General features: G+C 54.0%; 233 protein-coding genes, 3 tRNA genes, 1 pseudogene and 1 riboswitch (2 of these 238 running past the window's edge). Of the genes and pseudogenes, 99 read left to right on the top strand and 138 right to left on the bottom strand.

Annotated features, from left to right (window positions below; all coding sequences use genetic code 11):
* Positions 1-1754: the 3' portion of an FdhF/YdeP family oxidoreductase gene (locus KW829_RS02300; protein ID WP_218307511.1), read on the top strand. 535 nt of this gene lie to the left of the window's left edge; 1754 of the gene's 2289 nt are visible here — the last part of the coding sequence; its start codon lies off the left edge, out of view; the stop codon is at positions 1752-1754.
* Between the two features lie 22 nt (positions 1755-1776).
* Positions 1777-2673: a LysR family transcriptional regulator gene (locus KW829_RS02305; RefSeq protein WP_218307512.1), complete on the top strand. Its 897-nt coding sequence runs from the start codon at positions 1777-1779 to the stop codon at positions 2671-2673.
* On the opposite strand, the gene KW829_RS02310 is transcribed toward KW829_RS02305, so the two are convergent.
* Both KW829_RS02310 and KW829_RS02315 read right to left on the bottom strand, forming a co-directional pair.
* Positions 2652-3410, bottom strand: a complete 759-nt coding sequence (locus tag KW829_RS02310; RefSeq protein WP_218307513.1) for a phosphate/phosphite/phosphonate ABC transporter substrate-binding protein — start codon at positions 3408-3410, stop codon at positions 2652-2654. The two genes, KW829_RS02305 and KW829_RS02310, sit on opposite strands and share 22 nt — an antisense overlap.
* A complete protein-coding gene (locus tag KW829_RS02315; protein ID WP_218307514.1) occupies positions 3403-4359 on the bottom strand; it encodes a fatty acid desaturase in 957 nt (318 codons plus the stop codon). Before KW829_RS02315 ends, KW829_RS02310 begins: the two co-directional genes overlap by 8 nt.
* Before the next feature lie 156 nt (positions 4360-4515).
* On the opposite strand from KW829_RS02315, the gene KW829_RS02320 reads away from it, so the two are divergent.
* The 5 genes from KW829_RS02320 to KW829_RS02340 all read left to right on the top strand — a co-directional run bounded on the left by KW829_RS02320 (position 4516) and on the right by KW829_RS02340 (position 8271).
* Complete coding sequence (locus KW829_RS02320) at positions 4516-5496, top strand: GlxA family transcriptional regulator (RefSeq protein WP_218307515.1); 981 nt, start codon at positions 4516-4518, stop codon at positions 5494-5496.
* Positions 5497-5574: 78 nt separating this feature from the next.
* Entirely contained in the window at positions 5575-6585 is a 1011-nt protein-coding gene (gene gap, locus KW829_RS02325) for a type I glyceraldehyde-3-phosphate dehydrogenase (protein WP_218307516.1), read from the top strand.
* A gap of 279 nt (positions 6586-6864) precedes the next feature.
* On the top strand, positions 6865-7569 hold the full coding sequence (locus tag KW829_RS02330; protein WP_218307517.1) for a hypothetical protein: 705 nt from the start codon (positions 6865-6867) through the stop codon (positions 7567-7569).
* Positions 7569-7787 (top strand): hypothetical protein, encoded by a 219-nt coding sequence (locus KW829_RS02335; protein ID WP_218307518.1) that lies wholly within the window; start codon positions 7569-7571, stop codon positions 7785-7787. Before KW829_RS02330 ends, KW829_RS02335 begins: the two co-directional genes overlap by 1 nt.
* A 4-nt stretch (positions 7788-7791) precedes the next feature.
* On the top strand, positions 7792-8271 hold the full coding sequence (locus tag KW829_RS02340) for a type VI secretion system tube protein TssD (RefSeq protein WP_218307519.1): 480 nt from the start codon (positions 7792-7794) through the stop codon (positions 8269-8271).
* Between the two features lie 48 nt (positions 8272-8319).
* On the opposite strand, the gene KW829_RS02345 is transcribed toward KW829_RS02340, so the two are convergent.
* Positions 8320-9507, bottom strand: a complete 1188-nt coding sequence (locus tag KW829_RS02345; RefSeq protein ID WP_218307520.1) for an MFS transporter — start codon at positions 9505-9507, stop codon at positions 8320-8322.
* A gap of 115 nt (positions 9508-9622) precedes the next feature.
* Between KW829_RS02345 and KW829_RS02350 the strand changes: the two genes are divergently transcribed.
* On the top strand, positions 9623-10579 hold the full coding sequence (locus tag KW829_RS02350) for an AraC family transcriptional regulator (RefSeq protein ID WP_218307521.1): 957 nt from the start codon (positions 9623-9625) through the stop codon (positions 10577-10579).
* A 13-nt stretch (positions 10580-10592) separates the two neighbouring features.
* Here the strand turns inward: KW829_RS02350 and KW829_RS02355 are convergent, their stop codons facing one another.
* On the bottom strand, positions 10593-11972 hold the full coding sequence (locus KW829_RS02355) for a carbohydrate porin (protein WP_218307522.1): 1380 nt from the start codon (positions 11970-11972) through the stop codon (positions 10593-10595).
* 94 nt (positions 11973-12066) lie between these two features.
* Complete coding sequence (locus KW829_RS02360) at positions 12067-13425, bottom strand: glycoside-pentoside-hexuronide (GPH):cation symporter (protein WP_218307523.1); 1359 nt, start codon at positions 13423-13425, stop codon at positions 12067-12069.
* A 366-nt stretch (positions 13426-13791) separates the two neighbouring features.
* On the opposite strand from KW829_RS02360, the gene KW829_RS02365 reads away from it, so the two are divergent.
* Positions 13792-15477 carry an alpha,alpha-trehalase gene (locus KW829_RS02365; protein ID WP_218307524.1) on the top strand — a complete coding sequence of 562 codons (1686 nt, stop codon included), beginning with the start codon at positions 13792-13794 and terminating at the stop codon, positions 15475-15477.
* A 136-nt stretch (positions 15478-15613) separates the two neighbouring features.
* Here the strand turns inward: KW829_RS02365 and KW829_RS02370 are convergent, their stop codons facing one another.
* Both KW829_RS02370 and KW829_RS02375 read right to left on the bottom strand, forming a co-directional pair.
* Positions 15614-17716, bottom strand: coding sequence for a TonB-dependent siderophore receptor (locus KW829_RS02370; protein WP_218307525.1), 2103 nt, complete (start codon positions 17714-17716; stop codon positions 15614-15616).
* A gap of 115 nt (positions 17717-17831) precedes the next feature.
* Positions 17832-18086 (bottom strand): GlsB/YeaQ/YmgE family stress response membrane protein, encoded by a 255-nt coding sequence (locus KW829_RS02375; protein ID WP_010432765.1) that lies wholly within the window; start codon positions 18084-18086, stop codon positions 17832-17834.
* 206 nt (positions 18087-18292) lie between these two features.
* Here KW829_RS02375 and KW829_RS02380 point away from each other — a divergent pair, with 206 nt between their 5' ends.
* Complete coding sequence (locus KW829_RS02380) at positions 18293-19024, top strand: flagellar brake protein (protein WP_089601469.1); 732 nt, start codon at positions 18293-18295, stop codon at positions 19022-19024.
* Between the two features lie 35 nt (positions 19025-19059).
* Here the strand turns inward: KW829_RS02380 and emtA are convergent, their stop codons facing one another.
* Complete coding sequence (gene emtA, locus KW829_RS02385) at positions 19060-19671, bottom strand: membrane-bound lytic murein transglycosylase EmtA (RefSeq protein WP_010432759.1); 612 nt, start codon at positions 19669-19671, stop codon at positions 19060-19062.
* A gap of 107 nt (positions 19672-19778) precedes the next feature.
* Between emtA and ldcA the strand changes: the two genes are divergently transcribed.
* Positions 19779-20693: a muramoyltetrapeptide carboxypeptidase gene (gene ldcA / locus KW829_RS02390; protein WP_218307526.1), complete on the top strand. Its 915-nt coding sequence runs from the start codon at positions 19779-19781 to the stop codon at positions 20691-20693.
* A gap of 97 nt (positions 20694-20790) precedes the next feature.
* A complete protein-coding gene (locus KW829_RS02395; RefSeq protein ID WP_010432754.1) occupies positions 20791-22524 on the top strand; it encodes a potassium/proton antiporter in 1734 nt (577 codons plus the stop codon).
* 96 nt (positions 22525-22620) lie between these two features.
* Here the strand turns inward: KW829_RS02395 and dadX are convergent, their stop codons facing one another.
* Together dadX and KW829_RS02405 are read right to left on the bottom strand one after the other, a co-directional pair.
* Positions 22621-23691 (bottom strand): catabolic alanine racemase DadX, encoded by a 1071-nt coding sequence (gene dadX / locus KW829_RS02400; protein ID WP_010432750.1) that lies wholly within the window; start codon positions 23689-23691, stop codon positions 22621-22623.
* 9 nt (positions 23692-23700) lie between these two features.
* Positions 23701-24999: a D-amino acid dehydrogenase gene (locus KW829_RS02405; RefSeq protein WP_100166050.1), complete on the bottom strand. Its 1299-nt coding sequence runs from the start codon at positions 24997-24999 to the stop codon at positions 23701-23703.
* Between the two features lie 322 nt (positions 25000-25321).
* Between KW829_RS02405 and KW829_RS02410 the strand changes: the two genes are divergently transcribed.
* Positions 25322-26854 (top strand): SpoVR family protein, encoded by a 1533-nt coding sequence (locus tag KW829_RS02410; RefSeq protein ID WP_089601462.1) that lies wholly within the window; start codon positions 25322-25324, stop codon positions 26852-26854.
* Positions 26855-26960: 106 nt separating this feature from the next.
* On the opposite strand, the gene fadR is transcribed toward KW829_RS02410, so the two are convergent.
* A complete protein-coding gene (fadR, locus tag KW829_RS02415; RefSeq protein WP_010432738.1) occupies positions 26961-27680 on the bottom strand; it encodes a fatty acid metabolism transcriptional regulator FadR in 720 nt (239 codons plus the stop codon).
* A 201-nt stretch (positions 27681-27881) separates the two neighbouring features.
* On the opposite strand from fadR, the gene nhaB reads away from it, so the two are divergent.
* Both nhaB and dsbB read left to right on the top strand, forming a co-directional pair.
* Positions 27882-29420 (top strand): Na(+)/H(+) antiporter NhaB, encoded by a 1539-nt coding sequence (gene nhaB, locus KW829_RS02420; RefSeq protein ID WP_218307527.1) that lies wholly within the window; start codon positions 27882-27884, stop codon positions 29418-29420.
* Between the two features lie 143 nt (positions 29421-29563).
* Positions 29564-30094: a disulfide bond formation protein DsbB gene (dsbB, locus tag KW829_RS02425; RefSeq protein ID WP_089598221.1), complete on the top strand. Its 531-nt coding sequence runs from the start codon at positions 29564-29566 to the stop codon at positions 30092-30094.
* Positions 30095-30219: 125 nt separating this feature from the next.
* On the opposite strand, the gene KW829_RS02430 is transcribed toward dsbB, so the two are convergent.
* The 3 genes from KW829_RS02430 to KW829_RS02440 form a co-directional block, all read right to left on the bottom strand.
* On the bottom strand, positions 30220-30660 hold the full coding sequence (locus tag KW829_RS02430; RefSeq protein ID WP_089598220.1) for a YcgN family cysteine cluster protein: 441 nt from the start codon (positions 30658-30660) through the stop codon (positions 30220-30222).
* 93 nt (positions 30661-30753) lie between these two features.
* Positions 30754-31413 carry a fumarylacetoacetate hydrolase family protein gene (locus KW829_RS02435; RefSeq protein ID WP_218307528.1) on the bottom strand — a complete coding sequence of 220 codons (660 nt, stop codon included), beginning with the start codon at positions 31411-31413 and terminating at the stop codon, positions 30754-30756.
* 47 nt (positions 31414-31460) lie between these two features.
* Positions 31461-31736 (bottom strand): YcgL domain-containing protein, encoded by a 276-nt coding sequence (locus KW829_RS02440; RefSeq protein ID WP_089598219.1) that lies wholly within the window; start codon positions 31734-31736, stop codon positions 31461-31463.
* Between the two features lie 123 nt (positions 31737-31859).
* Here KW829_RS02440 and minC point away from each other — a divergent pair, with 123 nt between their 5' ends.
* The 3 genes from minC to minE are packed head-to-tail and all read left to right on the top strand — an operon-like array spanning position 31860 to position 33676.
* Positions 31860-32567 (top strand): septum site-determining protein MinC, encoded by a 708-nt coding sequence (minC, locus tag KW829_RS02445; protein WP_010432720.1) that lies wholly within the window; start codon positions 31860-31862, stop codon positions 32565-32567.
* Between the two features lie 23 nt (positions 32568-32590).
* Positions 32591-33403 carry a septum site-determining protein MinD gene (gene minD / locus KW829_RS02450; RefSeq protein WP_089598218.1) on the top strand — a complete coding sequence of 271 codons (813 nt, stop codon included), beginning with the start codon at positions 32591-32593 and terminating at the stop codon, positions 33401-33403.
* A gap of 3 nt (positions 33404-33406) precedes the next feature.
* Positions 33407-33676: a cell division topological specificity factor MinE gene (minE, locus tag KW829_RS02455; RefSeq protein ID WP_010432714.1), complete on the top strand. Its 270-nt coding sequence runs from the start codon at positions 33407-33409 to the stop codon at positions 33674-33676.
* A 73-nt stretch (positions 33677-33749) separates the two neighbouring features.
* On the opposite strand, the gene rnd is transcribed toward minE, so the two are convergent.
* The 5 genes from rnd to KW829_RS02480 form a co-directional block, all read right to left on the bottom strand.
* Entirely contained in the window at positions 33750-34865 is a 1116-nt protein-coding gene (rnd, locus tag KW829_RS02460) for a ribonuclease D (protein ID WP_218307800.1), read from the bottom strand.
* A gap of 83 nt (positions 34866-34948) precedes the next feature.
* A complete protein-coding gene (gene fadD, locus KW829_RS02465; protein WP_126816329.1) occupies positions 34949-36634 on the bottom strand; it encodes a long-chain-fatty-acid--CoA ligase FadD in 1686 nt (561 codons plus the stop codon).
* Between the two features lie 203 nt (positions 36635-36837).
* Positions 36838-37419, bottom strand: a complete 582-nt coding sequence (locus tag KW829_RS02470) for a Slp family lipoprotein (protein WP_010432706.1) — start codon at positions 37417-37419, stop codon at positions 36838-36840.
* Positions 37420-37456: 37 nt separating this feature from the next.
* The gene (gene tsaB, locus KW829_RS02475; RefSeq protein ID WP_218307529.1) at positions 37457-38152 is read right to left on the bottom strand and encodes a tRNA (adenosine(37)-N6)-threonylcarbamoyltransferase complex dimerization subunit type 1 TsaB; all 696 of its coding nucleotides are present in this window, start codon (positions 38150-38152) and stop codon (positions 37457-37459) included.
* 66 nt (positions 38153-38218) lie between these two features.
* On the bottom strand, positions 38219-40129 hold the full coding sequence (locus KW829_RS02480; RefSeq protein ID WP_010432700.1) for an ATP-dependent DNA helicase: 1911 nt from the start codon (positions 40127-40129) through the stop codon (positions 38219-38221).
* Positions 40130-40262: 133 nt separating this feature from the next.
* Here KW829_RS02480 and KW829_RS02485 point away from each other — a divergent pair, with 133 nt between their 5' ends.
* Positions 40263-40607, top strand: coding sequence for a RidA family protein (locus KW829_RS02485; RefSeq protein ID WP_008500498.1), 345 nt, complete (start codon positions 40263-40265; stop codon positions 40605-40607).
* Positions 40608-40613: 6 nt separating this feature from the next.
* Here the strand turns inward: KW829_RS02485 and KW829_RS02490 are convergent, their stop codons facing one another.
* Positions 40614-40805 carry a YoaH family protein gene (locus KW829_RS02490; protein ID WP_108417606.1) on the bottom strand — a complete coding sequence of 64 codons (192 nt, stop codon included), beginning with the start codon at positions 40803-40805 and terminating at the stop codon, positions 40614-40616.
* Positions 40806-40866: 61 nt separating this feature from the next.
* Here KW829_RS02490 and pabB point away from each other — a divergent pair, with 61 nt between their 5' ends.
* The 4 genes from pabB to KW829_RS02510 all read left to right on the top strand — a co-directional run bounded on the left by pabB (position 40867) and on the right by KW829_RS02510 (position 46055).
* Positions 40867-42195 carry an aminodeoxychorismate synthase component 1 gene (pabB, locus tag KW829_RS02495; RefSeq protein WP_218307801.1) on the top strand — a complete coding sequence of 443 codons (1329 nt, stop codon included), beginning with the start codon at positions 40867-40869 and terminating at the stop codon, positions 42193-42195.
* A 3-nt stretch (positions 42196-42198) separates the two neighbouring features.
* Positions 42199-42777 carry a CoA pyrophosphatase gene (locus KW829_RS02500; protein WP_218307530.1) on the top strand — a complete coding sequence of 193 codons (579 nt, stop codon included), beginning with the start codon at positions 42199-42201 and terminating at the stop codon, positions 42775-42777.
* Positions 42778-42961: 184 nt separating this feature from the next.
* Positions 42962-44326: an L-serine ammonia-lyase gene (sdaA, locus tag KW829_RS02505; RefSeq protein WP_010432687.1), complete on the top strand. Its 1365-nt coding sequence runs from the start codon at positions 42962-42964 to the stop codon at positions 44324-44326.
* Between the two features lie 130 nt (positions 44327-44456).
* Positions 44457-46055: an EAL domain-containing protein gene (locus KW829_RS02510; protein WP_218307531.1), complete on the top strand. Its 1599-nt coding sequence runs from the start codon at positions 44457-44459 to the stop codon at positions 46053-46055.
* A 6-nt stretch (positions 46056-46061) separates the two neighbouring features.
* On the opposite strand, the gene yoaE is transcribed toward KW829_RS02510, so the two are convergent.
* Positions 46062-47621 (bottom strand): CNNM family cation transport protein YoaE, encoded by a 1560-nt coding sequence (gene yoaE / locus KW829_RS02515; protein WP_010432680.1) that lies wholly within the window; start codon positions 47619-47621, stop codon positions 46062-46064.
* Positions 47609-47818: a hypothetical protein gene (locus KW829_RS22995; RefSeq protein WP_371317566.1), complete on the bottom strand. Its 210-nt coding sequence runs from the start codon at positions 47816-47818 to the stop codon at positions 47609-47611. The genes yoaE and KW829_RS22995 overlap by 13 nt, the downstream gene beginning before the upstream one ends.
* Positions 47819-48082: 264 nt before the next feature.
* Between KW829_RS22995 and manX the strand changes: the two genes are divergently transcribed.
* From manX to mntP, 5 genes are all read left to right on the top strand, one after another.
* Positions 48083-49045 (top strand): PTS mannose transporter subunit IIAB, encoded by a 963-nt coding sequence (gene manX / locus KW829_RS02520; protein ID WP_218307532.1) that lies wholly within the window; start codon positions 48083-48085, stop codon positions 49043-49045.
* A gap of 47 nt (positions 49046-49092) precedes the next feature.
* Entirely contained in the window at positions 49093-49893 is an 801-nt protein-coding gene (gene manY / locus KW829_RS02525) for a PTS mannose transporter subunit IIC (protein ID WP_008500490.1), read from the top strand.
* Between the two features lie 12 nt (positions 49894-49905).
* Positions 49906-50757 carry a PTS mannose transporter subunit IID gene (locus KW829_RS02530; RefSeq protein ID WP_006810994.1) on the top strand — a complete coding sequence of 284 codons (852 nt, stop codon included), beginning with the start codon at positions 49906-49908 and terminating at the stop codon, positions 50755-50757.
* 54 nt (positions 50758-50811) lie between these two features.
* Positions 50812-51270, top strand: a complete 459-nt coding sequence (locus tag KW829_RS02535; RefSeq protein WP_089598210.1) for a DUF986 family protein — start codon at positions 50812-50814, stop codon at positions 51268-51270.
* 197 nt (positions 51271-51467) lie between these two features.
* A riboswitch (yybP-ykoY riboswitch) is annotated at positions 51468-51657 on the top strand.
* Positions 51658-51667: 10 nt separating this feature from the next.
* Positions 51668-52234: a manganese efflux pump MntP gene (mntP, locus tag KW829_RS02540; protein ID WP_010432671.1), complete on the top strand. Its 567-nt coding sequence runs from the start codon at positions 51668-51670 to the stop codon at positions 52232-52234.
* On the opposite strand, the gene rlmA is transcribed toward mntP, so the two are convergent.
* The 7 genes from rlmA to mgrB all read right to left on the bottom strand — a co-directional run bounded on the left by rlmA (position 52231) and on the right by mgrB (position 57465).
* Positions 52231-53046: a 23S rRNA (guanine(745)-N(1))-methyltransferase gene (gene rlmA / locus KW829_RS02545; RefSeq protein WP_089598208.1), complete on the bottom strand. Its 816-nt coding sequence runs from the start codon at positions 53044-53046 to the stop codon at positions 52231-52233. The genes mntP and rlmA overlap by 4 nt on opposite strands.
* Before the next feature lie 68 nt (positions 53047-53114).
* Positions 53115-54815, bottom strand: a complete 1701-nt coding sequence (gene ftsI, locus KW829_RS02550) for a peptidoglycan glycosyltransferase FtsI (protein WP_256350421.1) — start codon at positions 54813-54815, stop codon at positions 53115-53117.
* A gap of 236 nt (positions 54816-55051) precedes the next feature.
* Positions 55052-55261: a transcription antiterminator/RNA stability regulator CspE gene (gene cspE / locus KW829_RS02555; RefSeq protein WP_001062678.1), complete on the bottom strand. Its 210-nt coding sequence runs from the start codon at positions 55259-55261 to the stop codon at positions 55052-55054.
* Between the two features lie 12 nt (positions 55262-55273).
* Positions 55274-55417 (bottom strand): DUF2627 domain-containing protein, encoded by a 144-nt coding sequence (locus KW829_RS02560; RefSeq protein ID WP_052302290.1) that lies wholly within the window; start codon positions 55415-55417, stop codon positions 55274-55276.
* A 526-nt stretch (positions 55418-55943) separates the two neighbouring features.
* Positions 55944-56933: an MBL fold metallo-hydrolase gene (locus KW829_RS02565; RefSeq protein WP_218307534.1), complete on the bottom strand. Its 990-nt coding sequence runs from the start codon at positions 56931-56933 to the stop codon at positions 55944-55946.
* 23 nt (positions 56934-56956) lie between these two features.
* Positions 56957-57247 carry a YebO family protein gene (locus KW829_RS02570; protein WP_218307535.1) on the bottom strand — a complete coding sequence of 97 codons (291 nt, stop codon included), beginning with the start codon at positions 57245-57247 and terminating at the stop codon, positions 56957-56959.
* A gap of 74 nt (positions 57248-57321) precedes the next feature.
* Positions 57322-57465 carry a PhoP/PhoQ regulator MgrB gene (gene mgrB, locus KW829_RS02575; protein ID WP_089598207.1) on the bottom strand — a complete coding sequence of 48 codons (144 nt, stop codon included), beginning with the start codon at positions 57463-57465 and terminating at the stop codon, positions 57322-57324.
* A 159-nt stretch (positions 57466-57624) separates the two neighbouring features.
* Between mgrB and KW829_RS02580 the strand changes: the two genes are divergently transcribed.
* Positions 57625-57864 (top strand): YobH family protein, encoded by a 240-nt coding sequence (locus KW829_RS02580; protein ID WP_029485125.1) that lies wholly within the window; start codon positions 57625-57627, stop codon positions 57862-57864.
* Positions 57865-57929: 65 nt separating this feature from the next.
* On the opposite strand, the gene kdgR is transcribed toward KW829_RS02580, so the two are convergent.
* Positions 57930-58721 (bottom strand): DNA-binding transcriptional regulator KdgR, encoded by a 792-nt coding sequence (gene kdgR / locus KW829_RS02585; RefSeq protein WP_010432655.1) that lies wholly within the window; start codon positions 58719-58721, stop codon positions 57930-57932.
* Positions 58722-58899: 178 nt separating this feature from the next.
* Between kdgR and KW829_RS02590 the strand changes: the two genes are divergently transcribed.
* A complete protein-coding gene (locus tag KW829_RS02590) occupies positions 58900-60273 on the top strand; it encodes an MFS transporter (protein ID WP_218307536.1) in 1374 nt (457 codons plus the stop codon).
* Between the two features lie 51 nt (positions 60274-60324).
* Here the strand turns inward: KW829_RS02590 and htpX are convergent, their stop codons facing one another.
* The 4 genes from htpX to KW829_RS02610 all read right to left on the bottom strand — a co-directional run bounded on the left by htpX (position 60325) and on the right by KW829_RS02610 (position 64748).
* Complete coding sequence (gene htpX / locus KW829_RS02595) at positions 60325-61206, bottom strand: protease HtpX (RefSeq protein WP_010432647.1); 882 nt, start codon at positions 61204-61206, stop codon at positions 60325-60327.
* Positions 61207-61399: 193 nt separating this feature from the next.
* Positions 61400-63448 carry a carboxy terminal-processing peptidase gene (gene prc / locus KW829_RS02600; protein WP_126816323.1) on the bottom strand — a complete coding sequence of 683 codons (2049 nt, stop codon included), beginning with the start codon at positions 63446-63448 and terminating at the stop codon, positions 61400-61402.
* A 19-nt stretch (positions 63449-63467) separates the two neighbouring features.
* Positions 63468-64154 (bottom strand): RNA chaperone ProQ, encoded by a 687-nt coding sequence (gene proQ, locus KW829_RS02605; protein ID WP_010432641.1) that lies wholly within the window; start codon positions 64152-64154, stop codon positions 63468-63470.
* Between the two features lie 96 nt (positions 64155-64250).
* Positions 64251-64748 (bottom strand): GAF domain-containing protein, encoded by a 498-nt coding sequence (locus KW829_RS02610; protein WP_010432639.1) that lies wholly within the window; start codon positions 64746-64748, stop codon positions 64251-64253.
* Between the two features lie 132 nt (positions 64749-64880).
* Here KW829_RS02610 and yebS point away from each other — a divergent pair, with 132 nt between their 5' ends.
* From yebS to KW829_RS02630, 4 genes are all read left to right on the top strand, one after another.
* Positions 64881-66164 carry a membrane integrity lipid transport subunit YebS gene (yebS, locus tag KW829_RS02615; protein WP_108417594.1) on the top strand — a complete coding sequence of 428 codons (1284 nt, stop codon included), beginning with the start codon at positions 64881-64883 and terminating at the stop codon, positions 66162-66164.
* A complete protein-coding gene (locus tag KW829_RS02620) occupies positions 66133-68766 on the top strand; it encodes a PqiB family protein (protein WP_159077893.1) in 2634 nt (877 codons plus the stop codon). The genes yebS and KW829_RS02620 overlap by 32 nt, the downstream gene beginning before the upstream one ends.
* A 56-nt stretch (positions 68767-68822) precedes the next feature.
* Positions 68823-70286, top strand: a complete 1464-nt coding sequence (gene rsmF / locus KW829_RS02625; RefSeq protein ID WP_256350423.1) for a 16S rRNA (cytosine(1407)-C(5))-methyltransferase RsmF — start codon at positions 68823-68825, stop codon at positions 70284-70286.
* A gap of 104 nt (positions 70287-70390) precedes the next feature.
* Positions 70391-70630 carry a YebV family protein gene (locus KW829_RS02630; protein ID WP_010432627.1) on the top strand — a complete coding sequence of 80 codons (240 nt, stop codon included), beginning with the start codon at positions 70391-70393 and terminating at the stop codon, positions 70628-70630.
* 34 nt (positions 70631-70664) lie between these two features.
* On the opposite strand, the gene pphA is transcribed toward KW829_RS02630, so the two are convergent.
* Positions 70665-71309, bottom strand: coding sequence for a protein-serine/threonine phosphatase (pphA, locus tag KW829_RS02635; protein WP_218307538.1), 645 nt, complete (start codon positions 71307-71309; stop codon positions 70665-70667).
* A gap of 166 nt (positions 71310-71475) precedes the next feature.
* Between pphA and KW829_RS02640 the strand changes: the two genes are divergently transcribed.
* Positions 71476-72408: a VirK/YbjX family protein gene (locus KW829_RS02640; protein ID WP_218307539.1), complete on the top strand. Its 933-nt coding sequence runs from the start codon at positions 71476-71478 to the stop codon at positions 72406-72408.
* A gap of 726 nt (positions 72409-73134) precedes the next feature.
* Positions 73135-74250: an acyltransferase gene (locus KW829_RS02645; RefSeq protein WP_218307540.1), complete on the top strand. Its 1116-nt coding sequence runs from the start codon at positions 73135-73137 to the stop codon at positions 74248-74250.
* A 756-nt stretch (positions 74251-75006) separates the two neighbouring features.
* On the opposite strand, the gene KW829_RS02650 is transcribed toward KW829_RS02645, so the two are convergent.
* From KW829_RS02650 to yobA, 3 genes are read right to left on the bottom strand one after another with little or no spacing between them, the layout of a single operon-like run.
* Positions 75007-75345: a YebY family protein gene (locus KW829_RS02650; RefSeq protein ID WP_089598199.1), complete on the bottom strand. Its 339-nt coding sequence runs from the start codon at positions 75343-75345 to the stop codon at positions 75007-75009.
* 16 nt (positions 75346-75361) lie between these two features.
* Positions 75362-76231 (bottom strand): copper homeostasis membrane protein CopD, encoded by an 870-nt coding sequence (copD, locus tag KW829_RS02655; RefSeq protein WP_218307541.1) that lies wholly within the window; start codon positions 76229-76231, stop codon positions 75362-75364.
* Between the two features lies 1 nt (position 76232).
* Positions 76233-76604 (bottom strand): CopC domain-containing protein YobA, encoded by a 372-nt coding sequence (yobA, locus tag KW829_RS02660; protein ID WP_010432619.1) that lies wholly within the window; start codon positions 76602-76604, stop codon positions 76233-76235.
* Between the two features lie 137 nt (positions 76605-76741).
* Between yobA and KW829_RS02665 the strand changes: the two genes are divergently transcribed.
* The 3 genes from KW829_RS02665 (at position 76742) to exoX (ending at position 78420) form a co-directional block, all read left to right on the top strand.
* Positions 76742-76972 (top strand): DNA polymerase III subunit theta, encoded by a 231-nt coding sequence (locus tag KW829_RS02665; protein ID WP_010432616.1) that lies wholly within the window; start codon positions 76742-76744, stop codon positions 76970-76972.
* A 110-nt stretch (positions 76973-77082) separates the two neighbouring features.
* A complete protein-coding gene (locus tag KW829_RS02670; RefSeq protein ID WP_010432614.1) occupies positions 77083-77733 on the top strand; it encodes a carbon-nitrogen hydrolase family protein in 651 nt (216 codons plus the stop codon).
* A 24-nt stretch (positions 77734-77757) separates the two neighbouring features.
* On the top strand, positions 77758-78420 hold the full coding sequence (gene exoX, locus KW829_RS02675; protein WP_010432611.1) for an exodeoxyribonuclease X: 663 nt from the start codon (positions 77758-77760) through the stop codon (positions 78418-78420).
* Here exoX and ptrB read toward each other — a convergent pair.
* Positions 78417-80477 carry an oligopeptidase B gene (gene ptrB / locus KW829_RS02680; protein WP_100166028.1) on the bottom strand — a complete coding sequence of 687 codons (2061 nt, stop codon included), beginning with the start codon at positions 80475-80477 and terminating at the stop codon, positions 78417-78419. The genes exoX and ptrB overlap by 4 nt on opposite strands.
* Positions 80478-80560: 83 nt before the next feature.
* Positions 80561-81214, bottom strand: a complete 654-nt coding sequence (locus tag KW829_RS02685; protein WP_218307542.1) for a tellurite resistance TerB family protein — start codon at positions 81212-81214, stop codon at positions 80561-80563.
* A 171-nt stretch (positions 81215-81385) separates the two neighbouring features.
* On the opposite strand from KW829_RS02685, the gene purT reads away from it, so the two are divergent.
* On the top strand, positions 81386-82564 hold the full coding sequence (gene purT, locus KW829_RS02690) for a formate-dependent phosphoribosylglycinamide formyltransferase (RefSeq protein ID WP_218307543.1): 1179 nt from the start codon (positions 81386-81388) through the stop codon (positions 82562-82564).
* Positions 82565-82605: 41 nt separating this feature from the next.
* Here purT and kdgA read toward each other — a convergent pair whose 3' ends face one another.
* From kdgA to zwf, 3 genes are all read right to left on the bottom strand, one after another.
* On the bottom strand, positions 82606-83247 hold the full coding sequence (gene kdgA, locus KW829_RS02695) for a bifunctional 4-hydroxy-2-oxoglutarate aldolase/2-dehydro-3-deoxy-phosphogluconate aldolase (protein WP_218307544.1): 642 nt from the start codon (positions 83245-83247) through the stop codon (positions 82606-82608).
* 39 nt (positions 83248-83286) lie between these two features.
* Positions 83287-85098, bottom strand: a complete 1812-nt coding sequence (gene edd / locus KW829_RS02700; protein WP_089598194.1) for a phosphogluconate dehydratase — start codon at positions 85096-85098, stop codon at positions 83287-83289.
* Between the two features lie 234 nt (positions 85099-85332).
* Positions 85333-86808 carry a glucose-6-phosphate dehydrogenase gene (zwf, locus tag KW829_RS02705; RefSeq protein WP_089598193.1) on the bottom strand — a complete coding sequence of 492 codons (1476 nt, stop codon included), beginning with the start codon at positions 86806-86808 and terminating at the stop codon, positions 85333-85335.
* Between the two features lie 357 nt (positions 86809-87165).
* Here zwf and KW829_RS02710 point away from each other — a divergent pair, with 357 nt between their 5' ends.
* Together KW829_RS02710 and pyk are read left to right on the top strand one after the other, a co-directional pair.
* A complete protein-coding gene (locus KW829_RS02710) occupies positions 87166-88035 on the top strand; it encodes a MurR/RpiR family transcriptional regulator (RefSeq protein WP_010432597.1) in 870 nt (289 codons plus the stop codon).
* A gap of 114 nt (positions 88036-88149) precedes the next feature.
* Positions 88150-89592, top strand: a complete 1443-nt coding sequence (gene pyk, locus KW829_RS02715) for a pyruvate kinase (protein WP_010432595.1) — start codon at positions 88150-88152, stop codon at positions 89590-89592.
* A gap of 54 nt (positions 89593-89646) precedes the next feature.
* Here the strand turns inward: pyk and lpxM are convergent, their stop codons facing one another.
* The 3 genes from lpxM to znuA all read right to left on the bottom strand — a co-directional run bounded on the left by lpxM (position 89647) and on the right by znuA (position 93017).
* On the bottom strand, positions 89647-90618 hold the full coding sequence (lpxM, locus tag KW829_RS02720; RefSeq protein ID WP_089598192.1) for a lauroyl-Kdo(2)-lipid IV(A) myristoyltransferase: 972 nt from the start codon (positions 90616-90618) through the stop codon (positions 89647-89649).
* Between the two features lie 119 nt (positions 90619-90737).
* A complete protein-coding gene (mepM, locus tag KW829_RS02725) occupies positions 90738-92057 on the bottom strand; it encodes a murein DD-endopeptidase MepM (RefSeq protein ID WP_010432589.1) in 1320 nt (439 codons plus the stop codon).
* Between the two features lie 15 nt (positions 92058-92072).
* Positions 92073-93017, bottom strand: coding sequence for a zinc ABC transporter substrate-binding protein ZnuA (gene znuA / locus KW829_RS02730; protein WP_218307545.1), 945 nt, complete (start codon positions 93015-93017; stop codon positions 92073-92075).
* Positions 93018-93094: 77 nt separating this feature from the next.
* On the opposite strand from znuA, the gene znuC reads away from it, so the two are divergent.
* On the top strand, positions 93095-93850 hold the full coding sequence (gene znuC / locus KW829_RS02735; RefSeq protein ID WP_089598190.1) for a zinc ABC transporter ATP-binding protein ZnuC: 756 nt from the start codon (positions 93095-93097) through the stop codon (positions 93848-93850).
* The gene (znuB, locus tag KW829_RS02740; RefSeq protein ID WP_010432581.1) at positions 93847-94632 is read left to right on the top strand and encodes a zinc ABC transporter permease subunit ZnuB; all 786 of its coding nucleotides are present in this window, start codon (positions 93847-93849) and stop codon (positions 94630-94632) included. Before znuC ends, znuB begins: the two co-directional genes overlap by 4 nt.
* 59 nt (positions 94633-94691) lie before the next feature.
* On the opposite strand, the gene ruvB is transcribed toward znuB, so the two are convergent.
* The 6 genes from ruvB to aspS form a co-directional block, all read right to left on the bottom strand.
* On the bottom strand, positions 94692-95702 hold the full coding sequence (ruvB, locus tag KW829_RS02745; protein WP_010432579.1) for a Holliday junction branch migration DNA helicase RuvB: 1011 nt from the start codon (positions 95700-95702) through the stop codon (positions 94692-94694).
* Between the two features lie 8 nt (positions 95703-95710).
* Positions 95711-96325: a Holliday junction branch migration protein RuvA gene (gene ruvA, locus KW829_RS02750; protein ID WP_010432577.1), complete on the bottom strand. Its 615-nt coding sequence runs from the start codon at positions 96323-96325 to the stop codon at positions 95711-95713.
* An 81-nt stretch (positions 96326-96406) separates the two neighbouring features.
* Entirely contained in the window at positions 96407-96928 is a 522-nt protein-coding gene (gene ruvC, locus KW829_RS02755) for a crossover junction endodeoxyribonuclease RuvC (protein ID WP_003859749.1), read from the bottom strand.
* A gap of 34 nt (positions 96929-96962) precedes the next feature.
* On the bottom strand, positions 96963-97703 hold the full coding sequence (locus KW829_RS02760; protein WP_010432574.1) for a YebC/PmpR family DNA-binding transcriptional regulator: 741 nt from the start codon (positions 97701-97703) through the stop codon (positions 96963-96965).
* 27 nt (positions 97704-97730) lie between these two features.
* The gene (nudB, locus tag KW829_RS02765; protein WP_010432572.1) at positions 97731-98174 is read right to left on the bottom strand and encodes a dihydroneopterin triphosphate diphosphatase; all 444 of its coding nucleotides are present in this window, start codon (positions 98172-98174) and stop codon (positions 97731-97733) included.
* 1 nt (position 98175) lies between these two features.
* A complete protein-coding gene (aspS, locus tag KW829_RS02770; RefSeq protein ID WP_010432570.1) occupies positions 98176-99948 on the bottom strand; it encodes an aspartate--tRNA ligase in 1773 nt (590 codons plus the stop codon).
* 264 nt (positions 99949-100212) lie between these two features.
* Here aspS and KW829_RS02775 point away from each other — a divergent pair, with 264 nt between their 5' ends.
* From KW829_RS02775 to cmoB, 5 genes are read left to right on the top strand one after another with little or no spacing between them, the layout of a single operon-like run.
* Positions 100213-100779 carry a hydrolase gene (locus KW829_RS02775; RefSeq protein ID WP_100166021.1) on the top strand — a complete coding sequence of 189 codons (567 nt, stop codon included), beginning with the start codon at positions 100213-100215 and terminating at the stop codon, positions 100777-100779.
* Positions 100776-101594, top strand: coding sequence for a DUF72 domain-containing protein (locus tag KW829_RS02780; protein WP_218307546.1), 819 nt, complete (start codon positions 100776-100778; stop codon positions 101592-101594). The genes KW829_RS02775 and KW829_RS02780 overlap by 4 nt, the downstream gene beginning before the upstream one ends.
* A gap of 52 nt (positions 101595-101646) precedes the next feature.
* On the top strand, positions 101647-102042 hold the full coding sequence (locus tag KW829_RS02785; RefSeq protein ID WP_010432562.1) for an MAPEG family protein: 396 nt from the start codon (positions 101647-101649) through the stop codon (positions 102040-102042).
* A 40-nt stretch (positions 102043-102082) separates the two neighbouring features.
* On the top strand, positions 102083-102826 hold the full coding sequence (gene cmoA, locus KW829_RS02790; RefSeq protein ID WP_010432559.1) for a carboxy-S-adenosyl-L-methionine synthase CmoA: 744 nt from the start codon (positions 102083-102085) through the stop codon (positions 102824-102826).
* Complete coding sequence (gene cmoB, locus KW829_RS02795) at positions 102823-103794, top strand: tRNA 5-methoxyuridine(34)/uridine 5-oxyacetic acid(34) synthase CmoB (RefSeq protein ID WP_218307547.1); 972 nt, start codon at positions 102823-102825, stop codon at positions 103792-103794. Before cmoA ends, cmoB begins: the two co-directional genes overlap by 4 nt.
* Positions 103795-104056: 262 nt before the next feature.
* Here cmoB and cutC read toward each other — a convergent pair whose 3' ends face one another.
* Entirely contained in the window at positions 104057-104800 is a 744-nt protein-coding gene (gene cutC / locus KW829_RS02800; RefSeq protein WP_218307548.1) for a copper homeostasis protein CutC, read from the bottom strand.
* Between the two features lie 78 nt (positions 104801-104878).
* The gene (locus KW829_RS02805) at positions 104879-105439 is read right to left on the bottom strand and encodes a VOC family protein (protein ID WP_218307549.1); all 561 of its coding nucleotides are present in this window, start codon (positions 105437-105439) and stop codon (positions 104879-104881) included.
* 239 nt (positions 105440-105678) lie between these two features.
* Between KW829_RS02805 and argS the strand changes: the two genes are divergently transcribed.
* Positions 105679-107412 carry an arginine--tRNA ligase gene (argS, locus tag KW829_RS02810; RefSeq protein WP_010432547.1) on the top strand — a complete coding sequence of 578 codons (1734 nt, stop codon included), beginning with the start codon at positions 105679-105681 and terminating at the stop codon, positions 107410-107412.
* Between the two features lie 75 nt (positions 107413-107487).
* On the opposite strand, the gene KW829_RS02815 is transcribed toward argS, so the two are convergent.
* From KW829_RS02815 to KW829_RS02890, 16 genes are all read right to left on the bottom strand, one after another.
* The gene (locus tag KW829_RS02815) at positions 107488-108627 is read right to left on the bottom strand and encodes a glycoside hydrolase family 105 protein (RefSeq protein ID WP_120158050.1); all 1140 of its coding nucleotides are present in this window, start codon (positions 108625-108627) and stop codon (positions 107488-107490) included.
* Between the two features lie 4 nt (positions 108628-108631).
* Positions 108632-110215 carry an MFS transporter gene (locus KW829_RS02820; protein WP_089598184.1) on the bottom strand — a complete coding sequence of 528 codons (1584 nt, stop codon included), beginning with the start codon at positions 110213-110215 and terminating at the stop codon, positions 108632-108634.
* A gap of 261 nt (positions 110216-110476) precedes the next feature.
* Entirely contained in the window at positions 110477-110872 is a 396-nt protein-coding gene (locus tag KW829_RS02825) for a flagellar protein FlhE (protein WP_218307802.1), read from the bottom strand.
* The gene (flhA, locus tag KW829_RS02830) at positions 110869-112947 is read right to left on the bottom strand and encodes a flagellar biosynthesis protein FlhA (protein WP_089598182.1); all 2079 of its coding nucleotides are present in this window, start codon (positions 112945-112947) and stop codon (positions 110869-110871) included. Before flhA ends, KW829_RS02825 begins: the two co-directional genes overlap by 4 nt.
* Positions 112940-114088, bottom strand: a complete 1149-nt coding sequence (gene flhB / locus KW829_RS02835; protein WP_010432535.1) for a flagellar biosynthesis protein FlhB — start codon at positions 114086-114088, stop codon at positions 112940-112942. Before flhB ends, flhA begins: the two co-directional genes overlap by 8 nt.
* Positions 114089-114236: 148 nt before the next feature.
* Positions 114237-114881 carry a protein phosphatase CheZ gene (gene cheZ, locus KW829_RS02840; protein WP_029485121.1) on the bottom strand — a complete coding sequence of 215 codons (645 nt, stop codon included), beginning with the start codon at positions 114879-114881 and terminating at the stop codon, positions 114237-114239.
* Between the two features lie 10 nt (positions 114882-114891).
* Positions 114892-115281 (bottom strand): chemotaxis response regulator CheY, encoded by a 390-nt coding sequence (cheY, locus tag KW829_RS02845; protein WP_010432528.1) that lies wholly within the window; start codon positions 115279-115281, stop codon positions 114892-114894.
* 16 nt (positions 115282-115297) lie between these two features.
* Positions 115298-116347, bottom strand: a complete 1050-nt coding sequence (locus KW829_RS02850) for a chemotaxis response regulator protein-glutamate methylesterase (RefSeq protein WP_218307550.1) — start codon at positions 116345-116347, stop codon at positions 115298-115300.
* On the bottom strand, positions 116344-117210 hold the full coding sequence (cheR, locus tag KW829_RS02855; protein WP_100166014.1) for a protein-glutamate O-methyltransferase CheR: 867 nt from the start codon (positions 117208-117210) through the stop codon (positions 116344-116346). Before cheR ends, KW829_RS02850 begins: the two co-directional genes overlap by 4 nt.
* A 19-nt stretch (positions 117211-117229) precedes the next feature.
* On the bottom strand, positions 117230-118831 hold the full coding sequence (tap, locus tag KW829_RS02860; protein ID WP_010432521.1) for a methyl-accepting chemotaxis protein IV: 1602 nt from the start codon (positions 118829-118831) through the stop codon (positions 117230-117232).
* A gap of 44 nt (positions 118832-118875) precedes the next feature.
* Positions 118876-120543 carry a methyl-accepting chemotaxis protein II gene (gene tar, locus KW829_RS02865; RefSeq protein ID WP_218307551.1) on the bottom strand — a complete coding sequence of 556 codons (1668 nt, stop codon included), beginning with the start codon at positions 120541-120543 and terminating at the stop codon, positions 118876-118878.
* A gap of 84 nt (positions 120544-120627) precedes the next feature.
* Entirely contained in the window at positions 120628-121590 is a 963-nt protein-coding gene (locus KW829_RS02870) for a spore coat U domain-containing protein (protein ID WP_042716077.1), read from the bottom strand.
* A complete protein-coding gene (locus tag KW829_RS02875; protein WP_218307552.1) occupies positions 121587-123971 on the bottom strand; it encodes a fimbria/pilus outer membrane usher protein in 2385 nt (794 codons plus the stop codon). The genes KW829_RS02870 and KW829_RS02875 overlap by 4 nt, the downstream gene beginning before the upstream one ends.
* Positions 123947-124705 carry a molecular chaperone gene (locus tag KW829_RS02880; RefSeq protein ID WP_218307553.1) on the bottom strand — a complete coding sequence of 253 codons (759 nt, stop codon included), beginning with the start codon at positions 124703-124705 and terminating at the stop codon, positions 123947-123949. Before KW829_RS02880 ends, KW829_RS02875 begins: the two co-directional genes overlap by 25 nt.
* A gap of 16 nt (positions 124706-124721) precedes the next feature.
* Complete coding sequence (locus KW829_RS02885) at positions 124722-125270, bottom strand: spore coat U domain-containing protein (RefSeq protein ID WP_029485120.1); 549 nt, start codon at positions 125268-125270, stop codon at positions 124722-124724.
* Positions 125271-125282: 12 nt separating this feature from the next.
* On the bottom strand, positions 125283-125855 hold the full coding sequence (locus KW829_RS02890; protein ID WP_010432504.1) for a spore coat protein U domain-containing protein: 573 nt from the start codon (positions 125853-125855) through the stop codon (positions 125283-125285).
* 430 nt (positions 125856-126285) lie between these two features.
* Between KW829_RS02890 and KW829_RS02895 the strand changes: the two genes are divergently transcribed.
* On the top strand, positions 126286-127545 hold the full coding sequence (locus KW829_RS02895) for a dicarboxylate/amino acid:cation symporter (protein WP_089601040.1): 1260 nt from the start codon (positions 126286-126288) through the stop codon (positions 127543-127545).
* Between the two features lie 92 nt (positions 127546-127637).
* Here KW829_RS02895 and cheW read toward each other — a convergent pair whose 3' ends face one another.
* From cheW to flhD, 6 genes are all read right to left on the bottom strand, one after another.
* Positions 127638-128141 (bottom strand): chemotaxis protein CheW, encoded by a 504-nt coding sequence (gene cheW / locus KW829_RS02900; protein ID WP_010432502.1) that lies wholly within the window; start codon positions 128139-128141, stop codon positions 127638-127640.
* A 19-nt stretch (positions 128142-128160) separates the two neighbouring features.
* Positions 128161-130185 carry a chemotaxis protein CheA gene (gene cheA, locus KW829_RS02905; protein ID WP_218307554.1) on the bottom strand — a complete coding sequence of 675 codons (2025 nt, stop codon included), beginning with the start codon at positions 130183-130185 and terminating at the stop codon, positions 128161-128163.
* Positions 130186-130189: 4 nt separating this feature from the next.
* The gene (gene motB / locus KW829_RS02910) at positions 130190-131119 is read right to left on the bottom strand and encodes a flagellar motor protein MotB (RefSeq protein WP_010432487.1); all 930 of its coding nucleotides are present in this window, start codon (positions 131117-131119) and stop codon (positions 130190-130192) included.
* Positions 131116-132003: a flagellar motor stator protein MotA gene (gene motA / locus KW829_RS02915; protein WP_008500417.1), complete on the bottom strand. Its 888-nt coding sequence runs from the start codon at positions 132001-132003 to the stop codon at positions 131116-131118. Before motA ends, motB begins: the two co-directional genes overlap by 4 nt.
* 123 nt (positions 132004-132126) lie before the next feature.
* Entirely contained in the window at positions 132127-132711 is a 585-nt protein-coding gene (gene flhC, locus KW829_RS02920; RefSeq protein WP_172411157.1) for a flagellar transcriptional regulator FlhC, read from the bottom strand.
* Positions 132708-133058 carry a flagellar transcriptional regulator FlhD gene (gene flhD, locus KW829_RS02925; protein ID WP_010432485.1) on the bottom strand — a complete coding sequence of 117 codons (351 nt, stop codon included), beginning with the start codon at positions 133056-133058 and terminating at the stop codon, positions 132708-132710. The genes flhC and flhD overlap by 4 nt, the downstream gene beginning before the upstream one ends.
* 794 nt (positions 133059-133852) lie before the next feature.
* On the opposite strand from flhD, the gene uspC reads away from it, so the two are divergent.
* A complete protein-coding gene (gene uspC, locus KW829_RS02930) occupies positions 133853-134281 on the top strand; it encodes a universal stress protein UspC (RefSeq protein WP_010432484.1) in 429 nt (142 codons plus the stop codon).
* 17 nt (positions 134282-134298) lie between these two features.
* On the opposite strand, the gene otsA is transcribed toward uspC, so the two are convergent.
* From otsA to KW829_RS02960, 6 genes are all read right to left on the bottom strand, one after another.
* Entirely contained in the window at positions 134299-135723 is a 1425-nt protein-coding gene (gene otsA / locus KW829_RS02935) for an alpha,alpha-trehalose-phosphate synthase (protein ID WP_214605566.1), read from the bottom strand.
* Complete coding sequence (otsB, locus tag KW829_RS02940) at positions 135698-136501, bottom strand: trehalose-phosphatase (RefSeq protein ID WP_089601068.1); 804 nt, start codon at positions 136499-136501, stop codon at positions 135698-135700. The genes otsA and otsB overlap by 26 nt, the downstream gene beginning before the upstream one ends.
* 152 nt (positions 136502-136653) lie before the next feature.
* On the bottom strand, positions 136654-137634 hold the full coding sequence (gene araH / locus KW829_RS02945; protein ID WP_010432481.1) for an arabinose ABC transporter permease AraH: 981 nt from the start codon (positions 137632-137634) through the stop codon (positions 136654-136656).
* Positions 137635-137648: 14 nt separating this feature from the next.
* The gene (gene araG / locus KW829_RS02950) at positions 137649-139163 is read right to left on the bottom strand and encodes an L-arabinose ABC transporter ATP-binding protein AraG (RefSeq protein ID WP_010432479.1); all 1515 of its coding nucleotides are present in this window, start codon (positions 139161-139163) and stop codon (positions 137649-137651) included.
* 70 nt (positions 139164-139233) lie between these two features.
* Entirely contained in the window at positions 139234-140223 is a 990-nt protein-coding gene (gene araF, locus KW829_RS02955; RefSeq protein ID WP_049006600.1) for an arabinose ABC transporter substrate-binding protein AraF, read from the bottom strand.
* A 316-nt stretch (positions 140224-140539) separates the two neighbouring features.
* On the bottom strand, positions 140540-141097 hold the full coding sequence (locus KW829_RS02960) for a DJ-1 family glyoxalase III (protein ID WP_218307555.1): 558 nt from the start codon (positions 141095-141097) through the stop codon (positions 140540-140542).
* Positions 141098-141603: 506 nt separating this feature from the next.
* Here KW829_RS02960 and KW829_RS02965 point away from each other — a divergent pair.
* Complete coding sequence (locus tag KW829_RS02965; protein ID WP_010432470.1) at positions 141604-142107, top strand: non-heme ferritin-like protein; 504 nt, start codon at positions 141604-141606, stop codon at positions 142105-142107.
* A 149-nt stretch (positions 142108-142256) separates the two neighbouring features.
* The gene (locus tag KW829_RS02970) at positions 142257-143600 is read left to right on the top strand and encodes an anaerobic C4-dicarboxylate transporter (protein ID WP_010432467.1); all 1344 of its coding nucleotides are present in this window, start codon (positions 142257-142259) and stop codon (positions 143598-143600) included.
* A gap of 40 nt (positions 143601-143640) precedes the next feature.
* Here the strand turns inward: KW829_RS02970 and KW829_RS02975 are convergent, their stop codons facing one another.
* The 3 genes from KW829_RS02975 to KW829_RS02985 all read right to left on the bottom strand — a co-directional run bounded on the left by KW829_RS02975 (position 143641) and on the right by KW829_RS02985 (position 144956).
* Positions 143641-143892 (bottom strand): DUF2766 family protein, encoded by a 252-nt coding sequence (locus KW829_RS02975; protein ID WP_006176098.1) that lies wholly within the window; start codon positions 143890-143892, stop codon positions 143641-143643.
* Positions 143893-143999: 107 nt separating this feature from the next.
* The gene (azuC, locus tag KW829_RS02980) at positions 144000-144083 is read right to left on the bottom strand and encodes a stress response protein AzuC (protein WP_003859682.1); all 84 of its coding nucleotides are present in this window, start codon (positions 144081-144083) and stop codon (positions 144000-144002) included.
* Between the two features lie 234 nt (positions 144084-144317).
* Positions 144318-144956, bottom strand: coding sequence for an RpiB/LacA/LacB family sugar-phosphate isomerase (locus KW829_RS02985; protein WP_010432458.1), 639 nt, complete (start codon positions 144954-144956; stop codon positions 144318-144320).
* A gap of 247 nt (positions 144957-145203) precedes the next feature.
* On the opposite strand from KW829_RS02985, the gene yecR reads away from it, so the two are divergent.
* The 3 genes from yecR to tyrP all read left to right on the top strand — a co-directional run bounded on the left by yecR (position 145204) and on the right by tyrP (position 147666).
* Positions 145204-145542 (top strand): YecR family lipoprotein, encoded by a 339-nt coding sequence (gene yecR / locus KW829_RS02990; RefSeq protein WP_010432455.1) that lies wholly within the window; start codon positions 145204-145206, stop codon positions 145540-145542.
* A gap of 202 nt (positions 145543-145744) precedes the next feature.
* A complete protein-coding gene (gene ftnA, locus KW829_RS02995) occupies positions 145745-146242 on the top strand; it encodes a non-heme ferritin (protein WP_010432452.1) in 498 nt (165 codons plus the stop codon).
* 212 nt (positions 146243-146454) lie between these two features.
* Positions 146455-147666 (top strand): tyrosine transporter TyrP, encoded by a 1212-nt coding sequence (gene tyrP, locus KW829_RS03000; protein WP_089598426.1) that lies wholly within the window; start codon positions 146455-146457, stop codon positions 147664-147666.
* 33 nt (positions 147667-147699) lie between these two features.
* Here the strand turns inward: tyrP and KW829_RS03005 are convergent, their stop codons facing one another.
* Positions 147700-148368, bottom strand: a complete 669-nt coding sequence (locus tag KW829_RS03005; protein ID WP_010432448.1) for a YecA family protein — start codon at positions 148366-148368, stop codon at positions 147700-147702.
* Between the two features lie 427 nt (positions 148369-148795).
* On the opposite strand from KW829_RS03005, the gene KW829_RS03010 reads away from it, so the two are divergent.
* The 8 genes from KW829_RS03010 (at position 148796) to KW829_RS03045 (ending at position 156708) form a co-directional block, all read left to right on the top strand.
* Entirely contained in the window at positions 148796-149917 is a 1122-nt protein-coding gene (locus KW829_RS03010; protein WP_218307556.1) for a branched-chain amino acid ABC transporter substrate-binding protein, read from the top strand.
* A 99-nt stretch (positions 149918-150016) separates the two neighbouring features.
* The gene (locus KW829_RS03015; protein ID WP_089598431.1) at positions 150017-150931 is read left to right on the top strand and encodes a branched-chain amino acid ABC transporter permease LivH; all 915 of its coding nucleotides are present in this window, start codon (positions 150017-150019) and stop codon (positions 150929-150931) included.
* An 11-nt stretch (positions 150932-150942) separates the two neighbouring features.
* Complete coding sequence (gene livM, locus KW829_RS03020; RefSeq protein WP_218307803.1) at positions 150943-152217, top strand: high-affinity branched-chain amino acid ABC transporter permease LivM; 1275 nt, start codon at positions 150943-150945, stop codon at positions 152215-152217.
* Positions 152214-153089 carry an ATP-binding cassette domain-containing protein gene (locus KW829_RS03025; protein ID WP_108417557.1) on the top strand — a complete coding sequence of 292 codons (876 nt, stop codon included), beginning with the start codon at positions 152214-152216 and terminating at the stop codon, positions 153087-153089. The genes livM and KW829_RS03025 overlap by 4 nt, the downstream gene beginning before the upstream one ends.
* A gap of 8 nt (positions 153090-153097) precedes the next feature.
* Positions 153098-153802, top strand: coding sequence for an ABC transporter ATP-binding protein (locus KW829_RS03030; RefSeq protein WP_256350473.1), 705 nt, complete (start codon positions 153098-153100; stop codon positions 153800-153802).
* 153 nt (positions 153803-153955) lie between these two features.
* Positions 153956-154438, top strand: a complete 483-nt coding sequence (locus KW829_RS03035; RefSeq protein ID WP_218307558.1) for an Hcp family type VI secretion system effector — start codon at positions 153956-153958, stop codon at positions 154436-154438.
* A complete protein-coding gene (locus KW829_RS03040) occupies positions 154435-154914 on the top strand; it encodes a DUF2778 domain-containing protein (protein ID WP_218307559.1) in 480 nt (159 codons plus the stop codon). The genes KW829_RS03035 and KW829_RS03040 overlap by 4 nt, the downstream gene beginning before the upstream one ends.
* A gap of 864 nt (positions 154915-155778) precedes the next feature.
* A complete protein-coding gene (locus tag KW829_RS03045) occupies positions 155779-156708 on the top strand; it encodes a DUF2971 domain-containing protein (RefSeq protein WP_218307560.1) in 930 nt (309 codons plus the stop codon).
* Positions 156709-156773: 65 nt separating this feature from the next.
* On the opposite strand, the gene KW829_RS03050 is transcribed toward KW829_RS03045, so the two are convergent.
* Positions 156774-157022, bottom strand: coding sequence for an ogr/Delta-like zinc finger family protein (locus KW829_RS03050; protein WP_064767481.1), 249 nt, complete (start codon positions 157020-157022; stop codon positions 156774-156776).
* A gap of 39 nt (positions 157023-157061) precedes the next feature.
* Complete coding sequence (locus KW829_RS03055) at positions 157062-158198, bottom strand: phage late control D family protein (protein ID WP_218307561.1); 1137 nt, start codon at positions 158196-158198, stop codon at positions 157062-157064.
* Positions 158199-158351: 153 nt separating this feature from the next.
* Between KW829_RS03055 and KW829_RS03060 the strand changes: the two genes are divergently transcribed.
* The 6 genes from KW829_RS03060 to KW829_RS03085 are packed head-to-tail and all read left to right on the top strand — an operon-like array spanning position 158352 to position 164053.
* The gene (locus tag KW829_RS03060) at positions 158352-159533 is read left to right on the top strand and encodes a phage tail sheath family protein (protein ID WP_059356559.1); all 1182 of its coding nucleotides are present in this window, start codon (positions 158352-158354) and stop codon (positions 159531-159533) included.
* Positions 159534-160049 (top strand): phage major tail tube protein, encoded by a 516-nt coding sequence (locus tag KW829_RS03065; protein ID WP_059356496.1) that lies wholly within the window; start codon positions 159534-159536, stop codon positions 160047-160049. It begins immediately after the preceding gene.
* A gap of 48 nt (positions 160050-160097) precedes the next feature.
* The gene (locus tag KW829_RS03070; RefSeq protein ID WP_059290464.1) at positions 160098-160415 is read left to right on the top strand and encodes a phage tail assembly protein; all 318 of its coding nucleotides are present in this window, start codon (positions 160098-160100) and stop codon (positions 160413-160415) included.
* Positions 160416-160420: 5 nt separating this feature from the next.
* On the top strand, positions 160421-160576 hold the full coding sequence (locus tag KW829_RS03075; protein ID WP_032424037.1) for a GpE family phage tail protein: 156 nt from the start codon (positions 160421-160423) through the stop codon (positions 160574-160576).
* Positions 160563-163550 (top strand): phage tail tape measure protein, encoded by a 2988-nt coding sequence (locus KW829_RS03080; protein WP_218307562.1) that lies wholly within the window; start codon positions 160563-160565, stop codon positions 163548-163550. The genes KW829_RS03075 and KW829_RS03080 overlap by 14 nt, the downstream gene beginning before the upstream one ends.
* A 14-nt stretch (positions 163551-163564) precedes the next feature.
* Complete coding sequence (locus KW829_RS03085; RefSeq protein WP_218307563.1) at positions 163565-164053, top strand: phage tail protein; 489 nt, start codon at positions 163565-163567, stop codon at positions 164051-164053.
* Between the two features lie 154 nt (positions 164054-164207).
* Here KW829_RS03085 and KW829_RS03090 read toward each other — a convergent pair whose 3' ends face one another.
* The 16 genes from KW829_RS03090 to KW829_RS03165 form a co-directional block, all read right to left on the bottom strand.
* On the bottom strand, positions 164208-164627 hold the full coding sequence (locus tag KW829_RS03090) for a tail fiber assembly protein (protein ID WP_218307564.1): 420 nt from the start codon (positions 164625-164627) through the stop codon (positions 164208-164210).
* A gap of 9 nt (positions 164628-164636) precedes the next feature.
* Positions 164637-166889, bottom strand: a complete 2253-nt coding sequence (locus KW829_RS03095) for a phage tail protein (RefSeq protein ID WP_218307565.1) — start codon at positions 166887-166889, stop codon at positions 164637-164639.
* A gap of 11 nt (positions 166890-166900) precedes the next feature.
* The gene (locus KW829_RS03100; protein ID WP_218307566.1) at positions 166901-167428 is read right to left on the bottom strand and encodes a phage tail protein I; all 528 of its coding nucleotides are present in this window, start codon (positions 167426-167428) and stop codon (positions 166901-166903) included.
* A complete protein-coding gene (locus KW829_RS03105) occupies positions 167421-168317 on the bottom strand; it encodes a baseplate J/gp47 family protein (protein ID WP_218307567.1) in 897 nt (298 codons plus the stop codon). The genes KW829_RS03100 and KW829_RS03105 overlap by 8 nt, the downstream gene beginning before the upstream one ends.
* Positions 168304-168672: a GPW/gp25 family protein gene (locus KW829_RS03110; RefSeq protein ID WP_218307568.1), complete on the bottom strand. Its 369-nt coding sequence runs from the start codon at positions 168670-168672 to the stop codon at positions 168304-168306. The genes KW829_RS03105 and KW829_RS03110 overlap by 14 nt, the downstream gene beginning before the upstream one ends.
* Positions 168669-169250, bottom strand: a complete 582-nt coding sequence (locus tag KW829_RS03115; RefSeq protein ID WP_218307569.1) for a phage baseplate assembly protein V — start codon at positions 169248-169250, stop codon at positions 168669-168671. Before KW829_RS03115 ends, KW829_RS03110 begins: the two co-directional genes overlap by 4 nt.
* Positions 169247-169885, bottom strand: coding sequence for a phage virion morphogenesis protein (locus KW829_RS03120; protein ID WP_218307570.1), 639 nt, complete (start codon positions 169883-169885; stop codon positions 169247-169249). Before KW829_RS03120 ends, KW829_RS03115 begins: the two co-directional genes overlap by 4 nt.
* Positions 169878-170348 carry a phage tail protein gene (locus KW829_RS03125; protein ID WP_218307571.1) on the bottom strand — a complete coding sequence of 157 codons (471 nt, stop codon included), beginning with the start codon at positions 170346-170348 and terminating at the stop codon, positions 169878-169880. Before KW829_RS03125 ends, KW829_RS03120 begins: the two co-directional genes overlap by 8 nt.
* A gap of 210 nt (positions 170349-170558) precedes the next feature.
* Positions 170559-170996, bottom strand: coding sequence for a DUF2570 domain-containing protein (locus tag KW829_RS03130; RefSeq protein ID WP_218307572.1), 438 nt, complete (start codon positions 170994-170996; stop codon positions 170559-170561).
* Positions 170993-171538 (bottom strand): lysozyme, encoded by a 546-nt coding sequence (locus KW829_RS03135; protein ID WP_218307573.1) that lies wholly within the window; start codon positions 171536-171538, stop codon positions 170993-170995. Before KW829_RS03135 ends, KW829_RS03130 begins: the two co-directional genes overlap by 4 nt.
* On the bottom strand, positions 171522-171824 hold the full coding sequence (locus tag KW829_RS03140) for a hypothetical protein (protein ID WP_045292875.1): 303 nt from the start codon (positions 171822-171824) through the stop codon (positions 171522-171524). Before KW829_RS03140 ends, KW829_RS03135 begins: the two co-directional genes overlap by 17 nt.
* Complete coding sequence (locus KW829_RS03145) at positions 171815-172015, bottom strand: tail protein X (RefSeq protein ID WP_045292873.1); 201 nt, start codon at positions 172013-172015, stop codon at positions 171815-171817. The genes KW829_RS03140 and KW829_RS03145 overlap by 10 nt, the downstream gene beginning before the upstream one ends.
* On the bottom strand, positions 172015-172539 hold the full coding sequence (locus KW829_RS03150; protein ID WP_094948283.1) for a head completion/stabilization protein: 525 nt from the start codon (positions 172537-172539) through the stop codon (positions 172015-172017). Before KW829_RS03150 ends, KW829_RS03145 begins: the two co-directional genes overlap by 1 nt.
* 98 nt (positions 172540-172637) lie before the next feature.
* Positions 172638-173495 (bottom strand): phage terminase small subunit, encoded by an 858-nt coding sequence (gpM, locus tag KW829_RS03155; RefSeq protein ID WP_218307574.1) that lies wholly within the window; start codon positions 173493-173495, stop codon positions 172638-172640.
* A gap of 45 nt (positions 173496-173540) precedes the next feature.
* The gene (locus KW829_RS03160) at positions 173541-174590 is read right to left on the bottom strand and encodes a phage major capsid protein, P2 family (protein WP_058651655.1); all 1050 of its coding nucleotides are present in this window, start codon (positions 174588-174590) and stop codon (positions 173541-173543) included.
* 23 nt (positions 174591-174613) lie between these two features.
* Positions 174614-175450: a GPO family capsid scaffolding protein gene (locus KW829_RS03165; RefSeq protein WP_175086644.1), complete on the bottom strand. Its 837-nt coding sequence runs from the start codon at positions 175448-175450 to the stop codon at positions 174614-174616.
* Between the two features lie 159 nt (positions 175451-175609).
* Between KW829_RS03165 and KW829_RS03170 the strand changes: the two genes are divergently transcribed.
* Both KW829_RS03170 and KW829_RS03175 read left to right on the top strand, forming a co-directional pair.
* A complete protein-coding gene (locus KW829_RS03170; RefSeq protein ID WP_218307575.1) occupies positions 175610-177340 on the top strand; it encodes a terminase large subunit domain-containing protein in 1731 nt (576 codons plus the stop codon).
* On the top strand, positions 177340-178398 hold the full coding sequence (locus tag KW829_RS03175) for a phage portal protein (protein WP_218307576.1): 1059 nt from the start codon (positions 177340-177342) through the stop codon (positions 178396-178398). Before KW829_RS03170 ends, KW829_RS03175 begins: the two co-directional genes overlap by 1 nt.
* Positions 178399-178903: 505 nt before the next feature.
* Here the strand turns inward: KW829_RS03175 and KW829_RS03180 are convergent.
* The 12 genes from KW829_RS03180 to KW829_RS22905 form a co-directional block, all read right to left on the bottom strand.
* The gene (locus tag KW829_RS03180; protein WP_218307577.1) at positions 178904-181702 is read right to left on the bottom strand and encodes a hypothetical protein; all 2799 of its coding nucleotides are present in this window, start codon (positions 181700-181702) and stop codon (positions 178904-178906) included.
* A gap of 57 nt (positions 181703-181759) precedes the next feature.
* Entirely contained in the window at positions 181760-184096 is a 2337-nt protein-coding gene (locus KW829_RS03185; RefSeq protein ID WP_218307578.1) for a replication endonuclease, read from the bottom strand.
* A gap of 7 nt (positions 184097-184103) precedes the next feature.
* Positions 184104-184277 (bottom strand): hypothetical protein, encoded by a 174-nt coding sequence (locus KW829_RS03190; protein WP_218307579.1) that lies wholly within the window; start codon positions 184275-184277, stop codon positions 184104-184106.
* Entirely contained in the window at positions 184274-184480 is a 207-nt protein-coding gene (locus KW829_RS03195; RefSeq protein WP_000152897.1) for a hypothetical protein, read from the bottom strand. The genes KW829_RS03190 and KW829_RS03195 overlap by 4 nt, the downstream gene beginning before the upstream one ends.
* Positions 184480-185445: a Dam family site-specific DNA-(adenine-N6)-methyltransferase gene (locus tag KW829_RS03200; protein ID WP_218307580.1), complete on the bottom strand. Its 966-nt coding sequence runs from the start codon at positions 185443-185445 to the stop codon at positions 184480-184482. The genes KW829_RS03195 and KW829_RS03200 overlap by 1 nt, the downstream gene beginning before the upstream one ends.
* Positions 185442-185669 (bottom strand): hypothetical protein, encoded by a 228-nt coding sequence (locus KW829_RS03205; protein WP_218307581.1) that lies wholly within the window; start codon positions 185667-185669, stop codon positions 185442-185444. The genes KW829_RS03200 and KW829_RS03205 overlap by 4 nt, the downstream gene beginning before the upstream one ends.
* Before the next feature lie 8 nt (positions 185670-185677).
* On the bottom strand, positions 185678-186226 hold the full coding sequence (locus tag KW829_RS03210; RefSeq protein WP_218307582.1) for a 3'-5' exonuclease: 549 nt from the start codon (positions 186224-186226) through the stop codon (positions 185678-185680).
* Entirely contained in the window at positions 186223-186447 is a 225-nt protein-coding gene (locus KW829_RS03215) for a hypothetical protein (RefSeq protein WP_148731443.1), read from the bottom strand. Before KW829_RS03215 ends, KW829_RS03210 begins: the two co-directional genes overlap by 4 nt.
* A gap of 67 nt (positions 186448-186514) precedes the next feature.
* Complete coding sequence (locus KW829_RS03220) at positions 186515-186787, bottom strand: hypothetical protein (RefSeq protein ID WP_023305085.1); 273 nt, start codon at positions 186785-186787, stop codon at positions 186515-186517.
* Positions 186788-186804: 17 nt separating this feature from the next.
* Positions 186805-187032 carry a phage filamentation protein Fil family protein gene (locus KW829_RS03225; RefSeq protein WP_218307583.1) on the bottom strand — a complete coding sequence of 76 codons (228 nt, stop codon included), beginning with the start codon at positions 187030-187032 and terminating at the stop codon, positions 186805-186807.
* A gap of 175 nt (positions 187033-187207) precedes the next feature.
* Entirely contained in the window at positions 187208-187438 is a 231-nt protein-coding gene (locus tag KW829_RS23000) for a DUF4761 family protein (protein ID WP_311764695.1), read from the bottom strand.
* Positions 187419-187622 carry a hypothetical protein gene (locus KW829_RS22905; RefSeq protein ID WP_008500353.1) on the bottom strand — a complete coding sequence of 68 codons (204 nt, stop codon included), beginning with the start codon at positions 187620-187622 and terminating at the stop codon, positions 187419-187421. The genes KW829_RS23000 and KW829_RS22905 overlap by 20 nt, the downstream gene beginning before the upstream one ends.
* A 310-nt stretch (positions 187623-187932) precedes the next feature.
* Between KW829_RS22905 and KW829_RS03235 the strand changes: the two genes are divergently transcribed.
* Genes KW829_RS03235 through KW829_RS03250 form a run of 4 tightly spaced genes read left to right on the top strand, consistent with a single transcriptional unit; the run spans position 187933 to position 190866 of the window.
* Positions 187933-188316 (top strand): helix-turn-helix domain-containing protein, encoded by a 384-nt coding sequence (locus tag KW829_RS03235; RefSeq protein ID WP_032646298.1) that lies wholly within the window; start codon positions 187933-187935, stop codon positions 188314-188316.
* A 9-nt stretch (positions 188317-188325) separates the two neighbouring features.
* Entirely contained in the window at positions 188326-188955 is a 630-nt protein-coding gene (locus tag KW829_RS03240) for a hypothetical protein (RefSeq protein WP_218307584.1), read from the top strand.
* Positions 188956-188983: 28 nt separating this feature from the next.
* Positions 188984-189862, top strand: coding sequence for a BRCT domain-containing protein (locus KW829_RS03245; RefSeq protein ID WP_032646300.1), 879 nt, complete (start codon positions 188984-188986; stop codon positions 189860-189862).
* Entirely contained in the window at positions 189859-190866 is a 1008-nt protein-coding gene (locus KW829_RS03250) for a tyrosine-type recombinase/integrase (protein WP_218307585.1), read from the top strand. The genes KW829_RS03245 and KW829_RS03250 overlap by 4 nt, the downstream gene beginning before the upstream one ends.
* 109 nt (positions 190867-190975) lie before the next feature.
* Here KW829_RS03250 and KW829_RS03255 read toward each other — a convergent pair.
* From KW829_RS03255 to uvrY, 6 genes are all read right to left on the bottom strand, one after another.
* Positions 190976-191062 (bottom strand) — tRNA-Leu (locus tag KW829_RS03255).
* Between the two features lie 11 nt (positions 191063-191073).
* Positions 191074-191147: transfer RNA gene (locus KW829_RS03260), tRNA-Cys, on the bottom strand.
* A 46-nt stretch (positions 191148-191193) separates the two neighbouring features.
* Positions 191194-191269: transfer RNA gene (locus KW829_RS03265), tRNA-Gly, on the bottom strand.
* Between the two features lie 151 nt (positions 191270-191420).
* Positions 191421-191969 (bottom strand): CDP-diacylglycerol--glycerol-3-phosphate 3-phosphatidyltransferase, encoded by a 549-nt coding sequence (pgsA, locus tag KW829_RS03270; RefSeq protein WP_006176115.1) that lies wholly within the window; start codon positions 191967-191969, stop codon positions 191421-191423.
* Positions 191970-192025: 56 nt separating this feature from the next.
* Positions 192026-193858, bottom strand: coding sequence for an excinuclease ABC subunit UvrC (gene uvrC / locus KW829_RS03275; protein ID WP_218307586.1), 1833 nt, complete (start codon positions 193856-193858; stop codon positions 192026-192028).
* Entirely contained in the window at positions 193855-194511 is a 657-nt protein-coding gene (uvrY, locus tag KW829_RS03280; RefSeq protein WP_089599504.1) for a UvrY/SirA/GacA family response regulator transcription factor, read from the bottom strand. Before uvrY ends, uvrC begins: the two co-directional genes overlap by 4 nt.
* Before the next feature lie 467 nt (positions 194512-194978).
* Between uvrY and KW829_RS03285 the strand changes: the two genes are divergently transcribed.
* Positions 194979-195203 (top strand): DUF2594 family protein, encoded by a 225-nt coding sequence (locus tag KW829_RS03285; RefSeq protein WP_010432421.1) that lies wholly within the window; start codon positions 194979-194981, stop codon positions 195201-195203.
* Between the two features lie 65 nt (positions 195204-195268).
* Here the strand turns inward: KW829_RS03285 and sdiA are convergent, their stop codons facing one another.
* The 8 genes from sdiA to KW829_RS03325 form a co-directional block, all read right to left on the bottom strand.
* Positions 195269-195991, bottom strand: a complete 723-nt coding sequence (gene sdiA, locus KW829_RS03290) for a transcriptional regulator SdiA (protein WP_218307804.1) — start codon at positions 195989-195991, stop codon at positions 195269-195271.
* Positions 195992-196214: 223 nt separating this feature from the next.
* Complete coding sequence (tcyN, locus tag KW829_RS03295; RefSeq protein ID WP_010432417.1) at positions 196215-196967, bottom strand: L-cystine ABC transporter ATP-binding protein TcyN; 753 nt, start codon at positions 196965-196967, stop codon at positions 196215-196217.
* Positions 196964-197632, bottom strand: coding sequence for a cystine ABC transporter permease (tcyL, locus tag KW829_RS03300; RefSeq protein ID WP_218307587.1), 669 nt, complete (start codon positions 197630-197632; stop codon positions 196964-196966). Before tcyL ends, tcyN begins: the two co-directional genes overlap by 4 nt.
* 21 nt (positions 197633-197653) lie before the next feature.
* Positions 197654-198640 carry a D-cysteine desulfhydrase gene (gene dcyD / locus KW829_RS03305; RefSeq protein ID WP_010432411.1) on the bottom strand — a complete coding sequence of 329 codons (987 nt, stop codon included), beginning with the start codon at positions 198638-198640 and terminating at the stop codon, positions 197654-197656.
* Between the two features lie 107 nt (positions 198641-198747).
* A complete protein-coding gene (gene tcyJ, locus KW829_RS03310) occupies positions 198748-199548 on the bottom strand; it encodes a cystine ABC transporter substrate-binding protein (RefSeq protein ID WP_010432408.1) in 801 nt (266 codons plus the stop codon).
* An 86-nt stretch (positions 199549-199634) separates the two neighbouring features.
* Entirely contained in the window at positions 199635-200186 is a 552-nt protein-coding gene (gene fliZ, locus KW829_RS03315) for a flagella biosynthesis regulatory protein FliZ (protein ID WP_010432406.1), read from the bottom strand.
* 54 nt (positions 200187-200240) lie between these two features.
* On the bottom strand, positions 200241-200960 hold the full coding sequence (locus KW829_RS03320; protein WP_042714098.1) for an RNA polymerase sigma factor FliA: 720 nt from the start codon (positions 200958-200960) through the stop codon (positions 200241-200243).
* Positions 200961-201122: 162 nt separating this feature from the next.
* Positions 201123-202412, bottom strand: a complete 1290-nt coding sequence (locus tag KW829_RS03325) for a FliC/FljB family flagellin (RefSeq protein WP_218307588.1) — start codon at positions 202410-202412, stop codon at positions 201123-201125.
* A gap of 269 nt (positions 202413-202681) precedes the next feature.
* Here KW829_RS03325 and fliD point away from each other — a divergent pair, with 269 nt between their 5' ends.
* The 4 genes from fliD (at position 202682) to amyA (ending at position 206492) form a co-directional block, all read left to right on the top strand.
* The gene (gene fliD, locus KW829_RS03330) at positions 202682-204094 is read left to right on the top strand and encodes a flagellar filament capping protein FliD (RefSeq protein ID WP_218307589.1); all 1413 of its coding nucleotides are present in this window, start codon (positions 202682-202684) and stop codon (positions 204092-204094) included.
* Positions 204095-204124: 30 nt separating this feature from the next.
* Positions 204125-204535, top strand: a complete 411-nt coding sequence (fliS, locus tag KW829_RS03335) for a flagellar export chaperone FliS (RefSeq protein ID WP_010432394.1) — start codon at positions 204125-204127, stop codon at positions 204533-204535.
* Positions 204535-204906: a flagella biosynthesis regulatory protein FliT gene (gene fliT, locus KW829_RS03340; protein ID WP_010432391.1), complete on the top strand. Its 372-nt coding sequence runs from the start codon at positions 204535-204537 to the stop codon at positions 204904-204906. The genes fliS and fliT overlap by 1 nt, the downstream gene beginning before the upstream one ends.
* Before the next feature lie 98 nt (positions 204907-205004).
* Positions 205005-206492 (top strand): alpha-amylase, encoded by a 1488-nt coding sequence (gene amyA, locus KW829_RS03345; RefSeq protein ID WP_218307590.1) that lies wholly within the window; start codon positions 205005-205007, stop codon positions 206490-206492.
* Between the two features lie 103 nt (positions 206493-206595).
* On the opposite strand, the gene yedD is transcribed toward amyA, so the two are convergent.
* Together yedD and fliE are read right to left on the bottom strand one after the other, a co-directional pair.
* Positions 206596-207009, bottom strand: a complete 414-nt coding sequence (yedD, locus tag KW829_RS03350) for a lipoprotein YedD (RefSeq protein WP_010432387.1) — start codon at positions 207007-207009, stop codon at positions 206596-206598.
* Between the two features lie 75 nt (positions 207010-207084).
* Entirely contained in the window at positions 207085-207399 is a 315-nt protein-coding gene (fliE, locus tag KW829_RS03355; protein ID WP_010432385.1) for a flagellar hook-basal body complex protein FliE, read from the bottom strand.
* A gap of 228 nt (positions 207400-207627) precedes the next feature.
* Here fliE and fliF point away from each other — a divergent pair, with 228 nt between their 5' ends.
* From fliF to rcsA, 14 genes and pseudogenes are all read left to right on the top strand, one after another.
* The gene (gene fliF / locus KW829_RS03360) at positions 207628-209295 is read left to right on the top strand and encodes a flagellar basal-body MS-ring/collar protein FliF (RefSeq protein WP_174339759.1); all 1668 of its coding nucleotides are present in this window, start codon (positions 207628-207630) and stop codon (positions 209293-209295) included.
* Positions 209288-210286: a flagellar motor switch protein FliG gene (gene fliG, locus KW829_RS03365; RefSeq protein WP_089599455.1), complete on the top strand. Its 999-nt coding sequence runs from the start codon at positions 209288-209290 to the stop codon at positions 210284-210286. The genes fliF and fliG overlap by 8 nt, the downstream gene beginning before the upstream one ends.
* Positions 210279-210986: a flagellar assembly protein FliH gene (gene fliH, locus KW829_RS03370; RefSeq protein WP_218307591.1), complete on the top strand. Its 708-nt coding sequence runs from the start codon at positions 210279-210281 to the stop codon at positions 210984-210986. The genes fliG and fliH overlap by 8 nt, the downstream gene beginning before the upstream one ends.
* Positions 210986-212356, top strand: a complete 1371-nt coding sequence (gene fliI, locus KW829_RS03375) for a flagellar protein export ATPase FliI (protein ID WP_010432376.1) — start codon at positions 210986-210988, stop codon at positions 212354-212356. Before fliH ends, fliI begins: the two co-directional genes overlap by 1 nt.
* A 21-nt stretch (positions 212357-212377) precedes the next feature.
* Positions 212378-212821 (top strand): flagellar export protein FliJ, encoded by a 444-nt coding sequence (gene fliJ, locus KW829_RS03380; protein ID WP_010432373.1) that lies wholly within the window; start codon positions 212378-212380, stop codon positions 212819-212821.
* The gene (gene fliK / locus KW829_RS03385; RefSeq protein ID WP_218307592.1) at positions 212818-214041 is read left to right on the top strand and encodes a flagellar hook length control protein FliK; all 1224 of its coding nucleotides are present in this window, start codon (positions 212818-212820) and stop codon (positions 214039-214041) included. The genes fliJ and fliK overlap by 4 nt, the downstream gene beginning before the upstream one ends.
* 106 nt (positions 214042-214147) lie before the next feature.
* The gene (fliL, locus tag KW829_RS03390) at positions 214148-214618 is read left to right on the top strand and encodes a flagellar basal body-associated protein FliL (RefSeq protein WP_010432366.1); all 471 of its coding nucleotides are present in this window, start codon (positions 214148-214150) and stop codon (positions 214616-214618) included.
* A 4-nt stretch (positions 214619-214622) separates the two neighbouring features.
* Positions 214623-215627 (top strand): flagellar motor switch protein FliM, encoded by a 1005-nt coding sequence (fliM, locus tag KW829_RS03395; RefSeq protein WP_010432363.1) that lies wholly within the window; start codon positions 214623-214625, stop codon positions 215625-215627.
* Positions 215624-216037 (top strand): flagellar motor switch protein FliN, encoded by a 414-nt coding sequence (fliN, locus tag KW829_RS03400; protein ID WP_003859592.1) that lies wholly within the window; start codon positions 215624-215626, stop codon positions 216035-216037. The genes fliM and fliN overlap by 4 nt, the downstream gene beginning before the upstream one ends.
* A 2-nt stretch (positions 216038-216039) precedes the next feature.
* Positions 216040-216414 carry a flagellar biosynthetic protein FliO gene (fliO, locus tag KW829_RS03405; RefSeq protein WP_218307593.1) on the top strand — a complete coding sequence of 125 codons (375 nt, stop codon included), beginning with the start codon at positions 216040-216042 and terminating at the stop codon, positions 216412-216414.
* Positions 216414-217151: a flagellar type III secretion system pore protein FliP gene (fliP, locus tag KW829_RS03410; protein WP_042716760.1), complete on the top strand. Its 738-nt coding sequence runs from the start codon at positions 216414-216416 to the stop codon at positions 217149-217151. The genes fliO and fliP overlap by 1 nt, the downstream gene beginning before the upstream one ends.
* 10 nt (positions 217152-217161) lie before the next feature.
* Positions 217162-217431 (top strand): flagellar biosynthesis protein FliQ, encoded by a 270-nt coding sequence (gene fliQ, locus KW829_RS03415; protein ID WP_003859587.1) that lies wholly within the window; start codon positions 217162-217164, stop codon positions 217429-217431.
* A gap of 7 nt (positions 217432-217438) precedes the next feature.
* A pseudogene (gene fliR / locus KW829_RS03420) lies at positions 217439-218231 on the top strand (flagellar biosynthetic protein FliR); the annotation flags it as partial.
* Between the two features lie 290 nt (positions 218232-218521).
* Positions 218522-219145, top strand: a complete 624-nt coding sequence (gene rcsA / locus KW829_RS03425; protein ID WP_010432341.1) for a transcriptional regulator RcsA — start codon at positions 218522-218524, stop codon at positions 219143-219145.
* Between the two features lie 105 nt (positions 219146-219250).
* Here rcsA and dsrB read toward each other — a convergent pair whose 3' ends face one another.
* Entirely contained in the window at positions 219251-219439 is a 189-nt protein-coding gene (gene dsrB, locus KW829_RS03430) for a protein DsrB (RefSeq protein ID WP_010432339.1), read from the bottom strand.
* Between the two features lie 128 nt (positions 219440-219567).
* Here dsrB and yodD point away from each other — a divergent pair, with 128 nt between their 5' ends.
* Together yodD and KW829_RS03440 are read left to right on the top strand one after the other, a co-directional pair.
* Positions 219568-219795, top strand: a complete 228-nt coding sequence (gene yodD, locus KW829_RS03435; RefSeq protein WP_042716762.1) for a YodD family peroxide/acid resistance protein — start codon at positions 219568-219570, stop codon at positions 219793-219795.
* Between the two features lie 300 nt (positions 219796-220095).
* A complete protein-coding gene (locus KW829_RS03440; protein ID WP_218307594.1) occupies positions 220096-220896 on the top strand; it encodes a mannosyl-3-phosphoglycerate phosphatase-related protein in 801 nt (266 codons plus the stop codon).
* On the opposite strand, the gene dgcQ is transcribed toward KW829_RS03440, so the two are convergent.
* The 3 genes from dgcQ to KW829_RS03455 form a co-directional block, all read right to left on the bottom strand.
* A complete protein-coding gene (gene dgcQ / locus KW829_RS03445; RefSeq protein WP_218307595.1) occupies positions 220881-222581 on the bottom strand; it encodes a cellulose biosynthesis regulator diguanylate cyclase DgcQ in 1701 nt (566 codons plus the stop codon). The two genes, KW829_RS03440 and dgcQ, sit on opposite strands and share 16 nt — an antisense overlap.
* A 54-nt stretch (positions 222582-222635) precedes the next feature.
* The gene (locus KW829_RS03450; protein WP_010432330.1) at positions 222636-222818 is read right to left on the bottom strand and encodes a YodC family protein; all 183 of its coding nucleotides are present in this window, start codon (positions 222816-222818) and stop codon (positions 222636-222638) included.
* Between the two features lie 78 nt (positions 222819-222896).
* Positions 222897-223808, bottom strand: a complete 912-nt coding sequence (locus KW829_RS03455) for a DUF808 domain-containing protein (RefSeq protein ID WP_010432327.1) — start codon at positions 223806-223808, stop codon at positions 222897-222899.
* Between the two features lie 178 nt (positions 223809-223986).
* On the opposite strand from KW829_RS03455, the gene yedA reads away from it, so the two are divergent.
* Positions 223987-224901 carry a drug/metabolite exporter YedA gene (gene yedA, locus KW829_RS03460; protein ID WP_108417542.1) on the top strand — a complete coding sequence of 305 codons (915 nt, stop codon included), beginning with the start codon at positions 223987-223989 and terminating at the stop codon, positions 224899-224901.
* Here the strand turns inward: yedA and KW829_RS03465 are convergent.
* Both KW829_RS03465 and KW829_RS03470 read right to left on the bottom strand, forming a co-directional pair.
* On the bottom strand, positions 224873-225355 hold the full coding sequence (locus KW829_RS03465) for a very short patch repair endonuclease (protein ID WP_182945643.1): 483 nt from the start codon (positions 225353-225355) through the stop codon (positions 224873-224875). The two genes, yedA and KW829_RS03465, sit on opposite strands and share 29 nt — an antisense overlap.
* Positions 225336-225844 carry the 3' end of a DNA cytosine methyltransferase gene (locus tag KW829_RS03470; protein ID WP_371317567.1) on the bottom strand. 907 nt of this gene lie beyond the right edge of the window, so only the last 509 of its 1416 coding nucleotides appear in the window; its start codon lies off the right edge, out of view — the gene reads right to left on this strand; it ends in the stop codon at positions 225336-225338. Before KW829_RS03470 ends, KW829_RS03465 begins: the two co-directional genes overlap by 20 nt.

Consider the following 225844-nt stretch of genomic DNA (forward strand, 5'->3'; position numbering starts at 1 on the left):
ACTTTCCTGACTGCTCGAATATGTGCCACGAGGCCACCAGCGTCGGCTTGCCGCGATCTATCGGGATCGGGAAAGGCACCGTCTCACTGGACGACTTCGATAAGACCGAACTGGTGATCTCCATTGGCCATAACCCTGGCACCAACCATCCGCGAATGATGGGCACCCTTCATGAGCTGGCACGTCGCAACGTGCCGATTATCGTCTTTAACCCGCTGCGCGAACGCGCCCTCGAACGTTTTGCGGACCCGCAGAGCGTGATTGAAATGGCGACCTACAGCTCCACGGATATCGCCTCGACCTATTTCCAGGTGAAAGCCGGGGGCGATGCCGCCGCGCTGAAAGGGATTGCTAAACACCTTCTGGAGATGGAGGCCGAACGCGGTGACGTGCTGGATCACGCCTTTATTGCCGAACACACTCAGGGCATTGAGGACTTCAGCGCCGATATCGCGCACACCCGCTGGGACGACATTGAGCGCGAGTCAGGCCTGAGCCATGCGGCGCTTAAGAAGGTGGCAGAGGCCTATGCGAAATCAAATGCCACCATCATTACCTACGGGATGGGAATTACCCAGCACAATAAAGGCACGGCGAACGTCCGCCTGATCGCTGACGTGCTCCTGCTGCGCGGGAACATCGGTAAGCCCGGCGCGGGTATCTGCCCTCTGCGCGGCCACTCAAACGTGCAGGGAAACCGGACCGTCGGGATTAGCGAGAAACCCACACCGGCCTTCCTGAACCGTCTGAAGGACGTATTCGGCTTTGAGCCGCCGTCTCACCACGGACACGATGCGGTGCAGGCCACGCAGGCGATGATTGACGGCCGTGCGAAGGCACTTATCTGCCTCGGCGGCAATTTTGCGGTTGCGATGCCCGATCACGAACGGGGCTTTCCGGCGATGGGTAACCTGGATTTGAGCGTGCACGTTGGCACCAAGCTGAACCGTACCCATCTGCTGGTGGGCAAAGAGACCTTTATTTTCCCGTGTCTCGGCCGCACCGAGCTGGATATTCAGGCCACCGGCCGTCAGTCCATTACCGTTGAAGATTCCATGTCGATGGTGCACGCCTCGTCCGGCAAGCTGAAACCCGCCTCGCCGTTGCTGCGTTCGGAACCCGCCATCGTGGCGGGCCTGGCGAAAGCCACACTGCCGGAAACCCGCGTGGACTGGCTGACGCTGGTTGAGGATTATGACCGTATCCGCGATCTGATTGAGCAGACCATTCCTGGGTTTGAGGACTATAACGCGCGGATCCGCGTTCCCGGGGGCTTCCGCATGCCGCTGCCGCCAACGCAGCGTATCTGGCCAACCGCGACGGGCAAAGCAATGTTCTCGGTGTTCGAGGGGGTTCATGAGAACGCCAGCGGTGAAGGCGAGCATGTGCTGCGTCTGATTACGCTGCGCAGCCACGATCAGTACAACACGACCATTTATGCCCTGGACGACCGCTACCGTGGGGTCTTTGGCCGCCGCGACGTGCTGTTTATGAACGAAGACGATATGGCACAGTCAGGGCTGGAACATGGCGACCGCGTGGATATCGAAACCGCCCTGCCCGGCAGCGTTCAGCGCCTGGAGGACATTACCGTGGTGGCGTATAGCATCGCCCCGGGATCCGTCGGGGCCTATTACCCGGAGGCCAACGTGCTGGTGCCACTCGATTATCTCGACAAGGACAGCGGGACGCCGTCTTATAAATCCGTTCCGGTTCGCATCACCCTGCGCTCAAAAGAGATCCGCATGCTGTAAGGCCGTTCGCGCAGAGAAAACGATGGATATTAAACAGTTAAAATACTTAATCGCACTCGACGAGACCCGGCACTTTGGTAAAGCGGCCTCGCAGTGCAACGTTACCCAGCCGACCCTCTCCATGCGCATCCGCAGCCTGGAAGAGGGGCTGGGGCTGGTGCTGATTGTACGCGGGCAGCGCTTTGAAGGGTTTACGCCGGAGGGTGAACGCATCCTCGCGTGGGCCCGCGCGCTGCTGGCCGCGCACGACGGGCTGCAGGCGGAAGCCGCGCTGTGCAAAGGCCAGGTGGTGGGTGAATTACGGCTTGGGATGGTACCGCTGGCGAGCGTGGATCCGATGATCTTTATTCGCCTGCTGACGCAAAAATATCCGGAACTGACCTACAGCCTCTATTCCATGTCCTCTGCGCAGATTGCCGACGGGGTCAGCCGCAATCAGCTTGAGCTGGGAATTTGCTATCTCAACAGCATCGACACCAACCTGTTTGACATTATCCAACTGCCAAAAACGAAGATGGGCCTGCTGCACGACATTCGCCATTTCCAGCCCGGCCAGGCAACGCTGACCTGGCACGACCTGACGGAATTTCCGCTGGGGTTCCTGACCAAAGGGATGCACTACCGGGCGCATATGGAGGCCAGCTTTAACGCTGCAGGCCTGGATCCGACGGCCGTTTTCGAGAGTGACTCGACGTTCCAGATCATTCAGGCGGTTCAGAGCGGCGTGTGCTGTGCCGTGATGCCGCTGAACAACGGGCTGGAGGCACTGAACAACAATTTCAGGATTGTCCCCATCGCCGAAGCGAATATTGAGGCGCCTGTCGGCCTGATTATGCGCCGACAGAAACCCGTCTCCTCGCTGGCGCTACGCTGTTTTACCGATGCACGGGAAATTTATCACGCAGTCAATGAAGCGTAGGCCTGGCGCGTCACCACGCTAAAACCGCCGATGAGCACCGCATCGCAAACACCCCGGTATTCCGGCGCATTTACCAGCTCGCACAGCGCATCACGAATGGCGTTAAGGGTTTCAGGCGAGGTGTTTTGCGAGGTGATCAGCGGCAGTCCTGGCGTGAGAGGGGTACGCTCAATGACCGCCAGCCCCGCAAGCCGTTCCGGCTCATGGCGCTGCAGCAGAGCCCAGGTTACGCAGTCGATGGCCGCAATATCCCCCACCCCGCCTTTTACATCAATCAGCGACTGGCGATGGCTGCCGCTGAAAATCACCCGTGAAAAATAGTCATTGACCGTATCAGGTGCCACTCGTCTTCGCAGCGTGTTGTAGCCGGACTGGGAATCCGGCGCATTACACACCACCCGCCGCCCACGGAAATCGTCAACGCGCAGGTGTTTATCTTCTTCCCGCACCACCAGCAGGCTGCGGTAAGCGATCCCTTCGCAGCCCGGCGCCGCATAATGAAAACAGCCGACGACCTGCACGTCCGGCAACTGTGCGACCAGCGGATAACCGCAGGTCTGGCTCAGGATGAGTCCAGGCTGCTGCCAGTGCGTCAGTAAGTTCTCTTCCGGGATGCCCGGCACAAGATCGCCCACCGGCACACCGCGTGCCAGCAGCAAAGCGTGCACAGCTCGCCACAGCGCGTCGGTATCAGCCCGATTGACGGCATACATCGGAAACGCCAGCAGGTTACTCATGCTCTTCTCGCTTTATCCCCGGATGAACCGTGACATCCACGGCCTTATCCCAAAACTGTCGCAGCCACTGGCCGTATCCCTTGACCACAAAACCGTGATTCCGCTGCTGATACACCGCCCGGTTTTGCTGGTAGAGCGCCTTCAAACCATACCAGGGCACGCCTGGCAGATCGTGATGCACTGAATGGTAGTTGAGATTCAGGAACAACACCTGCCAGAAGATCCCGGCTTCGTTGATTACCGATCGCGCAAGAGGATCGTCTGCAGCGCGGTGCTCGAGGAAAGAGCGCACTTTGGTGAGCGCCAGCGCGGGATAGCTCACCGCCAGCACAAACCAGACCGGTGAAAAATCAATATGGCGCATCCAGACAAACAACCCCGCCAATAGCACGCCATGCATCAGCCACATCAACATCGCCCGCAGGTGCAGCTGGCGAAACGCCGCCACGGCACTTCCCAGCGTCTGAACGATATCCAACAGCGGAGCCAGTAACAGCCGCCCCAGAAAAGTATTACGCACATGAATAATGCGCTTCTGCCAGGGCGTAAAACGCGCCCAGGTCTGTTCGGTAAAATAGTAGGATTCCGGATCGTCCACCGGTACCGTGAGATGATCGTTGCGGTGATGGGCCAGATGCGAGTCGCGGTACAGGCCATAGGGATACCAGACCGCCAGCGGCAGCGTACCGAAAAGCTGATTTAACCGGGGAAAACGTGTCGGATGGCCGTGGATCAGCTCATGCTGAAGCGACATATACCACGCGGTAAACCAGATCAGCAGCACCGTGGCAGGCAGTAAACCGAGCGTCTGCCAGTACGTCAGGGTGGTAAACCAGCCGGTATAGATAGCGATAATTAACAGCCAGGTGGGAAGCTCGCTTCGCCACAGAAACCGCGTGGCAAGCCAGTGAATATGTTCTCGCTGTTGCAGGTGTAAATAGTGACTCATTCCTTCCGATGCCGTTCCGCCTGTCATTCTGTGTCCTGACGATCCGTGAAAACGGCTGAAATAACAAAGAACTTAAATCGCTTTGCTTTGCCAGAAATGGCGTTTATGCGCTCTCTACCTGTTGACTTATTTTGTAATAAAGCTACTTTTCAGGACATGAAAAAGATCCTGATTATTGTTCCCGACGGCGGCATGCTGTTTGAAGCCGCCGGTATCGCCGACATTCTGATGCAGGCCAACCGACTGCACCCGGAAGGTCTGTCTCACCCGTGTTACAGAATCATCATCGCCACCACGCAGCCCCATCAGGTGATCCACGGTCAATCCGGATTAAACCTGCTGGCAGATTATCGTCTGCCTGAACTGGACCCGCGTGAACCACTCGATACCATCATCATTACCGGGCGCGGCATGAATGAACTGGAGAGCACCGCCGTGGTGGACTGGCTTCATCTCGCTGCGCCCCATGCGCGTCGTATTGCCTCCATCTGCGGCGGCGCGATGCTGCTTGCGCAGAGCGGTTTGCTTGACGGACGGCGGGCAACCACACACTGGCGTCTGCTGGAGACGATGCAGGCCGCTTATCCGGCCATCAGGGTGGAAGGCGGCCCGATCTACATTCAGGATGGGCCCATCTGGACCTCCGGCGGGGTCAGTTCCGGCTTCGACCTGACGCTGGCGCTGGTTGAAGACGATTACGGTTTCTCTCTCGCCCGCGACGTAGCGCAGGATATGGTGATGTACCTACGCCGTCCGGGCGGGCAGCTGCAGTTTAGCCGTTATAATTTGCAGCAGTCCGGTACCCAGGGGCCGATTAGCGAACTGCAAAGCTGGATCCTGCAAAACCTGACCGCCGATCTCTGCATTGAGCGCCTGGCGGAAAGAGCGGCGATGAGTCCCCGTAATTTCACCCGCGTATTCACTCGGGATGCAGGGGTCTCTCCGGCCCGCTACGTGACGGAAGCGCGTCTTGCCGCCGCTCGGCAGCTGCTTGAGCAAACCAGCGATCCGCTGGAGCTGATTGCTGAGCAAAGCGGGTTTGGCACCAGCATCAATCTGCGTCGTGTTTTCGAGAAACAGCTTCATCTCACCCCAACGGAATATCGCCAGCGCTTCCACTGCCGCAAGATGGCGTAATGTGATCCTTTTTTGTCATTTACGCCATTCAGCCTGACGCCTACAGTGACTCCAGACAACAGAGATAAGGAGTGCATCATGGTTAAGGTCGGTATTAACGGTTTCGGCCGTATCGGACGTAATTTCCTGCGCGCGGCGCTGGGTAACCCGGATCTTCAGATTGTGGCCATTAACGATCTGACGGACAGCCAGACCCTCGCCCATCTTCTCAAATATGATTCCCTTCTCGGCACGCTGCAGGCACCCGTTGAGGCGGCTGACGGCGGGTTACAGGTGGATGGACAGCGGATCGCCGTCTTCAGCGAACGCGATCCGGCAAACATCCCGTGGCGCGAGGTCGGGGTGGACGTGGTGATTGAAGCCACTGGTTTCTTTACCGAACGGGAAAAAGCGGCAGTACATATCACCCACGGTGGCGCTAAGCGCGTCATCATTTCCGCTCCAGGGAAGAACGACGACCTGACGATTGTGATGGGTGTAAACCACGAGCTGTACGATCCTACACTGCACGCTGTCGTGAGTAACGGGAGCTGTACCACTAACGGACTGGCTCCGGCAGCGCAGGTGCTGCATCAGCAGTTTGGTATTGAGCACGGCCTGATGAACACCACGCATGCTTATACCAACAGCCAGGCGCTGCACGACCAGCCGGAGAAAGATCTGCGCGGTGCACGTGCGGCGGCTCTGTCGATTGTGCCTTACTCCAGCGGCGCGGCGAAGGCGTTGGGAAAAGTGATCCCTTCTCTGGACGGTAAGCTGACCGGGTATTCTTTACGCGTCCCGGTTCCGGTGGTGTCAATTGTGGATTTGACGGTAACGCTGAGCCGTAACGTGACCGCCGACGAGGTGAATGACGCGTTCCGTCAGGCCGCGGCTAGCGGACCACTGAAAGGGATCCTGGGCTACAGCGATGAACCGCTGGTGTCCAGCGATTACCAGGGTGATCCGCGATCCTCGATTATCGACGGGCTGTCGACGCTGGTGATTGGCGGCAACATGGTCAAAATTCTGGCGTGGTATGACAACGAGTGGGGATTCTCAAACCGCCTGGTGGATCTGGCGGTGCTGATGGATAAGAAAGGGCTGTAAGCCTTAGCTTGATGCCGGGTGGCGCTTGCGCTTACCCGGCCTACACATTATGTAATTATTCAATATATCTCTTCACGCCTCTCAGAATTGCTAAATTAAGATAATCCTAAGTCTATTCAACGCTGCTAATTCATCACATCAATTATAAAAAAGCACCCATTAACTTAGAAAATAGGTTAGTGGATATTCTTTATTTTACTTTTAAAAATGAGAGTGTGATCGCTGTCCCCAGGCGACAACATAGCCCATGATAAACTCTGTACACAACAGGGACAGGCTATGTATTACAGTAAATCGATTATCGAAAAAATAGGGTCCGATAAAGAACTTGCATTAAGGCTTGATCGCGCCGTAGCTGGGGTGAGGGACGGTGCTATTGAATATTTAAATAATCTTGGCGATGCTACAACACGATTGCTCTATTATACTTCTTGCTTTACGGATAATTACCAGGATGTATGTAAACGATTAGGTAATGAAGATTTAAGGTTCTTAGCAGGAGTAGCACAGCTCGTTAAGCACAGAGATGTAATTTTTAGAATGGTTAGGATTTATATTGAAACGATGCTTCAGAACAAATCCAATAGCCAAAGAAAAAGCATTCTTGAAAGACTAATCCCATTTACAACAAACTACTCAGTAAAGCAGGTATCTAAGAATGGCTTGATTTATGCCGTCACGTCATACATCTGTTATGGTAATAACATGAACACGGCCGTAAAAAGTGCATTTGTGAAAAAGATTGGTTGGAGCACAGGAGGTGTAATTAGCATATTAAACCTTTACGCTATAGTCCAGCATGCGGCAGACAGTGCAAATACACTTAAAAAATTCCAACCGTTGTTTTACCATGCGCTGTATGTTGAAAAGCTGGAAATGATGTATTTCCTTATTGAACCCGTGATAATGAAGACCGGATATCTCAACTTAAACACTGCATCCGATGGTGAAATTGCTGATGCGCTAAATAAAATGATGCGATAATGTGGGAATCTATAAAAGAATTTTTGATGCAATTTTTAAAAAGTTTCTTAAAAGATATTATGGATGATTTTTTTTGGTATGGCACTGGAATATTCGCTGTCATTCTAGGTGCTATTGCAGTGAGTTTTATAAAAGATGACGAAATTGCACTACGGATTATTGGGATTATTGTATTAGTTGTTTACTTCATTGCATTTCGCTACAAAAACAAAGGGTAAATAAATGTCTACACCAGCACATATATGGCTTACAGATGAAAATAACGCCCCGATTACAGGGGAGTGTTTAATGCCTACAAGATTGGGCTCTACCGAACTAAAATCGTTTAACCACTCTGTGTGGATCCCCACCGATTCCAACACGGGAAAACTGACAGGGACACGACTTCATGTCCCCATTACCTTTGAAAAAGAAATAGATCGCATCACCCCCTATCTGTTTCGTGCAATCTGTACAGGAAAAACATTCAAAACGGCATTAATCAAAATGTATAAAATTAATGACGCCGGGATCGAGCGTGAATACTTCAACATCATTCTGGAAAACGTCAAGATAACAAGGATCTCACCTTTATTGCACCCGCTAGGTATCGCGAGTGCTCATATGGAAGAAGTCGAACTCCGCTATGAATCGATTGAGTGGAAATATTGCGACGGGAACATCATGTTTAAAGACACCTGGAATGAAAGAGCGGTAGCGTAGAACAATAGACACCCGTTAGGTCCCTCTCCCGCAGGAGAGGGAAAGCACTTAATCCGCTTTTACCTTCACACCCATAAACACAATCACCATTGCCGTCACCAGCAGGAAACCGCTGCCCGCAAACACACCGCTGGCACCGTTGAGGTCGAATACCGCCCCGCCCCCCGCCGCGCCTGCGCTTATCGCCAGCTGAATAGAGGCCACCAGCAAACCGCCTGCACTTTCGGCTTCATCAGGGACGGTGGTTGCCAGCCAGGTTGACCAGCCCACCGGTACCAGGCCAAAAGCAAAGCCCCAAAGCGCAACCAGTAAACCGTCCAGCATCGCCAGATGACCAAACGCGACCATCATCAGCGCCAGTACGCCCATGGCGAACGGCACCAGCGCCAGCGTCAGGCGCAGATTTCGTGCCAGCAGATGTCCGGCAATGGAGGTGCCGACAAAGTTGGCGATACCAAAGCCAAGCAGGATCAGCGAAATCGTCTCTACGCTTGCCTGACCGACGGTCTCCAGGAACGGGCGCAGATAGGTAAAGAAAGCGAAATGGCCGCTGAAAATCAGAATGGTTGCCAGCATCCCGCCGATCATCCCCGGACGACGCAGCACCCGGAACAGGGTTCCCAGGCTGCCGCTGCTCTCCGGCTTCATCGACGGCAGGACCCAGACCTGCCACAGCAGAGCCGCCACGCTCGGCACTATGCAGAGAACAAAGACGTTACGCCAGCCAATCAGGCTGCCCAGATAACTTCCCAGCGGCGCCGCGACAACCGTTGCAATGGACACGCTGGAGAAAATCACCGCCAGCGCTTTCGGCACCTTATCGGCAGGTACCAGCCGCATCGCCGTCGCGGTCGACATCGCCCAGAATCCCCCGATAGCAACACCCAGCAGCAAGCGCCCCATCAGCAAAACGTGCAGGGTTGGCGCAAAGGCCACCAGCAGACTGGAGATGATTTGCAGCACCGAAAAGAACATCAACACCCAGCGGCGGTCGATACTTTTGGTGGCTGGCGTAATCAGCAAACCGGTGACCAGCGCCACCAGCGCCGTTGCCGTGACGGCCTGCCCGGCCATCCCCTCTGTTACGCCGAGACTGGCAGCCATTGGCGTGAGCAAACTGGCGGGCAGAAACTCCGCCGTGATCAAACCAAATACGCCCAGCCCCAGTGAATAGACCGCTCGCCAGGCGGGTTTTGCAGGCGCTACCGCCTCGCTCGCCGCGACATATGAACTCATCTGTTGATCTCCCGTTATCAAAATGTGACTAATATCGCAAAAGCATAGAGTGTTCCCCATGGACGATCTATGACATATAATCTCCACTTATTGATTATTCGTCCGGAGTTGTGCGATGACCGTTCAGTCACCCGATTTGATCAGCGAGCTTTTACGCGGCATGCGCCTTTCGGGGGTGAAATACCGGCGAATTGAAGCCAGCACACCATTTGGTGTGGCGTTCCATCAGGCGCCCGGTAAGGCGCAGTTTCATTTTGTCAGCCACGGCAGCGCGCTGCTGCGTATGGAGAGTGGCGCAACGTTCGAGCTGAGCGGTGGCGACGCGCTCTTCATCCCAAACGGCAATTCCCATGCCCTGCTCTCTGACGCGCAGGCTCCCCTTACCCCGGTGAATGCTTTCCCAAGCGAGCCTATCTGCAGCTCGGTCTGCGCGATTGCCTGTGAGCCCTGCCCGGACGGCGAGAACACGATTATCTTTAGCGGCTGCATGGATTTTGAACTGGGCGGGATGCAGCCGCTGATCAAGGCCATGCCGGAAGTGATGATGGTGAGCAGGCTGATGTCCACCTGGCCCGAGATCCACCCGTTGCTGGCGGCCATGGAGCGAGAATCCATGACCCGTCAGGTGGGCTTTGCGGGGATCCTGGCGCGTCTGGCAGACGTTGTCGCGGCCTTAATCGTGCGGGGCTGGGTCGAAGCCGGATGCGGCAAAGCCACGGGCTGGGTGCAGGTGCTGCGCGATCCCCGCCTCAGCAGAGCGATATACGCCATGCACCAGCAGCCCGGCCTGAACTGGAGCGTGGCGGATCTGGCCAAAGAAGCGGGCACCTCCCGCTCCGTGTTTGCCGAACGCTTTCTTTCCGCGACCGGCACGACCCCAGCCAAATATCTCAGCGAACTGCGAATGCGGCTCGCTATTCAGTATATTCGTCATGAAAATCAGCCCATCGAAACGGTCGCCCTGCGTCTGGGGTATGGGTCGCTGGCGGCGTTTAGCCGTGCCTTTAAGCGCATTATCGGCCAGGCGCCGGGAACGCTGCGGGAAGCCAGCCAGACCCTTGACGAGGTCTGACCGGCGTCTGGCATCAGAAGTAATATTTGAAGCGCACGCGTCCGCCGTAACGATCGTCATTTCGGTCGTCGCCGTCATTCGGATGCGCTTCCACCCATGAGGCATACGCGCCCAGGTAAATATTGAAATTCTTCATCTTCATCACGTTTGGGAACAGGTATGAAGCATGAATGGTGTGAATATCATAGTCACCGGGATCGGTCACCCAGCAGTCGCCGTCGCAGTCAGCGTCGAAGTTTGCAGTGTTGAAATTGTCGATCTGGTTATGTGCATAGATATAGCCCAGTTCAATATTACGCCATAAGGCATTCACCCCCGCGGTGAAGTCTTTCTCATCGGTGGCATCCATGTAGGCGGTGTTCAGGTTCGCCACAATGCCGTCGTCCGGATCCGTTTTTTGCCCGTTCCAGGTCATGGTGAAGCCATAGCCCGTTCGGTCAGACTGGTCTACCCATTGTCCTGATGCGTCGCGGTAGCCATAGGCGTTGTTGACGAGGTTGCTCTCCATCGCGATGGCCGTCGAGAAGTTGCCATCCTGCCAGGCAATGACCGGACGGACGTAAGCAACGTTTTTATCGTTATCCAGATCGACGCCGTGATACTGCTGGTCAACAAACAGCGAGCTGCCATCTTCCAGCAGGGTGTTAACCTCAACATACCAGTTACCCAGGGTTTTACTCATGAGGAAGTTACCGCCGCTGTCGCTACGACCGCGCCCCTCTTTCATCATGTAGATGTAGCCGTAGCCATCGCTATACAGATCGTTGGCCGTGTTGCCGGAATATTCGACGAAGGTGTCCTGATTCAGCGGGAACATGTCATAAGCTTCAAAGCGACCGACTTTCACCTTCCAGTCGTTTTCCGTACCGAAGAAGAACACCGCATCATCCAGGTTCATTTTACCCGTCAGGTCAGCCAGCGGCTGCACCGAAAAGCCGGCGAAATTGCCGTTCTCCATCTGCTTATATCCATCGAATCCCAGCAGCAGGCGACCGTTAATATCCCAGCGTTCATGGCTGCCGGGCGCCCAGTCTTTATTGGCTGACGTTTTCATGGAGGTTAAACTGCCGCTCTTGCTGGCCGCGTCCATATTAAATTCAACGTCGCCGTAGAACTTAATATCCCCGTAGCCGGATAACGTCAGTTTGGGTGCCGTTTGCGCTGTGGAAGGCTCCGTGGATTCAACCACAACCGGATTCGCGGCCGCCACGGTTTGCTGCTGTTGCTTCAGATCCTGAATTTGCGCTTCCGCCTTTGCCGCCCGCGTTTCCGCCTTTTCGAGGCGCGCCTCCAGTTGCGCCAGTTTATCTTCCAGACGTTGGGTATCTTTTGCTGCCATTGCTCCGGTAGTACAAAACGCACTGACAATGAGTGCAAGGGTTTTTACTTTCATCGACTCCATCCTCGTGAGTTAATCATTATTTCCTGACGGACACAAAGAACCTCGCCGATAATTCATATGAATTATCGGCTTACTACATCAACCATTAAGAATTAGCGAATTCGCCTTTATTTAAATCATTCACTACGCCATTCATGACGTTTTCGTTTAATTTATAAAACTTAATCGAGAACGCGGTGAGTAAATAAAACAGTGACGGGATCAGCGTGAACAGAAGAATGACGCCCTGAACGGCGGATGCCGATTGTACGGTACTGTTTGACGCGTAATTAAACCCGGCGAGAACCCAACCCAGAATGGCACCGCCGACCGCAACACCTAATTTAATCACAAATATATTGGCCGCAACATTCATACCTGTAATACGGCGCTGGGTTTTCCATTCACCATAATTATTTGCGTCGGTAATCATGGACCACTGCAGCGCGCCATTGCCGCCCTGGACAATCTGAATCAGGACATGGGCAATCAACGGAATGACCCAGAACTCCAGCGGCAGCCAGAAGCAGGCTACGCCTAACGCCGCATTCAGAATATTGATCCAGAATGAGAGTTTGACCTTGCAAAAACGGGTACCGAACGGCTGAGCCAGTACGGAGCCAAACATAGAGGCCAGCATCCCGCCCAGCATAAAGTACGAGATAACGTCAGCCCCTTTATTGAGCACGGTATTCACGTAATAGACCACTGCGCCGCCGCGGATCACCACCGCCACCAGCATCATGAAGTTATAGATAGAGAGAATGCGCCACTGATCGTTACGGAAGAGAATTTTAACGTCACGGGCGATGTTAAGATTCTCCTCTTTGATGGGCTGCACGCGCTCTTTTGTGGTGGCAAAACAGACGATGAACATCAGGCAGCCGATCGCGCCAAAGAGCGCCATCGCCACCTGTATGCCGGTCGCCCTGTCGCCCGGGAAGAGGTAGTCCGCCAGGGGTAAAATAAGGGCCGTTCCGAGCGCCCCGCCAATCGGCGTGATGGCAAAGCGCCAGGACTGCAAGGAGAGATTTTCACGCGGATCGGACGTTAGCGCAGCGCCCAGAGAGCAATATGGAATATTTATGGCGGTATACATCAGGGTCATAAATATATATGCCCCGACGGCATAATAAATTTTTCCGGTTTCGGTAAAATTCGGAATGGAATAGACCAGGACGCAGCTGACCGCAAAGGGAACGCATATCGCCAGCAGCCAGGGACGGAAGCGACCCCAGCGCGTCGACGTTGCATCGGCTATCGCCCCCATCACCGGGTCGGTAATCGCATCTAATAAACGCACCAGAAGAAACATGGTGCCCATTATGGCCGGCGGTAAGCCATAAATATCGGTATAGTAATACGCCAGAATGGCAACCGATGAGTCAAATACAATATGACTTGCTGCATCTCCCAGGCTATAGCCTATTTTCTCTTTGGCCGGTATTTTTTCCGCGACTGACATTGATTCACTCCTTATTGATGAAACCGGTTTCTGCTGTAGCGATAATGTCGCCTGAGAGCATCAATGCTATCTATTATGTTTTTTCACCAGGAGCTTATGTTTTTTGCTTTATGTGATCGTGGTAATTAAAACAGAAAATTCGCCGCGCAAATTCTGCGTCACGGGCCGCAATTAATTTCCCAGCACCGTTGAATATTCACAATATCAATATTTCACCACACCAGCAGGGCATTAAACACAACGGTAAATCGTCTTGATTTGTACAAAATGCGACGTTCGACACGCGAAGCGCGGAATATTCGTCTACTGTTTTCTGAAGATTGATGACAGCGTGACCGCTGCTCAGCGAAATAAGGAGAAGACCCTATGATAACACCTCAAAAGTTGCGCCCTCGCCTCTTACCTCTTGTTCTGGGCGGTGCGTTGCTCTCGCTTACCGCCGCGGCCAGCGCTGAAGAGATGGCATCTGGCCAAACGAACCCGCCCGATATTTTGCTCGGCCCCCTCTTCAGCGATGTGCAGAGTGCCAAACTGTTTCCCGATCAAAAAACCTTTGCCGATGCGGTCCCCAAAAGCGATCCGCTGACCATCCTCGCCGACTATCGCATGCAGCGTAAGCAGTCGGGCTTTGATTTACGCCATTTCGTTGACGTGAATTTCACGCTTCCGGGTGAAGGCGAAAAATACGTTCCCCCCGCCGGACAAAGCCTTCGCGAGCACATTGATGGGCTGTGGCCCGTGTTGACCCGCACAACGGACAAAGCCAGCAGTAAATGGGATTCACTCCTGCCCTTGCCGAAATCCTACGTCGTGCCCGGGGGACGTTTCCGCGAGGTGTATTACTGGGATAGCTATTTCACCATGCTGGGCCTGGCCGAAAGCGGCCACTGGGATAAAATCAGCGATATGGTGGACAACTTCGCCTATGAAATTGACACCTTCGGCCACATCCCTAACGGCAACCGCAGCTATTACCTGAGCCGTTCGCAGCCACCGTTCTTCTCCCTGATGGTCGAACTGCTGGCGACGCATGATAAAGATGCGTTGAAAAAATATCGTCCGCAGATGGAAAAAGAGTATGCCTACTGGATGGAGGGCGTCGATGGCCTGCAGCCGGGCCAGGCCAACAAACGCGTGGTGAAACTGGATGACGGGACAATCCTTAACCGCTACTGGGATGACCGCGATACCCCGCGTCCTGAATCCTGGCTCGATGATGTAAATACCGCTAAAAACAACCCTAACCGCCCGGCGACGGAAATTTACCGCGATCTGCGCTCGGCAGCCGCGTCAGGCTGGGACTTTAGCTCCCGTTGGATGGACGATCCGCAAAAGCTTGGCACCATCCGCACCACCAGCATTGTGCCAGTGGACCTGAACGCCCTGATGTTCAAGATGGAGACGCTGCTGGCACGGGCAAGCCAGGAGGATGGTGATACCGCTGGTGCGAGCAAATATGAAGCACTGGCCGCCTCGCGGCAAAAAGCTATTGAGAGCCATCTGTGGAATGAAAAAGAGGGCTGGTACGCGGATTATGATCTCAAGAGTAAAAAGGTGCGTAATCAGCTTACCGCCGCCGCCCTGTTCCCGCTTTACGTGAAGGCTGCGGCACAGGACCGCGCGGATAAAGTGGCTGCAGCTACCTCTTCACGCCTGCTGAAGCCGGGCGGCATTACGACCACCACTATCAACAGCGGCCAGCAGTGGGATGCGCCAAACGGCTGGGCACCGCTGCAGTGGGTCGCAGCGGAAGGATTGCAGAACTATGGCCAGGAAAAAGTGGCGATGGACGTGACCTGGCGCTTCCTGAAAAACGTTCAACACACCTACGACCGCGAGAAGAAGCTGGTGGAGAAGTATGATGTCTCGTCTACCGGAACAGGCGGGGGCGGCGGTGAATATCCGTTGCAGGATGGATTTGGCTGGAGCAACGGCGTGACGCTCAAGATGCTGGACCTGGTTTGTCCGAAAGAGAAACCCTGCGACAGCGTACCGGAGAATCAGCCTGCGGCGAATGATGACGCCGCACCAGCGAAAAGCGCGGCGCAGTAAGGGTATTGCCGGGTGGCGGCTACGCCTTACCCGGCCCCCCCTCACCCCAGCCCTCTCCCTCAAGGGAGAGGGAGTCATCCATGCAGCCATTATTTTGTGGGGAATCCTCAGCCCACCGGGAGAGGGGTAAAGCTCATCAGAAGCTGTAACTCGCCCCTAACTGGAACGTCCGGTCACGCCCAATCCAGCAGTTGGTTGTGTCGTAACAGGTCAGCGTCTCTTTATTGGTGATGTTCTGCGCGCTGGCTTTAACCGTCAGCCCTTCCAGCGACGGCAGGACTTCGCCCATGCGGTAAGAGGCCGCCAGATCGTACTGCGTGGTGCCCCCAAGTTTGCCCGCATCGTTATTCGGTGAAATTTCCATCGGCCCGGTATAGCGCGCGCCAGCCCCCAGCATCAACCCTTTCAGCGGCGTACTGTCGAAGGTGTAGTCGCCCCACAGGTTAAAGGCATTCTCCGGCACCTGTGTTGGACGCTTGCCTTGGTATTTATCATCTTCCGTATTGATCGCGTGGGTGTAAGCGTAGTTCGCAATCAGCGTCAGGTTATCCGTCGGACGGCTGACCGCCGACAGCTCAGCCCCTTTGGATTCCACTTCCCCGGTCTGACGGTAGTTGAGGAAGCCGGGATCGGAGGTGACGACATTTTTCTGGCGAATGTTAAACACCGATGCGGTAAAGGTGGTGGCGTAGTCCGCCAGCAGGTATTTCACCCCGCCCTCAACCTGCTTGCTGGTGGTTGGCTTGACGTCTTTTGCCGTGAGCGTCCCCTGCGGCGAAACCGGTGCAAAACCTTCCGAGTAGCTGATGAAAGGCGAAATCCCGTTGTCGAAGGCGTAAAGCGCCCCCAGACGTTTGGTGACCCGATCCTGAGAAACATACGCTTTGTCGCCGTTTTGCAGGTAATTCGTGGTCACGGAGCGGTAATCGTCATAGCGCAGGCTGCCCAGCAGATTTAATCCGCCGAACTCCACCTGATCCTGCAGGTAATAGCCGTTCTGCTGATAGCTCAGACGGTTTTTCTGGGCGGTATACAGCCCCAGCGCGCCTTCATCGATCTGCGCGTGGTCAGGATTACGCATATCAATACCCGGTGTTGAGGAGGCATATCGGTAGTGGAAGTGCGAGTTCAGCTTCTGATAGTCAAACCCGGCCAGCAGATGATGTTTCCATTCCCCCAGCGCAACCGTTTTGGTGACCTGGTTGTCGATGTTGAAGCTCTGAAGGTCTTCATCCGTGGTGTAAGCAAAGCGATTGAGTTGATAGACCTCTCTCCCTGGCCCGGTTGAATAGACGCTGCGCTGATGGGTATCTACGTCGAAGTAGCGCGCTTTCTGATTAAAGCCCCAGCCGCTATCAAACTCATGTTCAAAGCTGTAGCCCAGCATCCACTGGCGCTGTTTGAATCCGCTCCACTCGTCCCCGGCATAGTCCCGGCGATCGGCGTAGCTCGAGCGCAGATAGGCGAGCGGCAGCGGGTCGGACGGCGACAGGCTCGGCGTATTTTGCGCCAGCGCATCAATGGTGAGACGCGTTTTGCTGTCCGGCTGCCAGGTCACTGACGGTGCCACGAGGTAGTTTTCGTAGCGCGTGGTGTGCGGCTGGTCGTCATTTTCCGTCGCTTTCCCCAGCAGACGGTAGTTCCAGTCGCTGTCAGCGATTTGCCCGGTTGAATCGAGGTAGCCCTCTTTCAGGTTACGGGTGCCGGTGTTAAAACCCACCTCGGTACGGGAGGCTTTTTGCGGCTTCTTACTTTGAATATTCACCAGCCCCCCCGGCGAGCCGCCACCGTACAGCACTGAAGAGGGACCTTTCAGAATATCAACGCTCTCAATCAGCAGCGGATCGATGCGCGCTTTGGTGTTACCGGTGACGTTATACGGCAGCTGCAGACCGTTATAGAATTCCTGGTCAACGGTAAACCCGCGGATTTTGTATTCGCTCATGTACGAGGTACTGCCCCTCACCTCGGTCGAGACGCCCGGGGCATAGCGCAGGATTTCATTCACGGAGTTCGCATGACGCTTTTCTATCTCCTGCTCAGAAAGGGTATTGATCACCTGCGGCGTTTTACTTTCTGCCACCGCCGATTTGGTCGCACTGTTCGTCCATGAAGGAAGCGCGCTGCCCTGCTCTGCGCCCGTAACTACGATAGTCGATTCTTCGGCGAAAGCCTGTGCCTGCAATGCCAGCGCCACGGCTCCTGCCAACGCACATAACGCAAAACGTGAGGTATTCATAATTGTCGTCTTTGTTATAGATAATACTGGGAACGACAATTATTATCATTTCGATTAGCAAATCAATACACGAATAAAAAAAACGGCCCTCAGGTGAGAGCCGCTTGTGAAGATGTTATGCCCGTCGGAGTAACCGGAATATGCCGAGTACAACGATCGCGCCGACCACCGCGACCAGGAAACTGTGGAGATCGAAACCGCTGATGCTGCCGCCAAAGCCAAACATCGTTGCCAGCCAGCCGCCGACAACCGCCCCGACCACACCGAGTACACAGGTCAGAATAAAGCCGCCACCATCATTTCCCGGCATGATCAATTTGGCGATAGCGCCGGCAATAAGACCAAAGATAATCCAGGCGATGATACCCATAGCGATGCCCTCTTGCAGGTTTAACGCATGCACGGAAAACCTTCCGCGCTGGTGACTTAAGTATAGGTCATCGCCCGAAAATCATTTTCATCTCACCGACTTAAATTACGGTGGCCAGTAAAAAAAATCACCGGTTTGTATTAAGTTTCATTTCAGATTGCCGATAACGCAGAGACAGTCTGTCAAATATCAAGGAGCAATCTGGCGTGAGTAATTACAGTGAGCAGTTCCTGAAACAAAATCCGCTGGCTGTATTAGGGGTATTACGCGACCTGCAAAAAGGTGAAGTGCCGCTACGCATGCGTTGGTCAAATAATCAGTTTATCAGCAAGATCCTGGACGTGTCGTCCGACCGTCTGATCGTCGACCTGGGCAGCCAGGAGCATGAGAACCGCGCCGCACAGCGGGCGGAAAAAATCGCGGTGATGGCTGAAACCCACGGCGCAAAGGTGGAATTTATTCTGCCGCGACTGGAGCTGAGCGAATATCTGGGGCTGCCTGCTTTTACCTCGCCGCTGCCTGATAACCTCTGGTTTGTCCAGCGTCGGGAATATTTCCGCATCAGCGCCCCACTCCATCCCGCTTATTTTTGTCGGGCAAAAATGCCGGATAAAAAAGAGATCCGCTTCCGCCTTTTTGACCTGTCGTTGGGCGGCATGGGCGCGCTGATGGACACTCCAAAACCTGACGGGCTGGTTGAAGGCATGCGATTCACGCAGATTGAACTGGATATGGGCGGCTGGGGACGGTTTTATTTCGATGCGCAACTGATTGCCATCAGCGAGCGTAAAGTGGTGGACAGCAAGAACGAGACCATTTCCACGCCCCGTCTGAGCTTTCGCTTTCTCAACGTGGGGCCGGGTGCAGAGCGCGAGCTTCAGCGCATCATCTTCTCTCTGGAGCGAGAGGCACGGGAACGGGCGAATAAAGTCTTGTGAGGGGCGTCGGGCAGCGAGGCCGCCCGACAACGGCGTTACATGGCGTCCATCGCTTTCTGTACTTTCCAGATATACCGAGGTGCCTGCGGTGACGGGTGGTTCTTCACTACATGTTCAAAGAACTCGTCTTTGTCCATGTCGTTTATCTCTTCAATCGCCTCTTTACGGTCGGACGAGAAGGTTCTGAGCAGCGCACCGGCACCGTTCACGTAAGAGACCACCAGCGCGTACTGCATCACTTCAGGATCTTCAATACCCTTCAGCACGCCGTGTTCCAGAATGCTCAGGTAAGCTGTTCCCATCGAGATGTTGCGTTCCGGGTTTTTCAGCTCGCTGGTCGACGGCTGACCGCGCCAGCCCATATAGCGGTAGACCTCTTTGCCTGCCGTTGATGCTTTAAGCTGCATCAGCCCCACCGCGTTGGATTTGCTGACGAGCGTTGGGTTGCCGCCCGATTCCACGGCAATGATCGCCGTAACCAGTCGCGGGCTCACGCCCCAGGCCTTCCCGGCTTGTTCGCTGATCGGCATCCACTGCATGGCCCTTTTCACCGGCACTTCAGGGTTCCAGGGCGGATTTTGATAATCATGTTTTGAACTACAGCCAGCAAGCAACACAATCAAAAAAGCAAACCATCTCAATTTCACGTCATCTATCCTTATAGCCGGTCGTCGCAGTGCGCCGCCTCTTGAAGCAGGCGGCGTATAAGCGGCATGATATAGACAATTAGTTTCTCATTCAGCAAGGAATTGCCATGTCTCAGTTTCATCTCATCGCGCCGTCGGGTTACTGCATCAACCAGGACGCGGCACAGCGGGGCGTTCAGCGCTTAATGGAATCCGGCCATCGGGTAGAAAATCAGACTATTATCCCCCGCCGCCTGCAGCGTTTTGCCGGAACAGAGGCGCAGAGACTGAATGATATCAACAACCTGGTGAACCTGAAGGGCGCTAACCAGATTGTGCTTGCGGTGCGCGGCGGGTATGGCGCGAGCCGATTGCTGGAGAGTATCGACTGGCAAGGCCTGGCAAAACGCCAGCAGCAGGATCCTCTGCTGATTTGTGGACACAGCGATTTCACGGCGATCCAGCTCGGCCTGCTGGCACTGCACAACGTCATTACCTTCAGCGGCCCGATGCTGGCCGGTAACTTCGGCGCGCCGGAGCTGGATGCGTTCACCCAGGAACATTTCTGGCGCGCGCTGCAAAATTCGACCTACAGCGTTGAGTGGCAGGGAAATGGGCCGCACTGGGAATGTGAAGGCCAGCTCTGGGGTGGAAACCTGGCGATGCTGGTGTCGCTGATTGGCACGCCGTGGCTGCCCCAGATTGAGGATGGCATCCTGGTGCTGGAAGATATCAACGAGCATCCGTTCCGCGTCGAGCGCATGCTGCTTCAGCTTTACCATGCGGGCATTCTCGGGCGACAGTCCGCCATCGTGCTCGGCAGCTTTAGCGGATCGGCACCGAATGACTATGATGCAGGCTACTCCCTTGAGACGATGGTTGATTTCATCCGTTCGCGGCTGGACATTCCGGTGATTACGGGGCTTGATTTTGGCCATGAGCAGCAGACCGTTACCCTGCCGCTGGGCGCTCAGGCGACGCTGACGCATAATAATTCAGGCAGTCGGCTCACTCTCAGCGGCCATCCGGTCTTAAAGGCATAAAAAAGCGCTTAAACCGCCTCAATAAAACGCTGTTCCTGTCGTTAATATGTTAGGGTTTTAATAACAGCGTTAACATTGAGGTGGGAGTACGACAACATTGGATGCCGCAGCAATAATCAGCCTTTTCATTCTGGGTTCTGTGCTTGTAACCAGCAGTATTTTATTGAGTTCATTTTCATCACGTCTCGGCATACCTATTCTTGTTATTTTCCTTGCCATCGGCATGTTGGCTGGCATTGATGGCATCGGCGGTATCCCATTCGATAATTACCCTTTCGCTTACATGGTGAGTAACCTCGCGCTGGCGGTGATCCTGCTGGACGGCGGGATGCGCACCCAGGCGAGTTCTTTCCGCGTCGCCTTAGGGCCTGCGCTGTCGCTCGCGACGGTCGGCGTGTTGATTACCTCCGGCCTCACCGGGATGATGGCCGCGTGGCTTTTCCATCTCAACCTCATGGAAGGGTTGCTGATCGGCGCGATTGTCGGTTCAACCGACGCCGCAGCGGTATTTTCCCTGCTTGGCGGTAAAGGGCTAAACGAGCGCGTCGGCTCAACGCTTGAGATTGAGTCCGGCAGTAACGATCCGATGGCGGTGTTTCTCACCATCACGCTGATTGAGATGATTCAGCAGCACGAAACCGGATTAAGCTGGATGTTCGCCTGGCATATCCTGCAGCAGTTTGGGCTGGGGATTGTTATCGGCCTGGCGGGGGGATACCTGTTACAGCAGATGATCAACCGCATCTCGCTGCCCGCGGGGCTTTACCCCCTGCTGGCGCTGAGCGGCGGTATTCTGATTTTTGCCGTCACCACCGCGCTTGACGGCAGCGGCATTCTCGCCGTCTACCTCTGCGGTTTCCTGATGGGCAACCGGCCAATCCGTAACCGCCATGCCATTTTGCAGAACTTCGACGGCCTGGCGTGGCTGGCGCAGATCGGCATGTTTCTGGTGCTGGGCCTTCTGGTCACGCCATCCGACCTGCTGCCGATCGCCGTTCCGGCGCTGCTGCTTTCTGCGTGGATGATCTTCTTCGCCCGTCCGCTCTCGGTGTTCGCGGGTCTGCTGCCGTTTCGCGGCTTCAACCTGCGCGAACGGGTGTTCATCAGCTGGGTGGGCCTGCGCGGCGCGGTGCCGATTATCCTTGCAGTGTTCCCGATGATGGCCGGTCTGGACAACGCGCGGCTGTTCTTTAACGTGGCGTTCTTCGTGGTGCTGATCTCGCTGCTGTTCCAGGGGACGTCGCTCGGGTGGGCGGCGAAAAAGGCCAAAGTGGTGGTGCCGCCCGTTGGCTGGCCGGTCTCCCGTGTGGGGCTGGATATTCACCCGGAAAATCCGTGGGAGCAGTTTGTTTACCAGCTCAGCGCCGACAAATGGTGCGTGGGGGCCTCACTGCGCGATCTGCATATGCCCGCCGAAACGCGCATTGCCGCCTTGTTCCGTGATAATGCCCTTCTGCACCCTACCGGCAGCACCCGCCTGCGCGAAGGCGATATTCTGTGCGTCATTGGCCGCGAACGCGACCTGCCCGCGCTGGGCAAACTGTTCAGCCAGTCGCCTCCTGTCGCGCTGGACCAGCGGTTCTTCGGCGATTTTATTCTCGAAGCCAGCGCTAAGTTTGCGGATGTGGCGCTGATTTACGGGCTGGATGAGGGGCTTGAGTACCGCGACAAGCAGCAAACGCTGGGCGATATCATTCAGCAACTGCTGGGCGCCGCGCCCGTCGTGGGTGACCAGGTGGAATTTGCCGGGATGATCTGGACGGTCGCCGAGAAAGAGGATAACGCGGTGCGCAAAGTCGGCGTGAGACCGAGGGAAGAGGACGTGGAGTAGTGTTTTTTTGCCGGGTGGCGCTTACGCTTACCCGGCCTACGTTCGAGGGTTTTGTAGGTCGGGTAAGGCGAAGCCGCCACCCGACACAAACATTCGTTACACCGTCACAACCGGCACTCTCGGTGCGAGCGCGCACATCAATTCATAGCCGACCGTGCCCGCAGCGGAAGCCACATCGTCGATTTTAACCTCATTACCCCACAGCTCGACCGGCGATCCGATGCCCGCCTGCGGACAGGGGGTTAAATCTATCGCCATCATATCCATTGAGATGGTGCCTACCGTGCCCGTGCGAACACCATCGACCCACACGGGCGTGCCGGTTGGCGCCAGACGCGGATAGCCGTCCGCATAGCCCCCCGCGACAATCCCGATGCGCTGCTCGCCCGCCGCACGGTAGCGGCTGCCATAGCCTACCGTGTCACCCGTCTTCAGCGTCTGCACGCCAATGATTTCACTGCGCAGGGTCATGACCGGCTTCAGGCCGCTGTTGGCGACGTCCTGCCACTGACCTGAGGGAGATGCGCCGTACAGTACGATACCCGGACGCACCCAGTTATAGTGGGCTTCAGGGTGCCAAAGCGTCGCCGCCGAGTTCGACAGCGAACGTGGGCAATCCAGCCCTTCTGCCGCCTGCTCAATGCGGACCATGGCATCGGCGATACCGTCCGGCTTTTCAGCATCCGCAAAATGCGCCATCAACGTCATTTCACCGACATTTTTCAGGGCACGCAGCTGCTGCCAGACCGTATGGACCCGCTCAGGCTGGAAGCCCAGGCGGTTCATGCCGCTGTTCACCTTGAGATAGATATCCAGCGGCGCGTGGAGCTTCGCATCCTGAATCGCCTTAATCTGCCAGTTGCTGTGAACGCTGGTGGTCAGACGGTATTTGTCCAGCAGCGGCAGATCGTCGGCGTGGAAAAAGCCTTCCAGCAGCAAGATTGGCCCTTTCCAGCCGCGCTCTCGCAGCAGAATCGCCTCTTCCAGATTGAGTAACGCAAAACCGTCGGTTGCGCTAAGGGCGCTCCAGATGCGGTCAATGCCGTGGCCGTAGGCATTTGCCTTGACTACCGACCAGACGCGTGTACCCGGCGCAGCACGGCGAACAATTTGCAGGTTATCCTTCAGGGCCTGCAAATCCAGCTGAGCCAGAATGGGACGGGACATGACGACTCCTTAGTTATGTGCGCCGTGCAGGTGCTGCGGACGCGATGGGGTAAACCCTGATTGATAACGTGCGGCACTTAAATCGTCAAACGGAATTGCTGGCGTGCGGCCAGATATCAGGTCGCTCAGCAGCTGACCCGAGCCGCAGGCCATCGTCCAGCCGAGCGTGCCGTGCCCGGTATTGGTCCACAGGTTTTTATACGGCGTGCGGCCGACAATCGGCGTGCCGTCCGGCGTCATGGGGCGCAGACCGGTCCAGAAGGTCGCCTGTTCGACAAAGCCTCCGCGCGGGAAGAGATCGCCCACCACCATTTCCAGGGTTTCACGACGCGGCTGCAGCAGTTCGGTATTGAAGCCCACGATCTCCGCCATGCCGCCTACGCGAATGCGGTTGTCGAAGCGGGTGATGGCGATTTTGTAGGTTTCGTCCAGAATGGTCGACACGGGCGCGCCGCTCTCTTCTTTCACCGGAATGGTCAGCGAGTAGCCTTTCAGCGGATAGACCGGAATATCGAGGATGCCTTTCAGCATGGCGGTGGAGTACGAACCAAACGCCATCACGTAGGCATCGGCTTTGATCACCTCTTCTCCACACTTCACGCCGTAAATTTTTTCCCCTTCCGACAGCAGCTTGTCGACAGAGGTGTTAAAGCGGAATTTCACCCCTGCCTGCTCGCACATGTGCGCCAGACGTTGCGTAAAGAGCTGGCAGTCGCCGGTTTCGTCATTCGGCAGGCGCAGGCCGCCCGTCAGTTTATGCGCCACTTCCGCCAGCGCAGGCTCCACCTGCCCCAGCTGGCTGGCTTCCAGCAGCTGATAGGGTACGCCCGCATCTTCCAGCACGGCGATATCGCGGGTGGCGTTTTCATACTGTTGCTCGGTGCGGAACAGCTGCAGTGTACCGCCCTGACGGCCTTCGTACTCAATGCCCGTCGAGGCGCGTAAGGCTTTCAGGCAATCACGACTGTACTCCGCCAGACGCACCATGCGTCCTTTATTTTCCATGTAGTGGCGGGTGTCACAGTTGCGCAGCATCTGCCACATCCACTTCAGCTGGAACTGCGTGCCGTCGAGACTGATCGCCAGCGGCGCGTGACGCTGGAACATCCACTTAATCGCCTTTAACGGCACGCCGGGGGCTGCCCACGGCGCCGCATAACCCGGAGAGATTTGTCCGGCGTTCGCCGCACTGGTTTCAAGCGCCGGGCCAGATTCACGATCGATAACGGTAACCTCATGCCCCGCCTGACTTAAATACCAGGCGCTGGTTACGCCAACGACACCACTTCCCAGTATGACAACACGCATAGCCACTCCATTATGTGCAAAAGAACAATCTTCTAATTACAGATTGATAACCTAGTTGAAAATATTATTCAACATACGACTTTTTTATGGTGACTTACCTCACACATCCCCCTGTATCAGGGGATAGTGCTAATTTGGGATCTCCTGCTGCGCGTTATTTTTAGCCAGCATAAAACTCTGCGAGACCCGCTTTTTTTGCCGTATCAAAAACGCGAAATCGCAAAGAAAAAATTTCTGCTTCAGCACGCTTTTTAACGCGTTGATCTATGCTTGAAAGGAGGCTCTCCAGACAGAGAGAGCTCCCAACAACGAGGGCGCGCTAATGGCTACTATTGATTCCATATCCAAGGACAACACACGTCTGAGCGATGGACCCGACTGGACCTTCGAGCTGCTTGATGTCTATCTGGCCGAGATTGACCGGGTAGCAAAACTGTATCGCCTGGATACCTATCCCCATCAAATTGAAGTCATTACGTCCGAACAGATGATGGATGCCTACTCCAGCGTCGGGATGCCGATCAACTATCCGCACTGGTCGTTTGGTAAGAAATTTATTGAAACGGAGCGGCTGTATAAACACGGTCAACAGGGGCTGGCGTATGAGATCGTCATTAACTCCAATCCGTGTATTGCCTATCTGATGGAAGAGAACACCATTACCATGCAGGCGCTGGTGATGGCGCACGCCTGCTACGGGCACAACTCTTTCTTCAAGAACAACTATCTTTTCCGCAGCTGGACGGATGCCAGCTCGATTGTCGATTACCTGATTTTCGCCCGTAAATACATTACCGAATGCGAAGAGCGCTACGGCGTGGATGAAGTGGAAAAACTGCTCGATTCCTGCCACGCGCTGATGAACTACGGCGTTGACCGCTACAAGCGTCCGCAAAAAATCTCCTTACAGGAGGAGAAGGCTCGGCAGAAAAGCCGCGAGGAGTATCTGCAAAGCCAGGTGAATATGCTGTGGCGTACCCTGCCGAAGCGTGAGGAGGAGAAAACGGTCGCCGAAGCGCGTCGTTATCCGTCTGAGCCGCAGGAAAACCTGCTCTACTTTATGGAGAAGAACGCCCCGCTGCTGGAGCCGTGGCAGCGCGAGATCCTGCGCATTGTGCGTAAGGTGAGCCAGTATTTCTACCCGCAGAAACAGACGCAGGTGATGAACGAAGGCTGGGCGACCTTCTGGCACTACACCATCCTTAACCACCTGTATGACGAAGGGAAAGTCTCCGAACGCTTTATGATGGAGTTTCTGCACAGCCACACCAACGTGGTGTTCCAGCCTGCTTATAACAGCCCGTGGTACAGCGGCATTAACCCGTATGCCCTTGGCTTTGCGATGTTCCAGGACATCAAGCGCATCTGCCAGTCGCCGACGGAGGAAGACAAATACTGGTTCCCGGACATCGCCGGTTCTGACTGGCTGGAAACGCTGCATTTCGCGATGCGTGACTTTAAGGATGAGAGCTTTATCAGCCAGTTTATGTCGCCGAAGATCATGCGAGATTTCCGTTTCTTCACCGTGCTGGATGATGACCGTAACAACTATCTGGAAATTTCGGCGATCCATAACGAAGAGGGATACCGCGAGATCCGCTCTCGCCTCTCTTCCCAGTACAACCTAAGCAACCTTGAGCCGAACATCCAGGTATGGAATGTGGATTTACGCGGTGACCGCTCCCTGACGCTGCGCTATATCCCGCACAACCGCGCGCCGCTGGATAAAGGGCGTAAAGAGGTGCTGAAGCACGTGCATCGGCTGTGGGGCTTTGACGTGTTGCTTGAACAGCAGAATGAAGACGGCAGCGTGGAGCTGCTGGAGCGGTGCCCGGCGCGGTTAAATACGCTGTAGTTTGCCGGGTGGCGGCTACGCCTTACCCGGCCTACGGGTTTTGTAGGCCCGGTAAGCGAAGCGCCACCGGGCGAAAAAAAACCTCTCGTACGAGAGGTTTTTTCTTTTAGCGGGTCTGAATCGCTAAATCGCCCGGGAGCGTTTTCTGCATGCGGTGCCAGATTTCACCGGAATCATGCCCATAGCGACGCACCGTCTCATAAACCTGATCGTGCAGCCCTTCGGTACAGAGCTTGCTCAGCTTATGGTAGAAACCCAGCGCCAGGCTGCGGGCTTCAGGGTTAGCAAAGTAGTGGCGACCGATACGGGTATAGAGCCCTTTCATCCCGTTCAGGATCAGGCCGTAAATCGGGTTACCGGAGGCAAAGGCCAGTCCGCGGAAGACGTTATAGTCAAGCGTGGCGAAAGCGTCAGCGTGGTCTTCGACCTCGTTCGCGCTGGCCAGCACCGCAAGCGCATCTTCAGGATGCTGACGGAACGCGGTACGGATAAAGATAGTCGCGATGTTGGTACGCACGGAGAGCAGATTGTCGATCAACTGCGGCACACTTTCGTGGTCGAGACGCGCCAGCGTTTCAAGAATGTTCAGCCCGGACGTTTCCCAGAAGTTGTTTACTTTCGTTGGCTTGCCGTGCTGAATCGTCAACCAGCCATCACGTGCCAGACGCTGCAGAACTTCACGCAGCGTAGTACGGGTGACGCCAATCAGTTCAGAGAGTTCGCGTTCAGCAGGTAGAATTGATCCCGCAGGGAAACGATTATTCCAGATGCTTTCAATGATGTACTCTTCCGCGAAACCCGCCGGGCTCTGCGCCTTAATGACCATAGTGAGATTTCCATTACACAGCTTTAGCAAATTGGACTCATCATACCAGAGGCTCGCAGAGGCAGATAGCGCAGCAAAGAGAGAAAAGAGGGATCGCCGTTTCATTTTTGTGAAATTTACAATTTGACCTAATGCCCCTCTACGCCCCCATTTTTGCGTATACTGATGTTTTGCCTTATTTGACGGGGAAGGACGTCTGTCGTGGAAATTTCATTTGGCCGCGCGCTGTGGCGCAACTTTTTAGGCCAGTCACCTGACTGGTACAAACTCATACTTCTGGTATTCCTGGTCGTTAACCCCATCCTGTTTTATGTCAATCCGTTTGTTGCCGGATGGCTGCTGGTGGCGGAATTTATCTTCACCCTGGCGATGGCGCTGAAATGCTATCCACTCCTTCCCGGCGGCCTGCTGGCATTTGAAGCGGTGGTGATTGGCATGACCAGCGCGGAGCATGTTAAACAGGAACTGGCATCCAATCTTGAGGTGCTTCTGCTGCTGATGTTTATGGTGGCTGGCATCTACTTTATGAAGCAGCTACTGCTGTTTATCTTTACCCGGCTGCTGCTGAGCATTCCCTCAAAAACGATCCTGTCGGTGGCATTTTGTCTCGCGGCAGCGTTTCTGTCGGCCTTCCTTGATGCCCTGACGGTGGTGGCCGTCGTGATTAGCGTGGCCGTCGGCTTTTACGGCATTTATCATCGCGTCGCGTCTTCTCGACCCGGTGAGGATCTGCAGGATGATAGCCATGTCGAAGCGCATAACCGTGAGGTGCTGGAGCAGTTCCGCGCGTTCCTGCGTAGCCTGATGATGCATGCGGGTGTGGGTACAGCGCTGGGCGGCGTGATGACGATGGTGGGGGAACCGCAAAACCTGATCATCGCCAAAGCGGCGGGCTGGCATTTCGGGGAATTCTTCCTGCGCATGGCGCCAGTGAGCGTTCCGGTGCTGATCTGCGGCGTCGTCACTTGTATTCTTGTCGAGAAATTCAGCGTCTTTGGCTACGGCGCGAAGCTGCCTGAAACGGTGCGACAGGAGCTGCATATATTTGACGTGCAAAGTCGCCGTCAGCGCACACGCCAGGATACGCTACGCCTGATCGCACAAGGCATCATTGGCGTCTGGCTTATTGCTGCGCTGGCTTTCCATCTTGCTGAGGTGGGGTTAATTGGCCTGTCGGTTATTATTCTCGCCACCACCTTTAGCGGCGTGACCGACGAGCACGCTATCGGCAAAGCCTTTACTGAAGCCCTGCCGTTTACCGCGCTGCTGGCGGTATTCTTTGCGGTAGTGGCGGTGATTATCGATCAGCACCTGTTTGCGCCGATTATTGCCTTTGTATTACAGGCCGCGCCCGACGCCCAGCTTTCGCTGTTTTACCTGTTTAACGGTTTGCTCTCCTCCATTTCCGATAACGTTTTTGTCGGCACGGTGTATATCAACGAAGCGAAAGCAGCCATGGAGCAAGGCGTTATCAGCGCTCAGCAGTTTGAACTGCTGGCGGTGGCGATCAATACCGGCACCAACCTGCCTTCCGTAGCGACACCTAACGGCCAGGCCGCATTCCTGTTCCTGCTGACCTCAGCGCTTGCGCCACTCATACGACTTTCTTATGGAAGAATGGTCTGGATGGCCCTGCCCTATACGCTGGTACTGACGATTGTGGGTTTGCTTTGCGTCAAAATTACCCTCATTCCTTATACGCACTGGCTGATACAAGCGGGTATACTTGCCGCGCATTAAGATGTGTAAATCGGGCAGTTCGCTGCCCGTTTGCCTTTTCGCATGATAAACATCCAATTACGTTTTATTTCGTCAGGTACAGGTGGCGCGGAAAACGAATTCGTTTACACTGCGCTTTCTAAGCATGCTCCAGGGAAATGATTATGTTGAGATTTTTAAACCAGTGCTCTCGCGGTCGCGGAGCGTGGTTGTTAATGGCCCTGACCGCCTTTGCGCTGGAAATGGTCGCGTTGTGGTTCCAGCATGTGATGGGGTTGAAGCCCTGCGTGCTGTGTATCTACGAACGTTGCGCATTGTTCGGCATTATGGGCGCGGGTCTGGTGGGCGCGATTGCCCCGAAATCACCGTTACGCTATGCCGGTATCGCTATCTGGCTGTACAGTGCCTGGAAGGGAATTGAACTCTCCTGGGAACACACCATGATGCAGCTGCATCCGTCACCGTTTATGACCTGTGATTTTGCCGCCCGTTTCCCGAGCTGGCTGCCGCTGGATAAGTGGCTGCCGCAGGTGTTTGTGGCGTCCGGCGACTGTTCTGTACGTCAGTGGGAATTCCTGACGCTGGAGATGCCGCAGTGGCTGGTGGGTATTTTTGTGGCCTACTTCGTTGTGGCCCTGCTGGTGCTGATTGCCCAGCCGTTTAAACCAAAGAAACGCGATCTATTTGGAAGGTAAAAGCAAAACGGCAACTTCGGTTGCCGTTTTTAATGTTTGCGCCCTCTCCCGTGGGAGAGGGTTGGGGTGAGGGCATCAGGCCGCACAACCATAATAAAAAACCCGCCTCGGCGGGTTTTTTATTATCACCGATTAGGGTGATTCATGATGTGGTCTTCCCAGTCCCGCACTTCAGACTCTTTCACCGCAATATGACGCACGGAAATGCGTTCGCCGTGCATAGCCGCTTTAGAGCCGGTCAGCAGCGGATGCCATTTCGGCAGATCTTTTCCTTCCGCCAGCAGGCGATACGCACAGGTGTGCGGTAACCACTCAAAGGTCGGCAAATTTTCACGGGTTAATTTGATGCAGTCCGGCTCGTACTCGAAGCGGCGTTCGTAGTTGCGGCACTGGCAGGTTTTGATGTTCAGCTGCTTGCAGGCGACGTTGGTGAAATAGATCTCGTCGGAGTCCTCATCCATCAGCTTGTGCAGGCAGCACTGTCCGCAGCCGTCGCACAACGACTCCCACTCCGCGTCGGTCATTTCGTCGAGCGTTTTACTTTGCCAGAAAGGGATGTCGTTCATCAGGATGTCCACACGTCAAAAGAAAGCGCACCTTATAACGAGTCTGGCACGTTGATGCAAGTTTTGCCGCCCATTTCGGGCGGCAAGGTGTTTTTACAGCACGCGTGTTTTCAGCGACAGGCCGTTGAAACTGACCTCAAGCTCATCGCCACCGTTGAGCGGGCCGACGCCCTCTGGCGTACCGGTCAGGATCACATCACCCGGTTTCAGGGTGAAGAAGCGGCTCATGTAGGCAATCAGCGGGACGATCTTGTGGATCATGTCGGCCGTAGTGCCCTGCTGACGAACCTCGCCGTTCACCTTCAGACTGAGCGGGGTGTCCTGCGGGTCATCAGTAAACTCGCTCACCGGAACAAAACCCGAAATGGGGCAGGAATTATCAAAGCCTTTGGCTTTTTCCCACGGTTGCCCCGCTTTCTTCATCTTGCCCTGCACATCACGCAGGGTGAGATCCAGGGCGACACCGTAACCGGCAATCGCTTTCTGCACATGCTCTTCAGAAGCCTGGCGCAGCGTGGCGCCAATCAGCACTGCCAGCTCCACTTCGTGGTGGACAGAACCCAACCCTTGCGGTAACACCAGCGGCTGGCGAATATCGCAGAGTGCGGTTTCGGGCTTAATAAACAGTACCGGCTCTTCTGGCGTCGCGCTGCCCATTTCCTGAATGTGTTTTGCGTAGTTGCTGCCCACGCAGACGACTTTGCTGACGGGATAATCCAGTAATGCACCTTGCCAGTTATGATGTTGATACATGGTCGACCCCTAAACGGTTGATGTGTTGTTCCCGGAAGCGTCCGGGTTTATTTCTTTCCGTTCACCTCAAGATGCTGTTTTAATAAATTCTCGGGTGGTGGCGGAAGCTGTAAATAATAGCCTTGCTCGGTTAATGCCAATTTCACTTTTTCCAGATCGGCATTCACCAGCGTCTTACGCCCGTCAAGCGGCAGCAGCATCGCCAGCTGAGGGCGGCCAAAGTTTTTCATTAATTCTTCAGGCACGCGCGAAAAATCGTCTTTCTTTTCGACATAAAGATAGGTCTGGTCACGGCTTGTACTTCTATAGATCACACAAAACATGTTTTTACTCTGAATTAATGGGTGGTTGCTTGCCTCAATATACTCCTGACTATAACATGCCTGATACTCTTCGGAATATCGCAGCGAGTTGTTGCGGTTAATAGCAAATTGAGTAAGGCCAGGATGTCAAACACGCCCATCGAGCTTAAAGGCAGTAGCTTCACCTTATCAGTGGTTCATTTGCATGATGCAAAACCCGAGGTTATTCGTCAGGCGTTAGAAGATAAAATCGCGCAGGCACCCGCCTTTCTGAAACATGCCCCCGTTGTCGTCAATGTGAGCGGTCTGGATGCCCCGGTTAACTGGAAACTTCTCCAGCAGGCGGTTTCATCCACCGGGCTGCGTATTGTCGGCATTAGCGGCTGTAAAGATGCTGAACTGAAAGCCGAGATTGACCGGGCTGGGCTACCGCTTTTGACCGAAGGCAAAGAAAAAGCCCCTCGTTCGGCCCCAGCGGCAGTGCAGACGCCCCCTCCTCCGGTTCAAAACGTTACACCTGTCACAAAAACGCGATTGATTGATGTGCCGGTTCGTTCCGGTCAGCGAATTTATGCGCCAAACTGTGATCTAATTGTTACAAGCCACGTCAGTGCTGGCGCTGAACTGATTGCGGATGGCAATATTCACGTCTACGGTATGATGCGTGGGCGTGCGCTCGCGGGCGCAAGTGGCGATCGGGAAGCACAAATATTTTGTAGTCACCTGACGGCGGAACTGGTGTCCATCGCAGGTGAATATTGGCTGAGCGACAAGATCCCAGCCGAATTTTATGGCAAAGCGGCTCGTCTGCTGCTGGCAGACGACGCGTTGACCGTTCAACCGTTGAATTGATCCCTTTTTAACAAGGAATTTCTATGGCACGCATTATTGTTGTTACTTCGGGTAAAGGAGGCGTTGGCAAGACCACCTCCAGCGCGGCCATCGCTACTGGTTTGGCCCAGAAGGGAAAGAAAACCGTCGTTATCGATTTCGATATCGGCCTGCGTAACCTGGACCTGATCATGGGTTGTGAGCGTCGCGTCGTGTATGACTTCGTAAACGTCATCCAGGGCGATGCCACGCTTAACCAGGCGCTGATTAAAGACAAGCGCACCGAAAACCTCTACATTCTTCCGGCGTCTCAGACCCGTGACAAAGACGCGCTGACCCGCGAAGGCGTGGAGAAGGTGCTCGACGATCTGAAAAAGATGGAGTTCGACTTCGTCGTCTGTGACTCCCCTGCCGGTATCGAAACCGGTGCGCTGATGGCGCTCTATTTCGCGGATGAAGCCATTATCACCACGAACCCTGAAGTCTCGTCCGTGCGTGACTCAGACCGAATTCTCGGTATCCTCGCCTCTAAATCCCGCCGTGCGGAAAATGGTCAGGAACCGATCAAAGAGCACCTGCTGCTGACCCGTTACAACCCGGGCCGCGTGAACAAAGGTGACATGCTGAGCATGGAAGACGTGCTGGAGATCCTGCGCATCAAACTAGTTGGCGTTATCCCGGAAGATCAGTCCGTGTTACGCGCCTCTAACCAGGGTGAGCCAGTGATTCTGGATACGATGGCAGATGCAGGTAAAGCTTACGCCGATACCGTTGACCGTCTGCTGGGAGAAGAACGTCCTTTCCGCTTCATTGAAGAAGAGAAGAAAGGTTTCCTCAAACGCCTGTTCGGAGGATAAGTTATGGCATTACTGGACTTTTTTCTCTCGCGGAAAAAAAGCACCGCCAACATCGCAAAAGAACGTCTGCAAATTATCGTTGCGGAGCGTCGTCGTAGCGACGCCGAGCCTCACTACCTGCCGCAGCTGCGCAAGGACATCCTGGAAGTGATCTGTAAGTACGTGCAGATTGACCCGGAGATGGTCACCGTACAGCTGGAGCAAAAAGACGGGGATATTTCGATTCTGGAGCTGAACGTTACGCTCCCGGAAGCGGAAGAGTCGCGTCCGTAGGTTTGTGATTTCGTAGCCCCGGTAAGCGCAGCGCCACCGGGGGAATATGCCGGGTGTATCGCCCGGCATATTTTTATCGCGGGTAACCTTCCAGCAGCGTATTCAGGCGATCGGCCATCAATTCCCCGCGCCAGCCCGCCATCAGCTCCGGCAGCCCATTCTGCGGCTTCAGCTTCCAGTGCCAGTTCAGCAACTGATTAATCTGACGGCGTGACGCCAGCAGTTCCGCACTCAGTTTGCTTTCCGTTGCGACGTCCTGCACCAGCGCTTTGATATCCTTAAACGCCTTGCGATAGCCCGGCATATCCATCAGATTCAGCAGCGGTTCCGGCAGGTCTTCATCCGCAGTTTGCTGTGCCTGCGCCACCAGCGCGAGCAGGGTTTTGCCGTGGAAACGAATCTCGCTACCCGAAAGCCCAATGCTGTCCAGTTCACCCATGCTGCCAGGCATGTAGCGCGCGACCGCCCACAGATGCTCTTCACGCACCACAAAGTTCACGGCCAGATCGCGCTCGCGCGCTTTGCGCAAACGCCAGTCCGCTAACAGCTGCAGGCACGCCAGCTGACGCGTGCGAAGCTGCCAGGCGTTTGTGATATCGCGCCAGGCCTCTTTCGGGTCAACCACTTCCTGACGACGCTGCTGGGTCATTCGGCACTCATCCAGCGCAGCAGACAGCCAGCCGGAGGCTTCTGCCTCCTTCATCAGCTGTCCGGCAATCGGCAGCAGGTAGAAGACGTCTGCCGCCGCATATTCCAGCTGACGCTCGGTCAGCGGGCGCGCCAGCCAGTCGGTACGGGATTCGCTTTTGTCCAGCGTCAGGCCGGTGTATTCCTCAACCATGGCAGCAAAGCCCCATGAGAGCGGACGCCCGCTGAACGCCGCGAGGATCTGCGTATCAATGAGCGGCTGCGGCATGATGCCAAAGGTATTCATAAACACTTCCAGATCTTCACTGCCCGCATGCAGGAATTTGGTCACGGCCGTATCCAGCAGCAGCTCGCGCATTGGTGCCCAGTCGGTAATACCGAGCGGGTCAATCAGCGAGACATGTTTGCCGTCGTACATCTGAATCAGGCCCAGCTGCGGATAATAGGTTCTCGTACGGACAAACTCGGTATCCAGGGCGATGGCGGGATAGTCGCGCGTCACTTCGCACAGCGAAGCCAGCTCGTCGTTGGTCGTGATCATCTGGTAATTCAAATCATTTTCTCTTTTGTTTGCGCCCATAAAAAACGCCGGCTTAACCGGCGTCTGGGCGATTAACGTGAAGCTCAGGCCTTATTGTCTACTTTGGCACGGGCTTCGTCACGCAATTCTCGTCGTAATATCTTCCCGACGTTGGATTTTGGCAGTTCATCGCGGAATTCCACCAGCTTCGGTACCTTGTAGCCCGTCAACTGACGACGGCAGAAGGTTATCAGCTCTTCCTCATTCAGCGAAGGATCTTTCTTGACCACAAATATCTTCACCGCTTCACCGCTGCTGCCGGAAGGGACGCCCACAGCCGCCACTTCGAGCACGCCGCTGTGCTGCATGACCACATCTTCGATTTCGTTCGGATAGACGTTAAAGCCGGAGACCAGGATCATGTCTTTCTTACGATCGACAATGCGCAGGAAACCTTCGTCGTCCATCACGGCAATATCGCCGGTATGCAGCCAGCCGTCTTTGATGATCTCGTCCGTAGCATCCGGACGTTGCCAGTAGCCCAGCATCACCTGCGGCCCTCTTACGCACAGCTCGCCTGGCTCACCATGAGGCACTTCGTTATCCTCATCATCCACCAGCTTTGCTTCGGTCGATGGAACAGGCAGGCCAATGCTGCCGCTGTGGTAGTCAATGTCGTGCGGGTTAACGCTCACCAGCGGCGCGCACTCCGTCAGACCATAGCCTTCCAGCAGATACTGACCGGTCAGCTTCACCCAGCGCTCAGCGACCGCCTGCTGAACGGGCATCCCGCCGCCTGCGGAGAGGTGCAGCGTGGAGAAATCCAGCTGCTGGAACTCTTTATTATTGAGCAGCGCATTAAACAGAGTATTCACCCCCGTCATGGCGGTGAACGGATATTTCGCCAGCTCTTTCACCAGGCCCGGGATATCGCGCGGGTTGGTGATGAGGATGTTCTGACCACCCAGCTCAATAAACAGCAGGCAGTTCATGGTCAGCGCAAAGATGTGATACAGCGGAAGCGCGGTGATCACCACCTCTTTGCCCGGATGCAGCAGAGGCCCGTAAGTGGCGTTCACCTGTTCAAGGTTCGCCAGCATGTTCCGGTGCGTCAACATCGCGCCCTTCGCCACGCCGGTGGTGCCACCGGTGTACTGCAGGAAGGCGAGATCTTCTGATACCACTTCTGGCTTGACGTATTGCATACGGTAGCCCGCGTGCAGCGCACGGCGGAAGGAAATGGCGTCCGGCAGGTGATATTTTGGTACCAGCCGCTTCACGTATTTAACGACAAAGTTAACCAGCGTACCTTTGGCCGTGGAAAGCTGATCGCCCATGCGCGTCAGAATGACGTGTTTTACCTGGGTTCTGTCGACCACTTTTTCCAGCGTGTGGGCAAAGTTCGAGACAATGACAATGGCGACCGCGCCGCTGTCGTTCAACTGATGCTCAAGTTCACGCGGGGTATATAGCGGGTTCACGTTGACGACAATCATCCCGGCTCGCAGGATGCCGAACAGCGCTACCGGGTATTGCAGCAGGTTTGGCATCATCAGCGCGACGCGGTCCCCTTTTTGCAGTCCCAGCCCTTCCTGTAAATAGGCCGCAAACGCCCGGCTACGCTCTTCCAGCTTACGGAAGGTCATCACTTCGCCCATGTTCACAAACGCAGGCTGGTCAGCGTAACGCCGCACCGAGTGTTCAAATAATTCAACCAGGGATTGATAACGGTCAGGATTGATCTCCGCAGGCACATCTGCGGGATACCGGTTAAGCCAAACCTTTTTCAATGCATCACCTCTGAAATGAGTATTCGTCGTCATCACAGCCCCGATAATAAACAGTTTGTTAACATTATATTAACTCAGCGTACCAGTTTATTAATTGTTCAGATTGCAGGTTGCGAAGCGCGTCACTCTTTTTTTTCATTTTATCCGTAAAAAAACAGAGACAGCGGCTGAACCGCTGTCTCTTTCCTAATAATAACAGTTAGTTACTCAGTTACGATCGTTTGAACCTGCGCCGGGCCCGGGTTATACCAGCCCCAGCCGGGGTAACCATAACGGTAAGGATGAGGACCCCACATCCACGGATCGATCGGCTGTGGCGGCATGACGACCTGCTGGGCAATACGCCAGCGTTTGTAGCCCGTCACCTGCATAGTCATAAATTTATACGGCGTGCTGCCGATTTTGCCCTGCACCGAACCGGTAATAGGCCCAACAACGGTCACCAGTTGCCCACGGAAATCGACCGGGTCAAGGAAACCGCTGACGTCTGCATAAATGCGCCCGCGCGAGGCCTCCCCTAGTACGGGGCGAGCACCGCTGTCCAGCGGTACCGTCGCAATTTCCAGACGGGTTTTACCCTGCTGGTTAAAGACCTCGATCACCTTGCCGCCGAAGCGCGATTCCTGGCCAACATACAGCTCAGGTGCATTCATAACGCGCACCAGATCCTGCTGTGGCGTTGGGCTACTGCCCTTAATCGCATCAGGAACGGTTACGCAACCGCTCAGTGCTGTGGCAACAACGCCTGCCATTAAAAGGCGAACAACTTTAGTTTGAACCGCCATGATGCGACTCCTTTTTCTCAGTTCCTGTTACTGAGATTCACTCGCGGCCTGGAAGTTTCTTCCACGCAACGGTGTTTCGTAAATAAACCGGCTCAGCCTGTTCAACGGCAACGGTTTTTCCTTTCGCGAACAGCTGACAGGCAAGGGGAAGCATATCTTCGGCGGCAGGCAGAAGCATATTGCCGTCAACCAGCGTTACGCCGGTGTCGTTCCCCATTTCCGGCCATGCCGGCCAGCCCGTCCCTACCGTCGCCCACTCGCCTGAGAGCTGTTTCAGGCGTTCAGTGACGGCTTCAGGCGTCAGCACGGCTTCCGTCTCTTCACCGTGCCAGACGCCGTTTTCATCACGGGTATATTCAGCCCAGTAAACTTCGCCCATGCGGGCATCAATGGCCGCCAGCACGCGGGTTGCGCCAGTCATACGCCAGGCACCCTGCGCCATGGTGGCGAGGGTAGAGATGCCGATCATCGGCAGTTCAGCGCCCAGCGCCAGCCCCTGCGCAATGCCAATCCCGATACGTACGCCCGTAAAGCTGCCAGGGCCACGGCCAAAGGCCAGCGCGTCGAGGTCGGTTAAGGAGGTGTTGCCCTGGGTTAACATGGCTTTTACCAGGGGCAGAATACGTTGGGTGTGTTCCCGTGGGCACTCTTCGAAATGAGCAGAAACAGCACCGTCGTTCAACAGAGCGACAGAGCAAGCCTCTGTCGCGGTATCAATAGCCAGAATTCGCATCAGTCGTCGCGCTCTCGCAAGGGTCAGTCACAAAATGGCGCGCATCTTAGCACATTCCGGGGCGAATTACTCCGCCGTTGGGTTTGCCAGGAAACGCACCGCGCGTTTTATGTCCCGCGTCCGCGGCGCGGGCGGCAGGCTGGCGAGGAAGGTGGCGCCGTAAGGGCGCATCACCAGTCGGTTATCACAGATCACCAGCACGCCGCGATCGGTGACGTCGCGGATCAAACGCCCTACCCCTTGCTTGAGGGTAATCACCGCGTCCGGCAACTGGACCTCGTCAAACGGATCGCCTCCGCGCAGACGGCAATCTTCCATCCGCGCCTTCAGCAGCGGATCGTCCGGGGAAGTAAACGGCAGTTTGTCGATGATGACCAGCGAGAGGGTATCGCCGCGCACGTCGACCCCTTCCCAGAAGCTGCTGGTCGCCACCAGCAGGGCATTACCGGCGGAAACAAACTGCTGTAACAGCTGGCCTTTGCTGGTTTCGCCCTGCAGCAGAACCGGCAGCGTCATGGTGGCGCGGAACTGCTCGGCGAGGTCGCGCATCATGGCGTGAGAGGTGCAGAGCATAAAGCAGCGGCCGTTGTTGGCCTCAATCATCGGTTTTAACATCGCCGCCAGATGGCGCGCCGCGCCCGGCTGGTTCGGCAGCGGCAGATTACGGGGAACGCAGAGCAGCGCCTGTTTTTCGTAATCGAACGGGCTGGGCAGGAGCAGCGATTCCGCCGCCTCAATGCCAAGACGTTCCGTGAAGTGATGCAGATCGTCATTCACCGACAGGGTTGCCGAGGTGAAGATCCAGCTTCCCGGTTTTTGCGCCATCACCTCTTTAAATTTATCCGCCACCGTCAGCGGCGTGAGCGCCAACGTGAAATGCCGTGAGGTGCACTCATACCAGTAGCTGAAGCCCGGCTGGTTAATCTCTTTCAGCCGTTTGAGCCGCCCGCGATACAGTGTGGCGCGTTCAAACGCTGCATCTAACAGCGCAGAGCGTCCAAGCGAGAGTTTCGCCACGTCGTAGCAGAGTTCCAGGGCATCATCGAGCAGCAGCAGCGCGCGCTGGATATTTTTGTCCGCCAGCAGTTCTCGCAGGTTACCGCGATAGCCCGGCTCGCCAAGCTGTAAGCGGAAATCCTGCGCGCTCTGCGCCAGGCGGTCGGCGCACTTCTGCAACTGCTGGGTATCTTTTAATTCGGTGCGATAGGCGATGGTGAAATCTTTCGCCAGGTCCTGAAGCTGGCGGCTCGAGAGCGACTGGCCGAAATACTGGCTGGCGATATCCGGGAGCTGGTGCGCTTCATCAAAGATCATCACGTCAGCCTCGGGGATCAGCTCGCCGAAACCGCTGTCTTTGACCACCATATCCGCGAGAAACAGGTGATGGTTTACCACCACGACGTCGGCGTCCATGGCAGTTTTGCGGGCTTTAACCACAAAGCAGTCTTTGTACAGCGGGCAATCGCTGCCGAGGCAGTTATCGTTGGTGCTGGTCACCAGCGGCCAGGCAGGAGAGTCTTCCGGCACGCTCGCGCAGGTGCTGATGTCCCCCTCTTCGGTCTGGTTCGCCCATGACCGAAGGATAATGACGTCGCTCAGCGTCTGTACCGGCAGATCGCCACCCGCCAGCGCCTGCTGCTCGAGACGCTCAAGGCAAAGGTAGTTAGAACGCCCTTTCAGCAGAGCCAGACGCCCTTTGTATTTCAGCGCTTTCGCCACCGTGGGCAAATCGCGGCTGTAGAGCTGATCCTGCAACGCCTTCGATCCGGTGGAAATAATCACCTTCTTCTTCGCACGCAGCGCCGGAGCAAGGTAAGCATAGGTTTTACCCGTGCCGGTTCCGGCTTCGACCACCAGCGGCTGAGCCTTATCGATAGCGTGCGCAACGGCGTGCGCCATCTGACGCTGAGGTTCACGGGGTTTGAAGCCGGGGATAGCCTGCGCTAATTGACCTTCAGGGGAAAAATCGTCTGCCACGGTGCTCTCTCACTGTATTTTTGCACAGGGATTATGTCAGCCCATCCTTTCATGTGCCACCCCAAATAGTGACGACAGATGCACAATATGGCAGTCTTGCCGCCTGAATACGCAAAATAACGAGGAAACGTTTATGACGATTGTGCGCATTGATGCCGAAGCCCGCTGGTCTGATGTGGTGATCCATAACCAGACGCTCTACTACACCGGCGTACCGGCTAACCTGGACGCGGATGCGTTCGAGCAGACGGCGAACACCCTGGCGCAGATTGACGCGGTGCTGGAAAAACAGGGCAGCGACAAATCGCGCATTCTGGATGCGACGATTTTCCTGGCAAACAAGGACGATTTCGCGGCGATGAACAAAGCCTGGGATGCGTGGGTGGTAGCGGGTCACGCGCCTGTACGCTGCACCGTACAGGCCACGCTGATGAAACCGGAGTACAAGGTCGAGATCAAGATTATCGCGGCGGTGTAAGCACGATTACTCTTCTTGATCTTCATCTTCATCTTCGAATCGCGCCACGATCCGCTCGCCGGAATGACTGGCGCGAATCTCCTGAGCGACAACGGTAATCGCCTGTCCGCTGCTCATCCCCTGGGACATCAGTTCCTGGATACGTTCAACCGCTTTCTGCTGCTGTTCATGGCTCAGAGAAGGTAAACCTGCAAACATCGTCAACTCCTGCTAAATTATTCGCGCTAATTATTTCACGCTGCCCGGTAGTATGCCATACATGAACATGCGCTTCCCCACTGTTATTACCCTGCCCTGGCGTGCTGATGCCGCTGAGTTCTGGTTTGCTCGCCTGAGCCACCTTCCGTTTGCGATGCTGCTGCACTCCGGCCATGCGGATCACCCCTACAGCCGGTTTGATATTATCGTGGCCGACCCGGTCAAGACGCTGACAACCGATGACCTGCCGTTAACGGACGATCCGCTGGTGCAGCTTCAGCAAGCCATTAACGCGCTGGGCTTATCTGCCACACCGAACCCGGACCTGCCTTTTCAGGGGGGCGCGCTGGGCCTGTTTGGTTACGATCTGGGTCGCCGTTTCGAAACGCTGCCTGATCTTGCTCAGGATGATATTCCGCTGCCCGATATGGCGGTGGGGCTTTACGACTGGGCATTAATTGTTGATCACCAGAAAAAAACGCTTTCCCTGCTAAGCCATCGTGACGTGCAGGCGCGTCTGGTGTGGCTTGAGGCGCAACAGCCTGCACCTGCTGGGCCGTTCACGCTGACCTCCGACTGGCGTTCAAATATGAGCGCAACGGAGTATGCCGAAAAATTCGCGCGCGTTCAGGCGTATCTGCACAACGGTGACTGCTACCAGGTCAACCTCGCCCAACGTTTCCAGGCGACATACCGGGGAGATGATTGGCAGGCATTTACCCGTCTTAATGCCAGCAATAAGGCGCCCTTCAGCGCGTTTGTGCGTCTGGAACAGGGAGCGGTCCTCAGCCTGTCGCCCGAGCGTTTTATTCATCTGGCCGAGGGCACGATTCAAACCCGTCCGATTAAAGGCACTTTGCCGCGTCTTGCCGATCCCGAGGCCGACCGCAAGCAGGCGGAAAAACTCGCCGCCTCCCCGAAAGACCGCGCGGAAAACCTGATGATCGTCGACCTGATGCGTAACGATATCGGCCGGGTCGCGGTGCCGGGCAGCGTCCGCGTGCCCGAACTGTTCGTCGTCGAGCCTTTCCCGGCGGTGCATCATCTTGTCAGCACCGTCACCGCGCAGCTGCCCGCCTCGCGCACCGCCTGCGATCTGCTCCGCGCCGCGTTTCCGGGAGGCTCCATCACCGGCGCCCCCAAAGTGCGGGCGATGGAAATTATCGATGAACTCGAGCCGCACCGCCGCAACGCCTGGTGCGGCAGCATCGGCTATGTGAGCCTTTGCGGGACCATGGATACCAGTATCACTATCCGCACGCTAACCGCCTGCGACGGGAATCTGTATTGTTCCGCAGGGGGCGGTATTGTGGCCGACAGCCAGGTCGATGCGGAATATCAGGAAACCTTTGATAAAGTTAACCGTATCCTTCAACAGCTGGAGACCTGACGGGTGGAAAAAGAGAACCTGACGCTGGATGATTTTTTGTCGCGCTTTCAGCTTTTGCGACCTGCGGTGAACCGTGAAGCGCTGAATCAACGTCAGGCGGCGGTGCTGATCCCGGTGGTGCGGCGCGAACAGCCGGGCCTGCTGCTCACCCAGCGATCGCCGCATATGCGTAAACATGCCGGTCAGGTCGCCTTTCCGGGCGGCGCAGTGGATAGCACCGATGCGTCGCTGATTGCCGCCGCGCTGCGGGAAGCACAGGAAGAGGTCGCGATTCCACCAGAAGCCGTCGAGATCGTTGGCGTATTACCCCCTGTCGACAGCGTCACCGGTTTTCAGGTGACCCCGGTGGTCGGCATTATTCCCCCCGATCTTCAGTATCACGCCAGCGTCGATGAAGTCGCTGCGGTGTTTGAAATGCCGCTGGAAGAAGCCCTCCGACTGAGCCGTTATCACCCGCTGGATATTCAGCGTCGGGGACATGACCATCGGGTGTGGTTGTCCTGGTATCAGCATTATTTTGTCTGGGGCATGACGGCGGGCATCATTCGTGAGCTGGCGTTGCAGATCGGCCTGAAACCTTGACTATACTTTACATTCCACCTTTTTCTGGCAGGTTTGCGATCGCTGTCGCGCTATTAGCAAAACCATCGTTAACCATTAGTTTAATTCATGTGAATAGTTAAGCCGAGGTTGGTGTTCCCTCTTACACTATGCGCAGTTATAACATCGTTACTGGAACCCCGGTAACCCTGTCAGGAGTGTAAAAGTGATTAGTATATTCGACATGTTCAAAGTGGGGATTGGTCCGTCTTCTTCCCACACTGTAGGGCCGATGAAGGCCGGTAAACAGTTCGTCGATGATCTGGTCGAAAAAGGATTACTGGAAAGCGTTACCCGTGTTGCCGTAGACGTCTACGGTTCGCTGTCATTAACGGGTAAAGGCCACCACACCGATATCGCCATTATTATGGGTCTGGCAGGTAATATGCCGGACACCGTTGATATTGATGCCATTCCGGCATTTATCCGCGACGTGGAAGCGCGCGGTCGCCTGCTGTTGGCTAACGGCCAGCACGAAGTGGATTTCCCACAGGATGACGGCATGCGTTTTCGCAGCGACAACCTGCCGCTGCATGAAAACGGCATGACCATCCATGCGTGGAACGGCGAAAAAGAGATCTACAGCAAAACCTACTACTCCATCGGCGGCGGTTTTATCGTTGATGAAGAACATTTTGGCAAAGACAGCGTAGGCGACGTTAACGTGCCCTACCCGTTCAAATCTGCTACCGAGATGTTGGGCTACTGCAAAGAGACCGGCCTGTCGCTTTCCGGCATGGTGATGCAGAACGAACTGGCGCTGCACAGCAAGAAAGAGATTGAAGACTATTTTGCAAACGTCTGGCAAACCATGCGTGCCTGTATCGATCGCGGGATGAATACCGAAGGCGTATTGCCGGGTCCACTTCGCGTGCCGCGCCGTGCCTCCGCGCTGCGCCGTATGCTGGTGACGACGGACAAGTTCTCTAACGATCCGATGAACGTGGTCGACTGGGTGAACATGTTTGCCCTGGCCGTGAACGAAGAGAACGCCGCCGGTGGCCGCGTCGTGACGGCGCCGACCAACGGTGCATGCGGCATTGTGCCAGCGGTACTGGCCTACTATGACCACTTTATCGAACCGGTGACGGCGGATATCTACATCCGTTACTTCCTGGCGGCGGGTGCGATCGGTGCGCTGTACAAGATGAACGCCTCAATTTCTGGTGCGGAAGTAGGCTGTCAGGGTGAAGTGGGCGTAGCCTGCTCCATGGCGGCGGCTGGCCTCGCGGAACTGCTGGGTGCAAGCCCTGAGCAGGTGTGCGTGGCGGCTGAAATCGGCATGGAGCATAACCTGGGGCTGACCTGTGACCCGGTGGCAGGCCAGGTGCAGGTGCCTTGCATCGAGCGTAACGCCATTGCCTCAGTGAAAGCGATCAACGCCTCCCGTATGGCGATGCGTCGTACCAGTGAACCTCGCGTTTCACTGGATAAAGTGATCGAAACCATGTACGAAACCGGCAAGGACATGAACGCCAAATACCGTGAAACCTCACGAGGCGGTCTGGCCATTAAGGTACAGTGCGACTAATACTTCCCTTCGCCCATCTGCAACGGATGGGCGAATTTTAACGTCACGCCTCGTCTCATTATGTAATCCCCACTACACTTTCTCTGTTGCGTCCGGCTTTTGGGGCTGGTGGCTTACAGAGCGACCGTTCATGCAAAAAGCACAAGCGATCATTAAAGATTATCGCCGAAAACGCGTTATCGTCTGTGTCACGGTTGCGCTCCTTACGCTCATCCTGACGTTGGGCATTCGGTTTATTTCGCAGCGTAACGTCAATCAGGAGCGCATCCAGAATTTTGCCGACCATACGGTACACTCCCTCGAAAAAGTGCTGCTTTCACTGGAAAATCGACGCGATGTACTACAGGCCCAGGTTGGACAGCCCTGCAGCCAGGCCCAACTGGTATTACGCAAGCAGGCGGCCATTCTGCAGACCGTCCGCTCAATTGCCCTGATTAAAGATGGACTTCTCTACTGCTCGAGTATTTTCGGTTCACGCAGCGTGCCTGCAAGCACGTTCCTGCCGATTTTTCCCGCGCAAGAACCCCGGCTGGTATTGTCGACCGACCAGTGGTTGCTGAAGGGCAGCCCGATCCTCATTCAGTGGTATCCGGCCTCAGGTGACGGCGAGGACGGGGTGATGGAGGTTGTCAATATCGACCTTCTCACCAGAATGATCCTTGAACCGCAGCGACCACTGATTACCGATGTGGGTTTATCCGTCGGTAATCATTACCTGCGCTACGGTCAGCAGGTTACGGATACCCTGACCTTTGATGATGGCGATGTGCTTCTGTCGCTGGCATCAACGCGCTACCCCTTCAGCATTACCGTGAGCGGGCCGGGTCCAGGCTCAATAGCACTCAAAAATCTGCCGACACAATTACCGCTGGCACTAATGTTGAGCTTACTGCTGGGCTACATTGCCTGGCTGGCCACCGCGCGTCGAATGAGCTTTACATGGGAAATAAACATGGGGCTTGCGGCGCGGGAATTTGAGCTGTTTTGCCAACCTCTGGTCAATGCCCGCACCCAGGATTGCGTCGGCGTTGAGATCCTGCTGCGCTGGAATAACCCTCGTCAGGGGTGGATCTCGCCGGACGTATTTATTCCTCTGGCAGAAGAACACAACCTGATTATTCCGCTCACCCGCTATGTCATCACCGAAACGGTACGTCAGATAGGCTACTTCCCGGCCACGTCCGATTTTCATATCGGTATTAACGTGGCCGCCAGCCACTTCCGCCACGCCGCCCTGCTGCAGGATCTGAATCAATCGTGGTTCAGTGCAAACCCGGCCCAGCAGCTGGTGGTTGAGCTTACGGAGCGCGATGCCCTCAGGGACGTGGATTACCGCATAGTGCGCGAGCTGCATCGAAAAGGCGTTAAGCTTGCCATTGATGATTTTGGCACCGGCAACAGTTCACTCTCCTGGCTCGAAAAGCTCCATCCTGACGTGCTGAAAATTGATAAATCCTTTACCACCGCCATCGGGACCGATGCCGTAAACTCAACGGTGACGGATATCATTATTGCGCTGGGCCAGCGGCTGAATATTGAACTGGTAGCGGAAGGGGTAGAAACCGAGGAACAGTCGCGGTATTTGCGTCGCCACGGGGTGCATATTCTGCAGGGATATTTCTTTGCGCGGCCAATGCCGCTGCGGGAGTTTCCAAAATGGCTGGCGGGAAGTACTCCCCCGCCAGCGCATCACAATGGACACATCGTGCCCTTAATGCCGTTACGCTAAAAAAGTTTACTCTTCTTCGTCGTGTGCAGATTGCTCTTTAACAATACGCACCATATCAACGCGATAGTCGTTGGCTTCGACAATGGTGATATGCAACGGCGGCAGTTCAATCACATCGCCGATACGCGGGATCTGACCGTTAACCGAAATCACAAGCCCTGCCACGGTGGCAATGTCTTCTTCATCGTTAATGACATTTTCCAGCCCCAGCGTGTGCGAGAGCGCGTGCAGGTCAGTAGTACCTTTGACCAACCAACCTTCGCCGTCCGCAACGATTTCCGGCGTTTCGTCCGCATCCGGGAATTCCCCCGCAATCGCTTCCAGTACGTCCAGCGGCGTGACAAGACCCTGAACCACGCCAAATTCGTTGGTGACGATAACGAAGCTACCGCGTGCGCGACGCAGCACGCCCAGCAGGTTGATGGGATCCAGCGTTTCCGGAACGACAATCGCAGGCGACGAGGCCGCAATGGCTTCCACGTTGACGCCCTCTTCCAGCGCCACCAGCATCTCTTTGGCACGGACCACGCCGATGATTTCATCCAGTTCGCCACGGCACACCGGGAACAGACTGTGCGGTGAAGAGAGGAGCTGCTGACGAATCTCGTCAACGCTCAGGTTGGCATCCACCCAGCTGATTTCACCGCGCGGGGTCATTATCCCACGCAAGGAACGGGAGGCCAGGGAGAGCACGCCGTTGATCATGTAGCGCTCTTCTTCAACAAATGCCCCTTCAGGGACCGGAACCGGGTTACGGCTCTCGCTATCAGACTGCACGCTCACCTGGCGACGACCGCCCATCAGGCGCAGAATCGCATCAGCGGTACGGGCGCGCAGCGGCTGGTTTGACTGCTGCTTAATGAAGTTGCGGCGCGCAATCTGGTTAAACAGCTCAATGATGATTGAGAAACCAATCGCGGCGTACAGGTAACCTTTCGGAATATGGAAGCCAAAGCCTTCTGCCACCAGGCTGAGACCAATCATCAGCAGGAAGCTCAGACACAGCACGACAACCGTTGGGTGCTGGTTCACGAAACGCGTCAGCGGTTTCGACGCCAGCAGCATCACCGCCATCGCAATGACGACAGCCGCCATCATCACCGGCAGGTGGTTCACCATACCGACTGCGGTAATAACCGCATCCAGCGAGAAGACCGCGTCAAGCACGACAATTTGCAGTACCACGACCCAGAAGCTGGCATAGCCCTTACCATGACCATCATCATGCTGCCGGTTTTCAAGCCGTTCGTGTAGCTCTGTCGTCGCTTTGAAGAGCAGGAATATCCCCCCGATCAGCATGATCAAGTCACGGCCGGAGAAGGTGTAATCCATCACGGAGAACAGTGGCTTGGTCAGCGTGACCATCCACGAGATGACGGACAGCAAGCCCAGTCGCATGATCAAGGCCAGCGACAGACCAATCAGACGTGCTTTATCACGCTGTTTTGGCGGCAGTTTGTCAGCAAGGATGGCGATGAACACCAGGTTATCAATACCGAGAACGATCTCAAGTACGACCAGCGTGAGCAATCCTACCCAGATTGACGGGTCCATTAAGAATTCCATGACAAGCTCCTGCTAAAGGAATGACAAAACGGTGCCCCACTCAATGTGGGCAAAACAGAGGCAAACAGAGACGAGATCTGGCGAGGATCGCCGGCGAAAAAGGCGCGGAATGGCCTGGTAGATGACTGACGTCGGTGACGGTCCATATAGCGGGCTGTAGCCCTGTACTCCTGAACAATTAAACGGAGGCTAAACATATCAGAGATAACAGGTTTTACGCAAAGATTTACGTTCTTTTGCAAAAACGCAATAAGACTAAATTTGTGTTGAGAATTTTCTGCATTGCGAAAGCTAAATTACGGATCTTCATCACATAAATTATTTTTTCACTGTCTAAAATAATTCGCGGAAGTCTTAGTTAATTTAACTCTAACCCTTATCTGAATCGATTCGGTTCGCCAATACGATTCTCAGTACGTCTGCCCGACAGGCGTATTAATGATAATAAAAGGAGGTAGCAAGTGACCATTGCTATTGTCATAGGCACACATGGTTGGGCTGCTGAGCAGCTACTCAAGACGGCAGAGATGCTGTTGGGCGAGCAGGAAAACGTCGGCTGGATCGATTTCGTTCCCGGTGAAAACGCCGAGACGCTGATAGAGAAGTACAACGCTCAACTCGCGAAGCTGGATACCAGCAAAGGCGTGCTGTTTCTCGTCGATACGTGGGGCGGCAGCCCGTTTAATGCTGCCAGCCGCATTGTCGTCGATAAAGAGCACTATGAAGTTGTCGCCGGGGTGAATATCCCGATGCTGGTGGAAACCTTCATGGCGCGCGACGACAACCCGAGCTTCGATGAGCTTGTGGCCCTGGCGGTGGAAACCGGGCGTGAAGGCGTTAAGGCGCTGAAAGCGCAACCGGTTGAAAAACCCGCCCCGGTTGCGGCGGCACCGAAAACAGCAGCCCCAGCGAAACCGATGGGCCCAAACGATTATATGGTCATCGGCCTTGCGCGTATTGATGACCGCTTAATCCACGGCCAGGTGGCGACACGCTGGACCAAAGAGACCAACGTTCGCCGCATCATCGTCGTCAGTGACGAAGTGGCTGCGGATACCGTACGTAAAACCCTTCTGACTCAGGTTGCCCCTCCAGGCGTTACCGCGCACGTGGTGGATGTGGCCAAGATGATCCGCGTCTACAACAACCCGAAATATGCGGGCGAGCGCGTGATGCTTCTGTTCACTAACCCAACAGACGTCGAGCGCATTGTTGAAGGCGGCGTGAAAATCACCTCCGTTAACATTGGTGGTATGGCTTTCCGTCAGGGTAAAACGCAGGTCAACAACGCGATTTCGGTTGATGAAAAAGATATTGAGGCATTCAACAAGCTGAATGCGCGCGGTATTGAGCTGGAAGCCCGTAAGGTTTCCACGGATCAGAAACTGAAAATGATGGATTTGATCGGCAAAGTTGGGAAATAAGCCCGCGCCGGTTTTTCACATAAAGCTTATGCAATAGGAGAAGTACAATGGAGATTACCACTCTTCAGATTGTGCTGGTGTTCGTCGTCGCATGTATTGCGGGTATGGAATCCGTACTTGATGAATTTCAGTTCCACCGTCCGCTGGTGGCCTGTACGTTGATTGGTGCCGTTCTCGGTGATATGAAAACCGGTATCATCATCGGTGGTACCCTGGAAATGATCGCCCTCGGCTGGATGAACATCGGTGCAGCGGTTGCGCCCGATGCCGCGCTGGCGTCGATTATCTCAACCGTTCTGGTTATTGCCGGTCATCAAAGTATTGGTGCCGGTATCGCCCTGGCGATCCCACTGGCTGCAGCAGGCCAGGTTCTGACCATCATCGTGCGTACCATCACCGTTGCCTTCCAGCACGCGGCGGATAAGGCGGCCGAAAACGGCAACCTGACGGCGCTATCCTGGATCCATGTGTCGTCCCTGTTCCTGCAGGCGATGCGTATTGCGATCCCGGCGGTTATCGTGGCGATCTCTGTCGGTACGAGTGAAGTCCAGAGCATGCTGAACGCCATTCCAGAAGTGGTCACCGGCGGTCTGAACATCGCAGGCGGCATGATCGTGGTTGTCGGTTACGCGATGGTCATCAACATGATGCGCGCAGGCTACCTGATGCCGTTCTTCTACCTCGGCTTCGTGACCGCCGCCTTTACCAACTTCAACCTGGTAGCTCTGGGTGTGATTGGTGCAGTGATGGCGATTCTCTACATCCAGCTCAGCCCGAAATATAACCGCGTCGCGGGTGCCCCAGCGCAGGCTGCTGGTAACAACGATCTCGATAACGAACTGGACTAGCAGGTGAGCGAAATGGTTGATATGACAAAAACTACCACTGAGAAAAAACTCACTCCGGGTGATATTCGTGGCGTGTTCATTCGTTCTAACCTGTTCCAGGGGTCATGGAACTTCGAACGTATGCAGGCGCTGGGCTTCTGCTTCTCCATGGTACCGGCAATCAAACGCCTGTATCCGGAAAACAACGAAGCACGTCGTCAGGCGATTAAGCGTCACCTGGAATTCTTCAACACCCATCCTTACGTTGCGGCCCCCGTACTGGGCGTAACGCTGGCGATGGAAGAGCAGCGTGCGAACGGCGCAGAGATTGACGATGGTGCCATCAACGGTATCAAAGTCGGCCTGATGGGCCCGCTGGCCGGTGTCGGTGACCCGATCTTCTGGGGCACCGTTCGTCCGGTCTTCGCGGCACTGGGTGCCGGTATCGCGATGAGCGGCAGCCTGCTTGGCCCACTGCTGTTCTTCATCCTCTTCAACGCAGTACGTCTGCTGACCCGTTACTACGGCGTGGCTTACGGCTACCGTAAAGGCGTGGATATCGTTAAGGACATGGGCGGCGGCTTCCTGCAGAAACTGACCGAGGGGGCGTCAATCCTCGGCCTGTTTGTGATGGGGGCACTGGTTAACAAGTGGACGCACGTAAACATCCCGCTGGTGGTATCGACCATCACCGGGCAGGATGGTCAGACGCGTGTGACTACCGTGCAGACGATTCTGGACCAGCTGATGCCGGGCCTGGTGCCGCTGCTGCTGACCTTCGCCTGTATGTGGCTGCTGCGTAAGAAAGTGAACCCGCTGTGGATCATCGTTGGCTTCTTCGTCATCGGTATCGCGGGCTACGCTGTCGGTCTGCTGGGCCTGTAAGTTTCAATGCTATACGCCGGGGGCTTGCCCCCGGTCTTTTTATCTGGAGGATGAATGACTGTCACGGACATCGTACTGGTTTTGTTTATTGTTGCCCTTATGGCTTACGCGATCTATGACGAGTTCATCATGCCCCGCCGCCACGGCGAGACGCTGCTTTCCCTTCCCCTTCTGCGACGCGGGCGCGTTGATGGATTCATCTTCGCGGGCCTGATCGTCATTCTGATCTACAACAATGTGACCAGCAACGGTGCACTATTAACCACATGGTTATTATGTGCGCTGGCATTAATGGCAATTTACCTGTTCTGGATCCGCTCACCAAAAATCATTTTTAAAAAACACGGATTCTTCTTCGCCAATGTCTGGATAGAATATAACCGCATTAAAGAGATGAATTTATCCGAAGACGGTGTGTTAGTAATGCAATTAGAGCAGCGTCGTCTGCTGATTCGGGTCAAGAATATTGATGACCTTGAAAAGATCTCCAGGTTACTCCTTAAAACTCAATAGTTTATTATTATAGCATCGGCTATAAAGTACGATGTTCGCGTGCAGACAATATAGCCGTTGCTATATCCCCCATCATCTTAACTTATATTTATTAACGATATTTTCACGCATAAATCTAAATGAAAATCGTTATCAGAAAAGCAGCTAAATTAAGCCTGCTTCGTTGTTGTTTTATATTCTCAAAATATGTTAAGGTTGCGCCCGTCGTTGGGGAGTAGCCGATTTCCTGTTCTCAGGAAATGTACGTGTCAACATACTCGTTGAAAAACGTGGCGCGTACGGATCGCTTTCAGCACATTTCAGGTGTGTTGCGATCAGGCGAGACCATAGATACATCAACTGCTGTTTACTGGGGGCAGTGATGTGTCATATGGATATCCCCGGTCTGGACGCTGTTATGAACATCTCCGCTACGATCCTCCTTGCTTTTGGCATGTCCATGGACGCATTTGCTGCTTCCATCGGAAAAGGCGCCACGCTCCACAAACCTAAATTCTCAGAAGCCCTGCGTACCGGCCTGATTTTTGGTGCTATCGAAACGCTAACGCCGCTTATTGGCTGGGGTCTGGGGATGCTCGCCAGCCAGTTCGTGCTGGAGTGGAACCACTGGATTGCATTCGTCCTGCTGGTGTTCCTGGGGGGGAGAATGGTCATCGAAGGTTTTCGCGGTAACAGCGATGAAGATGATGAGCCACAGCATCGCCACGGCTTCTGGCTGCTGGTCACCACGGCGATTGCCACCAGCCTCGATGCTATGGCGGTCGGTGTCGGTCTGGCATTCCTGCAGGTCAATATTATTGCAACTGCACTGGCCATCGGCTGCGCTACGTTGATTATGTCAACGCTGGGGATGATGGTGGGTCGGTTTATCGGCCCGCTGCTGGGCAAGCGAGCCGAAATTTTAGGCGGTATCGTGTTAATCGGTATTGGCGCTCAAATCCTCTGGGCGCATTTCGCCGGTTAAACCTCACGCTGCCAGACGTGGATACTGAAATCAGTCTGGCAGCGAAAAACGGTCTGCTTTGATAACGTTTCCCACACCTCTGGTTTTGCCCGCCACGCGAACGGCGTCATCTGCAGCAACGCTACTGCCTCCTCCCCTTTGAGCTCCATTTCATACGCCACAGTGTGTTCCTGTTGCAGTATAAAACCCGGCAGCTGTTCAGAGTGAGGCGCGTGCAAACGCACTTCGTCGTAAATCAGCCCTTTCAATTCCATCAGGTGCCGTGGTCCTGGCGTGACGGTGATCACCCAGCCACCCGGTTTCACTACGCGCGCCAGTTCTTCCGCTTTGCAGGGCGCATAAATGCGGATAATGGCGTCCATGCTGGCGTCGTCAAACGGCAGCCTGTGGCTGGATGCCACACAAAACGTTACGGCTGAATAGCGTTTTGCCGCTGCGCGAATCGCCACTTTTGCCACGTCCAGACCAAAAGTCTCTGCGCCCTTCTCGCGGGCAATCTCTGCAAACGTTGCCGTGTAGTAGCCTTCGCCACAGCCAATATCCAGCACAGCGGTAGCATTATCAGGCAGGCGATGCGCCAGCACCTGCGCAACGGTGTCCCGAAGCGGCTGGTAATGTCCTGCATCCAGAAACGCACGGCGCGCCTGCATCATCTCTGCACTGTCACCCGGGTCGCGGGAGCGCTTGTGCTGCACAGGGAGAAGATTCACGTACCCTTCCCTGGCCATATCAAACTGATGTCCCTGCGGACAGGTAAAGCTTTTCTCTGAGCGCAGCAGATGCGCATGGCAAAGGGGACAACTGAAGGACATGACAACTCCGGGGGCATAAACCAAAGGGCGAAGTGTACCGCTATTCGCCCGTGTTATAAACGCCAGGGTTAACGCATGACGATAAGGTGGTCAGAATCCGCCGGTAGACCATCCGGTCTCACATTCTCCAGACGCAGCACGTTGCCCATAATTTCGCTGAACACCGGCGCGGAGACGGCACCGCCGTAGTAGGCGCCGTTTTGAGGATCGTTGATGACCACCACCAGCGCAAAGCGCGGATCGCTGGCAGGCGCAACGCCAGCAGTATAGGCGACATATTTATCGACATATTTCCCGCTGTCATCAATCTTCTTCGCCGTCCCGGTTTTCACCGCCACGCGATAATCACGTACTGCGGCCTTAACACCGCCGCCACCCGGCAGCGCAACGCTTTCCATCATATGTTCGACTTCATGCGCAATCGCCTCTGACATCACCCGGTGGCCCATAACGGGAGGGTCAATGCGGGTAATAGAGAGTGGACGCTCAAGACCAAAGCTACCGATAGTGGCGTAAACATGCGCCAGTTGAAGCGGCGTCACCATCAGGCCATAGCCGAATGCAAACGTCGCCCTGTCGAGCTGGCTCCAGAATTTACGCTGTGGTAATAGCCCCGCACTTTCCCCCGTTAAGCCAAGGCCAGTGTTTGTGCCGAAACCAAAGTTTCTGTAGGTATCAATAAGATGCTGGACCGGCATCGCAAGAGAGAGGCGTGACACGCCCGTATCGCTCGATTTTTGCAGAATGCCGGTCATCGTCAGTTCCGGGTAGTAACCCACATCGCGGATACGGTGCCCGTCAAGCATGTACGGGTGGGTGTCAATCACGCTGTCCGGCTGTACCAGCCCCTGCTGCAGCGCCGTCATCAGCACCAGCGGTTTGACGGTCGAACCCGGTTCGAAGGTATCGCTTATCGCACGATTACGGAAATCGTTTAACGTCGCCCCTTCGCGATTATTGGGGTTAAAATCCGGATAGCTTGCCATCGCAAGAATTTCGCCCGTCTGGATATTGATTAATACCGACGCCCCCGACTCGGCTTTATTCCACGCCACCGCATTATCGAGCGCATCTTCGGTGATAGTTTGCAGACGCTCATCAATACTCAGCTGAATGTTATGGGCAGGCACGGGTGCCACTTCCGTCAGATTTTCAACCACGTGCCCATAGCGGTCTTCCCTCACCTGTCGGACGCCAGGCTTGCCCATCAACTGAGTATTGAAACTCTTCTCAACACCTTCAATTCCTTGTCCATCGATATTGGTAAAGCCAATAAGATTGGCCGCCACATGTCCCGCAGGGTAAAAGCGGCGGGATTCATCGCGTAAATTAATGCCCGGCAGGTTGAGTTTGTCTATCCACTGCGCCTGTGAAGGATCGACCTGACGGGCCAGGTAAATAAACCGTCCCTGCGGATTGCTGTTTATTCGCGACGACAGCGTGCTCAGAGAGAGATGCAGCGCATTGGCCAGCGCCTGCCAGCGGTTGTCAAACCCTACGCCACCTTTTGCCAGTACCGTTTTAGGATCGGCCCATACCGCCCGGACAGGCACACTCACCGCCAACGGCCTTCCCTCGCGATCCACGATCATTCCGCGCGGAGCATCAATGGCGACCTCACGCAGCGAGCGCATGTCCTCCTGCTTAACCAGATTGTCAGGTTTAACGATTTGCAGCCAGGCCACCCGCCCCAGCAAAAAAGCCAGACTGCAAAAAATAGCAAAACAAAGCAGAGCAAAACGCGCCGGAGTAAAGTTTCCGGTGGTCATTATGGTTTTCTTTTTCACCTGAGCCTCAGGGCTGTTGATCAACGCCCTGATTTAACGGGAAAAACCGATCTGAAGGAGAGGAAACAATGCTAATAACCTCGTAGCTTTGCAACAAGTTACTAACCAGAAGAGGAATGGTAATATTTTGAAAGATAACGGAATAAAAAAGCCCCGCGATACGCGAGGCTTTATATCTGAGATTGAAGCGCCAGGCACTTCAGTCAGCAGTGGTTCGATCAGATAGCAGTTACGTTAACTGCAGCTGGGCCTTTCTGGCCATCCTGAATTTCGAACTCAACGTTCTGGCCTTCAGCCAGAGTTTTGAAGCCATTACCCTGGATTGCAGAGAAGTGTACGAACACATCTTTGCTGCCGTCAGCAGGAGTAATGAAACCAAAACCTTTAGACTCGTTGAACCACTTAACTTGACCTTTAATCTTTGCCATTTGCAAAATTCCTTAGAGTGTTTTCTTAGCCCGCAGGCTTGACTGAGATAAAACTGAGACATTACTGCATGAGGCACTAATATAAGGTTCGGCAGAGAAGCGGTATTCAACGACAACGTGTTTACTCAGGACTTCTTTACTGAAAATGCCACACATAAACAGAACTGTACCTCGTTTGACCCAAAACGTGTTATCACACACAACGATTAATATGGCAAGCCATTTTTAAACGTGTCTCGATCCGCCGCACAAATTCAAACACTGCCCTGGTATGATCTGCACACTTATGCGCAACGATCATGGACAACGTGTGTTCTTTACACCGCCACTGCGCTATTACCGCAAGCGCTGTTATCTAAGACTTTTTTACCATAGACCATACATTTCTTGCCGTCCAGATACAGGAACAACTTTCTTTAGAACCTTGATTGCGTTAGAACATTTTGTGAAAACTTATGCTCAAATCATTCCAACGCACCGGTAATGGACAATGCATATTTGATGATAATAAACATACAGACACTGCATTAAAAATCACCAGTGAATAAAGAATAGGATGCACCAAAATAATGAAATTTTTATGACTCTGCCTCAAAACAAGGCAAGCAAAACGTTTCGATAAAAATAAAACAATCCTGAAGGGCTATAAATACAAAATATATGCAACTGTTACGCACATTGTTTAAAAGGATAAATATTCGCCAATTTTCAGTATCCTGAAGGAATTATTAACCGGTGCTACATTATTCAGTGCCTGAGTTAACGCATGGACGGGTTCATCAAGGGATTCATCTGCCAGTTCAAACACGCCCCAATGGATGGGAAAGGCCAGGGGTTGGCCGAGTTGCTGCCATAACGCCACGGCAGATTGCGGGTCCATGTGATGGACCGCCATGAACCATTCTGGTGCATACGCGCCAATCGGCAACGCGGCGGCGTCAATTTTACCCAGACGTTCGGGTATCGTTAACAGCTCCGGCGAATAGCCCGTATCACCGCTGAACCAAAAGCGGTGCTTTCGTCCCTCAAAGACCCAACCACACCATAATGAACGATTCCGGTTCCAGGGGGTACGCATACTCCAGTGCTGCGCCGGAACGGCTGTCAGGGTGATTCCCTGCCAGGTTATGCTCTGCCACCAGTCGAGTTGTACGATGTGCCTGGCTCCGCGACGGCGAAACCAGTCTGCCAGACCTAAGGGAACAAACAGCATTACGTCTGGAAAACGTTTCAGGATACGGCGAATGGTTGCATCGTCGAGATGATCGTAGTGATTATGCGAGATAACCACTGCATCAAGCTGCACAAGTTGTTCAACAGACAGTGCAGGAGGTGTTTTGCGCACCGGTCCTGCAAAAGGAAGCGGAGAAGCGCGTCGCGAAAAGACCGGGTCGGTCAGAATGGTGTTGCCATCCATCTGCACCAGCAGACTCGCGTGTCCAAGCCACCAGACCCCGTCGCCTTGTGGCTGTTTCAGCTCAACAGGCTGCCACCACTGGCGTATGAAATCGTCATATCCCTGCGCAGGCGGTTTAGGTAAACCAGCCGCTTTCCGCGCCTTACGCCAGCGCTCTACATCGCCGGGCTGATGTCCTACAGGTGCAGTATTACGAAAGCCATTCGGCGTATGATGGATCAGGGAGGGGTCATACCAGGGATTTTTCCAGACCACGGCCACCTCCCGCGAGCAACAGGTTATCGTTCGGCCACCAGACGGATAAAGTCGTCTTCGTCTTCTTTGTCTGCGACGACCGCTTCTTTAGGGGCTTCTTTCTCTTCTGGTTCGTTTGCTTCGCACAGACGGCGCAGCAGCGCATTTTGGCGCTTTTGCTGATCGAGCAGCGCTTCAAGCAACTCGATTTGCTCGTTCGTGCGCGAGCTGGCACGGTTGACGAAAAACCAAATGAACAGTCCAGCGACCAGAATAACCAACGAGACCATCAGGGATGCCAGATTTAGCAGCCCTGAATTCATTAACTCACCCATTTCACCACCTCAATAAAAACGCCCATTTTACCACTGGCGCGAAGGAAGGAAATGACCTTAGGAAAAAATGCGTCTTACCACGGAATAAACTTGTTGATTGCGCAAACGCCGCTAAAAAACTGTACATCCTGATCGCACATCACGTTGATAGTCTGTGTCCACAGCACCACACATGCCACCAACACGATAACCAGAATTACCCAGCGTATTTTTTTCACTCCACTCTCCGTTTTATGACCCGAGGCAGCCAGGTTATCACGGCTATCTTAAACAGCGTCTAACTGTACCCTCATCAAACTCTTTTCGGAATCGTGCACTTGTTTCACTGAGTAAACAGGTTAGGCTAAATGCATGACAACAACGATAAAGAGGCAATGATGCATTTAATCATTCGAACTATTATTGCACTGGCCGTTCTCTGGACTGGTCTTCTGTTAACCGGATATGGCGTGCTTGTGGGGAGCACCGAAAACGCCGCAGGTTTAGGTATCAAGTGTAAATATCTGACAGCCCAGGGCATGAGTACTGCGCAGTACATCCACTCGGACAGTGGGATCATCGGTTTGACCAACTGCCCCGTCCTGCGTAAATCGTCCGTAGTAATTGATAACGGCTAAATAGCGCTGAACCGCATCCATGAAAAACGCCGCAAATGCGGCGTTTTTTTTTATCCCTGCCGGGGTTAAAACGGATAATCGTTATAGCCCATCTGCTCAGAGATTTTACGCGCGGCAGTATGAAGAATAGCCACGTACTCATGCAGGCGTTCTTCGGAGAAGCGCAGCGTCGGGAACGAGATACTCAGGCCAGCAATAACAACACCGAAGCGGTCGAACACAGGAACGCCAATGCAGCGCAGCCCTTCTTCCTGTTCTTCGTTATCTTCACCGTAACCCTGCTCACGCACTTTATCCAACACCGCTAATAGCTCATCGGTGGTGGTGATGGTACGCTCCGTGCTGCGTTTGTATTCCACGCCAGAGAGGATCTGCTCCACCTCTTCACGGTCGCGCCATGCCAGCAGTACTTTACCAATGGCGGTACTGTAGAGCGGGTTCCGGCGACCAATGCGCGAATACATGCGCAGGTTATACATGGAATCAATTTTATGGATGTAAACAATGCTGTCCTCATCCAGTGCGCCAAGGTGGACCGTTTCTTTTGTCAGACGAGAAAGTTCGCGCATCTGAATATCCGCACTGCGGATCAGATCAACGTTTTGCAGGGCACGGGCACCCAGTTCGAACAGTTTCAGCGTCAGCGAGTATTTTTCAGATTCGCCTTCCTGCGCAACATAGCCCAGTGACTTCATGGTTTGCAAAAAGCGATAAACGGTGCTTTTCGACATCATCACACGCTGCGACAACTCTGTAATACCAATTTCACGCTCTTCTCCGAGCGCCTGTAAGATGCCAAACACCTTCAGCACGGAAGAAACAGAATCTGGCTGCTTATCCAAATCTGCAATTGCCATTTATCACCTCATGGAGAGTGTTTTATAAAAATCAGAACCGGTTTTTATTATAAATTCCCGTCATGCTAGCTGCAATCAATCCTCGTTTACTTCGTTACAAATCTGCGACATAAAACGGAATTAACAGTGCTAAAATAGTTACCCTGAGAATAATTTCCTACCGAGCTATTCACCCAAAATGCAAAAAATCCTTTCCGATGGTCTGCCTTTGCCCCAGCGTTACGGCGCTATTGCGACGATTATCATCGGTATTTCCATGGCCGTTCTCGACGGTGCCATTGCTAACGTTGCCCTACCAACGATTGCCAGCGATCTGCAGGCTTCCCCCGCCAGTTCTATCTGGATCGTCAACGCTTATCAGATAGCCATTGTGGTTTCGCTGCTCTCATTCTCTTTTCTGGGCGACATGTTCGGCTATCGCCGGGTTTATCAGTGCGGGCTGGTGGTTTTTACCCTGACGTCACTTTTCTGCGCTCTTTCAGATTCACTGCACACCCTGACGATAGCCCGTATTGCCCAGGGTTTTGGCGGCGCGGCGCTGATGAGCGTCAACACCGCGCTGATCCGCTTAATCTACCCTCAGCGCCATTTAGGGCGCGGTATGGGGATCAACTCATTTATTGTCGCGGTCTCTTCTGCCGCCGGACCGACTATTGCGGCGGCCATTCTTTCTGTCGCCTCCTGGCAATGGCTTTTCGCCATCAACGTGCCGCTCGGCATCGTCGCGATCGTCTTTGCCCTGCGCTATCTCCCTGGTAATGGCCCGAAAAGCACCATGCCCCGCTTTGATCTGCCCAGTGCGGTAATGAATGCCCTGACCTTTGGCCTGCTGATCACGGCTCTGAGCGGGTTTGCCCAGGGTCAGTCGTTAGCGCTTACCGGCGCAGAACTTGCCGCTCTGCTGGTTGTAGGCTTCTTCTTTGTGCGTCGCCAGCTTGCACTGCCGGTACCCTTGTTGCCGGTAGACCTGCTGCGTATTCCCCTTTTTTCACTGTCTATTTGCACCTCGATCTGCTCGTTCTGTGCCCAGATGCTGGCGCTGGTTTCCCTGCCCTTCTTCCTGCAGAGTGTGGTTGGTCGTTCTGAGGTTGAAACCGGGCTGCTGTTAACGCCATGGCCGCTGGCGACGATGGTGATGGCGCCGCTGGCCGGGTATTTGATCGAACGCGTGCATGCCGGACTGCTGGGTGCAATCGGGCTGGCGGTGATGGCAACCGGCTTGTTTGCCCTGGCTCTGCTTCCCTCATCGCCTACGGATCTGGATATCATCTGGCGCATGATCCTGTGCGGTGCGGGTTTTGGTCTGTTCCAGTCGCCGAACAACCACACCATTACCACTTCCGCACCGCGCCATCGCAGCGGGGGAGCCAGCGGCATGCTCGGCACGGCGCGTCTGCTGGGTCAAAGTACCGGTGCTGCACTGGTTGCGTTGATGTTTAACCTTGCCGGGCAGAATGGTAACCACATTGCGCTCCTGACCGCAGGCTTCCTTGCTACCCTCGCGGCCATAATCAGCGGACTTCGGGTCACCCAGCCCGGCGTGAAGGCATAAAAAAAGCCGGGCGGAGTACTCTCCAGCCCGGCTTTTTTCGGTGTCTTCGCGTTACTTCAGGTATTCGCCACTGCGCAGCGCTTCAATACGTTTATCGAGCGGCGGGTGAGACATAAACAGCTCACTGAGTGATTTCGATTTACCGTTAATGCAGAAGGCCATCATGCTGTTCGCTTCCTGCGGCTCGTAGCTGGTCTTCAGACGCTGCAGCGCAGCAATCATTTTCTCACGCCCTACCAGTTTTGCAGAGCCCGCATCCGCGTGGAATTCACGGTGACGTGAGAACCACATGGTAATGATGCTTGCCAGAATACCGAACACCAGCTCAAGTACCATCGAAACAGCGAAATAGATCAGCGGGTTTCCGTTGCTCTCTTCACCTTCGTCGCGGTTGCCCCCCATAAAGCCTGCCGCGATTTGCGCCAGGATACGAGAGATGAAGATCACGAAGGTGTTCACCACGCCCTGAATCAGGGTCATGGTAACCATATCACCGTTTGCGATATGGCTGATTTCGTGAGCGATAACCGCTTCGGCTTCGTCACGGCTCATGTTCTGCAGCAGACCGGTGCTGACGGCAACCAGAGACGCATCACGACGTGCCCCCGTTGCGAAGGCGTTAATGTCCGGCGCATGGTAAATTGCAACCTGAGGCATCGCGATGCCTGCCTGCTTTGACTGCTGAGCCACCGTGTTCATCAGCCACTGTTCCATATCGTTACGCGGCTGCTCGATAACTTCACCACCGACTGATTTCAGCGCCATCCACTTCGACATCAGCAGTGAGATGAATGAGCCACCAAAACCAAACAGCAGCGCCATAATCAACAGACCCTGAACGCTGCTCGACTGAATTCCTGTCAGGCTTAGCACCAGCCCGAATACCACCATAACCGCCAGGTTGGTGAGCAGGAAGAGCGCGATTCGCATCATAATTTTCTTTTAACCTCTGTTTAACAAAACGCACTATGCGATTACCCACATCGTATGGGTATTGTGGCTATTTTCAAGGATTCGAGGGGTGTAAGTCACCAGAAAGACACAACTTTACACAATTGAAGAGCAGCTTGACGAGAGGAAGCAGAACTAAAAAAAACAGGCACAATGTCTTGTGCCTGTTGAGGGATTATTTTGCAGGTGCCGGTTGCACTGCGGGTTTCTCTTTTTGCAGATTCGCCAGGTCGAGGGCGATATGCACCGTCTCGTCCAGATACGGATCCGGCTCCTGGTAATCTTTTGGCAGATCGTCCAGTTTTTTGAGCAGAGGCTTACCTTCACGTTTGAAGCGATCGTTGATACGCGCCAGACGCGTTGCGTCATCCTCATTGTTCTCTTTTTCACGCTGAGCGTAATTGAGAGAAACAATGTTCCGTTTCGCCTTCAGGGCATTGAAACGCGCAATGTCCTTCAGGATGTACTGGAATTCAGGATCTTTCACGATGCGTTCGTTATGGTCTTTCAACAACGCAGGACCAAACTGAGTCATGTCGCCAGATTTCACAAACGTCGCAGCATTGATGCTATCCCACGGCAACGCGTTATCTTCAAACTTCTCGCCCGTTTCGGTCTCTTCGGTGCCCGTTGGCATCATGATATCCGGCGTCACGCCTTTACGTTGCGTACTGCCACCGTTCACGCGGTAAAACTTTTGAATAGTGTACTGAACGGAGCCCAGCGCAGGCCATTCCGGGCGCAGCATCTGATCGTAAATACGGTTCAGAGAACGGTACTGCTGAACGGTGCCTTTACCAAAGGTCGGCTCACCGACGATAAGCGCACGGCCATAGTCCTGCATTGCCGCGGCAAAGATCTCAGAAGCAGACGCACTGAAGCGATCGACTAACACCACCAGCGGGCCTTTGTAATAGACCACACCATCGGTATCGGCATCTTCACGCACTTTACCGTTGTTATCACGAACCTGAACAACCGGGCCAGACGGAATAAACAGACCCGACAGGGAAACCGCTTCGGTCAGCGCCCCACCGCCGTTGCTGCGCAGATCGATGATCACGCTGCTGACGTTCTGTTTTTCCAGCTTCTGCAGCTGCACTTTCACGTCGTCGGTCAGACCAACGTAGAAGCCAGGGATATCCAGAACACCGACTTTCTCTTTACCGACGGTTTTCACCGACATTTTGACGGCACGGTCTTCAAGACGAATGCGTTCGCGTGTCAGGGTGACGATACGGGTTTTCGTCCCTTTCCCTGCAGGCAGAATTTCCAGGCGAACTTTGCTACCTTTCGGCCCTTTGATCAGCGCAACCACATCGTCCAGACGCCAGCCGATCACATCGACCATGTTCTGTCCGGTTTGACCAACACCGACAATGCGATCGCCTACGCTAATCGCTTTGCTTTTGGAGGCAGGGCCACCTGCCACCATGGAGTTGATAAGGGTGTAGTCATCGTCCATCTGCAACACTGCGCCAATACCTTCCAGAGACAGGCTCATTTCAGTATTAAACTGCTCGGTATTTCGCGGAGAGAGATAGTTGGTATGCGGGTCAATTTCGTGGGCGAACGCCGTCATTGCCAGTGAGAAAACATCCTCACTGTTGGTCTGCGCCAGGCGTCGGATGGCAAATTTGTAGCGACGGTTTAAGGTCTCACGAATTTCTTTCTCGTCTTTGCCGGTGAGCTTGAGGCTCAGTTCGTCATATTTAACTTTTCCGTCCCACAGCGCATTCAACTCGGCTTCGTCTTTCGGCCATGGCGCTTTGCTGCGATCCAGATTAAAGGTGTCGTTGCCGGTAAAGTCCATTGGACGTTCCAGCACTTTCAGCGCGTATTGATAACGTTCAAAACGACGCTTTTGCGATAAATTATACAGATCGTAGAACAGATCCAGCTTACCGGAGCGCAGTTCGTCACCCACGTCGGATTTACGTTTAGCGAACTGTTCGACGTCGCTGGCCAGCAATACGTTATGGCTGTAATCCAGCAAGTTCAGATAACGGTCGAAGATTTTGGCCGAAAAGGCCTGATCGAGATCGAACTGACGATAGTGCGAACGAGTAAAGCGCGACGTCACGCGCTCACTCACCGTCGCGTGCTGCGTCTCTTCCTTTAATACCGGAATTTGATCAACACGCGTAATATCGTCCACAGCGAAGGCGTGACCTGTTATAGCAAACAGGCCCGCCAGCGCGGTGAGCTTAAAAAAAGTGTTCATGCCAGGCTTGGCCTCCGTTTCAGAACAACAAGTGTTCTGCGCGTACTATCATTGACATACCAGAAGTCAGCTGTACACGAACGCCGTCTTTGGTGATTTCCAGTACGGTGGCGTCCATCGCATTGTTACCCGCTTTGACCTTCAGAGCCTGACCGACGCTCAGTGCGTTAATGTCAGAAACTGGGGTATGGCGTTGCTCTTCACGAGGCGCGCGTGGGGCTTTAGCTGCTGGCTTGTCTGCACGCGGTTTGCGATCGCTATTCTCATTGCGGCGCGGTGCTGGACGCGGTTTACGCTCGCGACGTGGCGCATCTTCCTGACCATTTGCCGCAGCGGCTTCGCGTTTTTTCGCTTGCTGTTCGGCACGCTGTGCCTGAACGCGTGCTTTGGCTTCTTCCAGCTGCTTGCGCGCATGTTCAACGTGCTGCTCATCCAGTTCGCCGCAAGGGTTGCCGTCGAGATCAACACGGGTTGCACCCGGTTTGATACCGTACAGGTAACGCCAGCTAGACGTATAAAGACGTAAGGCAGAGCGAAGCTGCGTTTTGCTGAGATTCATCTCACCTTCAACGCGCGCGACCAGATCCTGAAAGATACCGACTTTCAGAGGACGAGCCTCACCTTCAGCGCTGAAGCACTGAGGAAAACGCTCGGCCAGAAATGCGATAACTTCTTTACTGCTATTCAACTTAGGTTGATTTTCCATGAAATTTCCTGATTACAACGGACGTTGCCAACTCGCGCAGGCATGAACAGGCGACATTATAATGACGCTATCAGTAATTGCTACGTTATCCGTTGATTATCCTGCGACGCTCGCAAAGAATTTTTGATAATCGGTTGCTGCCAGAACGTTTTCGAGATTCGCCGCCAGCTCGCGCAGGCCCTGCTCGTCTTCAGACGTAAAGCGACTGAAAGCCGTACTGTCGATGTCCAGAACGCCAATAATCTGATTTTTTACCACCAGCGGCAGTACGATTTCAGAATTACTTGCCGCATCACAGGCAATGTGGCCGTCGAAAGCGTGAACATCCTCCACGCGCTGAACCTGGTTGGTGGCCACCGCAGTACCGCATACGCCGCGTCCGACTGGAATACGCACACAGGCCAGTTTTCCCTGGAAAGGCCCCAGCACCAGTGTTTCACCTTCAAGAAGGTAAAAACCGGCCCAGTTAACCTCGGTCAACCGTTCAAACAATAATGCACTTGTATTTGCCAGAGTGGCTAAGAAGCTGGTTTCACCTGCCATCAATGCCTTAAAATCGCGGTTGAGATCCGCGTAGAATTCTGTTTTGCTCATTCTTCAATCACTTAGTTGTCTTACAAAATTACCGCATAGCCTATTAAAATAAGCATTAAATGCGCTCATGCTCAAGATGAATCAATTCATGAGTTAATATAACTTTCAACAATACACTTTTGTGCGCAGCTGATGGCCTTAAAAACAACCAAAATTACGCCGACAAAGAAGATCACTATCCATACGGTCAGTGAAGCCCTGCCTCGTGCACATTATCAGCGTTGCCCGCAGTGCGATACGCTTTTTATGTTGCCGAAGATGAAATCGCACCAAAGTGCGTTTTGTCCCTGCTGTGACGCCAAAATCCGCGACGGGCGGGACTGGTCGTTGACCCGTCTGGCAGCCATGGCCGTGACAATGCTCTTGCTTATGCCCTTTGCCTGGAGCGAGCCACTGCTGAAACTTTATCTGCTCGGCGTGCGTATTGATGCCAACGTGCTGCAAGGGATCTGGCAGATGACGCGCCAGGGCGATCCCCTGACCGCCGCCATGGTGCTGTTTTGTACCGTCGGTGCGCCACTGGTTCTGGTCGCCGCCATCGCCTATCTGTGGCTCGGTAATATTCTTGGGATGAATCTGCGCCCCGTGTTGCTGATGCTCGATAAGCTGAAAGAGTGGGTCATGCTGGACATCTACCTGGTCGGGGTCGGTGTGGCGTCAATTAAAGTGCAGGACTACGCATTTTTGCAGCCCGGCGTTGGGCTGTTCGCTTTCATCTGCCTGGTATTGCTCAGTATTCTGACGCTGATCCATTTGAACGTAGAGCAGCTTTGGGAGCGTTTTTATCCCCAGCGCCCGGCCTCGCGTCCGGATGAAAACCTGCGCGTCTGTTTAGGTTGCCACTACACCGGCTTGCCGGATACACGGGGACGCTGCCCGCGATGCCATATTCCGCTAAGGCTGAGGCGCAACAACAGCCTGCAAAAATGCTGGGCAGCGTTGATTGCTTCCATGGTATTCCTGATCCCGGCTAACATGCTGCCGATTTCAATCATTTACGTGAATGGCGCGCGCCAGGAAGACACCATCCTTTCAGGGATTATCTCCCTCGCCCACAGCAACGTGGGCGTGGCGGCCATCGTGTTTATCGCCAGTATCCTGGTGCCGTTCACCAAAGTGGTGGTGATGTTTACGTTACTTATCAGCATCCATTTTAAATGCGAACAGGGCCTGCGCACACGCATCCTGCTTCTGCGGTTTGTTACCTGGATTGGTCGCTGGTCGATGTTGGATCTGTTCGTGATTTCGTTGATGATGTCGCTCATCAATCGCGATCAGCTGCTTGCTTTTACAATGGGACCCGCAGCTTTTTATTTCGGCTCTGCGGTGATATTGACTATTCTTGCTGTGGAATGGCTGGATAGCCGCTTACTTTGGGATGCACATGAGTCAGGAAACGCCCGCTTCGCCGACTGAAGCGAGAATTAAAACAAAACGCCGCATTTCGCCATTCTGGTTGCTGCCCGTGATCGCCCTGATGATCGCGGGCTGGCTTATCTGGACGAGCTATGAAGATCGCGGAAGTACTGTCACCATTGACTTCCAGACCGCCGACGGTATCGTCGCCGGGCGCACCCCTGTTCGCTTCCAGGGGGTGGAAGTCGGTACAGTCCAGGATATCACGCTAGGAAAAGGGCTGAACAAAATTCAGGTGCGAGTCAGTATCAAATCTGACATGCAGGATGCTCTGCGCAGCGAAACGCAGTTCTGGCTGGTGACGCCCAAAGCCTCTCTCGCCGGTGTGTCGGGGCTGGATGCCCTGGTTGGCGGTAACTATATCGGCATGATGCCGGGTAAAGGCGAGCCGCAGGATCACTTTGTGGCGCTCGATACGCAGCCGAAGTACCGACTCAATAACGGCGACCTGATGATCCACCTGCAGGCACCTGACCTGGGTTCACTGAACAGCGGTTCGCTGGTTTACTTCCGCAAAATTCCGGTGGGTCGCGTTTACGATTACGCCATCAACCCGAACAAACAGGGTGTGACCATTGACGTGTTGATCGATCGCCGCTTCACTAACCTGGTGAAAAAAGGCAGCCGCTTCTGGAATGTGTCCGGCGTGGATGCGGACGTCAGCCTGAGCGGTGCAAAAGTGAAGCTGGAAAGCCTGGCGGCGCTGGTGAATGGCGCTATTGCCTTCGATTCCCCGGAAGGGTCCAGCCCTGCCAAAGCCGATGATACCTTTGGACTGTACGCCGATCTGGCCCACAGCCAGCGCGGTGTTATCGTGAAACTTGCCCTGCCCGACGCCAAAGGGCTGAAAGCCGGTTCGACTCCGCTAATGTATCAAGGGCTTGAGGTCGGACAGCTGACGAAAATGACGCTCAATCCCGGCGGTTCGGTAACCGGTGAGATGACCGTTGATCCGAGCGTGGTCGATCTCCTGCGAGAGAAAACGCGTATTGAGATGCGCAGTCCAAAACTGTCGCTGAGTGATGCCAGCATCAGCAGCCTGCTTACGGGCGCTACCTTTGAACTTATCCCCGGAGAGGGGCAGCCCAGCAACAGTTTTGTTATCGCCCCGGCGGACAAAGCGCTGCTGCAAAAACCCGGCGTTGTGACCGTCACGCTTAACGCCCCGGAAAGTTACGGCATTGAAGCCGGTCAGCCGCTGATCTTACATGGCGTGCAGGTGGGCCAGGTGCTGGAGCGCACCCTGTCGGAAAAAGGGGTCACCTTCTCGGCCGCTATCGATCCGCAGTACAGCGATTTGGTGCATGGTGACAGTAAGTTTGTAGTGAACAGCCGCGTCGATGTGAAGGTCGGTCTGGACGGCGTTGAGTTTCTCGGCGCCAGCGCCAGCGAATGGGTCAACGGCGGGATCCGCATTCTGCCGGGCAATAAAGGCCCCGTGCGGGAGAGTTATCCCCTGTATGCCAATCTGGACAAGGCGATAGAAAACAGTCTGAGCGATCTGCCGACCACCACGCTGACGCTGAGCGCCGAGACGCTGCCAGACGTGCAGGCCGGTTCGGTTGTGCTGTATCGCAAGTTTGAGGTCGGGGAAGTGATCACCGTACGTCCGCGCGCGGACGCCTTTGATATCGAACTGCATATCAAGCCGGAATACCGCAAGCTACTCACCGCAAATAGTGTGTTCTGGGCGGAAGGCGGTGCGAAGGTCCAGCTTAACGGCAGCGGATTAACCGTGCAGGCCTCTCCTCTTTCCCGCGCACTGCGCGGTGCGATTAGCTTCGATAATCTGCCCGGTGCGGGTGGCGATATGCGCAAGGGGGATAAGCGTATCCTCTTCCCGTCTGAGACCGCGGCGCGTGCCGTAGGCGGACAGATTACCCTCCATGCCTTCGATGCGGGGAAACTGGCTGAGGGAATGCCTATTCGCTATCTGGGCATTGATATCGGGCAGATCCAGAAGCTAACGCTGATCACATCGCGCAATGAAGTGCAGGCCACCGCCGTGCTCTATCCGGAGTATGTGCAGACCTTCGCCCGTGCGGGCTCACGTTTCTCCGTGGTCACGCCGCAGATTTCTGCCGCAGGCGTTGAGCATCTCGACACTATTTTGCAGCCCTACATCAACGTTGAAGCCGGTCGAGGGAAAGCCCGTCGTGACTTTGAACTGCAGGAAGCGACGATTACCGACTCGCGCTACCTTGATGGCCTGAGCATTGTGGTCGAAGTCCCGGAAGCCGGTGGACTGTCCATCGGTACACCGGTGCTGTTCCGCGGTATTGAAGTCGGCACCGTGACGGGCCTGACGCTGGGTACCCTTTCGGACCGCGTGATGGTCGCGCTGCGCATTAGCGATCGTTACCAGCACCTGGTACGCAACAACTCCGTATTCTGGCTGGCCTCCGGATATTCACTGGACTTTGGCCTGACGGGCGGCGTGGTGAAAACCGGTACCTTTAACCAGTTCATACGCGGCGGTATCGCCTTCGCAACGCCACCGGGTACACCGCTGGCACCGAAAGCCCAGCCAGGTAAACACTTCCTGCTCCTTGAAAGTGAACCCAAAGAGTGGCGCGAATGGGGAACCGCCCTGCCGCGTTAATCTGAAAGGCTCCGGTGTCAACGCGCCGGAGCCTTTATGTTACACTGCGCGCCTGAATGTTTCCCTGTGGTGTGCCCGTGGCTCAAAACTCCGTATTTCTTCCTGAACAATTCCTGGCGCAGATGCGCGAGGCGCTTCCTTCTCATCTTTCCTTCGATGATTTTATCGCCGCGTGCCAGCGCCCGTTGCGTCGTAGCATCCGCATCAATACGCTCAAAATCAGCGTGGCCGATTTTCTGACGCTGGTGTCGCCGTATGGCTGGCAACTTACGCCGGTGCCATGGTGTGAAGAAGGTTTCTGGATCGAGCGCGACGACGAGGACGCTTTACCGCTGGGCAGCACCGCTGAACACCTGAGCGGGCTGTTCTATATTCAGGAAGCAAGTTCGATGCTGCCGGTTGCCGCCCTGTTCGCTGAGGGTAACGCGCCCGAACGCGTGATGGATGTCGCCGCCGCACCCGGCTCAAAAACCACGCAGATTGCCGCACGCATGGGCAACCGCGGGGCAATTCTCGCCAACGAGTTTTCCGCCAGCCGAGTGAAGGTGCTCCACGCCAATATCAGCCGCTGCGGTATCCATAACGTGGCCCTGACGCATTTTGACGGTCGCGTATTCGGTGCCGCCTTGCCGGAGGCATTCGATGCCATTCTGCTGGATGCTCCCTGCTCCGGCGAGGGCGTGGTGCGCAAAGATCCTGATGCACTTAAAAACTGGTCGGTGGAAAGCAACCTGGATATCGCTGCCACGCAGCGCGAGCTGATTGAGAGTGCGTTTCACGCGTTGCGTCCCGGCGGCACGCTGGTCTACTCAACGTGCACCTTAAACCGCGATGAGAACGAAGAGGTTTGTTTGTGGTTGAAAGCGCAATACCCCGATGCGGTTGAGTTCTTGCCCCTTAATGACTTATTCCCCACGGCACATGAGGCGGCCACGCCCGATGGTTTCCTCCACGTATTCCCACAAATTTACGACTGTGAAGGGTTCTTTGTCGCACGTCTGCGTAAAACGCAGGCGGTGGCTCCCCTGCCAATACCAAAATTCAAAGTCGGTAATTTCCCGTTTGCGCCGCTTAAAGGTCGCGATGCCGCGCAGCTTGAAGCGGCCGCCAACAAGGTCGGGCTGGTCTGGGACGAGAGTTTGCATCTCTGGATACGTGATAAAGAGATATGGCTGTTCCCGGCACACATTGAGCCGCTTATCGGTAAAGTCCGCTTTTCCCGTATCGGTATCCGCCTGGCGGAAGTACACAACAAGGGGTACCGCTGGCAGCACGAGGCGGTTATTGCGCTGGCGGGTAGCGACAACACCTTTGAGTTGACGCATCAGGAAGCCGAAGAGTGGTATCGCGGCCGTGATGTTTACCCTGAAAGCACCCCGTCCCAGGATGAGGTCATTGTCACCTATCAGGGGTTCCCGCTGGGGCTGGCGAAAAAGATCGGATCACGGCTGAAAAATAATTATCCGCGCGAGCTGGTTCGTGATGGTCGCTTGTTTACGGGTAACACTCGCACCGACTAAAAAAGCGCATTTTTTTACTGGCGATTTTGCTCTCCTTGTCTAGGCTAAAAAATGGATGCCCGTACTGGTCATACCAGATTTTTGCAACGAACCCGGAGAGCACTATGACGAAAACCAGCGTGCGTATTGGCGCTTTTGAAATCGACGACGCAGAATTGCGCGGCGAAGCACAAGGCGATCGAACGTTAAGTATTCCCTGCAAATCCGACCCGGATTTGTGCATGCAACTGGATGCCTGGGATGCCGACACCAGCGTCCCGGCTATCCTTGATGGAGAACACTCAGTCCTTTACCGCGAGCATTACGACCGTAACAACGATGCCTGGGTCTTGCGTCTTGCCTGACCTAAAGTGAACCCGCCCGAAGGCGGGTTATTTATTACTGCAGCTGAACCAGGGTAAGGAAGCCATCGAACACCGCACCGGTGTCGATATAGTGCAGATTGTTAAAGTCATAGCGTTTATCCAGTGGCGTATGACCGAACCAGAAATGGTCCGCCCCCTGGATCCCCTGCCCTTTACCCACCATAAACCCCATTAAACGGTCACGATCCCACAGAACTCGCTGCGCGCTGACCGGTTTATTCCAGACATACTCCGCTGCCGGATAATCCGCATGAGCAATAACATTCAGACCGTTTGCGCAGGTTATTTCAATAATGAGCGGCAACTGTCGGCACGCTACTAACAGAGTCAGCGCCTGCTGCTGTTGCGAACCATCAAGCTGTGAAAACCAGCTTCCACCATTCATCAACCAGAGCGCAAAGTCGTTATTTTCCACGCTGTCGATTGCCATTTGCTCATGGTTCCCCCGGACTGCGCGAAACCATTTTTCATTGAGCAGCTGCAGGCACTTAACGCTGTCAGGGCCACGATCAATCAAATCCCCAACGGAGATCAGCAAATCCTCATAAGGATTAAAACGGCGGCGTTTCAGTTCGTCCAACAGCCACTGATAGCAACCATGTATATCGCTCACAACCCAGACGTGACGCCACCTTCCACCATCAATTCGCTGATACATAAGGCCTCCCTGAACAAGTATAGCCGCATCAGAAAATGCAAATATCAGCGCCGGGCATCACAAAGCGAAACAAACGCTAAACCAAACGGAAATAAACCTTCCCGCGCTATTAATCCCTTTTTATCGGGCCTTTAAAATAAGAGCTAAATAAAAGAGAGGTTTAAACGTGTCCAATACTCACCTGCATAACGATGTGCTCTATCCGCATCGTACACATATTATTTCCGACCTGGTCAACGGAAGATGCGTTCCTGGCCCCATCTGGAAAAAGCGTGAGTATCGGCTGAAATTCCTGTTACGCACGCTTCTGTTCTGGTCCTCTACCCGACGCATGCTTGAGGCACTCTCTGGCCGGGATGACTTCGATCGGCTGCTGGCCGCGCAAATCACGTTACCCAGTAAAACCCACCGCCAGTATTTGATGCGCGGCCTGAATGCCGGCGACCGTGCTGACGCGATCGTCAGCCACTACCACTGGATTGATGGTCTGAAAGACTCCTTACTCGCCCATGCGCTGACCAGCCCTCAGGAGCAACCTGTCGTGCAGTTCAGGGCTAAAAATGAGGTGCTCTATACCGTCAACGCCTCCTCCGCTCACAAAGCCGAGCGCGAAGGTGAAAGCACACTATGGCTGCGCGATGACGAGAATACCTTGCTCGCAAGCCTGACCTTCACTGTTGCGCAAAGCACGGGACAACGGGTACTGGTGATCGGCGGGCTTCAGGGGCCTCGCCGTGGCGTCACACGCGATGTGATTAAACAGGCTACCCGCGCCTGCCACGGCCTGTTCCCAAAACGCGTGCTGATGGAAGTGATTTTCCAGCTGGTCGCACAGTCAAACATCCGCGCCATTTATGCCGTCAGTGATGAGGGCCATGTCTTCCGCGCGTTGCGTTATCGCCTGAGCAAAGGCCGTCATTTCCACGCCAGCTACGATGAGTTTTGGAAAACCCTGGACGGTAAGAAACGCTCGACCTTCTGCTGGCAACTGCCGCTTGAGATGGCGCGTAAATCCTTGGACGAGATTGCCAGTAAGAAACGGGCAGAATATCGCCGCCGCTTTGAGCTGTTGGATCAGATCCAGGCTTCAATGCAATAACGCTTTTAAATGTTTCTCTTCTTCCTGCTGCATACAACATTGGTCATAGAGGACTGTACTTTTTGCCTGTTTTAATATGGCTGAAACAGGCATGGATACAGCGTCTCTTCTGACTAAATAGTTATATAATATTATTAAATTTCAATAAAACAAAAAAGAAATCGAGTACAATTCCTGTATCCATCTCAGCCTTTTTCTTCGATGTTTCAGTGACCTGAATGTTCGAAATCGAAAAAATGAGATAACCGCCTTACTCATTCTTCTTTATCGTTTTAAATTTCGGCCTTTGGAATGAATGGAACAGATATCATCTCAGCTGAGCTCAGCTCAGCTCAGCTCAGCTCAGCTCAGCTCAGCTCAGCTCAGCTCAGTATACTTAATGCAACTCCGAGCATCTTCTTCTACTTTTTATATTTCATTTTACCGAACCCTACTCTTGTAAATCCATACTTTCCCCCAAAATATAATTTTAATTACACAACTTTCTCTACCTAATCTGCTCATTAGATTGCCATTTATTTTTATCTTATTTGCGTATGTATTGCACATAAACCTAAATAGATTAGTCTGTATGGATTTTCTTTCAAAACCATCATTACAGTCATCTCAAAACAGTTTTATTAATTTAATTTTGGCACCCAAGAAAACCCATGTTATAATAACATCGGTAGTTGCTAACAAAAACACAAAAAAGAATATGAAAATATTTTTGCGAGGGCTCATTTGGTGGTAAATAATAAGAATCACGATATTGAATTTTTACGTGCAATCGCTATTGCATATGTATTTCTTGCTCACATCCCTTCTTTGCTCTCACCAGATTCATTTTATTTTCAAATATTTAACATTAGTAGATTTGGAAGTGGTGTTGACCTGTTTTTTTGTGTTTCTGGATTTATTGTAACAAGAAGTTTGTTAGTAAAGGGAATACATTCAATGAGTGGTATTGCTTTTATTAAAGAAACAAAGGAATTTTATATTAAGAGGATGTGGCGTCTATTGCCAGCTGCTTTTTTTTGGATTATTGCATCGCTCATCCTTGCGGTTGCGATGGAAAAGACCCATGCATTTCTTCCGATTGAAAAACTGCTAACCTCGGCTCTATTTTCAGTAACACAAACACAAAATTTTTACTTTTTATCATGCAGAGATAACGGTACATGTGGTAATCTTGGTATTTACTGGAGTTTATCGTTAGAAAACCAATTTTACCTCCTCCTTCCTATACTTCTTTTCACCTTTAACAATAAAAAGCTGTGTTTATTAATGGCTGTAGTGTTTGCCGTTCAATTTTTTCTACCCAGAACATTAAATAACCACACACCTATTGGCTGGCCATTAAGGACAGATGCTATGGCACTAGGAGTAATTATAGCTGTATTAAGCTTAAAAAATAGAATCGCATCTGTAGATTTACGCTTGTTTTCCAACCCTATAATTCCGTCATCATTCCTAATATTAATGTGTTTTTTCCTCGCTATATTTACCAAGCCTGAGCCGGTAATATTTTTTCAAACTGGCCTTACGGCGCTAGCGTCTGGCTGTTTAGTTTTCATAGCCAGCTTTAATAAAAATTATTTTTGCAGGAATAAACATTTTATGATAGTAACTGATTATATTGGCTCACGTTCATATTCACTTTATTTAACTCATGTCATTGCATTATCTGTCACAAGGGGATTATTTATGAATGGCAGTGTTGACTATACTAATATGGGCACCATCATTCGATTGTCTTTTTTCTTTGCTTTAACCTTCGCCTTGACAGAATTTAGTTATCATTATATTGAAAACAAGTACAGATATTATTGGAAAAAAGATGCTAAAGCTGGTCACTATTAGTTTTTCAAAATTCTACTCATCTTAATCTTAATCCGAATTTAGTCAAGGGAGAATACTCCTCCCTTTATAATCTCTGAGAATATTATAGGCTCATTGTAGTTATAACAACCTTACACTGAGTCAACAACTACTTACCTTCTGCACCGTTCCCATCTCTCTCGCGATGCCGCATCAAATGCTCATTCAGATAAATTTACATCAGGATCATGATGCCTGGGAAGAAACCTGTTGTTAATCTTTAGAAATCTTACCTGGGTATCAGCAGTGAATAGGGGATCGATCAGTTTATGTTTTTCGCTGTGCTCCGAAGACTGGTGAGAAGGCTCTACGAAGCGGAGCACGAGGAAGAATTTGCTCAACGCTTACTCGGCCACAAAAATTTAACAATGACCAAAAAATACCTGGACGCGCGCGGTGCAGAGTATGTTATGGTTTAGACAGGATATGGAATATCCGAGTAATTTTCGGGGGATTTCGTGTTAAGACCGAAAAAACCACTGAAAAACAAATAGATAAAAAGAGACCGAATACGATTCCTGTATTCGGTCCAGGGAAATGGCTCTTGGGAGAGAGCCGTGCGCTAAAAGTTGGCATTAATGCAGGCTAAGTCGCCTTGCCTTTTAAGAATAGATGACGACGCCAGGTTTTCCAGTCCACAGCTAAAGTGGCCTGAAAAAAAGCGTCGGAGCATCATTAAACGTAAAAAACCGCAGTGCTTTCGCTAGCATCTGCGGTTTTTTATTGGAAACATTGGCGTTAGCAGAGTTTATCCGCGCGCTCGATAAACGGTGTCAGGCTCATCTTCTGGCCAGGTTTAGCGGGATCGTCAATCTGGATAATGCTAATCGGTTGTCCGTTACTCTTACCGCTGGCAACCTGCTGCTCTGCGGTATCGTTTAACGGGTATTGCACCAGCGTGCTTGGGTTGATCGCGTACAGGGCGTGGCCAGGACGGCAGGTCAGCATCACCTCTTCACGATTGAAGGCCCATTTTTCCTTACCCACCTCAAAACGGCTGACGGTGATCACCTGCGGCGCTGCCAGCGCACTGCCAGTGCAGGCCAGCAGTAAAAGAGAAAGTAGTGTCTTTTTCATATGTCTTTAAACCTTGTCAAAAGGGTTCCCAGGTCGCAAACAGACTGACCGTGGCCAGTACCAACGCGCCCAGCACCACTTCTGCCTGTGTCATCCTGATAAAAAGGGTTTGCTCCCACCCGGCATCCGGACGAAAGCGTGGCACCAGAAAATACCGATTCGCCAGCGCAATTACCACCATCAACGCCACCAGCGCACATTTGAACAACAACATTTTTACGTAGCCCGCCTGCCAGGGCACATTGATGCCGGTAATAAACAGCGCGTTAATGATACCCGTGAATATCACGCCAGCCACGGCATAGTGCCCCATGCGGGAAAAACGCATCATGGTATAGACCGCCGCCGTCTGCCAGCGTCCGCTCGAGAGACGCATGCAAAACAGCAGCGGCAACAATCCGCCAAGCCAGGTTGCCGCGCAGAGGAGATGGATCGCATGATTAAGGCGGTGCAGTGCCCCCGGTGCCCCGTCGTCCATTGCCGCATGCCCGACGCCCGCCAGCAGGACAAACTGCCCCATCGCAAGCAGCAACAGTCGCGAACCTTTTTGGGGTGCCAGCCACGCAGCACCGGCGGTGATGATGGCCAGAATGATTTGCCACAGCCAGATGCCGCCAAACTGCGTCCCCAGCACGCTCCGCCAGATATCCGTACTCAGCACATCGGGCCAGCCGTTGCCCATCATTCCGCCCTGCACCGCAAACATCAGGAGTGCGGTCACCAGGCTGATTAACGCGGCCATTTTCTGCTGCGCCTGAAAGCGTCTCAGCATCAGGCGTTGCAGTGACGACGGCGCAAACCAGACGCTGTAGAGTGCATTGCCAAAAATCAGCATCAACGCGCCGAAATGGATGAAGCGTAACGCCACGTAGACCAGCGCCAGCATATTACTTCACGCTAAAGTGATAGCTGCCTTTGGTTTTGTGGCCATCAACCGAGACCACATGCCAGTCCACCTGATAGGTGCCCGCCGCCAGCGGTTGTTCCAGTGGCACAACCAGCCGGGCGTTGTCTTTTTCATCCCGCTTAGCGGTACCGGTTTTCATCACCTGCTGTTGCGCGTCGGTCACCACAACGCCGCTAAATGCCGGTTCAATACCTTCGGAGAAGTTCAGCGTAAGGGTCTGCGGGGCCGCTACCTGAGTATTGGCCGCCGGGGATTGCTGTTTGAGATGCGCATGTGCCAGAACGGCGGGCGTCACTGCCGACGCGATCAATAAAGTGAGCGCGCGCACCGCGCGGGAAGAGGAGAAATCCATCACAATCATTCCTTTTTGTTATGCCTGTAAGGTAAAGAATAACGCTGTATAATAAACGAGTCGAGGATCATCCTCCCTTCGCTTGTCATCGTCATCCAATCGCGGTAACGTTGCCGCCGCATAAAAAGGAGAAGGTAATGAACATTAATCTGGCTGCCCTTCCTCAGGACGAGATGGACAAAGTCAATGTCGATCTCGCTGCCGCTGGCGTGGCATTCAAAGAACGCTACAACATGCCCATCGTGGCTGAAGTTGTCGAGCGTGAACAACCCGCGCACCTGCGCGACTGGTTTCGAGAACGCCTGATTGCGCATCGCCTGGCCTCGGTTAATCTCTCGCGACTGCCGTACGAACCTAAAGTTAAATAAGCTTAACGACGCATTACACTTCCTTACGCGGATTATGGCAGGATAAGAAAACCCTTATAAAATTAGGTGTATTCTTAAATCCCGGCGACTCAGTGTATAAGGAAGTCACGATGTCTCGATGGAATATTGCAGCAGCTCAATATGCCGCACAGCACCCCAGTGTGGATAGCCATGTAAAACACCACCTCCGTTTCATTGACGAAGCGGCGCGACAGCAGTGTCAGTTGCTGGTGTTTCCTGAACTCTCATTAACAGGCCCCGGCGAGGCTGACCTGCCCGCGCCGCCCGACGATCTGCAGCTTGCCCCACTCCTTCACGCCGCGCAGTCACACAATATAACGGTTATTGCAGGGCTGACGCTCGTTCATCAGGGCCAGCGTCAGAAAGGACTCGCCCTCTTCACGCCCCATCTCGATACTGTCCTTCGTTATCCTCAGGGAAGCGGGGCAAGCCTGATCCCGGGGGATAAACAGCTCACCATTATCGATACCCAGTCAGACACCCCTAACCTCGATCCGCAAGCCACGTTATTTACCAGCTGCCAGGCGGTGGGCGATAACCGCTGGCGGCAGTCCATCAGCACATTGCAGCGCTTCGCGCATAAGTATGCCATTGCGGTATTGATGGCCAACGCCCGCAGCGGCAGTGCATTATGGGATGAAAAAGGTCAGCTGATCGTTCGCGCCGACAAAGGCGAACTGCTCTTAACCGGATCTCTTGGCAGACAGGGTTGGCAAGGCGATATCATTCCTTTAGGCTAAGCGTTTTAGGGTCAGGAGCGATCAATGCTGCGCGTCATCGATACCGAAACCTGCGATCTGCAGGGCGGAATAGTAGAAGTGGCTTCAGTCGATGTGGTTGACGGAAAGATAGTCAACCCGATGAGCCACCTGGTGCGTCCCGACCGTCCGATAAGTCCGCAGGCGATGGCAATCCATCGCATTACGGAGTCGATGGTGGCGGACAAACCATGGATTGAAGAGATCATACCGCATTATTACGGCAGCCCGTGGTATGTCGCACATAACGCCAGTTTTGATCGTCGCGTTCTTCCGGAAATGCCGGGCGAATGGATTTGCACCATGAAGCTGGCTCGTCGACTGTGGCCGGGGATTAAATACAGCAATATGGCGCTGTATAAATCCCGCAAGCTCAGCGTCAGGACGCCGGAGGGGCTGCACCATCACCGCGCCCTCTATGACTGCTATATCACCGCCGCGTTGCTGATTGATATTATGAATATCTCTGGCTGGACGCCGGATGATATGGCAACCATCACCGGACGCCCTGCGTTACTGACCACCTTTACCTTTGGGAAATATCGCGGCAAACCGGTGTCGGAAGTGGCGGATAAAGATCCGGGTTATCTGCGCTGGCTGTATAACAACCTCGACAGAATGAGCCCGGAGCTTCGCCTGACGCTGAAGCACTATCTGGGCGACGCCTAACGTTCTGCGCGGCCTGGCAGCGTATCCTGCGCCAGGCCAATCAGGAACGCGTACTCCAGCGCGACGCCTTCATAGGATTTAAATCGCCCTGATTTACCCCCGTGCCCGGAGTCCATGTCGGTACAGAGCAGCAGCAGATTATCGTCGGTTTTCAGTTCACGCAGTTTCGCCACCCACTTTGCAGGTTCCCAGTATTGCACCTGTGAATCATGCAGGCCGGTGGTGACCAGCAGATGCGGATACGCTTTCGCCTCCACGTTATCGTAGGGGCTGTACTCTTTCATGTAGCGATAATAGATTTCGTCCTGAGGATTCCCCCACTCTTCAAATTCTCCCGTGGTTAACGGGATGGACTCATCCAGCATGGTGGTCACCACATCGACAAACGGAACCTGCGCGATGATGCCCTTAAAGCGCTCAGGGCGCTGATTAATCACGGCCCCCATCAGCATGCCGCCCGCGCTTCCCCCCATCCCAAAGCAGAGCGTCGGGTCGCCATAGCCTTGTTCGATGAGGGCATCACAGACGTCGAGATAGTCGTTGAAGGTGTTTTTCTTCTTCAGGAATTTCCCCTCTTCATACCAGTGCTGGCCCAGTTCACCGCCACCGCGCACGTGGGCAATAGCATAGACAAAGCCGCGGTCGAGAAGGCTCAAACGGCTACCGCTGAAATCCGCATCCATACTGGAGCCGTAGGAGCCGTAGCCGTAAACCAGAAGAGGATTTTTGCCCTTGTTAAAATGCGCCTTGTGATACACCAGGGAGACTGGCACCTCAACGCCATCGCGGGCGGTCACCCACAGGTGTTCGCTGCGGTAGTTATCCGACTCAAATCCTTTTACTTCAGCCTGTTTAATCACCTGGCGCTGCCCGGTGTCCATATCCAGTTCAAATAGGGTGTCCGGCGTCGTCATTGAAGAGTAGCCATAACGCAGGCGCGACGATTCCGGTTCAGGGTTGAAGCCAATCCACGTGACATAGGCCGGATCGTCGAAGGCAATTCCCACAACCTCCCGCGTTTTCCTGTTGATTTGGCGGATACTGGTCAACCCCCGCTGACGTTCTTCCACCACCAGCCAGTCGGTAAAGAGCGTAAAGCCTTCCAGCATCACCTGCTCCCGCGCGGGGATCAGCACCTCCCACTTACGCTCATCACGCACTTTGGTCTTGTAGAGGCCGAAGTTTTTACCCTCGCGATTCGATCGCAGGTAAAAACTGTGCTGAAAATGGTCAAGACTGTACTCATGATCTTTTCGGCGCGGCAGAAAGCAGAGCGGCTGCGCATCAGGCAGTTCGGCATCCAGGAGCAGGACTTCCGAGGTGGTGGCGCTGGCCAGATAAATAATCACATAGTGACGCGATGAGGTTTTGTGCAGGCTGACGTAAAACGTCTCGTCTTTCTCTTCGTACACCAGTTCATCATCGGCAGAATCCGTCCCTACGGTGTGCCGCCAGACCTGATAAGGCAGCAGCGTGGACGCATGCTTTTTGACGTAGTAGACCGTTTCAGAATCATTCGCCCAGACAAAATCCGGGGAGATATTCTCCAACATTTCCGGATACCAGTTCCCCGACTCGAGATTGCGGAAGCGCAGTCCGTACTGTCGGCGAGAAAGATAGTCTTCTGCGAGCGCCATAATGGCGTTATCTGGCGACACCGACATACCGCCCAGCGTATAGAATTCACTGTGAGCGGCACGCTGGTTGGCGTCCAGCAGGATTTCCCATTCGTCCCATTCGGCACATAGCACCGACTGGCGCTGATAGATGGGGTATTCATTGCCGGGCTCATAGATATGACGGTAGCGATAACCGTTTTTGGTCCAGGGGGCAGACACATCGCGCTGGGGGATACGCTGCACCATTTCGTTCAGCAGTTGGTCCTGCAGCGCCTGCTGGCTGGACATGACCTTGCGGCCATAGTCGTTTTCCTGGTGCAGATAGTCGAGCACATCTGGCTGGGAACGCGAGTCATCCCGCAGCCAGTAATAGTGGTCTATGCGCGTATCACCATGCGTGGTGATCGCATAAGGAGTACGTCGGGCTTTCGGTGGCATGTCATGATTCTTTTGAGTTTTACACCCTATAAGGTTGGCAAAACACGCGTATGATGCAAGCGAAACATGACCACATCAGATGATTACCCGGCCTGTAACGTCTGTTTTTGCTGCTGAATATCCTGCTCAATGCCCTCACGAACATCCTGAGGGATCTTCAGCGCATCGCCGAGCGCATTCAGGTAGCTGCGCTCCATAAAGTGATCGACATCGATAGCCGCGCAGCTCAGAAAATAGAGTTCCAGCGCCTCTTCTTCGTTCTTCACGCTTTGCGCCAGACGCTGGGGATCGAGGGGCTGTTCGATGGCCTGTGCAACCAGCGCTCTCCCCTGCTCTTCCACACCGGCCTCACGCATCTGCTGCTCTATCGCCGCACGCTCTTTGCTATCAATATGTCCGTCGCTTTTGGCCGCAAATACCAGCGCCAGAATGAGCCGCTCTGTTCGGATATCCAGCGGGGAGACGTGCTCTCCGTATTGCGGTTCACCCTGATGCGCGGTGCGCACTTTGTCCTTGTATTTGTTCCACAGGACGGTACCCGCGATGGCTCCGCCCCCCGCCAGGAGCGCGCCAGTGCCATATTTTGCCAGCAGCTTGCGCGACGATTTATTGGCGACCAGCAGGCCCGCCAGTCCTCCCAGCGCGCCCGGTACCAGGAGTTTACTGAGCCCCTGCTCGCCGGAGGATGTGCCTTTCTGACCCAGCATGGATTGCAATTGATTTAACCAGCCTGACATGATTCCCCTCACTTAACCGTGCATATTGCTCACAGCCTAAGCGAGTGGGTGTCAGGAAATGTCTGCCTGCTCTAAAGAAGCGCAAATTGTTGTGCGATGAAAGACCCCGCGCGCAAGACAGACGCAAACGTTTTCGTTTATACTGCCCGCAACTTTTTCAGGGGGATTTTTATGACTCGTTTAGGAACCGCGCTGCGACCTGCGGCGACACGTGTGATGCTTTTAGGCTCGGGTGAACTGGGTAAAGAGGTCGCTATTGAATGCCAGCGTTTGGGCATTGAAGTCATTGCCGTAGACCGTTATGCCGACGCCCCCGCGATGCACGTTGCCCATCGTTCTTATGTCATTAACATGCTGGATGGCGATGCCCTTCGCGAGCTGATTACGCGCGAGAAACCCGATTTTGTCGTGCCGGAAATCGAAGCCATTGCCACCGACACGCTCATTACTCTTGAGCAGGAAGGCCAGCGCGTGGTGCCCTGCGCCAACGCCGCGAAGCTCACCATGAACCGCGAGGGCATTCGCCGCCTGGCCGCAGAAGAGCTGGAGTTGCCCACGTCAAGCTACCGTTTTGCTGGCGATAAAGCCGCATTCCTGCAGGCCGTAGAGGAGATTGGCTACCCGTGCATCATTAAGCCGGTGATGAGCTCCTCCGGTAAAGGACAGAGCTTTATTCGTGACAGCAGCGCGCTGGATAACGCGTGGGATTATGCCCAGCAGGGCGGTCGTGCCGGAGCCGGTCGTGTGATCGTTGAGGGCGTCGTGAAGTTTGATTTCGAAATCACGCTGCTCACCGTTAGCGCCGTGGATGGCGTCCATTTCTGCGACCCGATTGGCCACCGTCAGGAAGACGGCGATTACCGTGAATCCTGGCAGCCGCAGCAGATGAGCGCTCTGGCGCTGGAGCGCGCGCAGGATATCGCCCGCAGGGCCGTCCTGGCGCTCGGCGGCTATGGTCTCTTCGGCGTAGAGCTGTTTGTTTGCGGCGACGAGGTGATTTTCAGCGAAGTCTCCCCTCGTCCGCATGATACCGGCATGGTGACGCTTATTTCGCAGGATCTCTCCGAGTTCGCCCTGCACGTGCGCGCTTTCCTCGGCCTGCCTGTTGGCGGCATTCGCCAGTACGGTCCTGCGGCATCGGCCGTAATCCTGCCCGAGTTGACCAGCCGGAACGTGACGTTTGATAACGTTGACGGAGCGGTAGGTGCAGGATTGCAGATCCGTTTGTTCGGTAAGCCGGAAATCGACGGAACCCGTCGTTTGGGCGTAGCGTTAGCCACCGGGGATAACGTGGACGACGCCGTGGCGAGAGCGAAAGCGGCCGCTGCGAACGTCAAGGTAGAGGGATAAAAAAACGGGCCAAAAGGCCCGTTTTTCATGCTGCGATTAACTTACTGTTTCGCACCTTCAACCGCTTCGCGAGCCAGTTTGGTGATGCGATCCCAGTCGCCGGTTTCCAGCGCATCCGCTGGCACCAGCCATGAACCGCCGATACACAGTACGCTTTTCAGCGCCAGGTAGTCACGGTAGTTGGCAGGAGAGATACCGCCGGTCGGGCAGAAACGTACCTGAGAGAATGGACCCGCAATCGCCTGCAGCGCTTTGGTGCCGCCGTTGGCTTCAGCCGGGAAGAATTTAAACTCTTTCAGACCGTAATCCATGCCCAGCATCAGTTCAGACACGGTGCTGATACCAGGGATCAGAGGAATAGCACCTTCGGTTGCCGCTTTCAGCAGAGGCTCAGTCAGTCCCGGGCTGATAGCGAACTGAGCACCGGCTTCGGTCACTTCAGCCAGCTGCTGCGCATTCAGAACGGTACCCGCACCGATGATGGCATCCGGCACTTCTTTGGCAATAGCGCGGATAGCGTCCATCGCACACGCGGTGCGCAGGGTCACTTCCAGGACGCGAACGCCGCCCGCAACCAGCGCTTTCGCCATTGGGACAGCGTGCTCCAGTTTGTTCACCACGATGACCGGCACGACAGGGCCAGTGGTCAGGATTGCTTCTGCACTTGTTTTCCAGTTTTTCATCAGAGTTTTCTCTCGCCAGATCGTTAAAAACACGTCGTCTTAAAACGTAATACAGGTTGCGCCCTGCTCTGCGCCGGACAGCTTCTCGCGCAGCGCGCCAAACATTTCGCGTCCGGTACCCACGCGCGATGCGCTCAGGTCAGGAATATGAGGCTGACGTGCTGCCAGCTCTGCATCATCGACCAGCAGGGTTAACTCACCTGTCTGGCCGTTCACGCGGATCATGTCACCATCACGCACTTTCGCCAGCAAACCACCGTCGTAGGCTTCCGGGGTCACATGGATGGCAGAAGGCACTTTACCCGATGCGCCAGAGAGGCGTCCATCGGTCACCAGCGCAATTTTGAAACGGCGGTCCAATAATACACCAAGTGGTGGCATAAGTTTATGTAATTCTGGCATCCCGTTGGCTTTTGGCCCCTGATGACGCACCACCACCACGCAGTCTTTATCAAGCAGGCCCGCGTCAAAGGCAGGCAGCACGTCGTGCTGGCTTTCGAACACCACCGCAGGCGCTTCGATAATCTGGTTCTCTTCCGGGACAGCGGAGGTCTTCATGACTGCACGACCGAGGTTACCGCTCAGCACTTTGGTGCCACCGTGACGAGAGAACGGCTGTTCGAAGGTCGCGATTACCTGAGGATCGAGAGAGTCGCTCGCCCCTTCGCGCCAGTCCAGCTCGCCGTTGTTCAGCCATGGCTCGAGGGTATAACGCTGCAGGCCAAAGCCCGCCACCGTGTTCACGTCTTCATGCAGCAGACCGCCTTTCAGCAGCTCGCGCATCAGAACAGGAACGCCGCCCGCCGCCTGGAAGTGGTTGATGTCTGCCGGACCATTCGGGTACAGGCGCGCCATCAGCGGCACCACGGAGGAGATGTCAGAGAAGTCATCCCAGTTGATCAGAATGCCCGCCGCGCGCGCCATCGCGACCAGGTGCATGGTGTGGTTGGTTGAACCACCGGTTGCCAGCAGCGCAACAATCCCGTTGACGATGACTTTCTCATCAACCATTTTGCCCATTGGCATCCAGTCGTTGCCGTTCCCGGTCAGACGCGTCACCTGACGCGCCGCGGCTTCAGTCAGCGCCTTGCGCAGCGGCGCATCCGGCTGGATAAAGGACGAGCCAGGAAGCTGCATCCCCATGAACTCCACCACCATCTGGTTGGTGTTGGCTGTACCGTAGAAGGTACAGGTGCCCGGCGCATGGTAGGAGGCGGCTTCCGCTTCCAGCAGCGCCTGACGATCGGCTTTGCCTTCCGCGTAGAGCTGGCGGATACGCACTTTTTCTTTATTTGGCAGACCGCTCGCCATCGGGCCGGACGGCACGAAAATCGCGGGCAGATGACCAAATGACAGCGCCGCCATCACCAGGCCAGGGACGATCTTGTCGCATACGCCAAGATAGAGCGCGCCATCGAACATATTGTGAGACAGGCCCACCGCCGCAGACATCGCAATCACTTCGCGGCTCAGCAGCGACAGCTCCATCCCGTCCTGTCCCTGCGTCACGCCGTCGCACATAGCGGGCACACCGCCTGCCACCTGACCCACGGCATTTACGCTGTGCAGCGCGTTACGAATGATAGTGGGATAGACCTCATACGGCTGGTGTGCGGAGAGCATATCGTTGTAGGAGGTGATGATGGCGATATTGTTACGCAGCATGCTTTTCAGCGAATCTTTATCACCCGGCTGGCAGGCGGCGAAACCATGCGCGAGGTTACCGCAGGCCAACTGCGAACGGTGGACGGTCTCACTCTTTGCTTGTTCAATACGGGCGAGGTAGGCGGAACGGGTCTCTTTCGAGCGTTCAATGATGCGTTGTGTTACGCGTAACAATGTCGGATTCATAAAAGCTCCTCTAATTTATTTGTCTGGGCTCGGGAGTTTACAAAGTCGCTGGCAGTTGTTAACAACGCTGAAACGCTTGCTGTCCGGAGCTCAAGGGCAAAATCGCTTCCGGCAGTGTAATAAAAAAAGCTCCGCGGGTGAATCCACGCGGAGCTTAAAAGTTTAAAAAATGTGCCACTAGCTGTGTTAGATCATGTTACCGGTAAAATAACACCTTTGGGCTAGAGGTGACTGTTACTCAAACTCGTTCCAGGAGCGACCGTCACGGGTGATCATCGCAACCGATGCGACCGGTCCCCATGTTCCTGCCTGATAGGGTTTTGGCGCATCCTGATCGGCTGCCCAGGCTTCGGTGATGGAGTCGACCCATTTCCACGCCTCTTCCACTTCGTCGCGACGCACGAACAGCGCCTGGATACCGCGCATGGTTTCCAGCAGCAGACGCTCGTAAGCATCAGCCAGGTGCGTCTGGTTGAAGGTTTCGGAGTAGCTCAGATCCAGCTTGGTGGTCTGCAGGTTATGTTTGTGATCCAGCCCCGGTACTTTGTTCAGGATCTGGATATCCACACCCTCGTCCGGCTGCAGACGGATGGTCAGTTTGTTCTGCGGCAGCTCCTGCCAGGACTCTTTGAACAGGTTCAGCTCTGGGTTTTTGAAGTAAACCACCACTTCGGAACATTTAGCAGGCAGACGTTTCCCGGTACGCAGGTAGAACGGAACCCCCGCCCAGCGCCAGTCGTCGATATCCACGCGGATCGCCACGAAGGTCTCGGTGTTACTGGATTTGTTCGCGCCCTCTTCTTCCAGATAGCCAGGCACTTTTTTACCCTGAGCAAACCCGGCGGTGTACTGGCCGCGGACGGTCTTCTCACGCACGTTGGAGCGGTCGATGCGGCGCAGTGATTTCAGCACTTTCACTTTGGCGTCACGAATGCTGTCGGCCGTCAGGTCAGACGGTGGAGACATGGCAATCATGCACAGAATTTGCAGCAGGTGGTTCTGGATCATGTCGCGCATCTGACCGGCCTGGTCAAAGTAACCCCAGCGACCTTCAATCCCCACCTCTTCCGCCACGGTGATTTCCACGTGGTCGATGGTGCGGTTGTCCCAGTTATTCACAAACAGGGAGTTCGCAAAACGCAGCGCCAGCAGGTTCAGTACCGTCTCTTTTCCGAGATAGTGGTCGATACGGTAGACCTGGCACTCTTCAAAGAACTCGCCCACCTGGTCGTTGATTTCCCGCGACGTTGCCAGCGAGGTACCCAGCGGTTTTTCCATCACGACGCGTGCCGGTTTAGCGTTCAGCTTCGCTTCGCCCAGACCTTTGCAGATCGCGCCGAAGGTGCTTGGCGGCATCGCAAAATAGTTAATGGTGACGCGATTTTTTTGATCCAGCATCTCGCCCAGACGGGTAAAGGCGCTTACGTCGTTGACGTCCAGATTGCAGAAATCAAGGCGTCCGCTCAGCGTGTCCCACAAACTTTCATCAATTTTCTCTTTCATGAAAGTTTCGAGCGCTTCGCGCACCACTTTTGTATAAGCGTCCTTGTCCCAGTCGGCGCGCCCAACACCCAGGATACGGGTATCCGGATGAATTTGACCCGCTTTCTCCAGTTGATACAGGGAAGGCAGCAATTTTCGGCGTGCTAAATCGCCTTTCGCGCCGAAAATGACCAGGTCACATGCCTGGGCTGTTTGCGTTACCGCCATGTCATTCTCCTCAGTTAGATCACCTGGTGCTTCTGCCAGGTATCGTTGTAATTTTATTACAATGCACTGTACTGCTTTTACGTCATTCCTGAAACCATTAGCGCTTAACGTCGCGTGCGATACCGCGATTTTCCGCCCTTCAGACGTTAGCGATGGCGCAATGACGCAACAAACGTCGATTCTTTGCGCAACAGGGTCCCAGCAAAATCCGACATCGATCAAGTAATGAAAAAAAACAACAACATTTCTTGTCGACTGTTACCCTTTAGTAAAACACAGGGGTAATATCGGCTAAATCGAATCTCGATTTCATCTATTAATGAAATCGTTTCCACCCCCACGAGCGCCCTGTTAACAATGAACATGCTGGAAAAAATCCAGTTTCAACTGGAACACCTTAGCAAATCCGAGCGAAAAGTGGCCGAAGTTATTCTTGCCTCTCCCGCTCAGGCGATTCATTCAAGCATCGCCGCTCTGGCGCAGGAGTCGGGCGTCAGCGAACCGACGGTTAATCGATTCTGCCGCAGTCTGGAAACGCGCGGCTTTCCTGATTTTAAACTGCATCTTGCGCAAAGTCTGGCAAACGGCACCCCGTATGTTAATCGCAATGTGGATGAAGACGACAGCGTTGATGCATACACAGCGAAAATATTTGAATCCGCCATGGCGACGCTGGACCACGTACGTCAGTCGCTGGACATGGGCTCGGTCAATCGCGCGGTCGATTTACTGACGCAGGCCAAACGCATTGCCTTCTTCGGTCTTGGCTCGTCGGCTGCCGTGGCGCATGATGCCATGAACAAGTTCTTCCGCTTTAACGTACCGGTAATTTATACCGATGACATTGTGCTGCAACGCATGAGTTGTATGAATTGTAGCGAAGATGATGTCGTGGTACTGATCTCGCACACCGGGCGCACCAAGAGCCAGGTTGAGCTGGCTCAACTGGCACGTGAAAACGATGCCATGGTGATTGCCCTGACGACCGCAGGCACGCCGCTGGCGCGGGAAGCAACGCTCGCCATCACTCTGGACGTGCCGGAAGACACCGACATGTATATGCCTATGGTGTCACGTCTGGCGCAGCTAACGGTGATTGACGTGCTGGCGACCGGTTTTACCTTGCGCAGGGGTGCAAAATTCAGAGATAACTTGAAGCGTGTCAAGGAAGCGCTCAAGGAATCGCGTTTTGATAAAGAATTGCTTATAAAGAGCGATGTTCCCTAATAACTAAGATGTACGACTTACGGCATTCGGTCCCCTCTTTGCTGCCTTGCGGCAGATGAAGGCCGATTTAATGTTCACGCAACACCAAAGTTGTTTCAGTCAACGGAGTATTACATGTCCAGAAGGCTTCGCAGAACCAAGATCGTAACTACATTAGGCCCGGCTACCGATCGCGATAATAATCTTGAAAAGATTATCGCCGCGGGTGCCAACGTGGTGCGTATGAACTTCTCTCACGGTACGCCAGAAGACCATAAATTACGTGCCGATAAAGTACGTGAAATCGCGGCTAAACTGGGCCGCCATGTTGCCATTCTCGGTGACCTTCAGGGTCCAAAAATCCGCGTATCGACCTTTAAAGAAGGCAAAGTCTTCCTCAATATCGGCGATAAATTCCTGCTGGATGCCAACCTGAGCAAAGGCGAAGGCGACAAAGAGAAAGTGGGTATCGACTATAAAGGTCTGCCTGCTGACGTTGTGCCTGGCGACATCCTGCTGCTCGATGACGGACGCGTACAGCTGAAAGTCCTCGAAGTTCAGGGCATGAAAGTGTTCACCGAAGTGACCGTCGGTGGCCCGCTCTCGAACAATAAAGGTATCAACAAACTCGGCGGCGGCCTGTCTGCAGAAGCGCTGACCGACAAAGACAAAGCGGATATCGTGACTGCGGCGCAAATTGGCGTTGATTATCTGGCCGTCTCCTTCCCGCGCTGCGGCGAAGACCTGAACTATGCCCGTCGTCTGGCGCGTGATGCAGGCTGCGACGCGAAGATCGTTGCCAAAGTAGAGCGTGCTGAAGCCGTGTGCGATCAGGACGCGATGGACGACGTGATTCTGGCGTCTGACGTGGTGATGGTTGCCCGTGGCGATCTGGGTGTAGAAATTGGCGACCCGGAACTGGTCGGCATCCAGAAAGCGCTGATCCGTCGCGCGCGCCAGCTGAACCGCGCGGTGATCACCGCCACCCAGATGATGGAATCCATGATCACTAACCCAATGCCAACCCGTGCGGAAGTGATGGACGTGGCTAACGCCGTGCTGGACGGTACCGATGCGGTAATGCTGTCTGCGGAAACCGCTGCGGGCCAGTATCCGGCAGAAACCGTGGCCGCCATGGCGCGCGTGTGCCTGGGTGCAGAGAAGATCCCAAGCATTAACGTCTCTAAACACCGTCTGGACATTCAGTTCGACAACGTGGAAGAAGCGATTGCGATGTCTGCGATGTACGCAGCCAACCACCTGAAAGGGGTGACTGCCATCATCACCATGACCGAATCTGGCCGCACCGCGCTGATGACTTCGCGTATCAGCTCCGGCCTGCCGATCTTCGCCATGTCCCGTCACGAACGTACGCTGAACCTGACGGCGCTGTACCGCGGCGTGACCCCGGTTCACTTCGACAGCACCAATGACGGCGTCGCTGCCGCGCACGATGCCGTGAACCTGCTGCGCGACAAAGGCTACCTGGTGTCCGGTGATATTGTCATCGTGACGCAGGGTGATGTGATGAGCACCATCGGCTCAACCAATACCACTCGCGTACTGACCGTAGAGTAAGATCCGCTCCCCTCTCCCCTAAGGGGAGAGGGATAGGGTGAGGGGGAAGGTTTGTTATTTCCTCGGGAAAAGCTCTTTGCGCTTGTACGGCTCTGTTTCACCCGGCTTACGCGTCTTCAGCAGCTTCAGTATCCACGTGTACTGTTCGGCATGCGGCCCCACCAGAATTTCCACCTCTTCATTCATACGCCGCGCGATGGTGCGATCGTCTGCGGTCAGCAGGTCATCCATCGGCGGCCGCACCTCAATGCTCAGGCGATGCGTTTTACCATCATAGACCGGGAACAGCGGGATCACGCGAGCACGGCAAACCTTCATCAGACGACCAATCGCAGGCAGCGTGGCTTTGTACGTTGCAAAGAAATCGACAAACTCGCTGTGCTCCGGGCCGTGGTCCTGATCCGGCAGATAGTATCCCCAGTAGCCCTGACGAACAGACTGAATAAACGGCTTGATGCCATCGTTTCGCGCATGCAAACGTCCACCAAAGCGACGGCGCACTGTGTTCCAGACAAAATCATAGATCTTGTTACCCTGGTTATGGAACATCGCCGCCATTTTCTGGCCCTGAGATGCCATCAGCATCGCCGGAATATCAACGCCCCAACCGTGAGGCACGAGGAAAATAACCTTTTCGTCGTTGCGACGCATTTCATCGATGATCTCCAGCCCTTTCCAGTCAACGCGGTCAACGATCTTCTCCGGCCCTTTCAGCGCCAGTTCGGCCATCATCGCCATTGCCTGCGGCGCGGTGGTGTACATCTCATCGATGATGGCTTCGCGCTCAGCCTCGCTTTTTTCAGGAAAACAGTAGTAAAGATTAATCTGCGCGCGGCGGCGGGCGCTCTTGCCTAAACGCCCGGCCAGACGGCCAATTTTACCCAGAACGGGATCGCGCACCGAAGCAGGCAGCATCGCTATGCCAGCAAAGGCATAAACCCCAAGCCAGGCGCCCCAGTTGCGCGGATGGCGAAAAGATTTTTCAAACTCAGGAATGTATTCAATATTGTTTTTTTTGGTTTCCATGCTGGTTCCAGGGTCTGGTGACGCAAAAATATATTCAGATAGTGTAGCGAGGCAGTCGCTTGCGTACAAAAGAAAAAGCCGGCGCATACAGACGCCGGCTTCATTAACAAACAGAGGGCTTAATCAAAGCGCAGCTGTGGCATAACCTCTTTGACCTGTGCCAGGTAATCGGTACGATCTTTACCCGTCAGACCTTCGGTACGCGGCAATTTCGCCGTCAGCGGATTCACTGCCTGCTGGTTGATCCACACTTCATAGTGGAGATGCGGGCCGGTTGAACGTCCGGTGTTGCCCGAGAGGGCAATGCGGTCGCCACGTTTCACTTTCTGGCCAGGTTTAACCAGCAGCTTACGCAGGTGCATATAGCGCGTGGTGTAAGTACGACCGTGACGGATAGCCACGTAATACCCTGCCGCGCCGCTGCGTTTTGCCATGACCACTTCGCCATCGCCAACCGACAGCACTGGCGTACCTTGTGGCATCGCGAAGTCTACACCACGGTGCGGCGCAACGCGTCCGGTGACAGGGTTAAGACGGCGCGGGTTGAAGTTTGAGGAGACACGGAACTGCTTAGCCGTTGGGAAGCGCAGGAAGCCCTTCGCAAGCCCCGTACCGCTGCGGTCGTAGAACTTACCGTCTTCGGCACGGATCGCGTAATAATCTTTGCCATCAGAGCGTAAGCGAACACCCACCAGCTGGCTCTGCTCGCGCTTGCCGTCCAGCATTTCGCGGGACATCAGCACGGAGAATTCGTCGCCTTTTTTCAGCTTGCGGAAATCCATCTGCCACTGCATAGCTTTGATCACCGAGCTGATTTCAGCGCTGGTCAGCCCGGCATCGCGCGCGCTGGAAACAAAGCTCGCCCCGACGGTACCGTTCATCACGCTGTTAACCCAGTCGCCCTGCTGCATTTCGCTGGTCATTTTGAAACCGTTTGCAGTGCGATCGTAGGTGCGGGTTTCGCGGCGGGACATCTCCCAGGTCAGACGTTGTAAATCGCCATCTGCGGTTAAGGTCCAGGAGAGCTGTTGACCAATTTTCAGATTACGGAGATCTTTGTCCGAGGCCGCGAGCTGGCTGATATTCCCCATGTCGATACCGTACTGGTTGAGCACGCTGCTTAGCGTATCACCGGTCGACACGACATATTCATGGATACCCGCCTCATTGGAGATTTTATCGTCCAGTTCATCCTGCGGGATAGCTTCATCTTCCTGAGCAGCCTGGTCGATAGGTTCACTGGCCTCAGGCAACAGCGAACGGATCTCACTTTTCTCAAGCTCGATGGTTTTAATGATAGGGGCAGAACTCGGGTGGTAAACATAGGGCCGCCAGACGGCGACCGCTAAGGTGAGAACTGTAAGCGACCCCAGCATAACGCGGTGGGGTCGAGGCAGATTGTTAAATGCCAGGGCGACAGAGCGGGCTATCTGTTGCACGTATTCACTTCCTCGTTAATCTCCTTTCAGGCAGCTCGCATACTGATTCCCCAGTTGGCTGAGGAACTGCGAATAGCTCGCTTTGCTCAACTGGATGTTCGTACCTAGCGGGTCAAGGGTTCCCATGCGCACGGATGTTCCCCTGGCCACGGCTTCTACGACCGCTGGCCTGAACTGTGGCTCAGCAAAAACGCACGTCGCTTTTTGCTCAACCAACTGTGTTCTGATCTCATGTAAACGCTGCGCACCAGGCTGAATTTCAGGGTTAACGGTAAAGTGCCCCAGTGGGGTCAGGCCGTAGTGTTTTTCGTAATAGCCATAGGCGTCATGAAAAACGAAATACCCTTTTCCTTTTAGCGGTGCGAGCTCGGTACCCACCTGCTTGTCGGTTGCAGCTAATTGAGCCTCAAACGCTTTCAGGTTGGCGTCGAGTTTGACTCGACTTTGCGGCATAAGTTCCACTAATTTGTCATGGATTGCAACCGCCGAGAGCCGCGCTATCTCTGGGGAGAGCCAGAGATGCATATTGTACTCGCCGTGATGGTGATGCTCGTCACCTTTTTCGTCGTGAGCATGATCGTGGTCGTGTTCGTCACCCTCGTCATCTGACCCTTTCATGAGCAGCGGCGTTACGCCAGAAAGTTCGGCAATAGTGACCTGTTTTGCATCGGGTACCTGTTTCGCCGACTTCTGCATGAACGCTTCCATTTCTGGTCCAATCCAGACAACTAAGTCCGCGTTTTGTAAGCGTTTTACATCAGACGGACGCAGAGCATAATCATGCTCGGATGCACCATCCGGGAGCAGAACCTCGGTCTCAGTCACCCCATCAGTAATGGCGGCGGCAATAAATCCAAGCGGTTTAAGCGAAGCGACAACGGCGGCGTTAACATCTTGTGCTGTTGTCCCCCAAAGCGCAGCGGATAATGCTGCGAAAAGAAGCGTATTTTTATGTAACATAATGCGACTAATCATCGTAATGAATGCGTGGAATGTGATATTATAACATTCGTTGACTTCTGCAAGCTTAAATTGACATGACGACTTTGGTTTCTCTTGAAAATGTGTCGGTATCATTCGGTCAGCGCCGCGTCCTTTCTGACGTGTCACTGGATCTAAAACCCGGCAAAATTCTGACGCTGCTTGGCCCTAATGGCGCAGGCAAATCTACGCTTGTGCGCGTGGTACTGGGTTTGGTAGCCCCCGATGAAGGTGTTATCAAACGTGAAGATAAACTGCGCATCGGCTATGTACCGCAAAAATTACACCTGGACGCCACGCTGCCGCTGACGGTCAGTCGCTTTCTGCGTCTACGCCCGGGTACCCGTAAGGCCGATATCCTCCCCGCACTGAAACGCGTGCAGGCAGGTCATCTTGTCGACGCCCCGTTACAAAAGCTTTCTGGCGGTGAAACCCAGCGCGTGTTGCTTGCCCGTGCACTGCTGAGCAGCCCGCAGCTGCTGGTGCTGGATGAACCCACCCAGGGCGTGGATGTGAACGGTCAGGTTGCGCTTTATGATTTGATCGACCAGCTTCGTCGTGAGCTTGATTGCGCAGTGTTGATGGTTTCTCACGATCTGCATCTGGTGATGGCGAAAACTGACGAAGTGCTGTGTCTGAATCATCACATCTGCTGCTCCGGCACGCCGGAAGTGGTCTCGATGCACCCGGAGTTCATCTCAATGTTCGGCCCGCGTGGTGCAGAACAGCTGGGAATTTACCGCCATCATCATAACCACCGCCATGATTTACAGGGACGAATTGTCCTGCGCCGGGGAAACGGACACTCATGATTGAACTGTTACTGCCCGGCTGGCTGGCCGGGATTATGCTTGCCTGCGCCGCGGGCCCGCTGGGCTCGTTTGTGGTGTGGCGCAGAATGTCCTATTTCGGCGATACGCTGGCCCATGCTTCTCTGTTAGGGGTGGCTTTTGGCCTGCTACTGGACGTGAATCCCTTCTACGCGGTGATTGTGGTGACGCTGCTGCTGGCGGCCGGTCTGGTCTGGCTGGAGAAACGCCCTCATCTTGCGATAGACACGTTGCTTGGCATTATGGCGCATAGCGCCCTCTCTCTCGGTCTGGTGGTCGTCAGTCTGATGTCGAATATCCGCGTTGACCTGATGGCATACCTGTTTGGCGACCTGCTGGCCGTGACGCCGGAAGACCTCATCTCTATCGCCATCGGCGTGGTGGTGGTGCTCGCAATTCTGCTCTGGCAGTGGCGTAATTTGCTGGCGATGACCGTCAGCCCGGACCTGGCGTTTGTCGACGGTGTGAAGCTGCAGCGCGTGAAGCTGCTGCTGATGCTGGTGACGGCATTAACCATCGGCGTGGCGATGAAGTTCGTCGGTGCGCTGATTATCACGTCACTGCTGATCATCCCTGCGGCAACCGCGCGTCGTTTCGCCCGTACGCCTGAGCAGATGGCCGGTGTGGCCGTCATTATCGGGATGATTGCGGTAACGGGAGGGCTAACCTTCTCGGCGTTCTATGACACGCCAGCGGGGCCGTCAGTGGTGCTGTGTGCGGCGGCATTATTTATCTTCAGTATGATGAAAAAAACCGCAAATTAACATGGAGGGTGCTGATGCCCTCACCCTGGCCCTCTCCCACCGGGAGAGGGAACAATGCATTACGGCATCGCCGGTGGCGTAATGCCGAAATGATTCCACGCCCGCACCGTTGCCATACGTCCACGCGGCGTACGCTGCAGGAAGCCCTGCTGGATCAGATACGGCTCCAGCACATCCTCAATCGTCTCTCGCTCTTCCCCGATTGCCGCCGCCAGGTTATCCAGCCCGACCGGGCCGCCAAAGAACTTATCCAGTACCGCCAGCAGTAGCTTACGGTCCATGTAATCGAAGCCTTCCGCATCGACGTTCAGCATATCCAGCGCCTGGGCGGCGATCTCTGCCGAAATCGTGCCATCATGCTTCACTTCGGCAAAGTCACGCACGCGGCGCAGCAGGCGGTTTGCGATACGCGGCGTACCGCGGGAACGCTTCGCCACTTCAAACGCGCCCTCTTCACTCATCTCCAGACCCATATAGCGGGCGCTACGGCCAACAATATGCTGGAGATCGGGCACCTGGTAAAACTCCAGGCGCTGCACGATACCGAAACGGTCGCGCAGCGGAGAAGTTAACGACCCGGCGCGCGTCGTGGCGCCAATCAGGGTAAACGGTGGCAGATCGATTTTAATGGAGCGCGCGGCCGGACCTTCGCCGATCATGATATCCAGCTGGTAGTCTTCCATCGCCGGATAGAGCACTTCCTCCACCACCGGCGACAGGCGGTGGATTTCATCGATAAACAGCACGTCGTGCGGCTCAAGGTTGGTGAGCATTGCCGCCAGATCGCCCGCTTTCTCCAGCACCGGACCGGAGGTGGTGCGCAGATTCACGCCCATTTCATTGGCTACGATATTCGCCAGGGTCGTTTTCCCCAAACCAGGAGGGCCAAAAATCAGCAGGTGATCGAGCGCATCGCCGCGAAGTTTTGCCGCCTGGATGAAGATCTCCATCTGGGAACGAACCTGCGGCTGGCCGATATACTCATCAAGCAGTTTTGGGCGGATCGCACGATCGACCACGTCATCTGCCTGAATTGTGCCTGCCGATACCAGGCGGTCTGCTTCAATCATCCTTTACCTCACAATGCAGCGCGCAGCGCTTCACGAATCAGGGTTTCACTGCTGGCATCCGGTTTGGCAATTTTACTCACCATACGGCTGGCCTCCTGAGGTTTATAGCCCAGCGCCACCAGCGCAGCAACCGCTTCCTGTTCCGCATCGTCATCCGACGCAGGCGCGCCCGGGGACGTCAGCACCAGGTCAGCCGCCGGGGTAAACAGATCGCCGTGCAGACCTTTAAAGCGGTCTTTCATTTCGACAATCAGACGCTCGGCGGTTTTCTTGCCGATACCCGGCAGTTTAATCAACGCAGCAGGATCTTCGCGCTCAACGGCATTCACAAACTGTGGAGCGGACATGCCGGATAAAATCGCCAGCGCCAGCTTCGGCCCGACGCCGTTGGTTTTAATCAGCTCGCGGAACAGGGTGCGTTCCTGCTTGTTATTGAAGCCGTACAGCAGCTGGGCATCTTCACGCACCACGAACTGGGTAAAGACAATCGCCTCTTTGCCCGCGTCCGGCAGCTCGTAGAAGCAGGTCATCGGCATATGGACTTCATAGCCCACGCCCCCCACTTCCAGCAGCACTAACGGGGGTTGTTTTTCAATGATGATGCCTCTGAGTCTGCCTATCACGTGACGCTCCTGCGTTCTGGAAAAATGTTGACTGGCGACATAATAAAAAAAGGCTGGATGTTTATCCAGCCTGATTTCTTATTATCGTAACCTGCCTCGTGCCAGATTAAGCCGCGACTCGCTCATCTGCATCGCGTTCTGGCTGACGTGACAGTGGGTAATCGCAATCGCCAGCGCATCGGCGGCGTCGGCCTGCGGGTTCGCGGGAAGCTTCAGCAAGGTACGCACCATATGCTGTACCTGGCTTTTCTCCGCGCTACCGATGCCCACCACCGTCTGCTTAACCTGTCTTGCCGCATATTCGAATACCGGCAAATCCTGGTTCACGGCAGCGACGATGGCAACGCCGCGTGCCTGACCGAGCTTTAGCGCCGAATCAGCGTTTTTCGCCATAAAGACCTGCTCAATGGCGAAATAGTCGGGCTGAAACTGGGTGATGATCTCCGACACGCCCGCATAAATGAGCTTCAGACGCGACGGCAAATCGTCGACTTTGGTGCGAATACAGCCACTGCCCAGGTAGGTTAGCTGGCGTCCAACCTGACGGATAACGCCATAACCGGTGACGCGTGAGCCTGGGTCAATCCCGAGAATAATCGACATCACGCGTCTCCTGTAACGGATTTATACGCTCTCATTAGAGAGTCGCTGCAACCTCATCAGAGATTTCACCGTTGTGATACACTTCCTGCACGTCGTCGCAGTCTTCGAGCATGTCGATAAGACGCAGCAGTTTTGGCGCAGTCTCTGCATCCATATCCGCTTTGGTGGACGGGATCATGGAGACTTCAGCGTTGTCCGCTTTCAGGCCAGCCGCTTCCAGCGCGTCGCGTACCGCACCCATCTCTTCCCACGCGGTGTAGACGTCGATAGCACCGTCGTCAAAGGTCACCACGTCTTCTGCACCGGCTTCCAGCGCCGCTTCCATGATCGCATCTTCGTCGCCTTTCTCGAAGGAGATGACGCCTTTTTTGCTGAACAGGTAAGCCACGGAACCGTCAGTGCCCAGGTTACCACCGGTTTTGGTGAACGCATGACGCACTTCTGCTACGGTACGGTTACGGTTGTCAGACAGACATTCAACCATTACCGCTGTACCGCCAGGACCGTAACCTTCATAAATGATGGTTTCCATGTTCGCGTCTTCATCGCCGCCCACGCCACGTGCGATTGCGCGGTTCAGGGTGTCACGCGTCATGTTGTTCGACAGCGCTTTATCGATCGCTGCACGCAGACGTGGGTTAGAACCCGCATCACCGCCGCCCAGACGCGCAGCAGTCACCAGCTCGCGAATGATTTTGGTAAAGATCTTACCGCGCTTGGCATCCTGTGCCGCTTTGCGGTGTTTGGTGTTGGCCCACTTACTATGACCTGCCATAAAAATATCCTCAAAGAGCGCGCCTTTTCAGGCAGCGTTAATTACAAATTCTTCAATCGCCTGCCGGTTGCTCCACGACTTGGTGAGTGCAGCGGCATCCGCCGCATTCACCCAGCGGTAGGTCAGGTGTTCGGTGAACACGATCTCCCGTTCGTGGGGAAGCGCAAGACAGAACCACGATTCCGTATTGCGTTCGATACCCGGCGCATAGCGATGACGTAAATGGCTAAAAATTTCAAACTCCACCGTGCGCTGACAGTCCTTCAGGGTCAGTTGCTCGCGAGCAACATCAATGGCGACCTCTTCCTTTACTTCACGCGCGGCGGCCTGCGGCGCGGTCTCCCCTTCTTCCAGACTGCCGGTAACCGACTGCCAAAAATCAGGATCGTCGCGCCGCTGCAACATCAGCACCCGCTTCGTGTCTTCTGCATAAATGACCACCAGGACAGAAACGGGAAGCTTATATGCCATATCAGTTTTTCTCTTCCTTCTTCACCACTTCAATGCCTAGCTCAGCCAGAGAGGCCGGGTTGGCAAAGCTTGGCGCTTCGGTCATCAGACACGCGGCAGCAGTGGTTTTCGGGAAGGCAATAACATCACGGATGTTATCGGTGCCGGTCAGCAGCATGGTCAGACGGTCAAGACCAAATGCCAGACCTGCGTGTGGAGGCGTGCCGTATTTCAGGGCGTCCAGCAGGAAGCCGAATTTCTCGCGCTGCTCTTGCTCGTTAATGCCGAGAATGCCAAACACGGTCTGCTGCATTTCGCCGCTGTGAATACGCACGGAACCGCCGCCCACTTCGTAGCCGTTGATAACCATATCGTAAGCGTTCGCGACCGCGTCTTCCGGCGCCGCTTTCAGCTCTGCCGCACTCATGTCTTTTGGCGAGGTGAACGGGTGGTGCATTGCGGTCAGACCGCCTTCACCGTCGTCTTCAAACATTGGGAAGTCGATAACCCACAGCGGCGCCCATTTGTTTTCGTCGGTCAGGCTCAGGTCTTTGCCGAGCTTCAGACGCAGCGCGCCCATCGCATCCGCCACGACTTTCTTGTTGTCTGCGCCGAAGAAGATCATGTCGCCGTCCTGCGCGCCTGTGCGCTCAAGGATCGCTTCCACGATGTCTGCGTTCAGGAATTTCGCTACCGGGCTGGTGATACCTTCCAGACCTTTTGCACGTTCGGTCACTTTAATATAGGCCAGACCTTTCGCACCGTAGATCTTAATGAAGTTACCGTAGTCGTCGATCTGCTTACGGCTCAGGGCCGCACCGCCCGGAACGCGCAGGGCCGCGACGCGACCTTTCGGATCGTTAGCCGGGCCAGCAAATACCGCAAACTCAACGGCTTTCACCAGGTCTGCCACGTCCACCAGCTCCATCGGGTTACGCAGGTCTGGTTTATCAGAACCGTAACGACGCTCGGCTTCGGCGAAGGTCATGATTGGGAAGTCACCCAGCTCAACGCCTTTCACGTCGTTCCACAGGCCGCGCACCAGCGCTTCCATCACTTCACGCACCTGCTCGGCGGTCATGAAGGAAGTTTCGACGTCGATCTGGGTAAATTCTGGCTGGCGGTCAGCGCGCAGGTCTTCGTCGCGGAAGCATTTTACGATCTGATAGTAACGGTCGAAGCCGGACATCATCAGCAGCTGTTTGAACAGCTGAGGAGACTGTGGCAGCGCGTAGAATTTGCCTTTATGAACGCGGGACGGAACCAGATAATCGCGCGCGCCTTCCGGCGTGGCTTTGGTCAGCATCGGGGTTTCGATATCGAGGAAACCGTGGTCATCCATAAAACGACGCACCAGGCTGGTGATTTTCGCACGGGTTTTCAGGCGCTGAGCCATCTCCGGGCGACGCAGATCCAGGTAACGATACTTAAGACGCGCTTCTTCAGTGTTGACGTGGTTTGAGTCCAGCGGCAACGCTTCAGCACGGTTGATGATAACGAGGTCAGACGCCAGGACTTCAATCGCACCGGTCGCCATGTCTGCGTTAACGTTTTTTTCGTCACGCGCACGCACGGTGCCGGTGACCTGAATGCAAAACTCATTACGCAGTTCAGAAGCCAGCTTCAACGCCTCTGCACGATCCGGATCGAAGAACACCTGAACGATACCTTCGCGGTCGCGCATATCGATGAAGATAAGGCTACCAAGATCACGACGACGGTTGACCCAACCACACAGGGTAACCTGCTGCCCGACGTGGGACTGACGCAGCTGCCCGCAATATTCTGTACGCATGAGATATCCCTTAATTAGCCGCAGGCTGATTGTCGCCTGTCTTGCAGGCCACGATGTCGCAGCTTTCTGTATGTCACAACTGGATGAAAAAAGGCGGCTATTATACTGGAAATTCCGCCGGACGATAAGAGAGAAGCGCGGCCTGGCGCTCGTTTGCTGCACTCTTATTGCGTATTCTCACAAAAATTAACAAAATTATCCGACCGATAACAGGCAATCACGTCGTAAGGTGTAGCCGAAGCTATTCATTTAACTGGAGTTACTATGTTGACACTTGATGCCACCAAAACTGCACTTGTAGTGATTGATTTACAGGAAGGGATCCTTCCCTTTGCCGGTGGCCCACATACCGCTGACGATGTGGTCAGCCGTGCGGCCCGTCTCGCGGAAAAATGCCGTGCCAGCGGTGCGCCTGTTATCATGGTGCGCGTCGGCTGGTCAGCGGATTTCGCCGAAGCGTTGAAACAGCCGGTTGACGCACAGGCTGCCGCGCACGCATTGCCGGACAACTGGTGGACATATCCTCTCTCGCTCGGCAAACGCGACAGCGATATCGAAGTCACCAAACGCCAGTGGGGCGCGTTCTACGGCACCGATCTGGAGCTGCAGCTACGCCGTCGCGGGATCGACACCATTATCCTGTGCGGGATCTCCACCAACATCGGCGTGGAGTCAACGGCCCGCAACGCCTGGGAGCTGGGTTTTAATCTGGTGATCGCCGAAGATGCCTGCAGCGCGGCATCTGCGGAGCAGCATCAGGGCAGCATGACCCACATCTTCCCGCGCATCGGTCGCGTACGTAGCACAAGCGAGATTTTAAGCGCCTTATGATATACGTGGGCCTGCCCCAGTGGTCGCACCCGAAATGGGTGCGTCTGGGCATCACCAGCCTTGAAGAGTATGCCCGACACTTCAACTGTGTCGAGGGTAATACCACGCTGTACGCGCTCCCCAAAGCAGAGATTGTTGAGCGCTGGCGGGAACAAACCACGGACGCGTTTCGCTTCTGCTTTAAATTTCCGGCGACTATCTCCCACAACGCCGCGCTGCGTAACTGCGGTGACTTAACCGAAGAGTTCTTTACGCGCATGTCCCCGCTGGCCAACCGAATTGGCCAATACTGGCTCCAGCTTCCCGCAACCTTTGGCCCACGCGATTTGCCCGCGCTGTGGCAGTTTCTGGATGTTCTGCCCCGTGAATTCACCTATGGCGTAGAAGTCCGACACCAGGACTTCTTTGCGAAAGGTGAGGCCGAACGCACGCTCAATCGCGGTCTTCTTGAACGTTCCATTAACCGGGTGATCCTCGATAGCCGCCCGGTACACAGCGCAATTCCTCATAATGAGGCTATTGTGGATGCCCAGCGCAAGAAGCCAAAAGTTCCGGTGCACGCCATCGTGACCGCGCAAAATCCAATGGTCAGGTTCATCGGCAGCGATAACATGCAGCAAAATCAGGATATGTTCGCCGTCTGGCTGCAAACGTTAGCGAAATGGGAACAAACGACCACGCCCTATCTTTTCCTGCACACTCCCGACATTGCCCAGGCTCCCGAACTGGTCGATGCTCTCTGGCAGGCCTTGCAGGCCGCGGTACCGTCCGTCGGCAGCGCCCCTTCTATTCCACAACAATCTTCTCTTTTTTGAGGAAGGCACTTATCATAGAGAGGTGCCATCTGCCAAATAACAGGGAGTTTGTATGGTCAGCGCGCTGTATGCGGTGTTAGGTGCATTACTGCTGATTAAGTTTTCATTTGATGTTGTGCGCCTGAGAATGCAATACCGCGTCTCCTACGGTGACGGTGGTTTTTCCGAACTGCAGAGCGCCATTCGCATTCACGGTAACGCGGTTGAATACATTCCCGTCGCGCTGATCCTGCTGCTGTTTATGGAAATGAACGGGGCAGAAACCTGGATGGTGCACGTCTGCGGCCTGCTCCTGATTGCGGGTCGGTTAATGCATTATTACGGCTACCACCACCGCGTATTTCGCTGGCGTCGTTCCGGCATGAGCGCGACCTGGTGTTCGCTTGTGCTGATGGTGCTGGCTAACCTTTGGTATATGCCGTGGGAGTTGGTTTTCTCCTTCCGTTAGCGCACAATACGCCCCTTTATTTTTCCCGGATTTTTACGTTATGTCAGATCGCGACACGCTTTTTTCCGCGCCTATCGCCAGCCTGGGCGACTGGACCTTTGATGAACGGGTAGCCGAAGTCTTCCCGGATATGATCCAGCGCTCTGTTCCCGGTTACTCCAATATTATTTCTATGATCGGCATGCTGGCTGAACGTTTCGTTCAACCCGGCACGCAGGTCTATGATCTGGGCTGTTCGCTCGGCGCGGCAACGCTGTCGATCCGTCGTAACGTACGTCAGGATGACTGCAAAATCATTGCCGTCGATAACTCTCCGGCCATGGTCGAACGCTGTCGACGCCACATTGACGCCTATAAAGCGCCCACCCCTGTCGAGGTGGTGGAAGGCGATATTCGTGATATCGAGATCAAAAACGCGTCGATGGTGGTACTGAATTTTACCCTGCAGTTCCTGGTACCTGAAGACCGCCAGCTGCTGCTGGACAAAATTTATAAAGGTCTGAATCCCGGCGGCGCGCTGGTGCTCTCAGAGAAGTTTAGCTTTGAAGACGCTAACGTAGGCGAACTGCTGTTCAACATGCACCACGATTTCAAGCGTGCGAACGGCTACAGCGAGCTGGAGATCAGCCAGAAGCGCAGCATGCTCGAAAACGTGATGCTGACGGACTCCGTTGAAACCCACAAGGCGCGCCTGCGCAAAGCGGGATTTGAGCACAGTGAACTGTGGTTCCAGTGCTTTAACTTTGGCTCTCTGGTGGCGCTGAAAGCTGAGGATGCAGCATGATTGAGTTCGGCAACTTCTATCAGCTGATTGCAAAAAATCACCTCTCCTACTGGCTGGAAACCCTGCCTGCGCAAATCGCCACCTGGCAGCGCGATCAGCAGCATGGGCTGCTTAAGCAGTGGTCCAACGCGGTGGAGTTTCTGCCGGAACTGACGCCGCACCGCCTGGATCTGCTGCACAGCGTGACGGCGGAAAGTAAAGAGCCGCTCCCTGCCGGGCAGATAAACCGCATCGAGACCCTGATGCGTAACCTGATGCCGTGGCGCAAAGGGCCGTTCTCGCTGTACGGTGTGGACATTAATACCGAATGGCGCTCAGACTGGAAATGGGATCGCGTTCTGCCACATCTTTCAGACCTGAGCGGGCGTACCATTCTGGACGTGGGCTGCGGCAGCGGTTACCACATGTGGCGCATGATTGGCGCAGGTGCCCATCTGGCCGTCGGTATCGACCCGATGCAGCTGTTCCTGTGCCAGTTTGAAGCGGTGCGTAAACTGCTGGGCAACGACCAGCGCGCGCACCTGCTGCCGCTGGGCATTGAGCAACTCCCTGCCCTGAAAGCCTTTGATACCGTCTTCTCCATGGGCGTGCTGTACCACCGTCGTTCCCCGCTTGAACATCTCTGGCAACTGAAAGATCAGCTGGTCAGCGGCGGCGAACTGGTGCTGGAAACGCTGGTGATTGACGGTGATGAACATGCCGTTCTGGTGCCGGGCGATCGCTACGCGCAGATGCGTAACGTCTATTTCATCCCTTCCGCGCTGGCGCTGAAGAACTGGCTGGAAAAATGCGGGTTTGTGGATGTGCGGATTGCGGATGTCAGCGTGACCTCTCTCGAAGAACAGCGCCGCACCGACTGGATGATCACCGAATCGCTAGAGCAGTTCCTCGACTCGGCCGACCACAGCAAAACCATTGAAGGCTATCCTGCCCCGATGCGTGCGGTGTTGATTGCAACGAAGCCCTAGCCTTTTAGCCGGGTGGCGGCTACGCCTTACCCGGCCTACTCGTAGCACGTTTTCTCCGAAATAGTTCAAGTTGCAGCAAGGCGGCAACGCAGCGAATCCCCGGGAGCTTACATCAGTAAGTGACCGGGGTGAGCGAGGCGGCCAACGCAGCTGCGGCTTGAAATATGAAGGAGAAAAAAAGGCCCCTGTTGAAATTGCAGGGGCCTGGTACAAGCAAGCATCATATTGGGCGACATGATGCGCGGTAAAAATCGGTACGTTGCTACACGTGATGACGTTCAATCAACGATTTCATTACCGCAACCGACTCTCCATCTACACCGTAGCGTGAGTACTCATCCGCTTCAGCATCCGTCGACATAGACAACCCTGTATTGCGATAACGCATGGGTGACGGTATCCATTGACCTGCCGAGCTGTGAAGCTCTTCTACCCCTGCGTCTAAAAACAGTTCCAGATTGCTGGCGCGTACTCCTGCGCCCGCCATGATTATTGGAACACCGGAATGTGCTTTTAGTTCCGTAATTAATTGCAGTCCTTTTTCAGCTGACGACTGCTGACCCGATGTCAAAATGCGCGCCACGCCAAGTTCTCCAAGCGTTTCAAAGGCCTGAAGCGGATCTTTACACATATCAAATGCACGATGAAAAGTGACGGCCAGCCCCTGCGCGGCGCTCATGACCTGACGCATGCGCGGTATATCAATATTGCCGTCTTCATCCAGCAGACCGGTTACCAGCCCCGGGAACCCCAGTTCCCGAACGAGCGCGATATCATCAAGCATGGCACTGAACTCGCCCGCCGTGTAACAAAAATCACCGCCGCGCGGACGAATAATCGGGTGAACGGGAATCGTGACGGCCTGACGGGCAGACTTCAACACCCCGCAGGAGGGCGTCAGCCCGCCCTCTTTCGGTGCCGCGCACAGTTCAATGCGATCTGCACCCTTCTCCTGCGCGGTCACGGCACACTCCACGCTGTAACAACAAATCTCCAGCAGCGCCATTTAATCCTCCTTAATTTCCACTCAACGAACCATCATGTCACGCCATCCCTTTTCGGTCCCGGCCTGAACTCACAACTCTTACGCTTCACTGGCAACGATCTGTTCGATCGTCCACGGATGAAACTTCACCGTGACCTGTCCGTCAGTAACGGCAAGCGTGGGATTGGGTAAACGCTCGCGCTCACCTTTTGGTGAACTCGTTTTCACATAGATACCCGGCTGGCTTAAGCCCGAGTCCGATAACAGCGCCAGCGCGCGCGCATTCAGCGTTTCAGGCTCGCCTGGCAATACAATTTCGATGTGCTCCCAGCCTTCATGCGGATAGCGTTTTTCGCCCGGCCACGGCAGTTCAACAACGGTGAACTGCCAGTGCGAGACACGCACCGGTTCATGCAGTTTGAACAGGCAGATTGGGCGACCGTTAATGATATTCTCAGAAAGCAGTTCACCGCAGTGCTCGAAACCGCGACGCCAGCGCTCGGCTGTCGCATTCTGATGACAGCGCAGAGAGATGTGATCGGCCTCAAGCGGCGCGATATCCAGACCAAGGCGGGTGGCAAGTTCTGTGAACGCCTGAGTGAAGCGCGGTAAATCTGCGGAAATATCATGCAGTTCGTCAATGGTTTGCCAGTTCGCCATACGTCAGTCTCTTATCATGTCGCAAAGCCGCTAATTTACTCTGTTCCCCTCTTTCGACCAACCGCAGAATAAGGGTTTTTACGACTGCATGATTATGCACACCTTCTTAGCCTGGATTCTGTACTATCTTCAGCCCCCGCAATGCTGACGCCAGAGGGCATTTGCAGTATACTCCCGCCCTAAATTCTTTAACGGGCGCGGGTCGTTGTTCCCCCGCACCAAAAACGTAAGGTATCCAGGTGAATATTCAGGCTCTTCTCTCAGAAAAAGTCAGTCAGGCACTGATTGCCGCAGGTGCGCCTGCGGATTGCGAACCGCAAGTTCGTCAGTCAGCAAAAGTACAGTTTGGCGACTATCAGGCTAATGGCGTGATGGCAGTGGCTAAAAAACTGGGCATGCCGCCGCGACAACTCGCTGAGCAGGTACTGACGCATCTGGATCTCACCGGGATTGCCAGTAAGACTGAAATCGCCGGTCCAGGCTTTATCAACATCTTCCTGGAGCCTGCGTTCCTGGCAAGCCACGTTGACGCGGCGCTGAAATCAGACCGTCTGGGCGTTTCCCAGCCGAAGGCGCAGACCATCGTGATCGACTACTCCGCGCCAAACGTGGCGAAAGAGATGCACGTCGGCCACTTGCGCTCCACCATTATCGGCGACGCCTCTGTGCGTACCAATGAATTCCTCGGCCATAAAGTGATCCGTGCGAACCACGTAGGCGACTGGGGAACCCAGTTCGGTATGCTGATTGCTTACCTGGAAAAACAGCAGCAGGAAAACGCAGGCGAGATGGCACTGGCGGACCTGGAAGGGTTCTACCGTGAAGCCAAAAAACACTACGACGAAGACGAAGCCTTTGCCGAGCGCGCGCGCAGCTACGTAGTAAAACTGCAGGGCGGCGACACATACTTCCTCGAGATGTGGCGCAAGCTGGTTGACATCACCATGTCCCAGAACCAGCTGACCTATAACCGCCTGAACGTCACCCTGACCCGCGACGACGTGATGGGTGAAAGCCTCTACAACCCAATGCTGCCTGGCATTGTGGCAGACCTGAAAGCCAAAGGTCTGGCGGTAGAGAGCGAAGGTGCAACGGTGGTATTCCTTGATGAGTACAAAAACAAGGAAGGCGAACCGATGGGCGTCATCATCCAGAAAAAGGATGGCGGCTATCTTTACACCACCACCGATATCGCCTGTGCGAAATACCGTTACGAAACCCTGCATGCTGACCGCGTGCTGTATTACATCGACTCCCGCCAGCACCAGCACCTGATGCAGGCATGGACCATCGTGCGTAAAGCCGGTTACGTGCCGGATTCCGTACCGCTGGAACACCACATGTTCGGCATGATGCTGGGTAAAGACGGTAAGCCGTTCAAAACCCGCGCGGGCGGCACCGTTAAGCTCTCCGACCTGCTGGACGAAGCGCTGGAACGCGCCCGTCGCCTGGTCGCGGAGAAGAACCCTGACATGCCTGCCGACGAGCTGGAAAAACTGGCTAACGCTGTCGGTATCGGCGCGGTGAAATACGCGGATCTGTCCAAGAACCGTACCACCGACTATATCTTCGACTGGGATAACATGCTGGCATTCGAAGGCAACACTGCACCCTATATGCAGTATGCCTACACCCGCGTGCTCTCCGTATTCCGTAAAGCCAATATCGACGAAAGCGTGCTGGCGAACGCCACGGTGAATATTACCGAAGATCGTGAAGCGCAGCTGGCAGCGCGTCTGCTGCAGTTTGAAGAAACGCTGACGGTTGTGGCGCGTGACGGTACGCCGCACGTGATGTGTGCTTACCTGTACGACCTGGCGGGTCTGTTCTCCGGCTTCTACGAGCACTGCCCTATCCTGTCGGCAGAAAGCGAAGCGGTTCGCAACAGCCGCCTGAAGCTGGCGCAGCTGACGGCGAAGACCCTGAAGCTGGGTCTGGATACCCTGGGTATCGAAACCGTAGAACGTATGTAAAAACAAAACCCGGCGCAAGCCGGGTTTTGTTTTGTAGCCCCGGTAAGCGCAGCGCCACCGGGGATATCGACAGGTTCAGAAGTATTTCCGCAAATACTCCGTCAGACACAGTATCGCCATCGCCTGCCCGTATGGCATCGACGTCAGCGGGATCTGGCGATAAAACTCAAGATCGCTTCCCATCCCCGTACCGAATGACGTTTGCAGCAGTTCCCCTTCCGGCGAGATATTTTTCACGATACCGCGAATCGCTTTTTCTGCCACTTCGGCATACTCCGCGCCAACGTAACGCTTGCGCACCGCCTTCAGGATGCCGTAAGCAAACCCGGCGGTAGCCGATGCTTCAAGATACGAATTAGGATCGTCGAGCAGCGTATGCCACAGCCCACTCTCATCCTGACATTTCGCCAGCGCCGCAACCTGCGCGTTCAGCACCTGCACCAGATAGCGTCGCACGGCGTTGTTTTCCGGCAGATCTACCAGCTCGAGGAAGTCCGGGATCACGATAGTGAGCCAGCTGTTGCCGCGCGCCCAGCGGGCATTGGCGAAGTTATGGTTGCCGTCGTAGCTCCAGCCGTGGAACCACAGGCCGGTCTCCCGATCCATCAGGTTTTGCACGTGCAGCAGGAACTGATAGACCGCCTCTTCAACGTACTCCGGCTTATTGAGCAGCTTGCCGATTTTCGCCAGCGGCAAAACCGTCATCATCAGCGTATCGTCCCACATCTGCTGATGGTTCTCTTCCGCGAGGGTGATGTGCTGCATGCCACCGTGTTCGGTGCGCGGCATCTCATTCATCGCCCATTCCGCCCAGCTTTCCAGCCACGGCAGCCAGGCCGGGTTTTTCGTCTCTTCGTAGCGATAGGCCAGCGTCAGGAACGGCGACATGGTATTCACGTTTTTGGTGGTTGCGCCTTCCGCAAAACGGTCGGCAAACCAGCCGTCGATAATCTCGCGCATAACGTCGTCGCCGGTCTGGCAGTAGTACTGCCAGATCCCATACAGGCCGACGCCGTGCGTCCATTCCCATCCGGCCCAGCCTTTGGTGTCGATTACGCGCCCGTCGTCCAGCCGCAGCAAAAATTGCCCCGTTTTGTCGTGGATATTGACCAGGTTATGCGTCACCTTTTGAATCAGCGACTTCAGCTCGTCCCGGGCGATAAAGCGCTCGGGTTGACGCAGTAACGGGCTATGTTTGACAGGCCAAACTTTCATCATCTTAACCTCTGTTGTATGTCGAATTCAGTACCGCGCGATCCTTCAGCGAAGGTGCCGCCGGTTTATTACGATTCAGATAACCAATATTGTTGTTGCCCCACAGTGACTCGTAAGGTATGCCGGCCAGCATTTCCACTGTCTCGCGGGCCTGTGGCGTAGCGGCTTCTGGCATCGCCCGGCCGGACTCGCGCATTTTGGCGGTCTCTTCGCGCAGCGTGCTGTGGGTCTGCAAATTGAGCTTGAAGCGCAGGGAAACGAGGAAGCCGCAGAACAGCACCAGAATGGTGCCCACGCTCAGGATCATCAGAATCGTGTGGCTCACTTCCGCAGGCTGCACTTTCTGACCGCTGACAAAGCCGGACATCTGCATCACGATGCCCACCAGCATCACCGCACCGGCCTGTGACGCCTTACGGGTCAGGGTCATGATGCCCGCGAAGATCCCCTCGCGGCGCTGGCCGGTGATCACTTCATCCACGTCGGCAATGTAGGTGTAGGTGTTCCACGGGACGTAGTTGATACCGCCGCGACCGAGGCCCGCCACCGCAGAGATCAGCAACAGCAGAGAGTAAACGTCGCTCAGACCCGCGTAGTAGAGCACGGCGTAAGAAATTGATGCCAGACCAAACAGCACCACCACCATGCGGTAAGACGGTGCAGGCCCGAAGCGAATGCACAGCGGGATCATCCCGATTACGGCCAGGAACTGGAAGATGGCCATCGTGCCCAGCAGGTTGGACGCCATAGAGGCTTCCTGCATCAGTACGAACACCACGTAGTAAGTGAACACCGCGTTAAAGACGTCCTGCGCGATGTATCCACCGAGGTACATACCCAGATGCTGGCGGAAAATCTTGATACGCAGCGTCGAGCTTAACTCCACGAACAGACGGTTCAGGCTCTGGCCCAGCGTCAGCTTCTTCTTCTCCTCTTCGGCACGCAGCGCCGCTTCAGACCACTCCTCACGCGGGCGCTCCCAGGTAAAGAACCAAACGAAGGTCAGCATCAGCGCGCAAAGCACGGAGAAAACCAGGCTTGCGTAGAAAAAGGAAACCGCGTTGTCTTTCCCGAAATGGGTCAGCAGGATCCCCGGCAGGAAGGAAGCCAGAATGGCGGACATCTGCGCCATAGAGATACGCGCCCCGGAGAACTTGGTTTTCTGTTTAAAGTCATCGGTCATTTCCGGTACCAGCGTTTCGTACGGCACCAGAATCATGGTGTAGACAATATCAAACACCAGATAGGTCAGCAGGTAGTACCAGAAGCTCATGTCCCCTACCCACATCAGCGAGTAGCTGAACACGCACGGAATCCCCAGCAGGATAAAGAACTTACGGCGACCAAAGCGCTTGCCGAGCCAGGTTGTACCAAAGTTATCGGTCAAAAAGCCCATCAGCGGGCTGACAACGGCATCCAGCACCCTTGCGGCGGCAAAGATGAACGTTGCTTCAATCGGTGTGAGTCCACAGAAGGTGGTATAAAAATACAAAAGCCAGGCCGCCGTCAGCGCAGTGGTACCCGCGCCGAGGAAATCACCTGACCCGTAAGCAAGATAATTTGCGAGTCCAATTTTACGTGTTTTCATTGCCGTCAACCCTAATCAGTTTTGGGAGACTCCCTGTAAGCAAACCTCGTCCGGGAGTTTTTACACGGCTACAGTAAAAGTATCGACTTGTTGAAACCTTTCTGTTTCTGCCATCGCACAGAGGTGAATGGCAAAAATGCAAAGAGTGTCGTCACGCGTGTCACTGATTTATAAAACAGCGTTTCTATTGCATCAAAAGGCGAGGTCAATTTTGCGAGCCAGCCATCAGATTTGCCTGAAGGCTGGCGAAAATGCAGGCAGTTAACGGTAGTTGACGATGACGGAATTGCGCTGAACCTTCAGCGCCGGGATCAGGCGACCGCCACCCGGCACCTCCCAGATAAAGCGTAAAGGCTCGACGGCGGGCACACCGTTGAACGCCTGGGTCGTTCCGCTTTCACCGTCTATTTCGGTACAGCGCGTCTGAGAGCAGAGACGCACCCGCAGCCCGGCGGGCGTTGGGCCAATCAGCGTATAGTTCCAGACCACCAGCGTCATGAGGCCAGAAGCCGGTTCCGGCGGCGACAGCGGACGCGAAGACATTGCCACCCCGCGATGGCTTAGCGTGACGCCCATGCTGCTGGCCTGCCACGTTCCCTCACCTGCGGCCTGCGCCGCCAGCGGGAAAAGGAGTACCCATAGCCACTTCCGCATTATTTTCCTCCAATGGTCGCCGTCATACGAATGTGGCGATTGTCCGACAGTTCCATATTCGACAGCACCACCAGCTGGTTCAGGCTACGGCGCAGGAAGCGTGAAAGCAGCGGCCTCAGTGCATGATTCACCAGCAGAACCGGCGGCGCACCCAGCATCTCCTGACGCGCCAGCGCCTCCTGCGTCTGCGCCAGCAAGCGGTCGGCCAGACCCGGCTCAAGGCCACCACCACCCTGCAACGCCTGCAGCAGCAGACGCTCAAGCGGCGTATCGAGGCCAATCACCTGCACTTCTCCGGTGCCAGGGAACCACTGCTGGGTGATCGCACGGCCCAGCGCCACGCGTACCACCGCCGTCAGCTCGTGTGGATCGCTTTGCAGCGGCGCGTGCTCGGCCAGTGTTTCCAGGATGGTGCGCATATCCCGGATCGGCACCTTCTCATCAAGCAGGTTTTGCAGCACCTTGTGCAGCGTGGTCAACGTCAGCACGCCCGGAACCAGATCTTCCGTCAGCTTCGGCATCTCCTGCGTCACGCGGTCAAGCAGTTGCTGCGCTTCCTGACGCCCAAACAGCTCGGCGGAGAACTGCCCAATCAGGTGGTTGAGGTGGGTCGCCACCACGGTACTGGCTTCAACAACGGTATAGCCCTGAATTTGCGCCTGCTCTTTCAGGGCGCTCTCAATCCAGATAGCCGCCAGGCCAAAGGCCGGATCGATGGTTTGTTCGCCCGGCAGCGTGCCCGCGGCGGTGCCGGGGTTAATCGCCAGCCAGCGGCCCGGATAGGCATCACCACTGCCAATTTCGACACCTTTCATCAGAATGCGGTAGCGCGCGGGCGGCAGATCCATATTGTCGCGAATGTGAACAACCGGCGGCAGGAAGCCCATATCCTGGGCGAATTTTTTACGGATACTGCGAATACGCCCCAGCAGTTCGCCATCCTGCTGGAAGTCCACCATCGGGATCAGGCGATAGCCCACTTCCATCCCCAGAGAATCTTCCAGTTGCACGTCGTTCCAGGTGGCCTCGACGGCCTGGGTATTTTCCGGCATTTTCACCGGCGCCGGCTCTGCCGCCGGTTTCATTTCACGTCCGCGCATCCACCAGGCCAGGCCCAGCAGGCCCGCGGTGAACAGCAGGAACACCAGGTTTGGCATTCCCGGCACCATGCCGAGCAGGCCTAACACCGCCGCCGACAGCAGCATCACGCGGGGGTTGCTGAACAGCTGCCCCACCATCTGCTCACCCACGTCCTGATCGGTACTCACGCGGGTGACGATTACGCCTGCTGCGGTCGAGATAACCAGCGCCGGGATCTGGGCGACCAGACCGTCACCGATGGTCAGCAGCGTATAGCTTTCCGCCGCGTGGCCCATGTCCATCCCGTGCTGGAGGACGCCGACCAGCAGCCCCCCGACCACGTTGATGACCATGATCAGGATGCCCGCGATGGCATCACCGCGCACAAACTTACTCGCACCGTCCATCGAGCCGTAGAAGTCCGCTTCCTGCGTCACCTCCGCACGGCGCTTTTTCGCTTCATCTTCTGCGATAAGCCCGGCGTTCAGGTCGGCGTCGATCGCCATCTGCTTGCCCGGCATCCCGTCCAGCACAAAGCGCGCGCCGACTTCCGCGATACGCCCCGCACCTTTGGTGATAACCATAAAGTTGATGATCACGAGGATGACAAACACCACGATACCGATGGCAAAGTTACCGCCCACGAGGAAGTGGCCAAACGCCTCAACCACTTTACCCGCCGCCGCCGCGCCGGTATGGCCTTCCATCAGAATGATACGGGTAGACGCCACGTTCAGCGCCAGTCGCAGGAGCGTGGTAAACAGCAGAATGGTCGGGAACGCCGCAAATTCCAGGGTACGCTGGGTGAACATTGCCACCAGCAGCACCATGATGGACAACGCAATGTTGAATGTGAAAAGCAGATCGAGAATGAACGCCGGGAGCGGCAGTACCATCATCGACAGAATTAGCAGGATGAGAATCGGCCCGGCAAGGATCTGCCATTGGGTCGATTTCAGGTTGCCGGGCAGGCGCAACATTGCCACCAGATTAGCCATCAGTGTCCTTCTCGTTCAAAAAATCCAGCGCGTCAGGCACCGGAAGGTTTTCAGGTTTCACAGGTCGTTGACCGCCAGCCAGACGCCAGCGTTTTAATTGCCATACCCAGGCCAGCACTTCCGCCACGGCGGCATAAAGTTGTCCTGGGATCTGCTGCCCAATTTCCGCATGGCGGTATAAGGCACGCGCCAGCGGTGGCGCTTCAAGAATGGGGACGCGGTTCTCCGTCGCGATTTCACGGATACGCAGCGCGATAAGCCCAGCCCCCTTTGCCACCACTTTTGGCGCACTCATTTTGTTTTCGTCATACTGCAGCGCAACGGAATAGTGGGTCGGGTTGGTGACGATCACATCGGCTTTAGGCACGTCTTCCATCATGCGTCGACGAGCAGCCGCACGCTGCATCTGGCGGATACGCCCTTTCACGTGCGGGTCACCTTCCATCTGCTTATATTCGTCACGAATATCCTGACGCGACATGCGCAGCTTCTTGAAGTGGCTATAGAGCTGGAAGATGACGTCGAAGCCCACCATCGGGATGATGCTCAGCACCACCAGCAGCGAGCAAAGCCCGATGAGGTTCATGGCGTTGCGCATGGCGCTGAGCGGCGATTCGCTGATCAGGCGCATCATGTCAGGCCAGTTATGCCACAGATAAAACCCGGCAGCGCTGCCCATCAGGGTCGATTTGAGGATGGCTTTAACCAGCTCAGCCCCGGTCTGGGCCGAAAACATACGAGCTATACCGGGAAACGGGTTGAGTTTAGAAAACTTGGGCTGCAGTGATTTGCCACTGAACACCAGACCACCCAGCATGATCGGCGACACTATCGCCACCAGCACCACGCCGGTAATCAGCGGCAGTAAGGCGATCATTGCGCCTTTAATCAGAATAATGATTTGACCCAGAATGAGATTGGGATCGTTGACCATGCTGTGGTCAAAACGTAACCCAGAAGAGAGCATCCCCGCCAGTTTACGGGCGAGCGACTCCCCACCCAGCCAGATAATGCACACGCCTACGATAAGGATCAGCAGGGATGTCAGTTCTCGGGATCGGGGGATCTGCCCTTCCTCACGCGCTTTTTCAAGTCGGTGGGGTGTGGGGGCTTCCGTTTTGTCGTCGTTCTCTTCTGCCACAGTGCATGCTCAGCCCATTACGTCACGGGTATCATGCCAGCACAGAGAAAATCCAATGGCGGGAAAAGCCCGTTTATTCGGGCTCTTTTCGGAGATTCTTGATTTTGCCGCCTCGGACCGCGTTAACAACCTGAGGCGGCAGACACGCTTAGAAGCCGAGGCTGTCCAGCAGGTCGTCCACCTGGTCCTGGCTTGCCACAACGCCCGCTTTGGTGGCGTCGAGCTGTGGGCCATTGAGCAGGCTTTCGTTCTCGCGTTTTGGACGGGCAGCCGGTTCCGGGATGTTCTCCAGCAGCACCATCAGCAGCTGACGTTCAATCTCCTGAATCACATCCATCATGCGCTTGATAACCTGACCGGTGAGGTCCTGGAAATCCTGCGCCATCATGATGTCCAGCAGCTGTGCGTTGGTGAAACTGGTGTGGCCCGGCACATCGCCCAGGAACTGGCGGGTATCGGTCACCAGCTCGCGCGCGTCAGCCAGCTCGATAGGGTTTTCAAACCACTCATCCCAGCGCTGGGTCAGCGCTTTCGCACCCTTCTCCATCGCGTCCTGGTGCGGCTGTGACGCTTCAACGCTGTTCAGCGCACGTTCAGCGGCCTGCGCGGTCATCTGCACAACGTAGTCCAGACGGTCACGCGCATCAGGAATCGCTTCTGCTGCTTCGGCGATAGCCTGATCCAGTCCCAGTTCACGCAGGCTGTCGCGCAGCATGCGCGTCAGGCTACCAATGCGGGCGATAATGTCGCTCGGTGAATGTTCTTCAACGGGTTTCATAGCAGGTTGCAACATATCCATCACCTCACATGCCGAGTTTCTCGAAGATCTTGCCGAGCTTCTCTTCCAGGGTTGCTGCAGTGAATGGCTTCACCACATAGCCGCTTGCGCCCGCCTGGGCTGCTGCAATGATGTTCTCTTTTTTCGCTTCTGCGGTCACCATCAGCACCGGCAGTGACGCCATACCGGCATCGGCACGAATGGTTTTCAACAGTTCCAGACCATCCATGTTCGGCATGTTCCAGTCGGAAATCACAAAACCAAAGCCACCCGCCTGCAGTTTGTTCAGCGCATCAACGCCGTCTTCTGCTTCTTCAACGTTGTTGAAGCCCAGCTCTTTCAGCAGGTTACGCACGATGCGACGCATGGTGGAAAAGTCATCCACAACCAAAAATCTGAGCTCTTTGTCCGCCATAAAACTACACTCCTCTTTAAATACGTATCGCCTGTCCGGCACTGATTTTCGCCAGCATCTGCTGGCTTACCTGGCTAAGATCGACCACTTCGCTCACGCCACCCATATTGATGGCCTCGCGCGGCATGCCGAACACCACACAACTTGCTTCATTCTGCGCAATCGTCCAGGCGCCAGCCTGGTGCATCGCAAGCATTCCGGCGGCACCGTCGTTGCCCATCCCCGTCAGGATCACCCCCACGGCGTTGCGCCCCGCATGTTTCGCCACCGAATGAAACAGCACATCCACCGACGGACGGTGCCGGTTAACCGGCAGTCCGTCATGAATTTTGATTTGATAGTTCGCGCCGCTGCGCGACAGCTCCATATGCTTATCGCCCGGCGCGATGTACGCGTGTCCCGGAAGCACGCGCTCGCCGTCTTCCGCCTCTTTCACGCTGATCTGACACAGTTTGTTCAGGCGTTCAGCGAACGAGCGGGTAAATCCCGGCGGCATATGCTGCGTAATGAGAATACCCGGACTTGATAGCGGCAATGGCTGGAGTACATGACGAATTGCCTCTGTTCCTCCGGTTGACGCCCCAATCACCAGCAGTTTTTCCGAGCTGAGTAACGGACCGGCCTTCAGTGTTGCCGGTGCCGACATTGGTTTGTGCGCCGCAAGCTTCGCCCGGGACGCGGTGCGGATCTTCTCAGCAATCATCTCGCTGTAGGCCAGCATCCCTTCGCGGATGCCGAGCTGAGGCTTGGTGACAAAGTCCACTGCCCCCAGTTCGAGCGCGCGCAGGGTGATTTCCGAGCCTTTCCCGGTCAGGGAGGAGACCATCACCACCGGCATCGGGCGCAGGCGCATTAATTTTTCAAGGAAATCGATGCCATCCATGCGCGGCATTTCGACATCCAGCGTCAGTACGTCGGGGTTATATTTTTTAATTAAATCCCGCGCTACCAGAGGATCGGGGGCGGTCGCCACCATCTCCATATCGCTGTGGCTATTGATGATTTCAGTCATGATCTGGCGCATCAGCGCCGAATCATCGACAGACAATACCCTGATTTTACTCATGCTTTTTCCTTACTCAGCGCATATACCGTTTGCCCACGCAGGCTAAACTCACGCACGAGGTTGCTGAAGTTTTCCGAGTGCCCGGCAAACAGTAAACCGTCAGGCTTGAGCAACGGAACAAAGCGACGCAAAATGTCCTGCTGCGTCGTTTTATCAAAATAGATCATAACGTTACGGCAAAAAATGGCGTCGAATGGACCCGGCACGTTGTACTGCTTATCCAGCAGGTTAACGGGCGCGAATTCGACGCAGTTCGCCAGCTCCTGGCGTACGCGTACCAGGCCTTCATGCGGGCCAGTGCCGCGCATGAAGTAACGCTGCAGCTGCTGAGGCGACAGCGTTTTCAGTTCGTCCTGGCGATAAACACCGTTACGCGCCTTCTCCAGCACCTCGGTGTCGATATCGCTGGCGTAGACTTTCCAGCGTCCGGGCGCCATGCCCAACGTGTCTGCAAGGGTGATCGCCAGCGAGTACGGCTCTTCACCCGTCGAGGCGGCCGCACTCCAGACGCGATACTCGCCGCTGCGTCGACGCGCGTGGTCCGCCAGCACCGGGAAGTGGTGAGCTTCACGGAAAAATGCCGTCAGGTTGGTGGTTAATGAGTTAATAAAAGCCTGCCATTCGGCGCTGTTCTGGTTCGCTTCAAGCATGCTCAAATAGCGACCAAAATCATCCAGCCCAAGCGTGCGCAAGCGCCGCACCAGCCGGTTGTAGACCATGTCTCGCTTATGATCCGCAAGCACGATCCCCGCACGCTGGTAGATTAACTGACATATCCGACGAAAATGCGCGTCGGACAGCGCGAGGCGCTGTGTCATCTGTAACAATAATGACGTTTGCCCTGAGGGCGTGGGTGATGTCATAGCGCCTTCTTAATCACATTCAGGATACAACTGGCACGGCCTGCGACCGCCCGACTTCTGTTACTGCTTCAACGTGCTCTTTGACATTAAACACCGCGACCAGCCCGGTGAGATGGTCGGCCTGGTTTGCCAGCTGATCGGTCGCGGCTGCCGCCTCTTCCACTAACGACGCGTTCTGCTGCGTGACCTGATCCATCTGGCTGACGGCCTGGGCCACCTGCTCGATCCCACGGCGCTGCTCATCCGACGCCGAGGCGATTTCACCCATGATGTCGTTAACCCGGGTGACGGAAGTGACAATCTCGGTCATGGTTTTCGCCGCCGTATCGACCAGGGCAGAACCCTGCTGCACACGGGAGACCGACTCTTCTATCAGCCCTTTAATCTCTTTCGCCGCGTTGGCGCTGCGGCTCGCCAGGTTGCGCACTTCGCCCGCAACGACCGCAAATCCGCGCCCCTGCTCGCCCGCACGCGCCGCTTCAACGGCGGCGTTGAGCGCCAGAATATTGGTCTGGAACGCGATACCGTCAATCACGCTGATGATGTCGCCAATTTTCTGCGAACTGGCGGCGATATCCTGCATGGTGCTGGCCACGTGAGAGGCCTGGTCGCCCCCTCGCTTCGCCGTCATCGCCGCCTGTTTTGACAGATCCGACGCCTGACGCGCGTTGTCGGCGTTCTGGCTTACCGTCGCGGTCAGCTGTTCCATACTGGCCGCCGTCTGCGCCAGCGAGGCCGCCTGCTGTTCGGTGCGGGATGAGAGATCGTTATTGCCAGCTGCAATCTCTGAGATCCCGGTGTGCATGGCATAACTGCCCTGCCGCACGTCGCTCACCGTTTCCCGCAGCGATCCCTGCATCGCCTTCAGGCTGGCAAAGATGGCCGAAATTTCGTTCTTCCCGTACACCGCCACCGGACGCGCAAGGTTGCCTTTTGCAATGCTGTCGAAGTGGCTGCTGATAATCGCCAGCGGTTGCACAATCATCTTGCGTGCCCAGAACAACGCGCCGCCGGTCAGCAACCCCGCCAGAATCACGACCACGGCAAAGATGACGCCCGACATGTGATAGCTGGTACGGCTCGCTTCACCGGCACGCTGAACAGACTGGTTAATATCCTGCTGCCACGCGTTAAAGCTGCCGTCAAACGCCGCCTGAGACGCCTGTACCGGCGCGGTCATGAAATCCGAAAGCTGGTTGTTTTCAAGCCAGGTCGCCTGGTGGTCCAGATCGCTGTACCACTGTTCAAAATTCTTTTTCATGGCCGCTTTCAGCGCTTTCTCTTTCTCGCTGTCGGTGGCCTGCGCCGTGAAGGCTTTAAACTGTGCGTCAGCCTGCTTCAGGCTGTCGCGCGCGGTCGCCATCAGTGCCTTGATGTCATCCGGCGGATAGCTCAACGCGGTCAAGGTTCCCGCCTTGTTCAGCGCAGTACTTGCCTGCAACAGCACGGCACGGGTTTGTGCCAGCGAGGAGCGCTGCTGATTACTCGTCTCGACTTCCTGCAAATTCTGATAACCATCGCGAAACGCCCAAAAAGACAACCCGTTACTGCCAACCTGCAACACACCGCAAAGGATCAGAATCAAAAACAGTGTGGTCGAGATACGAATACGATTTAACATCCACGCTCCCATCAAGCGGCAAGCAGCCGCGGTTTAATTGTCAGTCAAAATGTTTCCCAGTTTTCTTCTTGTCCGGTCGTCGTGGTACGCGCAGGTGTTGCTGCCGTTGCTGCGGCGGGCGCACGATACATCGTATGTGAATCGACCGTTTTTGCTGCGAGTGAAGCGAGACGAAACGCCGAGACGGCCATCTTCAGACGGCTCGCCTGGTCTTCCAGCGCAGCGGCCGCCGCAGCGGACTCCTGCACCAACGCGGCGTTTTGTTGTGTCACGCGATCCATTTCCGATACCGCCAGGGCGACCTGGTCGATACCACGACTCTGCTCATCAGACGCAGAGGCGATTTCACCCATGATGTCCGTTACGCGGGTAACGGCATTCACGATGTCATTCATGGTCTCCCCTGCGCTTTCGACCAGCACGGAGCCGGTATCCACGCGGGAGACGGAATCTTCAATCAGGGCTTTGATCTCTTTCGCCGCATTGGCGCTGCGGCTGGCGAGGTTACGCACTTCCCCGGCCACCACCGCAAAACCGCGGCCCAGCTCACCGGCACGCGCTGCCTCAACGGCGGCGTTCAGCGCCAGAATGTTGGTCTGGAAGGCAATGCCGTCGATGACGCTGATGATGTCGGCGATTTTCTTCGAGCTGTCGGCGATTTCGTGCATGGTTTTCACCACGCCATCCACCACGCGACCGCCGCGCTGCGCCGTCTCAGAGGCGCTTTCTGCCAGTTGAGACGCCTGACGGGCGTTATCGGCGTTCTGCTTCACGGTGGCCGTCAGTTCTTCCATGCTGGCTGCGGTCTCTTCCAGAGCAGACGCCTGCTGTTCCGTACGGGAAGAGAGGTCGTTATTCCCCATCGCAATTTCGCTGGTGCCGGTATAGATTGCCTCGGATCCGTTACGCACGTTGGTGACGGTCTCCACCAGCGAGCGCTGCATATGGTCAACGCTGTTTGCCAGTTCGGTGATCTCGTTGCGCCCGGACACGGTCAGCGTTTTGGTCAGATCGCCTGAGGCGATGTCGCGGATATGCGCAATCACGCGGCCCAGCGGGTTGAGAAGGATGTGACGAATGCCGTACCAGACGGCCACCAGCACGATGACCAGCGCCAGCGCCAGCACGGCCATCTGCCATTTAGCGAAACGGTAGTCGTTCTGGCTTTCAGTAAATGCGGAGTGGTACAAGTCGCTGCTGGCTTTGGCATATTCACCCAGCGCCGCACCGAGTGCGTTTTGCATCCCCTGCGTCGGCTGAGCGAAATAGGCATCCATGTTGCCGCTCTCCAGGAACTGGATAAGCTCCGTCAGCCCGGCAAAGTAGGCGTTGTATTTCTCATCAATATTGGCGCTCGCCTGCTCCATCGCAGGCTGCGGGGCAATCTTTTTAAAGGCGTCGTAATGTTTTGCCGCGTCGGCAAGCGTCGCACGCGCGTTTTTCAACAGGTCCGTTTTCGCGCTGCTCTGCTGATTGTTGGGATCCATCATCATGCGCGCGGACGAACGGCTCAGGTTGATACGCGTTTGCAGCATCAGATCCCACGTCGTGGTCAGTTCACTCTGCTGCAGCCGCAGATCGTTCGAGGCCACGAAGCTGTCCTGGTTCTGTTTTAACGACGAAAAAAAGAGGCTACCGGAAATAAGCTGAAGAAGTGCGAAAATGACCAGCACCACCATGAGCATTGTGACAACGCGGATACGGTTCAACATACAACACCTTCTCATAGATTTATTAACGGTGTTATCGGCACAGGCCACAGGAACTTTACATTTGCGAAAGGGAAAAGCGCGGGGTTAAAACGCCACGTCGACAATCAGCGTATCGGTGTAGGTTCCGGCGGGAGGCGTGGCCTGGCTGGTCAGGACTTTTGCGGTGTAGTTATAGGTACGCAGTAAACCGTCGGTGCTGACCTGCGACGATGTCGCGCTGGTCCAGCGCTCGCTGCCGCTGCTGCCCCAGCGGTTGGTCGTGGCTTCTTTATAAATGTCATAGCTCATGGTGTTGCTGCCGCTGACCATCCGGCGGACATTATTGAGGGCGTTGGCACCATTATTAATGCCGATAGTGTAGGTGCTGCCTTTGGTGCAGGTGACGGCAATGGCCTGCGAGACGGTAGGGAAACTTTGTACCAGCGGTGCGCTGTTAAAGTTCACGTCCGGCGTGGTCATGGCGCTGCAGTCGTTGGTGACGGTCATGTTAAGCAGAATGGTGGTCGTTGCGGTTCCCGTCTGGGGGGACGTACAAAGGCTTCCAATACCTAAGGCACAGACGTTGTAGTTGATGCTGAAGGTCAACAGCACCTGATAAGGGCCTGCGGTAACGTTTTGTCCGGCGACGGTGCGGAAATAGAGCGGAATGTTGTACTGCTTTGACCCGAGCAATCCCAGCAATGTGTTGCCGCTCCAGGTATACGCTTTGCTTATCTGTACCTCGCTGCTGCTCGCGCACCCGGATAATCCGCACAGCCGTGTGGGGATCACGTCCGTAATAGCCGCATTATCCGTGCGCTTCATGGTGGCGCGGCTGTTACCCGAAACCGAGGCCGAGGTGAAGTTCAGCGTCACCGAGTCGCTGGTCAGAACGTTGAGTACGGCATCACACGCCACCACCAGCGTGCCGGTGGTTTCCACCTCCCCGTTTCCGCTGAGCGCGAACGAGGTGACGCTGCCAAACGATGCATTGACCGTACTGACGGTGCACGCCGCCCAGCCACCTCCGGAAAACAGCAGCAGCATCCACAGCAGCAGGCGCGTCATGGCCCCTCCCGGCACACCAGTGGACCGTAGGTTTGCAGCTTGTGCTCCGGATTAGCTCCCACAGTCAGCGTGGCCTTGCAGCGTTTTCCATCTGGTGCGATCACCTCGAGCGGATTCACATCGCTGAGATTTTCCAGCCAGGCGATGCCGTCATACCCCACCACCGCGTTGCTGCGCGAGACGCGTCGGACCTGGCTTCCCACGGGCAACGCCTGTCCGTGCGCATCATGCAGAATAACGCTGGCCACCCGCTCCTGCTCCATCGGGAAATCGACCAGATAGCCGCTGTGACGGCGAATGGCGATCCGGCGCTCCGTCTCTTTCAGGCGGGTATCCGCGGGCAGATTCAGGGTATCAATCCGGTAGCTTGCCGGGTAATACGCCGACACCCCGCTCACCAGCAGGTAACCGTTATTATTTGTTTTACCGACGGGCTGGTTTTCATAGCTGACGGGCACGTCCGGGTGGCCGTCGGTACTGATCACCACAAACGCATCGTTGATTTTGTTCGCCGCAAACAGCTCGCCGTCCATAAGCACAACGGATCCCATCGCCTCGCCCCACCAGGTCATAGTGTCCCTTTCGCCATAGCCGCCGCCCTGCAGCTCGATGTTGTTATTGCGCCAGCCCAGCGTTCCCTGTTGATAATCACTGGCTCTTGACTGGTTGGCCCAGGCCATATTCCAGCTGAACCCACCGTCAGAAGGCATGGCGTGGTTATAGTTAATGCGCTGAGTACTGCCTGCGTCCGGGGTGTTCTCAACGGTGACGGCAGCGCTGTCGCGCTCCCCGAGCGGCACCTGAAGCGATAGCGCAACGGTCCAGTCTCCGCGCTGCTGATCCCGGCTGCCGGCGAGGTAAATACTGCTCGCGCCCCACAGGTTGCGGCTCCAGGAGAGATTAAGCAGCTCGGTTTTTTGACCGTCAAAACTCTCCACGCCGATCCAGGCCGCGCCGATGTTGCCGTACTGTCCCAGATTGAAGGTGAGAGAATACTGGTCCGTATTGCGGCTGAAGCTGGCGATGGGTTTATCGTTTTCGTCATAGACCGTCGGCTGGTCGTAAAGGGCGAGGTTGCCAAAGCCGCGGTCGCGACGCGTGTGCTGGGTGGCGACGCTAAACTCGCTGGTGCTGTACTGGTAACCCCAGTTGATTTGCCCGCCCTCGTCACCGCGCATGCGGCTTTGCGAGTAAGAGGTATTCACCACGCCAAACTGGCCGAGTTTTATCACCGTCCCCGCCCCGCCCAGCGCCAGCTCCTGCGCCCCTTCCGCGTGCCCCTCCAGCGTCAGCCAGTCCGTCATCCCGTAGCGATACGAGCCGCTGCCTGCTGCCGAACCGTAGTCAAAATTCTTGATACCGTAATTACGCCGCAGGCTGCCCAGGGTCACGGCACCGTCGCTCAGCCCTTGTTTAAGCAAGTCGCTGGAGACGTAGAACGGGAGCGTGGTGCTCACCTGTCGCCCCAGCGCATCCGTCGTGACCAGCACCGCATCCCCGGCACCGTTGATATAGGGCAGATTGGTCAGGGTGAAGGGGCCAGGCTGAAGCTGGGTTGAACCGGAACGATAGCCATTGATAAAGAGATCGACCGAGGTGGGTACTGCGGCTTCCCCCGCGAACTCGGGCAGCGGCCATGTCACCAGATCGGGGCGCAGGGAGAAATCCCGCCCGACGCTTACCCCTCCCATCCGCACGCTGGAGCTCCAGCTCAGGGCATCGCTGATCACATCCCCGACGCTCCAGCTCATCGCGTCATCTTCATTCGTGAACAGCAGGGTCGTGTCATAGCGAACATACCCTTCCTGCTGGCCGTCGTTACCGGTGAAGTTTTCCCGGGCGTAGCCGGTGGAGGAAAATGAGCCGTTCTCGTTGAAGTAGCGGAACTCATGCCAGAGCGACGCCTGACCGCCGATATGTTCCGTGTGGTTGGTGTAGAGATCGTAATTCAGCAGCGCCCCGCGCCCGTAGTGCGGTTTGGCCTGCGCCGTTTGCGCGCTGAAAGGGGTCACGCGGGCCGTCACCCAGTCGCGGGGAACGGTCAGCAGCAGGCGCTGCGCGGCGCTGTCGTAAGCCACCCGAACCTGATCAAGCGAGGAGAGATTCACCTCTCCGGCAGGAACATGCGCCGGGGGCAGTCCCGCGCGCAGCAGGTCGGCGCTGGAGATAAAGAAAGCGCCTTTACGCTGCGTCACCGGCACGACCAGACCGGTATCGTAGTGGTTGAGCACGAGGGCGAGCTGGAAGACCGCTTCATCATTAATCGCCTGTGCCTGAGGAGGTGGCGGCAAACTGTCGTCGCCGGGCTCGGCCAGGGTCGCGGAACTGACGCAAAGCAGTATCATCATCGCTGGCTTCAGTTTACGGGCGTCGACTGCCATTGTGCTTCCCTGGCATTAATCTGCGCGCTCATCCGCTCTGGCTGACGAACGCCAGCGGGTACTGGCCAGCTGCGGGTGCTGCCCGGGAGGACGTAACCCAGTAATCCCTCCGCGACCGTGCGTTTCTGCCCTCCCTGCTCCAGCGCCACCTGGCTCAGCCTGACATGAACATCCCCCCGGTTTCGAACCTCCAGTGCAGGCTGTCCACCCGCCTGCGTCACCCGCCAGCTCAGATTTTGGGTCTCAGCCAGCGCGTGGTGCGCGCCCTCTTTTATAGTCGGAATCCCATGGCCATACACAAACAGAGGGATGGAGTAGCGCATCTGCAACTTGAGGCCGATGGCGGGTTCAGCTTTTGCATCCGGCTGGGGAATTTCATCCACGATGATGCGGTAAGCCTGTTCGATACCTGCGGGTACTGAAGCCTGTTTGATAAGGCGAATGAGCTGCTTGCTGCCGGTACCAATCGTGACGATGGGCGGGCTGGCGACCACATCCTGCTGCGCAGTATAGCGCTCGTGTCCATCCTCCTGTTTCCAGCGCACGATGCGGACCTGCATCGTCGTGGCACTGTTTCCCTGGTTCTGGATCCACAGCTCCGTGGCGTTGGCGTCCGCAGCCAGCCACGGGTCGATCGGCCACAGCATGATAGTGGCGGCCGCCTGCACCTGCCCGGTTGCCACCGTCATGCTCAACGCACCCGCCAGACAAACAGGTCTGAAAAATGGATTCATCAATACTCTCCCTTTATTACCATGACAAGGTCACGGTGAGCTGATCGGTATAGGTTCCTGCCGGGCTAAACCCGGTCAGTAGCGCCACGCCGAAAAGCGGCAGCGCGATGTTATTGCTGTTGGCATAGGTCACCGGTATCGCCTGGTTGACGCCAATTTCGCTGTTGGCGGCCAGCGAGCTGCTGCTGTAGAGCCGGTACGGCACCAGTTCTGTTCCACCTGACCGCTTCATCCGACGAACGGATGAATAATTTTGACCGCCGTTAATGCTCATGCTCAGTGCCACGCCCGGCGTACAGGCGATGGACAACGCCCCGTTTGGCACAAAGCTGGTGCTGACCGGCGCGCTCTCGACGCCGTTATGGCTGCCAAAATCCAGCGTGCCGAAAAGCCCGCCGCTACCGGTAGCCACCGCACATCCGGGTACAATCGTGGCGCTGACCTTAAAGGACTGAGACGTCACCGCATCCGCCGTCGGCATCATGAGCAATACAACCATCAGCGTGAAAAAAGGGTGCACGCGTCCCTCTGCGCGTTTGCGCAGACTTGTCAATGTTGCCTTCATGGCGGTAGAGGACTAGTAGGTGACGCTGACGTTAATCGTGTCGGTGTAGGTCCCCGGTACGACCGTCACGCTGTTGCCGCCGCCGGTAATACGCCCGTAGAGGGTGTAACTGTCTACCCCTCCGGCCGTAGAGGCGATCGGCAACGCGGCGTTATTGGCAATCACGGTATTAAACCCGCTGTCGCTGTATAGGCTGTAAGCCACGCCCTGTGCCGTATTGGAGGTGTTAACCAGATAGCGCGCAGGGGTGCCTGGCGTGCCGACAACAGTGCCGGGGGCGGTGGAGTTGGTGTTGCCGACGATCGCCACCGTATAGCTGGCGGTCGTGCACTGAATGGTGAAGGTGTTTCCGCCGCTGGCACCGGAGAGCTGCGTGGTCAGGGTAGAAAACGTGGCAGGATGGGTCCCGAAATCGAGCGTACCGAAGTTAATGCCACTTTGCGCGGGCGATCCGTTTATCAGACACCCGTTTGTCAGCGTCAGCGTCGCGCCGATGGTGCCGCTGCTGGTCACGGCCAAAGCCTGAGGGGCCATTGTCGCAGCCAGTAACGAGCCTGCGCAGATCAAAAGGCGTTTTCTTTTCATTTACCACTCTCCAGAAGACGTCGCCGTTCCCTTGCCACATTTTATTTTTGCTGTTCAAGATGTTAGCCCCGCTTAAGGTTCCTCTGAGAGGGGTTATTGAGAATTTAGTTTACGGATATCGCTTCGACCACCTTCGCCATTACACATAAGCCATATGTCTTATTGACTCCGTTTTTTTATAAATAACAGAGAGTTAAATTTTTTCAGGCGGCGATTTTTTTTTATCAGGAGAGAATATATCCATTAAAGTGTGATCTTAATCACAATATATCGTCAGCGCATTCACAACAAATTTAATAAAACTTAAAAAGGAGTTGTATCCCCCTACGCTTTGCGTCAATTTATGGGCCGAATAATTTCCCGTTTCGTAATAAAAAATTTATATGTATCGACGCGGGCTACATCTGAAGCGCATAGAGGGTCTTTTTTCGTGGCAAGTGCAAACAAACTCACACTCTTCATCGTGATATTCATGCTGGCGGGTATTCTTTCAGGGGCAGCAATTCATGAATATGCATCTGCGGATGCCATCAAAGCCTGGTCGGATAATATTACCCTTCTGACCGATATTTTCCTCCGTCTGATCAAAATGGTGATTGCGCCCCTGGTCTTCAGCACGCTGACCGTTGGCATTATGAAGCTGGGCGAAACCTCCACCATTGGCCGCGTAGGCGGCAAAGCGATGGTGTGGTTTATCAGCTCATCCGTGCTCTCTATTCTGGTGGGGCTGTTTATCGTCACCCTCGAGCATCCGGGAAGCGGTCTGAACCTGACGGTGCCGACAGAAGCTGTGGATACCGGCCTGGCCGTCAGCGGCATGACGCTGAAAGCCTTCCTGTCGCACACCATTCCGACCAGTATCGCAGGGGCGATGTCGAACAATGAGATCCTGCAGATTGTGGTGTTCTCAATGTTCTTCGGCATTGCTGGCGCATCGCTGGGGCAGAAATTCAACGCGCCGCTGGTGGCCGCGCTGGATGTGGTTTCCCATATCATGCTGAAGGTCACGGGTTACGTGATGTACGTTGCACCGCTGGCCATTTTCGCGGCGATCTCATCCGTCATCGCCACGCAGGGTCTGGGCATTCTCCTGAACTACGCCTCCTTTATCGGTGGCTACTATGTGGCGATCCTGCTGACCTGCATGGTGCTGCTGGCCGTGGGTTACATGGTACTGAAAAAAGAGGTGTTTCGCCTGGTCAGCATGCTGAAAGATCCGGTCCTGGTGGCCTTTACCACCAGCAGCTCTGAAGCCGCCTACCCTAAAACGCTGGAACAGCTGGAGCGCTTTGGCTGCTCGCGCAGTATTGCCTCTTTCGTCCTGCCGATTGGTTACTCCTTTAACCTGGTGGGCTCGATGGTGTACTGCTCTTTCGCCTCGATGTTTATCGCCCAGGCATACAACATTCACCTGAGCTTCTCGGAAGTGACGGTTCTGATGCTGACTCTGATGCTGGCGTCAAAAGGCATTGCGGGCGTACCGCGCTCGTCGCTGGTGGTGCTGGCGGCAACGATCCCAAGCTTTAATATTCCGGTGGCCGGGATTCTGCTGCTGATGGGTATCGACCACTTCCTGGATATGGGCCGTTCGGCGATTAACGTGCTGGGGAATGGTATTGCGACGGCGATGCTGTCGCAAAATGAAGGTGCACGAGAAGCGGAAGCAGATCTGGTGAAGCAGGAAGCGTAAGTAAAAAAGCCGGGTGGCGGCTTCGCCTTACCCGGCCTACAAATGGCTCGAACACGTAGGCCGGGTAAGCGTCAGCGCCACCCGGCTTTGTTTTATGCTACATGACTCGCGGCGATATCCAGCAGCGCCATCTCGTCGCTGTTCAGCAGCTTCTCAATGTTCACCAGAATCAGCATACGCTCGCCGAGCGCGCCCAGGCCAGTGAGGTATTCGGTCGACAGCGTGACCGCAAATTCCGGCGCAGGACGGATTTGATCAGAGGTCAGGGAGAGTACGTCCGATACGCCATCCACCACGATACCCACCACGCGCTGTCCCAGGTTGAGGACGATCACCACGGTGTTGTCGTTATACTCCACGTCGCCCTGGCTGAACTTCACACGCAGATCGACGATAGGCACGATCACGCCGCGCAGGTTGGTCACGCCTTTGATAAACGCAGGCGTGTTAGCGATGCGGGTAACCTGATCGTAACCACGAATTTCCTGCACTTTCAGGATATCGATGCCGTACTCCTCATCACCCAAAGTGAATACCAGGAATTCCTGCCCTGATGGCTCGCCCGCCAGCTTCGTTACATTACTCATACCGGTCATGTTTTTACCTTCTACTTAATCAGGCGGCTGTGTACGCCACACGTTGTTCACGATTTAATCCCTGAAGCGCCGACACATCGACGATCAGCGCCACGCTGCCATCGCCCAGAATGGTCGCAGCAGAAATCCCCGGCACTTTGCGGTAGTTGCTTTCGAGGTTCTTCACCACCACCTGGTGCTGACCAATCAACTGATCGACCAGCAGCGCGTAGCGGCGACCGGCACTTTGCAGGATCACCACGATGCCCTGCGTGGCTTCGGTTTTCGCGCCGTCCACTTCGAACACTTTCCACAGTTCAACCAGCGGGAGATACTCGCCGCGCACTTCCAGCACGCGCTCACCGCCCGCCAGCGGATGCAGATCTTCCTCACGTGGCTGGAGGGATTCCATCACCGCGTTCAGCGGCAGAATGAAGACTTCGTCCGCCACTTTGACTGACATGCCGTCAAGGATCGCCAGCGTCAACGGCAGCAGGATGCGAATGGTGGTGCCGGAACCCTGTTTAGACTGGATCTCAACGTGGCCGCCCATCTCCTGGATGTTACGTTTCACCACGTCCATGCCCACGCCGCGCCCGGACACGTCGGTCACCTGCTCGGCGGTTGAGAAGCCCGGCGCGAAGATCAGCATGCCCACTTCTTCGTCGGTCATGTTTTCGTTAACCGCCATGCCCTGCGAAATCGCCTTCGCGAGAATACGCTCGCGGTTCAGACCCGCACCGTCATCGGTCACTTCGATGCAGATGTTCCCGCCCTGATGTTCCGCGGAAAGAATCAGGTTTCCGACAGGGGATTTCCCCGCCGCCACGCGGTTTTCCGGCAACTCAATGCCGTGGTCCAGGCTGTTACGCACCAGGTGCGTTAACGGGTCAATGATGCGTTCAATCAGGCTTTTGTCCAGCTCGGTGGAGCTGCCCATCAGCGTCAGTTCGATCTGCTTATTGAGCTTGCTGGCCAGGTCGCGCACCAGGCGCGGGAAGCGGCTGAAAACATATTCCATCGGCATCATACGGATGGACATCACCGATTCCTGCAGATCGCGGGCGTTACGTTGTAACTGACCCATGCTGGTGATGAGATCGCCGTGGGTTACCGGGTCCAGTTCGTTAGAACGTTGTGCCAGCATCGACTGCGTGATCACCAGCTCACCGACGAGGTTAATCAGCTGATCAACCTTCTCAACCGCCACGCGGATGCTGGTAGATTCGCTGGAGCGCGCGGCCGGTTTTTCACCGCGGGCAGGTGCAGCCGTATCTTTCGGCACGGCTTTTAATGCAGGCGTGGCCGGTACGACGGCAGGCGCAGCCGCTTGTGCGACCTCTTCCACTGCGACAGGGGCATCGACTGCCGCGGTTTCAGTTTCAAAGGCAATTTGGTCGGCTTCGATAACAAAGCACAGCACCGCCACAATATCGTCCTGACTGATACCGTCATCCAGCGTCGCGGCAAGGCTGTCTTTGCCTTTCACCACGTTGCTCAATGTCGCCAGGTTGCCCAGTTCTTCTTCGAGAAGGTTGACTTCGCTCTCTTTAAGACGGGATAACACCACGCGCAGTTTCGCCGGGCGGTCGGCAACGGGCGCCGCGTCCTGTGCGGCTATGGCATCAACAACGCTCAGCTTCGCCGCCGGTACGGCAGCGACCACGTCACCTTTTGCTTCCAGCGCCAGCTGGCGCAGCGCGTTGCAGATGTATTCAAAGCTGGCGGCATCAGGCTCTGCCGAACTTTTATAGGCGTCGAGCTGTTCCTGCATAATATCTTTGGTTTCCAAAAACAGGTTGATAATGTCGGTATTGAGCTGCATCTCACCGCGTCGTGCTTCATCCAGCAGGTTTTCCATTAAATGGGTCGTTTCCTGCAAAATGGTAAATCCAAAGGTCCCTGCACCACCTTTAATAGAATGCGCTGCACGGAAAATGGCATTGAGCTGCTCTGAATCCGGTGCTTCAGGCACCAGGTCCAGCAGGTGTTGCTCCATATCGGCCAACAGTTCATCGGCTTCATCAAAAAATGTCTGGTAAAAATCGCTAATATCCATGCTCACGCTATCACCTCGGATTGGCTGGTGGCGATGTTGGAACGGCAGCCGAAGGAACGGCCCCAGGCTGTTTTAAATCGTCCAGTGACTCATTCTGACTTTCGGCGTTTTCATGCAGGATGGCCTGCTCCGCCTGCTGGTTCAGCACTAAAAGACTGATACGACGGTTGATGGCGTCGTCCGGCCCGCGGTCGGTGACGCGCATGGTTGCTGCCATGCCGACCACGCGCAGAACCTTGCCATCATCAAGCCCACCCGCCACCAGCTCGCGACGCGAGGCGTTGGCACGATCGGCAGAAAGCTCCCAGTTGCTGTATCCCTTCTCACCGCTGGCGTACGGGAAATCATCCGTGTGGCCTGACAGGCTGATTCGGTTAGGAATGCCGTTCAGGACCGGGGCAATGGCGCGTAAAATATCGCGCATGTACGGCTCAACGTCCGCACTGCCGGTTTTAAACATTGGGCGGTTCTGGCTGTCGATAATCTGGATACGCAGACCTTCCTGCACCAGATCGATCTTCAGGTGCGGGCGCAGCGCGCGCAGTTTCGGGTCCGCTTCGATCAGCTGATCGAGATCGCCACGCAGTTTCTTCAGGCGCGCCTGTTCCATTCGTCTTTTCAGATCGTCGATGTTTGGCTCTTTTTTCACTTCACCCTTCTGCTGGGTGTAATCGTCGCCACCGCCAGGAATGGGGCTCTCGCTGTTCGAAATGCGCGGCCCACCGGTCACCGCCGTTGCCAGCGGCGTTCTGAAATATTCCGCAATCTGGATCAGCTCTTTCGGGCTGGAGATGGAGATCAGCCACATCACCAGAAAGAACGCCATCATGGCAGTCATAAAGTCGGCGTAAGCAATTTTCCACGAGCCGTGGGAACCGTGTCCGTGCCCCTTATGCTTGCGCTTTTTTACGATGACGATCGGATGGGACTGGTTTTTCATGCGTCCTCAGTTGTCGTCTGTTGGTTTGGGTTTTTCACCGCACGCACGTGTTCTTCAAGCTCGATAAACGACGGACGCTCGCTGGAGTACAGCGTTTTACGGCCAAATTCGACGGCGATCGGGGGTGCGTAACCGTTGAGGTTGGAGAGCAGCGTGATCTTCACGCACTGCATCATTTTGGTGGTTTCCGCGCTCTTTTGACGCAGAACGCTCGCCAGCGGGGAGATAAAACCGTACGCCAGCAAAATACCGAGGAAAGTCCCGACCATCGCGTGGGCAATCAGCGCACCTAACTCTGCCGCCGGACGATCCGCCGAGGCCAGCGCGTGAACCACCCCCATTACCGCCGCAACGATACCAAACGCCGGAAGCGAGTCGCCCACCAGCGCCAGGCTGTTGGCTGGCACTTCAGATTCGCTTTCGTGGGTTTCGATCTCTTCGTCCATCAGCGCTTCAATTTCGAAGGTGTTCATGTTGCCGCTGATGATCAGGCGCAGGTAATCGACGATAAAATCCAGCATCATCGCGTCAGCCAGGATACGTGGATAGCTGGCGAAGATTTCGCTCTCTTTCGGGTTTTCGATGTCACGCTCCAGCGAGAACATGCCCTGCTGACGTGACTTCGCCATCAGGCGATAGAGCAGCGCCAGCAGATCCATATACATGCTTTTGGTGTATTTCGAGCGACGGAACAGCAACGGAATCGCTTTCAGCGTGCCCTTGATCGATTTACCGTTGTTACCAACGATAAAAGCCCCTACCCCTGCACCGCCGATGATAATAAGTTCAGCCGGTTGATAGAGTGCTCCAAGGTGCCCGCCGGTCATCATGTAACCGCCGAAAACTGTACCGAGAACTACCAGGTAACCTAATAAGATAAGCACGACATCATCCTTCCGCTAGTGACTAAGGCAGGACGTTCATTTCGACAGCGTTACCGGAATGCGGGGTAAAAAAAAGCAGCGGTAATTGCTTACCGCTGCTGGAATCTTGCCCACACGTTCGGGTTAAACAGCTTGTTCGATCTGTTCATCCAGCAGTTGTGGAATAATATCGGCAGCATCCCGGGAAAGTTTACGTCTTTTTACGGCGCGGGATGGAGGCTGGCATAAACTACAGGCGAAGCTGCCAGCAGGCTGATGAGCATGGGTAATAAAATTGCCATCGCAGCAGTTGCAGCGAGACAGTTCAAGCATTCCGCTTTCAACAAAACGCACCAGCGTCCATGCGCGGGTCAGTGCCAGCAGGGGTCCATCTTCCTGCTGAGGGCATTGTTCAAGGTAAAGTTTATACGCTTTGATCACGGCATCGACGCCGCTACACAAACCGGTTTTCAGAAGGTACTGCCAGGCGTTACAGAACATCGATGCATGGATATTCTGTTCCCAGGTCATAAACCAGTCCGTTGAGAACGGCAGCATTCCTTTAGGCGGTGGACTACCACGTAATTCTTTATACAGTTTGATGAGACGACCACGGCTCAACTGAGTCTCGCTTTCCAGCATTTGTAAACGAGCACCCAGCGTAATCAGCTCCATTGCCAGCTGTATATCACGCGCTTCCTGAACAATGCTTTTCTCGCTCATTTTTATGCCCTTTTCTTACGGGCAACGTCATCAGGCTGGCTGATTTCGCTGAGCAATCGTGTGGAGAGAAGAATACCGGTATGGACCTGTTGAAGATCGTCAACGCGGGATTCCTGGGTCAGACGCGTGATTGTCTGCGGATTATCAAAGCGGAACTGGCAAACGAGTTGATTCGTTTCTGCCAGCTTGACCATTTGCGGGAGTGTTAATCCCCCCAACATGGTTGCCATCTCTTCGTTAATACCCAGACGAAACATCGCGGACGCTTTGTCCTGACTAATCAAACGCTGCGCGAGCAGTAAATATGACAAATTGATGTCATAGATATGTTTTAGCAACTCGGATGTATGCATTGTTCCCATCCCGAATAACCAACTATTATTTTTATGCGGAAAGACCGCACCCCGTGATGTCGCCGGGAAATCACCCGGTATAAAAAAGAAAAGGCTAAATGCATAGTTGAATTTAGGTTTGTATTCAGCAAAACGTACAACAGCTGAAACGCAGCTGCGCCTCATCTCGTTTTATCATTTCTTACAAATAACTAAGATTTTTCCTAATTCGACGCAAACTCTACTCGTCAGTTTTGACACATACAATGCAGCCATCCTCAAATTTAAAAAAAATGTGATCTACGTCACACAATTTAAGTGAATATTCTCCATAAATCCATCAGTATGACTTGTAATTTGGTCAAAACTTAACCAAACGAGACTGTTTTATATTCTTGAAGAGCGAATACTCATGCATGCGTATGAACAGATACGGCATAGCAATTGCTTTTTCTGCTTATATTGACTACGTCAATCATTTACATCGCGTACATCTGGCAGTCACACTTCCCTTACTTAGTAAAAACATAGAGTTATGAAAAAAGCGCATAAAATTTATTTCACTGCGTGATCATTCAAATTGTGTTTATAACAGGTTAAAACGATTTAACGCGACTGACTAAAAAAAGTGTGATTTACGTTAAGTTGTTAATTTTTTTCATTTAGACACACTTTGCAATTATTCTTCTTATAAGAATAATTAATGAATAATTATGATAAGCTTCACACTAATGCCCTATTCCCCCCTTGCGGAAGTCTTGAAATCGCGGTAATGCTGAAGAAACCTTGTTGTTCAGACATCAAAGGAGTGCGTGATGAGTTACACCCATCTTCTTGTTTCTGTTGCGGTTTCTCCGGAAAGCCATCAACTCGTCGCCCGTGCCGTTTCTATCGCCAGACCCACCAATGCTCGCATCAGCCTGATCACACTGACAGCCGAACCCGAAATGTACAATCAACTGGCGGCCCCCATGCTGGAGGATATTCGTGAGGTTTTGCAGGAAGAAACACAGCAGTTTCTGCGAGAACTGGTAGAAAAGGCGCAATATCCGGTTCACCAGACCATTATTGCCACCGGGGAATTAAATGAACATATTCTTAGCTTGTGCCAAAAACAGAATATTGATTTGGTGATCTGCGGTAATCATAACCAAAGCTTTTTTTCGCGCGCGGCATGTTCGGCGAAATCGATTGTCGCCTCAAGCCAGGTGGATGTGTTGTTAGTCCCTCTCGGGGGCTCATAAAGCCCCCCCGAGGAATATCACGCCAGTTTAGGGAATGTCGCGATCTTTTTTTGCAGCTGTCCCTCATGGCTCTGCGGTTCAATTTCACGCAGATCGTCTATAAAACGAGCCTGCCAGTGGTTAATGTCATTTTTACGGATGGTCTCCATCATCTCCGCATGACGAGATATACGCTCCGCCAGCGGCATGGTTAAGGCGCGGTGGAGGGCGTTCGCGACGTCATCGCGATCGTAAGGGTTAACGATGAGTGCTGAAGTAAGCTCATTCGCCGCACCGGCAAATTGAGACAGCACCAGTACCCCAGGGTCCGCAGGATCTTGTGCTGCGACATACTCCTTTGCCACCAGATTCATCCCGTCACGCAGGGGCGTCACCAGCCCGACGTCCGCATAGCGAAAGACCTTCATCAGGATCTTGCGCTCAAAGTGTTGATTCAAATAGAAAAGGGGTGTCCAGCCCAGCTGTCCGTAGCGGCCGTTGATGCGCCCTGCTTCGGTCTCCAGCTGGTGACGAATATCCTGATAAGCCTGCACCTCGCCGCGCGACGTCGGCGCTATCTGCGTATAGCGAATTTTGCCGTGATGCTGCGGATATTTCTCCAGTAACGTCTCATACGCCAGGAAGCGCTCCGGTAAGCCTTTGGAGTAATCGAGGCGCTCTACTGAAAAGATATTCTTAACGTTTTTAAGCTCATTTTTAAGCTGTGCCAGTTTTGGCGGCAACGGGCCAGACGCTTGTTCGGCAATCTCTTCCGGCTCGATGCCAATAGGATAAACCTCCGTATGGAAGGTTTTCCCCCAGGCCGCGTGCGATTTTCCGCCATGCGTAACCAGCCGCGTTTTACCCGACACGCTGTCGAGGAAAGCCAGCCTGTCATTTTCAGTCTGGAAACCCAGGAGATCGTAATCGGACAGTGCTTCCAGAATCTCATCGTGCTGCGGAAGCGCCGTGAAGATCTCCGGCGTCGGGAAGGGAATATGCAGGAAGAAGCCGATGCGGTTATTGACGCCGCGTCTTCTCAACTCTCTGGCAAAGGGCAGAAGATGATAATCGTGGATCCATAAAATATCGTCTTCTTTAATTAATGGCAGCAGTTTATCGGCCAGCAGAGCATTAACGCGCATATAGCCGTCATAAGACTCGCGCTGGAATTTGACCAGATCCAGGCGGTAGTGGAAGGCAGGCCACAGTACGGCATTAGAGAACTCGGAATAATATTCGTTATAGTCCTGTTCGTTCAGGGCGAAAGAGGCCCACGTAATGTTGCCGCGCGAGACTTTCTTAAGCGGCTTGTCTTCGTTACTGATTTCCCCACTCCAGCCAAACCAGAGTCCTCCGGCGGCTTTTAGGGCACCTAATACCCCCACCGCCAGGCCACCCGCGCTGGCTTTTTTATCATCCGGCGGTGCAATGCGATTAGAGACGACGATTAAGCGACCCATATAGATTTCTCCCGTTGTGTTGCGCTATTTGTTGTTGTTGCTGGTTAGCGACGTCAGATATCCACTGCCAGACGCTGGCGACGCTTTCCAGCCGCCATCCGGCACATGTTTCTCCAGGCCCGACTTTGACAGACATCCCGCCGGCCTTATTTACCACCATAAACCCGGCCTCATCGGTCAGGTCATCCCCCAAAAATACCGGCTTACGCCCCTGAAAAGGCGGCTCGGCCATAAACGCCGCAATAGCAGCGCCTTTGTTGATCCCTTCAGGTTTAATCTCAATGACGCACTTCCCCGGCTGTAACGCGAGCTCCGGGTGCGCATCGGCCACGCCGCGGGCGATGGCAAATACTGCCGCTTCATGATGCGGTGCCTGACGATAGTGCAGAGCAAAGGCCATACCTTTGGCTTCCAGCTCGGTACCCGGCAGCGCCTCCAGAGCAGAAGAGAGATGAGCATGCAGCGACTGAATTAAGGCATCGGGGAGTGAGACAATATGCTGTTGATCATGGATATCGCGGCGCTCCGCTCCGTGTACACCGGCCAGCGGAAAGTGATATGGACTGGCGAGCACGTCCAGCTCGGCCATTGAGCGCCCTGAAATCAATGCCAGTGCTCCCTCGTTCATCCTCGAGAGCTGCTGCAAATTCTCTAACACCGTATCCGGTACGACGACCTCATCAGGATGCGGCTTTATCCCGGCGAGTGTTCCGTCGAGGTCAAAAAAGAAAGCAAATTTTCCGGGCAGTACAGGCGGTGCGGTTAACAAGTCAGCCACCCTTTTCCTCCTTACAGTGAGTAAACAGCCATGTAAGTATAGACAGTGTGACGGTGCTCGCCATTTGACAACCGCCCCGTCAGTAAAACTGGCGGGGCGGTTAAGGGGTCAACTATGGTTATTAGTTGAGCAATAAAAAGCGCGGAAAGGCGTTAAACGGTACGCTTCGCTTTTTGCTTGTAACGGTCGAAAATCACGGCTGCGAGCAGGATCAGACCACGCACCACGTACTGCGAGAATGGCGAAATATTCAACAGGTTCATGGCGTTCTCCACCGTCCCCAAAATCAGGATACCGGCCACCACATATGAGATTTTTCCGATGCCGCCTTTCAGGGAAACGCCCCCTAAAACGCAGGCTGAGATGACGATCAGCTCATAACCAATGGAGGTCATCGGCTGGCCGCTGGTCATGCGCGACGCCAGAATGATCCCTGCTGCTGCGGAGACCAGCCCGGAGAGCACAAAGATAATGATCTTGGTGCGCACCACCGGAACCCCCGCCAGGCGCGCCGCCTCTTCATTCCCGCCAATCGCCAGCGTGTTACGGCCAAACGTGGTGCGGTTAAGCAGGAAGCCAAACAGGATCAGGCAGGCAACCGTCAGCCAGATTGGCGCGGGCAAACCCAGCCAGTTGGCATAGCCCAGGGTAAAGAAGCGCTCGTCTTCGATCCCCACGGCTTTCCCGTCGGAGATGATGTAGGCCAGACCGCGCACAATTTGCATGGTCGCAAGCGTCGTGATCAGGGCGTTAATCTTCAGGCGGGCAATCACAAACCCGTTCACCAGGCCGCTCAGCACACCGAGCATCAACCCTGCAAAGACGCCAATCCACAGGCTCTCGGTCATGTTGATGACGACTGCCGTGGTCACGCCTGCACAGGCAATTACCGAGGCCACCGACAGGTCAAAATCGCCCGACGCCAGGCAGAACAGCATGCCGCAGGCCACCATGCCGGACATAGAGATTGCCAGCCCCAGCCCCTTCATATTAATGAAGGTGGCAAAGTTCGGCACAAAAATCGCGCAGGCGAGGAACAGCGCGGCAAAGACCACCAGCATACCGTACTGGTCCCAGATGCGGCCAAAACTGAAAGCCGACTTCGGCGCTCCGGATGTAGTTACAGAGGACATCATTGACTCCTTACTCAGGCGACAGCCTGGCTAACTTTAGGCATGGCGAGACTCAACGCCTGTTGTTCATTCGCCTGTTCATGCAGCAACTCACCGGCAATTTCACCTTCACGCATCACAACGATACGGTCGGCAACGCCAAGTACCTCAGGCAGATCGCTGGAGGCGAACAGCACCGCCACGCCACGTTTTGCCAGTTCATAAATCACGTTATAGATTTCGTGTTTTGCCCCTACGTCGATACCGCGCGTCGGCTCATCCAGCAAAATGACCTTCATATCTTCTGACAGCCAGCGGCCCAGAATGGCTTTTTGCTGATTACCGCCGGAGAGATTCATGATCAGCTGTTCCGCACCCGGCGTTTTGATGTTCAGCGAGCGGATATGGTGGTCGGCGTTGCTCGCTTCCCAGCCGTCATTGATCAGGCACCCCGCGCGGATGTATTTGCGTCTTGCAGAGATATTGATGTTGTCGCGCACCGAGTGGACCGGAATGATCCCCTCCGCTTTGCGATCTTCCGGGCAGAGCATCATGCCCGCATTGATCGCGTGAGCGGGCTTCTGGATATCGATTTTTTGACCGTCAATCGAGACCTGCCCCTGTGTGATCCGCGTGCCGCCAAACAACCCTTTCATCAGCTCGCTGCGCCCTGCCCCGACAAGGCCAAACAGCCCGACGATTTCACCGCTGCGCACCGAAAGAGAAATCGGCGTGCGCACGCCGGGCGCTTTAACGTTATCCAGACGCAGGCGCTCCGGGCCGTACTCGCGAGGCTGCCAGTGGTAAATATCGCCCAGCTCGCGTCCGACCATCGCCTGAACCAGCTGGTCATGGTTAACCTGTGCCATGTCCGTGAACGTCCGCACGTAGCGACCGTCCTTAAACACGGTGATGGCATCACTTAGGGCAAAGATCTCCTCCATACGGTGCGAAACGTACAGAATAATGCGGCCTTCTTTGCGCAGCTCGCGGATCACGCGGAACAGATTTTCAATTTCACGGGCGGAGAGCGAACTGGTCGGTTCATCAAAGGCGATAATCTTGGCGTTACGCGCCAGCGCCTTGGCAATTTCAACCATCTGCCACTGGCCGATGGAGAGATATTTCAGGGGCGTTTGCGGATCAACATCCAGCCCAAGGTGTTTAAGCTGCAGCCCCGCTTCGTAATTGAGTAGCGAACGATTTACCACGCCGCTTTTGTGCGGAAGCTGACCTAAATAGATGTTCTCTGCCACGGTCATTTCAGGAATGAGGTGCAGTTCCTGATAGATGATGGCGACCCCGGCATTGAGAGCCGCCGTCGTATCGGCAAACGCCACCTCTTCGCCGCGTATCGCCAGCGTGCCGGTTGTGGGGGTGTAGTTACCGCTGAGAATTTTCAACAGCGTGGATTTTCCCGCGCCGTTCTCCCCCATCAGCGCGTGGACCTGACCGGCATGGCAGTCGAAGCTGATATCGGTCAGCGCGTTAACACCGGGGAAGGTTTTCCCGATGCCGCGAAAAGAGAGATAGGGATCAGACTGTTGCATAACGACTCCGTGATTCCTGTAGTGTGTACGTCTGGCCCCTCAGGTGAATGAGGGGCACAATCACAGCGTATTACTTACCGCCCAGTCCTTTTTTCGCCAGCTCCTCTTTGAAGTTGTCGCGGGTGATCAGCACCACGTCGGTCACTTCGGTGAATTTCGGCGGTTCAGCCCCTTTGGTCACCCAGTTGTAGAGCATTTCGCTGGATTTGTAGCCGTGAACATCCGGGCTTGGCAGCAGCGAGCCATAGAAGCCGGTCGCCTGCGCTTTGGACAGTTCGCTGACCGCATCCACGCCGTTGATGCCGATGCCGATAACGTCAGGCGCCTTGAAGCCCTGGCCTTCGGTTGCGCGCACGCCGCCCAGCACGGTGTTGTCGTTCATGCCGACCACCAGCCAGTGTTTGACTTCCGGATGCTGGACCAGCATAGAGTTAGCCGCGTCGAACGCGCCCGGGATGTCGTTAGATTTGGTTGGCACTTTGTAGATCTGCTTTTCCGGGAAACCGGCCGCTTTCAGGGCGTCCATGGAACCGGTAGTACGACGACGCGCCGTGTCCAGCTCGTCAGCGGTAATCGCCATCACGCCGGTTTCTTTTACATCCCAGCCGCGTTTTTGCATCTCTTTATAGAGTTCCTGGCCCTGACGTTCGCCGATTTTGGTCGCCGCCATCATCACCAGCGGGACGCTGTCCATCGGCTTACCCTTGGCGTTCACGAACTGGTCATCAACCGCAATGACCTTCATGTCATAGCCACGTGCTTTGGCGGCAATCGCTGAACCCAGTTTCGGATCAGGGGTACAGATAACGAACCCTTTCGCACCGCTGGCCGCCAGGCTGTCGATGGCGTTCAGGGTTTTTTCACCGTCCGGCACGGCGATTTTAATCACTTCAAAACCTAAATCTTTTCCGGCTTTATCGGCGAATTTCCACTCGGTCTGGAACCAGGGTTCTTCAGGTTGTTTAACCAAAAAACCGAGTTTTAAATTTTCAGCGATAGCGGATTGTGACATAACGGCAGCCAGGCCGATGGCCGCCAGCGCTTTAGTAAATTTGTGCATGGTAAACTCCAGCTTTAGCAATCTTTTCTGTAGGGAATATTTGCGTGCTTCTTATTTAATCGGACTTAAAACAAGACATTAGCGCTTACCTCGTCATAAGCGTTAGTGCTGGTGATAGTTTTAGCGGGAAATTAATCATCCATAAGAGAGCGGCATCACACCGCAGAATTACAGTAATTGCGTACATAAATTCAGCGGAAAATGACATAAAAACGGCAGGAATTGTCAGACAATTAAAATGGGGTTAAGCAGAATAATCCATAAGATTAGCCAAGAAGTCCCTGACAGCCGGACGCCATCACGTCCGGCAGGGAAACTACCAGGCGTAATAGATGTGATCCGCGTGATCGCGGACAGGCGCTTCGTCACCCAACAGGCGAGCAGAAAGGGTCAGCGCAAAATCAAACGCGTGGCCCAGACCTTTACCGCTGATCAGGTTTTTATCTTCGACGACCGGTGCATCCACGTATTCACCGTCCATTACGGTTTTCCATAAATCTCCCGAGCAGACGTAACGGCGTCCTTTGAGTAACCCGTTACCGCCCAGCACGCGCGCTGCGGCAGAACAGAGGGGACAAATCAATTTTCCACTTTCATCATGTGTGGACACAAAACGGATGACCTCCCGGCTAGCGGCCAGATTGACGCTTCCCTCCGGCCCTCCGGGTAACACCACCGCATCGTAAAGCGTGTTCAGACGTTCGGATAACGTACAGTCTGCCACCATCGGGATGTTATGGTAGCTCATTACCGCCCGAGATTCTGCGCAAGCCAGGGTTTCCACCTCGATATTCAACCGACGCAGAATATCAATCGTAATAATTGCTTCTGCTTCCTCAAAACCAGGTGCCAGCAGCACCGCAACGTTGGCCATGTTAACCTCAGTGAATGGAATACATTAAAACACTGTTTCATTTTCACAGAGTCATCAGGAACAATCCTGCACGGCGATCACATTACCGTCATTTTTGCAAAAATTGATTTAGCGCAACTTTACGCCCATAGAATATATTTTGAATTAATCATGCATATTTGTTCTATTCACAGAATATTCTGTTACCAGACTATTTAACGCTGTGATCCCAGAGCAATAAATATATTAACACCTATTAAAATCAATCACTTATTGATGTATTAATTTATATCTATCTGTTTGAGATTCTGTACTATATTAAAATTTGTAATCTATGGTAAATACGGACGGATTAAGAGTTTTCTTAATCCGGAGACAAGGGTATGCTTATTTATATCGAACACAGGATGTGAATATTCGGTCAACTTCCGTCAATGCAGAATTGCCTTCTGCCATGTGATTTTATGTACCTGCCGGGTCAGGTTTAGCTGCGGACATCACGTCCCACAGTCAATAAGGATATGAGTATGACTACCCAAACGATGATGCAAAAACTGAATGCCCAAATGAACCTGGAGTTCTACGCCTCCAATTTGCACCTGCATTTGAGCGCGTGGTGCTCCGAGAACAGTCTTAATGGTTCAGCCACGTTCTTTCGTACTCAGGCGCAAAGTAACGTTACGCATATGATGCGCGTCTTTAACTTTCTGAAAGCTGTAGGGGCGAACCCTATCGTAAAAGCCCTGGACACGATCGACGATAACTACTCTTCGCTGGAAGAATTGTTCCAGAAAACGCTTGAAGAGTATGAACAGCGCTGCAGCACACTCAGCAAACTGGCTGATGAAGCCAAAGCGCAGCACGACAGCATTACCCTGAAATTCCTGCGCGATATGGACAAAGAGCAGCAGCAGGACGGTACGCTGCTCAAAACGCTTGCGGACGAACTCCGCAATGCGAAGCATGCCGGTTTATGCCCGGAGCAAACTGACCGTCATCTGCTCGACATTGTCACCGTTCAGCGCCACTGAGCACGACTGACCTGCTCCTGACCGGGGCAGGTTCCTCCCACAACCTCCTGCTTTGTCTGAGATTTAACAAATCAGATCTTGCTCCCAATGAATAACCCTACATCGTGTAATGATTTATTTAATTACATAATGTTTGACGAGGGAGCATCATGATCACCATTGAGTTTATTGTTGTTATTGCCTGTCTGCTGGTCGGGACCCGCTTTGGCGGGATGGGACTGGGGCTAATCAGCGGTATTGGCCTGTTTATTCTGAGCTTCATTTTTGGGCTTCAACCTGGCAAACCGCCGGTTGACGTGATGCTGACCATTCTCGCGGTGATTGGCTGTGCGGCCACCCTGCAGACTGCCGGTGGTCTGAACGTGATGATGCAGTTCGCCGAGCGTCTGTTGCGCAAACATCCGCAGCACATCACTCTCCTCGCCCCCTTCACCACCTGGATGCTGACCTTTCTGTGCGGCACGGGACACGTGGTTTACACCATGTTCCCCATCATTGCCGATATTGCGCTGAAAAAAGGGATCCGCCCGGAACGCCCCATGGCGGTAGCCTCCGTGGCTTCGCAAATGGCCATCACCGCCTCGCCTGTATCGGTCGCGGTTGTGTCGCTGGTGTCGATTCTCGGCGCACAGCACGGGATTGGTCACGCGTGGGGGATCCTGGAGATCCTCGCCGTATCCGTACCTGCCTCGCTGTTTGGGGTGGCGATTGCAGCACTGTGGAGTTTACGTCGCGGCAAAGATTTAGCGGATGACGTAGAGTTTCAGGAAAAGCTGAAAGATCCGAAACAGCGGGAATTTATCTATGGCGGCACGGAAACGCTCATGAATCAGCGCTTCCCGAAACAGGCCTACTGGTCCACCTGGATCTTCTTCACCGGGATTGCCATCGTGGTTCTGCTCGGTGCCCTGCCTGAATTGCGCCCTGCTTTTGAGGTAAAAGGCAAAATGGCGGCGCTTTCGATGAACCTGGTCATCCAGATGATGATGCTGATTGCCGGTGCTGTCATGCTAATGGCCTGCAAGGTGAATGCCTCTGCCATCTCGAACGGTGCGGTGTTTAAAGCGGGAATGGTTGCGATCTTCTCGGTGTTTGGCGTGGCGTGGATGAGCGATACCTTTTTCCAGGCGCATCTGGATGAACTGAAAATGGCGCTGGAAGGGGTCGTGAAAAGCCACCCGTGGACCTATGCCATTGTACTGTTTCTGGTTTCTAAACTGGTGAACAGCCAGGCGGCGGCGTTAACTGCGGTTGCGCCGATGGGCTTAATGCTGGGCATCGATCCGAAAATGCTGATCGCCTTCTTCCCGGCCTCCTACGGCTACTTTGTCTTACCGACCTACCCCAGCGATCTGGCCTGCATCGGCTTTGACCGTTCAGGCACCACCCGCATCGGCAAATTTATCATCAACCACAGCTTCATCCTGCCGGGGCTGATCGGCGTGAGCTGCGCCTGTGCGGCGAGCTACCTGCTGGTCCAGACCTTCTTCTAACAGTATCTCGGGCGACTGACAGGGTCGCCCGTTTCACGGCTTAGTGAGACTCGCCCTGCGGGGTGAATCGTAGCTCGATCAGTGCGATGGCTTTCTGAATAGCGCGAAGCGTAACCGGATCGGCTGCCGCCGGATGGCTGGTAAAATCGATGTTTTTCAGCTGGGTCGACATTTTTTCACGCACTTCGACAGGCGCGATAACGTCAATCACATCAAGGATTTGCTTAATAACCAGTTGACAGGCAACGACGTCAGAGACCAGTTCCTGATCGGCGCTCAGGTTTTGTGACATGGGTTTTCTCCTTAGTTAAAGGCCGCCATAGTAGCAAACCGCGCGCCCTTTCATCTCTTTCTCGTCGCCCGCAGGCATAAAAAAACCTGCCGAAGCAGGTTTTTTTATCAGAACATCGCACCCGGTGGGACGTCTTTGAAAGTCGTGCAGTAGTTAGCCCACATGCTTTTCAGGATTTTGCGCAGTTTCATTATGTTGCTCCAGTAACGTGTTATGCAGGTGTTATTGTCAATGCGCTTATAATATGACCACCATCACAAAAATCAATCATTTTGTGACTAACATCACACAAACAAATCCACCAGTGCTACAACAATGTTACGAAAAAAGCCGCAAAATCCACGGGTTACGCCCATATAAATTCCAGTAAATTTTTATAAAAAATTTTGATACGCCAGGAAAGTTATGGATGTCATCACATGCTGTTAGCCAACAATCCCCCGAACGAAGGCTTCGATCTCTTTATCCTGGCAGTTTTCAAAGAAACACTGCTGGAAGCGGTGACCGGATACGGCGGTTTTCACCAGTTCAGGATCGATTGCGCGCAGGGTATCAAGGTAATTTTCTTTTACCACCGCCGCTTTCACCTGATTCAGGATCCCCGCGTTACGCACCTGAGGCTCTTTACGCTCTGGCGGATACCCCTCGCCGTTACGGCCCGTGAAGGCTTTCTCAAAGATAAAGCGCACGTTCAATTCAGCGCCCCAGCCAAAGCCTTTGGCAAATGGCAGGGACAGCGCGTTACCGTTGTTGATCTGCGCAAACAGGAAGGCGTCAGCAGGATCGATGCAATAGCCGCAAATCACGCCCGGATGGATATTCAGCGACATCAGCGCCCCCTGGCCGGTACCGCAGCCGGTCACGACAAAATCCACGGCTCTGGAATTCAGCAGAATGCTCGCCATAATGCCCAGATGGATATAGGTAAGATGGTGGTCGTTCTCGTCGCTCATCCCGACGTTATACACCGGGAAGCCTTTTTCATCGGCAACGGCTTTTAGCTCATTAAGGATGATGGGATTTTTAGCTGCCTGGCTGTTTTCCATCATCAGCGCAATTTTCATCGTGTCTCTCCTGAATGTGTGGCGGACAAGCCCGCTGTGGATACCTTATCCCCTTAACCTTACTATCAAACAAACACTCTTTCAAATTAAGTGAAAATGCGTTTTAAAAAACGCAATTGCGCTCACAGTTTCGTGACCTGATGCGGTTCGTTGCGAAGAGAAAGGGTTGATCCTCGGGCTATTCGAGGCATTGACTGGAACAGTTGATGCTAAAATAGCGTATTTCCCTCTTCACGCAGAGTGAACCATGAAAAGAGTAATCATCGCCGGAACGATCCTGCTTCTCGCGGGATGCAACGTTAACCGTCAGGCGGAGGTCAGTCACCTTGACGCCCCCAACGGAGTTGTCCGCCTCGACTACGGCCAGGCCATGCTGCAAAACGCCCATTCCGATGCGTATGTGAATAACGGCACCGCAGTGAAAGCCTGTCAGGGCATGGGATATGCCACCGCCTCCGCCTATGGTCAGCCTGTCAAAACCTGTACCCTGATTAGCGGATCGCTGTGCCTGAACGAGAGCGTGACCATTCAGTATAAATGCATGGGCTACGCCGTGAATCCTAACGTCACGAATCCATGGTATTAATGTCGTCTGCCAGCAGAGCTGGCAGTCTTTTTAATTAAGAACACAAACAATTCTCATTAATAAATATAAAACGTGCCAATGCGTGTTATTCCCATTCGTATTTTTAAATAAACAAATATTTATTTTACGTTTTGCAAATAATTAAATAACAAATTATAGTGTCGCTCATTGTGAACCAGAAATAATAAATCGGAGCGCCACCATGCTGAAAACTGAAATGATCGACAAGCTCAATGCTCAAATGAACCTTGAGCTTTATTCATCCCTTCTTTACCAGCAGATGAGCGCCTGGTGCAGCTATCACAGCTTTGAAGGTGCCGCCGCGTTTCTGCGTCGTCACGCACAGGAAGAGATGACGCACATGCAGCGTCTCTTTGATTATCTGACGGATACGGGCAGCCTGCCGCGCATTGATACGGTCGCCTCTCCGGTTGCTGAATACGGTTCTCTTGATGAACTGTTCCGCGCCACTTACGAGCACGAACAGCTGATCACCCAGAAAATTAATGAACTGGTTCATGCTGCAATGACCAGCCAGGATTATCCGACCTTTAATTTCCTGCAATGGTACGTTGCTGAGCAACACGAAGAAGAAAAACTGTTTAAATCCGTGCTGGATAAATTGTCTCTGGCCGGTAAATCAGGTGAAGGTCTTTACTTTATTGATAAAGAACTGGCGACACTCGATACGCAAAATTAATTCCCACACGGTGCTGAACCCTCAGCACCGTTTTAATGCCCCCTCTACTTATTACCTCTCCCCTTCGCCTCACGGTTCAACAGATGTTTGCCCCTCGCCAAAGCGTAAACTTAAAATTACACGGGTTGTAACGGTGATTTGACGAGTTCACGCTTTTCCCTTACTCTGCGCCGCAGATTAGGTCGCGATTAAGAATCGTTGTAGAGGAAAGCGTGAAAAACAGAGCTCTGGGAAGTATTTTCATCGTCGCAGGAACGACGATTGGCGCAGGAATGCTGGCCATGCCGTTGGCGGCCGCAGGCGTCGGATTTGGCGTAACGTTATTGCTTCTCGCCACACTCTGGGCGTTGATGTGTTACACCGCTCTGCTGTTGCTGGAGGTTTATCAGCACGTCCCTGCCGACACGGGTTTAGGTTCGCTGGCTGCACGCTACCTGGGACGTTATGGCCAGTGGGTTACAGGCTTTAGCATGATGTTCCTGATGTACGCCCTGACGGCTGCCTACATTAGCGGAGCCGGAGAGCTGATCGCGTCCAGCGTCAATGATGGGTTTGGTACACACATTACGCCCGGCACAGGCGCGGTCTTCTTCGCGCTCATCGGCGGCGGCGTGGTATGTATTGGCACATCGCTTGTCGATCTGTTTAACCGCTTTCTGTTCAGCGCCAAGATTATTTTCCTGGTTGTGATGCTGGTTCTGCTTGCGCCGCACGTTCACAAGATTAACCTGCTGACGCTGCCGCTGGAAAAAGGGCTGGCGCTTTCCGCGATCCCGGTGATTTTCACCTCGTTCGGTTTTCACGGCAGCGTGCCGAGTATCGTCAGCTATATGAATGGCGATACCCGCAAGCTGCGCCGCATCTTTATCATCGGCAGCGCGATTCCGCTGGTCGCCTACATCTTCTGGCAGCTGGTCACGCTGGGCAGCATTGACTCCTCAACCTTTATCGGTTTAATGGCTGCGCATTCCGGCCTGAATGGTTTCCTGATGGCGCTGCGTGAGGTGGTGACCTCTCCACACGTCGAGCTGGCGGTACATTTGTTCGCTGACCTGGCGCTGGCGACGTCGTTTTTGGGCGTGGCGCTCGGCCTGTTTGATTATCTGGCCGATCTGTTCCAGCGCCGCAATACCGTTGCCGGACGCTTGCAAACGGGTGCAATTACCTTCCTGCCGCCACTGGCCTTTGCGCTGTTTTACCCGCGTGGCTTTGTAATGGCGCTGGGCTATGCGGGTGTGGCGTTATCCGTCCTCGCGCTGCTGTTGCCTTCCCTGCTGGCATGGAAGAGCCGTCAGCAGCATCCTCAGCAAGGTTATCGCGTGGCGGGAGGTAAACCGCTGCTGTGCATCGTGTTTGCCTGTGGCGTGGTGATTATTCTGGTGCAATTCCTCATAGCAGCGGGAATGCTGCCGGAAGTGGGGTAATAAAAAAGGGGCTACGATTAGCCCCTTTCTTTATTAATGCAAACAACAACTCTTGAACTTCTTCCCGCTGCCGCACGGACAAGGATCGTTACGCCCGACCTTCGTGCCGTTAATAATCGGTTTTTGGGTTTCCTGCTGTTGCGGGTTAGCAACCCAGTAGTTGTATAAACGCAGCGCCGCGGGCTGGATGCTCTCGATGCTGGCGGTATACTCTTCTTCGGTCAGTTCATCCAGCTTTTCGCTGCCCTCTTCCGTCCCGTGCAGAGCAATCACATCCAGATCGGCTTTCAGTTCGTCAGGCAGTGACGACCAGTCGGTCAGCGCCACGCCGCGCATGTAGCCATAGCACCACTCTTCAACCACGGTGTAGCTTTGTCCATCAACGTCGTTAAAACCAAACATGGGCTCGAACTGATCAGGATACTCGCTCAGGCGCTCAGCAATGTCGTTCATATGCTTAAAGCAGAGATCGATAAAACGGTTCATTTCACGATCGTTTTTCCAGCGCGGAATGTACTTCTCGCCGCCCCAGACCGCTACCAGCCAGGCATCGGGTTCAACCACCCTTGGGCCGGAAAGCACTGCGGTAAGCATGCCGTCCAGTTCGGATACGTCAATCACGGACGCATCGTCATGACCGTAAGACATTAACGTCTCTTCCAGCCACTCCATTTCGCTTTCATTTAATGGGCCTTCAGTCATTGCTGACACTCCTGATAAAAAAAGGAAAAGATCCTAACACATATCGTACGCCTTTCCTGGCTGAAGTTGAGGTCTTTATTGCTGCAAAAACGTGCAAATCGTGACCCTTGCACAACTTATGGGCTTTGTTGTTAACGAGATGTGATCTCCGCTGTAATTTCAATGCGTCCCGCAAGGCAGCGTAAATCGGCGCTCTATACTCAACTATGTCGCAACCCGGTCAATGGGTTAACCATTCTGGCAACGATTTTGCTTAATGTTCTGCGCGCAAACTGCGCATGGAAACCTCGCCGTATTAAGCAGGATGTGGCCTGGATTTTGTTCGTTTAGTGCATGTTGTTCTCGATCTTATATATAGATTGGCTGCGCCGTAGGGCGTTTGGGTTGACGCCGTGGTGCAAAAACCTCTTTGCTAAGGAACACAATAATGTCGCTGAAATTTATCAGAAGTCCCCTTTCTCTTGTGTTAGCCGGTTGTCTGGTGACGGCATTTTCCGCCCAGGCCGATATTGTGATTGGCGTGGCCGGACCGTTTACAGGCCCAAATGCCACCTATGGCGATCAGTACTGGCATGGCGCAACGCAGGCCGCAGAAGACATTAACGCCGCGGGAGGGATCAACGGTGAGAAAATTAAGCTGGTTCAGGGAGATGATGCCTGCGAGCCTAAACAGGCTGTTGCCGTCGCTAACCGTTTAGTCGACCAGGACAAAGTCAATGCGGTTGTCGGCCATTTCTGCTCCTCTTCCACCATGCCCGCCTCCGAGGTGTATAGCGATGCGGGCATTATTGCTATCACCCCCGGTTCGACTAACCCCCTTATTACCGAGCGCGGCATGAGCGATATGTTCCGCATGTGCGGCCGGGACGATCAGCAGGGGCAAGTCGCCAGCGACTTCATCATCGATAAGCTGAAGGCCAAACGCGTGGTGATCATTCACGATAAAGACACCTACGGTCAGGGGTTAGCAGACGCCACCAAAGCGGCGCTTGCCAAACGCGGCGTGAAGGATGTGATGTATGAAGGCTTATCACGTGGGGAAAAAGACTTTAACGCGCTGGTAACGAAAATTGGCGCGCAAAAACCGGACGTGGTGTTCTTCGGGGGCTGCCACCCTGAAGCGGGCCCGCTGGTGCGCCAGATGCGTGAACAGGGCGTACAGGCGAAATTCTTCTCAGGGGACTGTATCGTCAATGAAGAGATGGTCACCGCCGCGGGTGGCCCGCAGTACACCAACGGTATCTACATGACCTTTGGTAAAGATCCGCGACTGATCCCGGACGGTAAAGCGGTGATTGAGAAATTCCGCGCCAGTAAATTCGAACCAGAAGGCTATACCCTTTACTCCTATGCCTCCATCCAGGCCATTGCCGCCGCCTTCAAGGCCACCGGAGGCAAAGACTCCGCCAAAGCCAGCGAGTGGCTGAAAGCGAACGCCGTAGACACGGTGATGGGCAAAAAAGCCTGGGACAGCAAAGGCGATCTGAAAGTATCTGACTACGTGGTTTATCAGTGGGACGACAAGGGAAAATATAAGGAAGTGCAGTAACGGGACGGAGTCACGCTCAACGTCGGCAGGTTCGCCTGCCGACGCGGAATACACATCGGGCTGCACGCGTCGTGCGGCCTATAAAAAGAGCGCGCGATGATGAGTACATTCTTCCTGCAACAGTTAATCAACGGATTAACGCTGGGCTCCGTCTACGGCTTAATTGCCATCGGCTACACCATGGTGTACGGCATCATTGGCATGATCAACTTCGCCCATGGCGAAGTGTATATGATCTCGGCCTATCTCTGCGCCATCGGGCTGGCCCTGCTGTCATTCTTCGGTCTTGAGTCGTTTCCCCTGCTGATTCTGGGCACACTGGCGTTCACCATCGTGGTGACGGGCGTGTATGGCTGGACTATTGAACGCATCGCCTATAAACCCCTGCGAAACTCCACCCGACTGGCACCGCTGATCTCTGCCATCGGGATGTCGCTGATTTTGCAAAACTACGCCCAGCTGAGCCAGGGCCCCCGCCAGCAAGGCGTGCCAACCATGCTGGACGGCGTACTTCGCGTACATCTGGGAGAAGGTTTCGTCCAGATCACCTACACCAAAATCTTTATTCTGATCGCCTCGTTCGCCGGCATGCTGCTGCTCACGTGGATAATCAGCCATACCCGGCTGGGGCGGATGTGTCGTGCGGTGCAGCAGGATCGCAAAATGGCCTCCATTCTGGGGATCAATACCGACAGGATCATTTCGCTGGTCTTTGTGATCGGCGCGGCGATGGCCGGGCTGGCGGGGGTATTGATTACCATGAACTATGGCACCTTTGATTTCTACGTGGGCTTTGTCATCGGTATAAAAGCCTTTACGGCGGCGGTGCTGGGCGGCATCGGCTCTCTGCCGGGCGCCATGCTCGGCGGGTTGATTCTGGGAGTGGCGGAAGCGCAATTCTCCGGGATGGTGAACTCGGATTATAAAGACGTGTTCTCGTTTGGGCTGCTGGTATTGATCCTGATTTTCCGTCCTCAGGGTCTGCTGGGCCGCCCTGTCGTGGCGAAGGTGTGAGGGTGAAGACGATGACATCTGCCGGTTTCTCCCTTAAACGCTGCATTCTGGATTCCGTATTTTCCGGGCTGGTTGCTTTGATTATCTTTGGCCCTATCGCTGGCGTGGTTCTCGACGGTTACAGCTTTAACTTTGCCGGACAACGGCTGGCGTGGATTATTGCCATCGTCATGCTGGGCCGTTTTTTGCTGAGCATCTTCCTGCAGACCGCCCCCGGTGCGCGTTTCCAGGCGAGGTTTGAAGCGGACAGCGCAGGGGTGTATGTCCGCCCTCCCGGATACAAGAGCCGCATGCGTTGGATTATTCCGCTGGTTATTACGCTTGCGATCTGCTTTCCGTTTGTGGCGACCAAATACGTGCTGACCGTTGCCATTCTGGGGCTGATCTATGTTCTGCTCGGCCTCGGGCTGAATATTGTGGTCGGCCTTGCGGGGCTGTTGGATCTGGGGTATGTCGCCTTTTACGCGATTGGCGCGTATGGCCTCGCGCTGGGGTATCAGTATCTGGGGTTAGGGTTCTGGAGCATGCTGCCGCTTGCAGCGCTGATGGCCGCCGCCGCCGGTGCGCTGCTTGGCTTCCCGGTGCTTCGCATGCATGGGGATTATCTGGCAATCGTGACCCTCGGGTTTGGCGAGATTATCCGCCTGGTGCTCAATAACTGGCTGACCTTCACTGGCGGCCCAAATGGCGTTTCAGCCCCTGCCCCTACCTTTTTTGGTCTGGAGTTTGGCCGACGCGCCAAAGAAGGCGGCGTCCCCTTCCACGAGTTTTTCCATCTGACCTATAACCCAAACATGAAGTTTATCTTTATTTACGCCGTGCTGTTTTTGGTGGTGCTGATGGTGCTCTACATCAAGCACCGCCTGACGCGAATGCCGATTGGTCGGGCGTGGGAGGCATTACGAGAAGATGAAATTGCCTGCCGCTCAATGGGTCTTAACCACGTGCTGGTGAAGCTTTCTGCTTTTACGCTGGGCGCATCAACGGCCGGGATTGCGGGGGTTTTCTTCGCCACCTATCAGGGGTTCGTTAATCCCACCTCCTTTACCTTTTTTGAATCCGCACTGATTCTGGCCATCGTGGTGCTGGGCGGGATGGGTTCAACGCTGGGCGTTGTGCTGGCCGCCTTTGTCCTGACCGTCACGCCGGAACTGCTGCGCAGTTTTGCGGAGTATCGCGTCCTGCTGTTTGGCGTGTTGATGGTGGTCATGATGATCTGGCGTCCGCGCGGTTTGATCCGCATTAACCGCAGCGGCTATGCCGTGCGTAAGGGGGTCGCGCCATGAACGGAACCATATTACACGTTGAGCACCTGATGATGCACTTTGGCGGGATTAAGGCGTTAAATGACGTCAACCTTGATGTACAACGCGGGTCGATTACCGCCCTCATCGGGCCTAACGGCGCGGGGAAAACAACCGTGTTTAACTGCCTGACGGGCTTCTACAGGGCGTCCGGCGGAAATATCTTATTCAATACCCGCAGTAAAACCACCAATGTGATTCAGGTTCTCGGTCAAAAATTCCAGCCCGGTGACTGGATTAACCCAGCCCGGTTAGGGTCGCGTCTTTTCTACAAAATGTTCGGTGGAACACACCTGGTAAACCGCGCGGGTCTTGCGCGCACGTTCCAGAATATCCGCCTGTTTCGCGAGATGTCGGTCGTCGAAAACCTGCTGGTTGCACAGCATATGCGTGTAAATCGCAATCTTCTCGCCGGTGTGCTCAACACCCCCGCCTATCGTCGGGCGGAAAGTGATGCCCTCGATCGTGCATTTTACTGGCTGGAAGTGGTGGACCTCGTGGACTGCGCCAACCGCCTCGCGGGGGAAATGTCTTACGGTCAACAGCGACGCCTCGAAATCGCCCGGGCAATGTGTACGGGTCCGGAGATGATCTGCCTTGATGAACCTGCCGCAGGCCTGAATCCGGTGGAAACGCACAAGTTAAGTAGCATTATCCGTTTTCTGCGCGACCACCACGACATCACGGTGTTACTGATTGAGCATGATATGGGAATGGTCATGGAGATTTCGGACGACATTATTGTGCTTGACCACGGAGATGTCATTGCGCGGGGGAAACCCGAGCAGATCCAGCACGATGAAAAAGTGATCGCCGCCTACCTGGGCACCGACGAGAGCGAGGTTAACCTGTGAACGAGACGATGCTGGAATTTCGGGAGGTGGACGTTTTCTACGGCGTGATCCAGGCGCTGAAACAGGTTTCCCTTGAGGTTAACAAAGGCGAAACCGTGGCGTTGATTGGCGCTAACGGTGCAGGAAAGTCGACATTATTGATGTCTATCTTTGGTCAACCCCGGGTCCGTAGTGGACAGATCCTGTTTTGCGGAGAGGATATCAGCCATAAATCCACCCACTACGTCGCGTCCGGCGGTATCGCCCAGGCGCCCGAAGGACGGCGTATCTTCCCGGATATGACGGTGGAAGAGAACCTGCTAATGGGCACCATCCCGATTGGAAACCAGTTTGCATCTGAAGATATGCAAAGCATGTTCGACCTTTTCCCCCGCCTCAAGGAGCGGCGTAAACAGCGGGCAATGACCATGTCCGGCGGAGAACAGCAGATGCTGGCGATTGCGCGGGCCTTAATGAGCCGCCCTAAGCTACTGCTGCTGGATGAACCCAGCCTGGGATTGGCCCCTATCGTGGTAAAACAGATTTTCCAGACGCTGCGCGAGCTGGCACGCAACGGCATGACCATTTTTCTGGTTGAGCAGAATGCGCACCACGCGTTGAAGCTGTCTGATCGCGGGTATGTGATGGTTAACGGACAGATCCGGCTGAGCGGCAGCGGCGAGGAGCTGCTGGGGGATCCGGAGGTGAGGAAGGCGTATCTGGGTGGGGTGTGACTTGATACAAGAATACCGTTAAAAATATTTTCATATAAATAACAACAATTTATTCACGTAAGATATAGCACGCAATGCCTTGAGATGGCCTGGGTTTGTTGATTTATTAGTTTCTGACGATCACGTCAAACTCACTGAAAAGGAGCTTTCAGAATGGCTATACCCGCATATCTTTGGCTTAAAGATGACGGAGGTACAGACATCAAAGGGTCTGTTGATGTTCAGTACCGCGAAGGTAGTATTGAGGTTCTTGGATTTGGACATGGATTACACCTTCCTACTGATAGCGCAACCGGAAAAATTACAGGTACGCGAGTTCACTCCGCATTACACTTTGAAAAAGAATTCGATTCATCAAGCCCTTATCTTTATAAAGCGGTGGCGCAAGGGCAGACGTTACAATCAGCGGAATTTAAGTGGTACAGGATTAACGACGCTGGGCAGGAAGCTGAATACTTCAATATGTATCTTGAAGGGGTAAAAGTGGTTTCTGTGTGCCCCGTTATGCACGATGTGAAAGATCCTGCGACTGAAAAGCACAACCATCTTGAAAGCATATCTTTGCGTTATGAACGCATCACCTGGAAACACTGCGACGGTAACATACTCTTTTCTGATTCGTGGGCAGAAAGATGATTCGTTGCTATTTTCATATCAATAACGGACAACTCTCTTCGTTAAGTTGTCCTGGGGTGGGTTTCTTTGCTGCCTACTCAGGCAATAAAGGGAAGCACAGGAACAATCCAGACTCAATAGCAATCCCAAAAAGGGGGCCTCTTCCGCCGGGGAAGTACTATATCGTCACGCGCTCGCGGGGAGGATGGAATACAAGACTTAACGATTTGTATAAAACGGTAGAAAGCGGTTCAGATCGCAATCTGTGGTTTGCCCTTTTTCGCGAAGATGAACGAATTGATGACAGTTCGTTTATTGGTAAGGTCGAGCGTGGAGCATTTCGTCTGCACCCTGCAGGCCATAACGGAAACAGCGATGGATGTATTTCTATAGTTTCGTTATCCGACTACATGATCCTCTGGAGGGCGCTCATTAAATCGCCACCAGTCATGGTTACAGCCCAGTTGAGGGCGTTTGGCACAATACAGGTATATTGATGAAACCTCTGTCACAGGTACTTATCTGGTATGCAGAACTTACTACCCTCTTCATATTATATTCTGTGTTTTGCTACTTTATGCCCGATTTGGAGATTTATGGATGGTATGTAGAAAAGTATGGCTATGTCATGGAGGAAGACTTTCTTGATTACTACACGTTGGTTTTATTCACAGTTGCGATCTTAACCACTACTTTAATCATCTGGATAGTTGCGCTATTGCGTCAAAAACGGTCGAAACGAATGGGTAAAAACGCTGTTCCAGACTCTACTCGATAACGATTGTAAGATCGAAATGTGAGAAGCCTTCAGATCAAAAGCCTGGAGGCTTTTCTTCTTTAACTGAAAGAAATCAAACAATTGATATTCTGAAGCCATGCAGATGTAATAAAAAAACCGCCTTAATGGGCGGTTTCACGACACTGCTTATTGCTTTGATTATTCTTTGCTTTCCCATGGTAGCCGGAGTGGGACTTGAACCCACACAGCGCGAACGCCGAGGGATTTTAAAAACTATTAGAGAGTCTTACAAATCATAACCTTATGATAAATAAGACTCTCTTTGCTGGTAATCGCTGGTGATCACAGGTGATGGCTGCACTTCTGCTGCCACTATTTAAAGAGCTAAATTCAGTTGTTCCCACAGTCAAGGATAAGGTCAAGAGTTTAAATTTCTGATTGAAGTGAATTTTAAAAATCAACTTTCCTATAGCTGCCAAACTAAAAAACGCCTATATTTCAAAGAGAAAAAAAGATTACCTTACTTTTCTTGATCAGCAAAATGCATGCAAGTGATTGACGTAATTGTAAGTCATGTTACATTTATCCAAAAAAGAAATGTATCCAATGGGGAACATTATATATGCTAGTACCTGATAAGTTGTTTAAATATAAATCATTTAACTCTGATTGTATGGAGTTGATTATTGCCGACTATCTTTATTTTGCTAATCCAAATCAATTTAACGATCCCCTTGATTGCAAAGTCTCTATATTTGATGACATTCAAGATGAAGAGCAATTAAAGAACATACTATCAATCCTTTATCAAAGAATTGCGGAGGAAAAATTAAATAACGCGGCTAATAACCTTCATTATAACGGTCCTAAAACTCGAGATAAAATTTCATTACTTAGTAAAAGTGAATCTGACAGAATGATTGCTGATTTATATCAACAATTTGATTTTTACGACGATGAGCCATTTTCAGTAACAGGTACATTAGCTAATTTAATCGGAAAGATTATCCTATCTGGATATAGCAACGGAGTACTCTCCCTTGCTGAGAATTGTGATTGTCCACTAATGTGGTCGCATTATGCTGATAATCATAGAGGATTATGCTTGGGCTATACGATTCCGGATAATGCTAAAGATAAAATCCAACCAATAAATTACACTGGTAACTCAAGAGATATTAAAACCAGTCAAATATTACAAATGCTGAATGGCGATGCGGATGCAAAACTTGAAATAGAAAAGGCGATTTTTCTTCGGAAGGCTTCTCCTTGGCAATATGAAAAAGAATGGCGAATGATTTCTAATATTGGTAAGCAAAATGCATCAATATATTTAACGGATATTATTTTTGGCATGAGATGTAAAGATACTACCATTTACACAATCATGAAATCCTTGCAAGGGCGAAGTTTACCTATTACATTTTGGCAAATGTCTGAAGTTCACCAACAGTTTACACTCCAGAAAATAGAAATAAATTTAAATGATGAGTGTTTTATTTCTTTACCTCGCTGTATGGAATCAATAGTTAAAGCATTTGATGAGGAATGATTAATTCCTTCTCAGTTTATCATTTTTTCAAAATGACGCCCCTCCAGTTCATGGAGGGGAGGTCATTAAAGTGCCAAATTAAGCTGATCCCTTCCATAGTGCGAAGCAGGAAAGGCATCGCGGGGGATGAAGTCTGGCGGTAACGGTGCCGTACCTGCACGCTTTGTTACTTCCCTCTCAACACTGTTAAGCGTGGTGAATGACCGGCTGCATTCCAGGTTCTGACACTGGTGATATTGCCGGATTGTCATATCGGTTATTTTACGGCTGGTACGGGTGCGGGCCATAGCGCCGCAAAATGGACATCTGAACATAATGATGGCTCCCCTGTGGGAGTTGAACTCCATTTCATTTTATTCAGTTTCCGCTATCCAGTCAGGTATTTTTGCTTCCAGCTCCAGCCGGGTGGTAAAACCGCTGTCGTCTATGACGTGCTCAGCACGCGCAATAATCCAGTCCTGATTGTCTATTTCATCCTTAAAACCGCTAACCGTAACGTGCATTTCGGGGTAAAGCTCAGCGCGGCCACGCGCCAGGGTGATCGAAAACTCTGCCGCACCACGCTGAAGCTGTTGCCATTTTGCCGCTGCCGCACGTTTCGCCGTCTCTTCATTCTGGTAAGTTTTGCGCAGTACATAGACGTTACCGTCTGCGCCCTCCATGTAATCGCCCTCACGGCTGCTGCTCTTCTCTTTTTTGGGCTTTGCTGGCTTACGGCGCTTTACGCTGACCTTTTTCTTTTTGCCGAAATTGAGATCCAGCCAGTAAGCCCTGACGCCGGTATACGCATCCCGATCGGCAATACGAAAGCGGTGCCGATCGCCGCTCGTCCGGTCAATACTGGCAGAGGGTAGCGCCTTCCCGTCAGCGGTAACACCTCCGCCCGGCAGGATAAACAGCAGACTACCGTTCTTTACGGTGGCAATTGCGCCCAGCATTTCCGCCATGCGGGTAAGGAATGACATATCGCTTTCCTGCGTCTGATCAGCGTGGTCAATCTCAATATCCATGAGCATTTCACTGATCTGTGCCTTCAGTCCGTAGCGGTGCGCTATTGCTGACACAACGCGCTCAACAGTCACGTCATGCCATGAGACTTCGCGCTTTACGTTGAACTCTTCACGAAAATCAGCGCTGCGGGCAGTAATACCAATGATATCACCCGGCCCTTCATGGGATACCTCATCAACCGTGTACAGTCCCTTGTAAATCAGCGGCTCACCCAGCCAGCCAATTGATACCGCAAGCTCAGCGCCACGCGGAGGCAGAGCAACCATACCGTCACTGTCATCAATAGAAATGGAAAGCTGATCGGCATCAAAACCCCGGTTGTCCGTCAGTGACAACGACATGATCCGCTCGTCAAGCTGCGTCCGTACCTTACCGCCCATCGTTATGCTGAATCCCGGACTTTTTACCGCCTCGGTAAGTGAATCGTTATAACTGCTGATGGCGTCGTTAAGTGATTTTGTCAGGTCTGTAAGTGCCATGCTTTCCCCCTTCTTTCGGTGAAGGATCCCACGCGCGAGGGAAAGACCAAATCAGTTTTTGTTGTCGCCGTCCGGCCAGACCCGCAATAGCGTGAGTGACATTCAGACATGAGGGATTATCAATGCGAACTCAATAACGTAATGGTGGTTAACATGTCAGAGACACGTTTCCACGGTGTACGCGTCCGGGAGAATACCGACCTGGTGACAGCCATCAATGACATTGAATCAAGTGTCATTGGGGTCGTTGCCGTGGCGGATGATGCCGACGCTGAAACCTTTCCCCTGAATACCCCCGTGTTACTGACGCGGGTTAACAACGTGCTGGGTAAGGCGGGTAAAACCGGCTCCCTGTACAAAACACTTAAAGCCATCGCTGACCAGACCAGCCCGAAGGTCATCGTTGTGCGCGTGGCAGCAGCCACGGAAGAGGAAGGCGGTAAAACGCAGTCGCAGCTCATCATGGGCGGCACGGCAGAAGACGGTAGCTATACCGGCATGTACGCATTTCTGACGGCTGAACAGAAGGTGGGCTATCGTCCGCGCATTCTGGCCGCGCCAGACTACGACACGGAAGAAGTGACCTCTGCGCTGTGCGTCATTGCGCAGAATCTGCGTGCGTTTGTTTATGCCAGTTGTTACGGCTGCACGACGATGGCAGAAGCTATCGCCTACCGCGCTACCTTTGCCTATCGTGAGCTAATGCTTATCTGGCCTGACTTCATCGCATACAACCCGCAGACCGGAGAAAATGAAATCTTCCCGGCCCCAGCCTATGCCTGCGGGCTCCGCGCGCTGATTGACAACAATCAGGGCTGGCATAAATCGCTTTCCAACGTGGCGGTCAAGAACGTGCTGGGTATTTCGCAGGATGTTTTCTGGTCGCTTCAGGCCGAAGACAGCGACGCGAACGAACTGAACAACAAGGAGATCACGACGCTCATCAAGCGTAACGGTTTCCGGTTCTGGGGCAACCGCGTTACCGACACCAAAGATTATATCTTTGAGGTTTATACCCGAACGGCACAGATTCTGGCTGACAGTATCGCTGAGGCGCAATTTGAATCAGTGGACGAACCGCTAACCCCGGCCAACGTCAAGGATGTGGTCAGCGGCATCAGCGGCAAACTCAATTCGCTGGTGACGCAGGGGCGGCTAATTGGTGCTGAATGCTGGTTTGATATCCTGGATAACCCGACAACCGGTCTCCGCCAGGGTCAGGTACGCATTCGCTATAAATATACACCGGTTCCGCCAATGGAAGATTTGACGCTCTACCAGACCTTCACGGACGAGTATTTCGAATCGGCGTTTTCTTCCCTGGGAGGTGCATAAATGGCGGTTCCTCACAAACTGCGCCTGTTCACCTGCTTTGTGAACGGCAGCAACTGCATCGGCAAAGTAACTTCCGTGACGCTGCCAAAACTGACCCGTAAAACTGAAGATTTCCAGGGGGGTGGGATGATTGGCTCCGCTGCGGTGGATCTCGGTCTGGATAGTGGCGCGCTGGACACCACGATGGTGGTTGGAGGTCTGGTTCAGTCGCTACTGCTGAACTACTGCGGCGATATCGACGAAACCCGCTTCCGCTTCGCCGGTGAATATTACACCGATGGCGAAAGCCTGCTGGTTGAGGTTGAACTGCGCGGACGTATCACCGAAATGGATGGCGGTGAAAGCAAGCAGGGAGAAGATACCTCCATCAGCTACACGATGAAGAACACCTATTACAGGCTCACCATCGACGACAAGCCGCTGTTTGAGTTTGATCTGCTGAACTTCATCTACAAGAAAGACGGCAAGAATATCTACCCTGACCGCATTACGTCTGCGCTGGGAATGGGTAACTGATTAACCTGATAAGTGGCGGTACACCCGTGCCGCCCGGAGTATTCATGAATGAGCAAGAAAACCGATAACGCCATTACGCTGGCAAAACCTGTTGTTCGCGGCGATGAGAAAATCACTCAGGTAACGATCACAGATGAGATCAAACAGGCTGGCTCCCTGCGGGGTCTGAAGCTGGTTAATGTGATGAATATGGATGTGGATTCGGTGGCGATACTGCTAACCCGCGTCACGTCACCACGCCTCAAGCAGACCGAAATCAACGAAATGGATACCCGCGATTTTGTCAGCCTGTCTGAAGCGCTCGTCCCTTTTTTGACACCTGCGGGGTCTGGAGCGTCGAGCGAGGCGGAGACGGAGAATCAGTAACACTCCTGCGGTTCGACCTGATCGACGATCTGGTTGCTGATATCGCGGTTGTTTTCAACTGGCCGCCCTCTGAAGTCTTCACGATGGAACTGGGCGAAGTCATAGCCTGGCGTGAGCGGGCGGCTGTCCGAAGTGGAGCCAGTGACAGTGAAAAGCCTTAATATCCGCGTCGCGTTCAGCGCGATCGATAAACTTACCCGCCCGGTCAATTCCGCCCGCCAGAGTGCGGGCGGTTTGTCTGAGTCCATCAAAAAAACGCAGTCCAGCATTAAAGATCTGGACAGTCAGTCCCGCACTTTCAACCGGCTGCGCGACAGCGTACAAAAGACCTCCCGCAAAATCGACGACGCCAGCCGGACTCTTGAAGGCCTGAATCAGGCGCAGCGGGAAGGTACGCAGCTCACAAATAAGCAGAAAGCCCATATGGCAGCGCTTGCCGCAAAGCTGGAGCGCCTGAATTCTGCACGCACGCAGGAAATGATCAAGCTGCGCGCCGCTTCACAGGCGCTGCGCGGCCACGGCGTTTCACTGGTCGGCAGTGACCGCACCATTCAGAGTGCCATCCGTCGAACTGAACAGTACAACCAGACACTTGAGCGGGAACGGCGACAACTTGCTGCGGTCACGCAGGCACGTGTGCGTTATGACCAGATGCAGCAAACGGCGGGCAAACTTCGCGGCGGTGGTACGATGGCCGTTGCCGGGGCCACTGCTGCCGGTTACGTAGCGGGACGTTTCTTATCCCCCGCCGTTGGGTTTGATCGGGAAATGTCCCGCGTGCAGGCGCTGACCCGCATAGATAAAAGCTCCGTTGACTTTTCAGCACTTCGTGACCAGGCCAAAAAGCTGGGTGCTGAAACGCAGTTCACCACGACTGACGCTGCCAGCGGGCAGGCATTTCTCGCGATGGCCGGCTTCACTCCGCAGGCTATTCAGGCCGCACTACCAGGCGTACTCAATATGGCGCTGGCCGGTGGGATGGATTTAGGTGAAAGTGCCGATATCAGCTCAAACATCCTGTCTCAGTTCCGCCTCGATCCCAAAGAAATGGATCGCGTCAGCGACGTATTAACTGGCGCGTTCACCCGTACCAACACCGATCTGCAAAATATCGGTGAGGCGATGAAGTACGCCGGGACAGGGCTTTCCAACCTTGGCGTCAGCGTCGAACAGACCACGGCTATGATCGGCGTGATGGCGAACGTTGGTCTGCGCGGGAGTATCGCTGGTACGGGGTTGCAGGCCACATTTTCACGCCTTGCCGCGCCGACCGGCAGAGCAAAAACTGCGCTTAAAGAACTGGGTGTAGAAGTCGCTGATGCGACGGGGAAAATGCGCCCTGCTGAGGTTGTGCTTACCGATCTCTATAAAAAAATCAGCAAATACGGCGATACCGATAAGCTCTCTTTCTTCAAAGATATTGCCGGTGAAGAAGCGTCAAAGTCATTCCAGGCACTGGTTATGTCGGCAGGGAGCGGCGAACTTCAGAAATTGCTTGGTGAACTGAAAAACGCCAAGGGTGAGGCACAGAAAGCCGCCAAAATAATGGCGGATAACCTTGATGGCGATCTCAAGAATCTGGACAGCGCCTGGGAAGGCTTCCGTATCCAGATTAACGATCTCGTCAACAACCAGCTTCGCGCCCTGACCCAGGGGCTGAGTAATGTTGTGGGGCATATGACGCAGTGGGCGAAGGAGAATCCGAAGCTCGCACAATCCCTGATGGTTGTAGGCGGTAGCGTTCTGGCGCTGACCGCCACCATTGGCGGCACATCGCTGGCGATCGGCCTGCTGATGGGGCCGCTGGCTAAACTCCAGTTAGGTTTTACACTGCTGACAGGGGGCAGAGGCATAGCCGGAACGATTGCCGCTCTGAGAACGCTAGGCACGGCTTCCGGCCCGGCGATAGCAAGCGTGCGCGGATGGGTGCCAGTTCTTGGCTCGTTAGCAGGGAAAATGCGGAGCGTTTCGGCCATCATACCCGCTATGCGTAGCGCACTTATGGGCGTATTTCTTGCACCAGGTACCGCGCTGGGAGTGCTGACTAAAAACCTCGGAATGCTCGCTCTTCGCCTGACAGGCTTACCGGCCATATGGAGCATGATCACTGCTGCGGTGTCTATGCTGGGTACAGCGCTGTCACTGCTGTTTAGTCCGATTGGCCTGATAGTAGCGGCGTTTATTGCTACCGGGCTACTGATTTGGCGGTACTGGGAACCAATAAAAGCTTTTTTCACCGGTTTTTTTAATGGGGTTATGCAGCAGCTGGCTCCTTTCCGCGACGCCTTTTTCACTTTAACGCTGGTCTTCTCTGCAATTGGTGATGCTGTTAGCAAGGTTTGGGACTGGTTTTCAAAACTCTTAACACCTGTAGAAAGTAGCCGCGAATCCCTTGATAAATGCGCATCAGCAGGGGAAACCTTCGGTAAAGTCCTGGGGGGGGCACTTCAGTTGCTGCTGTTACCGCTGACAACCCTCATGGAAGGCATTGGCTGGGTTCTGGAAAAACTCGAACTTATCCCTTCTGGTCTGGAAGCTGCACGCCTGAAAGCTGAAAGCCTTAAAAAAGATCCTGTTATGTGGGAGTGGGATCCGCAACAGAAAAAAATGGTGCAAAAGGGCTGGAACTGGTCACCTGCCTCAACAGGTAAAAACAATACCGGGAACCCCCCTCCACCGGGAGTACCGCAACCCACATCACCGCTGACCGGCGATAACGGCACTATGCGCAGGTTGCAGAGTATCGACAGCAACACCAAAACGACAGCCGACAACACGAAGAAGATCGGCCCCGGCGATATCGTGTTTAAAAACCTGCCGCGTGCGCTGGCCGTTCGTGGGGAATGGAAAGAGTCGCAGCTGGCCAGCACGGTCAGGAACAACGGGTTAAGCGCACGTCCCGCAGTGGTAGCGGCATCGCTTCCCGTTAAACAGGCTGAACTTCTGCCAGTCAGCCGCAGCGCCAGCAATATCCCGGTTGCCAGTGGCGGCTTTACGGGCGAAATCCACGTACATCTGCACGGCGTTGACCGGCAGGACGCGCGCGAAATTGCCAGGATTGTCGCCGATCAAGTAAGTGCCGAACTGGCTCGCCGTGAACGGCTCAACCGTGGCAGCTTCAAAGACAGAGATTAAGGGGAAGCAACATTATGATGATGATATACGGGATGTTCGTTTTTGAACTGAAGACACTGCCTTATCAGCAGTTGCGCCATTCGCTGAACTGGCGACATGTGAAAAACGATCGTATTAACCGATCGGCGAAATGGCAATACATCGGCGCAGGAGAGACGCAAATCAATCTGGACGGGGTGCTTTACCCTGAAATTACGGGCGGCGACGTGTCTCTTACCGTCCTGGCTACTCAGGCATACACCGGGCGTCCCTGGCCTTTAATCAGCGGAGCGGGGCAGATTTACGGCATGTACGTGCTGACCGGGCTACAGGCCACGCATACGGAGTTTGACCGTTACGGAAAGGCGAAAAAAATAGAGTTCTCGATCAGTTTTCAGCGCTGTGATGAAGATTTACGCGAACGCTTACAGGCCTCATCCGTTGGCGATCTGCTTTCAGGGCTAAAGGATAAAGCCACGTCCGCCTACAACTCTGCCAGTAGTACGCTATCGGACCTGTTCTGACGACATCCGCATAAAACTAAAGCGGGCATTTGCCCGCTTCATCTTCAGGAACACACCGCCATAACTGACAGTGCTGCAGCACCGTCAAAAATGACCGTACTCGATACATATGGCCAGCACGGTCAAGACTGGCAGTGCATGCCGGAATGACCATTTATGTCGGTTTTTCAGGCCATTCAATTTCTGGTGCCGCAGAAGTATCAATACGGCTGAGTTTTACACTATAAATTTCCCATGCTTTAAGCCGCTGCTTTTCTTCATCTGAGGCTATGTCGTACTTGACGGCCCTCTGTAGAGGTAAAATCATTTCTTCAGCTTCGCTCACAAGAAGGTTTTTTTCAGCTTCCGCAATCGCAATGTGGTCAATAACCGGATCCGAAAGTAGTGGCTTACCGTCGCTGCCAGAGGTAATCACTTTTCCCCTGCCTTGCCCCTCCAGAAGTGAATTATAAAGTTCTTCGCTGATTTCTACGGCGTCCCCCGGCCAGCCATCAGGGCTGTTCTCATAAAGTTCTTTCATTGACTCAGGATAAAAGCCGTTCTCTTTTGCACTCCAGAAATATCTGTCTTTCATATTTTTATCCTATTTACCAAATGCCACCCAGAACGCCTTTTTTTCAGGATTGCCGTTCGCACCATAATTAAAACCAGTTTTACTGTGGCTTAACGATCTGATGTTGCTTGATGAGTCGGAAAGGTTACCTGTGCCTGCATCGCTGAGCGTAAGCAGGACGCCCATGCAGAAATTAGGGAACGCCTTAGGAAAATTGACAGCTGTGTTGTAGCCCGTTCGGTTTACGGTTCCCATCTGAATTATCAGGCCGGTCGTTCCATCCTGCTGCCACCCTCCAGCAGTGGAAAGTGAGGCGGTGTTTTTAGCATTGTACCCAGCATCACTTTGCGCTTTGGTGTAGTAACGACCATCGCTTTCAGCTTTGGTATATGCCTGTCCTGCCGGGGTGTAACTGCCTTTAGGCTGGTAGGTGTTTCTCAGATATACATCAAGCCACTGATTGCCCCATTTCTCACCATAGATATTTCCGTCAGTAGCAAGGCGTGCCTTACCTCCTCCCGCCTGTACCTCACCGCTGGAATAAATAATACTTCCATTGATTCGACCATTTACTACTAACTGCACACCATTCGAGGGATGGCGCTCAATGTAGGCCTTCCAGCCAGCATCATCTGCAAATTCTATCCTGTTGCCGCGACTCGCATCACCGCCCCAATAAATTCGGCCGTTTCGGGGGTTGGCACCAGTTTTCTCTGACATGATACTGCTACCGTTTTTAAAGGTAAGAGTGCTGCTCACTGATGCGCCTGCATTCATGTTGAAGAGCATATAACTCGTTATACCACCGTTCAGGAATCGCATTACCTGCTTGCTGTTGGCATAAACATCCAGAACACCATCTCCGTTCTGTTTGAAGCCGGTGTCATTATCCCCCAGGGCAATAGAGTTCTCTCCAAGGCCGCTGACTACTCCCAGCCCAAGACCGCCGTTTACGACTGCACCATTACCCAGCGTCACTCTGCCGTTGGTGAGGTCGATATAAAGCGGGCGTAGTCCACTTATACCGCCATTTTCGCCCTGGTCTTTTGCGGTCGGGATAAGATAAAAATTATTTTCTGAGCGACGAAAAATCATACCGTATGCCGTATCGTAGATACGCAGCGCATCAGCAGAGCGGATCTTAAGCGGCCCGGTCATTGCATCGCCGCCTTTGTTTACGGCATTAATATCAGCCGGGGAAGGTTTATTAGCTGCATCATACTGCTTCGTCCAGGCTGACCACGTCCCGCTGTAAAGCGTGCGAATGTACGAGCGGGAACTGTTATAAATCCGGTAAATCTGCGTGATACCGGCATGCTTATAGACTTCCAGCGAACCGGCTATTGCCTCTGGATAGTTTTTGCCCGTTTGAGCCTGCGCGTTCGCTGGCTGGTAATACAAACCAGGGGCGGTGAAATCGTTTAAATCAGCGTTGCTACCAATACCCGTTGAGAGTTTGAAAATATCGTCAGGGATGATATTAAAATCATTTTTAAGCTCATGACCGTTCACCTTTCGCGTCTGTGGGACACGTCCGTTGGCATTATCGTTAGCCGCTTTGACGGCTTTCGACGTCGCAGCAACGCTTTCAGACATGCTGTCGGTCGCGCTACTTAGCTGGACGATACCTTTTTGCGCCGTGGTGGCGTCCTGAGCCGTGTATTTCCCTTTGGCAAAGTCATACACCGCCTTAACTGCTTTCGGCGTAGCTGCGACAGCCTCAGACGCGCTGTCGGTCGCACTGCTTAACTGAGTGAAACCCTTCGCATTAAGGGTGGCGTCAGGATGGCGGCGGGACCGTTCATGCTCCGCGAGTTTGTCGTCAACGTAATCCTGCGTTGCCATCACCGTAGAGGTATCAATGGTCAGTTCGACAGATTCAATGTCGCTTACCATGATAACCATCCGCACGGTCTGCGCACGGCCTGAACCCTCCGCCAGTGCTGGCTTGTAGCTTTCGGCCATATTGCCGACCGCGATCAGCGTGCCGGCGTCATCATAAAGCCCCATTTCACGCATCCAGAAACCGCCAGTCTCAGGCGGGATAACCAGCTCCGAGACGACATAATTCTTATTCTTTTTGTCCTGGCTGATTTTGTTCAGCGCGTGACGCCAGACTTCTTTGATCAGCTTTGTCTGATTCGGGTCAGGCGTCGGCAACGTGCCGCCACCGTCGCCCACGGCCATCGCCGTAAAGTTCACCTTTTTCCCGTTCGGAATGGTTGCTGCCGCGAGTTTTTCCGCACCGGCTTTGGTGATAACTGTTTTAAATTTCACTGCCATTGTGTTCTCACTTATCCGGGGTAAACCGTGATGATGTCGCCGTCATAGGTCAGGGCACCGGTGTAGAGGTAGCCGGGTATGTCCTGGATAATATTTAGCCCGATAAGATGGCGGCTTGCGGGCTTGGCATCGGCAATGAGCCGCTCCATTTCGTAATACATTTCCTCGGTGATACCAGACTCTAATACACCGATATCAAGGCGAAATGTGCCTGGGGGATCGTTGGTTTCCCACCATTCCGTAACATTGATAATGTATCCGAGCGGCTCCACAACGCGGCGTAATGCGCCGATGGTGCCTTTGTGTCGGTGGATCAGCCAGGCGTCGCGGATAGATTGCCGCTTGGTCTGCTCCGGCCAGTCCTTGTCCCACCTGTCGACTGAAAGCGCCCATGCCAGATAAGGCAGAAGACTCACCGGGCAGGTATCAGCGTTCCACAAGGTGCGAATCATTACCGGAATATCAGTAATCTTCTCCGTCACCTTCTCCGCGTTTCGCATGAAATCACTTGCCGATGGAGGCAGCAGGCTGTTACTCATCGGTTCCCCCTTTGCTGATAGCGAAGGACGTGCAGCGCGCCGACTGCGTATCATCAATCACAAGATCTCTGGCAGGCTCCTGCAACTCCACCCTCTGGACTCCCTGGACATGCAGCGCCGCCATAATGGCTGAGCGGGCAACGTCACGGCCAATCTTACCCTGCTGATTCAGCCAGGACTGAAGGGCATTTTGCGCAGCGGTAAGGATCGGCTCAGACTCAGGACCGGGATAAAAATAAAGCTGCGCCCTGATTTGATAATCAATAATTGCAGCACTTTGCACAGTGAGCCTGTCGCCGACTGGTCGTATGTTTTCGTCATTGAGGGCATTTTTGACGTCATTCAGTAACTCTGCCGATGCCGTACCGTCACCTTCAGTGGAAAGCACAGAAACGATCACGACAGCGGGCGACGGGCTGGTTGCTCTCGCGTCCGCCACTTTTCCGCTGACGCTCTTTGCAAAATATTCATATGCCCCGGTGGGACCGGCCACGCTCAGGCCTTCAAATGCAGACTGAGCACGCAGGCGCAGCGCGGTATCACTTTCCGTTTCCGCGTCAGCAGTTGTCGTTTCCGGGGTGATGATCAGACGTTCGGTATTCAGGTTGGCCGCGAGGTTATCAAGATCGGACGATACGGCATGGCTCAGCATACATGCCGCTGCGCCCTCATTGATGCGCTGGCGAAGCGTCATTTCACGGTAGGCAACCACCTGCGCGATCACGTTCAGCGGTTCAGATTCCAGCTCCAGCGCGGCGGCAACTGACGGCTGCTGTTCCTGCGGGAATGCTGCAAGCATGACGGCTTTGACCTCGCTGAGAATGAGTTCAAAGTCCAGCACTTCGATAATTTGCGGTTGCGGTAGCTGCGATAAATCAACTGTTGCCATTACTGCCACTCCTGAGCGTCAACGAACTGCCTACCGTCTGCATAGTTTCGGTGATAATGCCGACCAGTTCAGCGGTGACAGCGCCATCCTTTGAATAACTGATACTGATGCCGTTCAGGGCAATACGCGGTTCCCACATCGTCAGGGCGATCACCGCCGCACTCATACATTGCAGGCGCGTCACTTCGTTTTGCGGTTCATCCAGAAGATCGGGGAGCATACTGCCGTAATCCCGACGCATCACCCGGCTTGCCAGCGGCGTGGTCAGTATGTCGCGTACTGAATTCCACAGTTGATCGGTATCGGTAAGCTGGCCCGTGCCGTCCGGGTTCATGCCGGTGTAGCGGGCTGTCATTTCGGCCCCCCGGTGTTGCTGCTGCCACCCTGCACACCACCATGCACGTGCGAATGAACCGTCACCCCGTTAGACGAAAGCGATCCGCCTGAATGAGTGATTGTGCCCTTCATCGTGCCGCCCTCCGTCAGTTCGAACGTCCGCGCTTTCAGGTGTTCAGTGCATTCCACCACCGGCGTTTCAAGCGTGACGCTGGCAGAGGCTTTGATATGTGCTGTTTTCATGCCCTGAGCTTCCAGCGCGCTGCCCTCCGCGTCATAGCGGAAAGACGCTCCGTCTGGTGCTGTCAGTACAATCTCTTGCAGGCTGCTGCCCGGTGCAGGGTGGTCACTACTGTAAAGACTGCCGATAATGACCGCTGTTTCAGGATTGCCACCGATACAGCCCAGCCAGACCTGCTCACCCACGGAAGGCGGCATCCAGATACTGAATGCCCCGGCGCGCGTGGCGTTCCAGCGCAGCCAGTCGGTCTGAAGTTCGCCGCTTTGCACGCGCACGCGCCAGCTCTCTTCATCAACGGCAATAACGACGCCAACGCGGAGGATATTTTCAAGCAGGCGGATAAGTTCAGCACTCATCGCGCGGCACTCCCCAGGCTGTTAAGCAACTGTTCCGTAATCATCTGCTCATCGCCAGCGGTAAAGCCCAGCAGCTCACGCACCGGATATTTAGCAAAAGCACCCGGCCCGACCTGATCGCGCTGGCCGTACTGGTGCACACGCGCAATGCGTGCCGCCACGCCGTCATAACCCACGGATGTGCCCCCTGCATCAGCGCGCATTTTGAGAAAGCGATAACTGCGCAGCCGCTGAAACATCGGCACCTTCTTCGCAGTGCTGCGGCGCACTGAGCGCGTATTGATCTCGATGTAACGCTCAATATCGCTGCGGTAAAAGGTGCGAATATCGTTGCGCTCTTCGTCAAAGCCGGTAATGGTGCGCCCGTATTTCCCCCGGCCACCGTGCCAGTTTTTCAGGCGGCGGATCTCACCCTGCCAGACAAACACAATGCCCTGCTGAGAGCGCAGCACCCTGCGGCGTCGGGCAGGATACGGCGAACCTTCGGGGTTTTGCTGTGCTTTGATGCGCTGTTGCTGGCTCTTTCGCAGTGCCTGGCCAACCGCGCGGGCGGTGCGAACACGTCCGGCCTGAGAGGTGCCCGCGAGTATGTCGCTGAATACCTGATCCAGCTCACGGAAGAGATCGTTACTCATGCACGTCAGCCTCCCACGTTACATCTTCAAAGATGGTGCTCCAGTCGCCGTCCGCTGACGGTATGCGCGGTTTAGGTTCCGGTAAATGCTCCGCCCTGGGGATGCCTTTTGCGTCCAGAGTGACCTTTACGCGCTCGTGCAGCGGCATTTCAAAAAGAATGTCGGCGGTATCGTCGTTGTTGATAAGGGTCGTAAATTTAACGTTCCGATTCTTCTCCGGGTTCAGCAGCAGACCAGGCTGGTTGTGCCAGAGCCATGCCATTAACGGCAGCGTGAAATCATCAATATCACCGGCAAAGTTCATTACAAACAGCACCAGGGTATAGCGGTACATAAACGACGGTGTTTCGCCGGTCGTCTCGATATTCCCTTCTTCCACAAAAACGGTGAAGGCTTCAGGATTGGCCCTGCACCATTTGTTAGCGCGGGTCAGGGTCTCGCGCAGTGAGTCAGCTTTCAGCATGGTGATACCTTCTTAACGCCCGAAACGTTCAATCGCGCCCGCAATGATCAGCAGATGAATAAGCGTCCAGTAAGGGTGAGCGCTCAGGTAGTCGAAAAAGGTCATGGTGTGGCCCTCGCGTGGTCAGTCAGTCTTTTCAGGCGGCGCAGATCGAGATCGGCTATCGCCGCCTTATCGGCGTTGCAGGTATCCAGCGCATCGCGCAGGCGATCACTCCAGATGGCTATTGCGCCCCACGTTACCGGGGAGGTCAGTTCCGGCGCTGGCGTTGCTGCCGTCAGGCTTTCCGGCACCGGTTCGTGCACGATTTTCATTTGCGGCTGCGGCGGTACGGTGTTGCAGGCTGTTACTGACAGAAGCAGGCACAACAGTACTGGCACACGTATCGTCTTTGATGGCATCGCGTATGTATTCACGTCGCTTTTCTCCCTCGGCGTTTCTTTGCTGTTCGGCTGCCCGCAACTGTGCAAGGACTTCGCGGGCGTCAGTAGTCAGTGCCCGCAGCTCATCCAGCATCTCACCATTACTCTTTACCTCGCGTGAAAGTGCTTCAGTGCGCACGGAGTCTTTACCGCGTTGATGCGTCTGCCAGAGCAGGCCACCAGAGGCCAGCGCCAGTAGTGCACATAAAATGGCTGTAATCTTCACTTAACAGCCTCCACGTCATGCAGGCACCACGCCTTAAAATCCGTTCTCCGGTTAACCAGCCCCTGGCTGCGTTTACCGCCGCTGTTCACAAAGTCCGTCAGCCGGTTACACATCGCCTGCCATTCATGCGCCTGCGCCTTCTTCCAGATGGTCGTGCGCTGCTTTCGCTTCTGGCCGTCCGTGAACCACATCAGTCCAGTACACCCCACATTAAGACCGGCATCCGTCATGGCCTCAAAGGCAGACTGCGGCATATGCGCGCCTTCAAAATTCTGGTTAATGCAGTTTTCAGCGTGCCGCATATCGTTAATCCAGCGACCGGCGATCTCGCCGTCGCTGTACTCACGCTTTTCAACACGTCCCGTCGAACCAATTCCAACCGTCAGCACGCCAGCCGTGCAGTAGTAGGGCGTATTCCGGCAGTCTTCCCAGCCAGCAATCTTTTGCTGGCCTTCAGGCGTGGTGCGCAACGCGCCAGGACTCAGCGTGATACCCAGCGCAACAATGGCCGCAATGGAGCATTTTTTAATAAGCTGTTTCATCTTCCGGCTCATTCTGTTGCAGAAGGTCAAGCGCCCGGCGCTCTGACTCACTCATCTGTCTGTGTTCTGCCTGCTCAAGGATCTGGTTAATCAGTTCGTTTCGACGCTTCTGCCCCCGTTCGATGCGGGCGCGATAGAGCCATCCACGGGCACCAAAAACCATCCCGACGAGAAGACCGGCCAGCGCAATCTTTTCGCTTAGTGTCATGACGCCGATACTCGTGACCATCGCTGACATCGTGAATGTCAGCCAGTCATTCAGGCGCTGAAAAAAACTTAATCCCATAGCTGCACCATCTCCTGTGTCGCTTTACGCGCGATTTCCGGCAGTTCAATCTCCTGACCGGCATCAAGAAAAACCTGCTGGCTCAGTCCGGGATTGGCAGACAACACTTTTTCGGTCACGCCCTGCGTGGTGCCGTAGTGACGCCAGCAAAGCAAATCCACCGTATCCCCCTGCAATGCCTTCACTTTCATCAGCAAAGCTCCGCATAGAGGCGCGGGGTGTCGCGAATGTCAGCGATACTCCAGCGGGCATCCCGCCAGAGATCATCCCGTTGCAGGTCAAGCGCGGCGGCGTCTTTATCGCCTTTCGCCGTGGTATCAACGTCGCGATAGCCTTCAAGTACCAGCGCCCTGGCAATCGAATAGACTGCGCGGCGGAAGCGGTACACCTTCACGTTTTCGCCGTTGATAACCAGCTTTTCCATCTCACCTGATGGCAGGGCTGAAGGCACATCTTCCAGCGTCTGAAAACCTGCTTTGACCTGACCGGCACGCCAGTCAAGCAACTGCGCAGTGACATGGGCTACCGCTTCCGTGGTGACGTGCATCAGCCTGGACGTGGTGATGCCGCCAGTGATGCGCGCGGCCAGACGAAGATCGGCCAGTTTAATCACCGGCCAGAAGCCCCCGGCACTGACGGTGGTATCACCATCATCTACATCGGGCGTATCGCTGTCGGCAGGCAACACGCGCTTATTTGCCACAAGGCTGCTCATGCACTCATCTCCCATAAATCAGGCGGTGGGCGGGTGGTTAAAAGACCGTAAACGGGCAGATATCCACCCGCGCCGCCTGTCGGACGGGGCCGAAGTCGTTAATTCTTTTTCTGGCTGGCAGGCTTGCGCTTTGTCGCTTTGCCTGTTGCCGCCCTGGTCATGGTTTTACGCGTCGTCGCTTTACCTGCTGCGCTGGCGGTGGTGCTCTTTTCAGGGACAGGCTCAGCAGTAACGTCAGTTTTGTCGGTGCTGGCCGCGTCGCTTTCACCTGTGCCGCTATCCGCAGACAGCTTCTTAACTTCACGGGCAAGCGTGGCGATCTCTTTTTTCACCCCGGCGTTGGGGTTGCGCGTCAGCGCCTCACGGAACAGCGCCAGCGCTTCTGCTTTAGCCGTGATATCAGTCGCGCCACGGCGGGCAAGCGCACGGGCCTTGCACAACTTGGCACGCACCACATCCGGCATATCACTGTCGGCGACAATCTCCGCCACTTCATCAAGCACTGCGGTACTGGCCGATAAATCAGCGTCGGCATCAGCAGCGGCAAGCGTCAGTACTGGTTTGCTCATTTCTTCGGTCAGGAATGTTGCCGCCGTGCGGTTGAAGTTATCCGGCAGCGTCAGCCCGTGGCGTACCACGTAGCGCCCCATCCTCAACGCAAGCGCATAGTCACGACAGTCAATCGCCCAGACCATCAGTCTGGTAATGACTTCATCTTGCCGCCCGCTGTCGCCGTCGAGCGTGCCTTCAATCCATCCCTCATATTCAGGCAGCATGGATTTTTTCATTTCGGCTTTGGTTTCTTCGGACTGCACGCCGCTGAGGCGGGACAAGTCCATACGCAGGCGATGCAGAATTTGCTCATGCGCGGTGCGCTGGATATCGGATTCTTCATCCGCCTGGCCCCGGCGTTCTGCCATGACCTTCTGAAAATGTCGTTGTGCCGGTGTTAACATCGTCACTTCTCCCCGTCATGGCGGGGCAATGCCCCGCCGCTTCTGTCACTCGCCTGCCGGTTCGGCCTGGGCGAACTGAATGCCGTCAATGAACGCAACATTGCCGTAATCTTCAATGACGAAGTCATCGTTTGACGACTGATACGTTGCGACACGGTTGTATTCCGGCTCTTCTTTGATCGTCCGGCGCAGACCGCCACGCTGGTAGTACACCGACAGGTTTTTGAACGGCGTGATCAGCACGCCATTTACCGGGAAGTAAGGCGCGATAAAGGTCGGCATATTGCCTACGCGCTCCTGCGCGACAATAAGCTGACCGGCCAGCATTTCGGTATTCGGGTTGGTCTGGCTTAATGCGTTGATGGCCGAGAAATTGCTGCTCGTCAGCAGGTCGCCCGCCAGAATCACCACGTTATCCGGGTTACGTTTGTGCCATTCATCCATCAGGCTGTTTTTGGCGTCGTACACCGCAGCGCCAATGTTGCCGTAGGTGCCTTTTGCGACAATCTTGTTATCTTCATCGCGCGAGGTGATCGTCACATTGGAAATGACGCGGTGCGGCGCTTCCTGGCGGATTTTTTCCAGCCAGCCAATGCCACAGTCCTGCAACAGCGGGTTAGCGGCACGGTCAGACGGGTCGCTGTACTTAACGCCGTTAAAGCCAATCATGATGCGGTCAAGCGACATCTGGCGGGCCATTGCCTTACTGATCAGCGGCTGGAACTCCGGCATGTGCGCCCACGCATCAAGCTGTTCATAGCTGATACCGTAGTCATAGTTGACCTTGCGACACATGTAGTCGAACGGCTCCATTGAATGATTTGAGCCAGGGTTACGACGACTGGTAACACTGTTGTTTACGCCAGCCATCGGGCCTTTGCTGCCGATCAGGACTTTCTGACCGATCTGCTGATTGACGCCAAACACGTTAATTTTGCTCAGGAAAGAATCATCCTGCTGTGCGGCCTGCTCAAGGCGCTGCTGACGCGTCGGATCTACGGCGAATTTTGCAGCAACGGCGGCGGTTGATACGCCATTGAGCTGTGCCTGCCGGGCGATGTACTGATCAAATAGCTGGCGGGTATTGTTATCCATGTTCTCTGCTCTCTTTGTGAATATCAGTAATCAGCCAGTTGCGCGTTAGCGCCACCGCTCGCGGGTGCCCGCTGGCTGAAATTGCCGTCTGTGCTTCCCAGCTTGCTGGTCAGCGCGGCAAGGTCGGAGGTCAGCTTCTGAATGGCCTGGCTGTCCTGCTCGCGGGCGCGGCTCAGGTCGTTGAAGCTGTCCAGCAGATCGGCATGGGACTGGGCGACGTTCTCCACGGCGTCACGCACCTGGCTGAATTGCTCACCGTCAGATTTACGGCCTTTGCCGATAATCCCCATGACGCGCGCGAACCACTGTTTACCCTCATCGCTGCGCTGCTCAGCCAGTTCGATGATTTCTGCCTCAATGGCATCGGTGAACAGCGGGGCTTCACCCTGCTGATTGTTGAAGGACATAACCTGCTGACGCTGCTGCGCGGCAAACTTCAGGCGCTCGGTGCCGAGGCTCGCCGGGGTATCGGTCATTGCCAGCCCCATGACATAAGCCTTGCCGTTAAGCGCGAACTGCGGGTGCAGCTCAATGCTGGAGTAAATTTTCTTACCTTCTTCCGTCAGCTTCTTCATGCGCTCAGAAGGTTCGATCTCGGCGTAAAGCGCGGTGCGTCCGGCGAGCGGGCCTTCACTGATATCTTCAGCACTCAGCGCTGTCACATCCCCCATTGCGCCGAAGTCACTGCCGGGGAACGGCGAAAGGTAGTGCTCCACGTTGACGCGTGCGCCGTACACGTCCGGGCTGTAGTTTGCTGCTGCATCACGAAGGTGCTCAGGGCGAATTTCACGCCCGTCAACGGTGGCACCGGAGACAGCAACGCGGAATTTCTTACGGGCTGGTTTAGCTGCGCTGGCCATGTCGATAATCCTGTTGAGTGGTTTCTGTACGGTCATGATGGCAGAGCGTAACTTGCTGTCTCAACGAGGTTTTGTTGTCGGAGGAAGGCGAGACCTTAAAGTGGGCGATAGGGGGATCGCGCGCGGGGTAATCTTCACCACATCAACGGTGGAGGGCAGATGATACAGGACGCTTTTGTACGTCAGAGAGCAAAACAACTTTACTGGCAGGGCTACCCGCCAGCGGAGATCGCGCGTCTGATGGGAATTAATCAGAACACAATTTATTCATGGAAAAAACGCGATGAATGGGATGAAACGCCGCCCGTCCAGCGCGTCAGCCAGTCTATGGATGCTCGCCTCATCCAACTGACGGACAAGAAAGACAAGACAGGGGGAGACTTCAAAGAGATTGATCTGCTTACCCGGCAACTGAAAAAGCTGTCTGACGGACAGCAGGCGGAGACTGGAGCGGGCAAAAAGCCGCGCAAGCGCAAGCTGAAAAATCACTTCACCGAAGAACAGATCGTCGCGCTGCGGGAGAAAATACTGGATTCGCTGTCGTGGCATCAACGTGGCTGGTATGAGCAACGCCACCACCGAAACCGCATGATATTGAAGTCCCGCCAGATTGGCGCAACCTGGTACTTTGCCCGCGAGGCGTTACTTGATGCGCTGCGTGACGATGTGAAATACCCGTACCAGCGCAACCAGATATTTCTGTCTGCATCCCGCCGCCAGGCTCACCAGTTCAGGGGATTCATTCAGAGAGTTGCCGAAGAGGTAGATGTTGAGCTTAAGGGGGGTGACAAAATTGTACTGAGTAACGGCGCAGAGCTGCATTTCCTCGGCACGTCTGCGGCGACGGCGCAGTCCTATACGGGCAACCTGAAGTTTGACGAATTCTTTTGGGTCAGCAACTTTACCAACCTGCGAAAGGTTGCAGGGGCGATGGCAACGCTGAAGGGGCTAACGCGTACCTACTTTTCCACGCCGTCAGGTGAAACCCATGAGGCTTACCCGTTCTGGACGGGCGATCGCTGGAATGAGAAACGCCCGAAGGCACAGCGCAAAGCGTTTGATGTGGGCTGGAAAACGCTGAACAGCGGGCTGTTATGCCCGGATAAAACCTGGCGTCAGATAGTCACCCTGAAGGACGTGATAGACCACGGCTGGGAATACACCGACCTTGAAGAAATTCAGGATGAAAACAGCGAGGATGAATTCCGCAACCTGTACATGTGCGAGTTCGTTCGCGATGGCGAGTCTGCATTCAACCTTAACGCCCTGATTGGCTGCGGGGCAGATGGTTACGACGAATGGCCGGACTGGAAGCCTTTCGCGTCCAGGCCGATGGGTAACCGCCCGGTATGGATTGGATATGACGCCAACGGCAGCAGCGGCAACGGTGACAGCGGCGCGATTTGCGTTGCGGTTCCGCCACTGGTGCCGGGCGGTAAATTCCGCACGGTGGAAACGGAACAGGTGCGCGGCCTTGAATTTGAAGAGCAGGCGAAAGTTATCGAAAACTTCACCTTCAAATACAACGTTCAGCATGTCGGCATCGACGTGACGGGCGGTAATGGTGAAGCCGTTTACCAGATAGTGAAGAAGTTTTTCCCGATGGCGATGCCCTACACCATGTCAATGACGTCAAAGCGCGCCCTGGTGCTGAAAATGCTACAGCTGATCCGCGCCGGGCGATGGGAATATGACCGCAGCGAGCGCGCCCTGATCAACGCCTTTAACTCTGTTCGCAAGGTAAAGACGCCGGGCGGATTCATCACCTATGACACTGACCGCTCGCGCGGCGTCAGCCACGGGGATTTAGCCTGGGCAAATATGCTCGCCATTATTAACGAACCGCTGGGCCAGGAGAGTGGCAGTGGCGGGTTTGCTATGGAGTTCTGATGAAGAAGCGCACCTACAAAAACAAACACACTGCCAGCAGAGGCAGTGCCGGACAGCCTGATATTTCTGACGCGCTCAGAAGCGATCCGGCGCTCAGCGCCTTCACGTTTGACGGGCCATATTCAGTAACAGACGGCTACGATCTGCTGGACAGCATGTGCTGCGTCGATAACGGACGGTACTACGAAACACCAATAGACTGGAAAGGGTTAACCCGTGCGTTCGCACAATCCCCGCTGCATCAGTCGGCGCTTTACTTCAAACGCAATGTGCTGACCGGGTGCTATATCCCTCACCCATTACTCTCACGTCAGGCCTTCTCTGCTTTTGCGCTGGACTGGTTTGTCTTCGGCAATGCCTACCTTGAACGTCGCTCTAACCTCCTGGGCGCACCGCTCAAACTCCAGCATGTTCCGGCCCTGCACACACGGCGGGGGAGTGACCTTGATACTTACTGGTTTATCCGGCAGTGGAAAGATGAATACGAGTTTAAGACGGGGCAGATCTGCCACATCATGAACCCGGATATTCATCAGGAAATCTATGGTATGCCTGAATACATGGGGGCGCTGCTGTCCGCCAGCCTGTCCCATTCTGCCGACAGGTTTCGCAAACTCTACTATGACAACGGCTCTCACGCCGGATGCATTCTCTATGTCGGTTCGGAGAAGGTGGATCAGGAAAGCATAAAGGTGGTGCAGAAGACGCTGTCGCAGGCCAGAGGTAAAGGCTCCTTCAAAAACGTGCTGATCCACGCACCGGGTGGCGGCAAAGACGGCGTGCAACTGTTGCCGTTCAGCCAGATATCGGCAAAGGATGAGTTTCTTAACATCAAATCAGCAACGCGCAACGATTTGCGCGACGCTCACCGCATCCCTCCACAGCTAATGGGCGCAATGCCGGAAGGCAACGGATCGCTCGGTGATGTTGAGAAGGCCGCGCGTGTCTTCGCCATCAACGAAATGTTGCCAGTAATGGAAGCGATGAAGGGCATCAATGACTGGCTCGGTCAGGAAGTGATCCGCTTCAATCCCTACGCTCTGCTCAAAGACGAGTGACCCGCCCCACCCGCCGCATATCCTGCGGCGGTTCTCTTTCAGTAATTTTCATTAACCGCATGACAGACCACCACCTGAACACCGTTCGGCATGAGATTTAACACACCTCACTGAGAGCGCATGAGCGCCACTCTGGCAGGCGTAAACTGCAATCGATCCCGCGCACACCCGGAAGCGAAACAGGGCCCGTAGAAGGCATGGAAGGCCGCAATATGGCATCTAAAGGCATCCCCTCCCTACCCCCTTTCGCGTGGGCTGTTCCCCCGTCACCTGCGCGCGACATTTGTTTCGTTTTTTGTGCATTTGCCGATTCTAATCCAAACCGTGCCATCGCTGGTCGTATAGAGCATAAACTGCATCAAAAAAATTGTGCAAAATTGTGCACTGTTGCGCAGCAGCCCAAGGCCTGCTGCTTCTGGTTTGACTTGACGATATCCCGCTCTAAAAATCTGTGCATATGCGCGAGTTAAGGTCATGATAGCTAATTACTTCTCATTTTTGCTTTTTAAGCCACATTGCTGTTATCAGGATTCTCGGTTCTGTTTCCTATAATCAACTGTTCCATTTCTCTTTCTTGCCTTTCATTGATTATTTGACATGCCTCCTCTGATAAGAAATAAAGGTTACATACATTATTTGGTACCGCAACGATGTTAAATGTGGCATATAGAATTGAGTACAGATAAGGATTATCATTTTCAAAATTATATCGATCCTTGATGACTTCAATATTACCATCAGTAACCTTCTCAATATTTACAGATAGTAATTCATTTGATTTTTCCAATTCAAAATTACTTAACAAATCCAAATAATACAATCCTGAACCGTTTAATTTTAGATGACCTTCCTTATCAGTAATCTTTAAACCTCTTGAATATCTAAACGTATTACTCCTATCTTCAACCATATATTCGATTGTAATTAACTTGTCGACTAACAAATCTTCAGGGTCATTAATGTTAATAATATTCACAACATTTGCATTGATGCTATTCAATACACTTCGAATCCATTCATATACTAACCATTGGCTATGGTTGTGAATATTCATTTCATAAGAAACCCCGTCTGTTGCTGGAAGTACTTCTCTTTTATTTATTAAGAGATAAGTATCAATTCCATTTATCTCTATTCCTAAAGCTATATTATCCAAAGGCATAATTAGCTCAAAGAGTTTCTCCACAGAAAGTGTTATTTCATTTTTATATTTATCAACTAGTGAGGGTTCTAATTCTGATTCAATTATGTTGCGCAATACTAAAGAATTTAACGCTGAAATAATTGACTCCAGTTTTGACACAACTTGTTGTTTGTTTTTGTTATCAGTGACATCTGTATTAGTGATAAGTGTAAATAATTTAGAAAAAGATTCCCCATTCATGTACTTTACAATAGAGTTTAATTCATGCGTCAATATTGAAGTTGCATCTTTGAACTCATTAACATCTCGAACAAACAAGAGGTTCAATTGATTATTATTGAATGAACTTTGAGTAAGGATAAATGCAATCATCTTATATGTGTCATTCGAAACCGATCTCCACGTCGCCTCTCCATCAGGAATTTCTCGAATTTTAGTTTCCGCATCAAACACCGAAAACTCTTGAGGAATAGAAAATAACACATCGTAAAGTTCTTTCTTATAATATAATTCTTGCAAAAACTTAGCATTCACCCAAGACTTCAATAAAGAAATCAAATCGTTAAGCTCTTCTTTGTACTCACCCTCCTTTTTTTCAACATGTTCTATCCGCATAATTAACAAAGTTATTACTTCAAATAAGCAGCGTAACATTTTACGTTGCATTTCGTTCAGTGAGTCATGCTCTGCCTTATTACTAAGATCTAAGTACTGCAATCTATTAGTTACAAAATCAGTATCAACTTTGAATGCTGCATAATTATTATAAACTAAGTTTCGCAAAACTATCGATATATATAAATCTAAGAACACATAATTTGATTCTTCCGAACGATACCTAACTCGGTGTTCAAACAGCCTGAAAATTCTTTTGTAAAAATCGGAAAAATTACTCTTGCTATAAATATATCTTGCAAGTCCAATTAATGACCGCATTATATTCGCTGCTTTCTCTAGATCGTTTTGGTTAAAGGCCTCATAAATCATTTTTTCAAAAAACTTTGCGAGCATTGATGTCTTAACAAGATCTTTGGTATTCGATGATGTTATTGATAAATCAATATTCCTTAATGTGTTTATATAGTTTTCATTTGAAGTTAATTCATTAAAAATACGCACACCAAAATCTAACGACCACTCATCACCATTTAGTAAACAATTTCTAATGTTTTCTACAAGTGCTTCTTCAATTTTTTTAAAATCGCTATAAACATAAGGGATAATACTATAACTTATTCCTTTCTTCAAAATAGATTCAATTTCTGAAATGTGCGCTTCAGTTAAATCAGAATCTACAGTAGTAATTATCTTTATTGAGGAAGTTGATATGGGCGATAAAAATGACAATGAAATAAATATAGTAGGGGCATGTTTAAGATTAAACTCCATAAGTTTATTTGAAAGTTCGCTAAATACCTTTGGTTTGTAACCTGAAATAGCAATATCGTTTCCTTCAGGGAAAATATTTAATGTTATAGCATCATCACTCCAGTAGAAAGTACTTTGGTCATTACTGTAGTAATTGCAACTAGAAATCACCTTAGAAAATTCATTAGTAATTTCCTGACGTTGATTGTTTACCTCGTTATATTTTTTTCCCGTAGAGCGTATAGAGTCCAACAAAATCCCATTAATAACACCAGATTCCTCGGTTATATTGTAAAGCCTATAATACATTATTCCGTATTTAAAAATGAAAAACAATGAAAAGAAAGATGAAATAAAATACCCAATTAAACCGCTACCGATAAGAAGTAAAAAAACACCACATAAAAGACTACATACAGATTGGACACTAAACCCTAAAAAATTATATTCCCTTAGTAAAAGCACTTTAGACAAAGACTCGAAACCATGCTCAGAGGTCTTAGAAACCTGATCAACAAACATTCCCATAAAGGTTATAGACAAAGCAGCTATAGTACCGTGTATTCCTAAAAAACTGCCCCAAACACCAGTAATCCAGTTGAGATAAGAATTATTATAAAAAGATGGGCTAATCAAAAGATATTTATATGGTTCATTGCAATACCTTGAAAAGTACATCCCAGCTAGAATCAAAAAGGAAATAACCAAATAGAAAATTATTGTTTTCTTTACATTATCATAAATAACAGCTTGTTTTGGCTTACCATCTACTTCTATTTTTATAACACTCATAACCTATCCCAATTTGCAATAAGTAGTCACACTTATAACAAGGCACCATTTTGCCTATCACTTTACATCCAAGGCTTTCTTCAACCTTTCTAATATTCTATCTCTATCTAAGATGTTCGCCATCTTTTGTTTAGTTGAAACTTCAAAGCCCGCATCCAATCGATTGTTAATTGTCAGCCGCCCATCTTTAAACACGAAGATAAGATTACCATAGCCAATATGCGCCCCTGCAATAAATGATTTTATCATCCCAACGCTGGCATCAATCCCACGCAGTGCCAGCAGTTCGCTGATCTGTTGCTCTTTAACGGATAGCCCGGTCCCCTCTTCCCGCTCCGGTGACCGTTTTTTACGCTTACTTCTCATATCGTCACTCAGCCGCTGCGCCAGTTCTCGATTTTCCTGCCGTGAAAGAGAATCAAAATTCACCGTCACGCCCACTTCGTGATCGGCATGTTCAAGACCGTCTGCACCTGTCGCGGGATCCTGCGTACAGTTATTGACAGAACTCCGAGGGGCCGCTGCGCGGCCTTCTAAGGTCAAAATCTCGACCGGCGACGGCTTACGCTTCGGCACAATCTTGTAATCGGTGGTACGGGTGAAAATGACTGATTCGCTGCCCGTATAAGGGCAATAAACGCCAGTAATTTTGGCGACCGTGTCACCATAATCATTGCCGTTTTCGGTGAATTCATAGTTAAGCCGAACGCGCAGGCAATCGCGCGCGACAAATGGCCCGCCCTGAGCGTTGGTATATCCCGGCCAGTCTGGCGCATCGGCTGCGGCGCGTGCCGCTTCAAGCTCCGGATGCAATACCAGCTCACGGTCACCTAACCGGCGCAGCTCCCGCCAGGTGGTCACCGGCGCGCCGCCAATCTGCTGAAACTGGCGGATATTCCATCGTGAAGCCCAGGCACGCACGCGCTTTGCCATATCCCTGACTGGCTGGCCTGACTCAAGATCAAGCTCACCATCCATGCCGTATCCATCGATATTTTTGGAAATGTATTTGGCGATGTAGCCCGTCGCCGAGCCAAATTGCTCGTCGATTGGCTTAACGGTAAAGCGGTGCTCCTGTGCCCCCGGCTCCTGCCCGTCTTCTCTCATGGCATGCTTACGGAAAATGGCTGTTGCATACTCCACCTCCTCAGGACGGAGGAAGAGCAGCAGGTGCCAGTGAGGGGTTCCATCGTGGTGTGGCTCTGCAACACGAAAACCAAACGTGCGGATACCTTCACGACTCCATTTGGCTCTGACGCGCGCCCAGACTTTGCAAAGGTATTTTTGCGTCTGTCGCGGGCTGGTGTGCTGGTACTTATCGTTTCGTCTGCCTGACTGGACATGCGTTGAGTGGTAACGCGACGGCGCTGTCAGCGTGTAGAACATGCCAACCAGCCCCATTTCATTCGCCATATCCTCAAACCCGCGCATGCGCACCATCAGCTCATGCCGCGCGATCTTCGGGTTGGAAACACTACCCATCACCTTATCCAGTAATGAGCTGCGCTCGCCGGTGTCCTGGTCTTCCAGCTCCATCGCCTGAAGGAATTCGAAGTTCGCTTTTTTCTGCGCCACCCATTCCCTGAAGCAGGGATCAGAGCAATATGGTGAAGCCACTTTGCTGACGTAGCCGGTCGCGATCATTAGATGTTCGCGCCAGCAGTCATGAATGCGGCGGATTTTGTTAAGCCACCATTTTTCGGAATGAAGTCTGCCAGCGGCACGCAGCGCCTCGTCGGCGTCCAGTTCTTCGTCGCAATAACGCGCCCATCCGGGGATCGCGATATTGAGCGTCGCCGCTTTGCTCGCTATAGCCCCGTACGCGTAAATCGACGAAAACTCGAGATCGGATGTTTGCTCATACTGAAAATCAAACTCGCGCATAAACTCGCTTTTCATCAGGTTCGCAAGCTTATACGCCAGTCTTTTCAGACGCTTTTTGTCCGCCCACGGCAGCAGGTGAAATTCATCACGCAGCGGAAGAAGAAGCGCCGGGAGCGTACTTTGTGGGAGGTATTGCGCGTTAACCGCATCAACACGGCGTAAGACATGACGCTCAAACGTACCGAACAGCCAACGCACGACGTCTTTTGGTTTGCTGCGTTCGAGGTTTTCAAGGTGCTGCGAGAAGCGCTTACGGATAAACGCCGGGAGCGTTTGCACCCGGCGGCGGAGGTAGTTAGCGCGGCCATTTCGATCAAATGCCTCACGCGCATCGCCCTCGCGCGGGCGCAATGGTGCGCTGTAGACCGTATCAACCAGATCACCATAAGCGAGCGCCCTGCGCTCGCCTTTCGGTGTCAGATACTCAATAGCTGAACTTTCGGTTTTATGGGGGTTGATGGCCTGCCGTTTGGTATTCCATTCCCATGCTAAGGCGGTGAGATCTGACATACACCACCTAAACCGTCACTGTGTCACCGGGCTGAACCTGGCGAGCATCTTTTTCGGTATCACGGATAATGGTCGTACGGCTGAACCTGCCCCAGCTCAATACCTCCACCTCAACGATCCAGAAATGGCGGTATGGGCGAACGTCGAGCACGCGAGTAATCACTGCATCAACTGTGTTCATCGGGTGGCGACCTCCCGAATCTCTTCGATTGAGTCAAGCAGCAATCGACGGCGGGTATGTTCGGCAAAGTGACGTTTGCCGGTGTCTTTCCGGTAGCACTCTGTTTTGCCGACTACCCACATGGATTCCGTCTGGTGCAGCTTCTTGCGCTGCGGGCCGTCTTTGGTAATAACGATGCCCGTATGAGTCTTTTTAATGGTCATCAGAAAGGCTCCTGCGTTTCACAGCCCTTGGCAGGGTCGAAGCCTAAAAACATCTCGCCGTAAGTCGCATTCCCCATTACCGGCCCACAATCCGGACAGCAACCACCGCCAGCACGATCGCAGCCATCACACACGCGAAGAACGCCAATAACCTCGCCAGCCATATCGCGGCTTTTGGCGCTCACAGAGCGGCGGACACTCAGGGAGTGAAGGTTGAAGGCGGAGTAAATTTCGCGGGTATCAGGCGTGTCGCTGTTTGAGATGATCGAGCGGGTGGCGTACTGACGGTTAACAGCCACAAGAGCCGCTACCAGAGCGCGATGATCATCTAGGGTAAAGGGTTTGCCGTATGCGGTGAAATTGGCGGTGTCGCTTGCAGGGATATAGGGTGGGTCACAATAAATCACCGCGTCATGCGCGAGTTGCATAACGTCAGGGATAGATTGGCGGAAATCACTATGGATAAAGACCACTTTGGTGTCGCTGGCCTTTTCGGCGAATAAGCGCATTTCCGCTTCAGGAAAGTAAGGTTCGGCATACTTACCGAATGGAACGTTGAATTCACCCTTCTGGTTAACGCGATACAGACCGTTATAGCCATGGCGATTCAGATACAGGAAATACGCGGCATAAAGCATTGCTGCGTCCGGATCGGAGTCAGCCTGGCGGGCCAGTGAATTGAACTCTGTGCGCCGTCTGTAGTATTCCTCTGCACTGTTTCCGCCTTTGAAAGCCCAGCGGCAGGCGGCAATAGCGTCTTCTTTGCGGCTGGTTAATTGTCGGAAAAAATTAATCAGCGCAATATTGCTGTCGCAGAGAACGTAGCGGCGGTAATCCGTGTTCATGAACACAGTTCCACTACCCACAAACGGCTCAATCAGACAATCCGCTTTCGGCAAATGCTTAAGCAGCTGCGGCATAACGCGGGTTTTTCCTCCCGCCCATTTAATTGGCGATCTGATCATTTGCGAAACTCCTGGTTGTAGGTTTCATGGGTCATGAGTCGCCACTGAGCGCCGCCGTTCTTGCTAAGCAAGCGCCAGCGGCGGCCAATACGGTTCACGAGATAGGCGTGCGGCTTGATGCGGGTGAAGTTGCGCTGACCACGTGAAAAACATTTCAGGGCGGCAATCGCCTTGGTGCATACAGGCAATGGCGCGCTGCAAACGACTGAAAGACGCGTATGCATGGCGGGCCTCACAGGGATTCAAAGTGAGGGCTGGTCAGACGCTGCCAGACCTCGCAAACCTGCTCTGCCCGATATACGGCATCGGTCAGCATGTAGGTTGCCGTCGAGCGGCGCGGGTGCGGTGTATATCCGGTGACACCGGCGATGTGGATTAACGTTGAGAGATAGCGAATTTCGAAGGATGGCAGACGCGGGCCCATCCCATAGCGAGACAGAGCGTACGCAAGCTTAGTAACATCTGCGGAGTCTCCGGCGGTCCAGCAAATGAGGGTTTCATGTTTTGATGCCGTTTCACTAATAAACCGACATGCCCCCTCCACAGCTCCGGCCTCGCTACAGGTTGCGTGGATGATCTCTGCTCGCTGTGCCGAGTCCCCCTTCATGAGTTGGAAAACAGCCTCAGGATTAACGCTACCCACAGTTCTAATGTCGATTGCTCGATAGTATTGCGGTCCAATCTTCCCTGTTGATGGCTCGAAGAATACGCACTCAATTGCAAAGATCGGCGAGTCTGGCGCTTTCCCCAGCGCGCGAATATCTAACATGAAGTTATTCATTGTTTGTTACCCTCGTTAATGGTTAATTCGCGGCTTGCGATCCACCGCTCGACTGATGAATAAATCTCTTCTGGTGTGGCGCTTTCCTTTTTCAGCTGGCTGACAAAAATACGAAGCAACCCCAAAATGTGGGCGCGTTCGTGTTTGCGTGCGTTGGTGCTTATCTCTACAAACTCCGGATCACTTATTTCGCCATCCAGCTTTATTGACTTAACCGACATGCAACCTCCTGAAAAAGGCAAAACGAATCCCCGGCAAAATGAATGCCGTTAATTTAAGCCTGCTTAATTAGTGGTTAGGGCGAGGTTTTCTTTTAACCTGTTTAAACAACCTTTCGTGCCAGTAATAAAGAAAATCAATAAAGGTCATTCGCGCACGCTCGTGATTACCTCGAATTGTTTTCTCCAGCCCGTAAATAATCAGATCAATAGATGGGCTATCTGGTGCAACGATAATGCGATTTCCATTTTTCAAAATTACGGTAAAACCCTGCTCCGCATTTTCTACCGCCTCGCGGATCAGCATTTCCCGTTCCCACGATGTTTTCTCTTCAGTAAACATGTAAGCCCCTTTTCTTGTTACAAGAGCTTTTTAAATGCTCTTGCCAGGGTAGCCAGCACGCCTTTATTTATCTTTTTTGTATAAATAAAAGGTTTGCTCATTCCCTTAACAAAACGAATCTTATTAGGCTCCGGCTTAAAGAAACGCCCGTCCGGGCATTCAATCCAGCCCCGCGTATTACGGTAGTGCGTAACCTGACAACCATTTTTCAGGAGGCTTGCCAGTGATGGGATCTCTTCGTTCATATCGTATACCTGTTAAAGTTGCCCGCGTGCTTTCCTCTCTACTTCTTCCCGGCGCGCTTTAAATTCTGATAAGGCTTTTTCTCTTTTCTGCCTAACCTTCTTACAGTGCAATCTGATTAGAAACTGAATCAGGCTTATTACTACAATTGAGAAAAATAGGAGCCCAACGATCATTTCAAGCTTCATTTCTTCCACCACTTCTTAGTTTATCAATTGTCTGTATTGCCTCTGCTAATGCAAAGTCTCTGCCGAAGTAGTTACCGTCATTTAAAACGCTATAGGCTCTCTGCATAGTGCGCGATCTTCTTGGACACATATGAATAGTGAATCCGCGATAGACATAACTATGTCGACTAAGTTGAATGAGCTGATGCATGGTTATCCTGTTAACTGTTTGCAATAGCATCCTTGAGCATGGCTATCATATTTACTTCCACCTTGCCCCCCGTTAACTCTTTAGGTCTGATAATTATTCTTCCGTCACGAACCATTAGCCGACATGTTTCGAATGGAATCCCGGTTATCCTGGAATACTCCTTCAGAGATATATAAGGAGCTGCAACATTCATATTGATGGTTACGCCCGTCATTTTTACCTCGATTTCCGATGTTAATTACCAGAATGCTGTTGCGGCTCAGATTTCATGGATTCAAGGCCACGCAGAAAGACGATGCGTACCATGTTTGATGCTGAGCGGCACTCAGCCTCTGCCATGGCCTCAATTTCTGATCGTTCTTCAGGGGACAAACGCAGTGGCAAAGAACCGCCAGCTACGCTGTTTTTGGGCGTACGCGCCCGCTGTGTGTTTTGTACTTGTGTCATAGTGGTATATTGTGATCTGCTAAGTGTCTGTGATTTACATTCTGGTACTCAAATGAGTACCTGTCAAGGATTATTGAATGCAAACGAGTACAGGAGAACGTCTCAAAGAAGAGCGCGTACGCTTGGGACTGAGTCAGGCTGCGCTTGGCGAGATAGGTGGTGTTAGAAAACAAGCTCAGCTCAATTATGAAAAAGGTGAGCGAAATCCTGATTCCACATACCTTTCCGCAATAGCAAAATTTGGTGCGGATATCCAGTACATCGTTACAGGGATAAGGTCTGCGGAGAGCCTTTCTCCAGATGAGCAGGAGTTGATTAATCTATTTAGACAAGCTCCGCTGGCGGTCAAAGCAGCGGCGCTAGCAGCGTTAAACGCAGGCAATGCCGCTTCGGATTCAATAACTGTGTCTGGTAGTGGTAACCGAGTGGCTGGCAGGGATTACAACGAAAACAATAAATAGGGAAGCAGTATGGAAGTGAATTCCTCAGGAGATCAAAACCGGATAGCTGGACGCGACTTCACAGAAAACCGCGTTCAAATAGATAAATTTGATGGTCGTCACACCATCAACATCGCGATCCCCTCAGATACTCATGACGAGCGGCCGCTCGTCAAGGCGCAAAGAAAAGAGCTGAATGCCCTTGTCGCGGCAGTCTCTGAGATCTCTAATTCTGAAGCATATGAAGTCTGGCAAAAAGTACATGCTGAGATTGGTGTTTCAAGTATCGAAGAGATGACCGTCAATCAATATCAGACAGCTGTTAGCTACCTGCAAGCAATGGCTGATCGCGGTAAAGACAAGGATGCGAGCAAGGCACTTGTTAGTTTACTGCTCCGTAACAGCACTGATAACGATTTGCGCCAAAAGTTAATCCGTTTCTGTCACGTGAATTTCGGGACGGGCAGACTGAATGATCTTACCCGGCCACAACTCCAAATGACTCTTTCCTGGCTCGATCAACAAACTCAAGCGGCATCGCAAGTTACTGATGAGCTAACCACATCGAAGCTCAATTTCATTGAGTTTTTAAAAACTTATCCAAAAGAAATTGCTGCCTGCTTTATTGCTGGCTTCCTTGTGGGTTCCTTTTTCTTTTAATTTTCTACACATGCATAGAGGTCTTGATATGAGTGAGCACTCTCGTTTCCATTACTTCAGTAACAGGGATAAAGCTTTCACTAATCTCATCAGTATCATTGATGGAATACTTAGTGATGGCGAAGTGACCCAAAAAGAAATGCTTTATCTCGATACCTGGCTACTTGAATCACAGGAAATAAGTGATAACTATTGCGTTAAAGCCATACGGCATCGCATAGCAGATGTTCTCTCTGACGGTGTCATCGATCCGACAGAAATGAAATTCCTCAAAGCAGACCTCATTAAAATACAGAAAGACTTAATCGACCTCCCTTATCTTCAACTCGACTCCATTGAATCAGACAGGCACTTGCTTGAAGGGTTATGCAAGGGGATCTTGGCTGATGCTCAGCTTAATGACGACGAAATCAAATATCTTCGATGGTTTTTATCAGTCAATGGAGCGCTCAAAAACAACTACCCCGGCAAGGAGCTCTACACCCTCGTAGAAGATATCCTTCGTGACGGTGAGATCACCGAAGATGAAAGAGCTCAACTTCGCCAGGCCCTTATCTCATTTACTGGATGCGATCTGGAATCAGGAATTGTGGATGGCCTATCGACTCAGCTCCCCATAGATACGATTGAATCTTTAAATCTTGCCGGAGCTAACGTTTGTCTGACGGGAGAATTTCTGCATGGTAAGCGCTCCGTGTGTGCTGAGGAGATACGGAGTCATGGAGCTAATGTGATTGACAATATCACTCAGAAATTGGATTTCCTGATTGTAGGCACTCTGAGTTCAAAAGACTGGAGATACAAAGCACACGGTCGGAAAATTGAAAAGGCGGTGTCTTACAGGGATGAGAAAGGTATTCCGTTGAAGATAATCAGCGAGGAGCAATGGAAGAGCTTTTATAAATGACCGTACGTAAACTTCCCTCTGGCAAATGGCTGTTGCAATGCTTCCCATACGGACGTGATGGGAAACGCATACGTAAGCAATTTGCTACCAAAGGCGAGGCGCTCTCCTATGAGCGCCGTTTAATGAATAACTCTTTAAACCAGCCTGTAAATGACACTGCTGTGACTCTTTCGGCATTTGTTGAACGCTGGTACGAAATGCATGGCAAAACGCTCTCTTCTGGCGATGAGCGAAAAGTGAAGCTATTGGCTATTTGTGAGCGCCTCGGTGACCCCCTCGCCTCCCACTTCGATAAAAATACGTTTGCTGTATACCGCGAACGGCGCTTAAGCGGGGAGTGGAATCAGAAAGGCAAGAAGAAGTTAAGTGAAGCGACAGTAAACCGCGAGCAGTCATACCTGCATGCTGTATTCTCGGAGATGAAACGGCTGGGTGAGTGGGAAGGAGATAACCCGCTTTCAGGTATCAGGCAGTTTAAGGAAGGAGATCAGGAGCTGGCTTTTCTTTACGAGGAGGAGATTGATCGGCTACTTGAAGCTTGTGACCAGTCAGCAAACAAAGATTTGGGAATTATCGTGCGTATTTGCCTGGCCACAGGTGCACGCTGGAGTGAAGCGCAGGATTTAAAACAATCTCAAATTCTTCCCGGACGTCTGACCTTTACGCAAACCAAAAGCAAAAAAAACCGAACAGTACCCATTTCGCCGCAGTTACAAGAAATGCTTCCCAAAAAACGCGGTTCACTCTTCTCCCCGGCATATGAGGCTTTCAAATCAGCACTTACTCGGGCTGGGATAGAGCTGCCTAAAGGTCAGCGCACCCATGTGCTCAGACATACCTTTGCCAGCCACTTTATGATGCGTGGAGGAAACATTCTGGTATTACAGCAAATCCTCGGGCACAGCACGATCATGATGACGATGAGATACGCTCACTTCGCTCCAAATCATCTTGATGCAGCCGTGGCACTCAACCCCTTTGATAATCGAGCAGAGAAAGATTAAAGGTGTGCTGCCATTTTGCTGCCACTGCCTCAAATTTGAGACATAAAAAAACCACCTTTCGGTGGTTTATACGACACTGCTTATCATTGATTTTATTCTACTTTTCCCATGGTAGCCGGAGTGGGACTTGAACCCACACAGCGCGAACGCCGAGGGATTTTAAATCCCTTGTGTCTACCGATTCCACCATCCGGCCAGGGAAGAAAGTGGAGGCGCGTTCCGGAGTCGAACCGGACTAGACGGATTTGCAATCCGCTACATAACCGCTTTGCTAACGCGCCGTAAAACTTTTCAAACTGACACCCGCTGTTGCGCATGTCTTTAATCTGGAGCGGGAAACGAGACTCGAACTCGCGACCCCGACCTTGGCAAGGTCGTGCTCTACCAACTGAGCTATTCCCGCATGTCATCAAGTTGTTTCTAACCACTTGATTTCATTATCGTCCGGCTAGCTGTGCCGCCGTTCGATGCGTTGCATTCTACTGATATGTCGTTTTGAGTCAACGTTATTTTTTGCATCCCCGGATCGTTTGCTGAAAATTACGTCGAAACGATCACTGTTCAAGCAAATCTCCGCGCGCCGCGTTTAAATACTGCAGCATTGACCACAGCGTCAGTACCGCGGCAACCCACAGCAGACCAATTCCCGCCCACTCAACCCAAGCGTTTGGACGCCACAGCATCCAGACCAGCGCCGCCATCTGCGCCGTTGTTTTGACCTTACCAATCCAGGATACCGCCACGCTGCTGCGTTTACCCAACTCCGCCATCCACTCCCGCAGCGCAGAGATGATAATTTCGCGGCCAATCATCGTTGCCGCGGGCAGCGTGACCCACCAGGTGTGGTAATGTTCAGCCACCAGCACCATCGCGATCGCCACCATGACTTTATCGGCCACCGGGTCGAGGAACGCACCAAAGCGAGTGCTTTGATTCCAGCGGCGCGCCAGATAACCGTCGAACCAGTCGGTTACCGCAGCGACCAGGAAAATAAGTGCGCAGGCAAAAGGCGCCCAGACGACCGGCAGGTAAAACGCCAGTACAAAGAACGGGATAAGCACGACGCGAAAAAGAGTGAGCAACGTAGGGATATTAAATCGCATAATGACGGTAACTGTCTGTTGTCAGTAAAATTTAGCTCTATGTTGCTACAGAGCCCTCAATGTTTCAACGAGTAGTAGATCTTTTCTGCCAGCCCTTGCGAAATACCCGGCACTTTTGCAATTTCCTCCATGCTGGCATTGAGTAATCCTTGCAATCCGCCCATATACTTCAGCAGCATTTGACGACGTTTTGGTCCAACGCCTTCGATGGTCTCCAGCGTGCTGGTGTTTTTGACCTTCGCCCGTTTTTTACGGTGGCCACTGATCGCGTGATCGTGCGATTCGTCGCGGATATGCTGGATCACATGCAGCGCGGGCGAATCCGGCGGCAGGCTAAAGCCCTCACCTTCCGGCTCAAAGAAAAGCGTTTCCAGACCCGCTTTACGATCCGCCCCTTTCGCCACGCCCAACAGCAGCGGATGGTTTTTATCCCACTCGACGTCGAGTGATTCAAACACCGCCTTCGCCTGCCCGAGCTGCCCTTTTCCGCCGTCGATAAGGATCACGTCCGGGATCTTGCTCTCTTCGATGGCTTTACCATAGCGTCGACGCAGCACCTGGTTCATCGCGGCGTAATCATCCCCCGGCGTGATCCCGGTGATGTTATAGCGGCGATACTCCGCCCGCAGCGGACCGTTGGCATCAAACACCACGCAGGAGGCCACGGTCTGCTCCCCCATCGTATGGCTGATGTCAAAACACTCCATACGTTTCACTTCCGGCAGCTTCAGAAGCGTAGCAAGCGCGATTAAACGCTGGCTAACCGTCGACTGCTGGGACAGTTTCGTCGTCAGCGCCGTCGCCGCGTTGGTGCGTGCCAGCTTCAAATAGCGTGCGCGGTCCCCGCGCGGTTTCGTCTGGACATTCACCCGACGCCCGGCCAGTTCAGAGAGGGAATCCGCCAGCAGGGTTTTATCGTCGAGATTGAAATCAAGCAGGATCTCGGAGGGTAACGTGCGCATCTGGCTACCCTGAAGATAGAACTGTCCAACAAATGTCTCGACCACTTCACCCAGCTCCGTGCCGCCCGGTACTTTCGGGAAGTAGCTGCGGCTGCCGAGCACTTTACCCTGGCGAATGAACAGAACGTGAACGCAGGCCAGCCCGTTGTCAAAGGCCACGCCAATCACGTCCAGATCGTCACCGGTATTGGAGACAAACTGCTTTTCGGTAACGCGGCGTACGGCCTGAATTTGGTCACGAATGCGCGCAGCCTCTTCAAACTCCAGCGCCGCGCTGGCTTTCTCCATCCGCGCGATAAGCTGGGTGAGAACCTGATCGTCTTTCCCCGCGAGGAACAGGCGAACATAGTCCACCTGCTGGGCATACTCTTCTTCGCTGACCAGACCCGCTACGCACGGCCCCAGACAGCGACCAATCTGGTACTGCAGGCACGGACGCGAGCGGTTACGGTAAACGCTGTTTTCACACTGGCGGATCGGGAAGATTTTTTGCAGCAGCGCCAGCGTTTCTCGCACAGCATATCCGTTCGGGAACGGACCGAAATATTCACCCTTCGCATGCTTCGCGCCCCTGTGCATCGCCAGACGCGGATGGGTATCCCCGCTCAGGAAAATAAAGGGATAGGATTTATCATCGCGCAGCAACACATTGTAGCGGGGCTGATACAGTTTGATGTAGTTATGTTCAAGCAGCAGCGCTTCCGTCTCGGTGTGCGTGACGGTGACATCAATATTCTGAATGAGTGCGACCAGCGCTTCGGTTTTGCGGGAGGCAAGATTGCTGCGGAAATAGCTGGAAAGGCGTTTTTTGAGATCTTTCGCCTTACCCACATAGATAACCGTACCGCCAGCGTCATACATGCGATACACGCCTGGCTGGCTGGTGACGGTTTTTAGAAATGCTTTTGAATCGAACGCTTCATTCACTGACTTATTAACGACTCCGCATTACACAGACCATGACGAATGGCCAGGTGAGTCAGCTCGACATCACCGTGAATGTTCAGTTTACTGAACATCCGATAGCGGTAGCTGTTCACCGTTTTCGGGCTGAGATTCAGTTGTTCAGAGATCTCATTCACTTTCTGACCTTTGGTGATCATCAGCATAATCTGCAACTCGCGCTCAGACAAACTGGCAAACGGCGATTCCGTTTTTTCAGGTTCAATCTGGCTCAATGCCATCTGTTGTGCAATGTCTGAGGCGATGTAGCGCTGCCCGGCAAACACGGAGCGAATCGCATTCACAACTTCCTGTGGTGCGGCGCCTTTACTCAGATACCCGGCGGCCCCCGCCTGCATAACTTTCGCGGGCAGCGGGTTTTCGGTATGTACGGTCAGCATGATGACTTTGGTATCAACAAAGGTACGGGCGATTTTACGTGTTGCTTCAAGCCCACCAATGCCGGGCATGTTCATATCCATCAACACCACGTCGGCCGAGTTTGAGCGACACCATTTCACGGCATCTTCACCACAGCAGGCCTCACCGGCAACTTTAATACCCTTTATATCTTCAAGAATGCGTCGTATCCCTGCGCGCACCAGTTCGTGGTCATCAACAAGAAGGACGTTGATCAAAGGAAATGTCTCCAGAATAGGGATAACGCTACTGACTACTTATTGCGTTTATATTAACGGTTTTCCTCGCAAGATTAAAACGTTAAAAAACGTGCTATACGATTACGCTCTCGTTTTTGGAAATTAGCCTGTACAGCAAGTGGAAAGAAAACCCATGCGGTATGGGCTTTTGCGTCTATTTTTAAGCATCTGTATTCAAAAAGTTACAAAAAACAGGCACGCTACATCGGCTTAAAAACAGTTCTAAACTTTTTGTAACAACAATTAACGGCAAACGAACCGGCGATGACAATAAATTGTGAATATCGCAGAGGAGACATTACCTGTGGGTATTGTTTACGTAAATAAACAAAATGCGGAAAAGTACGAAAAACAACCACTGCTTTTTTTGTCACGGCTTGTGGTATACTCCGCGGCCTTGACTTTCATCGTCGCGCTCGCGCGCTGTTTTATATTGAGGAAAATAAATGAGCTCACCTGATTTCGCCACTGCGGAAAATAACCAAGAACTGGCACAGGAAGTAAACTGTCTGAAAGCGCTGCTGACGCTCATGTTGCAGGCAATGGGTCAGGCTGATGCGGGCCGTGTGATCCTTAAGATGGAAAAACAAATCGCGCAGATGGAAGACCAGGCTGAATCAGCCGTATTCGCCAACACCGTTAAGCAGATTAAACAAGCTTACCGTCAGTAAAAAAAACGGCTGGATGCGGTGCATTCAGCCGTTATCTCGTCTGTCACGCAGAACGTGTTGTCTCTTCAGATCAGTCCTGTCGCCGCCGCATAACAGGCAATCTGCGTCTTGTTTGGCGCGTTAAATTTCTTCTGCATATTCTTTTGATGGAAATTAACCGTATTCTCAGATATCGAGAGAATAATCGCTATTTCTGCAGACGTCTTTCCTTCCGCAGTCCACTTCAGAATTTCCCGCTCACGCTTGCTGAATTTCATTTCAGGCGGCATGACCATCTCATGTTCAAAACGCAGCAGAGACGTTAAGGCCATTTGAACCAGCATTTGCAGGCGCAACTCTATTTCTTCGCAGCTCAACTTATCCGCCTGTGCGCTAGTACGTGATACAGACAGGAAACCGAGCGCGTGATTAGGCAGCATCAAACACTGTGTAATTCCCGTACGCAAACCGTGATCCCGCGCGCCGTCCCACAGTGCCTGAGCATCAGCGAATAATTCATCCGTCCAGGGTAAATGCCCCTGAATGAAATTCTCTGGTTTCAGCACCGGATCGATGGCGAAGAAATTCTCTGACTTATATTGCGCCATCCATTCCTGCGGATAACTGGTTTGGACCGAAATCCGGGGGCGCGTAAAGGGGACAGGATGACGAACGCAAAGTGAGAAATAATCAAATTCGAGTGCCTGCGTTTGTCGCTGAAGTTCTTGATATACCTCGTCGGCACAGGACATTTCCTGAAACCGGAGGAAGCAATCCCGTCGCCAGTTGAAAAAGTCTGAATCCCTCATACTTACCGAATGAAGCCTCTGATAAAGATAATCATTATTATGGTGAATATAACCTAACACATAAATCTTATTTATTTATACAAAATATCGTCCAACGCACCTGAATCTTTAGATTTAATACGGTTAATCTGAACACGGGTGGAATAAAAGAACTACGAACACGCGTTTGGAGGCGAATAATTTGCCCCAGAGGAAAAATCTGGAGCAAATTACGGCAAAAATGCTACTGCATGAGGAATTTTTCGAGGAACTGGCGGGTGCGGGGCTGTTGCGGGTTCGCAAACAAGCTTTTCGCTGGCCCTTGCTCAACAATGCGGCCCTGATCCATAAAAATAGCCCGGTCTGCAACATCACGCGCAAAGCTCATTTCGTGAGTCACAATCACCATTGTCCGTTTTTCCTGCGCCAGTTGGCGAATGGTGTTAAGCACCTCCCCTACCAGCTCGGGATCGAGCGCGGAGGTGGGCTCATCGAACAGGATCACATCCGGACGCATCGCCAGCGCGCGCGCAATGGCCACACGCTGCTGCTGTCCACCCGAAAGACGGCGCGGGTAGCTGGTTTCTTTACCTGCCAGCCCAACCTTCGCCAGCAGTTCCCGTGCGCGGGTGGTGGCCTCTTCTTTTGGCTCCCCCTTCACGATGACCGGCCCTTCAATAATATTTTCCAGCACCGTACGGTGCGGGAAAAGGTTGAAGTTCTGGAAAACAAAACCGACATGCTGACGTAGACGGCGAATTAAGCCTTTCTGCTGGCTAATGGATTTCCCGGTATCAATCGTAATATCCCCTACACGAATCGTTCCGCCTTCAGGCTGTTCAAGGAGATTAATACTGCGCAGCAGCGTGGTTTTCCCCGAGCCACTCGGCCCGATGATCGCCACCACTTCGCCCTGCTCCACTTCCAGATCGATACCGTGGAGCACCGTTTGTCCGTGGAATTTTTTCACCAGGTTTTTAACGTCGATTGCACTCATTTCGGATCACGCTCCTGGCGGTTAAGCTGGTTTTCAAAATAATTCTGCAGGGCGGAAAGCACCGTCGCCATCACCCAGTAAATCAGCGAGGCCGCCAGATACATCGTGAACACTTCCAGCGTCCGCGAGGTGATCAGCTGCGCCTGACGGAACAGCTCCGGCACCTGAATGGTGGCCGCCAGCGACGTATCTTTTACCAGGCTGATAAAGCTGTTGCTCAACGGCGGTAACGCTACGCGCGCGGCCTGGGGCAATATCGCCCGACGCAGGGTTTGCCACGGCGTCATCCCGATACTGGCTGCCGCCTCCCACTGCCCTTTATCAATGGAGGAGATTGCCGCACGCAGGGTTTCGGAAGTGTAGGCAGCGGTATTTAACGACAGACCGATCATCGCCGCCGGGATGGGATCAAGCTCAATACCGAACTGCGGCAAACCGTAGTAGATCATAAAGAGCTGGGCGATAAGGGGCGTGCCACGGAATACAGAGATGTAAAAACGCGCCAGCCAGCGTACCGGCAAGACGGGCGACATGCGCATTAACGCCAGAACAAACCCAAGCACCAGGCCGAAGAACATCCCTCCGACACTGAGCTGAAGCGTAAACACCGCCCCCTTAAGCAGGAACGGCAGTGAATCAATAACCAGCTGAATACTTTCGTGCATTATTATTTTTCGACCTGATTTTTAGACATGAGGATGATAGGCAAACAGCGCAGGCGCCCCGCCAGTGTGAACAAACAAAATCGGTCCTTCATCCTTAAAGCGCTTCTGTGCAATGCCGTCTATCAGCCCCGCCATCGCCTTACCGGTATAGACCGGATCGAGGAGAATGCCTTCGAGGCGTGCCAGCAATTTCACCGCTTCCATCCCCTCTTCATTTGGCGTGCCGTAGCCCGGCGCAAAATAGTCATCCCAGAGCAGAATGTCAGCCCTGGCTTTCAGCTCCAGTTGTTCTGCCACCGCCTGCTGTAAAGTAACCACTTTCGGCTTCTGATCCGCAACGCTGCGGGAGACCGTCACGCCAATCAGCTCGACATCCGGCAGCAGTTGCTCCAGCCCCACCGCCAGCCCGGCATGGGTTCCGGCGCTACCGGAGGCGACAACGACAGAAGAGAGATTCACCGCCCCCTCGCATTGCTGAGCAATTTCCAGCGCGCTTTCTACATAGCCCAATGCGCCCAGCGCGTTCGACCCGCCGACAGGAATAACGTACGGACGAAAACCCTGCGCTTCCAGACGCGTGGCCAGTTCGTCGAGCTGCGCGGTCGGATCGGTCAGGGCGTCGACCATCTCGACCTGCACGTTAAACAGATCCAGCAGGAGACGATTACCGTTAGTCAGATAGTTTTCTGCGTGCGTTCCAATAGGGTTTTCCAGCAGCGCAACGCAGTGCAGGCCAAGTTTTGCCGCCACCGCCGCCGTCTGGCGCACGTGGTTAGACTGAATCGCCCCTGCGGTGATCAGCGTGTCCGCCCCTTCGCGCAGTGCGTCTGCCGCCAGAAACTCCAGCTTGCGCAGCTTATTGCCGCCCATCGCCATCGGCGTCACGTCATCGCGCTTGATGAAAATGTCGCGTCCTAAATAATCAGAAAATCGGGGTAAATACTCCAGCGGCGTGGGCGCGCCGATAAACTCCAGGCGGGGAAAGCGCGTTAAATTCTGCAGTGACATGGTTCCTCCGGTAACGCTAATTCATATGATATTTTTCATTATGCACGCAGACGCGTAAGAAATAAAAAAGGCGCTTTTAAAAGCGCCTTTTTTTATGGGTCAAAGACTTATTTGGTGACGTCAGCGCCGAACCATTTCTCAGAAAGCGCTTTCAGGCTGCCGTCTTTCTGCATGTCAGCAATCGCGGAATCGATCGCTTTCACCAGGTCTTCGTTACCTTTACGGATGGCGATACCGGCTTCCTGACGAGAGAACGCATCACCCGCAACGGCCAGGGTATTGTTGGTTTTCTTCACCAGATCCAGCGCGGCCAGGCGGTCAACCAGAATGGCGTCGATACGGCCCACGCGCAGATCCTGGTATTTGGTCGGGTCATCATCATAGGTACGGATGTCCACGCCCTGCACGTTCTGGCGCAGCCACTCTTCGTAGTTGGTACCCAGACCGACGCCGACTTTCTTCCCTTTCAGGTCCGCAGCCGTTTTAATCCCGCCTTCGTTACCTTTCTTAACCAGCGCCTGAATACCGGACACGGTGTACGGCGTGGAGAAGTCATACTTCTTCTTACGCTCGTCAGAAATGGTCACCTGGTTGATCACCACATCAATACGTTTTGAATCCAGCGACGCCAGCATACCGTCCCATTTGGTCGGTTTCAGGGACGCTTTCACGCCAAGGTGCTTCGCCAGTTCTTCCGCAAATTCCACTTCGAAACCGGTCAGTTTACCGTCGTCGCCCTGGTAGCTGAACGGAGGATAGGTTCCTTCCAGCCCCACCAGCAGCGTGCCACGCTCTTTTACTTTATTCAGCAGGTTTTCCGCGGCGAACGTTTTCACGCTCATGCCCGCAACCAGCGCAACGGCCATAACACCCATCAGCGCCTGACGACCCAGAAGTGCAAATTTCATAAATACCCCGATATAGTGGAATTTTTACGTAGTGTAGAGAAATCGCCTGCAACGTCAAAGGCGACTGCGCTACATCTTATTCTTTTTTAATATATATCAGAAGTTGTTCCGGCGTGGGCTTTCTGCTTCACGACACCCGGCATCTGTACCTTGTATTGCGCATACTTGCGCAGCGCAATCCGGTAGTTGTTGGTGCTGGTCGCAGGCAGCCACGGCTCCAGATTTTCATCCAGATAACCGGTTTTCAGCAGGTCGCGAGAAATATTGTTGACGGTCAGATGTTGCCCAAGGCGACGCAGGCGAACCACATATTCGCGAACGGTGCCGTGGCTCATCTCCGTTTGCTCAAACAGGAATTGCTTGAAGCCGATAATATCGAAGAAGTCGCTTTGCTCTTTGCAGTGGAGATCGCCACAGAAACGGCAAAGCGCCACCCACTCTTTTTGCTCTTCGAGCCAGGCGGCCTCATCCATTAACGTGTCGAGGCGGGATATCGCGATTTTGTTCACGATTTCGCCACGACGAACCAGCGTGATACGGTCGAGTAATTTATTACAGTGGGCGCAATGCGTCTGGCTGTGTTTAAAGTCTTTCAGGTAGCGGCTTAAAGGCCGTCTTTTAGATTGCTGCACCGTCATGATAACTCCTGGTTGTCAATACGTTGTGCGGCATTTCCGAGGTGAATCAATCACCTATAACTTACCCAGTTTCGTGCGTAAGCGCTTGATGGCCTGGCTGTGCAGCTGGCTAACCCGAGACTCCCCCACCTCCAGTACCGCGCCAATCTCCTTAAGATTGAGCTCTTCCTGGTAATAGAGGGTCAACACCAGCTGTTCGCGCTCTGGTAAAGCTTCAATCGCTTCCATCACGCGCTGGCGTAAATTCCCTTCCATTAAATGGTGTAACGGGTTTTCTTGCTGATGCTCATCCGTCACCAGCTCGATGCTATCGCCATGCTCTTCGCGCCACTCATCGTAAGAGAAGAGTTGGCTATTATTGGTATCGAGCAACATCTGACGATACTCTTCAACAGCGATCCCAAGACGCTCAGCCACTTCGGTTTCCGTCGCGTTGCGTCCCAGTTCCTGTTCCAGCTGCCCCATCGCATGCGCCACTTCGCGCGCGTTGCGGCGAACACTGCGCGGCACCCAGTCTCGGCTGCGCAGCTCGTCCAGCATCGCCCCACGAATACGCTGAACTGCGTAAGTCGTAAATGCCGTTCCTTGCAGAGCGTCGTATCGGTCAACTGCATTCAATAACCCGATACCGCCCGCCTGTAGCAGATCGTCCAGTTCCACGCTCGCCGGCAAACGCACCTGGAGGCGCAATGCTTCGTGACGCACCAGCGGAACATAACGCTGCCACAGCGAGTGTTTATCCATTACACCATCAGCGGTATAGAGTGAATTCACGATAAACAGCCCTGCGTTAATTGAGTTATCGGCATGATTATCCGATTCTGCAGGGGTTTCAATTGGGTGAATAGTGGGTGAAATGAGGGGTTATTTGGGGGGTTATGCAAATAGCGCTAAATAAAAACCCCGCCGAAGCGGGGTTTAAGCATTATCAGGCGATTAGCCCTGCAGCAGAGACAGAACCTGCTGAGGAACCTGGTTAGCTTTGGACAGCACGGAGTTACCGGCCTGCTGGATGATCTGCGCTTTAGACATATTTGACACTTCGGTCGCATAGTCAGCGTCCTGAATACGGGACTGCGCTTCAGACAGGTTGGTGGTGGTGTTGTTCAGGTTGGTTACAGCAGAGCTCAGACGGTTCTGCACCGCACCCAGTGAAGAACGGAATTTATCAACAGACGCGATAGCTTTGTCCAGCAGAGCCAGTGGATCTGCTGAAGCTGCACCATTGTATACGGAAGTATTGTTGGCATTAGCAATATCACCAATGTCGGTAGCAACAGCTGCTCCGCCATTTCCAAGGTTACCAGCTGCAGCAAGGTAATTTTTACCCTGCACAGTCACATAACCTACAGCGTTACCACTATCATCAGTGCCAACTTTAACCAGTTTCCCTGTCTGCTGAGCATCGGTAACTCCATTCGCGCCATCATCATATGTGACATCGGTAGTATTTAAGGATACTACGCCCGCTGTAGTTACTGATGCAGCATAGAAATCATCGCCACTTTGAACAACATAATTTCCTGTAGCGTTACCATCTTTATCCAATACGTTATGCAGTGACAATGATTTCGCATCAACAGTGCTTCCGGTAGCAGTTGTCAATGCAGTCGCTGCCGCAGTTAAATTAACATCATTTGGAGCAGCAGAACCATCACCAATTTGAGTAACAGCGTCACTTACTTTCAGCGCATTACTAGTTACAGAGAAACCATTAAGACCCAGAGTTGAAGAATCGATTTTTTGCAGGTCGATGCTGATTGTCTGACCGTCGTTTGCGCCAACCTGAATCGCCATTGTGCCGTTTTTAGCCAGCACGTTCACGCCGTTGAACTGAGTCTGACCAGATACGCGGTCGATTTCGTCCAGACGGGATTTGATTTCGTCCTGGATTGAAGACAGGTCAGAATCAGAGTTAGTACCGGTCGTTGCCTGAACGGTCAGTTCACGAACACGCTGCAGGTTGTTGTTGATTTCAGACAGCGCGCCTTCAGTGGTCTGTGCCAGAGAGATACCGTCGTTAGCGTTACGTGCAGCCTGAGTCAGACCTTTGATGTTAGACGTGAAGCGGTTAGCGATAGCCTGGCCCGCAGCATCATCTTTAGCGCTGTTGATACGCAGACCGGAAGACAGACGCTCAATAGAAGAAGACAGAGCAGACTGGTTCTTGTTGATGTTGTTCTGAGTGATCAGCGAGAGGCTGTTGGTATTAATGACTTGTGCCATGATTTCGATTCCTGTTGTTCATCAAATCTGTTTGGTTAGATTTGGGTTTCCACCCTTCGGCTTCATCGCCGTCAAAGGTGTTATCGTCTGGTCCAAAACAACCTTTAGATTTTTTTTCAGGATCTCGATAATTTTTTTAGCCACGGAAATACTCTTCTCTATTACCGTTATTCCCGCCATTAAAAAAAAGAAATTAACCGTAAACTTTCACGCATAAAGGCCGATAACCCCACTATTCGTTCTACGTGTCGATAGATTAAGGAATAAATATGGCAAGTATTTCATCATTGGGGATTGGTTCGGGTCTTAAGTTAGCAGACATTCTGGATAGTCTCACCACGGCCGAAAAAGCGCAGCTGACGCCGATTTCCAAACAACAGACATCCTATACCGCCAAGCTTAGCGCTTACGGCACGTTGAAGAGTTCGCTGGAAGCGTTTCAGACCGCCAACACCGCGCTGAATAAAGCTGACCTGTTTACGGCCACCAGCACGGCGAGCAGCACCACGGCATTCAGCGCGACCACGACCGGCAGCGCGATTGCGGGTAAATACACCATTAGCGTCTCTCAGCTGGCGCAGGCGCAGACGCTGACCACTAAAAATACCCAGGCGGATACCAAAACCGCCATTGCCACCGCGGACAGCAAAATTACCTTTACCGCGGGCAACGGTAAAGATCCGGTGACCGTTGATATCAGCGCGGCAAACTCCTCGCTGACCGGCATTCGTGATGCCATCAACAAAGCAGATGCGGGCGTGACCGCCAGTATTATTAACGTCGGTAATGGCCAGTATCGTCTGTCTATTACCTCTACCGAAACCGGTGCAGATAACGCGGTCAGCATCAGCGTGAGCGGCGACAGCGCCCTGCAATCCTTTATGGGTTACAACGGCACCAGCACCGACGCCAGCAACGGCATGACGGAAAGCGTTACCGCGCAGAACGCCAAGCTGAAGGTCAACAACGTTGATATCGAAAACAGCAGCAACACCATCAGCGATGCGCTGGAAGATATCACCCTGAACCTGAATGACGTCACCACCGGTAACCAGACGCTGACGATCACCAAAGATACGTCTAAAGCCGAAACGGCAATGAAAGCCTGGGTGGATGCTTACAACACCCTGCAGGACAGCTTTGCAACCTTAACCAAATATACGGCGGTGGATGCAGGCACAGATGCACAGGATTCCAGCAACGGCGCCCTGCTGGGTGACAGCACGCTGCGTACGATTCAGACCCAGCTGAAAACCATGCTGAGCAACACCGTGGGCGGTACCACGTACAAAACACTGTCGTCGCTGGGTATCACGACCGATCCAAGCTCCGGCAAACTGGAGCTGGATAACACCAAGCTGAAAAAAGCGCTGACGGATAACCCGTCTGCCGTGAAAGATCTGGTTGTGGGTGACGGTAAAACCACCGGCATCACCACCACTATGGCCACCCAACTGACTGACTGGCTCTCCAGCAAAGGGATTATCCAGGCAGCCAAAGATGGCGTCAGTAAAACGCTGAACAAGCTTACCGATCAGTACAACGCCGTGAGCGAGCGTATTGACGCGCGCGTGGCACAGTACAAAGCCCAGTTTACCCAGCTGGACGTACTGATGACTTCGCTGAACAACACCAGCAGCTACCTGACGCAGCAGTTTGAAAATACGTCCAGCAGCAAGTAGTAAACGCTAAACGAACCCGAGGGGGATAACATGTACGGCGCAAAAGGCACGCAAGCCTACGCAAAAATAGAGGTTGAAAGCGCGGTGATGAGCGCCAGCCAGCAACAGCTGGTTATCATGCTATTTGATGGAGCCCTCAGCGCGCTGGTTCGCGCGCGTCTGTTCCTGCAAGACGGTAATATTCCGGCAAAGGGGTTAGCACTCTCGAAAGCCATCAACATTATTGAAAACGGGCTGAAGGTTGGCCTGGTGGACAATAACGGTGATGAGCTTACGCAAAACCTGATTGCCCTTTATGCCTATATGGTACGTCGCCTCCTGCACGCCAACGTGAATAACGACGCCAGCGCCATCGAAGAGGTGGAAACATTGCTGCGCAATATCGCTGACGGGTGGAAGGAGGTTGCGGGTACGCCACAACTGATGCAGGACGCCGTCTAATGAGTAATGCACCGCAACTCTATACCCTTTATCAGCAACTCCTTGAGCAGAGCCAGTTGATGTTGCGACTGGCTCGCCAGGGTTTATGGGATGATCTCATTACTTGTGAAACCGATTATGTCAATGCGGTGCACTCGCTGGCTCGTCTTACGCAGGAAGCGGAACCCTCTGCACAAATGCAGGAGCAACTTCGACCGACTCTGCGCGTGATCCTCGACAATGAAAGCCAGGTGAAAACATTGCTGCAGTCCAGAATGAATGAACTGGCGAAAATGGTGGGGCAATCCTCCATTCAGAAAACCGTTCTTTCCACCTACAGCAACCAGGGCGGTCATGTCCTGGTCCCGCAAAGTAGTAGCGATCTCAATTAGCCATGTAGCTGGCGAACGAACGTTTCCCGCTTCGTTCGCCAGGCATTTCTGCAAAACGTACTCCATACTTGAGTTTCGCGACCTCATGGAGACGGTGCATGCGCAATCCAACCTTACTGCAATGCTTTCACTGGTATTACCCCGCTGGCGGTGAATTGTGGCGAGAAGTTACGGCTTTAGCCCCCAACCTCAACGAAATCGGCATTAACATGGTGTGGCTACCTCCGGCGTACAAAGGCGCATCGGGAGGATATTCGGTGGGCTACGACTCTTACGATCTGTTTGACCTCGGCGAATTCGATCAAAAAGGCGGCGTCGCCACCAAATACGGCGATAAAGCACAGCTGCTGGAGGCCATCGACGCGCTCAAAAGCAACCAGATCGCCGTGCTGCTGGATGTGGTGGTCAACCACAAAATGGGGGCGGACGAGAAAGAGCCGATCCGCGTGCAGCGCGTCAATGAACAAGACCGTACGCAAATCGACGATGAAATCATCGAGTGTGAAGCCTGGACGCGCTACACCTTCCCTGCCCGCGCGGGGAAATATTCGCAGTTTATCTGGGATTACAAATGCTTCAGCGGCATCGACCACATTGAAAACCCCAATGAAGACAATATCTTCAAAATCGTCAACGACTACACCGGCGAAGGCTGGAACGATCAGGTCGACGACGAGATGGGCAATTTCGACTACCTGATGGGCGAGAACATCGATTTTCGCAATCATGCCGTGACCGAGGAGATCAAATACTGGGCGCGCTGGGTGATGGAGCAAACGCAGTGTGACGGTTTTCGTCTGGATGCCGTAAAACATATTCCGGCCTGGTTTTATAAGGAGTGGATTGAGCACGTGCAGGAGGTGGCGCCGCAGCCGCTGTTTGTTGTCGCGGAATACTGGTCGCACGAGGTGGATAAACTGCAGAACTACATTAATCAGGTCGAGGGCAAAACCATGCTGTTCGATGCGCCGCTGCAGATGAAGTTCCACGAGGCGTCGCGTCAGGGGCGCGACTACGACATGAGCCAGATCTTCACCGGCACGCTGGTGGAAGCCGATCCGTTCCATGCGGTCACGCTGGTTGCCAACCACGACACCCAACCCCTGCAGGCGCTGGAAGCCCCGGTGGAAGCCTGGTTTAAACCGCTCGCCTATGCGTTAATTCTGCTGCGCGAAAACGGCGTGCCGAGCGTGTTCTATCCGGACCTCTTCGGTGCCAGCTACGACGATACGGGCGGAGACGGTAACACGTACCATATTGATATGCCCGTGATTGAACAACTGCATGAGCTGATCCTCGCCCGCCAGCGTTTTGCCCACGGCATTCAGACGCTGTTTTTTGATCATCCTAACTGTATCGCGTTCAGCCGCAGCGGGACCGACGACGCGCCGGGTTGCGTAGTGGTCCTTTCCAATGGTGATGACGGGGAAAAAGTGATTTGTCTGGGCGAGAATTACGGCAATAAAACCTGGCGTGATTTTCTGGGCAATCGCGAGGAAACCGTGACCACAGCTGCGGATGGTGAAGGGACGTTCTTCTGTAACGGGGGAAGCGTCAGCGTGTGGGTCATAGAGGATGCGCTGTAGAAACGGGAAGCGTACGGCCTGATGCCCTCACCCCGACCCTCTCCCACGGGGAGAGGGCGCAAGCACTAAAAACGGCAACAAGTTTGCCGTTTTGTTTTTACCGTTACGGTAGTTTACTCTCCAGCGGATTTTTGCTCAGGTAATTCGCACACTCAACCGTTGGACGATCCACTTTTTGCAGCTCCATACCATCATACTCAAGCGTTGCGCCATCACGCTCCAGCGGATAGATATCCAGCTTGCGGGTCACGTTATAGTAATCATCCGAACGCAGCATAATCTTGCCCGGCACCGCCACCACGCGCTGCCATTGACGGCAATCCAGCGTATCGCCCTCTTCCGTCACCACCAGCGTGGCAATCGCCTCCGGGCTCACCATCTTGCTTTGCGGCCCTTTTGACTGCCAGTACCCTGCCAGATGCGACGGCACAGGGTGCTTGATGACTTCCTGATAATTATCAACCTGAACACAGCCGGTTAACGCCAGAAGCGCACCCACAATTGCTATTTTTTTCATCATCTTTCCTGCGTGGGAAGAAAAAAATATTGTGGCATTAAAGCGGTATGGGTGCCAGCGTAAGATCGGCAGGTTTTACACCTGCATCGACATCACGTCCTGATAGGCCGATACCAGCTTATTACGCACCTGGAGGCCCATCTGCAGAGACACCGACGCTTTTTGCAGATCGGCCATCACATCATTAAGCGCCACGCCCGGCTCACCGAGCGTAAATTTTTCCGCCTGCGTCCGGGCGGCGTTCTGCTTGTCGCTGATACGGTCAAGTGCGGCGTGCAGTTGCCCCGCAAAGCTGATGGTTGAAGGTTCGTCCATCACGTTCTGATTACGTGCCGTCATTGCCGTTGCCTGCAGCTGACTGATTACCCCTTCAATGCCCTGTATAGCCATGACTTTCCCCTGGATGGATTTTTACGCGGTCAAGACTAACAGCTTGTCAATCAGATAATGGCGGTAAATAGCGTTAAAAAACCAGGTTATTTGACGCATAGAAAATCACGAATCATCAAATAATGGCAGGGCCATCAATATGGAACTTTTGTCGTGTTTGCCGACCCGGGAGTCAGTTTTGTTTCTCTACACGAATAACGTAAACCACCAGGATTTAAGAGGTGCGCAATGAGTGCAACAGCATCGACAGCGCCACAGAATAAATCACTCGAGTGGATGAACCGCCTTCGCGCGAACCCTAAAATCCCGTTGATCGTGGCAGGCGCTGCCGCCATTGCGATCCTTGTTGCGATGGTCCTGTGGGCGAAAAGCCCTGATTACCGCACGCTTTACAGTAACCTTTCCGATCAGGATGGCGGTGCCATCGTCACCCAGCTTACCCAGATGAACATCCCTTATCGCTTTGCCGATAACGGCGGCGCGCTTGAAGTGCCAGCGGATAAGGTGCACGAGCTGCGCCTGCGCCTGGCGCAGCAGGGTCTGCCGAAAGGCGGCGCGGTCGGTTTCGAGTTGCTGGATCAGGAAAAATTCGGTATCAGCCAGTTCAGCGAGCAGGTGAACTACCAGCGCGCGCTGGAAGGTGAACTGGCCCGTACCATTGAAACCTTAGGCCCGGTGAAGAGTGCGCGTGTGCACCTTGCCATGCCTAAACCCTCTTTATTTGTTCGTGAACAGAAATCCCCTTCTGCCTCCGTGACCGTCAACCTTGAGCCTGGCCGCGCGCTGGACGAAGGGCAAATCAGCGCGGTCACGCATCTGGTCTCCAGCGCGGTTGCAGGCTTACCGCCGGGCAACGTGACGCTGGTGGATCAGGGCGGTCATCTGCTGACGCAGAACAACAGCGCCGGTCGCGATCTGAACGACGCGCAGCTGAAGTACGCGGCCGATGTGGAAGGTCGTCTTCAGCGCCGTATCGAAGCGATCCTGGGCCCGGTCGTCGGTAACAGCAACGTGCATGCTCAGGTTACCGCGCAGATCGATTTTGCGAATAAAGAACAAACGGAAGAGCAATACAGCCCGAACGGCGATCCGTCTCAGGCGGTGATGCGTTCTCGTCAGATTAACTCGAACGAGCAGGTGGGCGGCCCCTACCCTGGCGGCGTGCCGGGCGCGCTGTCTAACCAGCCAGCTCCGGCTAACGCTGCACCGATTTCAACGCCTCCGGCCAACCAGCAGAATGCCCAGCAGACAACCTCAACGGCCAATAACGCGGGACCGCGTACCAGCAGCCGTAACGAAACCACAAACTTCGAAGTGGACCGTACTATCCGCCACACCAAACTGAACGTGGGGGATATTCAGCGTCTGTCTGTTGCCGTGGTGGTGAACTACAAAACCCTGCCGGACGGCAAGCCTCTGCCGCTGACGGCCGAGCAGATGAAGCAGATTGAAGATCTGACTCGTGAAGCGATGGGCTACTCCGAAAAACGTGGCGATACGCTGAACGTGGTGAACTCACCGTTCAACTCGGTTGATGAAAGCGGTGGCGAACTGCCGTTCTGGCAACAGCAGTCGTTTATCGATCAGCTGATGTCCGCAGGCCGCTGGTTACTGGTGCTGATTGTTGCCTGGCTGCTGTGGCGTAAGGGCGTACGTCCTCAGCTCCAGCGCCGTGCTGAAGCCGAGAAAGCCGCGCTGGAACAGATGAATAATCGCCAGGAGGTGGAAGAAGCGGTTGAAGTGCGCCTCAGCAAAGACGAGCAGGTGCAGCAGCGCCGCGCTAACCAGCGCATGGGCGCTGAGGTCATGAGCCAGCGCATTCGCGAAATGTCAGACAACGATCCGCGCGTCGTCGCGCTGGTCATCCGCAGTTGGATGGGTAACGAACATGAGTAATACGCTTACAGGTACCGATAAAAGCGTCATCCTGCTGATGACCATTGGCGAAGACCGCGCGGCAGAGGTGTTCAAACACCTCTCGCAAAGAGAGGTGCAAATCCTCTCTGCGGCCATGGCCAACGTGCGGCAAATTTCCAACAAGCAGCTGACCGAAGTGCTGGCGGAATTTGAGCAGGAAGCCGAACAGTTTGCCGCGCTCAACGTCAACGCCAACGAATACCTGCGCTCCGTGCTGGTCAAGGCGCTGGGCGAAGAGCGTGCCGCCAGCCTGCTGGAAGATATTCTGGAAACCCGCGATACCGCCAGCGGTATCGAAACGCTCAACTTTATGGAGCCGCAGAGCGCCGCCGACCTTATTCGCGACGAGCACCCGCAGATTATCGCGACCATTCTGGTTCACCTCAAACGGGGCCAGGCAGCCGATATTCTGGCGCTGTTCGAAGAGCGTCTGCGTCACGATGTTATGCTGCGTATCGCCACGTTTGGCGGTGTCCAGCCAGCCGCGCTGGCGGAGCTGACCGAAGTGTTGAACAACCTGCTCGACGGCCAGAACCTCAAGCGCAGCAAAATGGGCGGCGTGAGAACGGCGGCCGAGATCATCAACCTGATGAAAACGCAGCAGGAAGAAGCGGTCATCACCGCGGTGCGCGAGTTCGACGGCGAGCTGGCGCAGAAAATTATCGACGAGATGTTCCTGTTCGAAAACCTGGTCGAAGTGGACGATCGCAGCATCCAGCGCCTGCTTCAGGAAGTGGACTCCGAATCGCTGCTTATCGCCCTCAAAGGTGCCGAGCAGCCGCTGCGCGAGAAGTTCCTGCGCAACATGTCCCAGCGTGCAGCCGACATCCTGCGCGACGACCTGGCCAACCGTGGTCCGGTGCGTCTGTCTCAGGTGGAAAACGAACAGAAAGCGATCCTGCTTATCGTTCGTCGACTGGCCGAAACCGGCGAGATGGTGATTGGCAGCGGAGACGACACCTATGTCTAATGAGCTGCCGTGGACGCGCTGGACGCCCGACGATCTGGCGCCTCCCCTCTCCGAGTTTATCCCGTCCGCCCTCCCGTCCGATGAGGGCGATATCGATGCCGCGGTGCCCGAGCTGAGCGAAGAAGAGCAGCGCGCGCAGATGCTGGCGCAGATGCAAATGCAGGCGCACGAACAGGGCTTCAACGCCGGTCTGCACGAAGGACGGCAGAAAGGCCAGGAGCAGGGTTATCAGGAAGGGCTGGCAAAAGGGCTGGAGCAAGGCATCGAACAGGCGCGTCAGCAGCAGGCGCCCCTTAATGCCCGTATGCAGCAGCTGGTGAGCGAATTCCAGCATACGCTGGACGCGCTCGACAGCGTGATTGCGTCGCGCCTGATGCAGATGGCGCTGGAAGCCGCGCGTCAGGTGATTGGCCAGACGCCAACCGTCGATAACTCGGCGCTGATTAAACAGATTCAGGGTCTGCTCCAGCAGGAGCCGCTGTTCAGCGGCAAACCGCAGCTGCGCGTTCACCCGGACGATCTCCAGCGCGTGGAAGAGAGTCTTGGCGCGACGCTCAGCCTGCACGGCTGGAGGCTGCGGGGCGATCCCTCGTTACACCACGGGGGGTGCAAAGTCTCTGCGGATGAGGGCGATCTGGATGCCAGCGTCGCCACCCGTTGGCAAGAACTGTGCCGCCTGGCAGCACCGGGAGTTGTCTGATGACCGCACGCCTTACCCGCTGGCTCAACACGCTCGATAACTTTGAAACGAAGATGGCACAACTGCCATCTGTTCGTCGTTATGGCCGTCTGACCCGCGCCACCGGCCTGGTGCTGGAAGCGACGGGCCTGCAGCTTCCGCTGGGTGCCACCTGCGTTATTGAGCGTCAGGACGGACTGGAAATGCGTGAGGTCGAAAGTGAGGTGGTCGGATTTAACGGCCAGCGCCTGTTCCTGATGCCGCTCGAAGAAGTTGAAGGCATTCTGCCCGGCGCGCGCGTCTATGCGAAAAACAGTTCAGGCGACGGTCTGCAGAGCGGCAAGCAGTTACCGCTTGGGCCAGCGCTCCTTGGGCGCGTGCTGGACGGCAGCGGTAAACCGCTCGACGGACTGCCCTCCCCGGACACCACAGAAACCGGCGCGCTGATCACCCAGCCCTTTAACCCCCTTCAGCGAACCCCTATCGAGCACGTGCTGGACACCGGCGTGCGCCCGATTAACGCCCTGCTGACCGTGGGACGTGGACAGCGTATGGGCCTGTTCGCCGGGTCCGGCGTGGGGAAATCCGTCCTGCTCGGCATGATGGCACGCTATACCCAGGCCGATGTGATCGTCGTGGGGCTGATTGGCGAGCGTGGGCGCGAAGTCAAAGACTTCATCGAAAACATTCTGGGTGCGGAAGGCCGCGCCCGCTCGGTGGTTATCGCCGCCCCGGCGGATGTGTCCCCCTTGCTGCGTATGCAGGGTGCCGCCTACGCGACCCGCATCGCCGAAGATTTTCGCGACCGCGGCCAGCACGTCCTGCTGATCATGGACTCCCTGACCCGTTACGCGATGGCGCAGCGTGAAATCGCGCTCGCCATCGGTGAGCCTCCGGCCACCAAAGGGTATCCGCCTTCGGTATTTGCCAAGCTCCCGGCGCTGGTCGAACGCGCGGGGAACGGCATCAGCGGCGGCGGCTCGATCACCGCATTCTATACAGTGCTGACCGAGGGCGATGACCAGCAGGATCCGATTGCCGACTCCGCGCGTGCGATCCTCGACGGTCACATTGTGCTGTCGCGCCGTCTGGCCGAAGCGGGGCATTACCCGGCGATTGATATTGAAGCATCCATCAGCCGCGCAATGACGGCGCTGATAACCGAGAAGCACTACGCCCGCGTGCGTAACTTCAAACAACTGCTCTCCAGCTTCCAGCGCAACCGCGATCTGGTGAGCGTTGGGGCGTATGCCAAAGGCAGCGACCCGATGCTCGACAAAGCGATTGCGCTCTGGCCGCAGCTGGAGGCGTTTTTGCAACAAGGTATTTTTGAACGCGCCGACTGGGAAGACTCAATCCAGGCTCTGGATCTGATTTTCCCGCAGGTGTAACACAGGTGGAGGGCGAAGGTCATGGCGCAAAATAGCGCGTTATCAACGCTAAAAGATCTGGCTGAAAAAGAAGTTGATGATGCCGCACTGCAGCTCGGCGCAATGCGACGCGGGTGCCAGCAGGCTGAAGAGCAGTTGAAGATGTTAATCGACTATCAGCATGAATATCGCACCAACCTGAATACCGATATGACGCAGGGCATTGGCAGCCAGCGCTGGATCAACTATCAGCAGTTTATCCAGACGCTGGAAAAGGCGATTGAACAACACCGCCTGCAGCTTAACCAGTGGACCGAAAAAGTGGATACCGCGCTCAACTTCTGGCGCGAGAAAAAACAGCGGCTGCAGGCCTGGCAAACGCTACAGGACCGTCAGGTCGCGGCGTCAACCCTGGCGGAAAACCGCCTGGATCAGAAAAAAATGGATGAGTTTGCCCAGCGCGCATCAATGAGGAAACCGGAATGATCACACTGCAACAACTGCTGATGACCGACAGCGACCTGTCAGGCGGCACGCAAACGGGGAAAGGCGCCGAGGGTGCGCAAGACTTTCTTTCTCTGCTGGCGGGCGCGTTGACCGATGCACTCGGTCAGGGAAAAGATGCGCCGCTGACCCTGGCTGATTTGAAAGCCGCTGGCAGCAAGCTGTCCAGGGTGGCGCAACAGGACGCAGGCGAGACTACCCTCCAGGCGAAAATTGCCGACCTGCTCTCACGCCAGGAGACGCTGACCGCCGACGATGACGCGGCGAAGACCACTGCGCTGCAAACACTGGTGTCCGGGCTGATGCCGACGACCCACGGTGATGCGTTAAAGACGCTGACGCACGCGTCTGCAAAAGATGACAGCAAAACTGACCTAAGCGAAGACGAACTCGCGGGGCTCAGCGCGCTGATGGCGATGTTGCCGCACCAGCAGACGGCAACACCGGTAACGACGCAGGCAACCCACGTCGACGGCGTTACCGCTCAGACGTCCCTCACCTCCGCTCTTCCGCAAACGCTGAAAAACGCGCTGCCGGGCAAAGAGAATAACCCGCCTCAGGCGGCGTCTCAGCCTGTGGCACAAACGGCTGACGCTGCCCTGCCAGCCAGCGTACCCGTGACGCCTGCGGTCGCGGCGGCGGCTGAGAAACAGGACATCGCGAGCAGCGCGACGACAACCTCGCCCACCGCAACCCTGGCACCGATCCTCAGCAGCCACGCGACCTCACAGCCTGCTGCAACCGTTGCCACCGCGCCGGTATTGAGCCAGCCGCTCGGCACCAGCGAATGGCAGCAAACGCTGAGCCAGCACATCACGCTGTTCACGAAGCAAGGCCAGCAGACCGCTGAACTGCGCCTGCACCCGGAAGACCTGGGCCAGGTGCAAATCTCGCTTAAACTGGATGATAACCAGGCGCAGCTGCAGATGGTGTCTCCGCACAGCCACGTGCGCGCGGCGCTGGAGGCTGCTCTGCCGGTCTTACGCACCTCTCTGGCGGAAAGCGGCATTCAGCTTTCGCAGAGCAGCGTCAGCAGTGAGAGCTTCGCCGGACAGCAGCAATCCTCATCACAGCAGCAACAGCAGGCTTCCCGCTCGGGCCAGCACGGCGCGTTCAATGAAGAGAGTGATGAGTTATTGCCGACCCCTGCCGCCCTGCAATCCGCCGCGCGGGGAAATGGCGCAGTGGATATCTTCGCCTAAACGCCAGAGGTAGCGTGATTATTCCCGTCTTTTCCACGCTTTGAGATAAGGCGGACACGGGATAATCACCCTATTAAGCTGTACCGAAACAGGAAGCTCGTATCAGATGACTGACTCCGCTATCACCAAAAAAAGTAAGCGCTCCATCTGGATCCCGCTGCTGGTGTTGATCACGCTCGCCGCCTGCGCTACCGCGGGTTATAGTTACTGGCGTATGCAGCAGGAACCGACTGCCGCTGCTGCCAAAGCTGAAGCGCCACCGCCTCCGGCTCCCGTGTTCTTCCCGCTGGACACCTTCACCGTCAACCTGGGTGATGCGGATCGTGTGCTTTATGTTGGCATTACGCTGCGCCTGAAAGACGAAGCTACCCGTTCTCGTCTGAACGATTATCTTCCTGAAGTGCGTAGCCGTCTGCTGCTGCTTTTCTCTCGTCAGGACGCTTCGACGCTCGCTACCGATGACGGTAAGCAAAAACTGGTCGACGCCATCAAACAGACGCTGTCGACCCCGCTGGTAAACGGCCAACCGAAGCAGGAAGTCACTGACGTTCTGTATACAGCCTTCATTCTGCGGTAACGACATGGGCGACAGTATTCTTTCTCAGGCAGAAATCGATGCGCTGCTCAACGGCGACAGCGATAAGAGTGATGATCCGCAACCGGGACTGAGCGGCGACGACAATATTCGCCCCTATGACCCGAATACCCAGCGTCGCGTGGTACGTGAACGTCTGCAGGCGCTGGAGATCATCAACGAACGTTTTGCGCGTCAGTTCCGTATGGGGCTGTTTAACCTGCTGCGTCGTAGCCCGGATATCACCGTCGGCGCGATCCGCATTCAGCCGTATCACGAGTTTGCCCGCAACCTGCCGGTGCCAACCAACCTTAACCTGATCCATCTGAAGCCGCTGCGCGGCACCGGTCTGGTGGTGTTTTCGCCAAGCCTGGTGTTCATTGCGGTGGATAACCTGTTCGGCGGCGACGGGCGTTTCCCGACCAAAGTAGAAGGTCGTGAGTTCACCCACACCGAACAGCGCGTCATTAACCGCATGCTGAAGCTGGCGCTGGAGTCTTACAGCGACGCGTGGAAGGCGATTAACCCGCTGGAAGTGGAGTACGTCCGTTCTGAGATGCAGGTGAAGTTCACCAATATCACCACCTCGCCGAACGATATCGTCGTTAATACGCCGTTCCACGTTGAAATCGGCAACCTGACCGGTGAGTTCAACATCTGCCTGCCGTTCAGCATGATTGAACCGCTGCGCGAGCTGCTGGTGAACCCGCCGCTGGAGAACTCGCGCCACGAAGATCAGAACTGGCGTGAAAACCTGGTTCGCCAGGTTCAGCATTCGCAGCTGGAGCTGGTAGCGAGCTTTGCCGATATTCCGCTGCGGTTATCTCAGATCCTGAAATTACAACCCGGCGACGTTTTGCCGATAGAAAAACCCGACCGCATTATTGCCCATGTGGATGGTGTCCCCGTGCTGACCAGTCAGTACGGCACAATTAACGGCCAGTATGCGTTACGCGTTGAGCACTTGATCAACCCGATATTGAATTCGCTGAATGAGGAACAGCCCAAATGAGTGACATGAACAATCCGTCCGATGAGAACAGCGGAGCACTGGACGATCTGTGGGCTGACGCGTTAAACGAGCAAAAGACGACCCCGACGAAAAGCGCGGCGGACGCGGTATTCCAGCAGCTGGGCGGCGGCGACGTCAGCGGCACGCTGCAGGACATCGACCTGATCATGGATATCCCGGTTAAGCTGACGGTTGAGCTGGGCCGCACCCGCATGACCATTAAAGAGCTGCTGCGCCTGACGCAGGGTTCCGTGGTCGCCCTTGACGGCCTGGCCGGTGAACCGCTGGATATTCTGATCAACGGTTATCTGATTGCTCAGGGTGAAGTGGTGGTGGTTGCTGATAAGTACGGCGTGCGCATCACCGACATCATTACGCCATCCGAACGTATGCGTCGTCTGAGCCGTTAAGCATGAAAACCCAGGCAACAATGTCCCAACCCTCCGCGGTACCTGGTTCACCGCTGCTCCAGGTGAGCGGTGCCCTGTTCGGTATTATTGCCTTCATTCTTATTGCGGCCTGGCTGGCAAAGCGTTTTGGTCTGGCGGGTAAAACCGCCGGAACGCGCGGCCTGAAAGTCAGCGCCAGTACCACGCTGGGGCCACGCGAGCGCGTGGTCATCGTCGATGTGGAAGATGCGCGTCTGGTACTGGGGATCACCGCCTCAAACATCAATGTATTACATAAACTGCCGCCCGCCCCTGTCACGGGTGACGAGCGCGCAGAAGCCCCAGCGGATTTCCAGTCCGTTATGAAGTGTTTGCTTAAGCGTTCCGGGAGATCCTGATGCGCCGTTTGTTATCCCTTACGCTTGCGGGTGTTGGCCTGTTTGCTCCCGCGGTCTATGCGCAACTGCCCGGTCTGGTCTCGACCCCGCTTGCCGGAGGCGGTCAAAGCTGGTCGCTTTCGGTTCAGACGCTGGTGTTCATCACCTCGCTGACCTTTATTCCGGCCATTCTGCTGATGATGACCAGCTTTACCCGCATCATCATTGTTTTTGGCCTGCTGCGAAACGCCCTGGGAACACCTTCCGCTCCGCCCAACCAGGTGCTGCTGGGCCTGGCCCTGTTTTTGACTTTTTTCATTATGTCGCCGGTGATCGACAAGATTTACACCGACGCCTACCAGCCGTTTAGCGAAGATAAAATCTCGATGGAAGTTGCGCTGGAGAAAGGCGCGCAGCCGCTGCGTGAATTTATGCTGCGCCAGACGCGTGAAGCGGATTTAGCGCTCTTTGCCCGCCTCTCCAACACTGGCGAGCTTCAGGGACCGGAAGCGGTGCCGATGCGCATTTTGCTGCCAGCCTATGTAACCAGCGAGCTAAAAACCGCGTTCCAGATTGGCTTCACTATTTTCATTCCGTTCCTGATTATCGACCTGGTGATCGCCAGCGTCCTGATGGCGCTCGGGATGATGATGGTACCGCCTGCGACCATCGCTCTGCCCTTTAAGATCATGCTCTTTGTGCTGGTCGATGGCTGGCAGTTGCTGGTCAGTTCGCTGGCGCAGAGTTTCTACAGTTGAGGAGCGCGCAATGACGCCAGAATCGGTCATGATGATGGGCACGGAAGCGATGAAAGTCGCGATTGCCGTTGCCGCCCCGCTGCTGCTTGTTGCCCTCGTGACCGGTCTGATCATCAGTATCCTGCAGGCCGCCACGCAGATTAACGAAATGACGCTGTCGTTTATCCCGAAAATCATTGCCGTGTTCGTGGCGATTATCGTCGCCGGGCCGTGGATGCTGAACCTGCTGCTGGACTATATGCGCAACCTGTTCACCAATCTGCCGTACATCATCGGCTGATATCACGATGCTGCACTTCACCAGCGATCAATACGTGCAGTGGTTGGGCGTCTACTTCTGGCCGATGCTGCGCATTATGGCGCTCATCTCAACCGCCCCTATTCTCAGCGAGAAATCGATACCCAAGCGCATCAAAGTGGGGCTGGGGATCGTCATTACGATTATTGTCGCCCCGTCCCTGCCGCCGGTTGATATCCCTGTATTTTCCGCTAACGCCGTATGGGTGGCGCTTCAGCAGGTGATGATCGGTGTCGCCGTTGGGTTTACTATGCAGCTTGCCTTTGCGGCAGTGCGTACTGCGGGTGAACTGATCGGCCTGCAAATGGGGTTATCCTTCGCCACCTTCGTCGACCCCGGCAGCCACCTCAACATGCCGGTGCTGGCGCGTATCATCGATCTGCTGGCGATGCTGCTGTTCCTGTCGTTTAACGGCCACTTATGGCTTATCTCAATGCTGGTGGACACCTTCCACACGCTACCGATTGGCGAAAATCCGGTTAACAGCAACGCCTTTCTGGCACTGGTGCGTGCCGCCGGGCTGATTTTTCTCAACGGGCTGATGCTGGCGCTGCCGATCATCACCCTGCTGCTGACCGTTAACCTGGCATTAGGCTTGCTGAACAGAATGGCGCCGCAGCTTTCCGTGTTTGTCATTGGTTTTCCCGTGACGTTGACGGTCGGTCTTTTATTAATGTCATTGCTAATGCCACTTATCGCCCCCTTCTGTGAACATTTATTCAGCGAGATATTCAACCTGTTAGCGGATATTGTCAGCGAACTGCCTCGCAAATAATAGTCCTCACACTCCATATTGTCTTTCTGAGGATATTCCTAAAATAAAACGCGAAAAACATCTTCCAGGATATATCTGACGCGGTTTAAATGTTTCTAACCATCTCACAATACTTAATATTTACTTTACTTTAAGAAGATTCCTGGCAAATTATAAGTAACTTTACGGGATAGTGAGTTCGCCTGAAAGTCTTTGTCATGCTCACAGGTTTTATTTGGTTTTTTCCATCCCGTATGGCTGTTTATGAGCTCTCAGGCAGATGGTGAATTATCGTTACGCATTGAGTGAGGGTATGCCATGTCAACGATCATTATGGATTTATGCAGCTACACCCGGCTAGGGTTAACCGGGTATCTGGCAAGCAGAGGGGTAAGAAAGAGAGACATCAACGATGCACACACCGTTGACGAACTCGAAGCCGCTTGTGAAGCACACAAGCCCGGCGTGGTGTTTATTAATGAGGACTGTTTCATTCACGATCCAGCCAACAGTCAGCACATTAAGCAAATCATTAATCAGCATCCTAAAACGTTGTTTATTGTTTTTATGGCGATCGCCAATATTCATTTCGACGAATACTTGTTGGTCCGTAAAAATTTATTGATCAGTTCTAAATCGATTAAACCCGAGTCGCTGGATGACATTTTGGGTGATTATTTGAATAAAGAAGTTAAGAATGTAGGAGCGGTTAACTTACCCACCCTATCATTAAGCAGAACTGAATCAAGTATGCTCAGAATGTGGATGGCTGGACAAGGGACAATTCAGATCTCGGACCAGATGAATATCAAGGCAAAAACGGTTTCGTCACACAAAGGAAATATTAAAAGGAAAATTAAAACGCATAATAAGCAAGTGATCTACCACGTCGTTCGCCTGACTGATAATGTCACAAACGGAATTTTCGTTAATATGCGCTGATCCGCGCAAGACCTTCTGTACCCTACCTGCGATCTCTGGCCTGGCCAGAGATTTTTGCATTTAGAGCCGCATGGGCCGGGGACGGGAACGCCGCCCGACACCACGCTATTCTGCAGCTTCCACAAAAATACCATCCTCATGTCCCAGTTCGTTAAAGAACCAGATACCGAGCGGGTAGTCTTCCAGAGAAACCAGGTACATTACACCTTCACTAAACTCTTCTATTGCCAGCACCACACCCGGGCGGCGCGGTCCACCGTCCGTTTTAACGGTTACCCGATCGTTGACCTTCATACATTCCTCCTGTGGTTTTGAGCCAGTGTAGAACAAAACGCATTAACTGGCACCGACCCCCGGCGCGAATGGTGTTTTTGTGTGCGGTCTATACTTATGGATGGACACGGTTGCATGAGGACCCCGTAATGAAGACCGATAAAGAGTACAGCGACACCATCAAGCGTGAGGTGGAGGTGGATGTCGATGCCCTGCTGGCCGCTATCAATGAGATCAGTGAGTCCGACGTTCGCCGCTCAGACGATGAGTCAGACAAAGTGATTGTGAACGGAAGGGACTATCACACTTACCGCGAGCTGGCCGAAGCCTTCGAGCTTGATATTCATGACTTCAGCGTGTCTGAAGCGAATCGGTAAGATGAAAAAAATCCCGGTCATGGGGATGGCCGGGATCAAACTTGCTTATGCAAGAAGCACTTGAAAATTCGTTACACCAGGAAATCTGATGTAGAAACAACACTATCCCCAACGGATTTGTCTGACAAGCATATATTCTCCTGGCGAATATAATATTTTATACATGTGAATTTTAGTTATGAGCAGCAACATGCGCCGCGTGTGGGTTACGCCGGAACGATTCCGTCAAACCGCTCTCCCGGCACTGTCATTTTTTAGGAATAATCTTAGATAAGCGCGCGTCAGCCATCAGGAGCCGTTATGCCTTCGCTTCAGAATCCACTGCTGATTTTCACCGATCTGGATGGGACACTGCTGGATATTCATACCTATGACTGGCAGCCTGCCGCCGCATGGCTGGAGCGGCTACAGGATAAACAGGTCCCCGTTATCCTTTGCAGTAGCAAGACGGCGGCTGAGATGCTCGACATCCAGCAGGAGTTAGGCCTGGAAGGTCTGCCATTCATTGCGGAAAACGGGGCGGTCATTCAGCCTGATGTTCGCTGGGATCCCCCTGCCCGGCGCATCACGGGGATGTCGCACCCTACGATTCGTCAAATCATCGAGCAGATCAGACTGCAAACGCACGTTAAATTCACCACCTTTGATGATGTGAATGAAAGGGTAATCAGTGAATGGACGGGACTGACGCCTTCCCGTTCGCTGCTTGCGCGCAGGCATGAAGCGTCCCTGACGTTAATCTGGCGCGACAGCGATGCGCAAATGACGCGCTTTGAAGAGGCGCTGGAACCGCATGGCCTGCAGTTTGTACAGGGGGCGAGATTCTGGCACGTCCTGGACGCGCGCTGCGGCAAGGATGTGGCGGTAAAATGGCTGACTGAACAGTATTGTCTGCAGGAGCCTGTTGCGTGGACATCCCTTGGGCTGGGCGATGGTCCCAACGACGCCCCGCTGTTAGACAGCGTCGATTTTGCGGTGGTGGTTAAAGGCATTAACCGCCAGGGCATTACGCTGCAGAACGATAGCCCGGAACGGGTTTATCACACGCAGCGTCCCGGTCCCGAGGGCTGGCGCGAAGGGCTCGATCACTTCTTGTTGTGATCGCGCCAGACGACACAGTTGCGTCCCCCCTGCTTTGCCTCATACAACCGCGCATCGGCAATGGACTGCAGCTGCTCAAAATTATAGTTACCCGTCTCCTGCGCGCTGCTGACGCCCAGTGAGGCACTGATGCGCAGAGTGACGCTCTTCTTAACCAGAATCTCTTTGCTATCGATCCGTGCGCGGATCCGCTCAGCAACATTTGCCGCTTCCTCAAGCGTCAGGCCTGGGAGCACGACACAGAACTCCTCGCCACCCACACGGCCGCCCACGTCATTGGCGCGCAACGCACTCGCAATCAATCCTCCGGCGTGCGACAACACTTTATCCCCTGCCTGATGCCCGAAGCGGTCATTGATACCCTTGAAATGGTCCAGATCGATCTGGATGACAGACAACGGCAGGGACTGCTGCTGGCATTGCTTCGCAAGGGCATTCGCCCGTTCAAACAGCGCCCCGCGATTATTCAGGCGGGTCAGCGGATCGTGCCAGGCCTGCCACTGAAGCGAGTGTTGAAGCGTATACATATTGCTGACCATGCGCCGGATCACGAGCCAGGAGATCAGCAGCATGGCGGTGAAGAGCGCCCAGAGTAGCGCCAGCACAATACTGATGCTGCCGAAGTCCCCGCGAACCCCTTCATGTAGCGTATGCACGCGCAGGACAACGCCTTCAAAATGATCGAGCCGTTCCCAACTGATAAAGCGGCTACCCAGACGAATCCCCCCCTCCGTGTCGGACTCGATAGCGTGAGCTATCTGCGCCAGCTCGCTTGCATCGAAGTGGTTAACCGTGCTTTCAGGTGATTCTGAGGTCGCAATCATATTGAGGCGCGTGTCGTAGAGCTGGTATTCGCCTTCTGAATGGTTGTCCATGGCCTCCACCAGCAGCTGTTTCATCGTGTCAACGCTGATATCCATCGCCACCACGCCATACCAGAAATGGTCGTAATAGATCGGCACGCTGGCGGTAATAAGCCGCTTGTTCCCGATAAATAACGACGGAGGCGAAATAAACCAGCGAACGGCACGTGCGCGGTTTTCACGCTCAGACTGCTGTGAAAACCAGGGCTGCGTGACCAGCTGATAATAGCGGGGAGAAATATCTCTCGGTTGTGCAGGCGTATCAGTCGCGATAAAGAACCCTGCGCGGGAAACATACAGCACCCGCTCCACGTTACTGCTGTGCGATGACGCCAGACGCAGGAGGTACCCGACTTCGAGGGCAGCAGAGAGTTCGTTTGCCAGGCGATCGTTATCACGGTTGAGCAGCGTGGTTTTTTCAACGAACGCATCGGACACCCCATTGATGGGTAACGTGCGATTTTCGTCCACCGCGATTTGCCAGTTTGTGGTGTTCCGCAGGGTATTAAAACGCGTCACCGCATTGTGCAGCACACCGAATGCCAGCGGTGTTTGCAGCGCATCGCGCATGCTGTGACGGAAAAAAAGCAGTTTATCGACGTTGTACTGCAACTGCCTGTCCAGGCCATTTGCGACCGTTTCCAGATGGTTACGCTGGCTGGAGATATAGGCATCTTCCAGTACCACCACTTCACGCCAGGTGAGGAGCGTGGAAAAGACCAGGACAATAATAAAACAGAGATTAACAATCAGGCCGGGATTGCTACGCTGATGCAGCCATTGCTGAAGAGATCGTTTTACAACATAGGTATCGCGCTGCACACACACTCCCTGAATGTCACATAAAAACGCCCGGCGAACCGGGCGTTAGAGTGATTAAGCCTTCTCGCGATGTTGCCGTCCGTCCCCCGGCTGAAGCTCGTCTTCACGAAACGCTTCCCGCTTGATGCCATAACCATCATGCCACCGGCACTCCACCATACCACTGGAATAACCTGTGACAATCATACGCGGACCACCGTTCTTCGGCTTAACTTCATCACTGACCAAAAAGACCATACCCGCCTCCTGTATCAGGGTGAAACTTTTTCAATTTAGACGAGGAATGGCCTTTTTGCATCCCTGTTCGGGTAGCAATTAGTGCGAGGCTCCACGCATTTTTTCGACTGCTTTTACGGCAGCGACCACGATAGCGCCAATGATAAAGCCCAGCACCAGATTCAACAGCGTCGGCAAAATAGCGGCGACAACCGCCCCCTGCGCCGAGGCAAAATGCTCAATCGCATGGTGCAGCGGCGCAATACCGTGCACGACAATCCCGCCGCCGACGAGGAACATGGCCAGCGTACCCACGACCGACAAACTTTTCATCAGCCAGGGGGCCAGCGTCAGCAGGCTTTTACCGATACCGCGAGCTACCGCGCTCGATTTCTCCTCCAGCCAGTAGCCGATATCATCCAGCTTGACGATAAGCCCCACCAGGCCGTAAACGCCCACGGTCACCAGAATCGCAATGCCGGAAAGCACCATAACCTGATTGACCAGCGGTGCTTCTGACACAATCCCCAGCGTAATCGCCACGATTTCGGCCGAGAGAATAAAGTCAGTGCGGACGGCCCCTTTCACCTTATCACGTTCGAACGCCAAAGGATCCTGAGCGGCCAGGGCTTCCAGTCGCTGCTGGCGCACCTCTGGCGTGTCGCTCTCCTTACGCGAGGCAAAAGAGTGCAGGACTTTCTCGACCCCCTCGAAGCACAAAAACGCGCCGCCAATCATCAGCAGTGGCGTGATGGCCCAGGGGATAAAGGCGCTGATCAACAACGCGAGCGGAACGAGGATCACCTTATTGATAAAGGACCCCTTCGCCACGCTCCATACCACCGGCAACTCCCGGTTAGCCTTTACGCCGGTGACCTGCTGCGCGTTCAGCGATAAATCATCCCCCAGTACACCGGCGGTCTTTTTGGCCGCCAGTTTTCCCATGACCGAAATGTCATCCAGCAAGGTGGCAATGTCGTCCAGTAATGTTAATAAGCTACTTCCTGCCAAAATCTCTATCCTTCTTTTTTTGCTAATTAAGTGAATAGTATGGAACAAAACCGGACACCCGGAAACAGGCACCTGACGTCAACAAAAAATTCACATCCAGACCACAATTAAAGCACTCGCCAGGCCGATAGTTTTGGCGTTTACTATGAGCGAACTTTTTATTTCGACGTGAGGGACTATGCGTTTCCGGCAACTATTACCGCTCATTGGAGCACTTTTTTCGCTGTATATCATCTGGGGATCCACCTATTTTGTCATTCGAATCGGTGTGGAAAGCTGGCCCCCGTTGATGATGGCAGGGATCCGCTTCTTCTCTGCGGGCGTATTGTTGATAACGTTTTTGCTGCTGCGCGGCCACAAGCTTCCCCCACTCCGCCCGCTGCTCAACGCGGCACTGATTGGCTTTCTGTTGCTGGCCGTTGGGAATGGTGCCGTGACCGTGGCGGAGCACCAGAATGTACCGTCCGGGATCGCCGCCGTGGTGGTCGCCACCGTCCCGCTGTTTACCCTCTGCTTTAGCCGCCTGTTCGGTATCCGCACCCGCAAGCTGGAATGGCTGGGGATCGGCATCGGGCTGGCGGGGATCATCCTGCTCAACAGCGGTGGCAATCTGAGCGGAAACCCATGGGGGGCGCTGCTGATCATGGTTGGCTCCATGAGCTGGGCGTTTGGCTCCGTCTACGGTTCGCGGATTGAACTGCCTTCCGGCATGATGGCAGGCGCGATTGAGATGCTCGCGGCGGGTATCGTACTGCTGATTGCCTCGACGCTGATGGGTGAGAAACTGACAACGATGCCGGACCTGTCTGGCTTCCTGGCCGTGGGGTATCTGGCGCTCTTTGGCTCCATTATTGCCATTAACGCCTATATGTTCCTGATCCGCAATGTCTCCCCGGCCGTCGCCACCAGCTACGCCTACGTGAACCCGGTGGTCGCCGTCCTGCTCGGTACCGGTTTTGCGGGAGAAGTGTTATCGACGGTTGAATGGCTGGCGCTGGGTGTGATTGTTTTTGCGGTGGTGCTGGTAACATTGGGCAAATATTTGCTGCCTGCGAAACCGGTCGTCACGCCGTGCGAGGTGGAGAAACCTTAATCCCCTGCGTATCGATCTGCGCGGCCTCCGCGCCGCCGCAGATCCACTCTTCCAGCCGCTCTGTCAGGTCCAGATCGCTCAGTTTTAGCCTACCGCGCAGGGCGCACTCCCACACGACTAATACCCGCCAGCCCTGAGAAAGCAGCGTCGCAATATCGCGTTTATCCCGCTCTACATTCTTGCCTATCTTCTCCAGCCAGAAATCGGTTCGCGTGGCGGGAACCTTGAACAGGTAGCAGTTGTGATGGTGCCAGAAACAGCCGTGGGTAAAGATAATGCACTGATACGCGTCGAGGATGAAATCGGGACGCCCGGCGAGCGCGGCATCCTGGACGCGAAAATCAAAACCGGCCTGTGTCAGTAATTCCGCCAGCCGTTTTTCGATGGCGGTATCACGCGTGCCGATGGCACGCATGTTTTTACTGCGCGTCGCTTTATTGTGTACGTCCGTCATTGACGGCCTCGCTCTGACGCAGCGCCACAGCCTGTTTAATGCGTGAGGCCAGCAGTTTCGCCACCGCCGCAAACGCGGGCACGACCACCGAGTTACCAAACTGACGGTAAGCCTGGGTGTCTGACACCGGAATACGGAAACTGTAGCCCTGCGGCGACTCAAACCCCATCAGCCGCGCACACTCACGCGGGGTTAAGCGACGCGGGCGATGGCGCTGGTTCTGCGGATCGTCAAAGTCTTTTTCGCCCAGCGCTTTATCCCAGCCTCTGTCGATGAGGATCTCTGCGCCATCTTTGTAATAACGCGCCGACAAGGTGCGGGTCACGCTGTCTGGATTTGTTGGGTTCACCATGCCAAAACCGAACCCATTGCCTTTAGCCTGGTGCTTTTTGGCATAGCGGTAGAGGTATTTCCACAGTACCGGCGTCAGGATAAATTTGGCGTCAACGGCAGGCTCCAGCAGTTCGGCCACGCTCGGTCGGCGCGCCG

Origin of the sequence: Enterobacter sp. ENT02, from assembly GCF_019219165.1 — a bacterium.
Classification (GTDB): domain Bacteria; phylum Pseudomonadota; class Gammaproteobacteria; order Enterobacterales; family Enterobacteriaceae; genus Enterobacter; species Enterobacter mori.

Excerpts from the sequence above, each read along its gene's own strand:
- ptrB (WP_100166028.1), bottom strand. The coding sequence starts at position 80,477 with ATGCCACCGAAAGCCCGACGTACTCCTTATGCGATCACCACGCATGGT.
- KW829_RS03010 (WP_218307556.1), top strand. The coding sequence starts at position 148,796 with ATGTCGCTGAAATTTATCAGAAGTCCCCTTTCTCTTGTGTTAGCCGGT.
- KW829_RS02360 (WP_218307523.1), bottom strand. The coding sequence starts at position 13,425 with ATGTCAGTCGCGGAAAAAATACCGGCCAAAGAGAAAATAGGCTATAGC.
- KW829_RS03165 (WP_175086644.1), bottom strand. The coding sequence starts at position 175,450 with ATGGCCAGCGCAGCTAAACCAGCCCGTAAGAAATTCCGCGTTGCTGTC.
- znuA (WP_218307545.1), bottom strand. The coding sequence starts at position 93,017 with ATGTTACATAAAAATACGCTTCTTTTCGCAGCATTATCCGCTGCGCTT.
- KW829_RS03220 (WP_023305085.1), bottom strand. The coding sequence starts at position 186,787 with ATGTTTACTGAAGAGAAAACATCGTGGGAACGGGAAATGCTGATCCGC.
- KW829_RS03070 (WP_059290464.1), top strand. The coding sequence starts at position 160,098 with ATGAGCAAGAAAACCGATAACGCCATTACGCTGGCAAAACCTGTTGTT.
- KW829_RS03160 (WP_058651655.1), bottom strand. The coding sequence starts at position 174,590 with ATGGATAACAATACCCGCCAGCTATTTGATCAGTACATCGCCCGGCAG.
- fliP (WP_042716760.1), top strand. The coding sequence starts at position 216,414 with ATGCGCCGTTTGTTATCCCTTACGCTTGCGGGTGTTGGCCTGTTTGCT.
- otsA (WP_214605566.1), bottom strand. The coding sequence starts at position 135,723 with ATGGGTCGCTTAATCGTCGTCTCTAATCGCATTGCACCGCCGGATGAT.
- KW829_RS03170 (WP_218307575.1), top strand. The coding sequence starts at position 175,610 with ATGATACAGGACGCTTTTGTACGTCAGAGAGCAAAACAACTTTACTGG.
- KW829_RS03240 (WP_218307584.1), top strand. The coding sequence starts at position 188,326 with ATGGAAGTGAATTCCTCAGGAGATCAAAACCGGATAGCTGGACGCGAC.
- fliN (WP_003859592.1), top strand. The coding sequence starts at position 215,624 with ATGAGTGACATGAACAATCCGTCCGATGAGAACAGCGGAGCACTGGAC.
- KW829_RS03105 (WP_218307567.1), bottom strand. The coding sequence starts at position 168,317 with ATGGCAACAGTTGATTTATCGCAGCTACCGCAACCGCAAATTATCGAA.
- KW829_RS02820 (WP_089598184.1), bottom strand. The coding sequence starts at position 110,215 with ATGAAAACACGTAAAATTGGACTCGCAAATTATCTTGCTTACGGGTCA.
- KW829_RS02710 (WP_010432597.1), top strand. The coding sequence starts at position 87,166 with ATGAACATGCTGGAAAAAATCCAGTTTCAACTGGAACACCTTAGCAAA.
- KW829_RS03050 (WP_064767481.1), bottom strand. The coding sequence starts at position 157,022 with ATGTTCAGATGTCCATTTTGCGGCGCTATGGCCCGCACCCGTACCAGC.
- fliD (WP_218307589.1), top strand. The coding sequence starts at position 202,682 with ATGGCAAGTATTTCATCATTGGGGATTGGTTCGGGTCTTAAGTTAGCA.
- cheR (WP_100166014.1), bottom strand. The coding sequence starts at position 117,210 with ATGACATCACCCACGCCCTCAGGGCAAACGTCATTATTGTTACAGATG.
- lpxM (WP_089598192.1), bottom strand. The coding sequence starts at position 90,618 with ATGGAAACCAAAAAAAACAATATTGAATACATTCCTGAGTTTGAAAAA.
- sdiA (WP_218307804.1), bottom strand. The coding sequence starts at position 195,991 with ATGAGGGATTCAGACTTTTTCAACTGGCGACGGGATTGCTTCCTCCGG.
- yedA (WP_108417542.1), top strand. The coding sequence starts at position 223,987 with ATGCGTTTCCGGCAACTATTACCGCTCATTGGAGCACTTTTTTCGCTG.
- araF (WP_049006600.1), bottom strand. The coding sequence starts at position 140,223 with ATGCACAAATTTACTAAAGCGCTGGCGGCCATCGGCCTGGCTGCCGTT.
- tcyJ (WP_010432408.1), bottom strand. The coding sequence starts at position 199,548 with ATGAAATTTGCACTTCTGGGTCGTCAGGCGCTGATGGGTGTTATGGCC.
- KW829_RS03225 (WP_218307583.1), bottom strand. The coding sequence starts at position 187,032 with ATGAACGAAGAGATCCCATCACTGGCAAGCCTCCTGAAAAATGGTTGT.
- prc (WP_126816323.1), bottom strand. The coding sequence starts at position 63,448 with ATGAACACTTTTTTTAAGCTCACCGCGCTGGCGGGCCTGTTTGCTATA.
- rlmA (WP_089598208.1), bottom strand. The coding sequence starts at position 53,046 with ATGTCCTTCAGTTGTCCCCTTTGCCATGCGCATCTGCTGCGCTCAGAG.
- minD (WP_089598218.1), top strand. The coding sequence starts at position 32,591 with ATGGCACGCATTATTGTTGTTACTTCGGGTAAAGGAGGCGTTGGCAAG.
- KW829_RS02510 (WP_218307531.1), top strand. The coding sequence starts at position 44,457 with ATGCAAAAAGCACAAGCGATCATTAAAGATTATCGCCGAAAACGCGTT.
- minE (WP_010432714.1), top strand. The coding sequence starts at position 33,407 with ATGGCATTACTGGACTTTTTTCTCTCGCGGAAAAAAAGCACCGCCAAC.
- zwf (WP_089598193.1), bottom strand. The coding sequence starts at position 86,808 with ATGGCGGTAACGCAAACAGCCCAGGCATGTGACCTGGTCATTTTCGGC.
- KW829_RS03135 (WP_218307573.1), bottom strand. The coding sequence starts at position 171,538 with ATGAAACAGCTTATTAAAAAATGCTCCATTGCGGCCATTGTTGCGCTG.
- rnd (WP_218307800.1), bottom strand. The coding sequence starts at position 34,865 with ATGATCACGACCAACGACGAGCTGGCTTCGCTGTGCGAAGTGACGCGC.
- cheZ (WP_029485121.1), bottom strand. The coding sequence starts at position 114,881 with ATGTTGCAACCTGCTATGAAACCCGTTGAAGAACATTCACCGAGCGAC.
- znuB (WP_010432581.1), top strand. The coding sequence starts at position 93,847 with ATGATTGAACTGTTACTGCCCGGCTGGCTGGCCGGGATTATGCTTGCC.
- KW829_RS02670 (WP_010432614.1), top strand. The coding sequence starts at position 77,083 with ATGTCTCGATGGAATATTGCAGCAGCTCAATATGCCGCACAGCACCCC.
- KW829_RS03030 (WP_256350473.1), top strand. The coding sequence starts at position 153,098 with ATGCTGGAATTTCGGGAGGTGGACGTTTTCTACGGCGTGATCCAGGCG.
- ftsI (WP_256350421.1), bottom strand. The coding sequence starts at position 54,815 with ATGACCACCGGAAACTTTACTCCGGCGCGTTTTGCTCTGCTTTGTTTT.
- KW829_RS02355 (WP_218307522.1), bottom strand. The coding sequence starts at position 11,972 with ATGAAAGTAAAAACCCTTGCACTCATTGTCAGTGCGTTTTGTACTACC.
- KW829_RS02470 (WP_010432706.1), bottom strand. The coding sequence starts at position 37,419 with ATGGCGGTTCAAACTAAAGTTGTTCGCCTTTTAATGGCAGGCGTTGTT.
- KW829_RS02760 (WP_010432574.1), bottom strand. The coding sequence starts at position 97,703 with ATGGCAGGTCATAGTAAGTGGGCCAACACCAAACACCGCAAAGCGGCA.
- KW829_RS03210 (WP_218307582.1), bottom strand. The coding sequence starts at position 186,226 with ATGAATAACTTCATGTTAGATATTCGCGCGCTGGGGAAAGCGCCAGAC.
- fliM (WP_010432363.1), top strand. The coding sequence starts at position 214,623 with ATGGGCGACAGTATTCTTTCTCAGGCAGAAATCGATGCGCTGCTCAAC.
- cheY (WP_010432528.1), bottom strand. The coding sequence starts at position 115,281 with ATGGCGGACAAAGAGCTCAGATTTTTGGTTGTGGATGACTTTTCCACC.
- KW829_RS02985 (WP_010432458.1), bottom strand. The coding sequence starts at position 144,956 with ATGAAAATTGCGCTGATGATGGAAAACAGCCAGGCAGCTAAAAATCCC.
- KW829_RS02375 (WP_010432765.1), bottom strand. The coding sequence starts at position 18,086 with ATGGGTATCATCGCCTGGATTATCTTTGGTCTTATTGCCGGCGCTATC.
- fliE (WP_010432385.1), bottom strand. The coding sequence starts at position 207,399 with ATGGCTATACAGGGCATTGAAGGGGTAATCAGTCAGCTGCAGGCAACG.
- KW829_RS03185 (WP_218307578.1), bottom strand. The coding sequence starts at position 184,096 with ATGTCAGATCTCACCGCCTTAGCATGGGAATGGAATACCAAACGGCAG.
- dadX (WP_010432750.1), bottom strand. The coding sequence starts at position 23,691 with ATGTCCCGTCCCATTCTGGCTCAGCTGGATTTGCAGGCCCTGAAGGAT.
- KW829_RS03145 (WP_045292873.1), bottom strand. The coding sequence starts at position 172,015 with ATGAAAGTGAAGGCATTGCAGGGGGATACGGTGGATTTGCTTTGCTGG.
- pgsA (WP_006176115.1), bottom strand. The coding sequence starts at position 191,969 with ATGCGATTTAATATCCCTACGTTGCTCACTCTTTTTCGCGTCGTGCTT.
- nudB (WP_010432572.1), bottom strand. The coding sequence starts at position 98,174 with ATGGCATATAAGCTTCCCGTTTCTGTCCTGGTGGTCATTTATGCAGAA.
- KW829_RS03285 (WP_010432421.1), top strand. The coding sequence starts at position 194,979 with ATGAGCTCACCTGATTTCGCCACTGCGGAAAATAACCAAGAACTGGCA.
- motB (WP_010432487.1), bottom strand. The coding sequence starts at position 131,119 with ATGAAAAACCAGTCCCATCCGATCGTCATCGTAAAAAAGCGCAAGCAT.
- proQ (WP_010432641.1), bottom strand. The coding sequence starts at position 64,154 with ATGGAAAATCAACCTAAGTTGAATAGCAGTAAAGAAGTTATCGCATTT.
- KW829_RS02570 (WP_218307535.1), bottom strand. The coding sequence starts at position 57,247 with ATGGGTGAGTTAATGAATTCAGGGCTGCTAAATCTGGCATCCCTGATG.
- kdgR (WP_010432655.1), bottom strand. The coding sequence starts at position 58,721 with ATGGCAATTGCAGATTTGGATAAGCAGCCAGATTCTGTTTCTTCCGTG.
- KW829_RS02870 (WP_042716077.1), bottom strand. The coding sequence starts at position 121,590 with ATGACGCGCCTGCTGCTGTGGATGCTGCTGCTGTTTTCCGGAGGTGGC.
- KW829_RS03115 (WP_218307569.1), bottom strand. The coding sequence starts at position 169,250 with ATGAGTGCTGAACTTATCCGCCTGCTTGAAAATATCCTCCGCGTTGGC.
- KW829_RS02345 (WP_218307520.1), bottom strand. The coding sequence starts at position 9,507 with ATGAGTTCATATGTCGCGGCGAGCGAGGCGGTAGCGCCTGCAAAACCC.
- yedD (WP_010432387.1), bottom strand. The coding sequence starts at position 207,009 with ATGAAAAAAATAGCAATTGTGGGTGCGCTTCTGGCGTTAACCGGCTGT.
- ldcA (WP_218307526.1), top strand. The coding sequence starts at position 19,779 with ATGTCTCAGTTTCATCTCATCGCGCCGTCGGGTTACTGCATCAACCAG.
- KW829_RS03245 (WP_032646300.1), top strand. The coding sequence starts at position 188,984 with ATGAGTGAGCACTCTCGTTTCCATTACTTCAGTAACAGGGATAAAGCT.
- KW829_RS02410 (WP_089601462.1), top strand. The coding sequence starts at position 25,322 with ATGGCTACTATTGATTCCATATCCAAGGACAACACACGTCTGAGCGAT.
- KW829_RS02780 (WP_218307546.1), top strand. The coding sequence starts at position 100,776 with ATGATATACGTGGGCCTGCCCCAGTGGTCGCACCCGAAATGGGTGCGT.
- yobA (WP_010432619.1), bottom strand. The coding sequence starts at position 76,604 with ATGGATTTCTCCTCTTCCCGCGCGGTGCGCGCGCTCACTTTATTGATC.
- KW829_RS03125 (WP_218307571.1), bottom strand. The coding sequence starts at position 170,348 with ATGCTGAAAGCTGACTCACTGCGCGAGACCCTGACCCGCGCTAACAAA.
- KW829_RS02815 (WP_120158050.1), bottom strand. The coding sequence starts at position 108,627 with ATGAAAGTTTGGCCTGTCAAACATAGCCCGTTACTGCGTCAACCCGAG.
- dcyD (WP_010432411.1), bottom strand. The coding sequence starts at position 198,640 with ATGTCACTGCAGAATTTAACGCGCTTTCCCCGCCTGGAGTTTATCGGC.
- manY (WP_008500490.1), top strand. The coding sequence starts at position 49,093 with ATGGAGATTACCACTCTTCAGATTGTGCTGGTGTTCGTCGTCGCATGT.
- tar (WP_218307551.1), bottom strand. The coding sequence starts at position 120,543 with ATGTTGAACCGTATCCGCGTTGTCACAATGCTCATGGTGGTGCTGGTC.
- fliO (WP_218307593.1), top strand. The coding sequence starts at position 216,040 with ATGAAAACCCAGGCAACAATGTCCCAACCCTCCGCGGTACCTGGTTCA.
- tap (WP_010432521.1), bottom strand. The coding sequence starts at position 118,831 with ATGTTAAATCGTATTCGTATCTCGACCACACTGTTTTTGATTCTGATC.
- KW829_RS02805 (WP_218307549.1), bottom strand. The coding sequence starts at position 105,439 with ATGGCGAACTGGCAAACCATTGACGAACTGCATGATATTTCCGCAGAT.
- KW829_RS03095 (WP_218307565.1), bottom strand. The coding sequence starts at position 166,889 with ATGGCAGTGAAATTTAAAACAGTTATCACCAAAGCCGGTGCGGAAAAA.
- KW829_RS02485 (WP_008500498.1), top strand. The coding sequence starts at position 40,263 with ATGACGATTGTGCGCATTGATGCCGAAGCCCGCTGGTCTGATGTGGTG.
- KW829_RS03090 (WP_218307564.1), bottom strand. The coding sequence starts at position 164,627 with ATGAAAGACAGATATTTCTGGAGTGCAAAAGAGAACGGCTTTTATCCT.
- fliZ (WP_010432406.1), bottom strand. The coding sequence starts at position 200,186 with ATGACGGTGCAGCAATCTAAAAGACGGCCTTTAAGCCGCTACCTGAAA.
- pphA (WP_218307538.1), bottom strand. The coding sequence starts at position 71,309 with ATGTATCAGCGAATTGATGGTGGAAGGTGGCGTCACGTCTGGGTTGTG.
- KW829_RS02580 (WP_029485125.1), top strand. The coding sequence starts at position 57,625 with ATGCATTTAATCATTCGAACTATTATTGCACTGGCCGTTCTCTGGACT.
- KW829_RS03440 (WP_218307594.1), top strand. The coding sequence starts at position 220,096 with ATGCCTTCGCTTCAGAATCCACTGCTGATTTTCACCGATCTGGATGGG.
- KW829_RS02685 (WP_218307542.1), bottom strand. The coding sequence starts at position 81,214 with ATGTCAGGCTGGTTAAATCAATTGCAATCCATGCTGGGTCAGAAAGGC.
- KW829_RS02340 (WP_218307519.1), top strand. The coding sequence starts at position 7,792 with ATGTCTACACCAGCACATATATGGCTTACAGATGAAAATAACGCCCCG.
- edd (WP_089598194.1), bottom strand. The coding sequence starts at position 85,098 with ATGAATCCGACATTGTTACGCGTAACACAACGCATCATTGAACGCTCG.
- tsaB (WP_218307529.1), bottom strand. The coding sequence starts at position 38,152 with ATGCGAATTCTGGCTATTGATACCGCGACAGAGGCTTGCTCTGTCGCT.
- azuC (WP_003859682.1), bottom strand. The coding sequence starts at position 144,083 with ATGAAACTGCGCAAAATCCTGAAAAGCATGTGGGCTAACTACTGCACG.
- KW829_RS02310 (WP_218307513.1), bottom strand. The coding sequence starts at position 3,410 with ATGAGTAACCTGCTGGCGTTTCCGATGTATGCCGTCAATCGGGCTGAT.
- KW829_RS03005 (WP_010432448.1), bottom strand. The coding sequence starts at position 148,368 with ATGACTGAAGGCCCATTAAATGAAAGCGAAATGGAGTGGCTGGAAGAG.
- exoX (WP_010432611.1), top strand. The coding sequence starts at position 77,758 with ATGCTGCGCGTCATCGATACCGAAACCTGCGATCTGCAGGGCGGAATA.
- KW829_RS03100 (WP_218307566.1), bottom strand. The coding sequence starts at position 167,428 with ATGAGTAACAGCCTGCTGCCTCCATCGGCAAGTGATTTCATGCGAAAC.
- mntP (WP_010432671.1), top strand. The coding sequence starts at position 51,668 with ATGAACATCTCCGCTACGATCCTCCTTGCTTTTGGCATGTCCATGGAC.
- KW829_RS02365 (WP_218307524.1), top strand. The coding sequence starts at position 13,792 with ATGATAACACCTCAAAAGTTGCGCCCTCGCCTCTTACCTCTTGTTCTG.
- cheW (WP_010432502.1), bottom strand. The coding sequence starts at position 128,141 with ATGACCGGTATGAGTAATGTAACGAAGCTGGCGGGCGAGCCATCAGGG.
- yecR (WP_010432455.1), top strand. The coding sequence starts at position 145,204 with ATGAAAAGAGTAATCATCGCCGGAACGATCCTGCTTCTCGCGGGATGC.
- pabB (WP_218307801.1), top strand. The coding sequence starts at position 40,867 with ATGAACATGCGCTTCCCCACTGTTATTACCCTGCCCTGGCGTGCTGAT.
- KW829_RS02305 (WP_218307512.1), top strand. The coding sequence starts at position 1,777 with ATGGATATTAAACAGTTAAAATACTTAATCGCACTCGACGAGACCCGG.
- KW829_RS02880 (WP_218307553.1), bottom strand. The coding sequence starts at position 124,705 with ATGAATCCATTTTTCAGACCTGTTTGTCTGGCGGGTGCGTTGAGCATG.
- KW829_RS03465 (WP_182945643.1), bottom strand. The coding sequence starts at position 225,355 with ATGACGGACGTACACAATAAAGCGACGCGCAGTAAAAACATGCGTGCC.
- KW829_RS02435 (WP_218307528.1), bottom strand. The coding sequence starts at position 31,413 with ATGTATCAACATCATAACTGGCAAGGTGCATTACTGGATTATCCCGTC.
- KW829_RS03195 (WP_000152897.1), bottom strand. The coding sequence starts at position 184,480 with ATGACCATTAAAAAGACTCATACGGGCATCGTTATTACCAAAGACGGC.
- purT (WP_218307543.1), top strand. The coding sequence starts at position 81,386 with ATGACTCGTTTAGGAACCGCGCTGCGACCTGCGGCGACACGTGTGATG.
- KW829_RS02620 (WP_159077893.1), top strand. The coding sequence starts at position 66,133 with ATGAGTCAGGAAACGCCCGCTTCGCCGACTGAAGCGAGAATTAAAACA.
- KW829_RS02440 (WP_089598219.1), bottom strand. The coding sequence starts at position 31,736 with ATGTTTTGTGTGATCTATAGAAGTACAAGCCGTGACCAGACCTATCTT.
- KW829_RS03200 (WP_218307580.1), bottom strand. The coding sequence starts at position 185,445 with ATGATCAGATCGCCAATTAAATGGGCGGGAGGAAAAACCCGCGTTATG.
- KW829_RS02320 (WP_218307515.1), top strand. The coding sequence starts at position 4,516 with ATGAAAAAGATCCTGATTATTGTTCCCGACGGCGGCATGCTGTTTGAA.
- KW829_RS03045 (WP_218307560.1), top strand. The coding sequence starts at position 155,779 with ATGCTAGTACCTGATAAGTTGTTTAAATATAAATCATTTAACTCTGAT.
- fliS (WP_010432394.1), top strand. The coding sequence starts at position 204,125 with ATGTACGGCGCAAAAGGCACGCAAGCCTACGCAAAAATAGAGGTTGAA.
- dsrB (WP_010432339.1), bottom strand. The coding sequence starts at position 219,439 with ATGAAGGTCAACGATCGGGTAACCGTTAAAACGGACGGTGGACCGCGC.
- cmoA (WP_010432559.1), top strand. The coding sequence starts at position 102,083 with ATGTCAGATCGCGACACGCTTTTTTCCGCGCCTATCGCCAGCCTGGGC.
- KW829_RS02960 (WP_218307555.1), bottom strand. The coding sequence starts at position 141,097 with ATGGCCAACGTTGCGGTGCTGCTGGCACCTGGTTTTGAGGAAGCAGAA.
- KW829_RS03450 (WP_010432330.1), bottom strand. The coding sequence starts at position 222,818 with ATGGTCTTTTTGGTCAGTGATGAAGTTAAGCCGAAGAACGGTGGTCCG.
- KW829_RS22905 (WP_008500353.1), bottom strand. The coding sequence starts at position 187,622 with ATGACGGGCGTAACCATCAATATGAATGTTGCAGCTCCTTATATATCT.
- KW829_RS23000 (WP_311764695.1), bottom strand. The coding sequence starts at position 187,438 with ATGCTATTGCAAACAGTTAACAGGATAACCATGCATCAGCTCATTCAA.
- KW829_RS02850 (WP_218307550.1), bottom strand. The coding sequence starts at position 116,347 with ATGAGTAAAATCAGGGTATTGTCTGTCGATGATTCGGCGCTGATGCGC.
- KW829_RS02350 (WP_218307521.1), top strand. The coding sequence starts at position 9,623 with ATGACCGTTCAGTCACCCGATTTGATCAGCGAGCTTTTACGCGGCATG.
- yebS (WP_108417594.1), top strand. The coding sequence starts at position 64,881 with ATGGCCTTAAAAACAACCAAAATTACGCCGACAAAGAAGATCACTATC.
- rcsA (WP_010432341.1), top strand. The coding sequence starts at position 218,522 with ATGTCAACGATCATTATGGATTTATGCAGCTACACCCGGCTAGGGTTA.
- KW829_RS02530 (WP_006810994.1), top strand. The coding sequence starts at position 49,906 with ATGGTTGATATGACAAAAACTACCACTGAGAAAAAACTCACTCCGGGT.
- KW829_RS02430 (WP_089598220.1), bottom strand. The coding sequence starts at position 30,660 with ATGAACGACATCCCTTTCTGGCAAAGTAAAACGCTCGACGAAATGACC.
- cutC (WP_218307548.1), bottom strand. The coding sequence starts at position 104,800 with ATGGCGCTGCTGGAGATTTGTTGTTACAGCGTGGAGTGTGCCGTGACC.
- KW829_RS03060 (WP_059356559.1), top strand. The coding sequence starts at position 158,352 with ATGTCAGAGACACGTTTCCACGGTGTACGCGTCCGGGAGAATACCGAC.
- amyA (WP_218307590.1), top strand. The coding sequence starts at position 205,005 with ATGCGCAATCCAACCTTACTGCAATGCTTTCACTGGTATTACCCCGCT.
- kdgA (WP_218307544.1), bottom strand. The coding sequence starts at position 83,247 with ATGAAAAACTGGAAAACAAGTGCAGAAGCAATCCTGACCACTGGCCCT.
- minC (WP_010432720.1), top strand. The coding sequence starts at position 31,860 with ATGTCAAACACGCCCATCGAGCTTAAAGGCAGTAGCTTCACCTTATCA.
- uspC (WP_010432484.1), top strand. The coding sequence starts at position 133,853 with ATGAGTTACACCCATCTTCTTGTTTCTGTTGCGGTTTCTCCGGAAAGC.
- flhA (WP_089598182.1), bottom strand. The coding sequence starts at position 112,947 with ATGGCTAATCTGGTGGCAATGTTGCGCCTGCCCGGCAACCTGAAATCG.
- araG (WP_010432479.1), bottom strand. The coding sequence starts at position 139,163 with ATGCAACAGTCTGATCCCTATCTCTCTTTTCGCGGCATCGGGAAAACC.
- cmoB (WP_218307547.1), top strand. The coding sequence starts at position 102,823 with ATGATTGAGTTCGGCAACTTCTATCAGCTGATTGCAAAAAATCACCTC.
- KW829_RS03215 (WP_148731443.1), bottom strand. The coding sequence starts at position 186,447 with ATGTCGGTTAAGTCAATAAAGCTGGATGGCGAAATAAGTGATCCGGAG.
- aspS (WP_010432570.1), bottom strand. The coding sequence starts at position 99,948 with ATGCGTACAGAATATTGCGGGCAGCTGCGTCAGTCCCACGTCGGGCAG.
- znuC (WP_089598190.1), top strand. The coding sequence starts at position 93,095 with ATGACGACTTTGGTTTCTCTTGAAAATGTGTCGGTATCATTCGGTCAG.
- fliJ (WP_010432373.1), top strand. The coding sequence starts at position 212,378 with ATGGCGCAAAATAGCGCGTTATCAACGCTAAAAGATCTGGCTGAAAAA.
- KW829_RS02370 (WP_218307525.1), bottom strand. The coding sequence starts at position 17,716 with ATGAATACCTCACGTTTTGCGTTATGTGCGTTGGCAGGAGCCGTGGCG.
- copD (WP_218307541.1), bottom strand. The coding sequence starts at position 76,231 with ATGCTGGCGCTGGTCTACGTGGCGTTACGCTTCATCCATTTCGGCGCG.
- fliG (WP_089599455.1), top strand. The coding sequence starts at position 209,288 with ATGAGTAATACGCTTACAGGTACCGATAAAAGCGTCATCCTGCTGATG.
- fadR (WP_010432738.1), bottom strand. The coding sequence starts at position 27,680 with ATGGTCATTAAGGCGCAGAGCCCGGCGGGTTTCGCGGAAGAGTACATC.
- cspE (WP_001062678.1), bottom strand. The coding sequence starts at position 55,261 with ATGGCAAAGATTAAAGGTCAAGTTAAGTGGTTCAACGAGTCTAAAGGT.
- pyk (WP_010432595.1), top strand. The coding sequence starts at position 88,150 with ATGTCCAGAAGGCTTCGCAGAACCAAGATCGTAACTACATTAGGCCCG.
- KW829_RS02665 (WP_010432616.1), top strand. The coding sequence starts at position 76,742 with ATGAACATTAATCTGGCTGCCCTTCCTCAGGACGAGATGGACAAAGTC.
- KW829_RS03025 (WP_108417557.1), top strand. The coding sequence starts at position 152,214 with ATGAACGGAACCATATTACACGTTGAGCACCTGATGATGCACTTTGGC.
- gpM (WP_218307574.1), bottom strand. The coding sequence starts at position 173,495 with ATGTTAACACCGGCACAACGACATTTTCAGAAGGTCATGGCAGAACGC.
- KW829_RS02890 (WP_010432504.1), bottom strand. The coding sequence starts at position 125,855 with ATGAAAAGAAAACGCCTTTTGATCTGCGCAGGCTCGTTACTGGCTGCG.
- fliK (WP_218307592.1), top strand. The coding sequence starts at position 212,818 with ATGATCACACTGCAACAACTGCTGATGACCGACAGCGACCTGTCAGGC.
- tcyN (WP_010432417.1), bottom strand. The coding sequence starts at position 196,967 with ATGAGTGCAATCGACGTTAAAAACCTGGTGAAAAAATTCCACGGACAA.
- ftnA (WP_010432452.1), top strand. The coding sequence starts at position 145,745 with ATGCTGAAAACTGAAATGATCGACAAGCTCAATGCTCAAATGAACCTT.
- tcyL (WP_218307587.1), bottom strand. The coding sequence starts at position 197,632 with ATGCACGAAAGTATTCAGCTGGTTATTGATTCACTGCCGTTCCTGCTT.
- yodD (WP_042716762.1), top strand. The coding sequence starts at position 219,568 with ATGAAGACCGATAAAGAGTACAGCGACACCATCAAGCGTGAGGTGGAG.
- fliI (WP_010432376.1), top strand. The coding sequence starts at position 210,986 with ATGACCGCACGCCTTACCCGCTGGCTCAACACGCTCGATAACTTTGAA.
- KW829_RS02885 (WP_029485120.1), bottom strand. The coding sequence starts at position 125,270 with ATGAAGGCAACATTGACAAGTCTGCGCAAACGCGCAGAGGGACGCGTG.
- KW829_RS02610 (WP_010432639.1), bottom strand. The coding sequence starts at position 64,748 with ATGAGCAAAACAGAATTCTACGCGGATCTCAACCGCGATTTTAAGGCA.
- fliL (WP_010432366.1), top strand. The coding sequence starts at position 214,148 with ATGACTGACTCCGCTATCACCAAAAAAAGTAAGCGCTCCATCTGGATC.
- htpX (WP_010432647.1), bottom strand. The coding sequence starts at position 61,206 with ATGATGCGAATCGCGCTCTTCCTGCTCACCAACCTGGCGGTTATGGTG.
- KW829_RS22995 (WP_371317566.1), bottom strand. The coding sequence starts at position 47,818 with ATGTTTAGCCTCCGTTTAATTGTTCAGGAGTACAGGGCTACAGCCCGC.
- KW829_RS03140 (WP_045292875.1), bottom strand. The coding sequence starts at position 171,824 with ATGGGATTAAGTTTTTTTCAGCGCCTGAATGACTGGCTGACATTCACG.
- KW829_RS03150 (WP_094948283.1), bottom strand. The coding sequence starts at position 172,539 with ATGAGCAGCCTTGTGGCAAATAAGCGCGTGTTGCCTGCCGACAGCGAT.
- KW829_RS02330 (WP_218307517.1), top strand. The coding sequence starts at position 6,865 with ATGTATTACAGTAAATCGATTATCGAAAAAATAGGGTCCGATAAAGAA.
- KW829_RS03040 (WP_218307559.1), top strand. The coding sequence starts at position 154,435 with ATGATTCGTTGCTATTTTCATATCAATAACGGACAACTCTCTTCGTTA.
- KW829_RS02650 (WP_089598199.1), bottom strand. The coding sequence starts at position 75,345 with ATGAAAAAGACACTACTTTCTCTTTTACTGCTGGCCTGCACTGGCAGT.
- fliH (WP_218307591.1), top strand. The coding sequence starts at position 210,279 with ATGTCTAATGAGCTGCCGTGGACGCGCTGGACGCCCGACGATCTGGCG.
- ruvB (WP_010432579.1), bottom strand. The coding sequence starts at position 95,702 with ATGATTGAAGCAGACCGCCTGGTATCGGCAGGCACAATTCAGGCAGAT.
- flhD (WP_010432485.1), bottom strand. The coding sequence starts at position 133,058 with ATGCATACATCCGAGTTGCTAAAACATATCTATGACATCAATTTGTCA.
- KW829_RS03235 (WP_032646298.1), top strand. The coding sequence starts at position 187,933 with ATGCAAACGAGTACAGGAGAACGTCTCAAAGAAGAGCGCGTACGCTTG.
- KW829_RS02875 (WP_218307552.1), bottom strand. The coding sequence starts at position 123,971 with ATGGCAGTCGACGCCCGTAAACTGAAGCCAGCGATGATGATACTGCTT.
- KW829_RS02630 (WP_010432627.1), top strand. The coding sequence starts at position 70,391 with ATGACGAAAACCAGCGTGCGTATTGGCGCTTTTGAAATCGACGACGCA.
- rsmF (WP_256350423.1), top strand. The coding sequence starts at position 68,823 with ATGTTTCCCTGTGGTGTGCCCGTGGCTCAAAACTCCGTATTTCTTCCT.
- yoaE (WP_010432680.1), bottom strand. The coding sequence starts at position 47,621 with ATGGAATTCTTAATGGACCCGTCAATCTGGGTAGGATTGCTCACGCTG.
- KW829_RS02975 (WP_006176098.1), bottom strand. The coding sequence starts at position 143,892 with ATGTCACAAAACCTGAGCGCCGATCAGGAACTGGTCTCTGACGTCGTT.
- KW829_RS03180 (WP_218307577.1), bottom strand. The coding sequence starts at position 181,702 with ATGAGTGTTATAAAAATAGAAGTAGATGGTAAGCCAAAACAAGCTGTT.
- gap (WP_218307516.1), top strand. The coding sequence starts at position 5,575 with ATGGTTAAGGTCGGTATTAACGGTTTCGGCCGTATCGGACGTAATTTC.
- KW829_RS02970 (WP_010432467.1), top strand. The coding sequence starts at position 142,257 with ATGATCACCATTGAGTTTATTGTTGTTATTGCCTGTCTGCTGGTCGGG.
- KW829_RS02965 (WP_010432470.1), top strand. The coding sequence starts at position 141,604 with ATGACTACCCAAACGATGATGCAAAAACTGAATGCCCAAATGAACCTG.
- KW829_RS02490 (WP_108417606.1), bottom strand. The coding sequence starts at position 40,805 with ATGTTTGCAGGTTTACCTTCTCTGAGCCATGAACAGCAGCAGAAAGCG.
- KW829_RS02560 (WP_052302290.1), bottom strand. The coding sequence starts at position 55,417 with ATGTGTGGCATTTTCAGTAAAGAAGTCCTGAGTAAACACGTTGTCGTT.
- fliF (WP_174339759.1), top strand. The coding sequence starts at position 207,628 with ATGAGTGCAACAGCATCGACAGCGCCACAGAATAAATCACTCGAGTGG.
- KW829_RS03065 (WP_059356496.1), top strand. The coding sequence starts at position 159,534 with ATGGCGGTTCCTCACAAACTGCGCCTGTTCACCTGCTTTGTGAACGGC.
- KW829_RS03055 (WP_218307561.1), bottom strand. The coding sequence starts at position 158,198 with ATGGCACTTACAGACCTGACAAAATCACTTAACGACGCCATCAGCAGT.
- KW829_RS02590 (WP_218307536.1), top strand. The coding sequence starts at position 58,900 with ATGCAAAAAATCCTTTCCGATGGTCTGCCTTTGCCCCAGCGTTACGGC.
- dsbB (WP_089598221.1), top strand. The coding sequence starts at position 29,564 with ATGTTGAGATTTTTAAACCAGTGCTCTCGCGGTCGCGGAGCGTGGTTG.
- KW829_RS03325 (WP_218307588.1), bottom strand. The coding sequence starts at position 202,412 with ATGGCACAAGTCATTAATACCAACAGCCTCTCGCTGATCACTCAGAAC.
- KW829_RS02315 (WP_218307514.1), bottom strand. The coding sequence starts at position 4,359 with ATGAGTCACTATTTACACCTGCAACAGCGAGAACATATTCACTGGCTT.
- araH (WP_010432481.1), bottom strand. The coding sequence starts at position 137,634 with ATGTCCTCTGTAACTACATCCGGAGCGCCGAAGTCGGCTTTCAGTTTT.
- KW829_RS02535 (WP_089598210.1), top strand. The coding sequence starts at position 50,812 with ATGACTGTCACGGACATCGTACTGGTTTTGTTTATTGTTGCCCTTATG.
- KW829_RS03120 (WP_218307570.1), bottom strand. The coding sequence starts at position 169,885 with ATGAGTAACGATCTCTTCCGTGAGCTGGATCAGGTATTCAGCGACATA.
- livM (WP_218307803.1), top strand. The coding sequence starts at position 150,943 with ATGACATCTGCCGGTTTCTCCCTTAAACGCTGCATTCTGGATTCCGTA.
- ruvC (WP_003859749.1), bottom strand. The coding sequence starts at position 96,928 with ATGTCGATTATTCTCGGGATTGACCCAGGCTCACGCGTCACCGGTTAT.
- KW829_RS03035 (WP_218307558.1), top strand. The coding sequence starts at position 153,956 with ATGGCTATACCCGCATATCTTTGGCTTAAAGATGACGGAGGTACAGAC.
- KW829_RS03250 (WP_218307585.1), top strand. The coding sequence starts at position 189,859 with ATGACCGTACGTAAACTTCCCTCTGGCAAATGGCTGTTGCAATGCTTC.
- KW829_RS03015 (WP_089598431.1), top strand. The coding sequence starts at position 150,017 with ATGAGTACATTCTTCCTGCAACAGTTAATCAACGGATTAACGCTGGGC.
- KW829_RS02335 (WP_218307518.1), top strand. The coding sequence starts at position 7,569 with ATGTGGGAATCTATAAAAGAATTTTTGATGCAATTTTTAAAAAGTTTC.
- KW829_RS03085 (WP_218307563.1), top strand. The coding sequence starts at position 163,565 with ATGATGATGATATACGGGATGTTCGTTTTTGAACTGAAGACACTGCCT.
- fliT (WP_010432391.1), top strand. The coding sequence starts at position 204,535 with ATGAGTAATGCACCGCAACTCTATACCCTTTATCAGCAACTCCTTGAG.
- KW829_RS03175 (WP_218307576.1), top strand. The coding sequence starts at position 177,340 with ATGAAGAAGCGCACCTACAAAAACAAACACACTGCCAGCAGAGGCAGT.
- fliQ (WP_003859587.1), top strand. The coding sequence starts at position 217,162 with ATGACGCCAGAATCGGTCATGATGATGGGCACGGAAGCGATGAAAGTC.
- KW829_RS02785 (WP_010432562.1), top strand. The coding sequence starts at position 101,647 with ATGGTCAGCGCGCTGTATGCGGTGTTAGGTGCATTACTGCTGATTAAG.
- KW829_RS03205 (WP_218307581.1), bottom strand. The coding sequence starts at position 185,669 with ATGCATACGCGTCTTTCAGTCGTTTGCAGCGCGCCATTGCCTGTATGC.
- KW829_RS02405 (WP_100166050.1), bottom strand. The coding sequence starts at position 24,999 with ATGCGTGTTGTCATACTGGGAAGTGGTGTCGTTGGCGTAACCAGCGCC.
- KW829_RS03110 (WP_218307568.1), bottom strand. The coding sequence starts at position 168,672 with ATGACAGCCCGCTACACCGGCATGAACCCGGACGGCACGGGCCAGCTT.
- KW829_RS02775 (WP_100166021.1), top strand. The coding sequence starts at position 100,213 with ATGTTGACACTTGATGCCACCAAAACTGCACTTGTAGTGATTGATTTA.
- KW829_RS03190 (WP_218307579.1), bottom strand. The coding sequence starts at position 184,277 with ATGAACACAGTTGATGCAGTGATTACTCGCGTGCTCGACGTTCGCCCA.